This window comes from Actinomycetospora rhizophila (assembly GCF_042657905.1).
GTDB classification, from domain to species: domain Bacteria; phylum Actinomycetota; class Actinomycetes; order Mycobacteriales; family Pseudonocardiaceae; genus Actinomycetospora; species Actinomycetospora rhizophila.
The window spans coordinates 1-220,643 of sequence record NZ_JBHSKG010000008.1; the positions used below are offsets into that span (position 1 = coordinate 1).

The 220,643-nt window shown below is 74.8% G+C and carries 233 protein-coding genes, 1 tRNA gene, 1 rRNA gene and 3 pseudogenes (1 of these 238 running past the window's edge); 114 read left to right on the forward strand and 124 right to left on the reverse strand.

Annotated elements, in window-relative coordinates; genetic code table 11:
- The 11 genes from rrf to ACFPK1_RS16060 all read left to right on the forward strand — a co-directional run.
- Positions 1-110, forward strand: a 5S ribosomal RNA gene (gene rrf / locus ACFPK1_RS16010); the annotation flags it as partial.
- A 1,083-nt stretch (positions 111-1,193) separates the two neighbouring features.
- The gene (locus tag ACFPK1_RS16015; RefSeq protein WP_378021932.1) at positions 1,194-2,048 is read left to right on the forward strand and encodes a hypothetical protein; all 855 of its coding nucleotides are present in this window, start codon (positions 1,194-1,196) and stop codon (positions 2,046-2,048) included.
- Positions 2,045-3,037 (forward strand): HAD-IIA family hydrolase, encoded by a 993-nt coding sequence (locus ACFPK1_RS16020; protein WP_378021933.1) that lies wholly within the window; start codon positions 2,045-2,047, stop codon positions 3,035-3,037. Before ACFPK1_RS16015 ends, ACFPK1_RS16020 begins: the two co-directional genes overlap by 4 nt.
- Positions 3,038-3,090: 53 nt before the next feature.
- Positions 3,091-3,249 carry a hypothetical protein gene (locus tag ACFPK1_RS16025; protein WP_378021934.1) on the forward strand — a complete coding sequence of 53 codons (159 nt, stop codon included), beginning with the start codon at positions 3,091-3,093 and terminating at the stop codon, positions 3,247-3,249.
- A 5-nt stretch (positions 3,250-3,254) separates the two neighbouring features.
- Positions 3,255-4,085 (forward strand): TlyA family RNA methyltransferase, encoded by an 831-nt coding sequence (locus ACFPK1_RS16030; RefSeq protein ID WP_378021935.1) that lies wholly within the window; start codon positions 3,255-3,257, stop codon positions 4,083-4,085.
- Between the two features lie 34 nt (positions 4,086-4,119).
- Positions 4,120-5,073 (forward strand): NAD kinase, encoded by a 954-nt coding sequence (locus ACFPK1_RS16035; protein ID WP_378022193.1) that lies wholly within the window; start codon positions 4,120-4,122, stop codon positions 5,071-5,073.
- Positions 5,074-5,193: 120 nt separating this feature from the next.
- A complete protein-coding gene (gene recN, locus ACFPK1_RS16040) occupies positions 5,194-7,095 on the forward strand; it encodes a DNA repair protein RecN (RefSeq protein ID WP_378021936.1) in 1,902 nt (633 codons plus the stop codon).
- Between the two features lie 96 nt (positions 7,096-7,191).
- Entirely contained in the window at positions 7,192-8,385 is a 1,194-nt protein-coding gene (gene steA, locus ACFPK1_RS16045) for a putative cytokinetic ring protein SteA (RefSeq protein WP_378021937.1), read from the forward strand.
- Positions 8,385-9,299, forward strand: coding sequence for a copper transporter (locus tag ACFPK1_RS16050; protein WP_378021938.1), 915 nt, complete (start codon positions 8,385-8,387; stop codon positions 9,297-9,299). The genes steA and ACFPK1_RS16050 overlap by 1 nt, the downstream gene beginning before the upstream one ends.
- Before the next feature lie 91 nt (positions 9,300-9,390).
- Complete coding sequence (locus tag ACFPK1_RS16055) at positions 9,391-11,112, forward strand: CTP synthase (RefSeq protein WP_378021939.1); 1,722 nt, start codon at positions 9,391-9,393, stop codon at positions 11,110-11,112.
- A complete protein-coding gene (locus tag ACFPK1_RS16060; protein ID WP_378021940.1) occupies positions 11,109-11,786 on the forward strand; it encodes an NUDIX domain-containing protein in 678 nt (225 codons plus the stop codon). The genes ACFPK1_RS16055 and ACFPK1_RS16060 overlap by 4 nt, the downstream gene beginning before the upstream one ends.
- A gap of 84 nt (positions 11,787-11,870) precedes the next feature.
- Here ACFPK1_RS16060 and ACFPK1_RS16065 read toward each other — a convergent pair whose 3' ends face one another.
- On the reverse strand, positions 11,871-12,764 hold the full coding sequence (locus tag ACFPK1_RS16065; protein WP_378021941.1) for an LLM class flavin-dependent oxidoreductase: 894 nt from the start codon (positions 12,762-12,764) through the stop codon (positions 11,871-11,873).
- A gap of 68 nt (positions 12,765-12,832) precedes the next feature.
- Between ACFPK1_RS16065 and ald the strand changes: the two genes are divergently transcribed.
- Both ald and ACFPK1_RS16075 read left to right on the forward strand, forming a co-directional pair.
- Complete coding sequence (gene ald, locus ACFPK1_RS16070; protein ID WP_378021942.1) at positions 12,833-13,945, forward strand: alanine dehydrogenase; 1,113 nt, start codon at positions 12,833-12,835, stop codon at positions 13,943-13,945.
- Positions 13,942-14,868 (forward strand): site-specific tyrosine recombinase XerD, encoded by a 927-nt coding sequence (locus tag ACFPK1_RS16075; protein WP_378021943.1) that lies wholly within the window; start codon positions 13,942-13,944, stop codon positions 14,866-14,868. The genes ald and ACFPK1_RS16075 overlap by 4 nt, the downstream gene beginning before the upstream one ends.
- A 32-nt stretch (positions 14,869-14,900) precedes the next feature.
- Here ACFPK1_RS16075 and ACFPK1_RS16080 read toward each other — a convergent pair whose 3' ends face one another.
- Positions 14,901-16,361 (reverse strand): cytochrome P450, encoded by a 1,461-nt coding sequence (locus ACFPK1_RS16080; RefSeq protein ID WP_378021944.1) that lies wholly within the window; start codon positions 16,359-16,361, stop codon positions 14,901-14,903.
- 99 nt (positions 16,362-16,460) lie between these two features.
- On the opposite strand from ACFPK1_RS16080, the gene ACFPK1_RS16085 reads away from it, so the two are divergent.
- Positions 16,461-17,048: a TetR/AcrR family transcriptional regulator gene (locus tag ACFPK1_RS16085; protein WP_378021945.1), complete on the forward strand. Its 588-nt coding sequence runs from the start codon at positions 16,461-16,463 to the stop codon at positions 17,046-17,048.
- Between the two features lie 50 nt (positions 17,049-17,098).
- Here the strand turns inward: ACFPK1_RS16085 and ACFPK1_RS16090 are convergent, their stop codons facing one another.
- A complete protein-coding gene (locus tag ACFPK1_RS16090) occupies positions 17,099-18,337 on the reverse strand; it encodes an MFS transporter (RefSeq protein ID WP_378021946.1) in 1,239 nt (412 codons plus the stop codon).
- A 248-nt stretch (positions 18,338-18,585) separates the two neighbouring features.
- On the opposite strand from ACFPK1_RS16090, the gene ACFPK1_RS16095 reads away from it, so the two are divergent.
- Genes ACFPK1_RS16095 through ACFPK1_RS16110 form a run of 4 tightly spaced genes read left to right on the forward strand, consistent with a single transcriptional unit; the run spans position 18,586 to position 22,492 of the window.
- Entirely contained in the window at positions 18,586-19,539 is a 954-nt protein-coding gene (locus ACFPK1_RS16095) for a ParA family protein (RefSeq protein WP_378021947.1), read from the forward strand.
- Positions 19,540-19,570: 31 nt separating this feature from the next.
- Complete coding sequence (locus ACFPK1_RS16100) at positions 19,571-20,407, forward strand: segregation and condensation protein A (RefSeq protein WP_378021948.1); 837 nt, start codon at positions 19,571-19,573, stop codon at positions 20,405-20,407.
- Complete coding sequence (gene scpB / locus ACFPK1_RS16105) at positions 20,404-20,991, forward strand: SMC-Scp complex subunit ScpB (RefSeq protein ID WP_378021949.1); 588 nt, start codon at positions 20,404-20,406, stop codon at positions 20,989-20,991. The genes ACFPK1_RS16100 and scpB overlap by 4 nt, the downstream gene beginning before the upstream one ends.
- A 22-nt stretch (positions 20,992-21,013) precedes the next feature.
- Entirely contained in the window at positions 21,014-22,492 is a 1,479-nt protein-coding gene (locus ACFPK1_RS16110) for a carboxylesterase/lipase family protein (RefSeq protein ID WP_378021950.1), read from the forward strand.
- Here the strand turns inward: ACFPK1_RS16110 and ACFPK1_RS16115 are convergent.
- The gene (locus ACFPK1_RS16115; RefSeq protein ID WP_378021951.1) at positions 22,489-22,878 is read right to left on the reverse strand and encodes a hypothetical protein; all 390 of its coding nucleotides are present in this window, start codon (positions 22,876-22,878) and stop codon (positions 22,489-22,491) included. The two genes, ACFPK1_RS16110 and ACFPK1_RS16115, sit on opposite strands and share 4 nt — an antisense overlap.
- A 109-nt stretch (positions 22,879-22,987) precedes the next feature.
- Here ACFPK1_RS16115 and ACFPK1_RS16120 point away from each other — a divergent pair, with 109 nt between their 5' ends.
- The 4 genes from ACFPK1_RS16120 to ACFPK1_RS16135 all read left to right on the forward strand — a co-directional run bounded on the left by ACFPK1_RS16120 (position 22,988) and on the right by ACFPK1_RS16135 (position 26,593).
- A complete protein-coding gene (locus ACFPK1_RS16120; RefSeq protein WP_378021952.1) occupies positions 22,988-23,728 on the forward strand; it encodes a pseudouridine synthase in 741 nt (246 codons plus the stop codon).
- Positions 23,729-23,820: 92 nt separating this feature from the next.
- Positions 23,821-24,576 (forward strand): (d)CMP kinase, encoded by a 756-nt coding sequence (cmk, locus tag ACFPK1_RS16125; RefSeq protein WP_378021953.1) that lies wholly within the window; start codon positions 23,821-23,823, stop codon positions 24,574-24,576.
- Between the two features lie 22 nt (positions 24,577-24,598).
- Positions 24,599-25,981, forward strand: coding sequence for a ribosome biogenesis GTPase Der (gene der / locus ACFPK1_RS16130; protein WP_378022194.1), 1,383 nt, complete (start codon positions 24,599-24,601; stop codon positions 25,979-25,981).
- 39 nt (positions 25,982-26,020) lie between these two features.
- Positions 26,021-26,593: a TIGR03086 family metal-binding protein gene (locus ACFPK1_RS16135; RefSeq protein WP_378021954.1), complete on the forward strand. Its 573-nt coding sequence runs from the start codon at positions 26,021-26,023 to the stop codon at positions 26,591-26,593.
- Here ACFPK1_RS16135 and ACFPK1_RS16140 read toward each other — a convergent pair.
- The 3 genes from ACFPK1_RS16140 to ACFPK1_RS16150 are packed head-to-tail and all read right to left on the reverse strand — an operon-like array spanning position 26,544 to position 30,256.
- Positions 26,544-27,503 carry an RNA polymerase sigma-70 factor gene (locus ACFPK1_RS16140; protein ID WP_378021955.1) on the reverse strand — a complete coding sequence of 320 codons (960 nt, stop codon included), beginning with the start codon at positions 27,501-27,503 and terminating at the stop codon, positions 26,544-26,546. The two genes, ACFPK1_RS16135 and ACFPK1_RS16140, sit on opposite strands and share 50 nt — an antisense overlap.
- The gene (locus ACFPK1_RS16145) at positions 27,500-28,705 is read right to left on the reverse strand and encodes an NAD(P)/FAD-dependent oxidoreductase (RefSeq protein ID WP_378021956.1); all 1,206 of its coding nucleotides are present in this window, start codon (positions 28,703-28,705) and stop codon (positions 27,500-27,502) included. The genes ACFPK1_RS16140 and ACFPK1_RS16145 overlap by 4 nt, the downstream gene beginning before the upstream one ends.
- Before the next feature lie 51 nt (positions 28,706-28,756).
- The gene (locus tag ACFPK1_RS16150; RefSeq protein ID WP_378021957.1) at positions 28,757-30,256 is read right to left on the reverse strand and encodes a mannitol dehydrogenase family protein; all 1,500 of its coding nucleotides are present in this window, start codon (positions 30,254-30,256) and stop codon (positions 28,757-28,759) included.
- A gap of 105 nt (positions 30,257-30,361) precedes the next feature.
- Between ACFPK1_RS16150 and ACFPK1_RS16155 the strand changes: the two genes are divergently transcribed.
- A complete protein-coding gene (locus ACFPK1_RS16155) occupies positions 30,362-31,231 on the forward strand; it encodes a CBS domain-containing protein (RefSeq protein WP_378021958.1) in 870 nt (289 codons plus the stop codon).
- A gap of 74 nt (positions 31,232-31,305) precedes the next feature.
- A tRNA-Pro gene (locus ACFPK1_RS16160) sits at positions 31,306-31,379 on the forward strand.
- A gap of 677 nt (positions 31,380-32,056) precedes the next feature.
- Here ACFPK1_RS16160 and ACFPK1_RS16165 read toward each other — a convergent pair.
- From ACFPK1_RS16165 to ACFPK1_RS16200, 8 genes are all read right to left on the reverse strand, one after another.
- A complete protein-coding gene (locus ACFPK1_RS16165) occupies positions 32,057-33,265 on the reverse strand; it encodes a tyrosine-type recombinase/integrase (RefSeq protein WP_378021959.1) in 1,209 nt (402 codons plus the stop codon).
- Positions 33,265-33,489: a helix-turn-helix transcriptional regulator gene (locus ACFPK1_RS16170; RefSeq protein ID WP_378021960.1), complete on the reverse strand. Its 225-nt coding sequence runs from the start codon at positions 33,487-33,489 to the stop codon at positions 33,265-33,267. The genes ACFPK1_RS16165 and ACFPK1_RS16170 overlap by 1 nt, the downstream gene beginning before the upstream one ends.
- A 41-nt stretch (positions 33,490-33,530) precedes the next feature.
- Positions 33,531-35,054 (reverse strand): replication initiator, encoded by a 1,524-nt coding sequence (locus tag ACFPK1_RS16175; RefSeq protein ID WP_378021961.1) that lies wholly within the window; start codon positions 35,052-35,054, stop codon positions 33,531-33,533.
- Positions 35,051-35,338: a hypothetical protein gene (locus ACFPK1_RS16180; protein WP_378021962.1), complete on the reverse strand. Its 288-nt coding sequence runs from the start codon at positions 35,336-35,338 to the stop codon at positions 35,051-35,053. Before ACFPK1_RS16180 ends, ACFPK1_RS16175 begins: the two co-directional genes overlap by 4 nt.
- Positions 35,335-36,219, reverse strand: a complete 885-nt coding sequence (locus ACFPK1_RS16185; protein ID WP_378021963.1) for an FtsK/SpoIIIE domain-containing protein — start codon at positions 36,217-36,219, stop codon at positions 35,335-35,337. The genes ACFPK1_RS16180 and ACFPK1_RS16185 overlap by 4 nt, the downstream gene beginning before the upstream one ends.
- Entirely contained in the window at positions 36,212-36,943 is a 732-nt protein-coding gene (locus tag ACFPK1_RS16190) for a hypothetical protein (RefSeq protein ID WP_378021964.1), read from the reverse strand. Before ACFPK1_RS16190 ends, ACFPK1_RS16185 begins: the two co-directional genes overlap by 8 nt.
- Before the next feature lie 205 nt (positions 36,944-37,148).
- Complete coding sequence (locus tag ACFPK1_RS16195) at positions 37,149-37,370, reverse strand: hypothetical protein (protein WP_378021965.1); 222 nt, start codon at positions 37,368-37,370, stop codon at positions 37,149-37,151.
- A complete protein-coding gene (locus ACFPK1_RS16200) occupies positions 37,367-37,696 on the reverse strand; it encodes a hypothetical protein (protein ID WP_378021966.1) in 330 nt (109 codons plus the stop codon). The genes ACFPK1_RS16195 and ACFPK1_RS16200 overlap by 4 nt, the downstream gene beginning before the upstream one ends.
- Positions 37,697-37,912: 216 nt before the next feature.
- Here ACFPK1_RS16200 and ACFPK1_RS16205 point away from each other — a divergent pair, with 216 nt between their 5' ends.
- The 3 genes from ACFPK1_RS16205 (at position 37,913) to ACFPK1_RS16215 (ending at position 40,480) form a co-directional block, all read left to right on the forward strand.
- A complete protein-coding gene (locus ACFPK1_RS16205) occupies positions 37,913-38,995 on the forward strand; it encodes a hypothetical protein (protein ID WP_378021967.1) in 1,083 nt (360 codons plus the stop codon).
- A complete protein-coding gene (locus ACFPK1_RS16210; RefSeq protein ID WP_378021968.1) occupies positions 38,985-39,734 on the forward strand; it encodes a class I SAM-dependent methyltransferase in 750 nt (249 codons plus the stop codon). The genes ACFPK1_RS16205 and ACFPK1_RS16210 overlap by 11 nt, the downstream gene beginning before the upstream one ends.
- Before the next feature lie 218 nt (positions 39,735-39,952).
- Positions 39,953-40,480, forward strand: a complete 528-nt coding sequence (locus tag ACFPK1_RS16215; protein WP_378021969.1) for a hypothetical protein — start codon at positions 39,953-39,955, stop codon at positions 40,478-40,480.
- 205 nt (positions 40,481-40,685) lie between these two features.
- Here ACFPK1_RS16215 and ACFPK1_RS16220 read toward each other — a convergent pair whose 3' ends face one another.
- The gene (locus tag ACFPK1_RS16220) at positions 40,686-41,558 is read right to left on the reverse strand and encodes a hypothetical protein (RefSeq protein ID WP_378021970.1); all 873 of its coding nucleotides are present in this window, start codon (positions 41,556-41,558) and stop codon (positions 40,686-40,688) included.
- A 551-nt stretch (positions 41,559-42,109) separates the two neighbouring features.
- Here ACFPK1_RS16220 and ACFPK1_RS16225 point away from each other — a divergent pair.
- Positions 42,110-42,646, forward strand: coding sequence for a hypothetical protein (locus tag ACFPK1_RS16225; protein WP_378021971.1), 537 nt, complete (start codon positions 42,110-42,112; stop codon positions 42,644-42,646).
- 787 nt (positions 42,647-43,433) lie between these two features.
- On the opposite strand, the gene ACFPK1_RS16230 is transcribed toward ACFPK1_RS16225, so the two are convergent.
- Together ACFPK1_RS16230 and ACFPK1_RS16235 are read right to left on the reverse strand one after the other, a co-directional pair.
- Positions 43,434-43,697 (reverse strand): hypothetical protein, encoded by a 264-nt coding sequence (locus ACFPK1_RS16230; RefSeq protein ID WP_378021972.1) that lies wholly within the window; start codon positions 43,695-43,697, stop codon positions 43,434-43,436.
- Between the two features lie 499 nt (positions 43,698-44,196).
- Entirely contained in the window at positions 44,197-45,594 is a 1,398-nt protein-coding gene (locus ACFPK1_RS16235; protein WP_378021973.1) for a wax ester/triacylglycerol synthase family O-acyltransferase, read from the reverse strand.
- A gap of 599 nt (positions 45,595-46,193) precedes the next feature.
- Between ACFPK1_RS16235 and ACFPK1_RS16240 the strand changes: the two genes are divergently transcribed.
- Positions 46,194-46,883, forward strand: coding sequence for a helix-turn-helix domain-containing protein (locus ACFPK1_RS16240; RefSeq protein WP_378021974.1), 690 nt, complete (start codon positions 46,194-46,196; stop codon positions 46,881-46,883).
- A gap of 48 nt (positions 46,884-46,931) precedes the next feature.
- Complete coding sequence (locus ACFPK1_RS16245; RefSeq protein ID WP_378021975.1) at positions 46,932-47,474, forward strand: dihydrofolate reductase family protein; 543 nt, start codon at positions 46,932-46,934, stop codon at positions 47,472-47,474.
- Positions 47,475-47,493: 19 nt separating this feature from the next.
- On the opposite strand, the gene ACFPK1_RS16250 is transcribed toward ACFPK1_RS16245, so the two are convergent.
- From ACFPK1_RS16250 to ACFPK1_RS16265, 4 genes are all read right to left on the reverse strand, one after another.
- Entirely contained in the window at positions 47,494-48,348 is an 855-nt protein-coding gene (locus tag ACFPK1_RS16250) for an SDR family NAD(P)-dependent oxidoreductase (protein ID WP_378021976.1), read from the reverse strand.
- Positions 48,349-48,384: 36 nt separating this feature from the next.
- Positions 48,385-49,905 (reverse strand): GMC family oxidoreductase, encoded by a 1,521-nt coding sequence (locus ACFPK1_RS16255; protein ID WP_378021977.1) that lies wholly within the window; start codon positions 49,903-49,905, stop codon positions 48,385-48,387.
- Positions 49,906-50,013: 108 nt separating this feature from the next.
- Positions 50,014-51,195, reverse strand: coding sequence for an oxygenase MpaB family protein (locus ACFPK1_RS16260; protein ID WP_378021978.1), 1,182 nt, complete (start codon positions 51,193-51,195; stop codon positions 50,014-50,016).
- Positions 51,192-51,962: a TetR/AcrR family transcriptional regulator gene (locus tag ACFPK1_RS16265; protein WP_378021979.1), complete on the reverse strand. Its 771-nt coding sequence runs from the start codon at positions 51,960-51,962 to the stop codon at positions 51,192-51,194. Before ACFPK1_RS16265 ends, ACFPK1_RS16260 begins: the two co-directional genes overlap by 4 nt.
- A 340-nt stretch (positions 51,963-52,302) precedes the next feature.
- Between ACFPK1_RS16265 and ACFPK1_RS16270 the strand changes: the two genes are divergently transcribed.
- Positions 52,303-52,515 carry a hypothetical protein gene (locus tag ACFPK1_RS16270; RefSeq protein WP_378021980.1) on the forward strand — a complete coding sequence of 71 codons (213 nt, stop codon included), beginning with the start codon at positions 52,303-52,305 and terminating at the stop codon, positions 52,513-52,515.
- Positions 52,516-52,690: 175 nt separating this feature from the next.
- Here the strand turns inward: ACFPK1_RS16270 and ACFPK1_RS16275 are convergent, their stop codons facing one another.
- The 5 genes from ACFPK1_RS16275 to ACFPK1_RS16295 all read right to left on the reverse strand — a co-directional run bounded on the left by ACFPK1_RS16275 (position 52,691) and on the right by ACFPK1_RS16295 (position 57,571).
- Positions 52,691-52,906, reverse strand: coding sequence for a dodecin family protein (locus ACFPK1_RS16275; RefSeq protein ID WP_378021981.1), 216 nt, complete (start codon positions 52,904-52,906; stop codon positions 52,691-52,693).
- 417 nt (positions 52,907-53,323) lie between these two features.
- The gene (locus ACFPK1_RS16280; RefSeq protein WP_378021982.1) at positions 53,324-54,061 is read right to left on the reverse strand and encodes a DUF4386 domain-containing protein; all 738 of its coding nucleotides are present in this window, start codon (positions 54,059-54,061) and stop codon (positions 53,324-53,326) included.
- Complete coding sequence (locus ACFPK1_RS16285; protein ID WP_378021983.1) at positions 54,058-54,324, reverse strand: hypothetical protein; 267 nt, start codon at positions 54,322-54,324, stop codon at positions 54,058-54,060. Before ACFPK1_RS16285 ends, ACFPK1_RS16280 begins: the two co-directional genes overlap by 4 nt.
- A 59-nt stretch (positions 54,325-54,383) precedes the next feature.
- Positions 54,384-57,059, reverse strand: coding sequence for a winged helix-turn-helix domain-containing protein (locus ACFPK1_RS16290; RefSeq protein ID WP_378021984.1), 2,676 nt, complete (start codon positions 57,057-57,059; stop codon positions 54,384-54,386).
- A 104-nt stretch (positions 57,060-57,163) separates the two neighbouring features.
- Positions 57,164-57,571 carry a hypothetical protein gene (locus ACFPK1_RS16295; protein ID WP_378021985.1) on the reverse strand — a complete coding sequence of 136 codons (408 nt, stop codon included), beginning with the start codon at positions 57,569-57,571 and terminating at the stop codon, positions 57,164-57,166.
- 261 nt (positions 57,572-57,832) lie between these two features.
- Here ACFPK1_RS16295 and ACFPK1_RS16300 point away from each other — a divergent pair, with 261 nt between their 5' ends.
- Positions 57,833-58,123: a universal stress protein gene (locus tag ACFPK1_RS16300; protein ID WP_378022195.1), complete on the forward strand. Its 291-nt coding sequence runs from the start codon at positions 57,833-57,835 to the stop codon at positions 58,121-58,123.
- Between the two features lie 258 nt (positions 58,124-58,381).
- The gene (locus tag ACFPK1_RS16305; RefSeq protein ID WP_378021986.1) at positions 58,382-59,575 is read left to right on the forward strand and encodes a serine hydrolase domain-containing protein; all 1,194 of its coding nucleotides are present in this window, start codon (positions 58,382-58,384) and stop codon (positions 59,573-59,575) included.
- Here ACFPK1_RS16305 and ACFPK1_RS16310 read toward each other — a convergent pair.
- From ACFPK1_RS16310 to ACFPK1_RS16340, 7 genes are all read right to left on the reverse strand, one after another.
- Positions 59,562-60,665, reverse strand: coding sequence for a zinc-binding dehydrogenase (locus ACFPK1_RS16310; RefSeq protein WP_378021987.1), 1,104 nt, complete (start codon positions 60,663-60,665; stop codon positions 59,562-59,564). The two genes, ACFPK1_RS16305 and ACFPK1_RS16310, sit on opposite strands and share 14 nt — an antisense overlap.
- On the reverse strand, positions 60,662-61,585 hold the full coding sequence (locus tag ACFPK1_RS16315) for an ion channel (protein ID WP_378021988.1): 924 nt from the start codon (positions 61,583-61,585) through the stop codon (positions 60,662-60,664). Before ACFPK1_RS16315 ends, ACFPK1_RS16310 begins: the two co-directional genes overlap by 4 nt.
- A 124-nt stretch (positions 61,586-61,709) precedes the next feature.
- Entirely contained in the window at positions 61,710-62,030 is a 321-nt protein-coding gene (locus tag ACFPK1_RS16320; RefSeq protein ID WP_378021989.1) for a rhodanese-like domain-containing protein, read from the reverse strand.
- A 45-nt stretch (positions 62,031-62,075) separates the two neighbouring features.
- Positions 62,076-62,861 carry a sulfite exporter TauE/SafE family protein gene (locus ACFPK1_RS16325; protein WP_378021990.1) on the reverse strand — a complete coding sequence of 262 codons (786 nt, stop codon included), beginning with the start codon at positions 62,859-62,861 and terminating at the stop codon, positions 62,076-62,078.
- Between the two features lie 3 nt (positions 62,862-62,864).
- On the reverse strand, positions 62,865-64,262 hold the full coding sequence (locus ACFPK1_RS16330) for a rhodanese-like domain-containing protein (RefSeq protein ID WP_378021991.1): 1,398 nt from the start codon (positions 64,260-64,262) through the stop codon (positions 62,865-62,867).
- An 82-nt stretch (positions 64,263-64,344) separates the two neighbouring features.
- Positions 64,345-64,611: a metal-sensitive transcriptional regulator gene (locus ACFPK1_RS16335; RefSeq protein WP_378021992.1), complete on the reverse strand. Its 267-nt coding sequence runs from the start codon at positions 64,609-64,611 to the stop codon at positions 64,345-64,347.
- Positions 64,612-64,819: 208 nt separating this feature from the next.
- A complete protein-coding gene (locus tag ACFPK1_RS16340) occupies positions 64,820-65,479 on the reverse strand; it encodes a DUF305 domain-containing protein (RefSeq protein WP_378021993.1) in 660 nt (219 codons plus the stop codon).
- Positions 65,480-66,034: 555 nt separating this feature from the next.
- On the opposite strand from ACFPK1_RS16340, the gene ACFPK1_RS16345 reads away from it, so the two are divergent.
- The gene (locus ACFPK1_RS16345) at positions 66,035-66,226 is read left to right on the forward strand and encodes a hypothetical protein (protein ID WP_378021994.1); all 192 of its coding nucleotides are present in this window, start codon (positions 66,035-66,037) and stop codon (positions 66,224-66,226) included.
- Positions 66,227-66,344: 118 nt separating this feature from the next.
- Here the strand turns inward: ACFPK1_RS16345 and ACFPK1_RS16350 are convergent, their stop codons facing one another.
- Genes ACFPK1_RS16350 through ACFPK1_RS16360 form a run of 3 tightly spaced genes read right to left on the reverse strand, consistent with a single transcriptional unit; the run spans position 66,345 to position 70,436 of the window.
- Positions 66,345-67,883, reverse strand: a complete 1,539-nt coding sequence (locus ACFPK1_RS16350; RefSeq protein WP_378021995.1) for an FAD-dependent monooxygenase — start codon at positions 67,881-67,883, stop codon at positions 66,345-66,347.
- A gap of 1 nt (position 67,884) precedes the next feature.
- On the reverse strand, positions 67,885-69,930 hold the full coding sequence (locus tag ACFPK1_RS16355; RefSeq protein ID WP_378021996.1) for a wax ester/triacylglycerol synthase domain-containing protein: 2,046 nt from the start codon (positions 69,928-69,930) through the stop codon (positions 67,885-67,887).
- Entirely contained in the window at positions 69,927-70,436 is a 510-nt protein-coding gene (locus tag ACFPK1_RS16360; RefSeq protein WP_378021997.1) for a hypothetical protein, read from the reverse strand. The genes ACFPK1_RS16355 and ACFPK1_RS16360 overlap by 4 nt, the downstream gene beginning before the upstream one ends.
- 230 nt (positions 70,437-70,666) lie before the next feature.
- Between ACFPK1_RS16360 and ACFPK1_RS16365 the strand changes: the two genes are divergently transcribed.
- Positions 70,667-71,200, forward strand: coding sequence for a flavodoxin domain-containing protein (locus ACFPK1_RS16365; RefSeq protein ID WP_378021998.1), 534 nt, complete (start codon positions 70,667-70,669; stop codon positions 71,198-71,200).
- 325 nt (positions 71,201-71,525) lie between these two features.
- On the opposite strand, the gene ACFPK1_RS16370 is transcribed toward ACFPK1_RS16365, so the two are convergent.
- Positions 71,526-73,991, reverse strand: coding sequence for a cation-translocating P-type ATPase (locus ACFPK1_RS16370; protein WP_378021999.1), 2,466 nt, complete (start codon positions 73,989-73,991; stop codon positions 71,526-71,528).
- 163 nt (positions 73,992-74,154) lie between these two features.
- Between ACFPK1_RS16370 and ACFPK1_RS16375 the strand changes: the two genes are divergently transcribed.
- From ACFPK1_RS16375 to ACFPK1_RS16390, 4 genes are all read left to right on the forward strand, one after another.
- Positions 74,155-74,853, forward strand: coding sequence for a hypothetical protein (locus ACFPK1_RS16375; RefSeq protein WP_378022000.1), 699 nt, complete (start codon positions 74,155-74,157; stop codon positions 74,851-74,853).
- The gene (locus tag ACFPK1_RS16380) at positions 74,850-75,344 is read left to right on the forward strand and encodes a universal stress protein (RefSeq protein ID WP_378022001.1); all 495 of its coding nucleotides are present in this window, start codon (positions 74,850-74,852) and stop codon (positions 75,342-75,344) included. Before ACFPK1_RS16375 ends, ACFPK1_RS16380 begins: the two co-directional genes overlap by 4 nt.
- Positions 75,345-75,449: 105 nt before the next feature.
- Entirely contained in the window at positions 75,450-76,094 is a 645-nt protein-coding gene (locus ACFPK1_RS16385) for a response regulator transcription factor (RefSeq protein WP_378022002.1), read from the forward strand.
- A gap of 111 nt (positions 76,095-76,205) precedes the next feature.
- Positions 76,206-76,745: a DUF308 domain-containing protein gene (locus ACFPK1_RS16390; RefSeq protein WP_378022003.1), complete on the forward strand. Its 540-nt coding sequence runs from the start codon at positions 76,206-76,208 to the stop codon at positions 76,743-76,745.
- A gap of 18 nt (positions 76,746-76,763) precedes the next feature.
- On the opposite strand, the gene ACFPK1_RS16395 is transcribed toward ACFPK1_RS16390, so the two are convergent.
- Complete coding sequence (locus ACFPK1_RS16395) at positions 76,764-77,081, reverse strand: 2TM domain-containing protein (protein ID WP_378022004.1); 318 nt, start codon at positions 77,079-77,081, stop codon at positions 76,764-76,766.
- Between the two features lie 174 nt (positions 77,082-77,255).
- Here ACFPK1_RS16395 and ACFPK1_RS16400 point away from each other — a divergent pair, with 174 nt between their 5' ends.
- From ACFPK1_RS16400 to ACFPK1_RS16420, 5 genes are all read left to right on the forward strand, one after another.
- Positions 77,256-77,693: a SpoIIAA family protein gene (locus tag ACFPK1_RS16400; protein ID WP_378022005.1), complete on the forward strand. Its 438-nt coding sequence runs from the start codon at positions 77,256-77,258 to the stop codon at positions 77,691-77,693.
- 76 nt (positions 77,694-77,769) lie between these two features.
- Positions 77,770-78,006 (forward strand): DUF1918 domain-containing protein, encoded by a 237-nt coding sequence (locus tag ACFPK1_RS16405; RefSeq protein WP_378022006.1) that lies wholly within the window; start codon positions 77,770-77,772, stop codon positions 78,004-78,006.
- Complete coding sequence (locus tag ACFPK1_RS16410) at positions 78,003-78,389, forward strand: hypothetical protein (protein WP_378022007.1); 387 nt, start codon at positions 78,003-78,005, stop codon at positions 78,387-78,389. Before ACFPK1_RS16405 ends, ACFPK1_RS16410 begins: the two co-directional genes overlap by 4 nt.
- A 135-nt stretch (positions 78,390-78,524) precedes the next feature.
- The gene (locus ACFPK1_RS16415) at positions 78,525-79,493 is read left to right on the forward strand and encodes a universal stress protein (RefSeq protein WP_378022008.1); all 969 of its coding nucleotides are present in this window, start codon (positions 78,525-78,527) and stop codon (positions 79,491-79,493) included.
- 19 nt (positions 79,494-79,512) lie between these two features.
- Positions 79,513-80,274: a universal stress protein gene (locus tag ACFPK1_RS16420; protein ID WP_378022009.1), complete on the forward strand. Its 762-nt coding sequence runs from the start codon at positions 79,513-79,515 to the stop codon at positions 80,272-80,274.
- 54 nt (positions 80,275-80,328) lie between these two features.
- On the opposite strand, the gene ACFPK1_RS16425 is transcribed toward ACFPK1_RS16420, so the two are convergent.
- Positions 80,329-81,831: a long-chain-fatty-acid--CoA ligase gene (locus ACFPK1_RS16425; RefSeq protein WP_378022010.1), complete on the reverse strand. Its 1,503-nt coding sequence runs from the start codon at positions 81,829-81,831 to the stop codon at positions 80,329-80,331.
- A 170-nt stretch (positions 81,832-82,001) separates the two neighbouring features.
- Here ACFPK1_RS16425 and ACFPK1_RS16430 point away from each other — a divergent pair, with 170 nt between their 5' ends.
- Positions 82,002-84,440 (forward strand): glycoside hydrolase family 65 protein, encoded by a 2,439-nt coding sequence (locus ACFPK1_RS16430; protein ID WP_378022011.1) that lies wholly within the window; start codon positions 82,002-82,004, stop codon positions 84,438-84,440.
- Between the two features lie 22 nt (positions 84,441-84,462).
- On the opposite strand, the gene ACFPK1_RS16435 is transcribed toward ACFPK1_RS16430, so the two are convergent.
- From ACFPK1_RS16435 to ACFPK1_RS16445, 3 genes are all read right to left on the reverse strand, one after another.
- Positions 84,463-84,981: a universal stress protein gene (locus ACFPK1_RS16435; protein WP_378022012.1), complete on the reverse strand. Its 519-nt coding sequence runs from the start codon at positions 84,979-84,981 to the stop codon at positions 84,463-84,465.
- A 146-nt stretch (positions 84,982-85,127) separates the two neighbouring features.
- The gene (locus ACFPK1_RS16440) at positions 85,128-86,462 is read right to left on the reverse strand and encodes a GAF domain-containing protein (RefSeq protein ID WP_378022013.1); all 1,335 of its coding nucleotides are present in this window, start codon (positions 86,460-86,462) and stop codon (positions 85,128-85,130) included.
- A gap of 85 nt (positions 86,463-86,547) precedes the next feature.
- Entirely contained in the window at positions 86,548-89,217 is a 2,670-nt protein-coding gene (locus tag ACFPK1_RS16445; protein ID WP_378022014.1) for a GNAT family N-acetyltransferase, read from the reverse strand.
- A gap of 189 nt (positions 89,218-89,406) precedes the next feature.
- Here ACFPK1_RS16445 and ACFPK1_RS16450 point away from each other — a divergent pair, with 189 nt between their 5' ends.
- Positions 89,407-91,089, forward strand: coding sequence for a GAF domain-containing sensor histidine kinase (locus tag ACFPK1_RS16450; RefSeq protein WP_378022015.1), 1,683 nt, complete (start codon positions 89,407-89,409; stop codon positions 91,087-91,089).
- A 15-nt stretch (positions 91,090-91,104) separates the two neighbouring features.
- On the opposite strand, the gene ACFPK1_RS16455 is transcribed toward ACFPK1_RS16450, so the two are convergent.
- The gene (locus tag ACFPK1_RS16455; RefSeq protein ID WP_378022016.1) at positions 91,105-91,860 is read right to left on the reverse strand and encodes a SpoIIAA family protein; all 756 of its coding nucleotides are present in this window, start codon (positions 91,858-91,860) and stop codon (positions 91,105-91,107) included.
- A gap of 213 nt (positions 91,861-92,073) precedes the next feature.
- Between ACFPK1_RS16455 and ACFPK1_RS16460 the strand changes: the two genes are divergently transcribed.
- Positions 92,074-92,550 carry a DUF7144 family membrane protein gene (locus ACFPK1_RS16460; protein WP_378022017.1) on the forward strand — a complete coding sequence of 159 codons (477 nt, stop codon included), beginning with the start codon at positions 92,074-92,076 and terminating at the stop codon, positions 92,548-92,550.
- A 70-nt stretch (positions 92,551-92,620) separates the two neighbouring features.
- Here the strand turns inward: ACFPK1_RS16460 and ACFPK1_RS16465 are convergent, their stop codons facing one another.
- Entirely contained in the window at positions 92,621-93,181 is a 561-nt protein-coding gene (locus tag ACFPK1_RS16465) for an Hsp20/alpha crystallin family protein (protein WP_378022018.1), read from the reverse strand.
- A gap of 125 nt (positions 93,182-93,306) precedes the next feature.
- Positions 93,307-94,089, reverse strand: a complete 783-nt coding sequence (locus ACFPK1_RS16470; RefSeq protein ID WP_378022019.1) for a slipin family protein — start codon at positions 94,087-94,089, stop codon at positions 93,307-93,309.
- Between the two features lie 235 nt (positions 94,090-94,324).
- Here ACFPK1_RS16470 and ACFPK1_RS16475 point away from each other — a divergent pair, with 235 nt between their 5' ends.
- From ACFPK1_RS16475 to ACFPK1_RS16520, 10 genes are all read left to right on the forward strand, one after another.
- On the forward strand, positions 94,325-95,668 hold the full coding sequence (locus ACFPK1_RS16475) for a phosphoribosyltransferase family protein (protein WP_378022020.1): 1,344 nt from the start codon (positions 94,325-94,327) through the stop codon (positions 95,666-95,668).
- Positions 95,665-96,090 carry an avidin/streptavidin family protein gene (locus ACFPK1_RS16480; protein ID WP_378022021.1) on the forward strand — a complete coding sequence of 142 codons (426 nt, stop codon included), beginning with the start codon at positions 95,665-95,667 and terminating at the stop codon, positions 96,088-96,090. The genes ACFPK1_RS16475 and ACFPK1_RS16480 overlap by 4 nt, the downstream gene beginning before the upstream one ends.
- 43 nt (positions 96,091-96,133) lie before the next feature.
- Positions 96,134-96,448, forward strand: a complete 315-nt coding sequence (locus ACFPK1_RS16485) for a winged helix-turn-helix transcriptional regulator (RefSeq protein WP_378022022.1) — start codon at positions 96,134-96,136, stop codon at positions 96,446-96,448.
- Between the two features lie 200 nt (positions 96,449-96,648).
- Positions 96,649-97,692: a TerC family protein gene (locus ACFPK1_RS16490; protein WP_378022023.1), complete on the forward strand. Its 1,044-nt coding sequence runs from the start codon at positions 96,649-96,651 to the stop codon at positions 97,690-97,692.
- A gap of 95 nt (positions 97,693-97,787) precedes the next feature.
- Complete coding sequence (locus tag ACFPK1_RS16495; RefSeq protein ID WP_378022024.1) at positions 97,788-98,105, forward strand: hypothetical protein; 318 nt, start codon at positions 97,788-97,790, stop codon at positions 98,103-98,105.
- Positions 98,106-98,155: 50 nt separating this feature from the next.
- Positions 98,156-98,974 (forward strand): SpoIIAA family protein, encoded by an 819-nt coding sequence (locus tag ACFPK1_RS16500; protein WP_378022025.1) that lies wholly within the window; start codon positions 98,156-98,158, stop codon positions 98,972-98,974.
- A complete protein-coding gene (locus ACFPK1_RS16505) occupies positions 98,971-99,105 on the forward strand; it encodes a hypothetical protein (RefSeq protein ID WP_378022026.1) in 135 nt (44 codons plus the stop codon). The genes ACFPK1_RS16500 and ACFPK1_RS16505 overlap by 4 nt, the downstream gene beginning before the upstream one ends.
- A complete protein-coding gene (gene ppsA, locus ACFPK1_RS16510; RefSeq protein WP_378022027.1) occupies positions 99,102-101,447 on the forward strand; it encodes a phosphoenolpyruvate synthase in 2,346 nt (781 codons plus the stop codon). The genes ACFPK1_RS16505 and ppsA overlap by 4 nt, the downstream gene beginning before the upstream one ends.
- 76 nt (positions 101,448-101,523) lie before the next feature.
- The gene (locus ACFPK1_RS16515) at positions 101,524-101,889 is read left to right on the forward strand and encodes a dsRBD fold-containing protein (protein WP_378022028.1); all 366 of its coding nucleotides are present in this window, start codon (positions 101,524-101,526) and stop codon (positions 101,887-101,889) included.
- Positions 101,886-102,668, forward strand: a complete 783-nt coding sequence (locus ACFPK1_RS16520; protein ID WP_378022029.1) for a sigma 54 modulation/S30EA ribosomal C-terminal domain-containing protein — start codon at positions 101,886-101,888, stop codon at positions 102,666-102,668. Before ACFPK1_RS16515 ends, ACFPK1_RS16520 begins: the two co-directional genes overlap by 4 nt.
- 40 nt (positions 102,669-102,708) lie before the next feature.
- On the opposite strand, the gene ACFPK1_RS16525 is transcribed toward ACFPK1_RS16520, so the two are convergent.
- Positions 102,709-104,130 (reverse strand): serine/threonine-protein kinase, encoded by a 1,422-nt coding sequence (locus ACFPK1_RS16525; RefSeq protein ID WP_378022030.1) that lies wholly within the window; start codon positions 104,128-104,130, stop codon positions 102,709-102,711.
- Positions 104,131-104,296: 166 nt separating this feature from the next.
- On the opposite strand from ACFPK1_RS16525, the gene ACFPK1_RS16530 reads away from it, so the two are divergent.
- The 3 genes from ACFPK1_RS16530 to ACFPK1_RS16540 all read left to right on the forward strand — a co-directional run bounded on the left by ACFPK1_RS16530 (position 104,297) and on the right by ACFPK1_RS16540 (position 105,822).
- Positions 104,297-104,767 carry an Hsp20/alpha crystallin family protein gene (locus tag ACFPK1_RS16530; RefSeq protein ID WP_378022031.1) on the forward strand — a complete coding sequence of 157 codons (471 nt, stop codon included), beginning with the start codon at positions 104,297-104,299 and terminating at the stop codon, positions 104,765-104,767.
- A 225-nt stretch (positions 104,768-104,992) separates the two neighbouring features.
- The gene (locus tag ACFPK1_RS16535; RefSeq protein ID WP_378022032.1) at positions 104,993-105,409 is read left to right on the forward strand and encodes an STAS domain-containing protein; all 417 of its coding nucleotides are present in this window, start codon (positions 104,993-104,995) and stop codon (positions 105,407-105,409) included.
- 125 nt (positions 105,410-105,534) lie between these two features.
- Positions 105,535-105,822 (forward strand): hypothetical protein, encoded by a 288-nt coding sequence (locus tag ACFPK1_RS16540; RefSeq protein WP_378022033.1) that lies wholly within the window; start codon positions 105,535-105,537, stop codon positions 105,820-105,822.
- Between the two features lie 219 nt (positions 105,823-106,041).
- Here ACFPK1_RS16540 and ACFPK1_RS16545 read toward each other — a convergent pair whose 3' ends face one another.
- Entirely contained in the window at positions 106,042-106,623 is a 582-nt protein-coding gene (locus tag ACFPK1_RS16545; RefSeq protein WP_378022034.1) for a proteasome activator, read from the reverse strand.
- A gap of 221 nt (positions 106,624-106,844) precedes the next feature.
- Between ACFPK1_RS16545 and ACFPK1_RS16550 the strand changes: the two genes are divergently transcribed.
- The gene (locus tag ACFPK1_RS16550) at positions 106,845-108,302 is read left to right on the forward strand and encodes a CHASE3 domain-containing protein (protein WP_378022035.1); all 1,458 of its coding nucleotides are present in this window, start codon (positions 106,845-106,847) and stop codon (positions 108,300-108,302) included.
- A 22-nt stretch (positions 108,303-108,324) separates the two neighbouring features.
- Here ACFPK1_RS16550 and ACFPK1_RS16555 read toward each other — a convergent pair whose 3' ends face one another.
- The 6 genes from ACFPK1_RS16555 to ACFPK1_RS16580 form a co-directional block, all read right to left on the reverse strand.
- On the reverse strand, positions 108,325-109,584 hold the full coding sequence (locus ACFPK1_RS16555; RefSeq protein WP_378022036.1) for a site-2 protease family protein: 1,260 nt from the start codon (positions 109,582-109,584) through the stop codon (positions 108,325-108,327).
- Positions 109,585-109,651: 67 nt separating this feature from the next.
- Positions 109,652-110,683 (reverse strand): carbohydrate kinase family protein, encoded by a 1,032-nt coding sequence (locus tag ACFPK1_RS16560; RefSeq protein WP_378022037.1) that lies wholly within the window; start codon positions 110,681-110,683, stop codon positions 109,652-109,654.
- Positions 110,680-111,045 (reverse strand): VOC family protein, encoded by a 366-nt coding sequence (locus ACFPK1_RS16565; protein WP_378022038.1) that lies wholly within the window; start codon positions 111,043-111,045, stop codon positions 110,680-110,682. Before ACFPK1_RS16565 ends, ACFPK1_RS16560 begins: the two co-directional genes overlap by 4 nt.
- A 107-nt stretch (positions 111,046-111,152) precedes the next feature.
- Positions 111,153-111,602, reverse strand: coding sequence for a CBS domain-containing protein (locus tag ACFPK1_RS16570; protein WP_378022039.1), 450 nt, complete (start codon positions 111,600-111,602; stop codon positions 111,153-111,155).
- Between the two features lie 150 nt (positions 111,603-111,752).
- Positions 111,753-112,229 (reverse strand): DUF1003 domain-containing protein, encoded by a 477-nt coding sequence (locus ACFPK1_RS16575; protein WP_378022040.1) that lies wholly within the window; start codon positions 112,227-112,229, stop codon positions 111,753-111,755.
- A 1-nt stretch (position 112,230) separates the two neighbouring features.
- The gene (locus ACFPK1_RS16580; RefSeq protein ID WP_378022041.1) at positions 112,231-112,500 is read right to left on the reverse strand and encodes an SHOCT domain-containing protein; all 270 of its coding nucleotides are present in this window, start codon (positions 112,498-112,500) and stop codon (positions 112,231-112,233) included.
- Positions 112,501-112,712: 212 nt separating this feature from the next.
- On the opposite strand from ACFPK1_RS16580, the gene ACFPK1_RS16585 reads away from it, so the two are divergent.
- Positions 112,713-113,711 (forward strand): zinc-binding alcohol dehydrogenase family protein, encoded by a 999-nt coding sequence (locus ACFPK1_RS16585; protein ID WP_378022042.1) that lies wholly within the window; start codon positions 112,713-112,715, stop codon positions 113,709-113,711.
- 98 nt (positions 113,712-113,809) lie between these two features.
- Complete coding sequence (locus ACFPK1_RS16590) at positions 113,810-114,292, forward strand: universal stress protein (protein ID WP_378022043.1); 483 nt, start codon at positions 113,810-113,812, stop codon at positions 114,290-114,292.
- Between the two features lie 15 nt (positions 114,293-114,307).
- On the opposite strand, the gene ACFPK1_RS16595 is transcribed toward ACFPK1_RS16590, so the two are convergent.
- Together ACFPK1_RS16595 and ACFPK1_RS16600 are read right to left on the reverse strand one after the other, a co-directional pair.
- Positions 114,308-115,180 (reverse strand): DUF4010 domain-containing protein, encoded by an 873-nt coding sequence (locus ACFPK1_RS16595; protein ID WP_378022044.1) that lies wholly within the window; start codon positions 115,178-115,180, stop codon positions 114,308-114,310.
- 98 nt (positions 115,181-115,278) lie between these two features.
- Positions 115,279-115,548: pseudogene (locus tag ACFPK1_RS16600) on the reverse strand (MgtC/SapB family protein); the annotation flags it as partial.
- Between the two features lie 240 nt (positions 115,549-115,788).
- Between ACFPK1_RS16600 and ACFPK1_RS16605 the strand changes: the two are divergent.
- The 6 genes from ACFPK1_RS16605 (at position 115,789) to ACFPK1_RS16630 (ending at position 119,969) form a co-directional block, all read left to right on the forward strand.
- The gene (locus ACFPK1_RS16605; protein ID WP_378022045.1) at positions 115,789-116,226 is read left to right on the forward strand and encodes a CBS domain-containing protein; all 438 of its coding nucleotides are present in this window, start codon (positions 115,789-115,791) and stop codon (positions 116,224-116,226) included.
- A gap of 13 nt (positions 116,227-116,239) precedes the next feature.
- Positions 116,240-116,992: a universal stress protein gene (locus ACFPK1_RS16610; RefSeq protein WP_378022046.1), complete on the forward strand. Its 753-nt coding sequence runs from the start codon at positions 116,240-116,242 to the stop codon at positions 116,990-116,992.
- Positions 116,993-117,131: 139 nt separating this feature from the next.
- The gene (locus ACFPK1_RS16615; protein ID WP_378022047.1) at positions 117,132-117,620 is read left to right on the forward strand and encodes a universal stress protein; all 489 of its coding nucleotides are present in this window, start codon (positions 117,132-117,134) and stop codon (positions 117,618-117,620) included.
- Between the two features lie 11 nt (positions 117,621-117,631).
- Entirely contained in the window at positions 117,632-118,069 is a 438-nt protein-coding gene (locus ACFPK1_RS16620) for a hypothetical protein (RefSeq protein WP_378022048.1), read from the forward strand.
- Positions 118,066-119,502 carry a universal stress protein gene (locus tag ACFPK1_RS16625; RefSeq protein ID WP_378022049.1) on the forward strand — a complete coding sequence of 479 codons (1,437 nt, stop codon included), beginning with the start codon at positions 118,066-118,068 and terminating at the stop codon, positions 119,500-119,502. Before ACFPK1_RS16620 ends, ACFPK1_RS16625 begins: the two co-directional genes overlap by 4 nt.
- On the forward strand, positions 119,499-119,969 hold the full coding sequence (locus ACFPK1_RS16630) for a universal stress protein (RefSeq protein ID WP_378022050.1): 471 nt from the start codon (positions 119,499-119,501) through the stop codon (positions 119,967-119,969). Before ACFPK1_RS16625 ends, ACFPK1_RS16630 begins: the two co-directional genes overlap by 4 nt.
- A 12-nt stretch (positions 119,970-119,981) precedes the next feature.
- Here ACFPK1_RS16630 and ACFPK1_RS16635 read toward each other — a convergent pair whose 3' ends face one another.
- From ACFPK1_RS16635 to ACFPK1_RS16655, 5 genes are all read right to left on the reverse strand, one after another.
- Positions 119,982-120,407, reverse strand: a complete 426-nt coding sequence (locus ACFPK1_RS16635; RefSeq protein ID WP_378022051.1) for a pyridoxamine 5'-phosphate oxidase family protein — start codon at positions 120,405-120,407, stop codon at positions 119,982-119,984.
- Positions 120,404-123,079: a cation-translocating P-type ATPase gene (locus ACFPK1_RS16640; RefSeq protein ID WP_378022196.1), complete on the reverse strand. Its 2,676-nt coding sequence runs from the start codon at positions 123,077-123,079 to the stop codon at positions 120,404-120,406. Before ACFPK1_RS16640 ends, ACFPK1_RS16635 begins: the two co-directional genes overlap by 4 nt.
- A 104-nt stretch (positions 123,080-123,183) precedes the next feature.
- Positions 123,184-124,182 carry an Acg family FMN-binding oxidoreductase gene (locus ACFPK1_RS16645; RefSeq protein WP_378022052.1) on the reverse strand — a complete coding sequence of 333 codons (999 nt, stop codon included), beginning with the start codon at positions 124,180-124,182 and terminating at the stop codon, positions 123,184-123,186.
- Positions 124,179-124,445 carry a hypothetical protein gene (locus ACFPK1_RS16650; RefSeq protein WP_378022053.1) on the reverse strand — a complete coding sequence of 89 codons (267 nt, stop codon included), beginning with the start codon at positions 124,443-124,445 and terminating at the stop codon, positions 124,179-124,181. Before ACFPK1_RS16650 ends, ACFPK1_RS16645 begins: the two co-directional genes overlap by 4 nt.
- Positions 124,446-124,553: 108 nt before the next feature.
- Entirely contained in the window at positions 124,554-124,994 is a 441-nt protein-coding gene (locus tag ACFPK1_RS16655; RefSeq protein WP_378022054.1) for a pyridoxamine 5'-phosphate oxidase family protein, read from the reverse strand.
- A gap of 318 nt (positions 124,995-125,312) precedes the next feature.
- Between ACFPK1_RS16655 and ACFPK1_RS16660 the strand changes: the two genes are divergently transcribed.
- The 3 genes from ACFPK1_RS16660 to ACFPK1_RS16670 all read left to right on the forward strand — a co-directional run bounded on the left by ACFPK1_RS16660 (position 125,313) and on the right by ACFPK1_RS16670 (position 126,833).
- Complete coding sequence (locus ACFPK1_RS16660) at positions 125,313-125,915, forward strand: Rv1733c family protein (protein ID WP_378022055.1); 603 nt, start codon at positions 125,313-125,315, stop codon at positions 125,913-125,915.
- 137 nt (positions 125,916-126,052) lie between these two features.
- On the forward strand, positions 126,053-126,529 hold the full coding sequence (locus tag ACFPK1_RS16665; protein WP_378022056.1) for a CBS domain-containing protein: 477 nt from the start codon (positions 126,053-126,055) through the stop codon (positions 126,527-126,529).
- 139 nt (positions 126,530-126,668) lie between these two features.
- Positions 126,669-126,833, forward strand: coding sequence for a hypothetical protein (locus ACFPK1_RS16670; RefSeq protein ID WP_378022057.1), 165 nt, complete (start codon positions 126,669-126,671; stop codon positions 126,831-126,833).
- Between the two features lie 21 nt (positions 126,834-126,854).
- Here ACFPK1_RS16670 and ACFPK1_RS16675 read toward each other — a convergent pair whose 3' ends face one another.
- Positions 126,855-127,856 carry an Acg family FMN-binding oxidoreductase gene (locus ACFPK1_RS16675; protein ID WP_378022058.1) on the reverse strand — a complete coding sequence of 334 codons (1,002 nt, stop codon included), beginning with the start codon at positions 127,854-127,856 and terminating at the stop codon, positions 126,855-126,857.
- Positions 127,857-128,011: 155 nt separating this feature from the next.
- Here ACFPK1_RS16675 and ACFPK1_RS16680 point away from each other — a divergent pair, with 155 nt between their 5' ends.
- Positions 128,012-128,548 (forward strand): universal stress protein, encoded by a 537-nt coding sequence (locus ACFPK1_RS16680; protein WP_378022059.1) that lies wholly within the window; start codon positions 128,012-128,014, stop codon positions 128,546-128,548.
- A 74-nt stretch (positions 128,549-128,622) separates the two neighbouring features.
- Here the strand turns inward: ACFPK1_RS16680 and ACFPK1_RS16685 are convergent, their stop codons facing one another.
- Positions 128,623-129,501, reverse strand: a complete 879-nt coding sequence (locus ACFPK1_RS16685) for a CBS domain-containing protein (RefSeq protein ID WP_378022060.1) — start codon at positions 129,499-129,501, stop codon at positions 128,623-128,625.
- Between the two features lie 129 nt (positions 129,502-129,630).
- On the opposite strand from ACFPK1_RS16685, the gene ACFPK1_RS16690 reads away from it, so the two are divergent.
- Entirely contained in the window at positions 129,631-130,404 is a 774-nt protein-coding gene (locus ACFPK1_RS16690) for a hypothetical protein (protein WP_378022061.1), read from the forward strand.
- Between the two features lie 10 nt (positions 130,405-130,414).
- On the opposite strand, the gene ACFPK1_RS16695 is transcribed toward ACFPK1_RS16690, so the two are convergent.
- Positions 130,415-130,861: a hypothetical protein gene (locus tag ACFPK1_RS16695; protein WP_378022062.1), complete on the reverse strand. Its 447-nt coding sequence runs from the start codon at positions 130,859-130,861 to the stop codon at positions 130,415-130,417.
- Between the two features lie 172 nt (positions 130,862-131,033).
- Here ACFPK1_RS16695 and ACFPK1_RS16700 point away from each other — a divergent pair, with 172 nt between their 5' ends.
- The 4 genes from ACFPK1_RS16700 (at position 131,034) to ACFPK1_RS16715 (ending at position 135,195) form a co-directional block, all read left to right on the forward strand.
- A complete protein-coding gene (locus tag ACFPK1_RS16700) occupies positions 131,034-131,807 on the forward strand; it encodes a DUF6544 family protein (RefSeq protein WP_378022063.1) in 774 nt (257 codons plus the stop codon).
- 147 nt (positions 131,808-131,954) lie between these two features.
- Positions 131,955-132,842, forward strand: coding sequence for a universal stress protein (locus tag ACFPK1_RS16705; protein WP_378022064.1), 888 nt, complete (start codon positions 131,955-131,957; stop codon positions 132,840-132,842).
- Entirely contained in the window at positions 132,839-133,720 is an 882-nt protein-coding gene (locus tag ACFPK1_RS16710; protein WP_378022065.1) for a universal stress protein, read from the forward strand. Before ACFPK1_RS16705 ends, ACFPK1_RS16710 begins: the two co-directional genes overlap by 4 nt.
- Entirely contained in the window at positions 133,717-135,195 is a 1,479-nt protein-coding gene (locus ACFPK1_RS16715; RefSeq protein WP_378022066.1) for a bifunctional aminoglycoside phosphotransferase/ATP-binding protein, read from the forward strand. The genes ACFPK1_RS16710 and ACFPK1_RS16715 overlap by 4 nt, the downstream gene beginning before the upstream one ends.
- A 45-nt stretch (positions 135,196-135,240) precedes the next feature.
- Here ACFPK1_RS16715 and ACFPK1_RS16720 read toward each other — a convergent pair whose 3' ends face one another.
- Positions 135,241-136,701, reverse strand: coding sequence for a DUF4389 domain-containing protein (locus ACFPK1_RS16720; RefSeq protein WP_378022067.1), 1,461 nt, complete (start codon positions 136,699-136,701; stop codon positions 135,241-135,243).
- Complete coding sequence (locus ACFPK1_RS16725) at positions 136,698-137,132, reverse strand: CBS domain-containing protein (protein WP_378022068.1); 435 nt, start codon at positions 137,130-137,132, stop codon at positions 136,698-136,700. Before ACFPK1_RS16725 ends, ACFPK1_RS16720 begins: the two co-directional genes overlap by 4 nt.
- A 170-nt stretch (positions 137,133-137,302) precedes the next feature.
- Between ACFPK1_RS16725 and ACFPK1_RS16730 the strand changes: the two genes are divergently transcribed.
- Positions 137,303-137,830, forward strand: coding sequence for a flavodoxin family protein (locus tag ACFPK1_RS16730; RefSeq protein ID WP_378022069.1), 528 nt, complete (start codon positions 137,303-137,305; stop codon positions 137,828-137,830).
- Between the two features lie 80 nt (positions 137,831-137,910).
- Positions 137,911-138,111, forward strand: a complete 201-nt coding sequence (locus ACFPK1_RS16735) for a hypothetical protein (RefSeq protein ID WP_378022070.1) — start codon at positions 137,911-137,913, stop codon at positions 138,109-138,111.
- A 214-nt stretch (positions 138,112-138,325) separates the two neighbouring features.
- On the opposite strand, the gene ACFPK1_RS16740 is transcribed toward ACFPK1_RS16735, so the two are convergent.
- Both ACFPK1_RS16740 and ACFPK1_RS16745 read right to left on the reverse strand, forming a co-directional pair.
- Positions 138,326-138,562 (reverse strand): PASTA domain-containing protein, encoded by a 237-nt coding sequence (locus ACFPK1_RS16740; RefSeq protein WP_378022071.1) that lies wholly within the window; start codon positions 138,560-138,562, stop codon positions 138,326-138,328.
- Positions 138,563-138,696: 134 nt separating this feature from the next.
- Positions 138,697-139,103 (reverse strand): annotated as a pseudogene (locus ACFPK1_RS16745) (DUF427 domain-containing protein).
- Here ACFPK1_RS16745 and ACFPK1_RS16750 point away from each other — a divergent pair.
- Both ACFPK1_RS16750 and ACFPK1_RS16755 read left to right on the forward strand, forming a co-directional pair.
- Positions 139,068-139,610, forward strand: a complete 543-nt coding sequence (locus ACFPK1_RS16750; protein ID WP_378022200.1) for a hypothetical protein — start codon at positions 139,068-139,070, stop codon at positions 139,608-139,610. The pseudogene ACFPK1_RS16745 and the gene ACFPK1_RS16750 sit on opposite strands and share 36 nt — an antisense overlap.
- 364 nt (positions 139,611-139,974) lie before the next feature.
- Entirely contained in the window at positions 139,975-140,262 is a 288-nt protein-coding gene (locus ACFPK1_RS16755) for a transglycosylase family protein (RefSeq protein ID WP_378022072.1), read from the forward strand.
- A gap of 192 nt (positions 140,263-140,454) precedes the next feature.
- Here the strand turns inward: ACFPK1_RS16755 and ACFPK1_RS16760 are convergent, their stop codons facing one another.
- The gene (locus ACFPK1_RS16760; RefSeq protein WP_378022073.1) at positions 140,455-141,333 is read right to left on the reverse strand and encodes a DUF2961 domain-containing protein; all 879 of its coding nucleotides are present in this window, start codon (positions 141,331-141,333) and stop codon (positions 140,455-140,457) included.
- Positions 141,334-141,636: 303 nt separating this feature from the next.
- Here ACFPK1_RS16760 and ACFPK1_RS16765 point away from each other — a divergent pair, with 303 nt between their 5' ends.
- Together ACFPK1_RS16765 and ACFPK1_RS16770 are read left to right on the forward strand one after the other, a co-directional pair.
- Positions 141,637-143,112 (forward strand): FAD-dependent oxidoreductase, encoded by a 1,476-nt coding sequence (locus ACFPK1_RS16765; protein ID WP_378022074.1) that lies wholly within the window; start codon positions 141,637-141,639, stop codon positions 143,110-143,112.
- Between the two features lie 295 nt (positions 143,113-143,407).
- Positions 143,408-143,941 (forward strand): dihydrofolate reductase family protein, encoded by a 534-nt coding sequence (locus ACFPK1_RS16770; protein ID WP_378022075.1) that lies wholly within the window; start codon positions 143,408-143,410, stop codon positions 143,939-143,941.
- 33 nt (positions 143,942-143,974) lie between these two features.
- Here the strand turns inward: ACFPK1_RS16770 and ACFPK1_RS16775 are convergent, their stop codons facing one another.
- The 3 genes from ACFPK1_RS16775 to ACFPK1_RS16785 all read right to left on the reverse strand — a co-directional run bounded on the left by ACFPK1_RS16775 (position 143,975) and on the right by ACFPK1_RS16785 (position 147,184).
- Positions 143,975-144,934 carry an ANTAR domain-containing protein gene (locus tag ACFPK1_RS16775; protein ID WP_378022076.1) on the reverse strand — a complete coding sequence of 320 codons (960 nt, stop codon included), beginning with the start codon at positions 144,932-144,934 and terminating at the stop codon, positions 143,975-143,977.
- A gap of 756 nt (positions 144,935-145,690) precedes the next feature.
- The gene (locus ACFPK1_RS16780; RefSeq protein WP_378022077.1) at positions 145,691-146,692 is read right to left on the reverse strand and encodes a TIGR03617 family F420-dependent LLM class oxidoreductase; all 1,002 of its coding nucleotides are present in this window, start codon (positions 146,690-146,692) and stop codon (positions 145,691-145,693) included.
- 12 nt (positions 146,693-146,704) lie between these two features.
- Positions 146,705-147,184, reverse strand: a complete 480-nt coding sequence (locus ACFPK1_RS16785; protein ID WP_378022078.1) for a cupin domain-containing protein — start codon at positions 147,182-147,184, stop codon at positions 146,705-146,707.
- 142 nt (positions 147,185-147,326) lie between these two features.
- Here ACFPK1_RS16785 and ACFPK1_RS16790 point away from each other — a divergent pair, with 142 nt between their 5' ends.
- Complete coding sequence (locus ACFPK1_RS16790) at positions 147,327-147,497, forward strand: hypothetical protein (protein ID WP_378022079.1); 171 nt, start codon at positions 147,327-147,329, stop codon at positions 147,495-147,497.
- 61 nt (positions 147,498-147,558) lie between these two features.
- Here the strand turns inward: ACFPK1_RS16790 and ACFPK1_RS16795 are convergent, their stop codons facing one another.
- The 5 genes from ACFPK1_RS16795 to ACFPK1_RS16815 all read right to left on the reverse strand — a co-directional run bounded on the left by ACFPK1_RS16795 (position 147,559) and on the right by ACFPK1_RS16815 (position 150,702).
- Complete coding sequence (locus ACFPK1_RS16795; RefSeq protein WP_378022080.1) at positions 147,559-147,858, reverse strand: hypothetical protein; 300 nt, start codon at positions 147,856-147,858, stop codon at positions 147,559-147,561.
- A 144-nt stretch (positions 147,859-148,002) separates the two neighbouring features.
- Complete coding sequence (locus ACFPK1_RS16800) at positions 148,003-148,473, reverse strand: cupin domain-containing protein (RefSeq protein WP_378022081.1); 471 nt, start codon at positions 148,471-148,473, stop codon at positions 148,003-148,005.
- Positions 148,474-148,537: 64 nt separating this feature from the next.
- Entirely contained in the window at positions 148,538-149,170 is a 633-nt protein-coding gene (locus ACFPK1_RS16805) for a hypothetical protein (protein WP_378022082.1), read from the reverse strand.
- Positions 149,171-149,266: 96 nt separating this feature from the next.
- Complete coding sequence (locus ACFPK1_RS16810) at positions 149,267-149,653, reverse strand: YchJ family protein (protein ID WP_378022083.1); 387 nt, start codon at positions 149,651-149,653, stop codon at positions 149,267-149,269.
- Between the two features lie 29 nt (positions 149,654-149,682).
- Positions 149,683-150,702, reverse strand: coding sequence for an isopenicillin N synthase family dioxygenase (locus tag ACFPK1_RS16815; protein ID WP_378022084.1), 1,020 nt, complete (start codon positions 150,700-150,702; stop codon positions 149,683-149,685).
- A gap of 72 nt (positions 150,703-150,774) precedes the next feature.
- Between ACFPK1_RS16815 and ACFPK1_RS16820 the strand changes: the two genes are divergently transcribed.
- Positions 150,775-151,239 (forward strand): Lrp/AsnC family transcriptional regulator, encoded by a 465-nt coding sequence (locus ACFPK1_RS16820; protein WP_378022085.1) that lies wholly within the window; start codon positions 150,775-150,777, stop codon positions 151,237-151,239.
- A gap of 30 nt (positions 151,240-151,269) precedes the next feature.
- Here the strand turns inward: ACFPK1_RS16820 and ACFPK1_RS16825 are convergent, their stop codons facing one another.
- Positions 151,270-151,488, reverse strand: coding sequence for a hypothetical protein (locus ACFPK1_RS16825; protein WP_378022086.1), 219 nt, complete (start codon positions 151,486-151,488; stop codon positions 151,270-151,272).
- A gap of 129 nt (positions 151,489-151,617) precedes the next feature.
- Between ACFPK1_RS16825 and ACFPK1_RS16830 the strand changes: the two genes are divergently transcribed.
- Entirely contained in the window at positions 151,618-152,397 is a 780-nt protein-coding gene (locus ACFPK1_RS16830) for an alpha/beta fold hydrolase (protein WP_378022087.1), read from the forward strand.
- Positions 152,398-152,424: 27 nt separating this feature from the next.
- On the opposite strand, the gene ACFPK1_RS16835 is transcribed toward ACFPK1_RS16830, so the two are convergent.
- The 6 genes and pseudogenes from ACFPK1_RS16835 to ACFPK1_RS16860 all read right to left on the reverse strand — a co-directional run.
- Positions 152,425-153,657: a nitrate/nitrite transporter gene (locus ACFPK1_RS16835; RefSeq protein WP_378022088.1), complete on the reverse strand. Its 1,233-nt coding sequence runs from the start codon at positions 153,655-153,657 to the stop codon at positions 152,425-152,427.
- Positions 153,654-154,409, reverse strand: coding sequence for a respiratory nitrate reductase subunit gamma (narI, locus tag ACFPK1_RS16840; RefSeq protein WP_378022089.1), 756 nt, complete (start codon positions 154,407-154,409; stop codon positions 153,654-153,656). The genes ACFPK1_RS16835 and narI overlap by 4 nt, the downstream gene beginning before the upstream one ends.
- Complete coding sequence (gene narJ, locus ACFPK1_RS16845; RefSeq protein ID WP_378022090.1) at positions 154,406-155,014, reverse strand: nitrate reductase molybdenum cofactor assembly chaperone; 609 nt, start codon at positions 155,012-155,014, stop codon at positions 154,406-154,408. The genes narI and narJ overlap by 4 nt, the downstream gene beginning before the upstream one ends.
- Positions 155,015-155,055: 41 nt before the next feature.
- The gene (narH, locus tag ACFPK1_RS16850; protein ID WP_378022091.1) at positions 155,056-156,723 is read right to left on the reverse strand and encodes a nitrate reductase subunit beta; all 1,668 of its coding nucleotides are present in this window, start codon (positions 156,721-156,723) and stop codon (positions 155,056-155,058) included.
- 1 nt (position 156,724) lies between these two features.
- Positions 156,725-160,444: a nitrate reductase subunit alpha gene (locus ACFPK1_RS16855; protein WP_378022092.1), complete on the reverse strand. Its 3,720-nt coding sequence runs from the start codon at positions 160,442-160,444 to the stop codon at positions 156,725-156,727.
- Between the two features lie 170 nt (positions 160,445-160,614).
- Positions 160,615-160,803: pseudogene (locus tag ACFPK1_RS16860) on the reverse strand (response regulator transcription factor); the annotation flags it as partial.
- Positions 160,804-161,093: 290 nt separating this feature from the next.
- Between ACFPK1_RS16860 and ACFPK1_RS16865 the strand changes: the two are divergent.
- On the forward strand, positions 161,094-161,663 hold the full coding sequence (locus tag ACFPK1_RS16865; protein WP_378022093.1) for a 2'-5' RNA ligase family protein: 570 nt from the start codon (positions 161,094-161,096) through the stop codon (positions 161,661-161,663).
- A 13-nt stretch (positions 161,664-161,676) separates the two neighbouring features.
- Here the strand turns inward: ACFPK1_RS16865 and ACFPK1_RS16870 are convergent, their stop codons facing one another.
- Together ACFPK1_RS16870 and ACFPK1_RS16875 are read right to left on the reverse strand one after the other, a co-directional pair.
- Positions 161,677-162,132: a protein-tyrosine phosphatase family protein gene (locus ACFPK1_RS16870; RefSeq protein ID WP_378022094.1), complete on the reverse strand. Its 456-nt coding sequence runs from the start codon at positions 162,130-162,132 to the stop codon at positions 161,677-161,679.
- 27 nt (positions 162,133-162,159) lie between these two features.
- On the reverse strand, positions 162,160-162,459 hold the full coding sequence (locus ACFPK1_RS16875; protein ID WP_378022095.1) for a hypothetical protein: 300 nt from the start codon (positions 162,457-162,459) through the stop codon (positions 162,160-162,162).
- Between the two features lie 103 nt (positions 162,460-162,562).
- Here ACFPK1_RS16875 and ACFPK1_RS16880 point away from each other — a divergent pair, with 103 nt between their 5' ends.
- Together ACFPK1_RS16880 and ACFPK1_RS16885 are read left to right on the forward strand one after the other, a co-directional pair.
- The gene (locus ACFPK1_RS16880; protein ID WP_378022096.1) at positions 162,563-163,912 is read left to right on the forward strand and encodes a TrkH family potassium uptake protein; all 1,350 of its coding nucleotides are present in this window, start codon (positions 162,563-162,565) and stop codon (positions 163,910-163,912) included.
- Entirely contained in the window at positions 163,905-164,564 is a 660-nt protein-coding gene (locus ACFPK1_RS16885) for a potassium channel family protein (RefSeq protein ID WP_378022097.1), read from the forward strand. Before ACFPK1_RS16880 ends, ACFPK1_RS16885 begins: the two co-directional genes overlap by 8 nt.
- 18 nt (positions 164,565-164,582) lie before the next feature.
- Here ACFPK1_RS16885 and ACFPK1_RS16890 read toward each other — a convergent pair whose 3' ends face one another.
- Genes ACFPK1_RS16890 through ACFPK1_RS16900 form a run of 3 tightly spaced genes read right to left on the reverse strand, consistent with a single transcriptional unit; the run spans position 164,583 to position 166,208 of the window.
- A complete protein-coding gene (locus tag ACFPK1_RS16890) occupies positions 164,583-165,428 on the reverse strand; it encodes a universal stress protein (RefSeq protein WP_378022098.1) in 846 nt (281 codons plus the stop codon).
- A 25-nt stretch (positions 165,429-165,453) separates the two neighbouring features.
- Entirely contained in the window at positions 165,454-165,723 is a 270-nt protein-coding gene (locus tag ACFPK1_RS16895) for a DUF3040 domain-containing protein (RefSeq protein WP_378022099.1), read from the reverse strand.
- An 8-nt stretch (positions 165,724-165,731) separates the two neighbouring features.
- On the reverse strand, positions 165,732-166,208 hold the full coding sequence (locus ACFPK1_RS16900) for a GreA/GreB family elongation factor (RefSeq protein WP_378022100.1): 477 nt from the start codon (positions 166,206-166,208) through the stop codon (positions 165,732-165,734).
- 201 nt (positions 166,209-166,409) lie between these two features.
- Here ACFPK1_RS16900 and ACFPK1_RS16905 point away from each other — a divergent pair, with 201 nt between their 5' ends.
- Complete coding sequence (locus ACFPK1_RS16905; RefSeq protein ID WP_378022101.1) at positions 166,410-167,669, forward strand: NAD(P)/FAD-dependent oxidoreductase; 1,260 nt, start codon at positions 166,410-166,412, stop codon at positions 167,667-167,669.
- Positions 167,670-167,673: 4 nt separating this feature from the next.
- Here the strand turns inward: ACFPK1_RS16905 and ACFPK1_RS16910 are convergent, their stop codons facing one another.
- Positions 167,674-169,221 carry a PucR family transcriptional regulator gene (locus ACFPK1_RS16910; RefSeq protein ID WP_378022102.1) on the reverse strand — a complete coding sequence of 516 codons (1,548 nt, stop codon included), beginning with the start codon at positions 169,219-169,221 and terminating at the stop codon, positions 167,674-167,676.
- Positions 169,222-169,351: 130 nt separating this feature from the next.
- Between ACFPK1_RS16910 and ACFPK1_RS16915 the strand changes: the two genes are divergently transcribed.
- The 3 genes from ACFPK1_RS16915 to ygiD all read left to right on the forward strand — a co-directional run bounded on the left by ACFPK1_RS16915 (position 169,352) and on the right by ygiD (position 171,628).
- Positions 169,352-169,819 carry a hypothetical protein gene (locus ACFPK1_RS16915; protein WP_378022103.1) on the forward strand — a complete coding sequence of 156 codons (468 nt, stop codon included), beginning with the start codon at positions 169,352-169,354 and terminating at the stop codon, positions 169,817-169,819.
- On the forward strand, positions 169,809-170,660 hold the full coding sequence (locus ACFPK1_RS16920; protein WP_378022104.1) for a universal stress protein: 852 nt from the start codon (positions 169,809-169,811) through the stop codon (positions 170,658-170,660). The genes ACFPK1_RS16915 and ACFPK1_RS16920 overlap by 11 nt, the downstream gene beginning before the upstream one ends.
- A gap of 83 nt (positions 170,661-170,743) precedes the next feature.
- A complete protein-coding gene (gene ygiD, locus ACFPK1_RS16925; protein WP_378022105.1) occupies positions 170,744-171,628 on the forward strand; it encodes a 4,5-DOPA-extradiol-dioxygenase in 885 nt (294 codons plus the stop codon).
- Positions 171,629-171,630: 2 nt separating this feature from the next.
- On the opposite strand, the gene ACFPK1_RS16930 is transcribed toward ygiD, so the two are convergent.
- Positions 171,631-172,134 (reverse strand): hypothetical protein, encoded by a 504-nt coding sequence (locus tag ACFPK1_RS16930; protein ID WP_378022106.1) that lies wholly within the window; start codon positions 172,132-172,134, stop codon positions 171,631-171,633.
- 48 nt (positions 172,135-172,182) lie between these two features.
- The gene (locus ACFPK1_RS16935) at positions 172,183-172,878 is read right to left on the reverse strand and encodes a GntR family transcriptional regulator (protein WP_378022107.1); all 696 of its coding nucleotides are present in this window, start codon (positions 172,876-172,878) and stop codon (positions 172,183-172,185) included.
- Positions 172,879-173,014: 136 nt separating this feature from the next.
- Here ACFPK1_RS16935 and ACFPK1_RS16940 point away from each other — a divergent pair, with 136 nt between their 5' ends.
- Positions 173,015-173,746, forward strand: a complete 732-nt coding sequence (locus tag ACFPK1_RS16940) for an alpha/beta fold hydrolase (RefSeq protein WP_378022108.1) — start codon at positions 173,015-173,017, stop codon at positions 173,744-173,746.
- On the opposite strand, the gene ACFPK1_RS16945 is transcribed toward ACFPK1_RS16940, so the two are convergent.
- A complete protein-coding gene (locus ACFPK1_RS16945; protein WP_378022109.1) occupies positions 173,747-175,114 on the reverse strand; it encodes a heparin lyase I family protein in 1,368 nt (455 codons plus the stop codon).
- A gap of 295 nt (positions 175,115-175,409) precedes the next feature.
- On the opposite strand from ACFPK1_RS16945, the gene ACFPK1_RS16950 reads away from it, so the two are divergent.
- Positions 175,410-177,374, forward strand: coding sequence for a 3-oxoacyl-[acyl-carrier-protein] synthase III C-terminal domain-containing protein (locus ACFPK1_RS16950; protein WP_378022110.1), 1,965 nt, complete (start codon positions 175,410-175,412; stop codon positions 177,372-177,374).
- A 67-nt stretch (positions 177,375-177,441) separates the two neighbouring features.
- On the opposite strand, the gene ACFPK1_RS16955 is transcribed toward ACFPK1_RS16950, so the two are convergent.
- From ACFPK1_RS16955 to ACFPK1_RS16965, 3 genes are all read right to left on the reverse strand, one after another.
- Complete coding sequence (locus ACFPK1_RS16955) at positions 177,442-178,167, reverse strand: PIG-L deacetylase family protein (protein ID WP_378022111.1); 726 nt, start codon at positions 178,165-178,167, stop codon at positions 177,442-177,444.
- A gap of 29 nt (positions 178,168-178,196) precedes the next feature.
- On the reverse strand, positions 178,197-179,087 hold the full coding sequence (locus ACFPK1_RS16960) for a Dyp-type peroxidase (protein ID WP_378022112.1): 891 nt from the start codon (positions 179,085-179,087) through the stop codon (positions 178,197-178,199).
- 91 nt (positions 179,088-179,178) lie between these two features.
- Positions 179,179-179,595 carry an acyl-CoA thioesterase gene (locus ACFPK1_RS16965; protein ID WP_378022113.1) on the reverse strand — a complete coding sequence of 139 codons (417 nt, stop codon included), beginning with the start codon at positions 179,593-179,595 and terminating at the stop codon, positions 179,179-179,181.
- A 96-nt stretch (positions 179,596-179,691) separates the two neighbouring features.
- Here ACFPK1_RS16965 and ACFPK1_RS16970 point away from each other — a divergent pair, with 96 nt between their 5' ends.
- Positions 179,692-181,077 carry an NAD(P)/FAD-dependent oxidoreductase gene (locus ACFPK1_RS16970; protein WP_378022114.1) on the forward strand — a complete coding sequence of 462 codons (1,386 nt, stop codon included), beginning with the start codon at positions 179,692-179,694 and terminating at the stop codon, positions 181,075-181,077.
- A 57-nt stretch (positions 181,078-181,134) separates the two neighbouring features.
- Here the strand turns inward: ACFPK1_RS16970 and ACFPK1_RS16975 are convergent, their stop codons facing one another.
- Together ACFPK1_RS16975 and ACFPK1_RS16980 are read right to left on the reverse strand one after the other, a co-directional pair.
- Entirely contained in the window at positions 181,135-181,863 is a 729-nt protein-coding gene (locus tag ACFPK1_RS16975; protein ID WP_378022115.1) for an OmpA family protein, read from the reverse strand.
- A gap of 288 nt (positions 181,864-182,151) precedes the next feature.
- Positions 182,152-182,997: a helix-turn-helix transcriptional regulator gene (locus ACFPK1_RS16980; protein WP_378022116.1), complete on the reverse strand. Its 846-nt coding sequence runs from the start codon at positions 182,995-182,997 to the stop codon at positions 182,152-182,154.
- 129 nt (positions 182,998-183,126) lie between these two features.
- On the opposite strand from ACFPK1_RS16980, the gene ACFPK1_RS16985 reads away from it, so the two are divergent.
- Complete coding sequence (locus tag ACFPK1_RS16985) at positions 183,127-184,122, forward strand: aldo/keto reductase (protein WP_378022117.1); 996 nt, start codon at positions 183,127-183,129, stop codon at positions 184,120-184,122.
- Between the two features lie 6 nt (positions 184,123-184,128).
- Here ACFPK1_RS16985 and ACFPK1_RS16990 read toward each other — a convergent pair whose 3' ends face one another.
- The 5 genes from ACFPK1_RS16990 to ACFPK1_RS17010 all read right to left on the reverse strand — a co-directional run bounded on the left by ACFPK1_RS16990 (position 184,129) and on the right by ACFPK1_RS17010 (position 188,395).
- Positions 184,129-184,764, reverse strand: a complete 636-nt coding sequence (locus tag ACFPK1_RS16990) for an alpha/beta hydrolase (RefSeq protein WP_378022118.1) — start codon at positions 184,762-184,764, stop codon at positions 184,129-184,131.
- Positions 184,761-185,741: a ring-cleaving dioxygenase gene (locus ACFPK1_RS16995; RefSeq protein WP_378022119.1), complete on the reverse strand. Its 981-nt coding sequence runs from the start codon at positions 185,739-185,741 to the stop codon at positions 184,761-184,763. Before ACFPK1_RS16995 ends, ACFPK1_RS16990 begins: the two co-directional genes overlap by 4 nt.
- A 397-nt stretch (positions 185,742-186,138) precedes the next feature.
- Positions 186,139-186,816: a DUF3159 domain-containing protein gene (locus ACFPK1_RS17000; protein WP_378022120.1), complete on the reverse strand. Its 678-nt coding sequence runs from the start codon at positions 186,814-186,816 to the stop codon at positions 186,139-186,141.
- Positions 186,817-186,984: 168 nt separating this feature from the next.
- Positions 186,985-187,578, reverse strand: coding sequence for a GNAT family N-acetyltransferase (locus ACFPK1_RS17005; protein ID WP_378022121.1), 594 nt, complete (start codon positions 187,576-187,578; stop codon positions 186,985-186,987).
- Positions 187,579-187,597: 19 nt separating this feature from the next.
- On the reverse strand, positions 187,598-188,395 hold the full coding sequence (locus tag ACFPK1_RS17010) for a GntR family transcriptional regulator (RefSeq protein WP_378022122.1): 798 nt from the start codon (positions 188,393-188,395) through the stop codon (positions 187,598-187,600).
- Positions 188,396-188,738: 343 nt separating this feature from the next.
- On the opposite strand from ACFPK1_RS17010, the gene ACFPK1_RS17015 reads away from it, so the two are divergent.
- The gene (locus ACFPK1_RS17015; protein WP_378022123.1) at positions 188,739-189,461 is read left to right on the forward strand and encodes a hypothetical protein; all 723 of its coding nucleotides are present in this window, start codon (positions 188,739-188,741) and stop codon (positions 189,459-189,461) included.
- Between the two features lie 18 nt (positions 189,462-189,479).
- Here the strand turns inward: ACFPK1_RS17015 and ACFPK1_RS17020 are convergent, their stop codons facing one another.
- Both ACFPK1_RS17020 and ACFPK1_RS17025 read right to left on the reverse strand, forming a co-directional pair.
- Complete coding sequence (locus ACFPK1_RS17020) at positions 189,480-189,683, reverse strand: hypothetical protein (protein ID WP_378022124.1); 204 nt, start codon at positions 189,681-189,683, stop codon at positions 189,480-189,482.
- Between the two features lie 283 nt (positions 189,684-189,966).
- Positions 189,967-190,398, reverse strand: coding sequence for a hypothetical protein (locus tag ACFPK1_RS17025; protein WP_378022125.1), 432 nt, complete (start codon positions 190,396-190,398; stop codon positions 189,967-189,969).
- A gap of 69 nt (positions 190,399-190,467) precedes the next feature.
- On the opposite strand from ACFPK1_RS17025, the gene ppk2 reads away from it, so the two are divergent.
- On the forward strand, positions 190,468-191,295 hold the full coding sequence (gene ppk2 / locus ACFPK1_RS17030) for a polyphosphate kinase 2 (RefSeq protein WP_378022126.1): 828 nt from the start codon (positions 190,468-190,470) through the stop codon (positions 191,293-191,295).
- 4 nt (positions 191,296-191,299) lie between these two features.
- On the opposite strand, the gene ACFPK1_RS17035 is transcribed toward ppk2, so the two are convergent.
- Complete coding sequence (locus ACFPK1_RS17035) at positions 191,300-191,839, reverse strand: NUDIX hydrolase (protein ID WP_378022127.1); 540 nt, start codon at positions 191,837-191,839, stop codon at positions 191,300-191,302.
- 26 nt (positions 191,840-191,865) lie between these two features.
- Complete coding sequence (locus tag ACFPK1_RS17040) at positions 191,866-192,279, reverse strand: GtrA family protein (protein WP_378022197.1); 414 nt, start codon at positions 192,277-192,279, stop codon at positions 191,866-191,868.
- Positions 192,280-192,285: 6 nt separating this feature from the next.
- Between ACFPK1_RS17040 and ACFPK1_RS17045 the strand changes: the two genes are divergently transcribed.
- Entirely contained in the window at positions 192,286-193,740 is a 1,455-nt protein-coding gene (locus ACFPK1_RS17045) for a hypothetical protein (protein WP_378022201.1), read from the forward strand.
- Here ACFPK1_RS17045 and ACFPK1_RS17050 read toward each other — a convergent pair.
- The 3 genes from ACFPK1_RS17050 to ACFPK1_RS17060 are packed head-to-tail and all read right to left on the reverse strand — an operon-like array spanning position 193,722 to position 196,080.
- Positions 193,722-194,420, reverse strand: coding sequence for a glycosyltransferase (locus ACFPK1_RS17050; protein ID WP_378022128.1), 699 nt, complete (start codon positions 194,418-194,420; stop codon positions 193,722-193,724). The genes ACFPK1_RS17045 and ACFPK1_RS17050 overlap by 19 nt on opposite strands.
- Complete coding sequence (locus ACFPK1_RS17055) at positions 194,417-195,271, reverse strand: NAD-dependent epimerase/dehydratase family protein (protein ID WP_378022129.1); 855 nt, start codon at positions 195,269-195,271, stop codon at positions 194,417-194,419. Before ACFPK1_RS17055 ends, ACFPK1_RS17050 begins: the two co-directional genes overlap by 4 nt.
- Positions 195,268-196,080: an aldolase/citrate lyase family protein gene (locus ACFPK1_RS17060; protein WP_378022130.1), complete on the reverse strand. Its 813-nt coding sequence runs from the start codon at positions 196,078-196,080 to the stop codon at positions 195,268-195,270. Before ACFPK1_RS17060 ends, ACFPK1_RS17055 begins: the two co-directional genes overlap by 4 nt.
- Before the next feature lie 193 nt (positions 196,081-196,273).
- Here ACFPK1_RS17060 and ACFPK1_RS17065 point away from each other — a divergent pair, with 193 nt between their 5' ends.
- Genes ACFPK1_RS17065 through ACFPK1_RS17075 form a run of 3 tightly spaced genes read left to right on the forward strand, consistent with a single transcriptional unit; the run spans position 196,274 to position 199,877 of the window.
- On the forward strand, positions 196,274-197,305 hold the full coding sequence (locus ACFPK1_RS17065; RefSeq protein ID WP_378022131.1) for an iron ABC transporter substrate-binding protein: 1,032 nt from the start codon (positions 196,274-196,276) through the stop codon (positions 197,303-197,305).
- A complete protein-coding gene (locus ACFPK1_RS17070) occupies positions 197,302-198,822 on the forward strand; it encodes an ABC transporter permease (protein ID WP_378022132.1) in 1,521 nt (506 codons plus the stop codon). Before ACFPK1_RS17065 ends, ACFPK1_RS17070 begins: the two co-directional genes overlap by 4 nt.
- Positions 198,819-199,877 (forward strand): ABC transporter ATP-binding protein, encoded by a 1,059-nt coding sequence (locus tag ACFPK1_RS17075; RefSeq protein ID WP_378022133.1) that lies wholly within the window; start codon positions 198,819-198,821, stop codon positions 199,875-199,877. Before ACFPK1_RS17070 ends, ACFPK1_RS17075 begins: the two co-directional genes overlap by 4 nt.
- On the opposite strand, the gene ACFPK1_RS17080 is transcribed toward ACFPK1_RS17075, so the two are convergent.
- On the reverse strand, positions 199,865-200,470 hold the full coding sequence (locus ACFPK1_RS17080; RefSeq protein ID WP_378022134.1) for a TetR/AcrR family transcriptional regulator: 606 nt from the start codon (positions 200,468-200,470) through the stop codon (positions 199,865-199,867). The genes ACFPK1_RS17075 and ACFPK1_RS17080 overlap by 13 nt on opposite strands.
- Before the next feature lie 87 nt (positions 200,471-200,557).
- Here ACFPK1_RS17080 and ACFPK1_RS17085 point away from each other — a divergent pair, with 87 nt between their 5' ends.
- Positions 200,558-201,211: a response regulator transcription factor gene (locus ACFPK1_RS17085; RefSeq protein WP_378022135.1), complete on the forward strand. Its 654-nt coding sequence runs from the start codon at positions 200,558-200,560 to the stop codon at positions 201,209-201,211.
- A gap of 3 nt (positions 201,212-201,214) precedes the next feature.
- The gene (locus tag ACFPK1_RS17090) at positions 201,215-202,618 is read left to right on the forward strand and encodes a sensor histidine kinase (RefSeq protein ID WP_378022136.1); all 1,404 of its coding nucleotides are present in this window, start codon (positions 201,215-201,217) and stop codon (positions 202,616-202,618) included.
- Positions 202,619-202,664: 46 nt separating this feature from the next.
- On the opposite strand, the gene ACFPK1_RS17095 is transcribed toward ACFPK1_RS17090, so the two are convergent.
- Positions 202,665-203,330 (reverse strand): hypothetical protein, encoded by a 666-nt coding sequence (locus tag ACFPK1_RS17095; RefSeq protein WP_378022137.1) that lies wholly within the window; start codon positions 203,328-203,330, stop codon positions 202,665-202,667.
- Positions 203,331-203,430: 100 nt separating this feature from the next.
- Positions 203,431-204,060, reverse strand: a complete 630-nt coding sequence (locus ACFPK1_RS17100) for a TetR/AcrR family transcriptional regulator (protein WP_378022138.1) — start codon at positions 204,058-204,060, stop codon at positions 203,431-203,433.
- Between the two features lie 164 nt (positions 204,061-204,224).
- Here ACFPK1_RS17100 and ACFPK1_RS17105 point away from each other — a divergent pair, with 164 nt between their 5' ends.
- Positions 204,225-205,028, forward strand: a complete 804-nt coding sequence (locus ACFPK1_RS17105) for an SDR family NAD(P)-dependent oxidoreductase (RefSeq protein ID WP_378022139.1) — start codon at positions 204,225-204,227, stop codon at positions 205,026-205,028.
- Positions 205,028-206,578: an AMP-binding protein gene (locus ACFPK1_RS17110; protein ID WP_378022140.1), complete on the forward strand. Its 1,551-nt coding sequence runs from the start codon at positions 205,028-205,030 to the stop codon at positions 206,576-206,578. The genes ACFPK1_RS17105 and ACFPK1_RS17110 overlap by 1 nt, the downstream gene beginning before the upstream one ends.
- Here ACFPK1_RS17110 and ACFPK1_RS17115 read toward each other — a convergent pair.
- Complete coding sequence (locus tag ACFPK1_RS17115) at positions 206,544-207,473, reverse strand: LysR family transcriptional regulator (protein ID WP_378022141.1); 930 nt, start codon at positions 207,471-207,473, stop codon at positions 206,544-206,546. The genes ACFPK1_RS17110 and ACFPK1_RS17115 overlap by 35 nt on opposite strands.
- 63 nt (positions 207,474-207,536) lie before the next feature.
- Here ACFPK1_RS17115 and ACFPK1_RS17120 point away from each other — a divergent pair, with 63 nt between their 5' ends.
- Positions 207,537-207,962, forward strand: coding sequence for a DoxX family protein (locus ACFPK1_RS17120; RefSeq protein ID WP_378022142.1), 426 nt, complete (start codon positions 207,537-207,539; stop codon positions 207,960-207,962).
- A gap of 4 nt (positions 207,963-207,966) precedes the next feature.
- Here the strand turns inward: ACFPK1_RS17120 and ACFPK1_RS17125 are convergent, their stop codons facing one another.
- On the reverse strand, positions 207,967-208,185 hold the full coding sequence (locus tag ACFPK1_RS17125) for a CbtB domain-containing protein (protein WP_378022143.1): 219 nt from the start codon (positions 208,183-208,185) through the stop codon (positions 207,967-207,969).
- A gap of 223 nt (positions 208,186-208,408) precedes the next feature.
- Between ACFPK1_RS17125 and ACFPK1_RS17130 the strand changes: the two genes are divergently transcribed.
- The 4 genes from ACFPK1_RS17130 to ACFPK1_RS17145 all read left to right on the forward strand — a co-directional run bounded on the left by ACFPK1_RS17130 (position 208,409) and on the right by ACFPK1_RS17145 (position 211,757).
- Positions 208,409-209,956 carry an amidase gene (locus ACFPK1_RS17130; RefSeq protein WP_378022144.1) on the forward strand — a complete coding sequence of 516 codons (1,548 nt, stop codon included), beginning with the start codon at positions 208,409-208,411 and terminating at the stop codon, positions 209,954-209,956.
- 67 nt (positions 209,957-210,023) lie between these two features.
- On the forward strand, positions 210,024-210,716 hold the full coding sequence (nthB, locus tag ACFPK1_RS17135) for a nitrile hydratase subunit beta (protein ID WP_378022145.1): 693 nt from the start codon (positions 210,024-210,026) through the stop codon (positions 210,714-210,716).
- 13 nt (positions 210,717-210,729) lie between these two features.
- Complete coding sequence (gene nthA / locus ACFPK1_RS17140; protein WP_378022146.1) at positions 210,730-211,332, forward strand: nitrile hydratase subunit alpha; 603 nt, start codon at positions 210,730-210,732, stop codon at positions 211,330-211,332.
- A complete protein-coding gene (locus tag ACFPK1_RS17145; protein WP_378022147.1) occupies positions 211,329-211,757 on the forward strand; it encodes a nitrile hydratase accessory protein in 429 nt (142 codons plus the stop codon). Before nthA ends, ACFPK1_RS17145 begins: the two co-directional genes overlap by 4 nt.
- A 10-nt stretch (positions 211,758-211,767) precedes the next feature.
- Here ACFPK1_RS17145 and ACFPK1_RS17150 read toward each other — a convergent pair whose 3' ends face one another.
- The 6 genes from ACFPK1_RS17150 to ACFPK1_RS17175 all read right to left on the reverse strand — a co-directional run bounded on the left by ACFPK1_RS17150 (position 211,768) and on the right by ACFPK1_RS17175 (position 216,828).
- Complete coding sequence (locus tag ACFPK1_RS17150; RefSeq protein ID WP_378022148.1) at positions 211,768-212,151, reverse strand: hypothetical protein; 384 nt, start codon at positions 212,149-212,151, stop codon at positions 211,768-211,770.
- Positions 212,152-212,155: 4 nt separating this feature from the next.
- On the reverse strand, positions 212,156-213,169 hold the full coding sequence (locus ACFPK1_RS17155) for a coiled-coil domain-containing protein (RefSeq protein ID WP_378022149.1): 1,014 nt from the start codon (positions 213,167-213,169) through the stop codon (positions 212,156-212,158).
- Positions 213,170-213,328: 159 nt separating this feature from the next.
- Positions 213,329-214,582, reverse strand: coding sequence for a formamidase (gene fmdA / locus ACFPK1_RS17160; RefSeq protein WP_378022150.1), 1,254 nt, complete (start codon positions 214,580-214,582; stop codon positions 213,329-213,331).
- 28 nt (positions 214,583-214,610) lie between these two features.
- On the reverse strand, positions 214,611-215,246 hold the full coding sequence (locus ACFPK1_RS17165; protein ID WP_378022151.1) for an AmiS/UreI family transporter: 636 nt from the start codon (positions 215,244-215,246) through the stop codon (positions 214,611-214,613).
- 136 nt (positions 215,247-215,382) lie between these two features.
- The gene (locus ACFPK1_RS17170) at positions 215,383-215,667 is read right to left on the reverse strand and encodes an FmdB family zinc ribbon protein (protein ID WP_378022152.1); all 285 of its coding nucleotides are present in this window, start codon (positions 215,665-215,667) and stop codon (positions 215,383-215,385) included.
- Positions 215,668-215,796: 129 nt separating this feature from the next.
- A complete protein-coding gene (locus ACFPK1_RS17175; RefSeq protein ID WP_378022198.1) occupies positions 215,797-216,828 on the reverse strand; it encodes a substrate-binding domain-containing protein in 1,032 nt (343 codons plus the stop codon).
- Between the two features lie 202 nt (positions 216,829-217,030).
- Between ACFPK1_RS17175 and ACFPK1_RS17180 the strand changes: the two genes are divergently transcribed.
- Positions 217,031-217,507: a MarR family winged helix-turn-helix transcriptional regulator gene (locus ACFPK1_RS17180; RefSeq protein ID WP_378022153.1), complete on the forward strand. Its 477-nt coding sequence runs from the start codon at positions 217,031-217,033 to the stop codon at positions 217,505-217,507.
- Position 217,508: 1 nt separating this feature from the next.
- Here the strand turns inward: ACFPK1_RS17180 and ACFPK1_RS17185 are convergent, their stop codons facing one another.
- The 3 genes in view from ACFPK1_RS17185 to ACFPK1_RS17195 are tightly spaced (each overlapping or abutting the next) and all read right to left on the reverse strand, a layout consistent with a single transcriptional unit that may run on beyond the window.
- Entirely contained in the window at positions 217,509-218,714 is a 1,206-nt protein-coding gene (locus tag ACFPK1_RS17185) for a ferritin-like domain-containing protein (RefSeq protein ID WP_378022154.1), read from the reverse strand.
- A complete protein-coding gene (locus tag ACFPK1_RS17190; RefSeq protein WP_378022155.1) occupies positions 218,711-219,553 on the reverse strand; it encodes a phosphate/phosphite/phosphonate ABC transporter substrate-binding protein in 843 nt (280 codons plus the stop codon). Before ACFPK1_RS17190 ends, ACFPK1_RS17185 begins: the two co-directional genes overlap by 4 nt.
- Positions 219,553-220,643 carry the 3' portion of an acyl-CoA dehydrogenase family protein gene (locus ACFPK1_RS17195; protein ID WP_378022156.1) on the reverse strand. Its footprint extends 61 nt past the window's final position, so 1,091 of the gene's 1,152 nt are visible here — the last part of the coding sequence; its start codon lies beyond the right edge, outside the window; its stop codon occupies positions 219,553-219,555. The genes ACFPK1_RS17190 and ACFPK1_RS17195 overlap by 1 nt, the downstream gene beginning before the upstream one ends.

Genomic DNA, 220,643 nt, shown 5'->3' on the forward strand with positions numbered 1-220,643 from the left:
GTCACAGCGGAGGGGAAACGCCCGGACCCATCCCGAACCCGGAAGCTAAGCCCTCCAGCGCCGATGGTACTGCGACCGACAGGTCGTGGGAGAGTAGGACACCGCCGGAACACCCGACCACCCCCACACCGCGGGGGAAGGCAGACATCGTCGACCTCCAGAGGTCGCATCATCATGAGCAACACCCTGACGGGCAGGACTCCGGCCGGAGCCCTGCCCGTTCGCATGTCCACAGGAGGTCCGTGATGTCGTCCGACCCGTCGGAGGGTGCCGGCGCTCGCGGAAGTGACGAGGCTTCGCGTCGCGGCAGGACCGCCGGCTCGTCCCGTGACGACCAGTCGTCGCCCGGCCGCGGAGCCGGCGGCCGTGACCGGGGCGCGCCCCGCGGCGGCGGCGATCGGCGGGGCGCCGGGCGCCCGGTGGACCGGGGACACCGTGACGACCGAGGCTCCGACCGCCGCTCCGGCGGCGAGTCGGGGCGCTCCGGGGCGAACGACCGCGGCGGAGCTCCCCGTGGACCGCGGCGGGGTGACGGCGGCCCCGGCGGCCGCGCCGGTGGGCCGCCGCTTGACCGCGGCGGAGCGCCGAGCTCGCGCGGTCGATTCGACGACCGCGCGGGCGGTGGGTCCGGCTCGCGGGGCGGACGCTCCGACGGCCGGCGCGACGACAAGCGCGACGACAGGAGTCCTCGTGACCAGCGCCCGCGCGACGGGCAGGGGCGCGACGACCGGCCGCGCGGTGGGGGCCAGGGCTACCGACGCCCGGACGACCGGCGTCAGGACGACCGGCGGCCCGACGACCGGCGTGGCGGTGACGCTCCTCGCGGTGGGCGTCCGCGCGACGACCAGCGCGGTGGCGACCGGCCGCGGTCCGACCGACCGCGGTCCGGCCGTCCCCGCGACGACAGGCCCCGCGACGACCGGCCCCGCGACGACCGGCCCCGCGACGACCGCCCGGGTGGGGACCGACCCCGTGGCGGCCGCCCGAGCAGCGGGGGCCCGAACGGGGGGCGCCCGCAGGGCGGGCGTCCGGGCCCCGGGCGTGACGGCGGGGGACGGGACGGCGGCCGGGGTACCGACCGGCGTCACGGTCCGGCGCGCCAGGAGCGCCCGCGCGGAGGTCCTCGCGACGACCGCCGCCCCGATCGGCCGCGCGACGACGCCCCCGCCGGCACGGGCGAGCGGGCCGGGCGGGTGGACCACGCGGCCGAGCCCATCCAGCGCCACCAGGACGCGGCACCCCGGCCGACGGCCCCGCCGTTGCCGGACGACATCACCGCGGATCTCCTCGACCCCGAGGCCCGTCGCGACCTGCGCGGCCTGCCCAAGGACCTCGCCGACATCGTCGCGCGGCATCTCGTCGCGGTGGGCGAGCTCGTCGACGACGAGCCCGAGGAGGCCCTCGCTCACGCCCGCTTCGCCCGGCACCGGGCGAGCCGGGTCGCGATCGTCCGCGAGGCCTCGGGTCTCGCGGCCTACCACGCGGGGGAGTGGGCGGAGGCGCTGTCCGAGCTGCGCGCGAGCCGGCGGATGGGCGGCGACGGGCACCTGCCCGTGATGGCCGACGCCGAGCGCGCGCTGGGCCGTCCCGAGCGCGCGATCGAGCTGTCGCGCAGCCCCGAGGCCCGCGACCTGAGCACCGAGGACGCCGTCGAGCTGCTCATCGTCGTGTCCGGGGCGCGCCGCGACCTCGGCGAGAACGACGCCGCGGTGGTCGGGCTGCAGGTGCCCGAGCTCGACGCGTCGCGTGAGGACCCGTGGGTGCCGCGGCTGTTCTACGCCTACGCCGAGGCCCTCCAGGCGGCCGGGCGCACCGACGACGCGGTGCGCGCGTTCCTCGACGCGGCCCGCACCGACCTCGAGGGCGAGACGGACGCCGAGGAGCGGGCGATCATGCTCGGCGTCGGCGACCAGGGCGCTGTCGACGAGGCCGGGGACGAGCCCCGGGACGAGGCCGGCGACGACACGGACCCCGAGCCCGGCACGGTCGAGGACGAGACCGCGGACGCCCCGGCAGGGCCCGTGGAGGCCCCGAGGTTCTCCGGGTGAGCGAGCACGACGCACTGCTCGTCGATCTCGACGGCACGGTGTACCGCGGCCCGGACGCGATCGAGGGCGCGGTCGAGACCCTCGAGGCCCTGCGCGCCACCGCGACCGTCTCCTACGTCACCAACAACGCGTCCCGCGGCCCCGACGAGGTCGCCGGCCACCTGCGCGACCTCGGCCTGACCCTCGACACCGACGCCGTCGTGACGAGCGCGCAGGCCGGCGCCGCGGTGGTCGCCGAGCAGGTCGAGGCGGGCGCGAAGGTGCTGGTCGTGGGCACGGAGGCGCTGGCCGAGGAGATCCGGCTGGTGGGGCTCGAGCCGGTGCGGGCCGAGGACGACGCGCCGGTCGCCGTGGTGCAGGGCCACTCCCCGGACACGGGCTGGCGCATCCTCGCCGAGGCGGCGCTGGCGCTGAACCGGGGCGCGGTGTGGGTCGCCTGCAACGTCGACCCGACCCTGCCCAACGAGCGCGGTCTGCTGCCGGGCAACGGGTCGATGGTCGCCGTGCTCCGGACGGCGTGCGCGCGGGAGCCGATGGTCGCCGGCAAGCCCGCGGCGCCGCTGCTGGCGCAGGCGATCGCGCGGGTGGGCGCGCAGCGGCCGCTGGTGGTCGGCGACCGCCTGGACACCGACATCGCCGGCGCGCACAGCGTCGACGCCGAGAGCCTGCTCGTGCTCACCGGCGTGTCCACCGCCGCGGGCCTGCTCGCCGCCCCGGCCGGGCAGCGCCCGACCTACCTCGGCGCCGACCTGCGGGTCCTCACCGGCGACCTCGCCGCGACCGCCGTCGCCGACGGCGACACCGGCGGCTTCACCGCGCGGCGCGAGGGTGGCGAGCTCGTGCTCGAGGGCGACGGGGACGACACCACCGCGGCCCTGCGCGCCCTCTGCCGCGCCGCCTGGGCGTCCGGCGAGGAGTGGACGGGCGTGCGCGCCGACGGCACCCCCGCCGAGAAGATGATCAGCGCACTCGGCCTGGACCCCGCCTGACGGGTTAGCGTGGACGGCGACAGCTTCTGGACCGACGCCGGGGAGGACGCGCCATGACCGAGCACGACGCCCTCGCCGGCCTCCGTGACGCCGTCGCGGCGCTCCCCGACGCCGACGCGCCGGGCGACTTCGACGCCGCCGACCACGCGACGCGGTTCGAGGCGGTGCACGACGCGCTCGTCGCGGTGCTCGCCGACGTGGACCGGACCTGAGCGCGGTGGCCCGGTCCACCGCCCGCCGGCTCCGCCTGGACGCCGAGCTGGTCCGCCGCGGCCTCGCCCGCTCCCGCGAGCACGCGGCCGGGCTCATCGCGGACGGGCGGGTGACGGTCGGGGGCACGGTGGCCAGCAAGCCCGCGACGGCCGTCGAGACCGCCGCCGCCGTGGTGGTCCGCGAGGACGTCGACGACCCGGGCTGGGCCTCACGGGGGGCGGGCAAGCTGCTCGGCGCGCTCGCGGCCTTCGGCCCGCGGGGTCTCGCCGTCGACGGCCGCCGCTGCCTGGACGCCGGCGCGTCCACCGGCGGGTTCACCGACGTCCTGCTGCGCCACGGCGCGCGCGAGGTCGTCGCCGTCGACGTCGGGTACGGCCAGCTGGTCTGGGCGCTGCAGACCGACCCGCGGGTCGCGGTGCACGACCGCGTCAACGCCCGGTCCCTGACCCCGGAGGACATCGGCGGGCCGGTCGACCTCGTCGTCGCCGACCTGTCGTTCATCTCGCTCGCCCTGGTCCTCGACGCGCTCGTCGCGTGCACGGTGCCGGGCGGCGACCTCGTGCCGATGGTGAAGCCGCAGTTCGAGGTGGGGCGCGAGCGGCTGGGCTCGGGCGGGGTCGTGCGCGACCCGGCGCTGCGCGCGTCGGCCGTCCTCGACGTGGTCGCGGCGGCGCGCTCCCGGGGGCTGGTGCTGCGCGACGTCGTCGCGAGCCCGCTGCCGGGCCCGTCGGGCAACGTGGAGTACTTCTGCTGGCTCCGGCGGGCACCCGGGCACGACGAGGACGCCGACGCCGAGACGCTGGTCCGGCGGGCCGTGGACGAGGGCCCGCGGTGACGACGACAGGAGGACCCCGGTGACCGACGGGCTCGTGGAGGCCGACGCGACGGGTGTCGAGGGCGGCGAGGAGCGCGGGACGCGCGACGCGCTGCTCGTCGTGCACACCGGGCGGGAGGCGACGCGCAAGGTGGCCTCGCTGGCGGCCCAGCGGCTGGCCGACGCGGGGTTCGACCTGCGGATCCTCCCCGACGAGTACTCCACCGACGAGGGCCTGTTCGACGACCTGCCCGAGGGGCAGCGCCCGCGCACGGTCACGGCCGAGTCCGACGCCGCGCTCGGCATGGAGATCGTCCTGGTGCTCGGCGGCGACGGCACGCTGCTGCGGGCCGCCGAGCTCGCGCGCCACGCGCGGGTGCCGATGCTGGGGGTCAACCTCGGGCGGGTCGGCTTCCTCGCCGAGGCCGACCTCGACGACCTCGACGAGGTCCTCGACGCCGTCGTCGGACGCACCTACCGCGTCGAGGAGCGGATGACCGTCGACGTCGTCGCCCACCAGAACGGCACCGAGCTGGGCCGCACCTGGGCGCTCAACGAGGCGATCGTCGAGAAGATGAACTGGGCGCGGCTGCTCGACGTCGTGCTCGAGGTCGACGGGCGCCCGGTGTCGGAGTTCGCGTGCGACGGGGTGCTGTGCGCGACACCGACGGGCTCGACGGCCTACGCGTTCTCGGCGGGCGGTCCCGTGGTGTGGCCCGAGGTGCAGGCGATGCTGCTGGTGCCGAGCAACGCGCACGCGCTGTTCGCGAAGCCGCTGGTGATCTCGCCGGACTCGTCGGTGGCGCTCGAGGTGTCGGGTCGTGGGGACGCCGGCGTGCTGGTCTGCGACGGGCGGCGCACCATCGAGCTGCCGCCCGGCTCGCGCGTCGAGGTGGTCCGCGGGCGCAACCCTGTCCTGCTGGCGCGCCTGCGCGTCCAGCCGTTCACCGACCGGCTCGTGCGGAAGTTCGGGCTGCCGGTGCAGGGGTGGCGCGGGCGCCAGCGCTGAGCCGGCCGGGTCGCCGGCCCTGATCCGTCGACCGCCCGTCACCGACCGTTCGACCATGTGTTCGAGCGGATCGGCGTGTTCGGCCCCGCGGCGTCGGGGGTCGTGGTTATCGTGACGCCCGTGCTCGCCGAGCTGAGGATCCAGGGCCTCGGGGTGATCGAGGACGCGACCCTCGATCTCCACCCCGGGCTGACGGTGGTCACCGGGGAGACCGGGGCCGGCAAGACGATGGTGGTCACGGGGCTGCACCTGCTGGGCGGCGGCCGTGCCGACTCCTCGCGGGTCCGCCGCGGCGCCACGCGCGCGACGGTCGAGGGCCGCTTCCTGCTGCCCCCGTCGGACGCGCCCGACGACGAGCCACCGGACGAGGAGGCCGACGGGGCGCCGCGCTCCGCCCTGCACCTCGCCGCCGACGCGGGCGCCGCGCTCGACGACGACGGCAGCCTCATCGCCGCGCGCACGGTGTCGGCCGACGGGCGCTCGCGCGCGCACCTCGGCGGGCGCTCGGTGCCGATGGCGGTGCTCGGCGACGTCACCGACGCGGCCCTCGCGGTGCACGGCCAGCACGAGGCGCTGCGGCTGCTGCGCGCGGCCGAGCAGCGCGCGGTGCTCGACCGGTTCGCCGGCGCCACGGTCGCCGAGCCGCTGGCCGCCTACCGCCGCACGCGCACCGCGTGGCGGCGCGCGGTGGCCGAGCTGACCCGCCGGCGTGAGCAGGCGCGCGAGATGAGCCGCGAGGCCGACATGCTGCGCCACGGGCTCACCGAGATCGAGGCGGTCGACCCGCAGCCCGGCGAGGACGCCGACCTGGTGGCCGAGGCGCGCCGCCTGGCCGACGCGGACGACCTGCGCGCCACCGCGGCGACGGCCCTCGCCGCCCTCGCCGGCCCGCCCGACGGCACGGGCGAGGACCCGGACGCCGTGGGGCTGCTCGGCGAGGCCCGCCGGCGCCTGCAGGGCAGCGACGACCCGGCGCTCGCCGGGCTCGACCCCCGACTCGCCGAGGCGGCCGCGCTGCTCGGGGACGCCGCCGCGGAGCTCACCGACTACCTCGAGCGCCTCGAGGCCGACCCGCAGCGCCTCGAGCAGGTGCTCGCCCGCCAGGCCGATCTCAAGGGGCTCACCCGCAAGTACGCCGCCGACGTCGACGGGGTGCTGGCCTGGGCCGACGCGGCGCGCGAGAAGCTCACCGGCCTCGACACCTCCGACGAGGCGCTCGCCGCGCTGGCCGCGGAGGCCGAGCAGCTCGCGGGCGAGGTCGCCGGGCACGCCGCCGCGGTGTCGGCGGCGCGCCGCGAGGCCGCCGACCGGTTCGGCGCCGCCGTCTCCGCCGAGCTCGACGGCCTGGCCATGGGCTCGGCGTCGGTGCAGCTCGCGGTCGGGGTGAAGGAGGTCGCGGCCACGGACGCCGCGGCGCTCGAGGTCGACGGCCGGTGGGTCGTCGCCGGGCCCGACGGGGTCGACGAGGTCGAGCTGCTGCTCACCCCGCACGCGGGCGCGCCGGCGCTCCCGGTGCACAAGGGCGCCTCGGGTGGCGAGCTCTCGCGGGTCATGCTCGCGGTCGAGGTCGTGCTCGCCGGCGCCGACACCACGCCGACGCTGGTGTTCGACGAGGTCGACGCCGGCGTGGGCGGGCGGGCCGCGGTCGAGGTCGGGCGCCGGCTCGCGCGCCTCGCCCGCACCCACCAGGTGGTGGTCGTGACCCACCTGGCGCAGGTCGCGGCCTATGCCGATCGCCACCTGGTGGTCGACAAGGGCGGGCTGGCGGACGCCGGCGCCACCGACGGTGTCACGCGCAGTGCCGTCCGGACGCTCGACGACGGCGACCGGACGATCGAGCTGGCGCGCATGCTCGCGGGCACCGAGGAGACCGAGACCGGGCGCGCCCACGCCGAGGAGCTGCTCGCGGCCGCGGCGGCCGACCGGTCGGCGGAGGACCAGGACGCGGCCGCCCCCACACCGATCAGTCGCGGTGCGACCACGCGGCGTCACGGGAGCCGCCGGAGTCGCCGGGCCGGGTGACCGCGGCGCGTCCCCTCGGCGCGTCGGCTCCGTCCCCGGCGTCCCGCCGACGACCATCGTGGGCATGGGTCGTGGCGCGGGTGCGGGGTGGCGGGCATGAGGTGGCCACGAGGGCGCACGAAGGAGGCGCCGGCCGGCGTCGTCGGGACGGCACGTCTCGGCGGGCGCTCCGGCGGCGAGGTGTCCCCGGAGCTGCTGCGCCAGCTGGGGCGCGGCGACGTCGCCGTGATCGACCAGGTCGACCTCGACCGCGCCACCGCCCACGCCTTCGTCGACGCGGGCGTCGCCGGCGTCGTCAACGTCTCACCGTCGATCTCGGGGCGCTACCCCAACCTCGGCCCGGAGATCCTCACCGACGCCGGGGTGGCGCTCGTCGACGACGTCGGCGACGGGGTGCTGCGCCGCGTGCGGGACGGCGCCTCGGTGCGCCTGCACGACGGCGGGGTGTACCTCGGCGACGACGAGGTGGCCCGCGGCTTCTCGCAGACCGCCGAGACCGTCGCCGACCAGCTCGCCGAGGCGCGCTCCGGGCTCGCCGCGCAGCTGGAGGCCTTCTCGGCGAACACCACGGAGTTCATGGGCCGCGAGCGCGCCATGCTGCTCGACGGCGTCGGTGTCCCCGGGCTCGAGACCGCGATGAACGGCAAGACCGTCCTCGTCGTCGCGGGGGGCTCGGACCGCGCCGAGGAGCTGAAGAGCCTCAAGCACTTCGTGCGCGAGGAGCGCCCGGTGCTCGTCGGGGTGGGCGGCGGCGCCGCGGCCCTGCGGTCCGCGGGGTTCACGCCCGCCGTGGTCGTCGGCACCGCGCTGGAGATCGACCCCGACCTCGCCCGCAAGGCCGTCGACGTCGTCATCCCCGCCGACACCGACGGCCACATCGCCGGCCTGGCCCGCCTGCAGGACGCCGGCATCGACCCGGTCGGGTTCCCGTCGTCGGCGAACCCCGAGGACATGGCGCTGATCCTGGCGCAGCGCCACGGCGCCTCGCTGGTCGTCGCGTGCGGCTTCGACGCGACGCTGTCGGGGTTCCTCGACCGCGGCCGCTCGGGCAGCAACCCGTCGACCGTGCTGACGCGCCTGCGCCTGGGGCCGACGCTGGTCGACGCGTCGGTGGTCGCCGCGCTCCACCGCCACCGGGTCACCACCGGCGCGGTCCTGCTCCTGCTGCTGGCCGTGATGGCGGTCGGCGCGACGGCGCTGTTCGCCAGCGGACTCGCCGAAGCCATCGTGATGCTCGTTCGTGAGGGGTGGGAGGCCGCCATGGCCGCGGCTCAGGGGGTCGGGACGTGATGTCGCTGCGCTACCACGTCGTGTCGATCGCGGCGGTGCTGCTCGCGCTCGCGCTGGGGGTCGTGCTGGGGGCCTCGGCGCTGTCCGGGCGGGTGCTCGGCGCCCTGACCTCGGACCGCGACCAGCTCGCCGGCGAGGTCGTGGCGATGCGGGGCGAGCGCGACGCCGCCGGCGCCCAGCTGCTGGCCACCGAGCGCCTGGTCGCCGCCGGCGCGCCGTCGACGGTCGCGGGCCTGCTGCCCGGCCGCGGTGTCGCGGTCGTCGCCGGGCCCGGTGCCGACCCCGCCGACGTCGACGCGGTGTCCGAGCTCGTCACCCGCGCCGGCGGGCGCGTCACGGGCCAGGTGGCCCTCACCGACGCCGCCGTCGCGCCCGACCGCGCCGAGGCGCTGCGGGCCCTGGTGCCGCGGCTGCTGCCCGCCGGCGCGCAGCTGCCGACGACCACCGACACCGGCACGCTCACGGGCTCGTTGCTCGGGTCGCTGCTGGTCGCCCGCCCGAGCGGTGTGGGCGAGCAGACGACGGGCCCGGAGGTCGCGACGGCGCTGCGCGCGCTGTCCGACGCCGGGTACGTCCGGACCTCCGACGCGCCCGGGGCCGCGCCGGGCGAGCTCGCGCTCGTCGTGGCGGGCGCGGGCGCCGACCCGGCCCGCGACACCGTGCTCGCGCGGATCGCGGGGGAGATGGACCGCGTGGGCGCGGGGGCGGTGCTCGCCGGGCGCACCGGATCCGGAGCCGTCACGGCCGTGCGCGCCGACCCGGCGCTGCGCTCCGGGCTGTCCACGGTCGACGCGCTCCAGGGCCCGGCGTCGCGGGTCGCCACCGTGCTGGCGCTGCGCGAGCAGGCCGACGGGCGGGCCGGGGTGTACGGGCCCGCCGCGGGCACGTTCACGCCCCAGCCCGCCGCGGGGTGAGGGTCGCTCGGCCGGGGCGGCGACGCGGTGCGTTACCGTGAAGCCCCGTGGATGGCGGAGTTCCTCCCCTGATGGCTGCGGGGTCCTGATCATGCAGCCGGCGCGGACGACCAAGCACGTGTTCGTCACCGGAGGCGTCGCCTCCTCGCTGGGCAAGGGGCTGACGGCCTCGAGCCTCGGGCAGCTGCTCACCGCACGCGGCCTACGCGTGACGATGCAGAAGCTCGACCCGTACCTCAACGTCGACCCCGGGACGATGAACCCGTTCCAGCACGGCGAGGTCTTCGTCACCGAGGACGGCGCCGAGACCGACCTCGACATCGGGCACTACGAGCGGTTCCTCGACCGCGACCTGTCCGCCCGGGCCAACGTGACGACCGGCCAGGTGTACTCGAGCGTCATCGCCAAGGAGCGCCGCGGCGAGTACCTGGGCGACACCGTCCAGGTCATCCCGCACATCACCGACGAGATCAAGTCTCGGGTTCTCGCGATGCGCACCGACGACCCGGCGCCCGACGTGGTGATCACCGAGGTCGGCGGCACCGTCGGCGACATCGAGTCGCTGCCGTTCCTCGAGGCCGCGCGCCAGCTGCGCCACGAGGTCGGGCGCGACAACTGCTTCTTCCTGCACGTCTCGCTGGTGCCGTTCCTCGCGCCATCGGGCGAGCTCAAGACCAAGCCGACCCAGCACTCGGTGGCCGCACTGCGCAACATCGGTATCCAGCCCGACGGGCTCGTGCTGCGCGCCGACCGCGCCATCCCCGACGACATGACGCGCAAGATCAGCCTCATGTGCGACGTCGACGAGGACGGCGTCGTGGCCTGCCCGGACGCGCGGTCGATCTACGACATCCCCAAGGTGCTGCACACCGAGGGCCTCGACGCCTACGTCGTGCGCCGGCTCGGGCTGCCGTTCCGCGACGTCGACTGGACCGTGTGGGGTGACCTGCTCGACCGCGTGCACCACCCCACCGAGACCGTCGAGATCGCGATCGTCGGCAAGTACGTGGACCTGCCCGACGCCTACCTCTCGGTCACCGAGGCCCTGCGCGCCGGCGGGTTCGCCCACCGCGCGCGCGTCGCCGTGCGCTGGGTGGGCTCCGACGAGTGCGAGACCCCGGCCGGCGCGGCCACCGCCCTCGCGGGCGTCGACGGCATCCTCGTGCCCGGCGGCTTCGGCATCCGGGGGATCGAGGGCAAGGTCGGCGCGCTCGACCACGCCCACCGCCGCGGCATCCCCGCGCTCGGGCTGTGCCTGGGCCTGCAGTGCATGGTCATCCACGCCGCGCGGTCGATGGCCGGCCTGGAGGGCGCCAACTCCGCGGAGTTCGACGAGGACACCCCGCACCCGGTGATCTCGACGATGGCCGACCAGACCGACGTCGTCGCCGGCGAGCGCGACATGGGCGGCACGATGCGCCTCGGCTCCTGGCCCGCGCTGCTCGCCCCCGAGACGATCACCCGCAACGCCTACGGCACGGGGCGGATCACCGAGCGCCACCGCCACCGTTACGAGGTCAACAACGCCTACCGCGACCGCCTCACCGAGGCCGGCCTCGTCTTCTCCGGCACCTCGCCCGACGGCGGGCTCGTCGAGTTCGTCGAGCTGCCGCGCGAGCAGCACCCGTTCTTCGTCGGCACCCAGGCGCACCCGGAGCTGAAGAGCCGCCCGACGCGGGCGCACCCGCTGTTCCGCGCGTTCGTCGCGGCCGCACTGCGCCACGTCGCGTCGCAGCGCCTGGACCTGGAGACGAGCAACGGGTCGGCCGACGTCGTCGAGGTGCTCGACGAGCCGGCCGGGGCCTCCTCGTGACGGCGCCGCGCACGCCCGACTCGCTCGCCGACCCCCACGGCGGACACCCGCCGCACGACTTCACCGTCGTCGACAGCGAGACCCTCTACGAGGGCCCGATCTTCGCGCTGCGCCGCGACGACGTCCGGATGCCGGGCGGGCGCATCGCCGGGCGCGAGAAGGTCGAGCACTTCGGCGCCGTCGCGATCGCGGCGCTCGACGAGGACGACCGCCTCGTCATGATCTACCAGTACCGGCCCGCGCTGGGCCGGCGGATCTGGGAGATGCCCGCCGGGCTGCTCGACGACCCGTCCGAGGACCCGGTGGTGGCGGCGCAGCGCGAGCTGGTGGAGGAGGTCGGGATCGAGGCCGACGATTGGTCGACGCTGGTCGACATCGTCGGGTGCCCGGGCTTCGCCGACGAGTCGGTGCGCGTGTTCCTCGCCCGCGGGCTGCGCTCGGTGGAGCGCCCGGAGGGCGGGGACGACGAGGAGGCCGACCTCGTGATCCGCCGGATCCCGCTCGACGACCTCGTCACCGGCGCGATGTCGGGCGCGCTGGTCAACGGGCCGTGCGTGGCGGGCGTGTTCGCGGCGGCGGCGGTGCGCGACGGCCGGTCCGCGGCGCGTCCCGTCGACGCCGAATGGCTCGACCGGCCCCGCCAGTTCGCGGATCGGCGCGCCGCGCGCCGCTGAGGGCCGGGGTGTTGCAGCGAACGCGCTGTTCGCTGCTTCTAGGCGCGCGAACTCCCCGTTGATCACCGGCGGGCCGGTGCGCGACTACGCCGTTCGGCTCACCAGATCGGCCAGGAGGTCCAGCGACGCGTCGATCCCCGGCGCGGCGTACATCGGGTCGACGAAGACGTCGGTGAACCCCGTCGCGTCGACGAGGCGCCGGACGCCGTCGGCGATCTCCGCGGCGTCGAGGCCGGCGGCGACGTTGACGCGCAGCGCCGTGCCGACCTGCGCGGGGTCCCGGCCGGCCTCGGCCGCGGCGGCGTCGATGTTGGCCCGGAACTTGAGCAGCGCGCTCGCCTGGCCCCCGAGGTCGGCGCTGGGCAGGCGGCCGACCGGCAGCCACCCGTCGGCGCGCCGCCCGACCCGGCGCAGCGCGCCCTCGGACCACCCCGACAGGTAGACCGACGGGCGCGGCCGCGGGGTCTCGACGTGCACCGCCGGCAGCGGGAAGCGGGGACCCGTCAGCGGCGCCGGCGTGGCCGACCACAGCGTGTCGAGGCCGTCGAGCAGCTCGTCGAGCCGGGCGCCGCGCGCGTCGAACCCGAGCCCGGCGCCGGCGTACTCCTCGGGCGACCACCCGATCCCGAGCCCGGCGAGCAGGCGGCCGGGGGCGAGTGCCCCGATCGTGGTCAGCGAGCGGGCGAGCACGGCCGGCGGGTAGAGCGGGCCGACGAGCACGCTGGTGCCGAGCGTGGCGCGCGACGTCGCGGTCGCGGCGAGGGTGAGCAGCACGAACGGGTCCAGGGCGCGGCGGAACTCGACGGGGATCGTGTCGGTGCCGCCGTACCCGATCCGGGGGTCGACGGCGGCGAGCAGCCGGTCGCCGACCCACAGGCTCGCGGCGCCGGCCTCCTCGGCGCGGGCGGCGAACTCCCCGATCCTGGCCACCTCGTCGGCGGCGTCCCCGAACTGCGGCAGTGTGGTCCCGAGTCGCACGGCGGTCAGTCTGTCCCTCCCGCGCGCGGCGGACCGACCCGGGCGCGCGACCCGGCTATGGTCCGGCCATGAAGGTGGGTGTGCCGCGGGAGGTCAAGGACCACGAGGACCGGGTGGCGCTGACGCCCATCGGCGTCACCGAGCTGGTGCGCCGGGGCCACGAGGTCGCCGTCGAGACCGGCGCGGGCGTCGGGTCGGCGATCACCGACGACGCGTTCCGCGAGGCGGGCGCGACGGTGATCGGGTCGGCCGACGAGGTGTGGGCCGCGAGCGACCTGCTGCTCAAGGTCAAGGAGCCGGTGCCCGAGGAGTACCACCGGCTGCGCCGCGGCCAGGTGCTGTTCACCTACCTGCACCTCGCGGCGTCGCGGGAGTGCACGCAGGCGCTGCTCGACGCGGGCGCCACCGCCGTCGCCTACGAGACCGTGCAGACCGAGGACGGGGCGCTGCCGCTGCTCGCGCCGATGAGCGAGATCGCGGGCCGCATGGCGCCGCAGGTCGGCGCCCACCACCTGGAGAACGCGCAGGGCGGGCGCGGGGTGCTGCTCGGCGGGGTGCCCGGGGTGCGCCCGGGGCGGGTCGCGGTGATCGGCGCGGGGACCTCGGGTCTCGCGGCGACGACGATCGCGGTGGGGCTGCGGGCGTCGGTGGAGGTCCTCGACGTCAACGTGCGCGCGCTGCGGCGCGTCGACGAGATCTTCTCCGGCAGCGTGCGGACCGTGCTCTCGAGCACCCCCGAGGTCGAGCGCGCGTGCCGCGAGGCCGACCTCGTGATCGGGGCGGTGCTGGTGCCGGGGGCCAAGGCGCCGGTGCTGGTGCCCAACGAGCTCGTCGCACAGATGCGCAGCGGCTCGGTACTCGTCGACCTGGCCGTCGACCAGGGCGGCTGCTTCGCCGACACCCGCCCGACGACCCACGCGGAGCCGACCTACCGCGTGCACGACTCGATCTTCTACTGCGTCGCGAACGTGCCGGGCGCGGTGCCGACCACGTCGACGCGCGCGCTCACCGGCGTCACGCTGCCCTACGTCGTCGCCCTCGCCGACCGGGGGCTCGCGGACGCCGCGGCCGCCGACCCGGCGCTGGCGCGCGGGGTCAACGTCGTCGACGGGGAGCTGACCTCGCAGGCCGTCGGCGAGGCCCACGACCTGCCGGTGCGGGAGCTGTCGGAGGTGCTGTGACCTCGCCGTCCCGCGCCGTCCAGGTCTACCTCGACCACCTCCTGGTGGAGCGGGGCACGGCGGAGAACACGCTCGCGTCCTACGGGCGCGACCTGCGGCGCTACGTCGAGCACCTCGAGGCCGCAGGCGTCGTCGACCTCGCCGAGGTCACCGAGCGCCACGTCGGCGACTTCCTCATCGGCCTGCGCACCGGGGCGGACGGGCACGCGCCGCTGGCCACGGCGTCGGCGACCCGCGCCGTCGTCGCTGTGCGGGGGCTGCACCGTTTCGCGCTGGCCGAGGGCATGGTGGCGATCGACGTGGCCCGCGAGGTGCACCCGCCGTCCCCGCCGCGCCGGCTGCCCAAGGCGCTCGACGTCGCGACGGTCGGCCGGCTGCTGGAGGCGCGGGGCGGCGAGGCCGACGACCTCGCGGGCGTCCGCGACCGGGCCCTGCTCGAGCTGCTCTACTCCACCGGCGCGCGGATCTCCGAGGCCGTCGGGCTGGACGTCGACGACGTCGATGCGACCCAGCGCGCGGTGCGGCTGGCGGGCAAGGGCGGCAAGGAGCGGATCGTGCCGATCGGGCGCCCGGCGCTCGCCGCGCTCGAGGCGTACCGGGTGCGGGCGCGGCCGGGGCTCGCGAGCCGGGGGCGAGGGACGCCGGCGCTGTTCCTCAACGCGCGGGGTGCGCGGCTGTCGCGCCAGAGCGCGTGGGCGTCGCTGCGCGAGGCCGCCGACCGGGCCGGCGTCACCGGCGACGTCTCCCCGCACACCCTGCGGCACTCGTTCGCGACGCACCTGCTCGACGGCGGGGCCGACCTGCGCGTGGTGCAGGAGCTGCTCGGCCACGCCTCGGTGACCACGACGCAGATCTACACCCAGGTCACCGTCGACACCCTGCGCGAGGTCTTCGCGATGGCGCACCCCCGCGCCCGTATGTGAGCGAAATTCGGGGCTATAGCCCCGAATTTCGCTCACATGGTCCGATCAGTCCAGCGCTCCAGGCGCAGGGGGAGGCCGTCGGCGGGGACGGGCAGCGAGGTGTTGTCCCAGCGCGGCTCGTAGCCCGGCGCGACGGTGATCCGGTGGTGGCGCAGCAGCTCGTGCAGGATCGCGGTGACCTCCAGCGAGCCGAACAGCATGCCGAGGCACTTGTGCACGCCGCCGCCGAAGGGGATCCACGCGTCGCGGTGGGCCTTGTCCTCGCGGCGGGGCTCGGCGAAGCGCTCGGGGTCGAAGACGTCGGGGTCGGTCCAGATCGCGGGGTCGTGGTGGTTGGTCGCGCCGGCGGCCATGACGAGCTGGCCCGCCGGCAGGAAGTGACCGAGCAGCGCGGTGTCCTTCGTCGTCCGGCGCATGACCACGGGCACCGGCGCGGCGAGGCGCAGCGACTCCTTGATGACGAGGTCCAGGGTCGTGAGCGACTGCAGGGCGGCCAGGTCGGGCGGGCCGTCACCGAGGGCGAGCGACTCCGCGCGCGCCCGCTCCTGCCACTGCGGGTGCGCGGCGAGGTAGTACGCGGCGGCGGCGCTGGTGATCGTCGAGGTGTCGTGGGCGGCCATCATCAGGAAGATCATGTGGTTGACGACGTCGGCGTCGGAGAACGCCTCGCCCTCGGGGGTGCGCGCCCGGCACAGCGCGGCGAACAGGTCGTCGCCGTCGCTCTCCCGCTTGGCCGGCAGGGCCGCGGTGAAGTAGCGCTCGAGCAGGGCGCGTCCGCGCAGCCCCGCGCGGTAGCGCGTGCCGGGCAGGTCGCGCCGCACGATCGAGCTGGCGGCCTGCACGCAGTCCATGAACGCCTGGTTGACGGCGTCGGCCTCCGGGCCCGAGCGGTCGTCCATGAACACGTGGGTGGCGACGTCGAGGGTCAGGCTCTTGAGCATCGGGTAGATGCGGATCTGCTGCCCGCGGGGCCAGGTCGGGATCGCCTCGCGCAGCACCGGCACCGTGCGGTCGACGTACCCGCGGATGCGCGGCGCGGTGAACGCCTCCTGCATGACGCGGCGGTGGACGCGGTGCTCGTCGCCGTCGAGCAGCATGAGCCCGCGGTGGAAGAAGTCGTCGACGAGGAAGCGCCAGCCGTCCTGCGAGTAGGCCTTGTCCGGGTTGGTCAGCACCTGGTGCGTGGCGTCGGGGCCCGCGGCGATGACGACGTGCTCGCCGACGAACCCGCACCACGAGACCGGGCCGAGCGCGGCGTGGCGGGCACGGGTGAAGGTGCTGCCGTAGCGGATGTAGGACAGCGTGTGCCCGATCAGCGGGGGTCCGGCGTCGCCCGGGACGGCCGTCAGCCCCGACCCGGCGGGCGGCGCGGCGAGCGGCTCGACGCGGCGCGGGCGCGTCTTCTCGAACAGCCGCCGGTCGACGCCCGCGGGCATCGGCGTCAGGACGACGGACGACAGGCGCTCGCCCGTCGCGGTACGGACCAGGGACACGGCCACCTCCAGGACACCGGGTGGTGCGCACGTTAGACACGAATCGGGATCGTGTCCACGGACGAGACGCGCGGCGCATCAACGTCTAGTCTCGGGCCCGTGCCCGCCTCCCCGCCCAGGACCTTCGCCGACCGGACCCGGGGCCTCGTGCGCGACGAGGCGCTCGAGCGCGCGGCCGAGCTGCTCGTCGCCGGCGGCTGGCGCGGGCTGCGCCTGCAGGACGTCGCCGACGGCATCGGGGTGAGCCGCCAGACGCTCTACAACGAGTTCGCGAGCAAGCAGGGGCTGGCCGCGGCGCTGGTGCTGCGGCGCACCGAGGAGTTCCTGGCCCGGCTCGAGGCGGCGCTCGACGGCGAGGACGACCTGTACCGGGCGTGGGTCGAGGCCGTGCGCACGACGCTCGACACCGTGGCGCACGACCCGCTGCTGCGGGTGCTGCTCACCGGCCAGGACGCCGGGGACCTGCTGCCCCTGCTGACCAGCGAGGCGGAGCCGCTGATCACCGCCGCCCGCGACCGGGCCGCCGCGTTCCTGCAGCGCCGCCGCCCCGAGCTCGACGCGGCCACGGCGTCCGCGGCGGCCGAGGTCGCCGCGCGGCTGACGATCAGCCACGTCGTGCTCCCGCTGCACCCGCCCGAGGTCGTCGCCGACCAGATCGCGACCACCCTGGTCCGCTTCCTCCTGTGAGCGAACTTCGGGGCTATTGCCCCGAAGTTCGCTCACGTCCGTCGAACGGCCTACGTGGGGGAGGGGGCCCGGCCGACGAGGGCGACGCCGACGGCGCCGAGGGCGGCGACGACCGCGAAGGCGTAGAAGCCCCACGGGTACGCGACGCCGGCCTGGAGCAGCGCGCCGCCGAGGATCGGGCCGGCGATGGCGCCGAGCCGTCCGACGCCGCTCGCCGTGCCGAGTGCGGTGCCCCGCGCCTCCGCGGGATAGAGCTGCGAGACGTACGCGTAGACCAGCACCTGCGCCGAGAACACGAAGATGCCGGCGAGCAGCACGCTCACGTACACCCCGATGCCGGGCAGCCGGATCGACAGGAGCGCCAGGAACAGCGTCGCGGCCGCGAACCACGCGATCGTCGCGGGCCGCACCCCGATCCGGTTGGCGACGGTGCCCGCGAGCAGGAGGCCGAGGATCGCGCCCACGTTGAGCACGAGCAGCAGGGCGAGCGCGGCGCCGAGCTCGTAGCCCGCCGAGCGCATGATCTCGGGCAGCCAGGTGTTCAGCCCGTAGACCAGCAGCAGGCCCATGAACGAGGCGATCCAGAACGCGATGGTCGGGCGGGCCAGGCCGTCGCGGAACAGCGTCGTCAGCGGGTTGCGGCGTTCGCGGCGCCAGCTCGAGTCCTTCGCGCCCCGGCGCTGCAGGAACTCGGCCGACTCGGGCAGGCGCATGATGATCAGCGGCAGCAGGATCACCGCCGGGATCGCGCCGGCGACGAACATCGCCGGCCAGCCGAGCGACGGGATGAGCAGGATGCCGAGCAGCGCGGTCGCGACCGCGCCGACGTGGTAGCCGGTCATGAGGATCGTGGTCGAGCTGCTGCCCCGCCCGGCGGGGGCGTACTCGGCGACGAGGGCGAGCGCCACCGGCAGCACGCCGCCGAGCCCGATGCCGGCGAGGAAGCGCAGCACGCCCAGCACCTCGGGGTTGGGGGCGAACGCGCACGCCAGCGTCAGCACCGAGAACCCGGCCACCGTGGCGATCATCGTGGCCCGCCGGCCGATGACGTCGGCGATCGGCCCCACGGCCAGCGCGCCGACCATGACGCCGAGCAGCCCCACGGTCACCACCACCGAGGCGCCGGCGGGGTCGAGGTCCCAGGCGGGGTCGCGCAGCAGCACGGGCAGCACGACGCCCAGCACCACCAGGTCGAAGCCCTCCAGGGCCACCGCCGACCAGCACAGGGGGCGCACCCAGCCGGCGGTGGCGGCGCGCGGGCCCGCGGTATCGGTCTGTCGGGTCGTCATCGCTCACGTCCTCGTGGTGTCGACGGGGGGCGACAGTGGGCGGAGAGTATGCGAGCGGTCACACGGTGGCGTCTCCGCTGGTTCCGTTCATCGGAAGATCGTGACAGAACGGGCCGTCGACGTGGCCGTCGGTGACGACAGCGGAGTGGCGCGCGTCCTGCTCGGCGAGTCGCGCGACGACCCGCCGGGGCCGACTCCTAGGCTGATCGCACGAGCGCACGGCCGGGCACGCGAGGGAGGGACACGCGATGTCGAACCCGCAGCCGGTCCTCTGGTCGTCGGACGAGCAGGCGGACGGGCGGGCGAGCGAGGAGTCCCCGGAGCAGGGTCGCCGGCGCAGCGGTGGCGGCTCCGACGCGGCGACGGAACCCTCCGGCGAGGTCCCCCCGGGGCGCCCGCGCCGGCACGTCCCCGTCCCGGGACCGCTCGACGGGCACGGGCCCGCCACGGTGCTGGCCATGTGCAACCAGAAGGGCGGCGTCGGCAAGACGACGTCCACGATCAACCTCGGCGCCGCGCTCGCCGAGTACGGCCGGCGGGTGCTGCTGGTCGACTTCGACCCGCAGGGCGCGCTCTCGGTGGGCCTGGGCGTGCAGCCCCACCAGCTCGAGACCACGATCTACAACCTGATCATGGAGCGGAACACCACGATCGACGACGTCATCCGCCCGACGTCGGTCGAGGGGATGGACCTGCTCCCGTCGAACATCGACCTCTCGGCCGCCGAGGTCCAGCTGGTCACCGAGGTCGGCCGCGAGCAGACGCTGGGCCGCACCATCGCCCCGGTGCTCGACCGCTACGACTACGTCCTCGTCGACTGCCAGCCCTCGCTCGGCCTGCTGACGGTCAACGCCCTGGCCTGCGCCGACGGCGTGCTGATCCCGCTCGAGTGCGAGTTCTTCAGCCTGCGCGGGGTCGCCCTGCTGATGGACACGATCGAGAAGGTGCAGGACCGGCTCAACCCCAAGCTGGAGATCACCGGCATCCTGGCCACCATGTACGACCCGCGCACGCTGCACACGCGCGAGGTGATGACCCGCGTCGTCGAGGCGTTCGGCGAGCTCGTCTTCGACGCCGTCATCAACCGCACCGTGCGGTTCCCGGAGACCACCGTCGCCGGTGAGCCGATCACCCGCTGGGCGTCGCGCTCCACCGGCGCCGAGGCGTACCGCGCGCTGGCGCGAGAGGTCATCGCCCGGTGACCCCGGACGCGAAGCTTGTCGGAGCCGGACCGTGACACTGTCGCCCGAGGCCCCGGAGCGCGCGAGGTTCCAGGTCAGCCTGGAGAACTTCACCGGCCCCTTCGACCTGCTGCTCCAACTGATCGGGCGCCACGAGCTCGACGTCACCGAGGTGGCGCTGTCCCGCGTCACCGACGACTTCATCGCCTACACCACCGCGCTCGGCGACAACGCCGACCTCGAGGAGACCACCGGGTTCCTCGTCGTCGCGGCGACGCTGCTCGACCTCAAGACCGCACGGCTCCTGCCGCAGGCCGAGGTGGAGGACGAGGAGGACCTCGCGCTGCTCGAGGCGCGCGACGTCCTGTTCGCGCGGCTGCTGCAGTACCGGGCCTACCAGCAGGTCGCGGCGCTGTTCCGCGAGCTCGAGGGCTCGGCGCGGATGCGCTACCCGCGCGCGGTGACCCTCGAGCCGCGGTTCGCCGAGATGCTCCCGCCGGTCCAGCTGGGCGTCGACGCCGACGGCTTCGCCGAGCTCGCGGCGGCGGTGTTCCGCCCGAAGCCGCCCCCGACGGTGGGCCTGGACCACCTGCACGCCTCGACGGTGTCGGTGCCCGAGCAGATGACGATCCTCGCCGGGCGACTGCAGGCGCAGGGCACCGCGACGTTCGCCGAGCTCGTCGCCGACTGCGAGCAGGGCATCGAGGTCGTGGGACGCTTCCTCGCGGTGCTCGAGCTCTACCGGGCCCGCGACGTCGCCCTCGACCAGCCCGAGGCCTTCGCCGAGCTGCGCGTCCGCTGGGCGCCCGGGGGTGACGCGGGCAGCGCCACCGACGAAGCGGAGCGGAGCTCGGCCGACGACCTCAGCGCGACCGGGGAGGACGAGTGAGCGAACCCGATCCGCTGCGGGCGCTCGAGGAGGACCTCGAGGAGCCGCTCGCGTCCGACGTCGAGCTCACCGCGGCGCTCGAGGCCGTGCTGCTCGTGGTCGACGCGCCGGCGCCGACCGACCAGCTCGCCGACGTCCTCGGCCAGCCGGTCGCGCGCGTCAAGGCCGCGCTGGAGGGGCTGGCCGCCGAGTACACCGAGCGCGAGCGCGGCATGGAGCTGCGCGCCACCGGCGAGGGCTGGCGGCTCTACAGCCGCGACCGCTTCGCCCCCTACGTCGAGCGCTTCGTCCTCGACGGCCAGCGCACCCGCCTCACCCGCGCGGCGCTTGAGACCCTCGCCGTCGTGGCCTACCGCCAGCCGGTGACGCGCTCGCGGGTCGCGGCGGTCCGCGGCGTCAACGTCGACGGCGTCATGCGCACGCTCGCCGCCCGCGGACTGATCATCGAGGCGGGCACGGACATCGGCGGCGGCACGCTCTACAGCACCACCGAGCTGTTCCTCGAGCGCCTGGGCCTGCAGTCGATCGACGAGCTGCCGCCGATCGCCCCGTTGCTGCCCGACGTGGACGACATCGACGAGTGACGAACAGGGCACCCTGATCTCGATGGCAGAGATCCGCAAGACCACGGGTGGTCCGGTCCGGGGCGTCGTCGCCGACGGTGTCGCGTCCTTCCTCGGCGTGCCGTACGCCGCCGCGCCGGTGGGGGAGCGGCGGTTCGCGCGTCCCGAGCCCGCGCGCTGGGACGGCGAGCGCGACGCCACGGCGCACGGTCCGACCGCGCCCCAGCTGCCGACCCGGGGCCCGGGCACGCTCGACCTGACCCCGGTCACCGGGCCGGGGTGGGTGCCCGGCGACGACTACCTGACCGCCGACGTCCGCACGCCCGACACCGGGGACGGCGGCCTGCCGGTGCTGGTGTTCCTCCACGGCGGCGCCTTCACCCTCGGCGCGTCCCGGGCGAGCGCCTACGACGGCACCCGGCTGGCCCGGGAGGGCGCGGTCGTCGTCGCGGTCAACTACCGGCTCGGGGTGCCCGGCTTCGCCGCGATCCCCGGCGTCGTCGCCAATCGCGGGCTGCACGACCAGATCGCGGCCCTGCAGTGGGTCCGCGACAACGCCGCGGCCTTCGGCGGCGACCCCGACCGGATCACGGTGTTCGGCGAGTCCGCCGGCGGGCTGAGCATCGCCGACCTGCTCGCCGCCGTGCCGCCCGGCCTCGTCCGCCGGGCGATCGTGCAGAGCGGCGGCGGATCGCACGTCCTCGCGCCCGCGCAGGCCGCGGTGACGACGCGGGCGCTCGCCGAGATCCTTGGTGGCGACCCGGCCGGGCTCGTCGAGGCGTCCGACCAGGACCTGGTCGCCGCCGTCGGCCGGCTCGGCGCCGCCCCGCCCGACCTGGCCGTGCAGGGCCTGCGCGACCCGCTCATGGGCCTCGCTGCGCTCGGCCCGGTGCTCGACGGCGACCTGCTCGACGTCCAGCCGGTCGACGCGCTCGCGGCCGGCGCGGCCGTCGACGTCGACCTGCTCGTCGGCGCCAACAGCGACGAGATGGCGCTCTACACCATGCTCGGCGACGCGCTCGGGCTGCCGGCCCCCGACGACGACGTGCTCCACGCCGCGGCCGCGCGCCTGCACCCCGACCCCGACGGGGTGATCGCCGCCTACCGGGCGGCGGGGCGCGGGACGACGCCCGCCGAGCTGCACGACGCGATCCGCACCGACTGGATGTTCGTGGTCCCCACGCGGCGCCTCGCCGACGCCCACACCGGCCGGACCTGGCGCTACGAGTTCGCCTGGGGCTCCGGCGACGGCCTCGGCGCGTGCCACGGCCGCGAGCTGCCGTTCGTGTTCGACGTCGTCGACCGCGTCGACACCGGCTCGTTCGCCGTGCCCGACACCGAGGAGACCCGCGCGCTCGCCGCCCGGATGCGCACGGCGTGGGTGGCGTTCGCCCGCGACGGCGACCCGGGCTGGCCGGGCTACACGGCGGCGGCGCCCACCACCCGTCGCTTCGACACCGCCGACAGCGACGTCGGCACCCCGGACGGCCCGGAGCGGGACCTCTGGGCCGGGGTCCGTTAGACCGGTGCCACCTCGCCGAACCGCACCGCGAGCTCGGCCAGGAACGCCTCGGCGAGGCGCTCGACGGCGTCGGCGTCCGGGGCGATCCGGTCGCCGGGGCGCAGGCCGAGCACCGAGCGCTCGGGCTCGTACCTGATGACCTTGTTCGTGGTCAGCACGCCGCCGTGGTCGAGCAGCGACTCGGCGAGGAGCTCCAGCTCGGTCACCGGGTTGGTGTCCTTGCCCGACGCCGCGCGGATGCGGTGCACGAAGCGGCGGTCGAGCGCGAGCAGCAGGGCCGTGGCGAGCACCGGGTCGTCGTGCCGCCGCAGCGCCGCGACCTCCGCCCGCACCGCGGTGCGCGCCTGGTCGATCTCGTCGGCGGTGAAGGTCTTGCGTCCGAGCATGGTCCGGCCCTCCTCGTCGTGGTCCTCACCTCCAGGTCGCGGCCCGGGCCACGGATGTGACGAGAACGCCTGCGTAGGCTTGGGAGGGCGATCGACCACGAGGAGCGGTGTGAGCGGGTCAGAGGGTGTGCGCCTGCAGAAGGTGCTGGCCGAGGCGGGTGTGGCGTCCCGGCGGCAGGCGGAGATCCTCATGCGGGACGGCCGCGTCGAGGTCGACGGCAAGGTCGTCAAGGAGATGGGCATCCGCGTCGACCCCGACACGGCGGTCATCCACGTCGACGGGTCCCGGATCGTCACCGACGCCGAGACGGTGCACCTCGCGCTGAACAAGCCGGAGGGGATGCTCTCGACGATGTGGGACGACCAGGGCCGGCGCTGCGTCGGCGACGTCGTCCTCGAGAAGGCCGAGGGACAGCGCCTCTTCCACGTCGGGCGCCTCGACGCGGCCACCGAGGGCCTGCTGCTGCTGACCAACGACGGCGAGCTCGCCAACCGGCTGATGCACCCGTCGTACGAGGTGCCCAAGACCTACGTCGCCGAGATCAAGACGCCCATCGCGAAGGACCTCGGCCGCCAGCTGCGCGCGGGCGTCGAGCTGGACGACGGTCCTGCCGCGGTCGACAGCTTCAAGGTCATCGACCGCTCGGGCTCGCGGGTGATGGTGGAGCTCGTGCTCCACGAGGGCCGCAAGCACATCGTGCGGCGCATGCTGGAGGCCGTCGACAAGCCCGTCCAGCGCCTCGTGCGCACGGCCGTCGGCGACGTCCGGCTCGGCGAGCAGCGCCCCGGCACGCTGCGCAAGCTCGGCCGCGACGAGGTCGCCTCGCTGTACCGGGCCGTGGGGCTGTAGCTCACCCGGGCCGGGGCGGACACCACACCTGTTCGCAGGGCACAATGGTCTTCCGAGCGAAGAGTTCTCGACGTTCGGGAGGCACACGGGTCATGGACGGGACACTGCGCGGGGTGGTCGCCGTCGACGGGCCCTCCGGGACGGGGAAGTCGACGACCGCGCGCGGGCTCGCGCTGCGTCTCGACGCCCGCTACCTCGACACCGGCGCCATGTACCGGGCGGTCACCCTCGCGGTGCTGCGCTCCGGGCTGCCGCTCGACGTCGCGGCCACCACCGCCGACGGCAGCGACGACGTGGCGGCGGTCGCCCTCGGGGCGCGCGTGAGCGTGTCGACCGACCCGGCCGAGCCGCGCGTGCGTCTCGACGGCGAGGACGTCGCCGCCGAGATCCGTGGCTCGGCGGTCACCGGCGCGGTGTCCGCGGTCTCGGCGCTCACCGCGGTGCGGAACCACCTCGTGGCCGAGCAGCGGCGGATCGTCGCCGAGGCGCTCGACGACGGGGCCGGCATCGTGGTCGAGGGCCGCGACATCGGCACGGTCGTCCTCCCGGACGCCGGCCTGAAGGTGTTCCTCACCGCCTCGGCGCTCGTGCGGGCGGGGCGCCGCACCGCCGAGGACAGCGCCGCGGGCCGGTCGGACGCGCCGGACGCGCAGACCGACCTGGCCCGGCGCGACCGGCTCGACTCCTCCCGCGCGGCGTCCCCGCTGCGTCCCGCGGAGGACGCGGTCGAGGTCGACACCTCGACGCTCGACATCGAGGGCGTGCTCGCACGCCTGCAGCAACTGGCCGAGGACCGCGGACTGGTCACCGGTCTCGCCGACGCCGGAGTCGGCTCCCACGGAGGATGAGTTGAACGAGGAAGGGCCCGCTGTGCTCGCCGACGGCGACACGGGAACGGGCATCGAGGGTGATGACGCACGCCCGGCGCAGCCGGTGCTGGCGGTCGTCGGACGCCCCAACGTCGGCAAGTCGACGCTGGTCAACCGCATCCTGGGCCGCCGCGAGGCCGTGGTCCAGGACGTCTCGGGCGTGACGCGCGACCGCGTCGCCTACGACGCGCTGTGGAACGGGCGGCGGTTCACGCTGCTCGACACGGGCGGCTGGGAGCCCGACGCGAAGGGCATGCAGGCCGCGATCTCGGCGCAGGCCGAGACGGCGATGGCCACCGCGGACGTGATCCTGCTGGTGGTCGACGGCCAGGTCGGCGCGACGGCGGTCGACCAGGCCGTGGCGCGTACGCTGCGCCGCTCCGACCGCCCGGTGATCCTGGCCGCCACCAAGATCGACGACTCGCGGGGCGAGGGCGAGATCGCGGCGCTGTGGCGCCTCGGGCTCGGCGAGCCGCACCCGGTCTCGGGCCTGCACGGGCGCGGGTCGGGCGATCTGCTCGACGTCGTGCTCGCCGCGATGCCCCAGAGCCCGCGCGACGACGTCGACCTCACCGGCGGGCCGCGGCGCGTCGCACTGGTCGGCAAGCCGAACGTCGGCAAGTCGAGCCTGCTCAACCAGCTCACCGGCGAGACCCGCTCGGTGGTCGACGCGGTCGCGGGCACCACCACCGACCCGGTCGACTCGCTGGTCGAGATCGACGGCGAGGTCTGGAAGTTCGTCGACACCGCCGGTCTGCGCCGCAAGGTCGGGCAGGCGTCGGGCACCGAGTACTACGCCTCGCTGCGCACGAAGGCCGCGATCGAGGCCGCCGAGGTCACCGTGCTGCTGCTCGACGCCTCGGAGCCGATCAGCGAGCAGGACCTGCGTGTTGCCTCGCAGGTCGCCGAGGCGGGCCGGGCGCTCGTGCTCGCCATGAACAAGTGGGACCTCGTCGACGAGGACCGCCGCCACGCGATGGTCCGCGAGCTCGAGCGCGCGCTCGTGCGGTTCCCCTGGGTGGAGCGGGTCAACATCTCGGCGCGCACCGGGCGGGCGGTGCAGAAGCTCGCGCCGGCCATGCGCACGGCCCTGGAGAACTGGGACCGGCGCGTGCCGACCGGCCAGCTCAACCAGTGGATCTCCGACATCGTCGCGGCCAAGCCGCCGCCCGTCCGCGGCGGCAAGCAGCCGAAGATCCTCTACGCCACACAGGCGCAGAACCGGCCGCCGACGTTCGTGCTGTTCACCTCGGGCTTCCTCGAGGCCGGCTACCGGCGCTTCCTCGAGCGCAAGCTGCGCGAGACCTTCCCGCTCACCGGCACGCCGGTGCAGATCAACGTCCGCGTGCGCGAGAAGGGGGCCCGCGGCGGCCGCAAACGCTGATACATTCCTAGGACCATCGAGTCCTGAAGGGTGATCAGCATGCTCGATCTCGGTCCCGCCGCCCGTGAGGTCGTCCGCGTGGCCGGCGAGGTCGGCGACGACGACCTCGACCGCCCGACGCCGTGCGGGCAGTGGCGGGTGCGCGACCTGCTCGGCCACCTCCTCGCGTTCGCGGGGCACTTCATCCGCGTGGCCCGGCACGAGGAGGGCGGGGCGGGCGGCGCGCCGGAGGACCTGCCGTCCGACTGGCGTGCGGTGCTCGACGCCCGTCTGACCGACCTCGCGGCCGCCTGGACCGCGCCGTCCGCCTGGGAGGGCGAGGGCAGCGCCGGCGGGCTGACGATGCCGCGCGCCCAGCTCGGCGTGGTCGCGCTCGAGGAGCTGGTGCTGCACGGGTGGGACCTCGCGCAGTCGGTGGGCATCGGGTTCGAGGTGCGCGACGACGACCTCGGGGCCGTCGAGGGCTTCGTCGCCCAGTTCGAGCACGCGCCCCAGGAGTCGCGCACCGGGCTCTACGGCCCCGTGGTCGACGCCGCGGCGAGCACCGAGCTCGAGCGCGTCCTCACCCTCGCCGGCCGCGACCCCCGTCGTCCGGTGGCCGCCGCACGCTGACCCCGCGGCGCGCCATGGCCTCGTCGCGCAGCCGCCACGCGTCGGCGACCGGGCCGAGGTGCACCAGCTTGTCCGGGTTGACCACCGTGCGGATCGCCTGGACGCGGCCGTCGAGGACGTCGAGGGCCATGACCGCCACGATGTGCCCGTCCGCCTCGGTGACGAGCACGCCCGGCTGCCGGTTCACCTCGCGCGCCTCGACGTGCATGCTGCCGTCGAACATCGCCGCGAACGCGCCGATGAGGCGGGCCACCTTGGCCGCGCCGACCACCGGCCGGGTCAGCGCCGGGCCCTTGCCGCCGCCGTCGGCGATCGCCGCGACGTCGGCGGCGAGCAGCTCCTCCAGGCCGTCGAGGTGGCCGTCGGTGAGGGCCTCGACGAACCGGGCGGCGAGCTCCTCGCGGGCGCGCCGGTCGGCCTCGAACCGGGGCCGGCCCTCGGCCATGTGCCTGCGTGCGCGGACCGCGAGCTGGCGGCACGCGGCCTCCGACCGCTCCACCGCGGCGGCGATCTCCGCGAAGTCGAACGCGAACACCTCGCGGAGCACGAACACCGCCCGCTCCAGCGGGCTGAGGCGCTCCAGCAGGAGCAGCGCCGCCATCGACACCGAGTCCGCCAGCTCCGCGGAGCGCTCCGGGTCGTCGTACGGGTCGGTCAGCAGCGGCTCGGGGAACCACGGGCCCACGTAGGACTCGCGGCGCACCCGGGCCGAGCGCAGCACGTCGACGGCGATCCGGGTGACCACGGCCGACAGGAACGACTTGACCGACGCCGGCTCGGTCGGCGTGGACGCGAAGCGCAGCCACGTCTCCTGCACGGCGTCCTCGGCCTCGCCGACGCCGCCCAGGATCCGGTAGGCGATCGCGAACAGCAGCGGTCGCAGCGCGGTGAACTCCTCGAGCCGGTTCACGCGGCCGGCTCAGCGCGGACGGGCCGCGCCGCCCGCCCGGCGTGCGGCCAGCTGATCGCCCCCGGCAGGCGGCGCTCGACGCCCGCGGCCCGCGCGGTGCCCCGGACCTGCACGTTCTTCGCCAGTACCGCGGCGCGCCCGGTCCACGCCCGGCCCCGCGCGACGTCCTGCTTGGTGGTCGGCTGCAGCACGGCGTGCCGCCGGCCCAGGCTGACGACGCGGGCGGTGAAGCCGAGGTCGAGGGGGACGTCGTCGCCGGGGAGCCCGAGGGCCTCGGCGCGCAGCAGGTCGGCGGCGTGCGCGGCCGAGGGGAACGCGTACTGGCACGACATGCTGTAGCGGTCGCCGCCGGGAGCCGGCGCGTGCCCGGCGTCGCCCACGGCGAGCACACCCGGGTGCGAGAACGAGCGCAGCGTCCCGTCGGTGAGCACCGCGCCCCGCTCGTCGACCGCGATCCCGGCGCGGCGGGCCAGGGGCGGGGCGGCGAACCCGCCGCACCAGACGGTGAGGTCGGACGCCAGCAGGTGCCCCCCGTCGAGCACCAGCCGGCCCCGCTCGACGGCCCGCACGCGCGTGCCGTCCACGAGCTCGACGCCGAGGCGCCGCAGCGTGTCGCGCACGTGCTCGCGGCCGTCGGGGGTGAACCAGGCGCCGACGTCGCCGCCGGTCACCAGCCGCACGGCCACGTCAGGACGGCTCTCGGCGAGCTCGGCGACGGTCTCCAGGCCGGTGAACCCGCCGCCGACCACGGACACCTGTGCGTCCGCGGGCAGCGCCGCGAACGCGGGCCGCAGCCGCCGGGCCGACTCCAGGTCCCCGACGGCGTGCACGTGCTCGGCGCCCGGCACGGGCACGGTCGTCGTGCTCCCGGCGGCGACGACGACCCGGTCGAACGCGAGGTCGCGCACGCCCTCGGGTTCGGTGACCGTGGCGCGGCCGGCGTCGGGGTCGAGCTCGGCGACGGTCCCCTCGACGAGGGTGATCCCGGCCCCGAGCAGGTCGCGCAGCGCCGGTGCCGGGACCGGGCGGCCGATGGCGACGTGGTGCAGGCGCAGCCGGTTGACGAACTGCGGGCGCGGGTTGACGACGGTGACGTCGACGCGGTCGCGGGCCCGGCCGGCGAGGCGGACGGCCGCGGTGGTGCCGGCGTAGCCCGCGCCGACGACCAGGACCCGGAGGCGAGCGTTCTGTGCGGTACTCATGCCCACGCGACGAGACGGCGCGCCGGGCTGTGACATCCCCGCCGAGACACCTCAGTGGGGGAGACGCGCCTCGAGCTCCTCGACCGTGGCCCGCGCCCCCTGCTCGTGCAGCGCGTCGAGATGGGCGCGGTAGGCGGCCGTGAAGCGTTCGTCGTCGACCAGGTCGCCGAACAGGTCGCGGTCGGCGAGGAACGCCAGCGGCTCGTCGGGGTAGCGGCGGGCGGCGGCGGTGCGGTCCTCGGCGCGGCCGGTGTCGACGACCTCGATCGGCTCGCCGGCCTCGTCGACGCCCTCGGCGTAGCGGGCCCACGACGCGACGACCAGGGCCGAGCGGTCGATCTCCCCGCCGTTGGAGAGGTTGATGCGGATGACCGGCACCAGCCACGTCGGGATGCGGTCGGAGCTCTCGGCGGCCAGGCGGGCGAGGGTGTCGCGGATCTCGGGGTTGGCGAACCGCTCGATCAGCGTCGCCTTGTAGTCGTCGAGGTCGACCCCGGGCACCGGCGCGAGCGTCGGCGTCCCCTCGCGGTCCATGTACGCACGGGTGAAGCCGGCGAACAGCGGATCGCCCGCGACCTCGTGGGCGTAGCGGTAGCCGGCGAGGTAGCCGAGGTAGGCGATCGCCTGGTGGCTCGCGTTGAGCAGGCGCAGCTTCATCAGCTCGTAGGGCTCGACGTCCGCGACGACCTGCACCCCGACGTCCTCGAACGGCGGGCGTCCGGCGGCGAACCGGTCCTCGAGCACCCACTGCGTGAACGGCTCGCAGACCACGGGCCAGGCGTCGACGAGGCCGGTGGTGGCCTCGAGCTCCTCGCGGTCGGCGTCCGTGGTGCGCGGGGTGATCCGGTCGACCATCGAGTTCGGGAACGGGACCTCGGCCTCGATCCAGTCGGCGAGCTCCGGGTCCCGCCGCCGCGCGTAGGCAGTGATCATCGCGTGCGCGACGTGCCCGTTGCCCTGGATGTTGTCGCAGGACATGACCGTGAACGGGCCGGTGCCGTCGTCGCGGCGGCGGCGCAGGGCCTCGACGACGTAGCCGAAGGTGGTCCGGGGTGCTGATCCCGGCTCCGCGGCGATGTCCGCCTGGATGGCGGGGTCGCGGTCGTCGAACTCGCCGGTGCTCGCGTTCTTGTGGTAGCCACCCTCGGTGACGGTGAGGCTGACGATCCGGGTGGCCGGGTCGGTCATGCGGTCGAGGACGGCGTCGGGGTCGTCGGGGGCGTAGAGGTAGTCGACGATCGAGCCGATCACCCGCGCCTCGCGCCGGCCGTCGGCGTGCTTGAGCACGAGGGTGTAGAGGTCGTCCTGGGCCGCGGTGACCTCGGCCATCCGCTTGTCGGACTCGAGCACGCCGACCCCGCAGATGCCCCAGTCGAGCGCCTTGCCCTGCTGCATCAGCTCGTCGAGGTACATCGCCTGGTGCGCCCGGTGGAACCCGCCCACCCCGAAGTGCACGATGCCGACCGACACCTCGCCGCGGTCGTAGCTCGGGCCCGGGACATCCGCGGGCAGTTCTGCCAGGTTCGCCGCCGTCAGCGTCGTCGCAGCCACGGTCCCCACTATGGCGTGCACCGGGGGCCGGACGCAGCCGTACCGCGCCGCAAGATCGCGGATTCGACCGGCGACCTGCGGCCGCACTCGCTCCACACTGTGGACATGGTGCTGCGTGCCCGGGACGTGATGACCAGCCGCGTGGTGTCGGTCCGTCCCGACACCACGATCGAGCGTGCCCGCTACCTCCTGACGGAGAACCGCTTCAGCGCCCTCCCGGTGGTCGACGGCCGCTACCGGCTCGTCGGCATCGTCTCGACCATCGACCTCCTGCGTGCCGACTCCTCGCCGCGCTCTCCCGAGACGGTGGGCGACGTGATGACCCCGGACCCGCTCTCGCTCGCACCGGACGCCACCGTCCGCGTCATCGCCCACCGCCTGCGTCACTACGGCGAGCTGCGCGTGATGCCGATCGTCGAGGGCGGGCGGGGCGGCATGCTCGCCGGCGTCGTCTCCCGGGGCGACCTGCTCACGCCCGAGCCGGCAGGCGGGCCGCTGGGCCGGTTCCGGCAGCGACTCCGGCGGCGCGACCCGCGGGAGTGGCGCCCGTGGGCGGAGGGCGGGATCCGCACGGGACCCACGGCGGCCGACATCATGACCCCCGTCGGCGACGTCGTCGACCTCACCGAGGACATGCCCGTCGCCACGGCGGCCGCAGTGATGCGCGAGCGGCGGGTCACCGCGATGCCGGTGCTCGACGCCGACGGTCATGTGCTGGGCATCCTGAGCGAGGCCGACCTCGTCCCCGACACGCTCTCGGGCGACCGCGCCCGGCCGGCGCACACCGTCGGCGACGCCATGACCCGCGAGGTCACGTGCGTCCGCGACACCTGTCCCGTCCCCGAGCTCGCCCACTCCCTGGCGGCCAACCGCCGACGCACGCTGCCGGTACTGGACGCCGACGACCGCATGGTCGGGATCGTCAGCCGGGGCGACGTCCTGCGCGCGACCGCGCCGGCGTCCGGCGAGGGGTGAGACCGCCTCCCCGGCCGCCGACGCGGCGACGCCGTCGGGTACCGTGGTCACGTCGCGGGCACGAAGCGACGGTGCGGGACGTGGCGCAGCTTGGTAGCGCACTTGACTGGGGGTCAAGGGGTCGCAGGTTCAAATCCTGTCGTCCCGACACGCAGAACAGGCCCGCTGATCACGGTATATCCGCTGGTCAGCGGGCCTTTCTCTTGTCCGGGCCTTCCGCGTCCGGGGTCGGCAGTGCCCGGAGCTGGGGACCACTTGGGGACCGCCACTCGGCAGTGACCCAGGCTCGCCAAGCGCGACGGCATGCGTAAAGATGCGCGCGAGCCCGGATGACCCGAGGTGGTATCGACACCTCGGGGCATCCGGGCTCGCCCTTGCATCAGGAGCTTGCTGGCTTCCCCCTCAGCCGCTCCTGCTTCTCTACGCCGACCTGCTAGGCGTAGCTCTTGAGCCGCCAGGTCACGGCCTGGCGCTGGTACGGCGGCATGGTGTTGTTGCGAGCGATCGGTGCAGTAGTGGTCGGCGTGCCGACCACCTCCCACACGCCACTCTCGGGACAGCTCTGCCCCGTCCTTGCCGTAGTACCGAGTGGCACTGCCATTTCGTCCTCCTGGGGAACGGCCTCCTTCCTGCGTGGCGCACGGTGCGCCACTGGAGGCGCAGAAGAAGGAGACCACGCCGACCCGACAAGAACGGGCCCGACACGCCGGACGGCGCCGGGGAAAAGTTAGACGTAGTCGACGTGAAGATAGGGCGCGAGAGATCATCACGGTGGGACGCTCATCGGCGTGTCGTGACATTGCCTGGCTCGTTCCGTCCGCCGTGCTATTGCACCGAGCGGAGCCGGGGGGTCGGCCCCTGCTTCGGCGCCGCGAGGTACGCCGATAGCGAGTCGCCAGCGGCTGCGATCGTCGAGGCGTCAGGGTGGAGGTACCGCTGAGTCGTGCTCAGCGACCCATGTCCGGCGATCTTCCGGAGGACGTGCACCGGGACGCCCGCGTCCGCCATCCACGTGAGTCCGGTGTGCCGCAGGTCGTGGCGGCGCAGGTGCTCGAATCCCAGCGCGGTGACCACCTCGTCCCAATGTGTGGCGTCGCGCAGAACGGCCGTCGTGATACGTCCGCCGCGAGGGCCGGCGAATAGCCGCGCCGTCGGGTCCGGGCCGGCGGCCGCAACCCGCTCGGTCACCAGCTCGCGCACTTCGGCAATGAGCGGGACCTTGCGCGCTCGCTTGCCCTTGGTTCCCTTGTCAACGAGACCGCCAGGCGAGGGCGTGGTCTGCCGACGGACCGTCCACGTCCACGTCGCGACGTCGATGTCACCGACTCGCACGCCGGATACCTCGCCGATCCGCGCCGCCGTGGACGCGGCGAAGGTGACGACCCAGCCCCAGCCGGCGAACTGCCCGGAGGACCGGGCGACCAGGGCGTCAGCGAGCTGGACGAGTGCGTTCCAGTGGGGGAGGGCGAGCGAGCGCGGGTCGTCGAGTTCGTCCTCTGCCTGCCGGAACTCGCGCTGCCATCCAGTGATCCGGGCCGGGTTCCGGTCGACGATCCCGTCCCGGTACGCCTGCTCCATGAGTCGCACGAGGGCGGCCAGGCTGTTCTTCACCGTCGATCGGCTGGCGCCGTCGGCGATCCAGGCGTGCACTGCCCGGTCGACGGCACCGTTGGTGATCATGCGGATGGGCAGGTGCCCGAGCGTGGGAACAACGCGCTTGCGCCACCCCGACAGGTATGGGTCGAGGGTCTTGGACTCCAGCCCCCGTAACGCGAGCATCAGGTGGGCGTCGCCGTAGGCCCCGAGGGTGAGCGTCGCGGCGTTCGGATCGACGCCCCGCATCGCCGCCTCGCGGAGGTTCGTCACCCACGCATGGGCGGCGTCCTCGGTGTCGAAAGCCTCCGACTTCGACGCCCGCTTCTTCGTTGTCGGGTCGATCCACCGCACGCGGGCCCGGTAGGGCGTCGGACGGTCCGGCCGGTGCTCGATGTCCTCCGAGAGTGAGACACCGATCGGCGTCGTCTGCGGCGCCATCAGGCCGCCCGCCCGGGGTCGATCCTGCGTGCCGCGAGCCAGGCCCGGACGTCGGCCAGGCTGTAGAGCGTCAGCCGGGGCGAGAGCCGGGAGAACGGCGGGCCCTGGATCGGCTCGTGTGTCCGCCAGCGGCGCAGCGTGGACGGGTCGAGCCCGAGCATCGCGGCGACTTCCTCGGTGGAGCACCAGCGCTCCTCGGTGGTGATCGTGTCGTAGTCGTTCATGACGGTGTCCTCGTGATCGCGGTCCTTGTGTGGTCGGGCGGTCAAGCAGCGTCCGCGAGTTCGTCGCGGGCGGCACGTCTCCTGGCGCGGGCGTGAGCCGCCGAGGTGTTGGCGAGCAGCGCGTCGGCGCTGGTGTGCCAGCCGATGCCGGCGAAGGCGAGTGAGTTGAGGACGACTTCGGTGGTGTCCTCGTCGGCCAGCTCGTCGTCCTCGTCGGGATGCGGCGCGTGGGCACGGCGCCAGTCGCGGCGGGCCTGGCGCAGAGCGCCGAGGGTGGTGGAGTAGCGCCGGGAGCGGGTGGAGAAGTGGCCGCCGAACCCGAGCATGTGCGCCCAGCGCTGGAGCCGGCCCCAGCTCGCTCGCCAGTCTTCGCGGGCGTCCTCGCCGAGGCCGTCGGGGGCGGTGCCGAGGTGCCAGCAGGTGTCGATCTGGCGGCCGGGGTGGGTGTCGAGGCGCACGTAGTCGCGGACGGTGTCGTGCTGGAGGCGCTTGGAGGTGTGGCCGGCGAGTTCGGTGGCCTTGGTGGCGTACTTGGCAAGGTAGCCGGCGACGGCGCCGGTGGTGATCTTGTCGGTGTCGTCCAGGTCAAGGCGGGAGAGCCGGACGGGGCGGGGGTCGACCTGCTCGCCCCACGCGATCGGCCAGCCCTGCTCGCGCGCGGGGTGTTGCGGCGTGGTGTACCGGGTGTCCTCGATGGCCTGACGCAGCACCGTCGCGAGGTGGTTGGCGCCGACGCGCGCGTCGGGAACGACGATGGCTTCGGTGTTTTTGGGGTCGCGGCCGTCGAGGCGGACCAGGGCGTGGAAGTGGACCGCGCCGCGGTGCTGGAACTCGGCGACCTTGGTGTAGCTCAGGCGCAGCTTGATGCCGTGGCGCTTCTCCAGGGCGGTAACCCCGCGCCGGGCGGCGATCATGGTGCGGCGCCACAGCTCCCCGCTGGACAGGTTCCACACGGCCTGGTGGGGGTGGTCGTAGCAGTCCAGGCACAGCGGGCGGCCCAGCTCGGGGGCGTTCTCGTCGTGGCGGGTGAAGCAGGCCAGCGGGATGCCGTGGAGGCAGTGCTCGAGGTCGCGGCGCGGGCGGCACGGCGCGGGGCGTCCGGCGCGGTCGGTGCGGTGCGCGTGGACCGGCCCGAAGGAGGGGGCGGTGGCCGTCAGGAACACGCACGGATGCTCGGCCACGCTCGCGGGGACGCCCTTGCCGCCGACGAGGCCGGCGGTGACGAGCTGGTAGGTGTCGGCCCGGTAGGTCTCCGCGCAGCCGGGGCAGACGTTCGCGCGGCGGTTGCCGCACGGGGTGTAGAGCACCCCGTCAGGCATCGCCGAGGTGTGGGTGTCGCGGGTGATCCGCCCGGTGGAGGCTTCGACGCGGGTGAGGTTGCCGACCAGTCGGATCGGGTGTGAGCAGCCCGCGGCGCCGGCGATGTGGCTCATCCACCGGTCGTGATCGTCGCGGACCGCGGCCGCGAGCTCGGCCAGCGACGCGCTCCGAACGTCGCGAGCAAGCCGGCGGCTGCCGAGCTCCTCCACCGTCTCCGACCGGGCGGCATCTCTCTGGATGGTCATCGCCGGCCCCAGCGGGAGGTGTCGATGCTCGGGTCACGGCTGGCGAGATAGCGGGCGTTGGCCCGCAGGTCGCGACCGAGCAGGTCGGCCTCGTCAGGGGACAGGATCACCTCCACGGTGGTGTCGGGAAGCACGGTCAGCCGGACCACCAGCACGATCGCGGCGGCGTCCATCACTGGCGCGATGTTGGCCGCGCACAGCCGGAACAGCAGCGGTCGCCCGTCGTCTTCCGGGGCGGCATCGAGGGCGAGCTGGGTGGCCTCCCCGCGAGCGGGGGCGTTCACGGCGTGCTCCCGGCGCGCAGGGCCGTAGCGCGGTCGGCGAGGGCGTAGACCTGCTCGTCGGACAGGTACGCGCTCTTGATGCGTCGGGGTTCGCCGCCCTCGGCGAGAAGCAGGCCGACGCCCTTGTCCTCGGGAGCGATAGCGGCGGCGGTGTGGCCGCGGGTGGCCCAGCCGGCGCCGAGCACGATGTCCGAGGACGAGTCGGTGGTGCAGCGGAACGCCCACCGGTAGCCGAACAGGTCCCGCAGGCTGGTGGGGATGATGTCCGAGGACGGCCGCTGAGTGGCCGCGACGACGATGATCCCGGCGGCGCGGCCACGAGCCACGAGGTCGCGCACGAGCACCGAGAAGGTCTCGCGTTGGGTCTTGGTGCCGACGGTGGCGGAGTAGTAGGCGACCTCGTCGAACACCCCGACCTTGGGTCGGAACCCGTGGGCGGCGTCGTCCGGGGTGATCTTGCGTCGGCGGTGGGTGTCGAGCAGGTCATAGCGGCGGTCCATCTCGGCCTGGAGGTCCTGGCAGGCGGTGATGGCGTCGTCGAGGTCCGGCCCGACGAATCGTTCGGCGCAGGTGCGCCACAGCCCGAGTTCGACCAGCTTGCCGTCGAAGAGCCACAGGTCGCAGTCGGTCGACAGGGCGGCGTGGCCGACCGGGAGGTTCAGCCCCACCGACTTCCCGGCGCCCGGCTCCCCCGCGAGCAACATGTTCCGGTAGGCCAGCGTGACGTGGACCGGGTGGCCGTGCTCGTCGACGCCGAGGTGGATCGGGTCCCAGATCGACAGCGCCGAGGGCTCCGGGGCGTCGTCGCAGAGGGCGGCGGGGGTGCGGATGGCGTCGAGCCAGTCGTGCAGCAGCGCGCGGAGACGGGTGGGGTCAGACATAGTCCGACCAGTCCCCGCCGCGGTCGGGCACGACCATCCGCTCGTCGTCGGCGCGCTCGGACCGTGTCGGTTCGGGGTGCTCGATCACCACCGGGACGTCGTCACGTTCGTCGAGCGTGGTCCGCGGGAAGTGCACGCCGTTCGAGCTGGCATCGCGGGTGTCGGAGTGGTGCTGGTTGGCCGGGGTGGGCGGGACGATCACGGTGCCGCGCGGGGGTGCCTGGCCGGTGGTGGCGGTCCAGTCGTCCAGCTCGGAGGCGATCAGGTCGCGGGCGAGCGGGTCGCGGCGGATCACGTCCACCTTGACCAGGGCGGTCATCCGGCGAGTGGGGGTGACGCGGGCGTCGCGGGCGAAGCAGCCCGAGGCGATCCACTCGACCTGATCCTCGATGTCCGAGGGGCTGATGCCGGCGCGGAGCAGCAGCCAGACGGTCTCGCCGACCTCGGTCGGGTGCGACCACAGGAACAGCGGGGCGTGGCGGGAGAAGTTCAGGCACCGGCGCTCCACGAGGACCTGGCGCAGCCGATGTCTGGTCATCACCGCCGACGCGCGACGCGACACGAAGCGGCGCAGGACCGGCACCGCGAGCAGCACGGCCACGGTGACGGCGATGACGGCCGAAGCCGCCGCGGGTGGCAGCCAGGAGTACGCGGCGGCGAGGAACGCGAACCCGAGGACCAGGGCGAGCAGTTCCGCCCGCAGCCGGATCAGCAGGCCGGCCACGCGGGCTACGGGATGCGTGGCCGGTGCGGTGATCAGTTCGAAGCCGTCGGTCCGCGCGACACGGATCGAGCGACGGGACGTGGGGCGGGAAGTCGAGCGAGCCATCAGAACACTCCGGGGAGGAAGAAGCCGAGAAGGCGAGTGACGAGAGGGGGTCGGGGCTGCGGGGAAGCCAGCCCCGACCCCCACGGTCAAGAGCAGGCGATCAGGGCCAGGCCAGGGCGGCGCAGATGCCCGCGCAGGCGAAGACCTGCGAGCCGGTGTCGGTCGAGACGCCGACCGGCACGTGCGGCACGGCGGGGTCCGGGACGCTGGGGTGCAGGTAGTTGGTCTCGCACATCACGCACTCCAGGCCGTCCGCCTGGGCGACGTTGAGCCCGGACCAGCGCTGCTCGCGCTGCTCGGCCTTCGTGGGAAAGCGGATCACGTCGCACCGCCCTTGCCCGCCGGAGCCGGGACAGCCTCGATGGCGTCGGCCTTGAACGACACCCCGGAACGACCGTCCTGGTTCCAGGGGATCGCGATGAGGTTGCGCGGTCGCACCTCGTCCCCGACCTTGACCTCGGGCACCCCCGCGGTCACGCAGTTCAGGACCTCGGCTCCCTCCGGGCCGATCTTGACCAGCTGCGTGGTCGACAAGCCGATGCCGGTGACGCGGTCGGTGCGCTGGCGGCCCTGCATGTCGGTCTTCGGCTTCGGCTCCGAGCCGACGCTGTAGCGGTCCTGCGAGATGTCCACCTTGATTGCTGCCATGACTGCGGTCCTCCAGGGACTCGGAACGCGTTTCCCGATCTCTTCGGGGCGCTGTGACCACTGTCAAAGAATCGCGGGCCGTTGTCGCATAGCATCTCGTGTGCGCACTAGCGTTGAGTGGGAGCCGGGCACTTGCGCGCACACAAGTGGCCTTGTTTCACGCACACGGCTTGCGTAGAATCAATTGCGTTGCAGCGCCCAATTAAGGTGGCAGATATGCCGGTTGCGCCGAAGTCCCTCGCGAGGATCGCCGAGCCCTCAGGCTTCGGTATGGCCGATGTCGCCTTCCTCGCCGGGCTCGACGAGAGCACCGTCAGCCGGCTCTGGGACGACCCCGAGTGGCTCGACCGCATCAAGGGTCGCTCACTGCAATCCCTGGTCAGCGTGCTACCCGGAGTCGGCGAGTACGTCCTGGGCTTCTCCCTCGCGGACCGACGGACCCGGCTGGCCGATCAGCTCGACGGGCGCAGCGTCCAGGTCGACCAGGAGGCTTTCCGCCGGCTCGTCCAGGAACGACGCATCCCCGAGCAATACCTGAGCAACGCCCTCGACACTGCCGCGTGCGTGCTCGACGGCGACGTCCGGAAAGCAGCCTCGCATCTAGCGCGATTCTGGGGACGTCGACAGGATTACGCGCTCGGTTTCGTGTTCGGGACCAACGACGCCGACTCGCTTCTCGTTGACCCTGCGCCGCTCGTCGCCGCTGCGATTGACATGGTCGACCGGCTCGCGGCTCGCGAGAACTCATTTCATGCGATGGTCGCGCAGGCGAACTTGCTGCACCACATCACCCGCGCCACCGGCGAGATCGTGTCGACGGTCAGCGAGCGGGACATCACCCGCAGCACGGCACTGGCGTTCCGCAGCTCAATCATCGGCGAGATCATGGCGACCGACGACCTCGACGTGGCCGAGCGCTACGGCCGCGTCGTTCAGTCCTCGCACCTCGCTGCCCTGGTCGAAGGTTGGGCGTTCCCGACCTACACCCACGACGCGAAGCCGACGCCCGACTTCTCCCTGCCGCGCTCGGTGCTCCTGCGTCACACCGCCGAGGAAGTCCTGCGCGAGATCGACACCTACAACGAGGCGTACCTGTTCTACCTGGCCGAGACGTCGATCCCGATGATCCTGCGCACCGACCCGACGTTCGGGCTCCAGCGGGACGACCTCCGCCGCCGGCTCCGCACCCGCGCCGAGAGCAGCGGGCAGGCCAGGACCGCCGCTGCGTGCGCGGCTATCCTGCGCGAGCTTGACGACACCCCCGGCACCTTGGGAGACCCCGTTGACAGTGCGTGGTGACCTCACCGACACCTACGCCAGCAACGCCGAGTTCTGGGTGCGGATCATCCGCGAGCAGCTCGACCGCTACCGGACCGATCTCACCGACGCCGCCGTGCTTGCTGCCTTGGGCGACGTCAACGGCGCGCGCGTGCTCGACGGCGGATGCGGCGAGGGCTACATGGGCCGGCTCCTCGCCGAGCGGGGCGCACAGGTAACCGGCATTGACACCTCCGCCGCGCTCATCGACGCCGCCCGCGAGCACTCGGACGCCGAGCGCCACGGCATCAGCTACGCCGTCGCCAGCCTCGAGGCGATCCCAGAGCCGGACGGCTCCTTCGACGCCGCAGTTTGCAACCACGTGATCAGCGACGTCGCCGACCCGGCCGCCGCACTGAAGGAGCTGGGCCGAGTGCTGCGCCCCGGTGGCCGGCTCGTGCTGCTCATGCTTCACCCGTGCTTCTACACGGCCCACGCCGAGCGCGACGCCACCGGCACCATCCCGGTAACCACCTACTTCTCCGAGCGCCACGTCGACCAGACCTTCAAGGTCGCCGGGATCGAGTCGCCCGACGAGGTCCATATGCGCTTCCGCCCGCTGGAGTTCTACACGCGCTGCATCACCGACGCTGGCTTCGTCATCACCCGCTTGGAGGAGCCGCACCCCAGTGGCGATCTGCTGAGAACGGACTGGTGGCGAAAGAATTTTGTCAAACCGCTTTTCATGCTCGTAGCTGCGGAGATTCCAGATATTCGCTGACCTAGTCGATATGCTTACCGTCATTCAAGGAGTAGCACTCGTTGGCTGTAACTCGGCGAGACACGTCGATAGGAAGACCTGCTCGCCGGCCACTCGGCCACGTGCGGGTGAATATCGATGATCTACACGCACTCCTAGAGCTACTCAGAGATCGATTAGGCCCCGAGTCGGCTGTAGCAGTCGAGTTTGACGAAGGGTCGTTCACCGACGCAGTCGACATGAAGGAGCTCAGCGACCGGAGCCTTCGCGATCTGAAGGTCGAAGCGCCAGACGTTACCGTCTACCTTTCCGATCGTCGCGCGGAGGCTGTCGGAACCGAGGAAATGACGAGCTTTGTCCAAAATGCTTGGGCTCGCTCGCGTCAAGTCAAGGACTATCCGGTGAACTACGGTTGGCACGAGAAGTTTCCGGCCGTGTCCGGAGCCGTGGTCTTCACGGTATCCGGCTTCGGACTTACCGGGTATCTTGCTTCGACGGTTCCCGATCCGCCGACCTTTCGATATCTCGGAACACTAGTAGTAATCTTCGCGTGTCTTATGCTACTCGCGTATCTCAGCTACTCCACCAATAAGCGCCAGTATGACGCACTAACGTGGGCTGTTACTCAGCCACTCACGAACCAAGAGATTCGTGATCTTCGTGATCGCACGACTCGGGTGCCTCTATGGTCTCTTGTCGTCGCTATTCTTGCGTTCCTGGTGACCTCGTTCTTCCTGATCCTCAACTACCTGACACCGGGTCCCTAGCGTGTGAGGACTTTCTATACGTCTTCAAGCCGGCCCTGACGGACCGGGCCGGGCGGCTCCGCAGCCGCCATGCCTCTACCTTCGGCCCGGCAGCCGGCGCGGGCACGCCCGGCCGAGGAGCGTCATGGGCCCGCGAAGTCAATGAAACCTCACACCAGTCCTGACTGTAGTCGGCTAGCGATCGGTCTCTGCCAGTCGTTCGAGGCTATGGGCAGGTTCTCAAGGTATCCGTGTTCTGGTCCTGCCACCGAGCCGCGTCGTACTGGTCCTGGACCTCTGTTTGTGCAATGGCCAGCCTAGATCGGGCCTCCGTGCAGTTCCCTTGGAGGCGCTCGGATTCACTCCACATTTCATCAGTGACATAAAGCTTTCCGACGACAATTTCCTGACTATGATCCTTCGCCTCGAGTGCGTACGTCCTGGCTCGCTCGTAGGCCGCTCGCCCCTCTTCTAGGCGATTTGCCTCGAAGAGGGACTGCGCAAGTATTCGAGCTGCCTCGACTCGCTCGCCCATGGTGCCGTTCTGTGCGACGCTTTGTATCTCCGCTCGCTCTGCTAGTCCGATTGCCAGTAAAGGTTCGCGTGCAAAACGATAGCCGGAAGCTACAACAATTTTGTCGAAGGGTTGGCTTTGTCCAGCAGTTCCCTCCAAGGCGTCGACGAGCAGATTAGCCTCAGTCACTAGTGGCCGAATCCCGTAGTCCATCAACCCTGACTCTGGAGCGACCGCTTCAGCCTGAAAGTCTACGATGTCCTTTACTACGGCAGCAAGCCTGGCTCTCTGGCTGTCTACCCGTTCCTCATAGCTACTTCCCTGAGCGAGCCATGTAGCGACAATGGAGCCAATGAGGGCAAGCGCAGCGATGACGCTGGCTGGCTCTTTGTAGAATGGTCGAGCCTTCCTCGCTGCCTCGACCTGCAATGCGTCGACCTCAGCACCGCGTCGGTCGAGGTTACCCCGAACATCGTTAAGCTGCTCAGCAAGTTCGTCAATGCGACTCTTGCGAAGCTTTACCCGGTGTTGGCCGGGATCGTCCGATATTTGGTTGGTCAAGGTTCCCCCCGGAGTGAAGCGCACCGTTCTTACCTGTTTGGACGGCATCCCGCGTCGAGGCGCGGGATAGTAGAATACGTCCCTCTTCTACGAGTTCTCCAGCGAGAGATGCGGGGCGCTCGCCGCCCCCGCACCCCAGGCGACCTCCGGGGAGGGGTAGAGCAGGTCTCCCCGCCGGCCACCACGAGGGCGTAGCACCCCAGGACCAGGGGGCCAGGTCGTTCAGCGCGTCGGGTGCTCCACCTGGCCCCCTGGCCCTGGCGCGCTCAGGGAGGACCTGGCCGACGGGGAGACCACACCGGCCCGTCATGTCTGGACAATGCGGCCTGCGCAGACACCGTGCGCGGCATGAGCGAGGAGGAGCAGGCTCAGGCCCAGGGCAAGCAGGAACGCCGCGGTCGCGCTCGCCGAGCAGGTCCTCGGCTTTCTCGCCACTCGGCTTGGAGTCGGCCAGGGCGCCTCTCAGCGCGGGTAACACTGAGGACGACTGGCGCGAAGCTCTTGTCGTGCCGCCAGTGGTGATTCACATGCCACCGACGTCGATATGGAGTCAGCTGCTGCCTGCCCTGATCGGCGTGTTCGGCGCTGTGCTCGGCGTCGTCGTGACGGCCTGGGCCACCCGTAGTAGAGAGCGGGGGCAGTACGTCTGGGAGCGCCGCGCCAACATCTACCTCGAGCTGATGAGGGATGTTCGGGCTGTCGACAATGCGCTGTTTGCCTACCGAGAGTGGGATCTTCGCGGTAAACGCAACGGCGAAGAAAATCCTCCGACCATCGCGCCACTGACCTTCGAGGACCCAGCAAAGTTCGAAGAGCTGGCACTCTTCTGTTCCCACACAGTGGTGAACCGTTTGCACTACTACCTCTTCGAGTATAAGGAGTGGAAGAAGTATCATGACGACTGGGGGCCGAAGCTGCTGAACGATCTTGGGAACGGGCTTCGCAGTGAAGCCGCATACGACCTGAGAGTGAAGCGGTACCGCCGGAAAGACCGGGCCGAGGACGCCAGAGAGCAGGTTTACGTCTGGTACCGCCGAATAATGAGATTCCTGAAAAAGCCCATCAAGTATTACAGGCACCGACAGTTCTGGCGCCACCGAAAGGGCGACTGACTTACAGGGCTGATTCGTACGCCTTATTGCCCTGTGACTGGCGTCCCTGGCGTTCTTCGTCGATCTGCTGACGTCGTAGCTCGGGCGTCCGCTATCCAAGAGTCCGGGTGGAACGTGTCGACGTAGTGCTCGACCCAGCCACCGAGGACAGAGCGGCTCTTGTACAGGCTCCCGCCCCAAACGACCTCGTACTCATTCAGCTCGCCGGTGGTCCGGCTGTGCTGGCGCACAGGGCACGCGTGGCAGAAGCCCACCGAGGCCTGGATACTCGATCCTCACGGCAAGCCCGGTGCTCGCTCGCTCTGGAAGGGTCGACCAGAGGCCCACGGCCCGTCGACGCCAGTGCCCCCGGCTCACGGGGCTTCTGAGTCCCGGCGGTAGTTGGTGAGCTAGCGAACACACGGTGCAGTTGTCATAGATCGAGAGTCCCGCGGCTGGGGACCATCTGGGGACCACACGGGGACCACGAGGCACGTTGAGCCGCACGTCGAGCACGCCGCCGAGTGAGTAGCCCGAGCGCGTGACGTGCGGGAATACGTCGTTCCTCGTCCTGGGGGTCAAGGGGTCGCAGGTTCAAATCCTGTCGTCCCGACGCAGCTCACGGGTCGATGGATCTTCATCGGCCCGTGAGCGTCGAGCTCTTTGTGGAGTGACAGCCTGGTGAGCTTGGCTCCATGGCCACGACGCGTGCCGGCGCCGCCGTCAGCGCGGCCAGATCGAGACCCTGCCGAGCTGGGCCTTGCGCGTCCGTGTCTACGCCGAAGTGGACCCCGTCAGTGGCAAGCGCCTACTGGCCAGGTCGGTGTCGTTCATCGTCGACGGCGCCGAGGCGGGTACGGTCTTGGCCGGGACGCCGGTGTAGCCGGCCAACTTCGGGCTCACCGATCGCGTCCCGGGCACTGCCCCGGTCGCAGCGCCTGACGCGGCCGATCACCTCGGCGGTGACGTCGGCCGGTGAAAGCACCGCCGCGAGGGTGTCGGCGGCGAGCGCCGCCGCGCTGAGCAGCAGCCCGGCCGCGGCCTCCGCCGCGTCCTGTGCGGAGGCTTCCACGGCTGCGAGCGGCCTGGCGCACGGCATCGCTTCGATGTCGCGGTCGGCGTGGCCGGGGGCGTCGGGTCGGAGGTGTGCCAAAGTTGGTGCACGGCGAACGACTCGCTCACCGGGGCGTGCACCCTCTCGCTGATCAGCCCGGCCACGTCGGTTCGTCCGTGATGGGCCCGGTGCCGTTCGTGGCAACATGCCGGTTTTCCTTTCGCTGACCCCCCGGTACGTGTAGGGCGCGGCGCACGATCCTCGGACGACGGACACTGAGCAGACACGTCGGCATCACCGACCGGTTGCGGTCGGGGTCCGTGCACCGCTGCGCGGGCCGCTCACCCCGAGCGATGCCGACGGCACCGGGGCCCTGGAGAACGCCGAGGACACGCGAGGCAGAGGGCCCTGCGCGCAGGGCCATTCCAGGGGCGACCTGCAGGGCCGCCACCGTCCAGCGCGACGACCGCGTCGTCCACCCGTCGCCCTCTCCCCGGAGACGTCGGTCCGGGCTCCCTCAGCGGTCGCAGGTGGCGCCGGACCGGCCGGCGAGCTCCTCGAGCCCCCGTCGGATTCCGGTGACCAGCACGTCGACGTCCGGCACACCGTCGCGGTCGGCGTTGATGCCGAACGTCAGATGGCCAGCGTAGGAGACTATGCCGACCGCCAACCGGCAGCCGTTGGTAATCGGCACATGGGCGTACAGAGAGATCATCCGTCTGCCGGCCGCGTAGAGCGGTCTCGGTGGACCGGGCACGTTGGTGGCGACGGCCTGGGCGACGGGCTGCGCCGACCTGCTCACCCGTACGCCCAGGGCGAGCAGCGCCGGCGTCACGAGGTCGCCGGCCGAGAGCATGGCCCGGGCGTCCACCGCGTGGACGAGCCGCTTGTGATCGTCCATCTGCCGCTTCACGGCGGCGAGCCGGGCCACGGAGTCTGGGTCACCGACGGGGAGATCGACCAGAACGGTGGCGATCCGGTTCCCGACCTGGCCGCGCTCCGAGCTCCGGCGCAGCGAGATCGGCACCAGGGTGCGGACGACGAGGCGGTCGGCGAGCCGGCCGCGCGCCGCCAGCAGGTCGCGGAGGCCTGCGGTGAGCGCGGCGAGGACCACGTCGTTGGGGGAGCCGCCGAGCTGACGTCCCACCCGTCGGACGGTAGCGAGCTCGGTGCTGGTCCACGCCCACCGGCGGCGCCGGCCCAGTGGGCCGTTGAGACTGCGTGCGGTGGGTGCGGTGGCCTGTCGGGCGAGATCGAGGAGCGATACGGCCACGGCGCCGGTGCGGCGGGCCCACTCCGCTGGAGAGGTGACGTCGCGGAGCGCACCCAGCTGCTGGACCGTGTAGCGGCCGACCTCGCCCACCGAGTCGCGCACACTGTGGGCGATCACGGACACCGACGACGGCTCGGCCGCCGGCGTCCAGGGCTCGGGCTCCGCGGGCGTGGCCTCGGGCTCTCGATCGAAGATCAGCTGCAGGAGGTTGGTGCCTGCGATCCCGTCGACCATGCAGTGGTGGACCTTGGCGACGATCGCCCACCGGTCGTCCTCGAGCCCGTCGACCTGCCACACCTCCCACAGCGGTCTGGCCATGTCCAGGGGCTGCCCGACGATCCTCGCGATGAGGTCGCGGAGCTGCTCGTCGCGACCCGGCTCGTCGACGACGACGTGCCGGATGTGGTGGTCGATGCGGAAGTCACGGTCGTCCACCCACACCGGTCGGCCGAGGCCGAGGGGCGTGGTGCGGACACGCTGGCGATACCGACGGACGCGGGGGAGCTTGGCCGCCAGGAGCACCGTGAGCTCCGCCAGCGCGGGCGCCGGGCCCTCCATGATCGACACGGAGCCCACGTGCATCGGGGTCGTCGGGCTCTCGAGCTGGTAGAAGGTCGCGTCGATCGACCCGAGGCGGTCCACTGCTCATCCCTCCTTGGGTAGCCGGGACCGCTAGCCTGCCGCTCCTCCGTCGAGAGGACGACGTCCTCGTGTCGGGCGACGGTGCCCGCCAGGGACGACGACATCCGGGCGAGTCCGATCCGATCGACGTCGATGCGGTCGCGGTCGCGGTCGCCGCGCCGCGCCACACCGACCTCCTGGTAGCCGGGCTCGACGGACCGCCCGCGAGGTCAAGCTGTTGGTCGACCATCGCCGCCACCTGGTCTCCGACCGCACCCGGATGCAGGCCTGGCTGCGACGGTAGCTGCACGAACCAGACCCTGCCCTGCGCATACCCTCGCGCGGACTGCGCCGCTACGGCGTCCTCGTGGCCGATGATCCTCGGCGAGACGTCCGGAGCGCTCCCGCTCCCGCAGCCGCTCCGACGCCGTGTTTCACCGCGCTACGCGCCGTCGAACACGCCTTCGACCTTGGGGTCGGACCCGCATGTAACCCGTGTCGCGCCTCCAGCCATCGGCGCCGAGAGGCCCGACTCGGCCGGACGCGGGTGATCTTCGGCCGGTGGGCGTCCGAGCACGCTCCGGCTGACATGCCGATTCGCCCGCCCCTAGTCTCCACGCGTGGGATTGGTCTTCGACGCCGTCACCGGCGACATCCCGCTGGTACAGCGGGTGTGGACGGCGCACTGTGACGCCGAGACCGGCTTCACCTCGGTGGCCAAGAGCACCTCCATGATCGCGTTCGCGCGGACCGCCGGGGGGACGACGGTGCACCTGCGCGGCCCCGAGACCCGGGCGACGGCCCTGGGCTGCCCTGAGGGCAGCGAGTTCTTCGGTGTCGAGTTGCAGCTCGGTGCGTTCGTGCCCCTGTTTCGGCCCGTCGGCCTGGCCGACCTGAACGACGTCGTGCTCCCGACTCTGCCGGGTGGCCGGTTCGTGCTCGACAAAGAGGACTGGGAGATGCCGACCCCGCAGAACGTCGACGTCTTCGTCGCCCGGCTCCTGCGTGCCGGTCTGCTGCGCCGCGACCCGCTCGTCGAGGACATCCGTCACGGCGAACGACCACCACCCGTCTCGGAACGCACGGCGCAGCTCCGATTCCGCCGCGCCGTCGGGATCTCGCGTCGCAAGCTCGTCAGCATCGAGCAGGCGCGGCACGTCGCGCGGCTCCTCGCGGCCGGGGGATCGATCGCCGATGCGGTGACCGCCGGCGGCTACTACGACCAGCCGCAGCTCGCGCGGGCGATGCGCTGGGCCACCGGCCACACCCCCGGTGAGCTGCGGTCCGGTGCCTCGTTCCTCGCGTTCTGATTCGGTTCGATACAAGACGGGCGCTGCCCGCGCTGGTCGACTCGGGGCATGCGGAAACTCATCGAGTACGACCACCTCTCGCTCGACGGGAGGCACTCCGGGGACGACTTCTGGGCGGCCCAGATGGCGGTGGTCCCGACCGACGCGCAGGTCGGCTACCAGCTCCGACTGTTGGAGCACGCGGCCGGGATGGTGCTCGGGCGGATGACCTACGAAGGCTTCGCCGCGACGTGGCCGACCATGACCGGCGAGCTCGCCGACAGGTTCAACGCCCTGCCGAAGTACGTCGCCTCCACCACGCTCACCGAGACCACCTGGAACGCCCAGGTGCTCGACGGAGACGCCGTCGACGCCGTCGCCCGGCTCAAGGAGTCCGGGGACGGCACGTTGGTGAAGTACGGCAACGGGCCGTTCAGCCGGGTGCTCCTCGAGGCGGGGCTGCTCGACGAACTGCACCTGAGCCTCTCGCCCTTCGTCGTGGGGTCCGGTGAGTCGCTGCTCTCGGGTGTCAGCACCACCACCGTGGACCTGGCGGGGGTGACCGAGCTCGGCAACGGCGCGGTGGTGCTGGCCTACACGCTGGGCCGGTAGCGCCCCGGACCTGCTCGGGTCAGGAGCTGACGGGTCCGGTGGACGCGGTGAGCTGGAGCTCGTGCGTCCAGCACGACCGGTCCTGGCGGTGCAGGTAGTGGAAGGCGTCGGCGATGCTCACGGGGTCGATCAACAGGTCCGGACGCTCCTGCAGGGCGGGGAGCGCCCGTGTACCGGGGGAGTCGATGAAGCCGTCCACGACGACGGTGGCGACGTGGACGCCGTGCGCGGAGTACTCCTCGGTGAGGGCCTGGGCGAGAGCCCGCATCATGGTGCGCGGGTAGTAGAGCGACTGGCCGGTCGAACGCTTCCGCCCGCGCAGCGAGTACTGGTTGTTGGAGAACAGGATCGAGCCCGAGCCCCGCTGCCGCATCGCGGGCAGGACCTCCTTCGCCACCAGGAACGGTCCGCGGCACGCCGTGGCCACGGCCTCCTCGAAGAGGTCGTTCGGGAAGTGCTCGAGCAGCTCCTGGTCGGCCGTCAGCTCGCGGCCCGCCATGTACCCGGCGTTGTAGATCAGCACGTCCGGGTCGCCGGCCTGCGTGCGGATGACGGAGAAGGCGTCGACGACGGACCCGGTCGTTCCCACGTCCAGTTCGACGATCGAGCAGGAACCGCCACTGCTCCCGATCGTCGCGGCGAGCGCCTCCGCGTTGTCGCGTCGGCGCGTCGTCAGCACGACGTGGTGACCCTCCCGCGCGAAGCGGTGGGCCAGCGCCCCGCCCAGCCCCCATCGGCGCTCGGGCGGGAGGTCCTGCCCGACGTCGCGGCCGTGCGCGAACCGGGTGTTGGGCCCGTCGGGCTGCCACTTCGAGGTCGCGCCGACGATGACGGTGACGGGCAGGGCACGAGGGTTGTCCGCGGGCGAGCCCACTCGATCTCCTGTCCTCGGGGACGTTGCGCTGTCCTGCTACCGCAGCAGCTTCGCTGCGTGCTCGGCGACGAGGATCGTGGTCGGGTTGGTCGGCACCCGCGGGATCGTCGGCATGACCGAGGCGTCGACCACCGCGAGCCGGTCGATCCCGTGCACCCGGCAGTCGCTGCCGACGACGGCCTCCGGATCGGACGCCGGTCCCATCCGGGCGGTCCCGCAGGCGTGGTTGTAGTGCGACGGCGCGCGCCGTACCGCGTCGGCGAGCTCGTCGTCGCCGACGCCGGGGCCGGGTGCGCGCTCACCGACGAGCAGCTCGGACAGCGGCGAGGTCCCGGCGAGGCGGCGCGCGATCCGGACCGCCTCCGCGACCCGGGGCGCGTCATCCGGGTGGGTGTAGAGACCCAGGTCGATGACCGGTGCGTCGGCCGCGCTCGGCGAGGCCAGCCGCACGGTCCCGCGCGAGCGGGGCTGTACGCAGGCCACGAAGAAGATCATGTCCCAGCCGGTCGGGTGCTCGCTGACCGGCGGGACGAACGCCTCCGGCAGCGCCGCGGTCGGTACCGCGGCGGTGGGCAGCACGTGCAGGTCGTAGTCCGGGTCGGCCGGGTCGTGCCGGACGCTGAGCGCGGTCTGGAACATCGGCGCCTGCGTGTCGTCCGGTGGGCGCGCGGCATGGATGTTCCACATGACGGGGTGCTCGGTGAGGTTCTGCCCGACGCCGGGCAGGTCGCGGACCAGATCGATGCCGAGCTCGGCCAGGTGTCCGGCCGGTCCGATCCCGGACCGCATCAGGATCGCCGGGGTGTTGTAGGTCCCGGCCGCGAGGATCACGGTGCCGGCCGCGATCTCCTCCCCGGACCGGAGCCGGACGCCGACCGCGCGGCCGCCGTCGACCAGGACCCTGTCGACCTCCTCGCCGCCGCGGACCCGCAGGTTCTCCCGGTCGCGGACGGGGTTGAGGTAGGCCAGCGCCGTGCTCTGGCGGATGCCGTCGACGGCGCTGAGCGGAGCCAGGCTGAAGCCGGGCGGGCCGGGCGCGTTGACGTCGTCCACGTCCGCGTAACCGAGCACGGCCGCGGCCTTCGCGCTCGCCGCCGCTGTCGGAGCGAGGTCCTCCCAGCTGTCGCGGGTGATCCGGTACGTGCCGGTGCGGCCGTGGAACTCGTCGTTCCCATGGGCGAAGCTCTCCATCGCGCGGTAGTCCGGCAGGACGTCGTCGTAGCCCCAGCCGGGGTTCCCGCGCTCGACCCAGGCGGCGTGGTCGGCCGGGCGCGCGCGCATGGCGAAGCAGTAGTTCGTCGACGACGAGCCGCCGATCACCTTGCCGCGCGGCACGGCGACCGCGTTGCCGAACGCGTCGGGCTCGGCGGTGTAGCCCCAGTCGTGGGTCTGCGGTGCGTAGGCGGCGCCGGCGATGTCCTCGGGCAGATCCGCCTGCGAGAGGTAGTCGGGCCCGGCCTCGATCACCAGCACCGACCGGTCCCCGTCGGCGCTGAGCCGGTTCGCCAGCACGCAGCCGGCCGAACCCCCACCGACGATCACGAGGTCGTACGCCATCTCCGGCCTCCCGCCGCCACGGTCAGGTGACCTGACGCTAGCCGCCGAGCGTCCGTGGTCAAGACGCGCGGCGCGGCGCCTGGATGCGGGTCTCCGCGGTCTCGGCGCTCAGTCGTGCGAGCCGGTCGCTCCGCGGTCGTAGGCGGTGGGGTCGCCCGGCTGCGCGAAGCGCTGCCGCTCGGCGGCGACGTTCGCGGCGACCGTGGCGTCCCACCGGTGCGGTGAGCTGCGGCGTCGTGCGCGGGCGACGCCCAGGGAGGCGACGGCCGGGGTGAGGAGCGCGTCGGCGAGCGGCGCGGCGGGGATGTGGAGGTCACGGCTCATGCGCGTGCCGTGGATGCGTCGGGTGATGGCGTCGAGCGCGGGGCGGGTCAGCCGCGGGGGGAGTCGCAGGAAGCCCTGCAGCAGCGAGGCCACCGACGTGAGCGTCGCGTCCGCGAGGCGGGCGGACTCGTCGGTCGCCGGTCCGGTGACGCTCTGGATGAGGTCGTCGACCCGGCGGGCGCCCTCGTGGTCGGTGATGCCCTCGATCAGTCGGGCGTCGATCCCGAGCAGGTGGCCGAGGTACCACCAGTAGCGGTACAGGCCGGCGAGCTCCCGCCCCGTGAGGTCGAAGCCGAGCAGCTCCTCGGCCTGGTAGGAGGTGAGGGTGAAGTCCATCCAGGTCCGGGCGAGGTCGGCCTGGTTGATCGGGACGCCGTCGACGGAGCTGTCGTAGCCGCGGTCGCGGGCCAGCCGGCGCATGTGGGCGTGGAGCATGCGCACGTCCAGGGTGGCCACGTAGCCGGGCCCGCCGCGGCGCAGGCTGCCCGGCAGCATCGCCTGGGTGAGCCAGGTGCCGGTCTCGGTGAGGCGTCGTTCGGCGCGGTCGACGAGTCGTCCGGTCGTGGAGAGCACCTTCGCGATCGAGGGTGACTCGTAGACCCGGACCAGGGCGCCCGCGCTGAGCGAGATGATGTGCACGGGGGTGGGGGAGGAGAAGAACGGGAGGCTGAGGCGGTCGAGCAGGGTGTCGTCGACGTACGGGGGCGGCGTCTCGACGTCGGCGAGGAACGCGGCCACGGCCGGTGGCGGATCGTCGAGCGACGCCAGGCCCTCGCGGATGCCGCGCGCCAGGATCGGGCGTGCGCGGCTGAGGCCGATCTCGTGCATCTCGGCCACCACGGCGTCGGCGAGCGGATCGCCGGTGGTCAGCGCCCACCGCATCAGGTCGGCCCGGCCCTCGCCGAACTGGGCGAGCACGGTGCCGTGGGCGGACCGGCCGACGGGCCAGGACGTGGTCACCGTCATCGGAGCTCCTCCTCGTGGTGGACGGACCCGACTCCGGCGCCGGTGACACCGAAGGCGCGGAAGAGGGCCCGGATGTCGGCCTTGACCGTCTCGGTCGGGTGATCGGTGCCGCGGGCCATCTCGTGGAGGATCAGGCCCGACAGGGAACGGGCGAGGGTGCGTGCGTCCTCGCGGGAGTCGGTCAGCGGGACGAACAGGCCGGCCAGTTCCTCGATGAAGGTGTCGACGGCCGGTCGCAGGCGCGGGTTGTGGATCGCGCTGAGGGTCAACTGGATGACGCCGTCGGCGGGCAGGTCGGGGCCGTACGGGGCGCGCGACACCACGGCGGTCACCGCCTCGTGGAGGGTCAGCCGCCCCGCGGTCACCTCGTCGCCGAGGCGGCGCATGTCGGTGATGGTGCGGCTCGCCGTGAGCTCGAAGGCCGCGACGAGGAGGTCGTCGGCCGTGCGGAAGTGGTAGGTCGTGGACGCGAGGGACGTGCCCGCACGCTGCGCGACCGCCCGCTGCGTCACCGCCGCGACCCCGTCAGTGCAGATGATCTCCACAGCCGCCTCGAGGAGCGCAGCGCGGGTCTGTGCGCTGCGCGAACGACGACCATCCACTTTCAGTACGGTAGTACAGATTGTTCCTGACGCCAACCGGGCGGGCGTGAGGCACCGGCTGGTCGACGGCGGCCGGTCTCGGCTCGTACACACTCGCGGCCGGCCGCGGGAGCCTCCAGTTCCTGATCTTCGACAGCACCGTTCCCGAATCGCAACATGCGACATCGGTGCGCCTCACTTGCTGAATTCGTCGACCCGGGGACGCCGAAGAGGCCAACGTCTTGGCGCTCACTCAGTCTCCTGCGGCCAGCCACATGCCGAGCGAGTTCTCTGGATCTGTTCTGCGGAGGCCGCTCAGTAGTGGGGCGGTCACTGAGTGCCAGGCGCCCTTCTGTGTGGCACGTTGACGCCGCCGCGCGGCGGGTTCACTCTCGCCGACTCCGGTGCGTGGACGAGCGGGAATCCCCCGATCCGACTGCGCCGGCCCGGGCGCATCGGTGATCGCCCGTGCCGTGAGGGTCGGAGTCATCGACGCGCGTGCCGATGAATCGGAGGAGGCAGCCCGATGACGAGAACCATGAAAGCCGCGATCTTGGCGCTCGCGGCCGCCGGCGCCATGCTGATTCCCACGGCGGTCGCGTCGGCCGCACCCATCGACTGTCCGGGTGGCCAGACCGCGCAGAGGGTCGGTGGCAACTGGGACTGCGTCAACGGGGGAGGAAACACCTCGAACGCGGAGAACCCGAAGAGCCCGAACGCGGGTAAGGGCGACTTCTGACCGAAGTCCGTTGAGATCGGCTGATGGGAGGCCCGGGAGTGGACCGCTTCGCGTTCGGCGATCTCCCGCTCCCGGGCTCTCCAGCGCTCGGCCCGGCCGAGGGCGGTGCGACCGGAGGAGGGGCCACTTGTCCCCGATCCTCACCGCAGCTCGGCGCCCACCGTCCGTCGTGCTCTCAGCTGTTGCTCTCGTACTTGAACGAGATCGACAACCGCACCCGGTAAGCGGTGATCTCTCCGTTCTCGATCACGAGGTCCGATTTCTCGATCTCCGCGACGCGCAGATCACGGACCGAGCCGGCGGCGGTGTGGATCGCGTTCTGCGCCGCCTTCTCCCAGGACTCGGTGCTGGTCCCGATGAGCTCGGTGACCCGGTAGACGCTGTCAGCCATGGAAAAGACCCTCCTCGTGACTTCTCGTGGATGACTCGGGGTGCCCAGCGCCATGGCGAGCGCACACCACGAGGCGAACCGACGGCGCTTTTCTCTCGGCCTCGTCGAAGGACACCGACGGGGACGGCTCCTCATCGCGGTTGTCCCATTCCCGGACGAGCGTGGCGGGAGGTACGACGTGGAGGTCCTGATCTCGGGAGCGAGCATCGCGGGCCCGCGCGCTCGTCACCCGCCTGCCTCGAGGGCTGGGCCGCCGGCTGGTCGCGCTCGCCCGCGGTGACCTCGGGCTGCACGAGACGGTCGAGGTCGGCCGGTGCCCGACGCTGGGGGAGCCGGCTCCCCACTGAGTGCGGGCTCGGACGACCTCCGGGGCCGGCCCGCCGGCGGGCCGGTCCCGACACGGCGGGGACGGGTCGGTCAGTCGATCGTCAGCGTGGTCGGTCGGAAGCCCTTGACGGTCAGCCAGATGCCGAGGGAGAACTCCCACAGGGCGATGGGCAGGGCACAGAGACTGCCGGCGATCGACACCTGCTCCCAGCCGCCGAGGATCGTCACGGTGGCGGACAGGATGATCAGCGGGGCACCGGCGAGGCCGACGGCCGGGATGACGCGGGGGACCAGGCGCGACCGGTACATCACGTAACCGAGGAAGAGCGCGTTCACGCCGGGGATCAGGCCGGGTCCCACGAGGAACGACCATTGCCGGACCTCGACGAGGGCCTGGCCGACGACGCCGAGGGCGTCCGCCCGGGCGCCGACGGCGCCCGCCAGGTCGCCGCGCAGGGCGACGACGCTGAGCACGCAGAGGACCCCGACGAGGATCATGGTCGCCTCGACCACGCGTGAGGTGACGAAGCCGATCGCCGCGGTCCGGCTGACCCGCCGGGTCACCGGATAGAGCGCGACGGCGGTCCCGATACCGGCGAGCGCGGTGATCACCTCGAGCCAGGAGCCCCAGAGCACGGCGGTGGTGCTGCCCGGGGTGCCGACGAAGCCCGCCGGGTCGGCGACGAGGTCGGCGAAGAGGGCGAGCTGCGGGATCGAGGCGGCGAAGGTGACGAGGTAGAGCAGGCCGCCGGCGAGGGCGATCCTGCGCATCGGGTCGCGCCGGCTGTGGGTCGGCGTGGGCGCGGCGGTGCGGACGTCGGTGGTCATGGCTGGTCTCCTCGGGCGTGCGTCGGGGCCTGCGGCGCGGTCTCGGTGACCGAGACGAGGGGCAGGCCGAGGTCGCTGATCGTGCGGAGCAGGCCGTGGAGCGCGGGCTGGTCGGCGACGGGACCGTCGATGACCGTGGTGCCGTCGTCCTGCGGGACGAGGGCCATGCCGTCGAACCGGGCGGCCCAGCGCGGTGCGAGGCGTCCCCGCACCCGGATCGCGTAGCGCTGTATCTCCTGGCGCCGTGGATCGCTGCTGCTCATGGCGGGAACGATGGGCGCCGAGGTGGTGACCGGTCCTCACCAGAGGTGGTGAGTGACCGTCAGCGACGGCGCGGGAGCACGCCGAGCTCGTGGGCACGGCGGACGGCGGTGCGGCGGCTGGTGACGCCGAGCTTCGCGTAGATGTTCCTGGTGTGGGTCCGCACGGTGTTCAGCGAGACCGACAGCTCGCGGGCGATGTCGGGCCCGTCGAGGTCGGAGCCGAGCAGGCGCAGGACGTCGAGCTCGCGCTCGCTGAGGGGGTCGACCAGGGTCGTCGCCGCCGCGCTCGGGGGGACGCCGAGCAGCCGCCGGGCGTAGGCGTGGGCGGGGTCGTCCTTCGGAACGGCCCGGAGCAGCCCCGCGAGCGCCGGCCCTTCGTCGGTGACGACGCGCACGACGCCCTCCGGCGCCGCGAGGGCGATCGCGCGGCGGAGCGCGTCGAGCGCGGCCGGGGTGTCGCGCCGAGACTGCGCGACCAGCGCCTCCAGCACGAGGATCTCCAGGATGCTGCCGGCTCGCCCACCGTCCTCGGCGGCCCCCCGCAGCCGGGCGAGCAGGCCGGCCGCGGCCTCGTCACGGCGGGCGAGGAGCAGCCGGGCGAGGGTGAGGTGCTCGTACTCACGGAGGTAGGTCGGCTCGTCGGCCGGGGAGAGCCGCCGCTCGCGGGCCCAGAGCTCGGCGTGGTGGAGCTCGCCGCGCCGGATGCGGAGCCGGGCGCGGACCGCCGCCACGGGCGTCACGTCCGGGGAGTAGTCGCCGTCGTACACGCGCTCCGCCTCGTCGAGCAGGGCGAGCGCGCCGTCGGTGTCACCCCGGGCCGCGAGGAGCCGCGCCGCGGCGACCCGTGAGCGGTACGGGTTCTGCGGCAGGCCCCGGTGCTCGCCCAGGCTCCGGGCCGCGTCGAGGTGCTCGGCGGCCGCGGCGAGGTCGTCGCGCTCGATCAGGACGCCGGCCAGGGCGACGTGCATGTCGGCGGTGCCCCGCACGGGCGCCGTGGGGTCGCCGAGCTCGAGCGCCCACCGGTACAGACGCTCCGCGTCGCCCGTCCGCCCGAGGGTGCGGCGGATGTCGCCGAGGGCGATGCAGCACCCGAGGACGTCGGCGACGAAGCCGGCCCGGTGCAGCCCCGCGACCGCCTCGACGTAGGCGGTCTCCGCCGCGGCCAGGTCGCCCCGCGACCACGCGGCGAGCCCGCCGAGGGCGCCGCCGGCGGCTCGGGTGAGGTCGTCGGAGGCCGGGACCAGCGCCAGCGCCGATCGCGCGTGTGCCGAGGCGGCATCGAGGTCGCCCCGCCGGAGCGCGAGCGCGGCACGGTAGACCTCGAGCCCGGCCGGGATCGAGCGGTACCCCTCCTCGTCGACCACGACGACACCGGGCGGGGGCTGCGCCGGCCACCCACCGCCGTCGGGCCGGAGGGCGTGCTCGACGTCGGCCAGGCGCTGCGCCACGGTGTCGAACGCCGACACCTGCGCCAGCGCCCCCACGAACGCCATCCCCAGCACCGGCCGCATCCGGACGAGCTCGTCGGGCAGCGAGCGCACCCAGCCCCCGAGCTCGGCCTCCCGCCGCTCCCGGCGCACCATCGGCACCGCTCGTTCCATCAGATCGGCGGCCCGGTCGAGGTGGCCGCCGGCGAGGGCGTGGCCCACGGCGGCGGAGGCGTCGCCGTGGTCGGCGAACCAGAGGCTCGCGCGGTGGTGCAGCTCCGGCACCGCGTCGGCGCGCTCGTCGGCCAGGTGCGTCCGCAGGACGTCGGCGAACAGGTGGTGGTAGCGGTACCACTGCCGCCGGTCGTCCAGCGGCACCAGGAACAGGTTGGCGCGCTCCAGCGCCACGAGCGTCGCCCGGCCCCCGTCGCGCCCGGTCACCGCGTCGCACAACGGCCCGGAGAGCCGCTCCAGGACCGAGGTCTCGAGCAGGAAGGTCCGGACGTCCTGGGTCTGGCGGGCCAGGACCTCCTCGGCCAGGTAGTCGAGCACGTGGCGGTCGTCGCCCGCGAAGCCCGCGATGAACGCGCCGACGTCGTCGCGTCCCCGCATCGAGAGCGCCGCCAGCTGCAGGGCCGCGATCCATCCCTCGGCGCGGGCGTCGAGGGCCGCGACCTGCTGCCCGGAGAGCGCCAGGTCCATCGGGCCGTTCAGGTAGGCCGTCGTCTCCTCCGCGCTGAACCGGAGGTCGGCGGCCCGGACCTCGAGCAGTTCGCCCCGCGCCCGCCACCGCGCGAGGGGCAGCGGCGGGTCGACCCGGGTGGCGAGCACCAGGTGCAGTTGCGGCGGCCGGTGCTCGAGCAGGAAGGCGATGCCGTCGTGCACCTCGGACGCCGTCACGAGGTGCACGTCGTCGAGGACGAGCACCAGGTCCCGGGACAGCTCGCCGACGTCGTTGAGGAGCGCGACGAGTGCGGCCTCGGTGGAGGGCGACGGTCCCGGCGCCAGCAGCGCCGACGCGGTGTCGCCGACGCCCGCGGCCGCCCGGACCGCCGCGATCGCGTAGGTCCAGAAGCGGGCGGGGTCGTCGTCGCGCTGGTCCAGCGAGACCCACGCGACGGTCGTCTCGGTGGGCACCGTCACGAGCCACTCGACGAGCAGCGTCGACTTCCCGAACCCGGCCGGCGCCGACACGACCGTCAGCCCGACACGCAGGGCGCCGGCGAGGGCCCCGGTCAGCCGCGGCCGAGCGACGGTCCCGGGCCGCCGGACCGGTCGGCGGTACTTGCTCTCCAGCAACGGGCCCACCACGGCCGTCCTCCCACGTCACCGGCGCCCCGACCCTCCGGGTGTACACCGGACGCACCGCGGAGGGAACGCCGAGGAGCGGCGACCGCGGCGGGTCCCGGCCGTCACGTCCTCGATGAGGTCAGTCGCCGCATCACCTCGGGGGCCGCGGCGGTCCACAGCGGCACCAGCACCCAGATGCGGCCGGCCGACACGTCGTAGTCGGCCCGCAGCTCCGACCACGTCAGCCCCGCGACCAGCCGTCCGAAGCCGAACTCGAAGCCCACGGTCATGACCACCCACGACAGCCCGATGATCCACGCATGCCCGGCGTCCGGGATCGGGTGCCGCCGCTGGAGCCCGCGCACGTAGCCGGTCAGGGCCGCGAGCAGGACGATGGTCGCGACGCGGCGCGCGGTCTCCTCGCCGAGCCGTGGCCCGAGGACCGTGGCCCTCAGGGTGCCGTTCAGCAGGGCGAGCAGGAGGAGCCCCAGCCAGCCCGGGACCCACACCCGGTACACGGCGCGCGACATGACCAGAGCCTCGCTCGGCTCGAGGCGGTCGGTCCAGGGCCCACCGTCCTGCGGCGCACCGACCCAGGACCCGGGTCGCCGGCGGTCGGAGTGCCCTGGCGCACCATCGCGGCCGGGTCCGAACCTCGAGACGACGGGGGGCCACGGGCGTCAGCAGCCGCCCACCTCACGCTGCCGTCGGAGGGAGCGACGCATGACTCCCGCGGAACCCCGACCCGGATTGCGTGAGTCGGTGCCCGCTGTGCTGTCGCGGCCGGGGCGATCCCGCGCGGGCTCGGAGCCGACCACCTACGTGGTGCTCGGCCACCGCCGGACTGGGAGGAGCAGGCGCAGGACACCCTGACCGCCGAGCAGCGGGAGGTGGAGTCCGCTCTGGCCGATCTGCCGGGACCGTGGACCTATCGCACCGCCCGGGGCGATCCGGTCACGCTGCTTCGGCGGGTCGCCGACGACCACGACGCGCTGCTGATCGTCGTCGGCAGCCGCGGTGAAGGTGCCGGGAGCGTGCTCAGTCGCCTGCTGGGCCGAGCCCCTCGGTGTCGCACGGACTGATCGCCCGCACCCACCGACCCGTCGTGGTGGTCCCGCTGCACGCGGCCGCCGACCGCTGAACGGCTTCCAGGCGTGATCGGCCTGCCGGGGCCGGCCACGACGGCGCGCCCGGCCCAATGCCGGACGGCTCGGTTTCCCGGGTCGTCCGGCACTCCCCGGCCCGGGCGCTGCGACGCATCCTCGCGCTCCACCGGGCCCGGGCGGGACACACCCAGAGCAGGAACGGGGCAGGAGATGGCGCAGCGGACGAGGCACCGGGTGCCGGACGTCGCGGTCGACGGGACGGTGGCGGACGGCTTCGGCCGGGTGCGCGACGCGTTCGTCACGAACCTCAGCGAGAGGCACGAGCTGGGTGGGGCGGTCTGTGTCGTCCTCGACGGGGAGGTGGTGGTCGACCTGTGGGGCGGCCTCCGGGACCGGGCGACCGGCGCACCGTGGGACGCCGACACCATGACCCTGGTCCACTCGACCACCAAGGGCCTGTCGGCCTGTGTCCTCGCGCTGATGCACTCCCGCGGTCTGCTCGATCACGACGAGCGCGTCGCGACCTACTGGCCGGAGTTCGGCCGGGCCGGCAAGCAGGACATCACCGTCCGCGCGCTCCTGGCGCACCAGGCGGGTCTGTTCGGCTTCGACGAGCCGGTCGACCGCGACGTCGTGGCCGACCTGGACCGGCTGGCGGGTGTCATGGAGCGCCAGAAGCCCGCCTGGCCGCCCGGGGAGCGCCAGGCGTACCACGCGATCACGCTCGGCTTCTACGAGAACGAACTGGTACGGCGCCTCGACCCCGCCCACCGCACCATCGGCCGGGTGCTCACCGAGGACATCGCCGACCCACTGGGCGTGGGGGAGGAGGTCTACGTGGGGACGCCGTCGTCGGTGCCCGACGAGCGGCTGGCGGCCCTGGTCCCGCCGTCGGCCTGGGCGCGTCTGACGGGGTTGCCGTTGCGGCTGGCGATCGACGCGATGCGACGGCACTCGGTGCTGTACCGCTCGCTGGTGGCCAACCCGGGCACCGGCTTCTACGTCGATCCCGAGCACGTCATCGTCAGGGACCTCGAGGTCCCGTCCGGGGGTGCTGTGGCCACCGCCCGCGCGCTGGCCACCATCTACGGTGCCTTCGCCGCCCCGGGTGGCCCACTGGGTCTGCGTCCGGAGACGCTGGAGGCCCTCGCGGCCCCGGCGGCACCGGCCCTCCGCGGTTGGCAGGACGCATGCCTCCACCGGCCGGCGAGGTTCTCGCTCGGCTTCATGAAGCCCAGCGACGGGTTCGCCTTCGGGTCCGGCGCCGCGTTCGGGGCTCCGGGCTCGGGCGGGTCGATGGGGTTCGCCGACCCGGAGCGACGGCTGGGCTACGGCTACGTGACCGACCGGATGGGCACCCGGCTGCAGGGCGACCCCCGGGACCTCGCCCTGCGCGAGGCGTTGTCGACGGTGCTCACCCGGACGTAGGTGCTGGCCCGCGGGTTCCGTCAGGAACGACGACGATCTTGCCGACGTGCCGACGCCGCAGGAACTGCGCCTGGGCCTCGTGGATGGCGGTGAGCGCGTGGCCCGCCGCCACGCGGGGCCGGACGTCCCCAGCGCGGGCGTGGTCCACCAGCTTCGCGAAGTGCGCCGTCGTGTGCATCGTCGACCCGATGAGCACCCGGTTGTGCAGGTAGAGCCGGCGGAGGTCGATCGCGGGCACGGGGCCGGCGACGGCTCCCGCCACCACGGCGCGGCCTCCGGGTACGAGGACATCGATCAGTCGCGACAGTTGATCACCGCCGACGACGTCGACCACGGCGTCGACCCCATTCGGATGGGCCGCGCGCACCGCGGCGACCACATCACCGCCCGGCCCGGAGCGGTCGACGGTCCTCGTGGCTCCGGCCTCCTCGACCAGGGCTGCCTTGGCCTGCTCGGTGACCGCGGTGACCTGCGCCCCGCGGGCCGCGGCCAGCACGACCGCGGCGAGCCCCACGCCGCCGGAGGCCCCGGTCACCACCACCGTCTCCCCGTCGGCGATCCCGGCACGTTCCAGCATCCCCATGGCGGTCCCGGAGGCGATGGGCAGGGACGCCAGCTGCTCGTCGGTGAGGGGCGACCCGGTGACGTCGTGGACGCGCGCGGCGTCGACGACGGTGTACTCGGCGAACCCGCCGTCGAACTCACTGCCCAGCACCGCCGTGATCGGCGCGTCGGGACCGTCGTGGGCGTACCGGGCTGGATCGACGAGCACGCGACGCCCCAGGAGCTCCGACGTCACGCCCCCACCGACGGCGTCGACGACGCCGGCGACGTCTCCGCCCTGGATGCGCGGGAACGCCACCGGCCCGAGCCAGCCCGCCGGCGCGTCCGGGTCCTCGGCAGTGCCATAGGCCCCCTCCCGTGTCCAGACGTCGGTGTTGTTCAGCGCGGCGGCGCTCACCCGTACCCGGACCTGCTGCTGCCCCGGGACGGGTACCGCCACGTCGTGCCGGACGACGAGGACCTCCGGCCCACCGAACGCGGTGAGGACCGCGGCGGTCATCGTTCCCTGGTCGTGCACGTCGTTCATGCTTCCCTCCCGGTCCGGGGCGGACGATCTGTCGCCGGGCGTCCGACCGCGTGGTCGTGGGCGTAGGCCTCGAGCACATCCCGCGTGGAGCCGTCCAGGACGCGGAACCGTCCGACGATGCTCGCGGCGAAGTCGTCGATCGCGCGCAGCAGCAACCCGGCGTGGAAGTGCGCGTCGGTGGACGCGCTGTGCCGGCGGGCCTGTTCGGCGAGGTCCAGCAGGTGGCCCATGACCGCCGGCAGCGCGAACCGTGGGTCGTCGTCGTGGAAGTAGTAGGTGATGGGGAAGGTGACCAGGTCGCGCTCGCAGGCCACCAGCCGCGAGGTGAGGTCGGCGTACACACCCGGAGGCAGCGGCGAGGGCGGACCGGGATCGACGGCGTCGGCTCCGACCTCCTCGAGCAGTCGGATCTCGTAGGCGAGGGCCCGTCGCCGGGACAGGACGGGGAAGATCGAGAGGAGCCATGACACGCTCGCGGTCAACAGCCCGAGCCCGAGCAGGGACTCCAGCGGCGCGGCCACCCGCAACAGTCCGTGCGCGGGCGCGACGTCGCCGTAGCCGAGCGTGGTGAGGGTGACCAGCGAGAAGGAGAGGGCGTCCAGCAGCCCCGTCCCGGCGCCGTCGAGCTCCGCGGCGTGCAGGAAGCCCTCCGGCATCCAGGGCCAGTACAGCAGCGCCCAGCCCACCGCGAGGATCGTCGCCCAGCTCGTCACGACGACGACGAACGCAACGGGTCCGGCGAGAGCCAGTGCCCGTGATCCGGGCACGTGGTGGCACGCCGACCAGGTCGCGCTGATCACTCCGCGGCTCGGCGAGTGCCGCCGCGGGTGCGAGAAGAGGGTGGCGAACACGTCGAACAGGGCGACCGCGATCAACGCCGCGCCGACGGCCGAGGAGAGCACGTCCGCCGCCGGGCTCACCGTGCGCCTGCCGGCAGGTGGAGGGAACTCACCCCGGCCATCGTCGTCGCCCCACCAACGGTCGGACACGGACCAACGTCCCGGACACCCGCATCGCTGGGTCCGGCGAGGCGTGGCATCCGCGTCAGTCGACGCGGGTCGGCCGGCCCGCCGCGGTCCAGCCGGTGGTCCCGCCGGCCACCGACACGGCGTCGAAGCCGGCGGCGACGAGGGTCTCGGCGGCTTCGATGCTCCGCCTTCCCGATCGGCAGATCGCCGCGACGCGCTCGCTGCCCCGCAGCTCCTCGAGACGCTCGGGGAGCTCGTCGAGGGGGATGTTGAGAGCGCCGGGCACGTGGCCGGCCGCGTACTCGGCACGCCCGCGCACGTCGAGCACGAGCGTGGGCTCGACGTCCCGACGGACCGCGGCGAGCTGGTCGACGGTGATCTCGCGAATGGTGGTCATCGGAGTCCCTTCGGTGTTGATGTCGGTCGTGGGCGGCTCGGGAGGTCACGCGGTCAGGGCTGTGGACGCCTGCACGAGGACGCCGGCGGCGACGAGCAGGACCAGCACGGCGAAGCCACGGCGCAGGACGACGGCGGGGACACGGCATGCGAGTCGGGCCGCGGGCAGCGAAACGGCGACGGCCGCGAGAGCGAAGGCCGCGATGAGCGGCCAGTCCATGTCGGCGGCGGCGTGTCCGGCGACGAGGTAGGGAACGAACCCGGCCGCGGAGTTGATCACGATGATGACCAATGAGGTCGCCACGGCGCCGCGGGTGCGCAGGCCGAGGGCGACGATCATGGCGGGCACGAGCAGGAAACCGCCGCCGACACCCAGCAGCCCGGTGAGGAACCCGACGAGCAGTCCGGTGGCGATCGCACGGGGGAGGCAGCGCCGCCAGGCCACTCCGCCGCCGGGCAGGTCGCAGACCCCACCGGTCTCGCTCGTGGCGCGCAGCATCCGCACCGCCGCCACCACCATGATCGCGGCGAAGACGAGCAGCAGGGCGTGCTGGTCGAGGTGGTGGTTCACCACGCCTCCGAGCAACGCGGTGGGGACGCCGGAGGCACCGATGACCCCGGCCAGGCGCCAGTTGACGTCCCGGCGGGCGCGGGGAGCGACCGCGACCGCGGAGGCCAGCCCGATGATCATGAGTGAGGCCGGGACCGCGGCGGAGAGCGGCAGTCCGAGTCCGTAGACCAGGGCGGGGACGGCGAGGGTGCCGCCGCCCCCGCCGACGAGGCCCAGCAACGCGCCGATCGCGCCGCCGAACAGGGCGGCGAGCCCGAGCATCCGTCAGGAGGTGAGGACGGGCGCCTGGTCGTGCGCGATGCGCAGTCCCGCGTCGGCGGCGTGGGGCCAGTCCTCATCGATCACGACGAGCTCACGGTCGCGGCCTGGTTCGACGGCGAGCAGGGAGGCCGCGACCGAGGCGCGGTAGCCCGAGCCGCAGTAGATCCACACCTCGCCGTCGGGGACCTCCCCGCGGCGGGCGAGCATCTCGTGCAGCGGGATGTGCACCGACCCGGCCACGGCACCGCCGGCGCGTTCGTTCTCGGTGCGGGCGTCGACGACGGTCACCGCGGACGGGTCGCGGGCGAGCAGGCCGGCGAACCCCGAGACCTCGTAGGACGCCGTCGGTGCGCCGTCGGTGAGGGTGTCGAGTGGTCCGGTGGCCGCGCCGGCGAGGCGGTCGATGCCGATGCGCACGAGCTCGCGGCGGGCGTCGGCGACCTGCTCGCCGGTCTCGCCGATCAGGGTCAGCTCGGCGTCGGCGGGCATGAGCCACCCGAGGTAGGTGACGAAGGGCTGGGCGAGCGGGAAGGACAGGGATCCGACCAGGTGTTCGGCGGCGAACGCGGTGCGCTCGCGCAGGTCGACCACCCACTGCCCGGCGGCGATGCCCTGCTCGAGGCGGGTGCGCAGCGCGCTCGGCCCGACCGGCTCCGGAGCCGAGAGGTCGACCGGTGCGGGTCCGGCGGCGTTGGTGGGCCCCATGCGCGCGTAGTAGGCGGGATAGGCCCCGAGCCCGGCGATGAGGGTGTCGACGAACTCCTGCTCGTCCTGGGTCAGCGCCGGGTTGACCGCGCGCTGGCCGCCGACGGTGGACGCCTCCTCCGAGGGTGGGGTGGCCGAGCAGAAGCTGCCGAAGCCGTGGGTCGGGAGGACCACGGCGTCGCCGGGGAGCTCGTCGACCAGACGTCGCACCGAGTGGTACTGGGCGTGGGTGAGCTCGACGGTGTCGTCCGGCGAGACGAGGTCGGTGCGCCCGGTGGTGCCGTAGAGCATCGACCCGCCGGTGAACACCGCGGTCACGGCGCCGGACGCGTCGGCCAGGGCGTAGGACAGGTGGTGGTGGGTGTGGCCCGGGGTGGCCAGGGGGCGCAGCCGCATCGTCCCGATCGCGACGTCCTCGCCCTCGGCGATCGGGGTGCGCTCGAAGCCGACGTGGTCGCGCGCGTCGACGAGGTAGGCCGCGCCGGTGCGTCGGGCGAGCTCGAGCCCGCCGGTGACGTAGTCGTTGTGGATGTGGGTCTCGGCGACGTGGGTGATCCGCACGCCGAGCTCGTCGGCCAGGGCCAGGACGCGGTCGATGTCGCGTTGCGGGTCGACGACCAGCGCGACCTCGCCGTCGTGGGCGAGGTAGCTGCGATCGCCGAGGCCGATGGTGGCGATGGTCCGCACGTCGATCATGACATATTCCCTACCCGGTAGGGTATCTACCGTTGCTGGATCGGTCGGGGGTCGGGGCCGGGAACGCCCGCCGCGGGCTTGCTCAGGCCAGGGAGAGGAAGAGCTTCTCCATCTCGGCGACGTCGACGGCGCGCTCGCCGTCGTCGTTCTCGGTCATGCAGTGCCGCAGGCCGGTTGCGATGATCTTGAAGCCGGCCTTGTCGAGGGCTCGGGATGCCGCGGCGAGCTGGGTGACCACGTCCTTGCACTCACGGCCCTCTTCGATCATCCGCACGATGCCGGCGATCTGACCCTCCACGCGTCGCAGCCGACTGACCACGTCGGTGAGTTCAGCGGCCTGGACCTGCATGGTGGGCTCCCCTCTGGTGTCAGGGCTGACGCCCCGTACAACCAAGGTACCCCAGGGGGTATGCCAGGTGGTGCCATGACCGTGGTCACGCGTGACGGGCTCGCGCTGCGATCGGCCTTCCCGGGGGCGGGCCGCGGCGACGGTTCGGCGCTCGCAAGGAGAACGGGCGTCGACCCCGTCGGAGCCACGCCGACCCGCCCCCGGCCGGTCAGACCCTGCTGAGCAGGGTCTGCATCTCGGTGATCTCCTGCTGCTGAGCGGCCCAGATGGCGCCGGCGAGCTCCTTGGCCTGCGGGTTGAGACCCTGCGCCTGCTCCATCTGCGCCATCTGGACGGCGCCGGTGTGGTGCTCGATCATCATCTGCAGGAACATCCGGTCGAACGCGGCCCCGGACTGCGCCGCCAGCTGCTGCATCTGGGCGTCACTCATCATCCCGGGCATGGACATGTCGCCCATCGGCATGCTCGGCATCCCGTGTCCCGGCATCCCGGGCATCGCGGTGGAGCCCGGCTGCGGGCGGGGAGCGCCCCAGGTGTCGAGCATCTGGTGCATCTGCTCGATCTCGGGAGCCTGTGCCCGGGCGATGCGAGCGGCCAGGTCCTTGACCTCCGGGGACGCTGCTCGGCTCGAGGCCTGGGACGACATGGCGATGGCCTGGACGTGGTGCGGGATCATGCCCTGGGCGAACATCACGTCCGCCTGGTTGTGCTCGGGCGAGATCGGCGCCGCGGCCGATGGTGACGGGGCAGGTGGCGGAGCAGACAGGGGGCCGGCCGCGGGTGGAGCCGTGCCGGAGCCTGAACATCCGGCGGCCACGACGGCGGCGGTGGCGGCGGCGATCACGCCGCCGAGAAGACGGACACGCACGACGAAGTCTCCTTCGGCTGGAGCGCCGACCGGTGCGCGACGAGCCGGCGCTGATGACAGGACGCGGCGCCGCTGCGCTCACATCCGGACACGGACGTTCGCGCAGTCGGTGGGCCGGCCTACAGCCGAAGGACCTGGAGCTCGGCCTGTCTCGAGGACGCAGGAGGGGCTCGAGGCTCTGTCGCCCGTGCGGCGCCCTCCGTGTCACGACGCGGAGGTGGCGGCCGCCACCACAGCGCGACGAGGACGAGCACGAGCAGGAACACCGCGGCACCCACGAGCGCGACGAGACACATGTGGAGCAGGGACCCGGCGTGATCGTGACCGTTCTCGTCCGGATGGTGGTGGAGAAGGGCCGCGCCACCCGTGTCGGGTGTGGCGTTCGGCATCTCCGACGGCACTCCGTGCTCGCCGGCGCCGCCGGCCTGCGCTGCGTCACCGCCGTGGTGGTGCCCGCCCGTCGGGGGCGCTGATGGGGCGACGGGCAACTGAGCCGACGACGCGGCGGGCACGACGTCCGGTGCGGAGTGCTGGTGGGCGCCGACCACGTGGTGCATGAGCACCAACCCGAGCGTGATCACCAGGAGTGTCAGGCGTACGTACCAGGTGGCGGGCAGCAGGTTCGCCGGCATCGCGCTGCCCGCGCGACGTCGCGAGCTCCCGTGCCGGCGGATCACGGCGGGGACGGTACCGAACCGTCCCTGGCACCTCGCCCGCCGCGACGCCGAGCTCGAAGCAGCTGCCTGACCTCGGTGAGGTCCGGAGCGACCTCCGTGCCGTTCCGACGGCACGTGGGACGAGTCGGGACTGACGCCGAGGAGGACCACCCCGGAGCCCGCGCCGCAGGTGCCGTGGGCCGTGGGACTCATCTGGTCGCCCGAGCGACGCCCACTGCCCGATCGAGCGCCCCCGTGTCGCCCAGCCATGCGCGCAGGTGCACGGGGTCGGTGCCGCGGTAGCCGAGGTAGCCGTCGGGGCGGACCGCCACGAGGGTCGTTCCCGGACGGTCCCGCAGGCGGTGCACGTGCACCCGCGGTCCGAGGGTCGAGGGCGGGACGTCACGGGCGTTGCGGGCCAGCAGGACGTGGATCCCCGGTCGGGCGGTCAGGTCGTGCAGCCGGACCGGGCCGTGCTCGGTGACGACCTCGGAGTCCGGCAACCGGTCGCCGGGGCGGAGTCCGCGGTGTCCCGGGAGGTCGTCGCGCGACACGGGGCTGTGGCGGTGCTGCACCCACAGGCCCGCGAGCAGCCGCAGCGTCGGGGCGGTGAGCGCCGGGCGGCGCAGCAGTGCCGGGGCGAGCGGCGCGGCGAGCGGGGCGAGCACCCCGCGCAGGAGGGCGGCGACGCCGGTGGGGGACGACTCGGCCCAGAACACGAGGTCGGTGAGGGTGATGGACGCGCGGGCGACCGGGCGACGCTCCTCCTCGTAGGAGTCGAGGAGGACCCCGGGGCGCCGGGCCGAGTCCGCGAGCGCGAGCCGCCACCCGAGGGCCGCCGCGTCCTGCAGGCCGAGGTTCATCCCCTGCGCCGCCGCGGGGGAGTGGCTGTGGGCCGCATCCCCGGCGAGGACGACCGGTCCCCGCCGGTAGCGCGCGGCCAACCTCCGGGCCAGACGGAGTCGGTCGGACCAGGCCACCCGGTCGACCCGGACGGCGAGACCGCTCGCGTCGAGCAGCTGCTGCAGCTCGTCACGGTCGGGCGGCCCCTGCCGACCGGTGTCGTTGGCGCCACGGGTCGCGAGGACCCGCCACGGCGCACGTTCCCCGAGGGCGAAGACGAACACCAGCCCTCGGGAGGCGGCCACGACGTGGGCTACGCCGGCTTCGAGGTCGCCGGAGAGGTCGACGTCGGCGAGGAGGACCTCCTGGCGGTAGGCCCGTGACACGACGGGGATGCCCGCGAGCAGGCGCACGGCGCCCTCGATGCCGTCGCACCCCGCGACCCACCGGGCCGTGACGCGCTCCTCGCCGCTCGGGCCCCGGAGCAGGGCGCGGGCCCCGTCCCGGCCGACCGCGAGATCCTCGAGTGCCGCGCCGCGTTCCACACGAACGCCGCGCTGGTGGAGGGCGTCGGCCAGCACGTCCTCGACGTCCCGCTGGCGGACCATCCACGGATGGCCGAGCGGCCCGTCCCCGACCCTCAGGTCGTCGAGCCGGACCCGCACCGTCCGGGAGCCCAGATGGACCAGCGCCTGCGGCTCGTCGAGGGCTCGTCGGCGCAGGACGTCGACCAGGTCGAGGGGACGGAACTGCTCGAGGGTGCGGGGGTGCATGACCAGGGCCCGCGACGGCCGGGGCTCGACGCGACGGTCGACGATGCGCACCTCGGCGCCGTGCGCGTGCGCGTGCAGGGCCAGCGCCAGGCCGGTGGGCCCGGCGCCGACGACCAGCACCTCCCGGTCCATCTCAGCTCGCGACCGGGCGCCACCACTCACCGGGCGCCGGCTGGCCTCCGCCCGGCGGCGACACGGTGAGCAGATCGTCGCGGTGACGACCGGGCAGGACGACATAGTCGATCGAACCGGGCTCGCTCACCAGCGCGAGCACCCGCCAGAGCGCCCGGGCGTACGCGTCGGCCCGGGCGGCGTCGTCCCACTCGTAGAGCCCGCGGTACACGCCGTTGTCGTCGGCGGCGAGCCACCACTTCGCGACGAACCCGGGGAACCCGGCGAAGAGGGGGGTGTTGAGCAGGCTCTCGGCCCGGAACAGGGCGTGTCCCCGGCCCCGGACCCACCGCAGACGGAAGCGCACCACGAGGGCGCAGGGGCGGGCGGCGACCGCGCCGGCGACGATCGTCTCGCGATAGATCGTGGAGACGCTGCCGTCGCCGAACCGCACGGTCACGCCCACCCGTGTGCGCGGGCAGCGCAGGCGACCCCGGACCAGGAGACGCAGCGAGACGATCACGCAGCGCGCGACCGCGAGCGCGGCCTCGCCGCGGGGCAGCGGCGCCGTGGCCGCCGTCCGCTCCTCGATCGGCGCCATGCGTGGCCTCCCCGCTGCTCCCGGACCCGCTGATGCGAGCGATCCCCGGACGATCGCGGGGAGACCGCCGACGCGCGAGGGCCGCTCGACCCGCGATCCGGGGACTTCGGTCCGCCGGGGCGCCGTGTCCGGTGCACGAGGGGCCGCGCTGAGGGCCACCAGCTCGCGATGGAGCACCTCGGCGAAGTCGTCGCCCTCCGGGAAGTGATCGGGATCGACGACCGCGGTGATGGCCAGGACGCCGGCGTAACTCAGGGCGTCCACGTAGACGGTGAGGTTGCTGTCGTCCCCGGCCGAGACGGGGAAGGCGCCGGTGATCGCGACGCCTCCGAGAGCGACCGAAGATCGAGGCCCGCGCACATGGCTCACCAGGGTGTGCAGCCGGCGCTGGCGGCGCATGTAGAGGCGGAAGCCCCCGAGCGCCGCGAGGGGACGGAAGAGCCCACCGAGCAGGGCGATCGGCGGGGGACCGACGGCGCCCGCCCGCCCGGCACGGACCCGGGCGGCCACGGCGGCCAACCTTTCGTCCCGCCCGACATCAGTGGGCACCGGGACGAGGAGGGGACTGACCAGGTTCCCGAGCTCCCGGCGCTGCGCCCCGCCCCGCCCCGAGACCGGCACGGTGATCACGATCCGGTCGAGGACCTCACCGCGGCGTTCCAGCACCTGCTGCAGCGCGGCGGCGACCGCGGCGAGCAGGGCGTCGTTGACGGTGGCGCCACGGGGGTGAACCGCATCGCGCAGGGCGGCGAGCTCGTGGTGCAGGACGAGGAGCCGCCGTCGTGGGCCGGTCGGGGCGAGCAGCGAGCAGGGCGGTGCCGGAGTCGGGCGGAGCCCGCCGCCGGCGGTCAGTGACGCCCGCAGCAGGCGGGTGGTGACCCGCAGATCCCGCAGGGCCCGCCACCGGCGCCGGGCCGCGTCGTACGCGAGAACGCGAGCGCGCGGTGGCCTCGCGGGGAAACCAGGAGTCGGAGCGCCCCTGCCCGGGTCGACCAGGTCGGTGAGCACGGCGAGCCCGCCGACGCCGTCCGCGAGGGCGTGGTGCAGCACGACCACGATCGCCGTCCCACCCTCCACCAGTCCGGTCACCAGGACCGCAGCCCACAGTGGGGCGTCGCGGGGAAGCCGTCGGGTCACGATGCACCACGCCAGCTCCGCCAGGGCGGCGTCGTCACCGGGGTCCCGGCACGTCGTGTGGAGCACGTGACGCCGGATGTCGAAGTCCGGATCGTCGACCCAGATCGGCCCGCCGCAGCCCCATGGCGTGCGCACGAGCCGGCGGCGCAGGCGTGGCACCGCGGGGACCCGCGTGGCGAGCAGGTGCCGGAGCCAGTCCAGGTCGACCGACCGGTGCGGGGCGAGCCGCAGCACGACGCCGAACTGCTCGGGGAAGCGGCCACCGTCCATGGCGAGGAACGCGCGGTCGCTCGCGCTCGCGCGGTCCGGCGGCGCGCTCGTGCCGCTCACTGGGCGCCGACCCCGGGCGCGGCGCTCGGCGCCGTGCTGCGCGTGGGCACCGCGCGACGCTCGGCCCGCAGCAGCAGGAGCATGGGCACGATCAGCACCAGGACCCAGACGAGCTCCATCCACCCGAACAGCCAGAGCAGGAGGTAGAACGCGATCACGCCGGCGTAGCCGATCTGCGTGGCGCGCCCGCCACTGATCGCGAGGACGCCGACGACGGCCTCGAACAGCGCCAGCAGCCCGATGAACACGACGGCGTCGGGCACGACGACCAGCTGCCACGTGGTGGTGACCCACGGGAAGAACGCCGGGTCGGCGAAGCCGGAGTACGTCGCGCCGGACACGAGGTTGATCACGTGCAGCAGCGCCCCGCCGACGATGAACAGCACCCCCACCGCCCCGCGGCCGACGACGAGGGCGGTCCTGCTGCGGTGCGCCAGCGCGGCCGCCACGACGGTGGCGACCCCGCACACGATCCACAGCCCGATGAACAGCGGGTTGTTCTCCATGGCGTTCTCCTCACGCGGTCGTCGACGTCGTCCCCGGGCGAGGGCACCGCACGGGGGCGGCGCGAGCCAGGGACGAACGTCCGCGCCGGCGGTGCCTGCTCGGACCTCTCGCGGCAGGGACCACGGACCGACGGACCCTCGGGCACGGCCCCTTCGGTCCCTTCCGGTCCGGCGTGCCCGCGCGGATGGTGCGCATCGCACCGGCCCACGGGGGACCGAGGAGGCCGACGATGAGGGTCCTGGTCGGGTACGCCTCGGCGCACGGGTCGACCCGCGAGATCGCCGAGCACGTCGGCGCCCGCCTCGCGCGCCACGGACTCGAGACCGAGGTGGCGGCGCTCGGCCGCGTCGTGGGGACGGCGGAGTTCGACGCCTACGTCCTCGGCAGCGCCGTCCACGACCAGCGCTGGCTGCCGGAGGCGCGCGCGTTCGTCGACGAGCACGCGCCCGACCTGGCCGCGAAACCGGTGTGGCTCTTCAGTGTCGGCATGCCCGACGCGTTGCGGTGGCCGCTGCCCGGGCTCGCCCGCGTGCTCCAGCCCCCGGCCCTCGTGGCGGAGCTCGCGGGCCGGGTCTCGATCCGCGACCACGTCGTCGTCAGCGGCGTCGTCCGCAGCGAGCACCTGCCGCTGCTCGGGCGCGTGGCGATGCTCCTCCTGACCCGGGGCGCCGGCGACTATCGGGACTGGCCCCGCATCGACGCCTGGGCGGACGGCGTGGCGCGGGTGCTCACGGCCCTGCCGCGACCTCGCGGCCGACCGTGAGACGGAGGCGGTGGTGGTCGTGTCGACGGACGGGTCGCCCGATGACGGGGTGGCCCCACGCGTCCTGGTCGCATACGACCGCACCATCCGCGAGTCCCTCGAGCGGGCGCTGGAGCTCGAGGGCCACGACGTCGTCACCGTGGTCGACGGGGTCGCGGCGTTGACCACCGTCCATGCGACGCCTCCAGGCCGCGACGTGGCTGGCCCGCCGTGTCGGGCGCGCCGGTCTCGTCGTCGCGGCCGACGGCACGATCACCGCGTCGCCCCCGCGGTACCGCGACCGGTCGGTCCCGCGTGAGCACCACGACGACCACCCGCGGCGGCGTCAACGGGAGCCCTTCTCCGCCACGCGGGGGCGGGCGAACCAGCGGGCGACGAAGCCCGCGACGACCGCCCCGGCGGTCGCCGTCGCCAGTCCGGCGGGCGTCGGGGTCGTGGTGCGCAGCAGGCTCATCAGCGGGCCGACCGTGACCGCGGCGAGCTGGGCCAGCACGGCGCCGGCCACCGCGATGAGGAGCCAGTCGGGGCCGGGCGACCGGACGGCGCGGGGTGCGCGCCGCGACCGCAGGCCGATGGCCGCGCCCAGCTGCCCGAGGCCGAGGGTCAGGAAGGCGGCGCTGCGCGGGTCGGGCCCGCCGACGAGGAGCAGGGCGGCCACGGTGAGGGCCGCGACCGTGGTCCCGACGACGAGGACCGCGAGCCAGAGACCGCCGGCGAGCACGGACGAGCCGGGCCGACGGGGCGGCGCCGCCATGGCGCCCGGCTCCGACGGCTCGGTGCCGAAGGCGACGCCGGGTAGACCGTGGGTCAGCAGATTGATCCAGAGGATCTGCGCCGGGAGCAGGGGGAGCGCGACCCCGATCGCGGGGCCCGCGAGCATCACGAGGACCTCGGCGAGGCCGCCCGCCAGCGCGTAGGCGAGGAAGCGGCGCACGTTTGAGTGGATGCGCCGACCCTCCTCGACCGCCGCCACGACGGTGTTCAGGTCGTCGTCGGCGAGCACGAGGTCGGCGGCTTGACGGGCGACCTCGGTGCCGCGCCTGCCCATCGCCACCCCGATGTCGGCCCGCCGCAGGGCCGGCCCGTCGTTCACCCCGTCACCGGTCATCGCGACGACCTCGCCCCGCGCCTGCCAGCCCGCGACGAGCTCGAGCTTGCGCTCGGGTCGGCAGCGCGCCACGACGTCGACCTCGAGCAGGTGGTCCCGGCGGTCGGCGTCCTCGTCGACCGCCGCGACCCGGACGGGCTCGCCCGGCCCCGCCAGCCCGACCTGCTCGGCGACGGTCGCCGCGGTCGCGGGATGGTCGCCGGTCAGCACCACCGGCCGGATGCCCGCCCGGCGGCAGCCGTCGAGGGCGCCCCGGGCGGCTGCGCGGGGGAGGTCCTGCAGGGCGACGACGCCCACCGGGTCGAGCTCCTGCTCGGCCTCCGCCGCCGTCGGGTCGCTGCGGCGGTGGCCGGTCGCCACGACGAGGACGCGCAGGCCCCGGCCGGCCGCGTCCTCGGCCCAGGCCCGTGCGCGGTCGGCGCGAGTCGACTCGTCCGGCGGGGGCAGGACGGTCTCCGGGGCGCCCTTGCCGACGACGAGGACGCCCCCCTCGCCGTCGTCGTGCCAGGTCGTCATCCGCCGGCGGACGGCGTCGAACGGCAGCGCCCCACGACGCGGATGCCGGCGCCGGACCCCGGCGACGTCGACCCCGCGGTCGCGCGCCCAGTCGACCAGCGCGGTCTCCAGGGGATCGGTGCCCGGCGAGGCTGCGTCACCTGCGGGCTCGGCCGGCGCGTCGTTGCAGAGCACGGTGGCGCCCACGAGCGCGTCGAGGTCGCCGTCGCGCTCCGTCCACACCTCGGCGACCCGCAGCCGACCCTCGGTCAGGGTGCCGGTCTTGTCGGTGGCGAGCAGCGTGACCGCGCCGAGGGTCTCGACGGCCGGCAGGCTGCGGGCCACCGCGTTCCGCGCGGCCATCCGCCGCGCCCCGAGGGCCAGCCCGAGGGTGACGACGACCGGGAGGGACTCGGGCACGGCGGCCACGGCGAGGCTCATCGCGGCCACGAGCATGAGCAGGGGATCCTCGCCGCGGAGCAGGCCCAGCACGAACACCACGGCACACAGCGCGGCGGTGACCAGCGCGAGGCGCCGCCCGAGGACGGCGAGCAGGCGCTGCAACGGGGTGCGCCGGGTGCGGGTGCGCACCAGCCCTTCGGCGATGCGCCCCATCGCCGACGACGGACCGGTCGCCCCGACGACGACCTCGCCGCGCCCCCGCGTGACGACGCTGCCGGACAGGACCGCGGTGCCCGGGCGGTGGGCCTCGACGGGGAGGGACTCCCCGGTGATCGCGGCCTCGTCGAGCTGCAGCGACTCGCCCCACACCACGGTGCCGTCGGCGGCGAGGACGTCGCCGGCCCCGACCACGAGGACGTCGCCCGGCACGACCTCGCGGGCGGGCACGGTGCGCACCCTCCCGTCGCGGCGCACCCGGGCGCGGGCGGCGCCGAGCCGGTCGAGGGCCTCCACCGAGCGGTCGGCGCGGATCTCCTGGATCACCCCGACCGTGGTGTTGCCGAGCACGACGAGCAGCACGACCGCGGTGTCGGCGTGGTCGCCGATGGTGGTGGTGACGGCCGCGACGACCAGGAGGACGAGGACCAGCGGGTCCCGGAGCTGCGCGGCCACCCGTCGCAGGACCGATCGCCGGGCCGGGCGCGGGAGCTCGTTCGGTCCCTCCCGCAGCAGGCGTGCGGCGGCCTCGACGTCGCCGAGTCCCGACGCGGGCGCGGTCGTGGTCACGAGGCCCGAGGGTTCGCGGCCGGCGTCCCGGTCGGCAGGGCCGGAGGTCACTGCGCGGACCGACCTCGGGTCCCTGGTGCGGGGCGACCGTCCGCTCGACCGTGCTCGGGTGACCGCGGACGGAGGTCGTCGGGACGGGGACGGCTCGCCTCAGCACAGATCGTTGCTGCGCGCGTGGATCCTCGTCGTCGCCCTGGCCGAGCTGGTCGGGTTCGCCCTCCCGGCCGTGGTCGGTGTGCTGACCGCCGCCTCCTCGACGGCGGTGGCGCTGGCCGCGCTCGTCGTGGCGGGCGCGGTGGAGGGGACGGTGCTGGGAGCGGGGCAGGTCGCCGTGCTGCGCCGCGCCCTGCCCGCGGTGTCGGTGTCCCGCTGGGTCGGCGCGACCGCCGGTGCCGCCGCGCTGGCCTATCTCCTCGCGCTCCTGCCGTCCGCGGCGGCGTCCGTGGTCGCGGGCTGGCCGGTGCCGGTCGTGGTGGGTGTGGGTGCCGTGCTCGGGGTCCTGGTGCTGCTGGTGATCGGTGCTGCGCAGTGGCTGGAGCTGCGCCGCCACGTCGTCGGTGCCGCGACCTGGATCGGGGTCACCGCGCTGGCGTGGCTGCTCGGGCTGGGCGTGTTCCTCGCCGCCGCCACTCCGCTCTGGCACCCGGGGCAGCCGCTGGTCGTGGCCGTGGTGATCGGCCTCGGGGCCGGCGCCCTCATGGCGGTGGCGATGGCGGCGGTCACCGGGGTCGGGCTCGTCCGGCTGCTCGCCCGGGCCGGTCGGGACGCCGGGACCGTCGGGGTGCCGTTCGGCCCTGGGGGCGACGGGATGCCACCCCGAGAGTCGTCGGGGTCACCGCTGCGGGAGGGGGAGCGCTCATGAGGACGTCCACGGTCGAGGAGCATTGCCCGACCGTCGTGGTGGGGGTCGACGGCTCACCCGGATCGCGCGCGGCCCTGGTCGACGCCATGCGCTCGGCCGCCCGTCGCGGGGCCCGCCTCGTGGTGGTCGCGGTGTACGTGCCGCCCGAGTGGCGCCTGCCGGCCCTGCCGACACCGCTGCCCAGCCGCGCCGAGATCGAGGGATCGCTGCGGGAAGCCGTCTGCGAGATGGTCACCGACGTCGCCTACGAACTGGGCGGCGAGCACGTCGCGCGACCCGAGATCGAGGTCGCCGTCGAGCCGGGTGACGCCGCCGAGGTCCTGGTCGCCGCGGCCCGTGACGCCGACGAGCTCGTCGTCGGCCACCGCGGACGCGGAGCGGTGGCCAGCGCGCTGCTCGGCTCAGTGGGGTGGGGCTGCGTCCTGCACGCCCCCTGCCCGGTGCGGGTGGTGGCCGACTGTCACCCGGCATCCGCGCCGCCGGGTCCCTGATCACCCGGGACGTTCGGCCCTGCCCGATCGCAGCGCGAGGACCGATGCTGGTCGGTGTGGCACCGGTCCGGTCCACGCCCGGTCCGAGGCTGCAGGGGGTGCGCCGTGATCTCGGTGTTCCTGGTGGATGACCACGAGGTGGTGCGGGAGGGGGTCGCGGCGCTGCTGGACGCGCAGGACGATCTCGAGGTGGTGGGGGGCGCAGGGTCGGTGGCCGAGGCGTTGGCGCGCGTGCCGGCGGTGCGGCCGCGGGTGGCGGTGCTCGACGTGCGCCTGCCGGACGGGACGGGGATCGAGCTGTGCCGGGAGCTGCGGTCCCGGATGCCGGAGCTCGCGTGCCTGATGCTGACCTCGTTCACCGACGAGCAGGCGATGTTCGACGCGGTGCTCGCGGGGGCCTCCGGATACGTGATCAAGGACGTGCGGGGCAACGACATCGTCAACGCGGTGCGCGAGGTCGGTTCCGGGGGCTCGTTGCTCGACGGCCGCGCCGCGTCGGCGTTGATGTCACGGCTGCGGACGCGGGCCGAGACGCCGGACCCGCTCGCCGAGCTCACGGCCAAGGAGCGAGAAGTGCTCGGCTACATCGGGGAGGGGCTGACCAATCGGGAGATCGGTGAGCGGATGTTCCTGGCCGAGAAGACCGTGAAGAACTACGTGTCGGCGCTGCTGGCGAAGCTGGGGATGCAGCGCCGGGTCCAGGCCGCGGTGCTGGCCAACAAGGTCAGGACCGAGGAGGGCTCGGGCTGACCGGGAATCGGGACCGAGGCCCCTCCTGACCGGGACCGTCAGCCTCTGCCCGCACGGTCCGCGACGGGGCAGCGTCGCCTCACCAACCCCACGCGAAGGGAGCAGGTCGAGATGACGACCGTCATGGAACGACGCAGGACCGGCTGGGACGTGGTCCTGGGCATCCTGCTGCTGCTGGCCGGGTTGGTCGTGCTGGCCAACGCGGTGGTCGCGACCTTCCTGTCCGTCCTGCTCCTCGGATGGTTCGCGATCGGTGCCGGCCTGGTCACCCTCGTCGGCGCGTTCGTCCGCCGCGAGTCCGGCGTCTCGTGGTCGGCGGCTCTCGGGGGCGCGGTGCTCATCGTGCTGGGCGTGATCGTCGTCCGCGACCCCTTCGCGGGCGCGGCCGGCCTGACGCTCCTGGCGGGCGCGCTGTTCCTGGCCGTCGGGCTGACGCGGCTCTTCGCGGCCTCGCAGATGCCGTCGGCCCGGGTGGTCCTGGTCATCAGCGGGATCCTGTCGATCCTGCTGGGCCTCGTCGTGCTGTTCAACCTCTCGATCGCCGTGCCGTCCTTGCTGGGGCTGCTGCTGGGCATCCAGATCGTGATCGAGGGCGCGACGATCCTCGTCGCGGGGCGGATGCGGCCGAGTCCGGTCACGACGACGCCGTGATCGCCGGGGCCGGGCTCGTCAAGGGCGCAGACGCCCCATCTCCCGCTGGATCCGGTCCTCGGTCACCGGGTCCGGGCGGTAGACGTCCCAGGCGTTCGCGGCGAGCCCGACGCCCCACCCCAGGATGGGGAAGACCGGCCAGAAGAACGTCGTCGTGCCGATGACCGCCCACATGACCACGAGCATCGTGTTCACGAGCAGGTAGACCAGCACGTGGGTGCGGAAGTCGGCGCGCTTGCGCAGGCGGGTGACGGCGCGCGTGCGCAGCTCGTCCTCGGGCGACGTCGGTCCCTCGTCGGCGGTGGGTTCGGTGCGTGCCTGGTCGTCGGTGCTCATGGGGACCTCCTCTCGGGTCGTCGGGGACGGTCCGGCGCGACCGGGGAACGGGGAAGGGCCACCTGGAGCCGGTGCCGGCGCCGAACGCCCCGGCCAGACGGGACCCTCGACCCTGACCGCGCGCGGGAGATCCGGCCGACCCTGGCTCCGCGGCCACGAATCGAGGAGGACACGATGCTCGCGACGGTCCCGGACATGCCCGCAGGCATCACGGCGATCGAGGCGGTCGGCACGATCACCGCGGAGGACTACGCGGAGATCGTCGGGCCCCTGCTCGAGGACGCCCACGACCAGGGCCGACGGCTGCGCATCCTGCTGCACCTCGGACCGCGGTACGAGGGCTTCACCGCCGGCGCGGTGTGGGAGAAGGCCGGGATCTGGATGCGCCACCCGGGCCTGTGGCACGGGGTCGCAGCCTACGCCCTGGTCAGCGACATCCGGTGGGTCGTCGACCTCGTGCACCTGGCCGGGGTGCTCGTGCCCTTCCCGATGCGCGTGTTCGGCGACGACTCGTTCGACGAGGCCGTCGCCTGGCTGGAGTCGCTGCCCGAGGACCCGGGGGAGGGAACGGCGTCCGCCATGGGCGGGAGCCGCTCGGCCCCCGGGACGTGAGCCGTAGGGCCCTGGTCCGGGTCGCGTCCCGGCCCGACGCTGCGGACCCGATGCGCGGATCGGAGGAGGATGCGGCATGCGTGCACAGGTGGGGAACTGGTTGATCGTCGAGGGGCTGACCGACGCGTCGTCCCGGCGACAGGGGCAGATCGTCGTGGTCGACCACGCCGACGGCAGCCCGCCGTACTGGGTCCACTGGCTGGACGACGACCACAGCAGCCTGGTGTTCCCGGGCCCGGACGCCCGGATCGAGGCGCACCCCGTGCACCACGGCGGCCCGGGCGCAGCGGGGCCGGAGGAGGTGTCCCCGTGACCGCGGTGCTGCGCACGCCGCGGGCCGTGCTCGTCGACCTGCTCGTCGCGGTGCTCGTCGTCGAGTGCGTGGCCGTCCTGGTGCGGGGTGCGGGCCTGCTCGTCACCGACGCGCGGGGCGTGGCGGGACTCGGGCTCGGCCTCGGGCTGGCGGCCGCGCTCGCGAGCGTGTCCCTCGTCCCGCTCGGCACCCCGACCCTCGTCATCGCGGGCGGCCTCACCTTCGTGGTGGGGGTCGCGGCGCTGATCTGGGGGCCGGTCGCGACGCTCGGGCCCGTGCTGGCAGCGGTGTTCGTCGCCGGCGTCGTCGTCTGCTGGCTCCTGACGGTCGTGGCCCTGCGGGCGGACCGGGCCCGCCACGACGCCGGGAAGGTCCGCTCCTGAGGCGGGCCACGGGGGCCCGGCGCGGTTCGCGACCGTCGACCCGCCCATCGGGGCCGGACGGCCCGGGCGACCGGGAGCGCCGCGCCGCCACGCTGCGCTGGAGGACGTGACCCGAGGAGACGGAGGGATGGCGTGATGGACGAGGGACCCGAGGGGAGCCCGGTGGGCGCGTCGACGGGCGACGGTGCCGCGCCCGGCCGCCCGGTGGTGGTCGGTGCGGACGGCTCGGAGTCGGCGCTGCGCGCCGTGCGCTGGGCGGCTCGCGCCGCGCGATCCGCGGGCCGGGGCCTGCTCGTGGTGTCCGCCTACGGTGGCGTCGACCCGAGCCTGGTCGCGGACGCCGCGATCTGGCGCCGGTACCAGCAGGAGCTGCTCGACCAGGCCCGGGTGCTGGCCGGGCGGGCCGTGGAGACCGCCGAGGCCGAGGCGCCGTCGCTGGAGGTCGTCCACGAGCTCGTGGACGGGCCGGCTGCGCCGGCGCTGCTGGAGCGGGCGGGGGACGGGTTGCTCGTGGTCGGCGAGCAGGGCGCGGGCGGCCTGGGCGGGGCGCTCCTCGGCTCGGTCGCCTCGACGGTGGCCGCGCACGCCGAGGGCCCGGTCGTCGTGGTGCGCGGCGAGGTCGCCACCGGGCCCGACGCCCCGGTGGTCGTCGGCGTCGACGGCTCGCCCGCCAGCGCGGCGGCGATCGACTTCGCCGCGACGGTCGCCGACACCGAGGGCTGCCCGCTGGTCGCGGTGCACACGTGGTTCGACCCGCTGGTCGACGCGGTGCCCGAGGCGTTCGTCGACCTCGACGCGATCACCGGCGACGAGCGCCGCGTGCTCTCCGAGCAGCTCGCGGGACGGTCCGCGATCCATCCCGACCTCGACGTGTCGATGGTGGTGACCCGCTCCCGCGCCGTGCGGGAGCTGCTCGAGCGGGCGCGGGGTGCGCGCCTGCTGGTGGTGGGGACGCGGGGCCGCGGGGGCTTCGCCGGGCTACTGCTGGGCTCGGTGAGCCGCGGGCTGGTGCACCGCGCCCCGTGCCCCGTCGCCGTCGTGCCCCCGCCCGGTGCGAGGGCCCGCGCGCACACGGGTGCTCGTGCCCACGCCGCGGCGCCCTGACGGGACACGGAGGCCGATCGTGAGGCATGGTGTGGTGGTCGTCGGGGTCGGGCTCGAACCCGACGAGCGCGCGGTGCGCTGGGCCGCGGCCGAGGCGCGCGACGGTGAGTTCGACCTGCGTCTGGTGCACGCGCTGGTCCTTCCGATCGGCCACCACCCCGGCTGGGGCCTGGCCGTCGTCCCCGCGCTGCGGGGCCGCGCCCGCGACGCGCTGCACGCCGCGGCGACGATCGCGCGGGAGGTCGCGCCGGACCTGGCGATCGAGACCCGGGTGGTCCGGGGCGGGCCCGTGCCGGTGCTGCGGCAGCAGGCGCGCGAGGCGGAGCTGGTCGTCGTCGGCAGTGACGGCCTCGGGCGCGTGGGTGACCGGCTGCTCGGGGGCGTGGTCCGCGGGCTGGCCGGGCACATCGACGTCCCCCTGGCCGTCGTGCCCGTCGACTACGACCCCCTCGCGCCGCACGGCGACCACGCCCCGGTCGTGGTCGGCGACGACGGCACCGCGGGCTGCGAGGGCGCGTGGCGCTACGCCGCCGACCACGCACACCGCCGCGGTGCGCCGGTGGTGGCGGTCCGGGTCACCGGCGGTGACCACGTCGACCGCGCACTGGGCGACCGGGCGCGCGGGGCGGAGCTCCTCGTCCTCGGCGTCGACGACGCGTGGTTCCACCACCGCGCGACGCCCGGGGTGGTGCGGCACGCCGCGTGTCCCGTGGTGGTCGTGCCGCCGATCCCGCTGGCCGGCGCCGGCACCGCGCGGACGGCCGCCCGGCACGAACCGTGAGCGGGCCCGGGGTCCTCCAGCAAGGCCGCGTCCGGGGGCTCGTCGGTCCGGCGTTCAGAGCGCCCGCTTCAGGACCTTCCCGTTGGCCCCGACCGGCAGCTCGTCGCGGAACTCGACCGACCGCGGATACTGGTAGGACGAGAGGCGCTCGCGGACGTAGTCGATGAGCTCCTGCTCGTCGGCGCTCGCGCCGGGGTGCAGCGCGACGACGGCGTGCACCTCCTGGCCGAGCCGTGGGTCGGGTACCCCGATCACGGCGGCGTCGCGGACCGCGGGGTGGGTGTACAGCACCTCCTCGACCTCGTGGGGGTGGATGTTGTACCCGCCGCGGATGATCAGTTCCGAGGTCCGCCCGACGACGAAGACGTAGCCGTCCTGGTCGATGTAGCCCCGGTCGCCCGTGCGGAGCCACCCGTCGACCAGGGTGGCGGCGGTGGCCTCGGGGTTCCCGCGGTACCCCCGCATCACGTTGACCCCCCGCACCACCAGCTCGCCGACGTGGTCGATGCCGTCGGGCAGGCGGCGCCCGTCGGTGTCGCGCACCTGGACGTCGACGCCGTAGAGGGGCTTGCCGACGCTGTACACGCGACGGTCCTCGGCGCTCGAGTTGACGGTGGCGCTCGAGGCGGTCTCGGAGAGCCCGTAGCCCTCCAGCACGACGATGCCGAATGCACGCTCGGCCGCGTCGAGCACGCCGGCCGGCAGGTGGTCGCCCCCCGAGATGCCCACGCGGAGCCGCCGCAGATCGCGTTTCGTTCGGTCGGGGTGCTCCAGCAACGAGACGTACATCGTCGGGACGCCCTCGAAGACGGTGACCTCGTCGCGTTCCATCACCTCGAGCACGCGGCCCGCCTCGAAGCGGGGCACCAGCGACATCGTGGCCCCGAAGCGTGTGCAGACGTCGAGCTGGCCGGACAGGGCGAAGACTCCGGACAGCGGCAGCGCCACCAGCACGACGTCGTCCTCGCGGATGCCGAGCACGCGCCCCGGCGTGTCGGCGTTCATGAACAGCTGAAAGTGGGTGAGCTCGGCGCCCCTGGGGCGGCCCGTGGTGCCCGCGGTGTAGACGACGGCGGCCACGTCGCCGGGATCGCGGGGCACGAGGACACCGTCGCGATCGATCGGCGGGTGCGCGAGCAGCTCGTCAAACGGCCGACCCGGCCCGTCGCCCAGCACGAACACCGCATCGAGCCCGACCTCCGCGGCGGCCGCGGCGGCCTCGTCGGCGCACCCGGTCCAGGTCAGCAGCGTGCGCGCACCCGAGTCGGCCAGCACAGCGGCGATCTCCCGGTCCGCGATCAGCACGTTCATCGGCACCGCGACGAGCCCGGCCTTGAGGATCCCGAACCAGGCGATCGGGAACTCGGGCACGTTCGGCAGCTGGAGCGCCACGGTGTCGCCGGGGCCCAACCCGTGGAGGCGCAGGCCCTCGGCCAACCGGTCTGCGGCCGCGTCCAGCTCCGCCCAGCTCATGCGGCGCTCGTCGGCGATGATCGCCGTGCGGTGCGGGTGGCGCCGTGCGGATTCCCGCAGCAGGACGGCCAGGTTCAGCGACATGTTCTCCTCCGCTCGCCGATCAGCACCAGCCTCGGACCGCGACGGGCCCGCGACCAGGACCGAAAGGCCCGGGCCGGCCACCCGCGAGACCCGTCACCGGGGCCATCGGCCCCCCGGCCCGCGCCGACCGTCCCTGGCCGCGCCTACCGCGCCACCGCAGGCTCGACGACGTGCCGGATGCCTGGACGGTGGTGTGGGAGGGGTTCGACCCCGACGACGAGGGCCGTCGCGAGGCGCTGTCCACCCTCGGCAACGGACGGTTCGCCACCCGAGGAGCAGCGCCGGAAGCGGTCGCCGACGGCGTGCACTACCCGGGCACCTACGCCGCGGGCTGCTACGACCGGCTGCGTGACGAGATCGAGGGCGTCACGGTCGAGAACGAGAGCATGGTCAACCTCCCGGACTGGCTCGACCTCCGTGTCGTGCTGGACGACGAGGTCGAGCTCTGCGCCGAGACGGCCGTCGAGCACCGCGTCGAGCTCGACCTGCGACGGGGCCTGCTGGTCCGAGTCCTGCGCTTCGTCGATCCGGGCGGGCGGCGGACGACGGTGCGTCAGCGCCGGGTCGTCCACATGGCCCACTCCGCCCTGGCCGGGCTGCACACGGTGGTGACCGCCGAGAACTGGTCGGGGCGGATCCGCATCGAGGCCGGGATCGACGGGCGGGTGGCGAACACGGGGGTGGCCCGGTACCGCGACCTGGGAGCCCGGCACCTCGAGACGCTCGAGACGAGCCGGCCCGGTCCGGACACGGTCCTGCTGACCGCCCGGTGCCGTCGATCGCGGATCCTGGTCTCCGAGGCCGTGCGGGTCCGCGTCGCGGGCGCGGACGGCTCCCCGCGCCTGTGCGAGACCCCCGACCGGGTGCGCCTGGTCGTCGACCGCGAGCTACGGGCCGGGGAGCCCGTCGCCGTCGAGAAGATCGCCGCGCTCGTGACCTCGCGCGACCCGGCGATCGCCGATCCCGCGACCACCGCCACGGCGGCCGTCGACGAGGCGCCGACCTTCGACGCGCTCCTCGAGACCCACGAGCTCGCCTGGGAGCACCTGTGGCGACGGTTCCGGTGCGACCTCAGCGACGGCCCCCCGGCCAGGACCGCCGAGACGATGCGCAGTGTGCGGCTCAACCTGTTCCACGTGCTGCAGACGCTGTCGCCGCACGACCTCGAGCTGGACGCGGGGATCCCCGCGCGCGGGCTGCACGGCGAGGCCTACCGCGGGCACGTCTTCTGGGACGAGCTCTTCGTCTTCCCGTTGCTGACCGTCCGGTCGCCCGGGCTCGCCCGGGCGCTGCTGCGCTACCGGACCCGGCGGCTCGACGCCGCCCGCCGCGCCGCACGCGAGGCCGGCCACACCGGCGCGATGTACCCGTGGCAGTCCGGCAGCGACGGCCGCGAGGAGAGCCAGCGCCTGCACCTCAACCCGCGTTCGGGACGATGGACGCCCGACACCAGTGCGCTCCAGCGCCACGTGGGGCTGGCCGTCGCCTACAACATCTGGCAGTACTACCAGGCCACCGCCGACCTCGAGTTCCTCGCCGACCACGGCGCCGAGGCGGTCCTCGAGATCGCCCGGTTCTTCGCCGGGGTGACGACCTACGACCCCTCGCGGGACCGCTACCGCATCCGGGGCGTGATGGGCCCCGACGAGTACAGCACCCGCTACCCGGGCTCCGAGACGCCGGGCGTGGACGACAACGCCTACACCAACGTCATGGCCGTGTGGGTGCTCGCGCGGGCGCAGGACGTGCTCGCCGTGCTGCCGGGCACGCGGCGCGACGAGCTGGTCGAGAGCCTCGGGATCACCGCCGCCGAGCTCGTGCGCTGGCGCGACATCGGTCGCCGGATGTACGTGCCGATCGCGCCGGACGGCATCATCAGCCAGTTCGAGGGCTACCGGGACCTCCCGGAGCTGGACTGGGACGGCTACCGCCGCCGCTACGGCGACATCCGGCGGCTCGACCGGATCCTCGAGTCGGAGGGCCGGTCTGTCGACGAGGTCCAGGCCTCGAAGCAGGCCGACGTCCTCATGCTGTTCTTCGTCTTCTCCGCCGACGAGCTGCGTCTGCTGCTCGCCGACCTCGGCTACGCGCTCCCGCCCGAGACGATCCCGCGGACGATCGAGTACTACCGGGCGCGCACCACCCACGGGTCCACGCTCAGCGCGCTCGTGCACGCCTGGGTGCTCGCCCGGGCGCATCGCGCCCGCGCCCTCGAGCTCTTCGAGCAGGTGCTGCAGAGCGACATCGCCGATGTGCAGGGCGGGACGACCGCCGAGGGCATCCACCTCGGGGCGATGGCGGGCTGCGTCGACCTCCTGCAGCGCTGCTTCGCCGGTCTGGAGACCCGGCACGACGCGCTGTGGTTCAACCCGCACTGGCCACGCCGGTTCGGGCGCCTGGAGTTCTCGCTGCAGTACCGGGGGCGCTCGCTCGCGGTGGTCGTGTCCGGCCGCGATGTCCAGGTGGCGGTGGCGCCGGGCCCGGGTGGGCCGGTGCGGGTCGGGTGCGGTGACGAGGTGCGCTCGCTGCAGCCGGGGGAGTCGACGCGGTTCACCGCGGTCGGAGTCCTCGAGGACGAGGAACCGGGCGTCGGCGAGCCGGTGCCGTGAGCGCGGTCCGTCAGGACCGTCGTCAGGCCCCGTCGTCGACCGGCGGGACGACGGTGACCGGGCAGGGGGCCGCGGCCAGGCAGTGCAGCCCGACCGAACCCAGCACCAGGCTGCCCACCGCCCCGCGTCCGCGGTGGCCGACGACCAGCCGGTCGGCGCCGTGCGCGGCGCGGACCAGGACCTGCGCGGGGTGACCGGGAACCGCGCGGACGTCGATGCGCGCCGGGGTGCGCAGCCGGCCGCGCAGCTCCACGAGGACGTCGTCGACCATGTCCTGCGCCGCTCGCCGCGCGGCCCCGAGGACGCGGTCGGGACCGGGCAGGGGCACGGCGGGCCACGCACCGGTGCCCCAGGCCCCGAGCTCGGCCTCCGTGAGCGGTGCGGTGATGACCTCGAGGCTGTCCCCGTGGCGATCGGCGGCGAGGAGCGCCTCCCGCAGCGCGGCGCGCGACCCCGGTGAGCCGTCGACGCCGACGACCACGCGGCCGTGCTCGCGACGTGTCCCTCTGGTGTCCTGCTGGGGCTCGGCGGATGTGGCCACGGTGGTGCTCCTCTGGACGGGGTGCGCACGGGGGGCGCCGAACTGACGGCGCACCCACGACGATCCGCGCTCCGCGCCGCGGCGATCAGGGCCGGAGGTCCCTCTGGAGGTCCCGTCGTGGCGGGGGTTCGGTGCCCCGCGGGGTCCTACCGGGGGAAGACCGTGTCGCGCACCGCGCGGATGACGTCGTCGAGCTCGGTGACCTGGGCGAGTAGCTCGTCCCGCAGCGGCGGGTCGGCGCCCGAGGCGCTGCTGGTGAGTGCCAGCCCGACCCGCTGTACACGCTGGAGCACCTGCTCGGAGAGCGCGAGCACGAGCCGTTCGCGTTCCTCGAGGTCCCGGACGGCCTCGCGGTCGCGCCGGCCGCGGGCCAGCTCGAGGGCCGTCGTCGCGTGGGCGGCGAAGCCGTGCAGCATCTCGGCCTCGATCGCCCCGAACACGTCCTCGCCCGCCGGCCGGGTCAGGGTGAGCACCGACCGCGTGCCCGGCCCTCCGGGCGAGGTGGCCAGGCGCACGGCGAGGACGGACCGGACCTCGGGGGCGCGGTCGACGACGGTGGTGGTGCGGGGATCGACGACGGCGTCCGCGACGAGCACCGGGCCGTCCGCGTCGAGGGCGGCCTGGGTGATCGAGCCGGCGGTCCCCGCCGAGCGCCCCGCCCAGTCCGCGACACCGCCGGCCGCCGCGGTGACGTGCGCGGTCCCCGGCTCGGCGTCGGCGACCTCCGTGACGGCCGCGCCGTGCGCGCGGGCCACGTCCACCGCCGTGTCGAGCAGGTGCTGGATCTCCGCCTCGGGCGCCAGGTCGCCGGACAGGAGGCTGCGGGCCAGCCGCGCCGATGCCGCCTGCCAGCGCTCGCGGCGCCGCGCGGACTCCAGCAGCAGCGCGTTCTCCACCGCGATCCCGGCCGCACCGGCCAGGGCCGTCAGGAGCTGCTCGTCGTCGGGGGTGAAGCCGCCCTCGTGGGCACTCTCGGTGACGTAGAGGTTGCCGTACACGGTGCCGCCGGCCAGCAGCGGCACGCCGAGGAACGAGTGCATCGGCGGGTGGTGCTCGGGGAAGCCCACCGACGCCGGGTGGGTGGCGAGGTCCTGCAGCCGCAACGGCCGCGGGTCGTCGATGAGGGTGCCCAGCACGCCCTTGCCCTGCGGGAGCTCGCCGATGCGCTCCACGGTGAGGTCGTCCATGCCGGCGTGGACGAAACGGATGAGGCGACTCTCCCGGACGACGCCCAGCGCGGCGTAGCGGGCGCCGACCAGCGTCCGGGCGCTCTCGACGATGCGCTGGACCAGATCGTCGAGCTCGAGGCCCGCGGTGATGTGGTGGGTGGCGTCGAGCAGGCCGCGCAGCCGTCCCTGGGTGAGCTTGACCTCGCCCGCGCGGGCGATGAGCTGGTCGAGGAGCTCGTCGAACTCGAGCCGGGCGACCGAGGGGAAGGCGAGTCCCGTCGACGGGGTCGCGGGCTCGGGGCGGTCGGGCACGACACCTCGCAGGGACGCCGCTCGATGGAGCTTGCCAGCCCATCGTGCTCTGACCGGATCACGTGTCAAGTGAGCCTGCAGCGCATCACCACGTGGCGGCGAGCGCCACGCGGACCCGGGCGTCGACGAGCCGGCAGGCGTCCGGGGTGCAGATCACGGGGTTGAGGTCCATCTCGGCGATCTGGGGCAGCAGCTCGGCCAGCCGGGCCACGCGGGCGATCACGACGGCCAGCCGGTCACGGTCGACCAGCCGCGCGGCGACGCCCCGACGCAGGGGCAGCTCGTCGAGGAGCTCGCCGAGGTCGGTGGTGGTCATCGGGACGAGCCGGTGCCAGCGGCGGTCCGCGACGTCGGTGTCCGTGCCCCCGAGACCGGCGGTGACGAGCGCGCCGAAGTCGGGGTCGCCGGCCACGCCGACGAGCATCTCGACACCGGGCGGGGCCATCGGCTGGACGATGGTGCCCCGCCACGCGTCGCCGAAGCGTGCGGCGAACCCTTCCACCGCGGCGCGCACGGCGGCGTCGCCCTGCACCGCCAGGGCGACGCCCCCTCGCTCGGACTTGTGCACCACGCCCTCGGCGACGACCTTCAGCGCCACGGGCCCGTCGACGTCCCGCGCGGCGGCGACGGCCTCCTCCACCGTCGCGGCGGTCTGCCCGGTGATCAGCTCGAGGCCCGCGGCGCCCAGGAGGGCACTGCACTCACCGTGGTCCAGCCAGCCACCCTCCGGCGCGCGGACGAGCGCGGCCGCGATGACCTCCCGGGCCGCCGCGAGGTCCACCGGGTGCTCGTCCGCGGACAACGGTCGACCCGGCTCGCGGGCCAGGTCCGCGCCGCGCCGGACGAGGTGGGCGAGGGCGCGCACGGCGTCGGCGGGGTCGGCGAACGACGCCGCGCGGGCGAGACCGGCCGGGTCGCTCACCCTGGTGGTCCGCGGCCGCTGGCCCAGGGCGACCGTGACGACGGGGATGTCGCGGCGCCCCGGAGCGGCGAGGACGCGGCCGAGGCCCGCACCGGGGTCGCCGAGCGCGGTCGGGCAGGTCACGGTGAGGACCGCGTCGACCTCCTCGGCATCGCGCAGCACCTCGAGGCAGGACGCGAAGGTCGTCGCGTCGACCGCGGCGGTGGTGTCGACGGGTCCGGTCGTGGTCGCCGTCGCCGGGAGCAGGGCGTCGAGACGCTCCCGGGTGGCCGGCGCCAGCGGGGGCACCCGGAGTCCCGCCGCCACGCAGGCGTCGGCGGCCAGCACGTTGGTGCCGCCGGCGTTGCCGAGCACCGCGATCCGGTCGCCGGGCGCGGGCGAGCTCGTGCACAGGGCGGCGAGGGCGCCGGCGAGCTCACCGAGGTCGTCCACCGGTTGCACCCCCGCCTGGCGGTAGAGCGCGTCACGGCGCACCGCGGGGGTGGCCGAGGCGGCGGTGTGCGAGGCGGCGGCCCGTGCCCCGACCTCGCTGTTCGCCGCGCGGACGGCCAGCACCGGGACGCGGGCCGACAGGCGGCGGGCGAGGCGGGAGAAGGCGCGCGGGTTGCCGAAGGACTCGACGTGCAGCACCGCGACCTCGGTGGTGGTGTCCTCGGACCACCACGCCAGGAGGTCGTTGCTGCTCACGTCGTAGCGGTCGCCGACGGAGACGAGGGTGGAGACGCCCAGGCCGAGACCGCGCAGCGCCTCCAGCACCGCGATCGCCACCCCGCCGGACTGGGTCACCACGCCGACGGGACCGCGGGGTGCCGGGCCCGGGGCGAACGTCGCGTCGAGCCGCACCTCCGGCTCCGTGTTGATCGCTCCGAGGCAGTTCGGCCCCACCAGGCGCATCCCGTGCCGGTGGACGGCGTCGAGGACGGCCCCGTCGACGCCGGCGGCCGCGAGCCCGGAGGTGACGATCAGGACTGCCCGGGTCCCGCGCCGTCCGCAGGCCTCGACGAGCTCGGGCAGGGTCTCCGGGGGCGTGGCGAGCACGGCGAGGTCCGGCGGCGCCGGCAGGAGGTCGACCGACCCAGCCGCGGGCACGCCGGCGATCACCGAGGCGTGCGGGTGCACGACGTGCAGCCGGCCCGTGAAGTGGCCCGCGACCAGCGAGTCCAGGACGGCGCGCCCCACCGAACCGGGACGCCGGCTCACCCCGATCACGGCGATCGACCGTGGCCGCAGCACCGGTCCGAGACCCGCGCGGGCGGCGTGGGCAGCCCGGGCGAACGCGGCCGTGGTGTACGCGGTGGCGGCGGCGGGATCGTCGGGATCGGGCAGCGTGATCGCGATGTGGAGCGACGGGCCGTCCTGGCGGCGCTCGACCGGCAGCCCGAGATCCGAGAACACCCGCCGCATCGCGGTGTTCTCGGCGAGGACCTCCGCGGTCCAGTCCCGGATACCGCGACGGGCCGACTCCCGCACCGCCCGTTCGAGCAGCGCCGTCCCCACCCCGTGCGCCTGCATGCGGTGGCTCACGGCCAGCCCGACCTCCGCCTGCTGCGGGTCGTGGTCGGCCGTGGCGAGGTGCACGGCGCCGACCAGCTCGGCACCGAGGTACGCGCCCCACACCTGCTCACCCGTCGCGGCCCCGGCCGCGTACTCCTCGAGCCCCTCCCGGGAGACGGTCGCGAAGCGCAGCCAGCGGTCCCGCAGGGGCAGGTCCCGGTGCAGCCGGGTGAGTGCGCCGGCGTCGGCGGCGTCCAGCCGGCAGATGTCGACGGTGCTCCCGTCGGCGAGCACCACCCGCTCGTGGAGGGCGTTCGGGGACCGGTCGAGGACGCTCATGGCTCCATCCCAGGCGCTGCGACCCTGCGTCCGGCAGGGCCGACGGGCCGTCGTCCGCGGGACCACGGCCGCCGTCGTGGTGCCTGCCCCGGCAACGAGAGCCGTCGTCCTCGGGACCTCCGCCCCTGGTGGCCGATCCAGGAGGGGACGACGATGGCCGCCGGAGTCCGTCTGCGGAGGGAGGGCGCCGTGGTGACGGTCACCGAGGGCGGCGCGGCGAGCCCGGAGCGGATCGCCGCGCTGTTCTCGTCGTTGACGTCGATCGCCGAGGGGCTGGACCTCGACGCGACCTTGCGCCGGATCGTGGAGGCGGCGGTCGAGCTGGTGGACGCCCGCTACGGGGCCCTGGGTGTCCTCGACGAGGCCGGTGCCGGACTGGCCCGCTTCGTCTACACCGGGCTCGACGAGGACGCCCGGCGCCGGATCGGCGAGCTGCCCCGGGGACACGGCCTGCTGGGCGAGATGATCCGCCGTCCCGAGCCGCTGCGGCTCGCGGACCTGCACGAACACCGGTCGTCGGTCGGCTTCCCGCCACACCATCCGCCGATGGACAGCTTCCTCGGCGTGCCGGTCCGCATCCGCGGGGTCGTCTTCGGCAACCTGTACCTGACCGAGAAGCGCCACGGAGGGTTCACCGACGACGACGAGGCGGTGATGGTCGCGCTCGCCGCGGCCGCGGCGGTCGCGGTGGAGAACGCCCGGCTGCACCAGGACACCCGGCGGCTGGTCGCGCAGGCGCAGCGTCGGCAGCGCTGGCTCGAGGCGTCCGGCGAGATCACCACCCAGGTCCTCGCCGGCGCCGACCCGACCGAGGTGCTGGTGCTCGCCGCGGAGCGGGCCACGGAGCTCACCGACGCGGTGGGAGCGGTGATCACCACTCCGCCGACGGTGACGAGCGACGGTGAGCCCCCACCTCCGGTGCGGGTGACGGTCAGCGTCGGGCTGGAGGACCGCCTGCCGGTCGGCGCCCGGGTGGCGCTGGAGGCGTCACCGCTCGCGGCGGTCGCCAGGACCCGGACACCGCGGGTCGAGGACGACCTCGTGCTCGCCGTGGAGGGAGAGGACCACCGGTTGGGCAAGGCGTTGCTCGTGCCCCTCGACGGGGCCGAGATGATCACCGGTGTGCTGGTGGTCGTGCGCCGCGCGAACGCCGACGACCTCGACACCGAGGGCCTGTCGACCGTGGCGTCCTTCGCCGACCAGGCGGCGCTGGTGCTGCGGCTGGCCGAGTCGCAGCGCGCCCGCCGACAGCTCGACATCGCGAACGACCGGGAGCGCATCGCTGCGGATCTGCACGACCACGTGCTGCAGCGCCTGTTCGCTCTCGGGCTGGGGCTGCAGGCCACGCAGGCCCGGTTGCGGGGCCACCCCGTGGCCGCGGGGCGGATGAACGAGGCGGTCGACCAGGTCGACGGCATCGTCCGGGACATCCGCACGAGCATCTTCGACCTGCACGCCGTCGGCGGCGCGCCGGGGCTGGGGGGCCGACTGCGCGGGGCGGTCGCGGAGATGTCGGCGCACGTCGACGTCGAGCCGGTGGTCCGGCTGTCCGGTGCCGTGCACGCCGTGCCCGAGGACCTCGCGGTGCAGGCCGAGGCGGTGGTGCGCGAGGGTGTCTCGAACGCGGTGCGTCACGGCGGCGCGTCCTCGGTCGTCGTCACCGTGTCGGTGGACGACGTGCTGGCGGTCGACGTCACCGACGACGGGGTCGGCATCCCCGACACCGTCGCACGCAGCGGGCTGGCCAACCTGGTGGCCCGGGCGCAGGCCCTGGGTGGGGACGCGACGGTGGGCCGGCGCCCGACCGGGCCGGGCACCCGGCTGACCTGGTGGGTCCCCCTCGACCCGCCCGCCTCGGGCGAGGGCGTCTGACCGCTCCGGTGCCGCTCAGGCCGTCTCCGCGTGGGCCCCCGCGCCCGCCCACACGCTCGCCTCGTCGACCTGGGCGAAGGCGAAGTGCCGGACCTCCGGGTGCAGCAGCGTGCCGGCGATCCGCGCGGCGACCCCGACGGGCTGGCCGTCGACGGCCAGGGCGACGCGGGCGATGCGGCGCTGGTGCCCGCCGACGAACCGCAGGTGTTGCACGAGCGCTCCGACGTTCTCCCATCCCGGGAACGAGGGGGCGTGCAGGACGAGCCCGGGCAGTTCGGTGTGGTCGGCGAGCCAGCCGTCCACCGCCGAGGCGATGGCCTCGACGTCCTCGCGGCGGAGCGCCTGATCGACGTCGACCACGACGACGCCGGCGGCCGGGTCGACGCGCACGGTGGCCGGCCGTCCCGGCAGCGACTCCAGCCAGCGCAGGGCCTCGTCGCGCTCAGCGGCGCCGAAGACCCGGGCGTGCCCGGGCAGGAAGAAGCCGGCGAGCCGGGTCATCTCGCGCACCCAGGTGAGGTCGCTGACCACGGCACAGCCCTCGAGGTTGCGCATCGCGGCGAGCCCGAGCTTGACGTCGGCCCACGCGCCGTCGGGGGTGAGGCCGCGGAACTCCTCGTCGACGATGCAGAGGAAGCGCAGGCGGCGGCCCTCCCGGGCGGCGGCCTCGAGCATGGGCACGACGACCGTGTCGTAGTCCTCCCGGCTCAGGGTGCCGACCGCGCGGACCGCGTCGATGCCCGACGGGACGTCCGGATATGTCTCGATCATGGGTCGAGTGCACTCCCGCAGGCCGCCGGGGACACCGGCCGGACGGCCCGGACGCCCGGGTCGCTGGTCCCGGAGAGACGCGACGCCGCGAGCCGGGGACCGGGGTCGCCCGCAGACGGGCCGTTGGTCCCTGACCCCGCGCCGGCCTCGGGGCGACGGTCACGACGAACCCGCCGACCGGCGGGCCGATCCCGACCGCAGAGCGGAGGAGTCATGAGCGAGCAGACCACCGAGGCACGTCCGGGACCGCGGACGCGACCCAACGGGATGTCAGGGGTGCCGGCGCCGGCGCAGGCCCAGGAGTCGAGCGCCTGGGCGGGCTGGGTGCGCTTCGGCGCGATCGTGATGCTGGTGGTCGGCGTCTTCGGCGTGATCGAGGGCCTGGCGGCCATCCTGACCCCGACGTACTTCGTCACCGCCACGGGCACGGTGCTCGTCCTGTCGTGGGCCACCTGGGGATGGGTCCACCTGATCCTGGGCGCGCTCGTCGCGATCGTGGGGGCGACGCTGCTCGGCGAGGCGCCGGGCTGGGCCCGGGGTGCCGGGATCGGGCTCGTCGCACTGAGCGCGATCGTGCACCTGACCATCATCCCGGTCGCACCGGTCTGGTCGATCGTCGTGATCGCGCTGGACGTCGTGATCCTCTACGCGCTCATCACGACCTGGGGCGAGCCGCTGCGTACCCGGTGACCGGCGTGTGGGACCGAGTCCGCCCGGCGATGCGCCGGAGGCGACGCCTCCGGCGCACCGCTCCGCGGGATCAACGGTGGTGGCGGACGGGGATCTCCACGCGGTCCACCGGCGCCGGCGGCGCGGGCAGGGGGACGCGGACGGTCAGGACCCCGTCGGCGTAGGTCGCGGTGATCGTCGTCGGGTCGGTGTGCGGCGGCAGGGCGAGGTCGCGGGCGAAGCGGCCCGTGCGCCGCTCGTGGCGACGCAGCACGCCGCTCGCCGGCTCGGGCTCCCGATCCGCCTGCAGCGTCAGGCGTCCGTCCTCCGCGGCGACGGTGATGGCGTCGGGGCCGACACCGGGCAGTTCCGCCTCGACCACGACGGCGCCGTCCTCGACGCGCTCGTCCAGGGTGATCGGGGCCGGGCGCGGGTGACGTCCGAGCAGGCTGTCCGACACCGGCGCTCCCATCGTGTCGATGACGGCGCGGACACCGCGCAGCAGGGCGGCGGGGAAGCCGGTGGGCGCCGCGCCGGTGTCCGGTGACGCCGCGCCGGTCTCGGGCTCGGTCTCGATCCGGGTCGCGGGCGCCCGGCCGGTCGTGTCTGGTTCTCGGGTCGCGGCGCGTCGCGCGCCGGTCGTGGTGGCCATCGTGGTCCTCCCGTGGGTCGGGCTCCGGCCGTCCGGCGGCCGGGCCACCAGTCCGTCACCCTCCGCGCGACCGGAGCAGGGCCGGTGGACCCGTCGGGAGGCGACCGAGGGCCTCGCGCGGCGTCCTACGCCGGCACGGGGGCACCGTCGGTGCGTTCGGTGGCGGGACGGGCGGACCGGTGGCGCGGCGCGGCCGACTCCTGGGCGACGAACGCCCCCAGGTCCCGGACGCTGTCGAGGAACTGGGCCGGGAAGACGATGGTGGAGTTGCGCTCGATGGCGATCTCCGAGAGCACCTGGAGGTTGCGCAGCTGCAGGGCGATCGGGTGGTCGGTGATGACGTCGGCGGCTTCGGCGAGCTTCCCGGCGCTGAGGGCCTCGCCCTCGGCGGCGATCACCTTGCCGCGCTTCTCCCGTTCGGCCTCGGCCTCGCGTGCCATCGCCCGCTGCATCGACTGGGGGAGCTCGATGTCCTTGAGCTCCACCAGCTCGACGAGCACCCCCCACCGCTCCGTGGTCCGGTCCAGGATCTCCTTGATCGACTCGTTGAGGGTCTCGGTGTCGGAGAGCACGTCGTCGAGCGAGGAGCGGCCGACGACGTTGCGCACCGTCGTCTGGGCGATCTGGGAGATCGCGGCCTGCACGTTCTCGATCTCCACGATGCACTTGACCGCGTCGACCCGGCGGAAGTAGGCGACGCCGGCGACGTTGATGGAGACGTTGTCCCGGGTGATCACCTGTTGGGAGGCGATCGGCATCGTCACCGTCCGGAGGGTGACCTTCCGGAGCCGGTCGGCGACGGGGACGGTGAAGCGCAGACCGGGCTCGCGGACGCCGCGCAGGCGCCCGAACCGGAACACGACCCCGCGCTCGTACTCCCGGACGATCGAGACCCCGATGCTGCTCATGACGTGTCCTCCCGGTGCGTCGGGCCCGCGCTCGACGGACCACCTCGCCCGACCAGACGCGACGGGGCTCGCCTCCCGACAGGACCGGACGTCACCCGGCGCGCGGCACAGGTCCTGATCCCGCCACCGGATCCGGGCCGGAGGGCCTGCCCGACGAGGACCGATCGCTTCTGGGGAGCGCACCGCCGCGGGCGCAGCCTCCGGACCTCGGCGCGTCCGACCCCGGGAGGAACCCATGATCTTCGACGATCGCGAGGACGCCGGGCGGCGGCTGGCCGACCGCCTGCGGGAGCAGACGGGTGGGGACGTCGTGGTGCTCGGGGTGGCGCGCAGCGGCGTCCCCGTCGCCGCCGTCGTCGCCCGGGCCCTCGACGCCCCGCTGGACGTGGTGGTGACCCGCAAGCTGGGTGTGCCGTTCCAGCCCGGAGCGGCCCTGGGAGCGGTCGGCGAGCACGGGACCCGGGTGGTGGACGACGACCTGGCGCGCACGGTGGGCACGAGCGAGGCGGAGCTGGCCGAGGTCGAGCGCCGGGAACGGGAGGCCGTCACACGGATCGTGGAGCGCTACCGGTCGGTGCGGCCGCGGGAGTCGCTGGCGGGCCGGACCGCCGTGGTCGTGGACGACGGCGCGATCACGGGCAGCAGCGCCCGGGCGGCCTGCCGCACGGTCCGTGCCCGCGGCGCGGCGCGCGTCGTGCTGGCGGTGCCGGTCTGCCCGCGCGATGCGCTGCCCGCGCTGGAGGAGGCGGCCGACGAGGTCGTCACGCTCGAGGTCGCCCGCGAGCTCCGCGCGATCGGCGAGGCCTACGCGGTCCACCCGCCCGTCGACGACGACGAGGTCGTCGCCGTCCTGCGCTCACGCGCACCGGTCCGCTCCACCGGGCCGATCGACGGCGAGCCGGTGGCCCACGTCGACGTCCGCGTCGGCCAGGCCTCCGTCGCGGGACACCTCGTGGTGCCGGTCGAGGCCACCGGGCTGATCGTGTTCGCCCACGCGAGCGGCAGCGGCCGCTTCGACCCCCGACACCGGGAGACCGCCCGGTGTCTCCGCGCCGCCGGCCTGGCGACGTTGGTGGTCGACCTGCTGACCCCCCGCGAGGAGATTGTGCGCGAGCGCGTCTTCCATACCGGGATGCTCGCGACCCGCCTCGCCGCGGTCGTCGCCGACGTCCGGGACCGCCCGGTCTGCCGTGGCCTGCCGATCGGCCTGCTCGTGGAGCGCACGGCGGCCGCGGCGGCGCTCGCCGTGGCGGGACGGGTGGACGTCGCGGCCGTGGTGTGCTGCAACGGTCGGCCCGACCTGGCGGCGCGGGAGCTCCCACGGATCACGGCGCCCGTCCTGCTGGTCGTCGGCGACCGGGACCCGGTGCTGGTCGAGCTCAACCGCCGGGCCCGGCAGGCGTTGGCCCCGACCAGCCGGCTGCGGGTGGTGATGGACACCGGCGCGATCGACGGGGAGCACGCGGCGCCCACACGGGCGGCCGAGCTGGCGTGCGACTGGTTCGCGCGCCACCTGCCGAGGGCGACCGCACCGCTCGACGACCGTGCCCCACGGGCCGTCGTCCGGGTCGGGTCGTGACCGGCGAGGAGGAGCTCGTGGGACCGGGCGGCACCTGGCGGAACGAGCTCGGCGCGACGATGACGCTGGTCGCGTCGCCCGACGGTCTGCTCAACGGCGTCTACGAGTCGCACGTCGGCCACGCCGCGGGGCGCTACCCGCTGGCCGGGCGGTTCGACGCGCGGCCACCCGCCGACGCCCACGCGGCGCTGGGATGGACGGTGGTGTGGAGCAACGAGCAGGGGAACGCCCATTCGGTGACCACCTGGTGCGGGCGCTACGACCCCGACGCCGACCTGGTGCACGCCACGTGGCTGCTGACCGCCGAGGGCGCGGAGCACACCGGTTGGTGTTCCACGCGGGTGGGGCAGGACCTGTTCATCCGCCTGGACGCGGCGGCCCGGCACGAGGGGAGCACGCCGGCCGCCGCGTCGTCGACGTGACGGTTCCGTCCGCCGCGCGGATCCGACGTGCGACCGTGGACTCGTGAATCCGGACGACTCGGTGCGGGGTGGACCCGAGCAGCCGCAGGGCTGGACCTTCCTGACCAACCACGGGCACGTCATGATCGCGCTGGCCCGCGATCCCGGGATCCGGCTGCGGGACGTCGCCCTGCTGGTCGGCATCACCGAGCGGTCGGTGCAGTCGATCGTCGCGGACCTCGAGGGCGCGGGGTACGTGCGCCGGGTCCGGGTCGGTCGGCGCAACCGCTACGAGGTGGACCCCACGGTCCCGCTGCGCCATCCCGCCGAGCGAGAGCACGCGATCGGCGAGCTGCTCCGCGTGTTCGCGCCGCTCTGAGGGGGCGACGCGGCTCGGGTGTTGCTGAGATACACGAAATGTGCTTCCCTCGTGGTGTCGGTGGAGGGGAGTATCCCCCGCGTCCTCGTCGTCATCACGGACATGGCCCCCGTCCCCCGGGACGGTGGCGGTCCCGGCGGGGCGGGCTCCGTGGCCGGGGCCGGGAGAGACCTCCGAGTGGTGATCACTTGGAGGCTTCTGTGGACGTTCCGACGTGGGTGTGGCCGGCGGTGCTCGCCGGCATCGTCCTGATGCTCGTCGTCGACCTGGTCGCGCACCGGCGCGCCCACGCCAGCGGGGTGCGGGAGGCGGCGGCCTGGTCGGGCCTGTGGGTCGTGCTCGGGGTCGGCTTCGGCGCCACCGTGTGGTGGGTGTGGGGCGCCGAGTTCGGCCAGCAGTACTTCGCGGGCTACGTCATCGAGAAGTCGCTGGCGGTCGACAACGTCTTCGTGTGGGCGGTCATCTTCAGCTTCTTCGGCGTGCCCCGCGCCTACCAGCACCGCGTGCTCTTCCTCGGCGTCGTCGGCGCCCTGGTGCTGCGCGGAGCGTTCATCGCCGTCGGGGCCGTGCTCATCGCGAACTTCTCGTGGGTGCTCTACCTCTTCGCGGCCTTCCTCGTCGTCACCGGCGTGCGCATGGCGGTGCAGCGCGACGCGCATGTCGACCCGTCGCGCTCCCGCGTCCTGCGCCTGTTCCGGCGGCTGATCCCGATGACCGACGCCTACTACGGGCAGCGTCTGCTCATCCGGCGCGGGGGCGTCCTGCTCGCCACACCGCTGCTCGCGGTGCTCGTCCTGGTCGAGGCGACCGACGTGGTGTTCGCCGTCGACTCGATCCCGGCCATCTTCGCGGTGACCGACGAGCCGTTCCTCGTCTTCACGGCCAACGCGTTCGCGCTGCTCGGGCTGCGCGCGATGTACTTCCTGCTCGCCGATCTGGTGCACCGCTTCGTCTACCTCAAGCTCGGGCTCGCCCTCGTCCTGGTGTGGGTGGGCATCAAGATGGCTCTCAAGGTCGACGTGGCCTACATCCCGACACCGATCTCCCTCGCCGTCATCACGGTGATCCTGGCGGTCGCGGTCGGGGCCAGCTTGTGGGCCACGCGGGGCCGTGCAGTCTCCGCCGTCGCGCCCCCGGAGGGCTCCTCACCCTTCCGCGAGGCACACGAGGCCGAGGTCCGGGAGCTCGAGCCGGTCCTCCGGCGCCCGACCGGTCGACACCGCCCGTCGGTGCACCGTCGGTGAGGGGCCGGGCCCGGCGCCCACGCCACGGCCGTCCGCCGGGAACCGCGGGACCATCGACCCTCGTCGGGCACCCGGGCGCGTCCCACCATCACGGCATGACGACGACAGCAGGAGAGCCCGCGACCCGTCGAGCCGGCCCGGAGCAGGCCGCTCCGGCCGCTCCGGCGCCGGACGATGAGCGGTTCGCCGACGTCTTCGACCGCGGGCTGCGCCGGGGCGCCGCGATGGTCGGCCAGGTCCAGGACCGTCTGCCCGCGAACCCGGTCCCGGTCTACCTCGGGATCACCGCACTCGCGGTGACCGGCCTGGTGAGCTGGCCGGTCGCGGTGGCGGCGGGCTGCGGGTACGCCGCCTTCCGCCACTGGGAGCCCCAGCCGAGCGGGACACCCCATCCGGTACCGCCGATCGACTGATGGTGACGGGGCCACCGATCGCGGCGCGCCCGACGAGCTGAGGAGGCACGGTGATCGAGAGGATGACCGACGTCCCGCCCGAGATCGACGCCGTTCGCGCGGGGGGCGTGCTGACCCGGGGGGAGTACGACGCCGTCGTGCTGCCCCTCGTCCAGGAGGCCGAGCGCTCGGACCGGATGCTGCGGGTCCTGTGCCGGGTCGAGGACGACTATGCCGGTGTCACCCCGGCCGCGCTCTGGGAGGACCTGCGGCTGGGCCTGCGCGCCATGCGGCACTTCGCCGCGTTCGCGGTGCTCACCGATCTCGGCTGGATGCGGACGGCCTGCCGGCTCGCCGCGTGGACCACGCCCTACCCGTTGCGCGCGTTCACGACCGTCGAGCGCGACGACGCCGTCGCCTGGCTCCTCGCGGTCGACGCCGGCCCCCGCATCCACACGCGCACCTACCCCGCGGCGGGCGTCGTGGTGGTGGAGGTCGACCGCGCCCTGCGGACCGAGGACATCGACGCCCTCGGCGCCGCGGTGGACGACGAGTTGCGGTCCGCCGGTGAGCTCCGAGGGCTGGTCGTGCACGCCCCGGGCATCCCGGGGTGGGCGAACCTGCCCGCGCTCTGGCACCACGTCGGCTTCGTGGCGGGCCACCAGCACCGCGTTCGGCGTCTCGCCCTCGCCCTCGACGGCGTCGTCCCGGCCGCGGCGGCGACGGTCGCGGACGCCACCCTGCACCCGCAGGTCCGGCACTTCCCCTACGAGGACCTCGACGAGGCGATCGGCTGGGCCGGCAGCGAGGACGGTGTCCCGCTCGGTGCGGCCGGGGCCACCGGCACGCTCCGCGGGCCACGACCGACGTCCCCGGACGACGAGTCGTGATCGCCTGGCTCTGGGTCCCGGTGGGGCTTCCCGCGACGTTGATGGCCCTGCTCCTGCTGCTCGATGTCCTCGACCGCCGGGTCACCCGCGACGCCGGGTCCCCCGCCCCGACCGATCGGGAGGCCCCGTGAGCACGACCGCCGAGCGCCCCACCGCCAGCGCGGTACGGCCCCTGAGCGCCGTCCGCGCGGCCGACGCGGCCGACGTCGGTGGCAAGGCCGCCCACCTCGGCGAGCTGATCGCTGCGGGGTTCCCCGTCCCCGACGGGTTCGTCCTGCCGGCGGAGGCCTACCGGGCGGCGATGGACGCCGCTGGGGTCCGGGCCTCGCTCGCCGCCGGGCACGACGAGGCGCGGGCCGCCCCACCCGACCGCCTGCCCGAGCTGTGCGCCGCCCTCGCCGACCAGGTCCGCACGGCCGGGATGCCCCCGGCGCTCGAGGAGCACGTCCGGGCCGCGTGGGACGGGCTGGGACGCCCGGTCGTCGCGGTCCGGTCGTCGGCGGTGGGGGAGGACGGGGCACAGGCCTCGTTCGCCGGGATGAACGCCTCGTTCACCACCGTGCGCACCGCCGACGAGCTGGTGCGCCGTGTCGTCGACTGCTGGGCGTCGCTGTTCGGCGAACGGGTCGTGGCCTACCGCGCGGCCCGGGGGTACGCCGGCGAACCCGCGATCGCCGTGGTCGTCCAGACGATGGTGGCGGCGCGGTGTGCCGGCGTCGCGTTCACCGCCGACCCGCGCACCGGCGAGCGCGATGTCGTCCTGATCGAGGCGGCCCGGGGACAGGGCGAGGTCGTGGTCGGCGGCACCGTCGAGCCCGACACCTACGAGGTGGCCGCCGACGGCCTGCGCCTGCGGTCGATGCGTGTCGGCGTGCAGAGCCACGAGGTCGTCCGGGGTCCCGACGGCACGGACGTCAGCGTGCCGCTGGACCCGGAGCGCGGGGCGGCCCCGGTGCTCTCGCCCGACGGGATCGTCGAGGTCGCCGCGCTCGCCCGGCGGGTGGAGGAGCACTACGGCCGGCCCCAGGACATCGAGTGGGCGCACGACGGCGAGCGGCTCTGGTTGGTCCAGGCGCGCCCGATCACCACCGGCCTCGACGGAGGCTCCGGGACGGGCGGTCCGGCCGAGGTCCTGCTGCGCGGCCTCCCGGCGACACCCGGTCGTGTGGCCGGCCCGGTCCGTGTCCTGCACAGCCCCGACCAGGGCGCTGCCCTGCAGCCCGGCGAGGTGCTCGCCGCCCCGCTGACCAACCCCGACTGGCTGCCGACGCTGCGCCGCGCCGCCGCGATCGTCACCGACACCGGCGGCGCGACGTGCCACGCGGCGATCGCGGCCCGCGAGCTCGGCGTGCCCTGCGTGGTCGGGACGCGGCGGGCCACCGTCGTGCTGACCGACGGCCGGATGGTCACCGTCGACGGCAGCACCGGCGAGGTGCTCGACGGTGACCGGACCGCCGGCGCTGCGGGCGCCACCGTCGCCACGAGGGCCACGGCGCCGCCGGCGGTCCGCGCGACACCCGCCGCACCGCCGGAGGTCGCCGCGGGGGAGATCGCCGCCCTGGGCACCGAGGTCCACGTCAACCTCGCGCTCCCCGAGGCGGCCGAGCGGGTGGCGGCGCGCGCCGACGTCGATGGTGTCGGCCTCCTGCGCGCGGAGTTCCTGCTGACCGCGGCGCTGGGCGGCGTGCACCCGCGCGAGCTGGTGGCCCGTGGGGAGCAGGAGCAGTTCGTCGACCGGGTCGCCGCGTCGGTGGGCACGATCGCGGCGGCCTTCGCGCCGCGGCCGGTGCTCTACCGCACGACCGACCTGCGCAGCAACGAGTTCCGCGGCCTGACCGGCGGCGAGCGGCACGAGCCGCCCGAGAGCAACCCGATGATCGGTTACCGCGGCGCCTACCGCTACCTGCGCGAGCCCGAGGTGTTCGCCCTGGAGCTGCGCGCGCTGGCCCGCGTGCGGCAGCGCTCGCCGAACCTGCAGGTGATGCTGCCGTTCGTGCGGACCCGGTGGGAGCTCGAGGCCTGCCTCGAGCTGGTCGACGCGAGCCCGCTGGGTCGGCAGCGGGGCCTGCAGCGGTGGCTGACCGCCGAGGTGCCCTCGGTCGTCTTCCGGCTGCCCGAGTACATCGCCTGCGGCATCGACGGGGTCTCGATCGGCAGCAACGACCTCACCCAGCTGATGCTCGGGGTCGACCGCGACAGCGAACGCTGCGCGGAGGTGTACGACGAGGGCGACGCCGCCGTGGTCGATGCCGTCGAGCGCATCATCGCCACCGCGCGGCGCCACGGCGTGCCCTCGTCGCTGTGCGGCCAGGCGCCGACCCGGCGTCCGCAGTTCGCCGAGGTGCTGGTCCGTGCGGGGATCGACGCGGTGTCGGTGGACCCTCACGCGGTGGACGCTGTGCGCGCGGCGATCGGACGAGCCGAGCGGCGTGTCCTGCTCGACGCGGCCCTCGGCCGGACCGCGCAGCGGTGAGAGAGAGGACCTCCGACCCGCTCGTCGCGCCCGAGCGGCCCGCCCGCCGGCGGCCACCCCGGTGCACGGTCGAGGGATGACGACGACCAGCACGTGGACGATCACCGTGGTCTTCGAGGACGGGGACGACGGCGCGACCTGGGCCCGCGCCGTGCTCGACGGCGCTCCGGACGACGTCGTCGGCCCGGGGGAGGTGCTGGCCGTCGAAGGACGTGCCGTGCGGTGGCCGGATCACCCCGCCGTGGCGGTCATCGGCCGGCAGATGGCCGCGGCGCGGGCGCTCGTCGCACTCGGTCACCGCCTCGGCGACCACGCCGTCGACGACGCGTTCGCCAACGCATACGGACGACCGGCCCTCGGCTCCCGTCCGGCCGGCTCGGTCCCGTCCGGGCCGAAGGCCCCTGCCCCGCTCACGGAGCGCGGGACACCGTCCACTCCATGACCTCGACGCACCGCACCGCGATCACCGCCGTTGCCCCGCCCGTGGTCGAGCTCCGCGGGGTGATCGGCACCGGTCTCGCGCCGTACGCGCGGGAGAAGGTGATCCAGGCGCTCGACCACGGCGTGCACCCCCTCGGGCCGGCCCGCATCCGGGTCGTGCGCCACGACGACCCGGCGCGCGAGAGACCGATCGTCGCGAGCGCCCACGTCGACCTCGCCGGCCGCCGTCTCCACGCCCACGTCGTGGCCGCGACACCGCGCGAGGCGGTGGATCTGCTCGTCGACCGGCTGCGCCGCCAGGTGGGCGACGCCCACGCCCGGCGGCAGCCGGCCCACACCGGCAGGTCGGCGCCCGCCGGCTCCGTCGACGGTGTGATCAGCCGCCACGACGTCGTGCAGGCCGTACCGACCTCGGTGGCCGACGCCGTCGCGATCATGGAGAGTCGGGACGAGGCCTTCCATCTCTTCGTGGAGCGGTCCACCGGGCGGCGCGCGGTCGTCTATCGCGGCGGCCCCACCGGGCGCCGGGTCGCCGTCGACGACGGCTCCGCCCCGCAGCCGCCTGGAGCGGCCGGCACGACCGTGAGCTCCCGCGCCGCGCGGACGACCGGTCCCGAGGGTGCGGCGGAGCAGCTCCGCCTCGGCGCCCTGCCGTTCGTGTTCTTCCACGACCCCGGGATCGGACGGGCACGTGTGGTGCACCTCGACGAACGCGGTCGGACAGTGCTCGTCGACGTGGAGACGGGTCTGACGGCCGCGCCGCCCGAGCCGGCCCCCTGACCGGCCTCGACGTCACGGTGGACCGCCGGGTCCCGGCGGCTCACCGCGCGCTGCTCGTGACCGGTTCCGTGACCCCGTCGGCAGGGTCGGTGGGACCGGCGGTCGCGCGTCCGGTCTCTGATCCGCCGGCCGGCCGGGAGGTGGGTGCCGGCGCGGGCGTCCCGGCGGGCGGCGTGCCCACGGGGGGCGGCGTCGCGGACGGACGTACCGGGCGCGGCGTCGCGCTGGACGGGGTCGCGGCCGACGGGATGGTGGGCCGGGTGGTCGAGGGGGTGGCGCGCCGGGTGGTCCACGGGGTGGCGCGCCGGGTGGTCCACGGGGCGGTGGGCCGGGTGGTCGACGGGGCGGCGTGCCGGGTGGTCCGCGGGGTGGTGGGCCGGGTCGTGGTCGACGGGGCGGCCGTGGGCTCGGTGCGCGAGGGTCCCGACGACGCCGGCGGCACGGACCGCACGGGCGACGAGTCATCGCCGGGCGGGACGGTGGACGTCCGGCCGACCGGCGTCCTGACGACCGGAGACACGCCGTGGTGCGCGTCGACCGGCTCGGCGGGCACGGGCAGTCGGCCGCGCGTCAGGGCCGGCAGCGGCGGCGGCTCGCGCGGGGCGACGAGGGCCGAGCCGCCGCCGGCGCCCGGTTCGACGGCTCCCAGCGCCACGGTCGCACCCAGGACCAGGCCTGCCGCCGTCGCGGCGGCGGTGGCGATGCGGACCGGGCACGCGGGCCGCCGGAGACGTGCGTTCGTCGCGCGGTCCCGGCAGACGGCCAGGTCCGCGGCGACCTGCCGGATCTCCGGACGCGCCGAGGGCTCGGTGGCGGTCATACGCGTGGCGAGGGCGCGCAGGTCGCGCGCACCGGTGGAGAAGGGGCGCAGGCGTGCGTCGAGGAGGATGCGTCCGAGCGCGAAGACGTCCGCCGGTGACCCGGTGTGGCCGGTCGACTGTTCCGGTGCCCGGTAGCCGGTGTCCTCGGGCAGGCCCGACCACCGCTCGACGAGGGCGGCGACGCCGCACTCCGCGATCATGGGGCGGGGGCCGCCGAGCAGGACCCGGTCGGGGGTCAGGGCGCCGTGGGCCGCCCCGGACCGGTGCACCGGCTCGAGCGTCCGCGCGAGCCGGTGGACGAGGTCGGCGAGCTGCGTCGCCGTCCACCGCCGGGTCAGGAGGCTCGCGAGCGTGGGACCGGGGACGCGCTGGCAGATCAAGAAGACCTCGTGGCCGTGCACGCCGCCGTCGTAGAGCTCCACGAGTCCGGGCCGGTGCAGGTGGATCGGCGTCACCGGGGAGGACGGCAGGGTCGGATCGGGGTCGGTGCCCGCCGCGGGCGCGACCAGGACCACCGCGACGGCGCGCCGCAGCCGCGTGTCCCATCCCTCGTGCACCCGTCGCCGTCGATCGGCGGTCAGGACGCGCCCGAGTCGGTATCGTCCGGCGACCTCGTCGGTGCGGGTGTCGGCCTGGTCCACAGCGTCTCTCCCGGTGGTCGGCCCCGACGAGCGTCGGGGGCCGGGCACGCCGTCGGCACGGCCGCAGGCACCGTGCGCGGGGGTCCGGACGGGCGGCCGTCAGGGGCCGTTGGTCCCTGGAGCACCGAGAGGGGAGCACGCAGCGTCGGGACCGGAGGTGGAGAACATGTCAATCATCCGACGCCAGACCCCCATGACCTCGTCCGACGTCTTCCGGCAGTTCGACCGGATGTTCGACGATTGGATGCGCGCGTTCCCCGCGCGGACCTGGGACCAGCCCGCGCTGCGGGCCCCCGAAGAGGTCATCAAGGTCGACGAGTACCGGGAGAACGGCGACCTGGTGATCAAGGCCGAGATGCCCGGGATCGACCCCGAGAAGGACCTGGACCTCACGGTCGCCGACGGCATCCTCGTGCTGCGCGCGGAGCGGAAGGTCACCGAGGACACCGAGGACAAGGGCTACCACCGGCACGAGCTGCGCTACGGCACCTTCTCCCGGCGCCTGCCGCTGCCGGACGGGGTGGACCCGGGCTCGGTGACGGCGTCCTACAAGGACGGGATGCTCACGGTGCGCGTCCCGATGCCCGAGGCCGAGAAGGGTCCCGAGCCCACCACGATCGCCATCGAGAAGGGCTGACACCCGGCGCCGTCGCACCCCGTGGACACCCGGCCCGCCGTGGACGGAGCGGTGGGACCCGATCCGGGTCCCACCGCTCGGCACCCGGCCGACCCGGCTCCGCGACATGGCCCCTTGTCCCGCGCGTCACCGGCCCCGACCCTGGGAGTCGGGGTGGCCGGTGGCGACAGGGGAGGGGTCCGCGGCGGGTCAGCGGGGTGCGGCGGTGCGGGGGCGAACGCGGAGATGTACGACGGCGATGTCCTGATCGTGTTCGAGAACGACCTGGACGTCGCGCCGCACGTCCGAGCATGCGTCGAGGAGGTCCGGGCCGCCGGCACGCGGATCGTCGTCGAGCAGGGCCGGCCCGACGGCGCCGCGAGCACCCCCTGTCGCCTGCACCTGGGCGGGACGCTGTCCTTCTTCACCGATGCCGGCGCGGCGTTGGTGATCGCCTCGGCCAGCGATCCCTGCGAGGGCGTCTTCCGGCTCGACCTGGCGCCGCTGGACTTCCTGGGCCTGCGCGGGTGCGCCGCGCTCCTCCGCGGGACACGTCGGCTCCGCGAGCACGGCGGGGTCCTGCTGATCGAGCACCCCCGGGTCCCGGTGCGGCGCGTGCTGCACCGCGGACTGGTCGGGGCGCGCAACGTCAGCGTCGACTGACCCCGCCCGTCCGTTCGTCCGGCCCGGGACGTTCGGCCCTGGCGTGACGTCCCGACCCACGCCACGGTGCGGGAACCCGACCCCCGACACGCACCACGCCACGACCCCGAGACGAACAGGACGCGATGTCTGCTCCGCTCCCGCTCCACCCGAGGCCGGCTCGTGCCGGCGAGGACGCCGGCCTGGCCGGTACCCGCGGCGACGGGGGGACGGTCCCGCACGCCGTGGCGCGGCTGACGGCCGAGTTCCCCGGCCATCACGTCGCGGTCGTGTCGGCCACCGTCGTCCGGTGCCGTCGCGAGCTCGACGGCGTGCCGCCCGGCGCCCTGCCCGAACTGCTCGAGCGCCTCGCCCGCCAGCGTCTGCGGTCGTCGGCCCGGCCGTCGGCACAGCGACCCGGCACAGAGAGCTGATCCGGACACGGAGATCCTTGGGCGGAGTTGCGGCCGCCGGGTGATCGTCGGGACGGCGCGTCGACCCTACTGTCAGGGCTGCACCGGGGCTCCGCCGTAACGCTCCCCGGGGGCGCGGGCCGTCGGTCGCCCTTCTCTCCCCCGTGAGGGGCGGCCGACGGTCTCGGTAGGCCCGGACGGACCTGCGACCCGGCCGGTGCTCGCCGCACGGGCCGTCCCTCAGAGGTACTGGCCCTCCGGAGCGGCCCCCTCCCGTTGCTGCGTCGCCTCGTGACGGATCCGCTCGAGCTGAGAGCGGGCCGCCATCTGCTCAGCGGCGAAGGCCATCTGCGCGCCCTGGAACAGTCCCTCCAGCCACCCGACGAGCTGGGCCTGGGCGATCCGCAGCTCCACGTCCTCGGGCACCTCGTCAGAGGGGAGCGGGATCTCGAGTGCCGTCAGCTCGCGGCGCAGCTCCGGGCCCAGGTGGGCGGTGAGCTCCTCGACCGCACGGTCGCGGAGGTCGCGGACACGCTCGCGGGCGCGCTCGTCGAGCGGAGTGTCCCGGACCTCCTCCAGGACCTTGCGGATCATCGTCCCGATCCGCAGCAACGGCCCGGCGTCGATGACCTCCGACGGCGTGTCGGGGGCGGCCGGTGGCGCCGTGGCGGACCGTGCCGGAGCCGTGCTCGGCGCCGCCGGCGTCGCGCGCCCGTCGCGCGACCACCGCCGGGTGTCGTGCACGACGGGGCCGGCGGCCGGTGCGGGCGGGCCGGCGGCCGCCGGGGAGTCCGTCCCGGGCTCGGTGCTCGAGGGGGCCATGTGTCCTCCAGGCATGGGGTGCTCGCCACGCCAGGGTGCGCGCCGCGCCGGATGCGGCCCAGGGCCGAGGGGACCCTCCGCTCCGGGCCGTCCGGCGGGCGCGCGCCGCACCGCGCACCGGTCGGCGCGCTCGGGGGCCCCTCCGTCCGGGACGTCCGGCCCTGGGACCGCGCCCGGGTGGCGACGATGCTCCTCGACGAGATCGGGAGACGGAGGTCGTCATGCGGCACGGCCCCACGCTGCGCGCGACCGTGTGGGGACTCGTGACCCTGCTGGTCGGGCTCGTCCTGGTCAGCGCGCTCGTCACCGGGCTCGCCCGGCTCTCCGTCGCGCGGACGGTCGACCAGCTGGTGGACCGCCTGCTGCCCGCGCAGCAGGCGACCCGGTCCCTGCTCACGGCCTCCGCCGACCAGGAGACCGGGCGGCGTGGCTTCCTGCTCCTCGGCGACCCCGCCTTCCTCGGGCCCTACACGGCGGGACGGCGGGCCGAGGCCGAGGCCACGGCGTCGCTCGCCGAGCTGCTGCGTCCGGATCCGACGGCCGAGGCCGAGCTCGCCGCGGTCACGCAGGCGTCCGCGACGTGGCGCGCGGAGGTGGCCGAGCCGGACATCGCGGCCCGGCAGGCGGGCCCCGTACCCCGGGAGCGGCTCGACGCCTCGGAGCGTCGCGGCAAGCAGCTGTTCGACGTGCTGCGCCAGCGGCTGGGCCTTCTCGAGGACCGGACCGCGGGCCGGGCGCACGACGCGCTGGAGCAGGTGTTCGCGGCGCAGCAGGTGGCGAACGCGGTCGCCCTCACCGCCGCCGTGCTGGCGCTCGTGGTCGCGGCGGTCTCGGTACCCCTGGTCCGACGGCGCATGCTGCGTCCCCTGCTGGCCCTGCAGACGCAGGCCGAGCGCACTGCGGCCGGGGCGTACGAGACCCCGTTCGCCGTCACCGGCCCGCAGGACCTCGCGGCGATCGGCGCGGCGGTCGAGACGATGCGATCGCGTCTCCTCGACCACGGCGCCGAGCTCGCCGACGCCCGTCTCGAGCTCGCCCTGCGCGACGCGCGGGACCGGCTGTCGGCCGAGGTGCACGACAACAGCATCCAGCGGCTCTTCGCCCTCGGGCTCGCGCTGCAGGCCGCGGGTCGCCGCCACCCCGGAGCGCAGGAGGCGCTCGCCCCGCTCGTCGACGAGACCGACGCCATCGTCCGCGAGCTGCGGGAGCTCATCGCCGGGCTGGTCCGCACCGAGGTCTCGGCCGCGACGCTGCGCGGGCAGGTGTTCGACCTGGTCCGTGACAGCGGTCGCGCGCTGGGCCTCACGCCCGCGCTGGAGATCAAGGGGCCCCTCGAGGAGGCCCTCACCGACGAGGTCGCGCAGGAACTGCTCGCCGTCCTGCGGGAGTCGCTCGGCAACGTCGCCCGCCACGCCCGCGCCCCCTCGGCCGCGGTCCGGCTGCACGTCGACGAGGAACGGATCGCCCTCACGGTCGAGGACGACGGGGTGGGCGTCCCGGTGGACCTCGCACGGGGCGACGGGCTGCGCACCGTCGCCCGGCGGGCCGACCGTCTTTGCGCCACGCTCGCGGTCACCCCCCGTCCGGGCGGCGGGACCGTCGTGTCCTGGAGCCTCCGGCGCGCCCCGGAGATCACGAACACCGTCGACGCCGCCGGCCCGGTCTCGTCGCCGGGCTGATCCGGCGTGCCGTCGTCCCGGATCACGCCCCGTGATCGGAGCGGGGCCGAGGCGGCACCGACGCGCCCGGGCCGGGGCCGCCGTGCCACCACCAGCCCGGCGGGGGCGGCGCGTCGGCGGCGAGGTCCTCGACCGCGGTCGTGCCCGCGCCGTCGTCGTCCGTGCTGCGGAGGAGCCGCTCCACGTCGGCCGCCGACACCAGCCGGATCGAGGCGTCGTCGGAGAGGACCACGAGACGGCTGCCGGGCTCGGCGAGCCGCGTGAGGAGCGGGGAGAGCTCGTCGTCCGGGCGCGCGACCGTCAGCCGCGTCGGGGGCACCGCGAGGCGCCGCACGCCGACCGGGTCGCGCACGGACGCGGCCCGGAGCCGCTTGGGCGGGACGTAGCCGGAGGGGCGGGCGTCCGCGCCGACCAGCAGGACGCCTCCGACGCGGCCGGCCGGAGCCGCGGCCGCGGCGGCGAGCTCCCCGGGAGCGGCGCCGTCGGCGACGATCGTCGGCACGGTTGCGGCGGCCGCGGAGACCGGCACGCCCGCCAGGGTGCGAGCCTGCCGCGCCCGGCGCTCCTCCTCGCCGGCCGCGACCCCGATGAACCAGCCGACGATCGCGACCCACAGCCCGCCGAAGCCGGCCACGACCGTGAGGACGAGGCCCGCGGCGACGAGCAGGGCGGCGAGTCCCCGCCCGGCGCGGGCGGCGGTCACCCCGGCGGCCCATCGGTCGCCCCGGCGCGCCCACAGGGCGGCGCGCAGCACCCGGCCCCCGTCGAGCGGTGCGGCCGGGAGCAGGTTGAACACCGCCAGGACCAGGTTGATGACCGCGAGCTCGACGCCGACCGCGACCAGGAGGTCGGCGGACAGCAGGCTCGCGGCGCCGGCCGCTCCGGCGAAGAGCCCGCCCACCAGCCCGCTGACGAGCGGCCCGACGACGGCGATCCGCAGCTCGGTGCCGGGCCGGTCCGGCTCGCCGCGCAGTCGCGTCGAGCCTCCCAGCAGCCACAGCGTGATGCCCTCGACCCCGAGACCGTTCGCCCGGGCGACGAGGGCGTGCGCGGCCTCGTGCGCGAGCAGCGAGACCATGAGCAGGAGCGCGACCGCCAGCCCCGCCATCCCGTACGCGAGCGGGCCGTGCCCGGGTGCGAGCAGCGGCATCTCCGAGCGCGCCACGACGACCGCGATGAGCGCGACGATGCCCAGCACGCTCCCGTGGGCTGTGACGGGGACCCCCGCGATCCGCCCGAGACGCACCGCGCCCGCGCCGGCGTCCGTCCGTGTCCCGGCCATGGCGACCTCCCGACTCGTCCGGTGTCCCAGTGCCCCACGGCCCGCGCGGGGCCGGGAGGACCGGAGGTCACCGGGACGGCGGGCCCTCCGGGAAGGGCGCCGGCCCGTAGTCGGCCCCGGCCCGGGCCAGCAGCTCCTCGAGCTCCCGCAGCCGGAGCAGGCCCGCCTGCCCGCCCACCCGCTGCACGACGTTCATGCTGTTGACCGGCGCCCACCGCAGGGCGGTCCGCCACGTCTCGCCACGGGCGAGCGCGGCCACGAGCGTCGCGGCGAACGCGTCGCCGGCGCCGGTACGCTCCACCGGCGGCGCGGGGTCGGGGTACGGGGGCATCCACAGGTGCTCGTCGCCGTCGGACGCGTAGGCGCCCTCCGGGCCGTCGGTGACGACGACCTTCGCCGGACCGAGGGCGTGCAGCCGGGCCAGGAGATCGTGCACGTCGGCGTGGTCGCCGCCGGTGACGGCGACGGCCTCCTCGCGGTTCATGATCACGACCTCGGCGCGGCGATAGATCGCGCGGAGGGGATCGACTCCCGCGCGGATCTGCAGGGTCCCGGGCTGGAAGGCGAGCCGGACGTCGGGGTGCCCTGCCAGCCACTGCGCGATCTCGTCCTGATAACCGCCGGCGTGCTCGCTCAACGAGCTGAAGTAGACCCATCGCGGTACCGCGCTGCCCGTCGGCGCCGACCAGCGGTAGGCGAACTCGTGGTGCTTGACGAGGATCGTGCGCTCGGCGCCGTGGCGCAGGACGAAGTGGTGGTTGCTGTGCTGGTCGGGGTGCACGCGGACGAGGTGGGTGTCCACGCCGTGCTCCTGGAGCCGCGCGACGATGCGCTGGCCCGTGTCGTCCTTCCCGACGTCGGCCGCGAGGGCCGCTCGCAGCCCCAGCCGCGTGCCCGCCACCGCGGCGTTGGCGGCGTTGCCGCAGGCGTCGAAGTCCTGGAAGCCGGCGAACGGGAGCTTGGCGCCGGAGCGCATCGCGAGCCAGGGCCCCGCGCGGTCGCTGTACGTGATCGTGTTCGCGTCCCGGATGAGCTCGATCGCCGTGTCGGTGACGAGGTCGCCGACGTAGAGGACGTCCGGGGCGTCGGCGGCCGTCACGAACCCTGCCCCGGGTTGAGCCGCACCAGCCCGATGGGGTTGCCGTCGGGGTCGGCGAACATCGCGACGTCGCCCATCTCCCCGATCGGCGCCGGGCCCATGATCTTCCGCCCGCCGAGCTCCTCGGCCAGGGCGAGCGACTTGTCGAGGTCGTCGACCTCGACGTACACGGTCACCCACGGCGGCACGCCCTCGGGGGCCTGCATGATGCCGCCGCCGATGCCGTCCCGGGAGCCGGTGGCCACCACGCCGTACCCGTGGGACTCGGTCGCCACCGACCAGCCGAAGAGCTCGGCGTAGAACGTGCGGGAACGCGCGCCGTCGGCGCCCCCGATCTCGAAGTGCACGACCGGGCTGCCCATGGTGTCTCCTCCTCGAGGCTCGGCGTCCGCCGATCACCCGAGGCTGGGGCGGCCGGTCCGATCGCGGCAGGAGCCGCTGGGCCCGACCGACCGAGCCGGAGGTCCCGTCAGCCGCGGTCGTGGTCGACGAGGCCGAAACGGTCACGCCAGACCTCGGCCGAGGTCAGCTCGCCCTTGGCCACGCAGCGCAGGACGTCGCGGCGGGCGAGCATCCCGACGAGCTCGCCCCCCTCGACGATCGGGAGCGCCCGGAGCTGGTGGTCGAGCATGGTGGCCACCACGTCGGCGACGTCGCTGCCCGGCTCGCGGGTGATCGGGGAGCGCGTCATGACGTCGCCCACGCGGCCGGCGGTGCCGGCGGTGGCGTGGCCACCGTCCTGGGCGGGGATCCGCCCGCGGACCAGGTCGGCCTCGCCGACGATGCCGATCAGCCGGTCGCCCTCGACCACCGGCAGCGAGGAGAAGCCCTGCTCGACGAGCACGGCGGCCGCGTCGGTCACCGGGGTGTCCGGGCCGACCTGCGTCACGGGCCGGCTCATGATGTCTCGTGCCTTCACGGGGACCTCCTGGTGGTACCTGGGTGTCGCTGGGGTGTCGCTGCCGCCCCTGCGGCGGCCGCCCGGATCGGATCGCGGACCCCGGCGCCACCCCAGGGCCGTTGGTCGCGGAAGGGGCGAGCCGAAGGGCACCCGGGTCCGGCGGTCGGGTCACGGCGGCGGCGTCGTGACCAGGGCGGGGAGGTGGGTGACGGCGAGCAGCCGCTCGGCCTCGGGACCGAGGTCGGCCACACAGGTGCAGCCGGGCGGATGGGTGTCGTCGTGCCAGGCGAGCAGGAACTGCAGGGCGAGCTGGTTGACGGCGTAGTCGTGCTCCGCCTTGACCCGGTCGCGCTCGGCCTGGCGGTTCTGCGAGAGCAGGATCAGGGGCGCCGCGTAGGCCGCCTGGGTGGAGAACAGCAGGTTGAGCAGGATGAACGGGTACGGGTCCCACGCCCGCAGGACCCCGACGACGTTGGCCGCGATCCACACGACGATCGCCGCGCTCTGGGCCAGGATGAACGCCCACGAGCCGAACGAGGCGGTGACCCGGTCGGCCACGCGCTCGCCGAGTGTCGCCCCGCCGTGGCGGAGCAGGTTGGCCGGGTGCCGGTCCCCGCTCGCCCGCGCGTCGGGTCCGGCGCGCACCTCAGCTCCCGGTCAGGAGACGACGCCGGTCGGCGTACTCCTCGGCGTCGATCTCGCCGCGCGCGAACCGGCGGTCGAGGATCTGACGGGCCTCGTCCGCGGCGTGCACCCCGTCGCCGGCCCGCCCCTCGACGCCCGGCCCGCCCCGCTCCGCGGTGCGCAGCCAGCGGGCCACCGCCACCACGACCGCGATCACCAGCACCCACCACAGGACGGCGGACACGCCCATCACGGGGCCCATCCAGCCGAAGCCGTACCCGCCCCACATCATCAGGTCCTCCTCCGCTCACCGGCCCGCGGGCGGTTCCCCGCCGGCCGATCCGGGGCGAGGATGACGCCGAGCGGCTCCGCGGGACCAGCGCCGGACGGCCCGTGCCGGGGGTGACCACCGGCGGCGCGCGCCGGGACCTCCCGGCCCTGGGCGTGTGCGGCGCGTCCCCGCAGCCTGCCCGTCGGAGGAGCCCACCGGACAGGGAGAGCGACATGCGCGCGTTCCGTGCGACCTGCCCCCGGCCCGCCGCCGAGGGTCCCCTCGAGCCGGTGGACGCGGCCGTGCCCGAGCCCGGCCCGGACGAGCTCCTCGTCGAGGTGCTCGCGTGCGGGGTCTGCCGCACCGACCTGCACGTCGCGGAGGGCGACCTCCCGGTGCACCGCCCCGGCGTGGTGCCCGGACACGAGGTGGTCGGGCGGGTCGTGCGCGCCGGGCCCCGGGCGTCGGGGTTCGGCGGAGGGGACCGGGTGGGCGTGGCGTGGCTGCGCGGGACCTGCGGGATCTGCCGGTTCTGCCGGCGCGGCGCCGAGAACCTGTGCCCCTCGTCGGTCTACACCGGCTGGGACGCCGACGGTGGCTACGCCGAGTACACGACGGTGCCGGCCGACTACGCCCACCGCCTCCCCGAGGGCTACACCGACGCGGAGCTCGCGCCGCTGCTCTGCGCCGGGATCATCGGCTTCCACGCGCTGCGCCGGGCCGAACTGCCCGCGGGCGGGCGGCTCGGGGTGTACGGCTTCGGGGGCAGCGCGCACCTCGCGACGCAGGTCGCCCTCGCCGAGGGGGCCACGGTGCACGTCATGACCCGCAGCCCGGACGCCCAGGAGCTGGCGCGCCGGCTCGGGGCGGCCTCGGCGCAGGGCGCGGCCGACCCGCCGCCGGAGCACCTCGACGCGGCGATCCTGTTCGCACCGGCAGGCGAGCTCGTGCTCCCGGCGCTGGAGGCCCTCGACCGGGGCGGCACGCTCGCGGTGGCCGGCATCCACCTCACCGACGTCCCGGCGCTCGACTACCAGCGTCACCTGTTCCAGGAGCGGACGCTGCGCAGCGTCACCTCGAACACCCGGGCCGATGCCCGCGAGTTCCTCCGGATCGCCGGCGAGCACCACCTCGACGTGACCACCGTGCCCTACCCGCTCGAGAAGGCCGGCCAGGCCCTCGCGGACCTCGCCGCCGACCGCATCACCGGAGCAGCGGTCCTGGTGCCCTGAGCGCGGGACGGAGGGTCCGCCGGCCCGGGACCGTGGACCCTGCCCGCGCCCCGGAGGCGCCCGCAGCCTGGTGGCCTCACGGACACGAGGAGGGCGTGGTGGACGGTGCGGGGGTGGACGCCGGCGAGCGTCGTGTGGTGGTCGGGCTGGACGACTCGGTCTCCGCGCGTGCGGCGCTGCGGTTCGCGCTGGAGGAGGCCCGCCGCGAGGGCGCGATGCTCGACGTGGTCGCCGTGTACATGTCCCCGGAGCGCTTCGCGGTCCTCGCCCGGGTTCCCGTCGTGCTCGAGCGGGCCGAGGTGGCCGTCGCGACCGAGGCCGCCGCGCGGGCCGTCGTCGACGAGGTCCTGGCGGCCGAGCGCGTCGAGCACCCCGACCTCGCCCCGCCGCCCGTCGCCGTGCGGGCCGTCCCCGGCGACCCCGGCCCCGCGCTCGCGACCGCGGGCGACGGGGCGACGCGCCTCGTCGTCGGGCACCGGGGCCGGGGCGCCGTCGCGACCGGCCTGCTGGGGTCGGTGGGCTGGTGGTGCCTGCGCCACGCGCACTGCCCGCTGACCGTGGTGCCCTCCGGTACCCCGTGAGCGGGCGCGGTGGCGTCAACCCACCAGCGCGAGCCCGGCGGCGACGGCGGCGACCGGAGCCACGAGCAGCAGGGCCAGCTCACCGGCGAAGCGTCGCCCGCCCGCGGCGAGGGCCAGCACGATCTTCGTCGCGGTGTTCGCGGCGAGGGCCAGCCCCACGGCCCCTACGGCGGCATCCACGGTGATCACGGTCCCGGCCAGCGAGGCGGCGGCCACCGATGCGGCGTGCGCGTCGGCCAGACCGCCGACCAGGGCCACGACGGCGACCCCGCCACCCCCGGCGAGCTCGGCCGCCCACCGCGTCGCGAGGAGCAGCACCACGAGGACCGCCGCCAGGGTCACGGTGGCGGTGAGCGAGAGCGGGCGCGCCACGGGGTCGTCGCCCGCGTCGTGGTCGACCCCGGGCTCGTCGCCGGGCTCGTCGCCGGCCTCGTCGCCGGGCCCGTCGCCGGACCCCCGGCGCCACGTCCAGGCGATCTCGAGGAGGAGCACCACGATCCCGGCGGCCGCTGCGGGCAGGAGCCGGACGGCGACGGCCGGCGCGGCGACGGCGACGACCACGAGCAGCTGCACGAGCGTGGCGACGTTCGCGGCGAGGACGGCCGGCATCACCCCGCGGGCCGCGCGGTCGCTGCGGCGCCGGTGGGCGAGCACCAGCGTCGTCGCCGAGGCCGAGACGAAGCCCCCGAGGAAGCCCACGAGCAGCAGGCCCACCCGCTCGCCGAGCGCGCGGACCCCGACGTAGCCCACCCAGCCGACGACGGTGAGCACGACGACGAGCAGCCAGATGCGCGAGGGGTTGAGGACCCCGAACGGCCCGAGGGGCCGGTCGGGGAGCAGCGGCAGCACGACCAGGGCCACCACGAACAGCCGCAGCGCATCGGCCACGTCCTGGTCGGTGACGAGGCGGGTGGCGAAGTCGTGCGGGGTCGCTTGACCGCGAGCACGACGGCCACGGCGACCCCGACCGCGACGGCCCACGAGGGGCGGGTCCAGGCCAGCGCGCCGAGGAGGAAGGTGCTCACCGCCGCGACCTCGGTGGTCGCGCCCAGATCCGGGTCCGTCGCGGTGCGGATCGTGGCGAGGTAGCCCCCCACGAGCAGCACCGCGACCGCCACCGTGCCCGCGACCAGCACGCCCGCGCCCAGCGCCGCCGCGACCGCACCCGCGACCGCCAGCAGGGCGAACGTGCGGGCACCCGCCACGGGCCGGGGACGGTCGTCGCGCGCGCTGCGCTCGCGTTCCAGCCCGACCATCAGACCGATCGCCAGCGCCGTCCCCACGTGGGCGAGCGCGGTGACCGTGTCCACCCCGGCCACCTCCCACCCGTCCGGCACGCGACCCGCGGCGTAGTCACCCACGGCGGCCGGCCGTCGGGACAGGGCCGGGCGGCACCACCGAGGCCGCGGAGGTCCCGGGACCGGCGGACCGTCGCCCCTGCCGCGCGGTGTCGGGGGGCGGCAGCGTCGTCGGCGAGCCGAGACGTTGGAGGAGAGATGAGCCCGACCAGCACGCGGTCCCCGGGTGGGACCACGCCGATCCGGCGCCTGGCGAAGCGTGACCTCGCGACGGTGGGTCCCGAGGAGACCCTCCAGGAGGTGGCCGAGGAGCTCGCGATGGACGAGATCGGGGTGGTCCTCGTCCGGTACGGGCACGACCCGCTCGGGGTGATCTCCGAGCGGGACCTCGTCGCGGTGATCGCGAACGGGGGGCACCTCGGCACCCAGGCCACGGACCTCATGACCGTGGATCTGGTGACGGTGTCCGGGGACGCCGGCGTCGCCGACGTCGCCCGCGTGATGCTCGACGCCGGCATCCGGCACGTCCTGGTGCGGGAGGACGACGAGGACCACTCCGACGGCGGGCCCGTGACCGGCATCGTGTCGATGCGCGACGTCGTCGGGTTCCTGCTCGGCGACGACGTCCCGGCCTGAACCGGCGGACACGATGACCACCGACGTCGTGCGCGTCTTCGCGCCGGCCGGCCCGGGCCGGCGGGCCGTCCTGGGGTGGGCCCGGCGCCAGGCCCGGCGGAGCGGGGCGCGCCTGGAGGTCCTCGTCGACCCCGACCCGGAGCAGGACGACCGCGCTGTCGCGCCGCCCGGGCGGCTCGTCCGGTGGGCGCTCGGCGCCCTCGCGGGCCGACCGTCCCCGACGGACCGGCTGGCCCGTGCCGCGGCGGGGGCCCCGCTGCTCGTGGTGCCGCAGCGGGTCCCGGGTGTCGACGAGCTCGTCGGCACCGCCTACGAATCGGTGACCGTGGTGCCCGACGACACCGCGCACCCCCACGGCCCGGTCGCCCTCGCGCTCGCCGCGGGTACCTCCGACGCGGTCGTCGACGCCGCGTTCGAGGCGGCCTCCCGGCGCGGGTCGCCGCTGCTCGCGGTGCGGTGCGAGGAGGACGCCGCCGACGACCCCGGGGACGCGCCCGACCCCTGGGAGGACCGGCTCACCGCCTGGCGGATCGCCTATCCGCAGGTGCCGGTGGAGGTCCGCGTCGCCGTGGGCGACCCCGCGGGCGAGCTCGTCGAGCTGTCGGGCCGTGCGCGTCTCCTCGTCCTCGGGCGCTCGGCGCGTGGACGGTTACGGGCCGCGCTCGCACCGTCGCCGGTGCCGCGCGTGGTCCGCCGTGCCCGGTGTCCCGTGCTCGTCGTCGCCCCCCAGGGACCGCCGCACCGGGGCTGGTGGCGGTCGTCCTGAGGCCGGGGGCGGCGCACGGATCGGGACCTTCGGCCCCGCAGGTCGGGACGGGTCGCGGACCGTCCGGCTCTGAACCCGCCGGGTCCCGGACCGCGACCGTGGAGGCGCGGCACGGGCCGCACCGAGAGAGGGAGCTCCGATGACCGACAACGGCAACCAGGGTGTGATCGTCTGCGGGATCGACGGGTCGCACGGGTCGCGCCTCGCGCTGCAGGAGGCGATCCGCACGGCGGCCCGCCGCGGGGACCGGGTCCGCGCGATCGCGGTGTACGAGCCGCTGGAGATGTGGGCGGCCTGGGGCTACGGGCCGGGCTCGGGCATCCCGCTGCCCGACCCGGACTCGCTGCGGGAGGACGAGCTCAAGGCCGCGCGCATGATGGTCGACGAGGTGCTCGGTGAGGTGACCGAGCAGGCGGCGTGGGACGCGCCGCCCGCGGTCGTGGTCGAGGCGCTGCCGGGCCATCCGGCCGAGGTCCTCGTGGACGCCGCCCGCGGGGCGGACGAGCTGGTGGTGGGACACCGGGGGCGGGGTGCCTTCGGCAGCGTCATGCTGGGCTCGGTGGGCCTGGGCTGCGTGCTGCACGCATCGTGCCCGGTGACCGTCGTGCCCGAGCCGGCCGCGGCCTGAGGCGATCGACGGTGTCCACCACGCCGTCCGCGGTCGGTCCGGTCGGCCTCGACCTCCCGGTGGGCGCGGTGGCCCGCCGCGCCACCCTGCTCCCGGAGTCGACCCCGCTGCCCGAGGCCTGGACCCGGCTCCGCCACGACGAGGACCGGTGCGGTGTCGTCGTGCGGGACGGCATGCCGATCGCGGTCGTGACCGCGGGTGCCCTCGCCGAGCGGTGGCCGGGTGGCGGGCCGCTCCTGCAGCACCGCTGCACCCTGCACGACGTGCTCGACCACCCGTGCGGGGTGGAGGTGCTCGCCGCGGAGGACGCGCTGCACCACGCCGCGGAGCGCCTGCTGGCGACCGGCCTGCCGGCGGTGCCGGTGCGCCCCCATGACGGGGCGGCCCTCCAGGTCGTCACGCCGGCCGGTGTCCTCGCCGCCCTCCTCCCCGGTGGGGCGTCGTCGTGACGGGCCGGTCCGGTGTGGTGGTGGGGCTCGACGGTTCGCCCGCCGCCGCGGCCGCGCTCGCGGCGGCCCTCGAGGAGGGCGCCCGGCGGGGCGAGCCCGTCACGGCCGTGATGGCGTTCCCCGCCGCCGGCTCCTGGGCCGACGGCGAGGACGTCCCGGACCTCCCGGAGCCGGACCGGCTGACGGAGGTCGTGGAGGACCAGGCGCGGCGGTTCGCCGAGGAGGCGACGATGCCGCTGTCCGCGGCGTTGCGGGAGGTGCCCTGCGAGGTCCGGGTGCACCCGGGGTCGCCGGCCCCGGTGCTCGCCGAGGCGGCACGGAACGCTTCGCTGCTCGTGGTCGGCCACCGCGGCCGCGGACCGCTGGGCAGCGCCGTGCTCGGCTCGACCGGGCTGCGGGTGCTCGCGCTCGCGACGTGCCCCGTGCTGGTGGTGCGGCCCCGCGAGGAGGCGGCGGACGGGCCGGTGGTGGTCGGGGTGGACCGCTCCGACGGCTCCGCGGCGGCGCTGCGCCACGCCCTCGACGACGCGGTGCTCCGGGGCGTGCGCGTCGTCGTCGTCACGGGCGTCGCGCCGCCGCCGACGACGGTCGGGTTCCGTCCCCTGCCCGGCCCGACCCTCGAGACGGTCCGCGAGGGCCTGCGCCCGCGCGTCGAGCGCTTCGTGCGCCGGGTCGTCGACGAGCACGCCGCCGGGCACCCCGTCCCGCCGGTCGACGTGGTGGTGCGGGCCGAGGACCCCACCATGGCCGTCGTCGACGTCGCCGAGCAGGTCCGCGCCCCGGTGCTGGTCGTCGGCCGCACGGGCCACGGCGCCCTCGCGCGCTGGTTGATCGGCTCGGTCGCCCACGGCGCCGTCCTGGAGGCGCCCTGCGCGGTGGTCGTCGTGCCCCCGGAACCCGCCGCGGAGACGCCGGCCGCCCGGGAGGAACCGGCGTGCGACGACCACCGCCGGCAACCGACAGTGGTCGTCGGGGTGGACGGCTCGCCGGGCGCCGACGCGGCGCTGCGCCATGCGGTGGGGGAGGCGCGGCGCCGGGGTGGACGGGTGCACGCGGTCGCCGCCTGCGACAGCCCCGCGCTCGGCGCGATCGACGTCGAGTCGCTGCCGGTCAATCCGGAGCAGGTGCGGGAGTCGACCGAGCGGCGGGCACGGCAGCACACGGCCGAGGTCCTGCGCGAGGTCGGCGGTGATGTCCCCGTCGAGGTCCACGCACGGCTCGGCCGCCCGACCCCGGTGCTCGTCGGTGCCGCCCACGCCGCCGACCTCCTGGTGGTCGGACACCGGGGGCGGGGCCCGGTCCGGTCGGCCCTGCTGGGCTCGGTGGGGCTCGGGTGCGTCCTGCACGCCCCGTGCCCGGTCACCGTGGTCCGCGCCGAGCCGGTGGACGGCGACGGCTCGCCGCCGCCCGGGGCGATCGCGGTGAGCTCGTGACCGGCACCGGCCCGGCGGTCGTCGTGGGGGTCGACGGCTCCGACGGCTCCCGGGCCGCGCTGCGGCACGCCCTCGACGAGGCCGGGCGCCGCCGGGCCGGGCTCCGCGTGGTCGTGGTCTACGCGCCGTCGGACTACTGGGCCGACCTCGTCGCGCTGGACCGGCGTCCGCCGACCCCCGATCCGGGAACGGGGGCGACGGCCCGGGCGCGCGCGATGGTGCAGGAGGTGGTCGCCGAGCGCCGTGCCCGCGCCGCGACGCTCCCGGCGGACGAGGTCGAGGTGGTCGGCGCGGCCGGACCGCCCGCCGACGTGCTGATCGACGCCGCCGACGGCGCCGAGCTGCTCGTCGTCGGCCATCGCGGCCGGGGTGCCGCGCACGGGCGTCTGACCGGCCCCGTCGCGCTGGGCTGTGTCCTGCGCAGCCGTTGCCCGGTGACCGTGGTCCCCCCGACATCTGCAGGGTGACCTCCGCGCTCGTCACCGGCTCGCCGAGGGCTCCGCCCGGCGGGGGTCGCGACGCAGCCGCCGCCCCGACAGGCGCTCCACCCGGACCACGAGCAGGGCGCGCTCGTCGTCCCCGCCGGGCCAGGGCTCGGGGCGAGCGGACGTCTCGGGGTCCGCGCGGTGCAGCGTGCCGACCGCGACCACCGACCACCCCGTCCGGTGCACCAGGTCGAGCTCGTCGACCTGGAACGCGACGGCCTGCCCCACGGCGGCCCGCGCCCCGCTGCGGGCACCCACGGCGATCACGACGTGCGGACCCTCCAGGGCGAACCCGAAGGGCTCGACGGTGGGGCCGTGCTCGTCGGTGAACGCGAGGCGCCCGATCTCGGCGGTCATCAGCAGCGCCCGGCTCTCGTCGGCGCCCAGAGGGTCGAGGGTGGTGTGCTCCACGTGGCTCACGGCGTTCTCCTCTCCTGACCGGGTTCGGCCCGGCGGCGGCGCCACCGGTCGAGCTCGTCGACACCCCACACGACCGGGGCGCAGACGAGGAGCAGGGCGACCGTGGCCGCGTCGAGTGCCACGGTGCCCACGATCCGCTGGGCGACCGGCAGGTACACGACGGCCGCGGTCACGAGGACCTCGAAGCCGATGCCCCACCACAGCAGCGGGTTGCTGGTCAGGCCGACGGTGCGCAGCGAGGCGTGCTCGGTGCGGGCGGCGAAGGCCGTCCCGATCTGGCACGCGACGATCCCGACGAACGTCGCCGTCGTGGCCTCGAGGTAGGCGTGGTGCAGGGCGGCGCCCGGTCCGGTGGGCGCACCCGGGCTCCACCCGGCGCGCAGCAGGACCAACAGGAACGCGCCGGTGGTCAGCACCGCCGAGGTCACCCCGAGCACGCCCCAGGCCCGCCAGAGCATGCGCGCCCGGATGACGCCCTCCGTACGGGGACGGGGGCGGCGGGACATGAGGCCGGGCTCGGCGGGCTCGCGACCCAGCGCGAGGGCGGGCAGGGTCTCGGTGCCGAGGTCGATCGCGAGGATCTGCAGCACGGTCAGGCCGAGCGGGACCGCCCCGCCCGAGAGCGCGAAGAGCAGGAACGGGACGACCTCGGGCACGGCGTGCGCGAAGATGTAGACGACGAACTTGCGGACGTTCTCGTACACCCGCCGGCCGGCGGCCACGGCACGCTCGATGGTCGCGAAGTCGTCGTCGGTCAGCACCATCGTCGCGGCCTCGCGAGCGACGTCCGTGCCCGACGCCCCCATGGCGACGCCGATGTCGGCGCGGCGCAGCGCGGGGGCGTCGTTCACGCCGTCGCCGGTCACCGCGACCACCTCGCCGACGTGCACGAGCGCCTCGACGATGCGCAGTTTCTGCTCGGGCGCGACGCGGGCGAACACGATCTCGCCGTCCGCGGCGAGCAGCTCGTCGAGCTCGCGCTCCCGCATCGAGGCCAGCACGTCGCCCCCGACGACCCGCAGGCCGCCGGCGCCGATACCCACGGAGCGCGCCACGGCCTCGGCGGTGACCGGGTGGTCGCCGGTGACCACGTGCACGGTGATCCCGGCGGCGTGACACCGGGCGACGGCGGGCGCGACGGAGGCGCGGGGCCGGTCGAGGAGACCGACCAGTCCCTCGAGCACGAGACCGGACTCGACGTCCTCGCGGGCGGCGGTGAGGTCGGCGTCCGACGCGGGCCGCCCGGCCAGGGCCAGCACGCGCAGGCCCTCCCCGGCCAGCTCGGCCGTGGCGGCCAGGACCGCGGCGCGCCCGTCGGTGTCGAGCGGGTCCTCGCCGCCGTCGGCCCGCCGCACCGCGGTGCAGCGTCCGAGGACGGCCTCCACCGCGCCCTTGGTGTGCACCGCCGTGCCCGCCGGAGTTGTGTCGACGGTGGACATGCGGGTCAGGACCGGGTCGAACGGGTGCACGGCGCGCCGGTCCCGCTCCCGCGTGGCCGCCCGGGTGTCGAGCCCCGCCGCGGCGGCGAGGGCGAGCAGGGCCAGCTCGGTGGGGTCGCCGGAGCCGGGGCCGACCGCGGGGTCGGGGAGGTCGGCCTCGCTGCAGCGCTGCGCGACCCGGGCCAGGACGGGCACCCGGTCCGCGTCCTGGTCGGGGCGGCCGCGGCCGCCCGCGGGGGTCCACACCGCCTGCGGGTGCATCCGGTTCTCGGTCAACGTGCCGGTCTTGTCGGTGCAGATGACCGTGGTCGACCCCAGCGTCTCCACCGCGGACAGCCGCCGGACGACGGCGCCGCGGCGGGCCAGCGAGCGCACCCCGGCGGCCAGGGCCAGCGTGATCGTCGGCAGCAGCCCCTCCGGGACGTTGGCCACGAGCAGCCCGATGGCGAAGACCAGCGCGGCGGTGAACGACAGCCCGGCGAGCAGCCCGATCGGCAGGAACGCCGCGCCGGTGCCCACGGCCACCGCGGCGATCAGCCAGGCGACGCGCCGCACCTGCGTCTCGAGCGGACTCTCGTGGTGCCCGACGTGTCCGGTGAGGGCGGCGATGCGTCCGATCTCGGTGTGCGCCCCGGTGCCGGTGACGACGGCCCGGGCGGCGCCGGCCGTGCAGGTCGTGCCGCGGAAGACGAGGTCGGGGGCCTCGAGCGGCGGGCCCGGCGGGTGGGTGCCGGCGCGTCGGGCCACCGGCACCGATTCGCCGGTCAGCGCGCTCAGGTCGACCTGGACCGCGCCGTCGACGAGGCGTCCGTCGGCCGGCACCGCGGCGCCCTCGACGAGCAGGACGACGTCCCCGGTGACGACCTCGGAGGCCGGGATCTCGCGCGCGACCCCACCGCGGAGCACCCGGGTCCGGACCGGGAGGTAGGCCTCCAGGGCGGCGACCGCGTGCTCGGCGTGCTGCTCCTGCCAGAAGGCGAGCCCGGCGTTGAGCACGACGACCACCACCACGGCCGCGGCGAGGACCGGCGTGCCGGCCACCAGCGCCAGCCCCGCGGCGGCCCACAGCAGCAGCGCCAGTGGGTGCACGAGCTGGCGTCCGAGCGCCCGCGGCCACGAGGCGCCGCCGCGCGCGGGCAGGGCGTTGGGCCCCTGGACCCTGAGGCGGCGGGCGGCGTCCCGGTCGTCGAGACCCGCCGGCCCGGACCGCAGCTCGTGGAAGACGCGCTCCAGGGGGGCGTCGGGGTCGAGCGTCGGGCTCTCGACGACCGCCGCGTCGTGCCGAGCGCCGGCACCGGGATGGGGGGGGCGGACGTCCCGTGTCGCGCTCACCGCGATCAGTCGATCTCGGTCAGTACCTGGTCGAGCGGACGGCGCGGCGTCGGTCGCAACGGCTCGGCGAAGGGCTCGGGCCATCCGATGCGCAGGGCGACGACCGGCGGGTGGTGGCCGACCAGGTACCGGAGACGGTCGCGGGTCTCCGCCACCTCGAGGACCTGCGTGATCGGGGTGGTGGCCAGACCGCTGGACGTGGCCTCGAGCAGGACCGCGCTGAGCGCCTCGCCCGCCCGCAGCACCGAGACCGGGCTCTCGTCGACCGCCGTGAGGATGGTCAGCGCCGAGGCGTCCTGGTGGTCCGCCCCGGCGTGCGGCTGGCGCAGGGTCCCGCGCGGGAACCAGCGCAGCACGAGGTCGCGGTAGGACGGGGGCGGTTCCTCGAGGCGGGCACCGGCGGGGACACCGTCGTGCGCCCCGGCGTAGCGGTGGGTCCACCGCTCCAGCTCGGCGGGATATCCCGGATGCTCGCGCTGCTGCTCGGCCGCCTCCCGCATCGCCTCGGCGACCACGGCGCGCTGGCCGCCGACGGTCAGGTGGAGGACCCCGCCGTAGGGCCGGGCCGCGTCGCCGAGTGCCTGCAGCATCTCGATGGGCACCGGCTGCGCGGAGAACCGGCGGCGATCGGTCCGGCGCCGTTCCATCGCGGCCGCGAGACGCCGGGTCCGCGGATCGGGCGCACCCGCGGCCGGACCGATCCGCACGCGCGCGAGCGGGCGGGCGGCGGGCCCGTCCGGCTCGTGGCGGACCTCGGCGTGCCACCCGTGGTCGGCGAGCGCGATGCGCAGGTGGTGCAGCGCGCAGCCGCAGCCCAGGAGCACGCCGTGTCCCCGCTCGTCGGTGAAGGGCAGCCGGCGCGTGGGGTCGACCTCCAGGTCGAGGTGGTCGTCCGCCAGGACCCAGTGCCACGGCTGGGCGTTGTGCTCCGAGGGCGCCCGCAGCGCCGGCGACACCGCGTCACGCAACGCCGCCCGGACGTCGCCGGTGGTGGGCGCGCTCATCGGGGACCTTCCTCGAGGTCGCGGGCGGCGACACGCAGTGCCGTGTCGACGATCGCGTCGGACTCCTCGCCCCGCTCGACGGCGCCGAGGACCCAGGTCAGCGTCCGGCGCACGTCGCGGTGGGGCTCCCGTCGCAAGGACGTGCGGGCCTGGTCGAGGGCGGCGAGCAGCGCCACCCGCGGCGCGCCGCGGCGACTCAGCATCACCACCCGGGACACGAGGTCCCACGCCTCGGTGGGGCGACGCTCGGGCACGGTCTCCATGACGGCTCCTCTCCTCGAGCCAGTCCAGGCCCGGCGACGCCTCCGGTCGAGGGGCCGGAGGTCACCTACGGGGTGCCGCACGTCCTTCCCGTCGGGGTCCTGGGTCCCTCACGGGCAGCTGCCGTCAGCCCCGTCCTGCCACGGGTCGAGCACGAGGCGCCGGCCCGTGACGCGCTCGGCGTCGATCTGGATCACGTGGAGGCCTCGGCCCCGCACCCAGGGCCGGTAGCGGTGGTCGATGACGGCGACCAGCCGTTCGACGTCGTTCACGACCGCGGAGTGCCCGACGACCATGACGCTCCAGCCGGTGTGCGATTCGGGGTCGACGTGGTCGGCCTCGAACGCGACGACGTCACCGCGGCGGGCCGCCTCGAGCTTGCTGCCCGCTCCGGTGCGCACGATGATCGAGCGGCCGTGCCGCACGAAGTTCACCGGGTGGACCGCGGGCAGGGCCTTCTCGGTGAACACCAGCCGCCCGACCGGGGTCGTGTCGAGCAGCTCGAGGCAGTTGCCGACCGACAGCACCTCGGTCTCGCGGCTCCCGATCATGGACGTCTCCCTCGACTCGTTCTGTCCCCGCACCGCGAGGGTGTGCGGGGGAGTCCGGCGGTCCCAGGCGCGAAGGGCCCGCCCGCAGGGGACGTCCGACCCCGTTGTCGAGGACGAACGCTCGGGCAGCGCGTTCCCGAGCCGCGTCCGCGCCGACCTCCGGCCCACCGCAGGGGTCGAGGGCACTCCGAGTCGGGCCCATGGTCCCCCGTGGACCGGGGCGCCCGTGCTTCGGGAAGAGGCCCGGAGCCCGTGCCGTCGACGCCGGCTCTCCCCGCACGCTCGATCCCTTCGACGAACGAGCGGGAGGCGACGACCATGAGCACGACGGCGGGCAGGGTCCAGCAGGCGGTCGGCCTGTTCGTCCCGAAGCGATCGGAGCTCCGCCGCGGCAGCGACCGCGCGGAGGTCGTCGCGCGCTGGGTCCTGTTGATCATCGGTCTGTTCCTCGTACCCGTCGCGCTGACGGCCGGCAGCGAGGTGACCGCCCGACTTGCGCCGCAGGTCGCGAGCCAGCAGGCGGAACGCCACGAGGTGTCCGCCGAGGTGCTCGCCGCTCCCGAACCGCAGCCCTCCACGCGGCCCGACGTCGCGTCCGAGGACTACCGGGCACCGTTGCGGTGGACCGCTGCCGACGGGACGGCGCGCGTGGCCGTCGTGAGGGTGCCCGCGGCGGCCGGGCCCGGCGACACCCGCACACTCTGGGTCGACCGCGCCGACCGGCCCGTCTCCGCGCCGATGAACCCCTCCGCGCCCGCCGCCCACGGCATGCTGGTCACGCTGTTCCTCATCCTCGCCGACCTGGTGCTCTCCCTCCTGCTGCTCGTGGGCCTGCGGTGGATCCTCGACCGCGCCCGCCTGCGCGCCTGGGACGCGGCCTGGCGCCGCTTCACCGGCCCGGACCACGAGAGCAGGCACTGAGCGTCCGGGTCGGGACAGGGGCGGAAGGCCCGCACCACGAGGACGGCCGCCGACCGGGCAAGGAGCCGATGACCCTGCCGGCACCCCCCGTGACTCGGCACGGTGCTGCCCACGAGGTCCGGAGGGGAGGACGGGTCATGGACGCCCACGACAGCCGGTCCCCGGGGATCACCTGCGGGACGCAGGCGCCCGCGGGAGCAGCGCCCTCCGTCGACCTCGACGTCCTGGTGGACACCGTCGCCCGCCCCGCCACCCTGCTCCTGGCGACCACTCCGCTGCCGCAGGCCTGGGCACGCCTCCACCACGACCCCGACCGGTGCGGGGTGGTCGTCCGCGACGGCCGGCCGATCGCGGTCGTGACCGCAGGCGGCGTCGCCGAGCGCTGGTGCGGCGGCGGACCCCTCGTCCAGCACCGCGCGACGGTCCAGGACGTGCTCGATCAACCGGGCGGGGTCGAGGTGCTGGACGGACACGACACCTTGCGTGCTGCCGCCCGGATGCTGGTGAGGACGGGTCTCATCGCGCTCCCGGTGCGCCGTCGCCCCGACCGCACGCTGCGCGTCGTGACCACCACCGGGCTCCTCACGTTCCTCCTCGCCGGTCCGCCGGCCTGAGCACGGCGGCGGAATGGTCGAGTTCGGTGGGCCGCTCGACGCACGAGAGACCCGGGACCTTCGGCCCTGACCGAACGCCTGTCACACCGTCACCGTGAGGAGTGCTCCCGACGCTCTCCGCCACCGGAGGAGGACCTGCGTGAACGAGGACGTGCGCTCGATCTCGGCAGCTCAGGACACCTCGAACCCGCTCCCCGGTGCGGCGCCCGTCCCGCCCCCGCCGGCCGACCGGGCCCGGTACCGGCCCCTCCGTCCGCTCGACGAGCTCATCGAGGACTTCCTGCTGGTCGAACGGGTTCCGTGAGCCGACGGAGCCTCCCGGTCCTCATCCGTCCACGGGACGGCGCGGCGTCGGGTGCACCGGCCGTCCCCACCCCAACCGCAGCACGACCTGGGGCCAGAGGACGCCGCCGAGCAGCGCCCGCACCCGGACGCGGATCGCCGCGACCTCCAGCGGCGGGGCGACGAACGACGCTCCCAGACCACGAGCCGTGGCGGTGAGCAGGACCTGCTGCATGGCCAGCCCGGCCCGCACCTGGGCGAGTGCGCCGTCGTCGAAGGACGTCACCACCGCGATGGTCGGCTCGTGCTCGCCCGGTCCCTCCGCGTCGAGCTCGCGCTCGTGCTGCGGGGCGGCCCCGCCGAAGTCACGGGGCCGCCAGGCGTCGTCCGGTCGCGGTGCGAGTCGCGCGAGCTCCGGTGAGAGGCCGTCCCCGGCCCGTTCCCCCGACCCGATCCATCGGGCCCACTCCGCGCGGAAGGCCGGGTCGCTCTGCTGCTGGTGGTGCGCCTCCGCGGTGAGGGCGAGCAGCCCGCGTCGCAGGGGCCGGTCGTCCACGATCACGAGCCGGCAGCTCTCCCGCCACGCGGCGCGCACGAGCTGGTTGCGCAGAGCTGCGGGGAGCGGCCGGTCGGAGAACGGGTGGCGGTCGGTGTGCCGACGCCGCACCGCGCGGGCCAGCTCGACCTCCCACCCGGCGGGAGGCCACGGAGCGCCCGGCCGCACCCGCCCGTAGAACCACGGGTCGTCACGGTCGGGCAGGAGCTGGGCGTGGGCGCGGCGGCCCTGCGCCCGCACGGTGAGCCGGACGTTGGCGATCGCGGCCCCGCAGGCGATCCGCAGCTCGCGCCCGTCCGGATCGGCGGCCTCGAGGCGCCGGCCCGGGTCCCCGTGCACCTCGACGGCGTCGTCGTGCCACCGCAGCCGCCACGGCTGGCTGTTGTGGCTCGACGGGGCGCTCGCGCCGGCGCGCAGGAGCTCCGCGATCTCCGCGTCGTCGGGCCCTCGCCGGGGAGGTGTCGCCGTCTCGCCGTCCGGTCGTGCCATGACGCCCTCCTCGGTCCGGTGTCCACCTTCGGCCGGACCGGTCCCGCGGACCAGGGACCGAGGACCCGGTCCCGGGGGACCGTCCGCCTCCGTCGCCGGGGCCGGGTCACCGCGACGCTGGGCGGCGAGGGAACCCGAGCCGGAGGAGTCGACCGATGAACGAGACGGAGAACGACCGGGCGCCGGTCGTCGTGGGGATCGACGGCTCGGATGACGCCGAGGCCGCGCTGCGGTACGCGATCGGCGAGGGGGCGCGTCGAGGCCGCCCGGTGCGGGCGGTGGTCGCCCACGAGCCACCGGACGCCTGGATGTCGCCGTACGGCATGCCGTTGCTCGCCGACGGCGGCGAGATCCGCGAGGCGGTGGAGGAGTCGGCCCGGCGGCGGGTGGAGGAGTTCCGCGCCGGGCTCGACGACGCCGAGCGTGCGGTGCCCGTGGAGGTCAGGGCGGTCACCGGGCCGGCGGCCTGGGTGCTGACGCAGGAGGGCGACGGTGCCGCGCTGCTGGTCGTCGGCCACCGCGGCCGGGGGAGGGTGCGCAGCGCGCTGCTCGGGTCGGTGGGGCTCTCGGTGGTGCTGCGTGCCCCGTGTCCCGTCACCGTGGTTCGTCCGGCCCGGGTGCGCGACGCCGCCGGGGACGCCGAGGCGGCGCCGGCCGTGGCCGGGCCGCTGCCGGTCGGACCGATCGTCTGAGCCGGCCACCGGGTTCGCCCGGCGCCGTCATCACTGCCCCGTCCGGAGCGCGGACGGGGCAGTGACGTGCGTGGTCACGGCACGGGGACACCGGACGGACCGACGGTCGACGCGACCGGGACGTGGACGTGCTCCGGCACGACCACGACGGGGCACCGGGCGTAGCCGACGAGTCGTGCGGTGAGCGATCCCCGTCGCGGACCGCCGAGGCCCTCGACCTGCCGACTGCTCACCACGAGCAGGCTCGCGCGGGCGCTCGCGTCCACCAGGACGGGCAGCGGCCGACCGAGCCGGACCTCTTCGGTGATCGCGGTGGCGTCGTCGCGAGGCAGCGCCCGGCGCAGGGTCGCGGCGAGCTGCCGCGCCGCGTCGCGCTCGAGCTCGGCCTCGCTGCCGTAGAGGTCGGGCACGCCGGCGACCGTGAGGGCGACGAGTTCGACGCCCTGCTGCCGGGCGGCCGCGGCGGCCCAGCGGAGAGCGCGGACCGACCCCTCCGACCCGTCGACCCCCACCACGACCGGGCCGCTCCGGGCGCCCGCTACGGTCTCGGAGGAGGTGCGCGGGACCGGGACGAGCTCGCCGCGCGCGACGCGGCGCAGGATGTCCCGCCGGCTGACGATCCCCACGGGCACGTCCTCGACGACCACCGGCAGGGCGCGCGTCCCGGCGGCGAGCAGGCGGTCGACGATCGCGTCGAGCGGCGTGTCGGGGGCGGCGACGGGGACCGACCGCGTCATGAGTTCGGCGGCGGGTGCCGCGTCGTCCGCGCCGACGAGGTGGAGCTCGTCGACGAGGCCGAGCAGGCGTCCGCCGGCGTCGACGACCGGCGCGGAGGCGATGCCGTGGGACACGAGCAGGGCCGCGACGGCAGGCCTCGGCGCGTCCGGGGGTGTGGTGAGCACGGGACTGGTCATGAGGTCGCGGGCCCGCAGCGGGCCGGGGTCACGGTTCATGGCGAGGATCGTCGGTGGAGGCTCGGTCGGACAGCAGGGCCGCCGGCCCGTCGGACGGGGGTACGGAGGGCCCGGGCCCGGTGACGACCGGCCCTGGGCGCGACGGACGCGTCGGCGCACCCTGCCCGCATGAGTTCGACCCGCACCCCCACCACGCCGGCCGACCGGTGGACCCCCACCGAGATCGCGACCCTGTTGGCGTCCCTGGAGCCGCTCGCCGACCCGGAGACACCGGGGTGTGCGGTCTCCGTGCGTGACCGGCGCGTCGAGCTCACGCTCGACCCCCCGTCCGACCCGCCGGCCCATCACGCTCTCGTCCGCGCCGGCCGCCTCGTCGGGGCGGTCGAGAATGCCCTGCGCTCCCTCGGCTGGGCACCGCGGACCGTCATCGCCGCGACCGCCGGGGAGCGGCCGCTCGCCGCGATCACCGCCACGCGCCGGCGCCCGGCGTCGCCGATGGACCTGGCGCGGCGCCGGGTGGCCCGCGGACCCGGCGATGGCGCGACCCCGCGCTACGCCGGCACCGCCGACATGGCGACCGTGGTGGACGTGGTCCACGGCGCCGCCACCCGCGGGGCGTGGCTGCACCTGCTGAACGGACCGACCCGCCAGGGCCTCCCCGCCTGGCACACGCCCGGCGAGGTGCCGGCCGACACGCTCGGACTCGACATCTCGTGGCGCCGCCACCCGGTCCTCGCGGTGTGCACCCACGCCGACGGGGTGCGGGACGCCGTCATCGCGGGCATCGTGGCCGAACGGGCCACGGTGGAGGCGGCGCTGCACGGGCTGCGTGCGGAGGTGCACACGGCGGTCTTCGACGACGGGGCGGTGCGGGACGCCGCCCTCCGCGCGGCCGAGCCCGAGCACGGCGTGGGCCACGCCGCGATCCGCCTCCACCCGTGACGGTCGGGAGCTAACGGCTCCCCGCCACGCTGCGCAGCACCGTCGCGGCGTCGAGCAGCCCCGCGGGTGCCCCGTCGACGGTGACGACCAGGATCGGCGGGTCCTGCGCGAGCAGGAGCTCGGCGGCCCGGGAGCGCCGCATCTCGGGCCCGACGGTCGTCACCGGGCGCGCCAGCTCCGAGACGGGATCCACCATCCGGGCCGGGCGCGCCCCGCCGTCGCGCAGGTGGCGCAGCAGGTCCACCTCCCCGAGGGCGCGGACCCGCCCGCCGCACCGCGTCACCAGGTGATCCGTATCGAGCCGGCGCACCCGGTCCAGGGCCGTCGCGACGCGCATGGTCGGCGGGACCTCGACCCGGTCGAGCGGGCTCATGACCAGGCGCACGGGCGGGTCGTCGTCGAGCGCCTCGGGCGGCGCGGCGCGGGTGGGGGACGGGGCCGTGGCGGGGGTGCTCATGTCGGCAGCGTCCGACGCAGCGCCGCGCCGGAGCAGGGCCGGAGGGCCCGCGCGGAGCGGGACCGGCGAGGCCGCGACGGGACCCCCGGCCCCTGCCCTCGTCGCGGTCCGCGCGGCAGCGTCGTCCGGGAGCGGGGGCCGTGGAGGGCCCCGGACCAGGAAGGAGAGCCCGATGACGACGGAGGTGTCGGAGGTGGGCCGGGACATCGGTGGCGCGGCACTGCCGGCGGTGGCGACGCGCTACGCGGACCGTTCGGTGGCTCCCGCCGCCCGCGATGTCACCGGCGCCCGGCTGCGGACCCGCGGGGAGGTCCGCCTCGGCCGGAGGTGGTGGCCGTACCGCGGGCACGAGGTGACGTTGCCGCAGCACGGCTATTTCCGCGAGATGCGGGTCGCCGGGGTGCTGCGGGTCGTCGACTCGTGGGTCGCCGGCACCGCCCGGCGGGAGACCACGATCCTCGGCCGGCACCGACGGCCCGCCCTCGTGGGCCCCGACCTCGCCCGCAGCGACCTCGCCCACGCGGCGTTGAGCGCGATGTTCGTGCCGTCGGTGCTGGTGCCGTCGGACGCCGTGCGGTGGGTCCCGGAGGGCCGTGACATCGCCACCGTGGCGTTCGCCGTCGCGGGTGCCCCCGCCTCCCTGCGGCTGACCCTGCACCGGAGCGGGCTCCCGCGGCGGATCGAGACCACGCGGTGGGGCGACCCCGGACACACGGGCCTGTTCCGCGAGGAGCCGTTCGGCGCGGAGATCCTCGAGCACCGGACGTTCGGTGGCCTCACGATCCCCGCGACCGGCGTCCTCGGATGGGGCCCCGACAGCCGCGGGACGACGCGGGAGGTCCTGCGCTTCCAGGTCACCGCGCTCGAGCCGATCCACGGCGACGGCCGCGACGCCCTCGACGTCGGCCGCGGTTGCTTCCCGCCCGAGGCGGCCGAGGGCGACTGACCCGTGCGGCCCAGGTCTCCGGTCCCGGAAGTCTCGGACGGGAACGGACTTCCGGCCCTGCCGTGCCGGGAGGCCGGGCGCGGAGGCTCGGTGGCGTGGAGCGAGCCGCGGCGCGCGGCCCTCGCAGCAGGCCCGAGGAGGCAGAAGATGATCGATCGTTCGGTGCCACCGGCCGGCGTGGTCGTCGGGGTCGACGGCGACCCCACGACCCTGCGGGCCGTCGGCTGGGCCGCCCAGGAGGCCGGCCGCCGGGGCCTGCCCCTCGACCTCGTCCAGGTGCTCCCGCCGTCACACCGCCCGGCCGAGGAGCTGTACCCCCCGACCGGACGCGCCCTCTCGCTGCTGGACCAGGCCCGGCGGATCGCGAGCGACGCCGCGCCCGAGGTCGCCGTGCGTCTCTCGGCCGTCGACGGGGTCGCGGGGCCGGCGCTGGTCACCGTGAGCCGTCGCGCGCACCTGCTCGTCGTCGGCGCGCGGGACCTCGCCGGCTCCCTCGAGCTCACCCTCGGACGCACGCTGGTCCACACCATGGGGCACGCCGCGTGCCCGGTGGTCGTGGTGCCCGCGCACTGGGGTCCGGAGGACCGGCACGCCGGCCCCGTGCTCGCCGGTGTCGACGGGTCTCCGGAGTCGCACGGTGCCGTCGCCTTCGCCGTCGACGTCGCCGACCGGTGGCAGGCACGGATCACCGCGATCAGTGCCCTCCCGCGGGGCACGACCGACGCCGAGGACGACGCGCGCCGTCGCGTCCTCGCCGAGGCCCGTGCCGGGTCGGCCACGACGCATCCCGGGTCGCGGATCCACGAGGTCGTCCGCCACGGCACACCGAGCGCAGAGATCCTCGCCGTCGCGCGCGACCGCGCCGCCCTGGTCGTGCTGGGGTCGCGGGGCCGCGGAGCGCTGGTCGGTCCGCTGCTCGGTTCCACCAGCCAGGCCGTGGTCCGGGCCGCGCCGTGCCCGGTCGCGGTCCTGTCGTCCGCGGCGGCCGCGCGCTGGACCTCCCCCGAGCGCGTGTGGGCCGAGGAGGGCGTGTGACGGGCCACGCCGGGGGCGACCCGGTGGTCGTCGGGATCGGTGACGGACTGCTGCGACCGCGGGTGCTCGACCGCGCCACGGCCGAGGCGCGGCGAGGGGGCGGCGCGGTGACGCTGGTGCACGCCCACGGCCCCGAGACGCCGCCGGCGCCCTGGTCCGAGGACGCGGGGCAACGGGCCGAGGCGTACCTCACCCGGACGGCTCCCGACCTCGAGGTGTCCCTCGTCTGTCGGGCCGGCGACGCCGTCGCGCTCCTCGTCGGCAGCTGCGGCGCCGGGTCGATCCTGGTCCTCGGCGACCGGCATCGCCGGCTGGCCAGTGCGGCCGGGCACGTCACCGAGCGGGCCGTCACCGCGGCGCCGTGTCCGGTGCTCGTGGTCCCGGAGTACCGCGGACCGACGCCTCCGGGCACGGTCGTCCGGCGCGCGGTCGTCGCCGGGGTGGACGACGGGCCCTCCGCGCCCGCGGTGCTCGCCCACGCGCTGCGGGCCGCGGCGGGACTCGGAGTCCCCGTCGAGGCCGTGCGTGTGGTGCCGCCGCCGTCGGGCGCCGAGACCGCCGAGGTACCCGACGCCGAGCTCGTCCGCGCCCGCCACGAGCTCGACGCCGTGGTCACGGCCGCCCGCCGCCACGGCCCCGAGGTGCCCGTCAGCACCGAGGTGGTCGCCGACCGCCCGGCCCGGGCCCTCCTGGAGCGCGCCGCGGGTGCGGACGAGCTCGTCATCGGGCACCGCCGCGACGGCGCGGCGACGGCGCGCGAGCCGGGCTCCACGGCCCGCTCGGTGCTCACCGCGGCGCCGTGCGCGGTGGCCGTCCTCGGCCCCCACGGCCGCGCGGGCTCACCGCGGCGCGCCGCGGTCGGGGAGAGCGCGCCGTGAGCGGGACCGACCCCGCGGTGGTCGAGACGCACACCGCGGTGCTGTGGTTCGCGGGCGACCGGGTGCACAAGATGAAGAAGCCGGTCGACCTCGGGTTCTGCGACTTCACGACCCTCGCGCGGCGCCGGGAGGCGTGCCTGCGGGAGATCGCGCTCAACCGGCGGCTCAGCCCGGAGGCCTACCTGGGGCTCGAGACCCTGCTCGGCCCCGACGGGACGGCCGCCGAGTACTTCGTCGCGATGCGGCGGATGCCCGCGGACCGCAGCCTCGCCGCGCTCGTGCGGGCGGGAGAGTCGGTCGACGACCACCTCCGCGCCCTGGCCCGGCGGCTCGCGGCGTTCCACAGCGCGGCCGCCCGTGACCCGGCCGTGGACCGCGAGGGCACCCTCGAGGCCGCCCGGGTCCGGTGGGCCGGCGTGCTCGACGGTCTGCGCCGCCACGCCGGCACCGTGCTGCCCGCCGACCTCGTCGACCAGGTCGCGGCCGCTGCGGAGGCCTTCCTGGCCGGGCGTCGGGCCCTGTTCGACCTGCGCCGGGCCCAGGCCCGCGTGGTGGACGGGCACGGCGACCTGCTCGCCGACGACGTGTACTGCCTGCCGGACGGGCCGGTCGTGCTGGACTGCCTGGAGTTCGACGACCGCCTGCGCTCCGTGGACGGCCTGGACGACGCGGCCTTCCTCGCCATGGATCTCGAACGCCTGGGGAGCGCCGAGCTCGCCGAGCGCTTCCTCGGCTGGTACGCCGAGTTCGCCGACGACCCGGCGCCGCCCGCGCTGCGCCACCACTTCGTCGCCTACCGCGCCGCGGTCCGGGCGGCCGTCACGTGTGTGCGGGTGGACCAGGGCGGGGGGAGCGCCGCGCTGGCGCGCGACCTGCTGGAGCTGGCCGCGGAGCACCTCGACGCGGGGCGGGTGCGCCTGGTCCTGGTCGGGGGACTGCCGGGGACCGGCAAGACCACCGTCGCCGGCGGTCTCGCCGACCGTCTCGGCGCGACGCTGCTGTCCAGCGACCGCGTCCGCAAGGAGATCGCGGGGATCGACCCGGCCACCCCGGCCGGGGCGGGCTACCGCAGCGGGCTCTACCGCCCCGAGCACACGGCGGCGACCTACGAGGAGCTCCTGCACCGTGCGGAGGCGCTCCTCGCGCGCGGCGAGTCCGTGGTGCTCGACGCGTCCTGGACCGAGGCCGTGCGGCGTGGGGAGGCCGGTGCCCTCGCGGCGCGCAGCTCGGTCCCGATGTCCGCGCTGCGGTGCGAGGTCCCCCGCGACGTCGCGGACGCCCGCATCCGGGCGCGTCGGGGTGCGGCCTCCGACGCCACCCCGCTGGTGGCCGCGGTCATGGCCGCCGACGCCGACCCGTGGCCGGAGGCCACGACCGTCGACACCGCGGGCGGCGTCGACGATGCCGTGGGTGCGGCGCTCGCGGCCGTCCGCTCTCCGGTGCGGCACGGGTCCTGGACCGTCGTCGAGGTCTGACCGCCGAGCGGCCCCACCCCCTCCAGGGGTGGGGCCGCTCACGTGTCAGGGTCGGTCGGGGAGGGCGCGGGCCGGGCGGTGGGCGGTCGCCACGGCCGCCGTCACCGCGGTCGCCCCGAGGACCACGAGCAGCCCCGCGATCACGAGCAGCAGGGTCGCGAGGGTCCGCAGACCCGGAACCGTGGCGCCGGCGTCGGCGGTGACCGCGATCCCGGCGCGCCCGTCGGGCTCCAGCACGACGAGCGACCAGTCACCCGGGGCGGGTCGCCACGTCACCGTCTGCGTGCCCGCCCCGGTGCTCTGGGCCACCCAGATGCCGGCCTCGGCCGGCGCCGGCGCCGGCGGCCCTCCGGGGTGCTCCACGACGGCGGGGCGGTTGCCGCCCCGGCCGGTGACGGTGCCGGAGGCCACCCCGGCGAGGTAGCGGTCGACCGCGTCGCGGGGGGCGACGCCGACGAACACGGGGCGAGCGGGGTCGAGGGGAGCGACCCGCACCCGCACCTCACCCAGCGCGGCGGCCGGCCAGAACGCCGCGTCCGGGGCCTGGTCGAGCAGCAGCGCCGGGGACCGCACCGCGTAGCCCCCGGCCGTCACCACGGTGGGCGGCGTCGTCAGGAATCCGGCCCGGTCGCGCGCGGTGACGTCGGTCGCCAGGCCCGTGACGCCGCCGACCAGCGGGGGCACGGCCGCGAGGCACAGCACGGCCCCGACCACCAGGGTCACGACCGGCCCCGCCGTCCAGCCGCGGCGGTCCACCGCGCTCGGGGCGACCGGGTCGGGCCCGGCGACCTCGCCCGGCTCGCGCGGACCCGCGTCGAGGGCGAACGGCGGGTAGCGGTCGGTCAGCAGGGCCGCGTAGGCCGCGACCCGCAGCACCCAGCGGTCCAGCCCGACGACGAGATCGAACAGCGCGGACGGGTAGGACCCCCGGACGGCGTGCACCACGATCCCGACGAGGGCGAGCAGGCCGACGAGCCCTCCGGCGCCCACCGACCACTGGTAGCCCTGGTCCTGCCAGACCCACCACGGGCTCGAGATCAGCAGCGCGACGACCACGTACTGGGGGAGGGCGAGCAGCCACCACTTGACCAGCACCAGCCCGCGGGACAGCCGCTCCGGGTAGGCGATCTCGAGGTCGGCCGGGTAGGTCGGGTCCGGGCGCAGGCTGAAGGGCGGATACCGGTCGGTGCCGAACGCCGCGTTGGTGTAGAAGGCGACCCGCCACGACCACCGCAGCACCCCGACCGCGAAGTCGAAGAGCACACGGGGGTAGCGCGCGGTCACGAGGATCGCGACGAACGCCACGACGGTGACCAGCCCGAGCGCGAGCCAGAGGAACGCGAGGACCATCCAGTGCGGGATCGCCAGGACCCACTTGACCAGCCACAGCCACCGCGACAGCCCGGGGTCGAGGTCGCCGCGCACCCGGAGGGGAGACGGGGGAGGCCCGGCCGGCGGGCGCGGTGGTGGTGACGGGGGTGACTGCTGTCGATCGGTGGTGGTCACGAGGACTCCTCCTCGGTCGGGCGCCCTCCGTCGCCCGGCCCGTCGGCAGCGGCGAGCGCGGCGAGCGCGTCGGTGGCGGTGACGATCCCGACGACGACACCGCCGTCGGTGACGAGCGCGGCGTCGAGACCCCCCGCGAGCACGGCGCGGGCCGTGCGGGGCGTCGTGGCGTCGACCTCGACCGTCGGCACCGGTCGCCGGGCCAGGTGTCCGACCGGACCGGTGACCCCGTCGACGGCGGCGGCGACGAGATCGCGGTCGAGCAGCAGCCCGACGCACAGGCCGTCGGCGATCACGGGGAGATGGCGCACGCCGGCCACCCGCATCACCCGCAGCGCCTCGGCGACCGTGACGTGCTCACCGACGACCCGGACCGGCCGGCTCGGGTCGATGCGCGGGGCCGTGGTGCCGGCGGATGCTCGTGTCGTCATGGCGTCATGCCAGACGCGGCCGTCGCCCGGAACCAGGGCCCACCGACCCGGCCCCACGGCCCGACCGGGTGTCGCGGCCCGTCCGACGGCCCCGGGCCCGCGGCCCGTTCGACCCTGCCGCCCGGACCCCGGCGGCAGCGACCGTGGACGTCTCACGGAGGAGGCGGACGATGACCCGGGCCCTGGTGATCTTCGAATCGATGTACGGCAACACCGAGGCGGTGGCGCGTGCGATCGCCGACGGCCTCGCCGCCCGCATGCCGGTCGACGTCGTGGAGGTCGGCGCCGCGCCGCCGGTGCCGGGTGACGACGTCGACCTCCTCGTCGTCGGCGGGCCCACCCACGCGTTCGGGATGAGCCGGGCCTCCACCCGGCGCGACGCGGCCGAGAAGGCCGCCGGCGAGCTGGTGTCGCGGGGCGACGGGGTCCGGGAGTGGCTCGCGGCCCTGCCGGCGCGCCCCGGTCTGCGGGCCGCGGCCTTCGACACCCGGGTCGCGCGGCCCCGTGTGCCGGGCTCGGCGGCCCGCGCGATCGGGCGACGCTTCCGCCGCGGCGGGGCGAGCGTCGTGGACGGGCCCCACAGCTTCTACGTCGACGGCACGGAGGGCCCGCTCTCGCCCGGCGAGCTCGACCGCGCCCGCGCCTGGGGTGCCGCTCTCGCCGCCGCGGCGGCCGTCCCGGCGGGCGGCGGAGCGTGACCGGCGAACCCGGGCGCCACGGCACCGGATCGTCCACGTCAGCAGGCGGGTGAGGGCCCGCCCGAGGAGAGGAGACCGCCATGGAGACCAACCGCGACGAGATGCACCGGGTCGACGACCTCGCCGGGGTGGGCATCGGTCGGGTCGACGACGCTGGTTGGGTCGTCGACTTCGCCGGGGTCCGCATCGGCCGGGTCGCCGAGGGAGCCGCCGTTGAGGACTTCGCCGGAGTTCACATCGGCACCGTCACGGACCACCGGCCGCGGGAGGCGACCGCCTGAGTCCGCCGTGATGGCCGCCCCCTGATCGCGGTTCGCGCACACCCCCTGGCGCTGGTGTCGCGTCACCGCACCGGTAGGCGGCGATGCCGCGGTCCTCGACTGCCACACCACGCTGCGGGACACCGCCGACCTGCACCGGCGGGAGGTCGTGCATGCCCTCGGCGATGCCGTCCTGCGGATCATCGACCGTCCGGCGTGCACCGGGTCGGCCCCGTCAGGAGCCGATCCAGATCCTCACGATCGCTCCGTGCTCGACCTCGGCGCCAGGATCGGGGTGCTGTCGACTGATGAGACCGCGGCCGGCGGCGGTGTGCGTCGCGTTCTCCGCAACAGCCAGCATGCCGGCGTCCAGGGCCCGGTCGTGCGCGTCGGTGGCGCGGACCCCGACCAGTTCGGGCACCTGCACCTTGCGGACCGGCTCCGCGGACACGGCGGGGCTGACGTCGACCATCGTGATGCTCCTCCTGACCGGTCGTCCCGGCCTGACGAGGGACGCGGCCTCGAAGCCCGAGTCCACTACCGACCAGAACGTCGAGGCGCTCGACGGTCATCCCGGGGACGCCCGGTGACGACCTGTCCGCGTCGTCAGCTCCACGGAGTGAGAGGACGCTCGCCCAGCCGACCGTCGACCACGATGTCGACGCGCTCGTCGAAGAAGCAGACCATGTCCGCGACCGGGGCGGCGTCGGGCAACGGATCGGGGTAGGTCCAGGCGATGTCGATCGGCGTGCCGGCCGTCGTGGTGCTGGCCGTCGTGGCGTCGGGCGCGGTGTCGGCCACGGCCCAGTAGGACGCAACGCCCTTGTACGCGCAGGTCGAACGGGTGGCGCTGGGCCGCAGCAGGTCGAACCGCACGTCCTCGGGGGCAGGTAGAAACGGACCGGCAGGCCGGTCTCGAAGAGCAGGCTCGGCCGTGAGCTCTCGGCGAGGACCGTCCCGCCGCGCTCGACGCGGACGTGGCGGTCGCTGCGCAGGACGTCGATGCGGGCCAACGGATCGTGCGGGTGGCCGATGACGCGTTGTGCTTCCTCGAACCACTCGTCGAACGCGTCCCAGTCGAGGACGACGTGGTCGGCGAGGTCGGGGTCCACGAGCCGGAACGCTGCCCCGATCCGTTCGTGGTCCGAGGTCCGCACGGTGAGCACCTCGCCCTCGGCGGTGTGGTGAGCGAAACCGGCCTCGGGGGTGAGCACCTCGATCGATCCCTCGCCCATCCGTACCGGCCCGCCCCGCGTGTCACCCTCTCCGAGGCGGCCCGGGACGAGGTCGGCGGCGACGTCGGCCACCGGCACGGCGTACTGGGGAACGACGCGTCGGGGTTCCCAGAGCAGAACCGCCCGGTGGGAGTCGACGACGGTCGTGCCCGCGATCGTCGCGCGCACGTGTTTCGCGGTCGGGATGTAGCGCAGCTCGGAGAGCCCGGACTCGAACCGAGCGAGGCGTGTCGCCATCACGGGAGCCTGCTCGCGTCGGGCCCGCCCATCAACACCCCCCGGTGACCCGCCCGGCAGGACCCGGCTCGCGCAGGAGCGCTCGACGTGTCGGCGCCGCCGCGACCGGGAAGCCGACTCGTGAACCTCGCGCCTCGGACCGACCGTGTCCCCACCGCCCGCCGGTCCGCGCAAGGCGCTCGTCGAGACGTCGGAACGGGCGGGGCGGCGCGTGCATCGCGTCAGATCGCCCGGGGCAGCCGCCGACGGGACGAGCATGTCGCTCCCTACCCGCACGGGCACCATCCGGGGCATCGTGGTGGGCGTCGGTGTCGCCACCGCCCTGGCCCTCGGAGCGTGCGGCGTCGACGGGAGCGCCCCGCAGCCGCCCCCTCCCGCGTCGACACCACGCGAGGCTCCCGAGTCAGTGCCGGTGGCGCCCGCCGGGGCCTCGCCGCCACCACCCGCGTCACCGGCCGAGCCCTGGGACAGCATCGCCCGGTGCGAGACCGGCGGCGACTGGCACGCCGACACCGGCAACGGGTACCAAGGCGGGCTGCAGCTCAGCCCTCGGACGTGGGCCGCGCACGGAGGTGGCCACTTCGCCCCCCAAGCCGACGAAGCGAGCCGCGAGCAGCAGATCCTCGTCGGTGAGCGGGTCCGGGCGGAGCAGGGCTGGGAAGCCTGGCCGGGCTGCACCGACAAGATCGCACCGAGCTGACGCGGCAGCCCCGAGATCGACATGACGACGCCGCGGTGCGTCCTGATCGACGGCGCGTCAGCTACGCCGGCTACGAGGAGGACGCCGCGATCTACGGTGCCGGCGAGGACGACGCCGACACCTGGCTCGCGGGTCTGAGATCGAGCGGGCGCTCCCTCGAGGACGTCCGGGGCGAGACCGCGGCCGTCTCGACTACTGGTAGTAGAGGATGCACCAGCACAAGGTGTCGCCCGTGGTGCACGCGGGTTCGGTCAGCGCGGTCATTGTCGCCGATCTGGTGAACGGGACACCGCCCCACTTCGACATGAAGTCGGTGGCCATGCCGGCGACGTACTGGTTCGGGGCGGCGGGCTGGTCGGTGCCGACGTAGGAATGCACCCCGGCGTCGAAGTCCTTCCAGCCGTTGAAGTACCAGGCGCTGTCGAACCAGTCCTCGGTGCCGGTCGAGATGATCGCCGGGGTGGTCTCGCCGTCGACGGCGATCTGGATGTTGCGTTCCTGCCAGGAGAGGTTCGACGCGCCGACCCCGCAGAGCTGGGAGTGGTAGACGATCCATCCCGCACCACCGGTGATCGAGGCGAGGACGGTGGTCTGGGTCGCGGTTCGCGTGACCCGCTGGTCCAGGAATCGGGCACCTTGCTGGCGGAGCCGCCGGCCGTTGGCGGTGTCGGTGGCGGTCAGCGCGTACGCGACCATCGAGTAGATGGTGGCCGTCTGGCTGGTGCTGGCGTTGTAGTACGCGAGCCGGATGCGCGTCCCGAAGGGCATCGGAAACGTGATCAGGAAGCCGGTGTTGAAGTTGTTGCTGTTGATCTCGGCATGGACGTGGGTGAGAGTGTGCGAACCCGCGACGACGCCGGCGCCGAAGTGTGTCGCGAACAGGGTGCCGAAGTCGATGTCGATCGACGGGGACGCGGCGCCGTCGTAGTACACCCGCAGGCGGGCATCGAGGGTGGGACCGTTCCCCCCGCCGAGGGCCATCCACAGCGACTTCACCGAGCCGGGTCCGCTGAGGTCCGCCAGAGTGCGCTCGGTCCGGGTGCCTACCGCCACGTTCTCGACCTTGACCATCCGCAGTTTGTCGGTGCTCAACGAGGCCAGGGGCGAAGACATGATCGGGCCTCCTCACACGTTTTCGGGACGCCCATCCAAGCCGGGTCGCGCGCCCGAGGGCAGCCGTGGCGGGCGAGCACCACCTGCGTGGACGCCCGGGAGCACTCGAACAGCGCAGATCGGGCCTGCCGGTACGCATCGCCCGGACGCCGGGCGGCGGCGGGTACGCATTTCCTGGCATGTCACGGCCGACCAGCGCTTCCTACCGTCGGACGCCCGGTCACCGGCACGGGGCCCGGGGTGACGACGGGGAGGTGCGTGATGGGTGCGATCGTGGTGTGCGGGGCGGGCATGGTCGGCCTGTCGGCGGCCCTGATGCTGGCCCGTGACGGGCACGAGGTGACGGTCCTGGAGGCCGACGCGACCGGGGCGCCCCCGCCGCGCGAGGCGTGGTCGTCGTGGGAACGGCGCGGCGTCGCGCAGTTCCGGCAGCCGCACAGCCTGTTCGCCCGGGTCCGGGCCGTCTGCGACGCGGAGCTGCCCGATCTGCCCGGACGGATGCTCGACGCCGGGTGCGTCACCGTCGACCCCCTCACGGCGATGCCACCGACCATGACCGATCGGACCCCGCGCGCCGGCGACGTCGCCCTGCGGGCCGTGACCGGGCGCCGGCCGGTGGTCGAGGCGGTCCTGGCCGCGGCGGCGGAGGCCGGTGGCGTGCGGGTGCGTCGCGGCGAGCGGGTCACCGGCCTGCTCACCGGCCGCCGGTCGCGCTTCGGGCTCCCGGACGGGGCGCCCGCGTCGTGCCCCCACGTCGTCGGGGTGCGGACCGCGCGTGGCGAGGAGATCCGCGCCGACCTCCTCGTCGACGCCACCGGGCGCCGCGCGCCCGGGGCGAGATGGCTGTTCGCCCTGGGTGCGCCGCTGACCGAGACCCGCGCCGTGGACCGTGGCTTCGTCTACTACACGCGCTTCTACACGGGCCCGGAACTGCCGCCCCGGATCGGTCCGCCGCTGGCGCCGCTGGGCTCCGTCTCGCTGCTGACCATCCCCGGCGACGACCACACGTGGTCGGTGACCGTCTTCGGGCTCGCCGAGGACCGGGCGCTGCAGGCCGTGCGCGAGCACACCGTGTTCGAGCGGGTCGTCGCCGCGTGTCCCTGGCAGGCGCCGTGGCTGGCCGGCGAACCGATCACCGGGATCCTGCCGATGGGCGGCGGGCTGGACCGGCGGACGCGCCTCGTGCGCGCGGGCCGGCCCGTCGTGACGGGGCTCGTCGCGATCGGGGACGCCTGGTGCGCCACCAACCCGTCGGCCGGGCGCGGGATCAGCATCGGCTTCGTCCATGCCCAGCAGCTGCGCCACGTGGTCCGCGCCCACCTCGGCGACCCCGGAGCGTTGGCGGAGGCGTTCGACCAGCGCACCGAGGGGGTCGTCGCACCGCTGGTCGAGGTCCAGACCCGCGCCGACCGGGTCCGCGTTGCCGAGATGCGGGCCGAGATCGCCGGCGCCCCCGTACCGCCGAGCGACGACGCGGTGATGCGCCTGGCGGCAGCGGCCGCGAGCGACGCCGATGCGCTGCGGGGCGTCCTCGAGATCGTGCACTGCCTGGCCCTGCCCGAGGAGGTCCTGGCCCGCCCGGAGGTTCGGGCCGCGGTCGACACCGTCGGTCCGGTCCTGCCGCGTCGGGTCCCGGGCCCGGACCGCGCCGAGCTCCTCGGCCTCCTCGCCGAGCACCCCGGCCTCGCCCAGGTGCCCGCCCCGCGCAGCCCGCAGCGGGTCGAGGTTGCCTCCTGACTCCGCGGCCGGACCCGGGTGTCCGCTCCGGGGATGCGCGCCGTGCTCGCTCACACCCAGCGCATCGCCCTGATCAGTCACCGGTGCGGCCGACCTCCGGTTCCGGGACGTCGCGTTGCTCCGACCAGGAAACCGATCTGCAGCGGTGCCAGGTCGCTTCCCGGGCCCTGGTTGCGCCGGTCGATCAGTGCTGCGGCTGAGATCTCCTCCGCCGCGAGGACCAGCCCGGACGTGCCGTGTCCGTCGAGGTCGGGTGAATGTGTCCGGTCCTGCCGAACGACGCTATGGTCCTGAAATGCGACCTCTCCGGTACTCGATCAACGTCACGCTCGACGGCTGCGTCGACCACCGTGAGGGCACGCCGAGCGAGCAGCTCCACCAGCACGCGGCGGAGACGATCGCCCGGGCCGACGCCCTGATCTTCGGGCGACGGACCTACCAGATGATGGAGTTCTGGCGGGAGGAGGCGGCCGGACCGGACCCGGGCCCGTTCGCCCGCAGCATCGACGTCGCGAAGAAGTACGTCGTGTCCGGCACGCTCGACGACGTCGACTGGAACGCGGAGCTGGTGCGCCCCGACGATCTGGAGGCCACCGTCCGGCGTCTGAAGGACGAGCCCGGCGAGGGGCTGTACTGCGGCGGCGTCCAGCTCCCGCTCGCCCTGGCGGACCTCGGACTGATCGACGAGTACGAGTTCTGGGTGCACCCGCGCCTCGCCGGCCACGGCCCGACGTTGTTCGCCGGCCTCGCGGAGCCCCTGGCCCTGGAGCTCGTGGGCCGCCGCGAGTTCGACGGGGGCGTGGTGGCGCATCGTTACGTGCCGCGCTGAGACGGACGGGCAGCGGGCTCCCGCTCGTCCGGTCTAGTGCTCACCGCGGGGGTCGGTGCCGGCGCGGAGACGGTCGCGCAGCGCAGTGGCGATCTCCGTGGCGGTGCGCCGGGTGTGGTCCGAGGCGCTGCCGGCGAGCTCGTCGCGGAGGAGGGCGGCGACCACCCGCAGCTTGGTGTTGGTCTGCTGGGACAGCCGGATCAGGGTGTCGAACGCCTGCTGGTCGGTGAGGTCGAGGGCGTGCATGAGCATCCCCTTGGCCTGCTCGATGTCGGGCAGGGACTCGAGCTGGCGCTCGCGGTGTTCCAGCTGGTCCCGCAGCTGCTCCAGCTGACCGGGAGCGGCGTCGGCCGGCCCGCCGGGCGTCGACGGGGCGGGTGGGGCGACCACCCGTACGCGGCTCAGGTCGAGCCAGTCGGCCAGGCGGGCGACGGCGTGACGATCGACGTGCAGGAGGACGTCGCGGTCGAGGGTGCGGGCGTAGTGGTCGAGCGCCTCGAGGCCGCGATGGTCGATGAACTCGAGCTCGACGGCGTCGATCACCAGCACGTCGCCGAGACCGAGCGGTCCGACCCGTTCCAGGGTGCGCACCACGGCGTGCCACCCGGCTCGGTCGATCTCGCCGGCGAGCGCGGCGTCGACGGCGGGGTCGGCGTAGAGGCGGAACCGCGCGGCCCCGGGGTTGGCCAGCGGATGCAGGCACACCAGCTCCGCAGCGGCGTCGCCGATGACGCGGTGGTCGACCGCGCACAGCGCCGAGATCGGCAGGGCGGCCATCTTCTGGTCGATCAGGAACTCGAAGCGGGCGAAGCGGTCCCGTTGTCCCTCGGTGACGACCAGCGACGTCGTGTCCACGACCGCGCGGAACCCGCCGTACCCGGCGCGCACGACCGCCTCGGTCGCCGCGACACGGGACCGGACCGCGAGGTCGGGGTCGACGACGGCGCTCTCGGCGGCCAGGCCGTAGAACTCGCGGATCGGTGTGACCGCCACCCGGTCCGGCGCGAGCCCGGGGACCGGGGGAGCAGGGCGAGCTCCGTGCGCAGAGCCTCCCGGTCGCCGGCGCCGACGTACTCCACCCAGTGGCCCTCGACGAGACCGTCGGCGAGGAACCGTGCGGCCTGCAGGAAGAACTCGTCCCGGTCCCGGTAGGACCAGCCCAGATGCCCGAAGGGCGTCAGTCCCGCCGCCGAATCCACCACAGCCTGTCGCCGCGCCATCCCCCGCCCTGATCCCCCGTGAGGTCCCGGCCCCGCCGGCGCCCGGCCGCGGGCGGCCGATGCGCGTCGACCGCTGTGGCGGATCGAGCTCTGGCCGGCACCGCGCCGGCTCGGACCGACGACGATGTTGGCACCGGCACGAGGCGCGGGTCCACCGCACCGGGGAGCGCGCCGGGGAGGACGTAGGCGAACGAGGCCGTTGGCCAGCAGGCGCAGCAGTGCGCCCGTATGTCCCGGGGGCGCGTCGAACCGGCGCGCGGCGGCGGGCCGTGGTGCGACCATGGCTGTGCCGGTCCCGGACGCTGTTCCTACCCCCCGGGGACGAAGTCCGGGGCCGGCCCCGACAGCGGCGCCGGGCCCACGGCCCGAACGCCGCACCTCGTGGGTGCCCCGGCACGCCCCCCGTGACGGACACGCCGCGTGCCGGGGCCAGGCCCGTCGCTCCGCCACGGAGCAGGGGACCTGCGGAGTTGTTGACGATTCGATTGATCGACTAACGCCGCCGCTGCGGTCGTCCGGGGCGGTGTGCTCACCGCGCGGGATCGAGCTCCCGCAGGTTCGCCACCAGCTCGGCGAAGTGCGCCGGCGGCGGCGGAGCGTCGCCGGGGCGGTTGAGCCGCAGGCGGTCGGCCACCCGGCCGTAGCGTTCCCGGAGGAGCACGGCGGCCTCGCCCGGTGACCCGACGGCGCACATCGCGTGGAGGAGGTCGTCGTCGACGAGGTGGGGCATGTCGTCCCACCGGCCCTGCTTCGACAGCCGGTGGAGCTCGTCCTGCAGCTCTCCCTGCCCGTGGAGCTCGAGGACCCGGCGGTACGCGGGTGTCGAACCGTAGAAGGAGATCTGGCGGCGCACCGCCTCGACGTCGCTCTCGTCGAGCGCGACGAACGGGGACAGCGCGATCTGCAGAGGAGGGCGGCCCGGCGGCCGGTGGGCCGTGACCTCGGGGACGATCACCTCCTCGAGATAGGCCCGGGTGCAGAACGGGTGGACGAAGAGCCCGTCGGCCACCTCGGCGGCGACCCGGAGCATCCGCGGCCCGACCGCGGCGAGGAAGACCGGCGGCGCACCGTGGGGGTTCGGCGGCGGCGTGAAGGCCGGTGCCATGAGCGAGTGCTCGTAGAACCGTCCGCGGTGCGCGAGGGGCTCACCGGTCGTCCAGGTGTGCCAGATCGCGCGCAGCGCGACGACGAACTCGCGCATGCGGTCGGCCGGCTCCGACCAGGGCATGGAGAACCGCCGGGCGACGTGGGGCCGGATCTGGCTGCCGAGCCCGAGGATCAACCGCCCACCGGAGAAGCGCTGCAGGTCCCAGGACGGGTACGCGATGGTCATCGGGGTCCGGGCGAAGGCGATGGCGACCGACGGGCCCACCTCGATGCGCTGCGAGTGCTCGCACGCCAGGGTCAGGGACAGGAACGGGTCGGCGCGGTTCTCGGTGTTCCACGCGCCGTCGAACCCGATCTCCTCGCAGGCGCGGACGTCACCGGCGACCGAGGACAGGGTCGTGTCGAGCCGTGCGTCGATCTTCATCGAACGGTGGACTCAGGCGCCGGGCACGGAGCCGGGCGGCAGGAACTCCACGTCGTGCAGCGCGGACTGCCGGACGACCTCGTCGGGATCCCGGAGGTCGTGCAGCTGGTCGAACAGGTGGGCCAGGTTGCCGGTCGGGCTCACCCAGAACAGGGCGCGGGTGTCGGCCTCGGTGCGGTTGTAGTAGGCGTGGGGGAGGCCGCGCGGCATCAGCACCGTGTCGCCGGGACCGGCCTCCTCCCACTGGCCGTCGAGGTAGAGCGTGAAGACGCCGCCGAGGACGTGGATGTGCTCGTCCTGCGTGGGGTGCACGTGGGGCGGTACGCCGGTGCCCGGCGGGTCGAGGGTCTCGAACGCGAAGCTGGACTCGCTGATCGCCTTCGCCCAGTAGGTGTGGCCGAGCACGTTCCACACCCGGCGGTGCTGACCTTCACCAGCGCGGACGATGCCCTTGGGCAGGGGACCCAGCACGATCTCGTCTCCGTCGAACATGCCCGGACCGTACTGCGCGCTCCTCGAGCGCGTTCCTCGTCGGCGGGCGCGTTTCTCGATCTTCCCGGACGGCTAGCCCACGGGCTCATCACGTCGACGGCTCTGGTGCGGTCGGCGTGACACCGAGGACGGGAGCAGGACCATGACCGACGAGAAGGACGAGGCGACCACCGGGTCGGCCGGCACCGGCCGGGACGCGGGCGCCGGGGGCAACGGTCCCACCAACATCCCGGAGGAGTCCGCGTCCTCGGAGTCGGACCTCGCGCTGTCGAAGCAGGCGGCCCGGCGGGACGGGGAAGAGGACGGGGAGTAGGACCACGACGCCGGCGCTCCACCCACACGGTGCGGGCGCCGGTTCCCGCCTCGGGGCCGGCTCAGCGAGGCTCGGCCCGCGCGCCACCCTCCTCGGTCCGGCGCTTCTGCTCGACGCGGTACCCGACGAGGATGTGGGCGACGCCCACGACGGCGGCCGCCAGCGCCGCCGGCGGGAAGACCGCGGCCGCCACGCACGTGACGACGGCCCACGCGCCGATCACGAGGACGAGTGCGCGGTGGTAGCGCTGCCGTGCCCGCCGGCTGCCGGGGCGCTCGGCGCCCTCGACCTCCGGTCCGCCCGCCCGGGGCCGGGCCCAGGCGAAGAACCTCGACTGCGCGAGCACGGAGCGAGACGACACGGCCGACCCCTGGAGAGAAGCAGAAACGGGCCCCACGACCCGTTCGTCGACTCTAGGGCCCGGCGGTCCTGTCGGCGGGTCCACAGCGCTCGGAGTGGGCAACGGTTCGGCCACGACCACCCGATCCGGTGAGCACGCCCGGTGTCATCGACGTCCACCCCGGCCGAGCTGCGCGAGGAGCCACCACAGGGCCCGCTGCGGCGCGTCCGGGAGCCCCGCCACGGTGAACGACCAGTCGTGCTCGGCGTTGATGCGGGCCAGCTCCCGCAGCGGTGGACGGTCCGGCGACGAGGCCAGGGCGCGCAGCTGGGCCTGCAACGGGCCGGCCGGGCTCTCCACGGTGCGCAGCCGGACCGGCTCGGCGAACGGGTTGGCGAACGCGTGGGTGGTGCCCGGGGGCACGGCGACGGACTCGCCGGGCACCAGCAGACGACGCTCCCGCCCGACGCGGACCACCAGCCGTCCCGAGGCGACGGTGAAGTGCTCCCACTCGTGGCGGTGCCGGTGGGTCGGGGGACCGGCGTGGTGGGGTGGGAGCAGCGCGGTGAAGGCGAAGTCCGGCGCCGAGGACTCGATGGTGAGCACCTGACCGTCGGGGAACTCCAGCGTCGTCACGTCGCACCGCCTCCCGTCCGGAGGTCCACGCGGGCCGGACGGAACGGCGCCGGGCCGAGCGACATCAGGGCGACGCCGTGGCCTCGTGCGCCCCGTGCAGGGGGGCTGCGTGGTCGGTCTTTGCGGCGCGCTGCGCCCTCTCGGTGAAGGCGATGGCGGCCCAGATCAGGAGCCCCGGGACGACCCAGTTGAAGACGAGGTCGGTCGGGCGGAACCCGGCACCGGCCCCGGGTGCGTCGAACGTCCCCGCGACGGCGTGGCTCACCGCCATGCCCACGATCACCGCACCCCACACCGCGCTGATCCGGCGGTTGATCGACCGGAAGCGCTCGGTGTGCCAGAACTCGCGGGGCACGCTCTCGCGGGCGTACTGCTCGGTGAACGGCATCACCGGCAGGGTCGCGAAGATGATCGCGGCCAGGGCCGCCGCGGCGAGCGCGCGCCCGTAGCCGGCGAGGAAGGCGTCCACGCCGGGCACCGCGAACGCCACGATCCCCAGGGCCAGGAACACGACCGCCGCACTGACCTCGAGCAGCTTGGGCGACTCGCCCTTGATCATCTCGCGGGCGATCAGGCCGACGGCGACGACCAGCGCCAACAGACACGCCACGCCGACCGCGCCGGCACCGAGCCGGCTCGCCGTCAGGGTGAACACGATCCATGGTACGAACCCGGACAGCGTCTTCAGGGATGACATAGAGTGATGATCGCCCCGGGAAGTCTGAGGCGTGAATGCCCTGATCGAGTGGTCAGGCGAACGCTTCGATCCCGAGCGTGGCTGGCAACGGTGGGCTCAGCGGGCGGTGCCGTCCCGGTAGAGCCACTGCCCGGCCTCGCGGACGAAGCGGCTGCGTTCGTGCAGGACCCCGGTCCGCCGGCCCTCGCGGTGGTGGGCACGGAACTCGACGACCCCGTCGGTGTCGAGCAGGCCGCCGCCGACGCGGTCGAGCACCTCCAGCTGTGTCCAGCGGACGGACGGATCGAGCGTCAGCGTCGTCGGGCGCGTGGTCGGGTGCCAGGTCCGCAGCAGGTGGTCGACGTCGCCCCGCGCGAAGGCCGTGTACCGCGACCGCATGAGCGCCTCCGCGGTGGGCGCCGCGTCGCCCGTCTCGCCGAGATACCGGCCGCAGCAGGTGTCGAACGGTTCGGGCAGGCCGCACGGGCACGGTCGGGGACGCACGGGCGTCGAGTATGCCGTCGGGCCCTCGGTCAGGACCCGCTCCTCACGAGGTCGGCGTGGTGGACGGCGGCGACGTCGGGGTGGGCGCGCAGGCGGGCCTTGAGCAGGTTGTCGCCGAAGGTGCCGGAGATGACGTTGTCCGGGTCTTGAGTGACACCGCGCGCCTCGTCCGTGAGCTCGGCGGGGAGGTCGATCCGCGGGACGGTGGAGTCGAGGGCGGGGTTGAAGAAGAAGGGGATCGACAGGCGGGTCTCGCCCGGCGGCGGCGAGACCACGCGGTGCATCGTCGCCTTGAGGTAGCCGTCGGTGGCGAACTCGAGGAGCTCGCCGATGTTGACGACGAACGCGCCGGGGACGGCGGGCGCGTCGATCCAGGCGCCGTCGTGCTCGACCTGCAGACCGCCCTTGCCCGGCTCGATCATGAGCAGGGTGAGCACGCCGGGGTCGTTGTGGGCGCCGACGCCCTGGCCCCGCTCCTCGCGGCCGGGGTAGCGCACGAGCTTGATCAGCGTGGAGGGGCGGTCGCCGAAGGTGCCGTCGAAGACGTCGGCGGGGCTGCCCAGCGCCACCGCCCAGGACGCCATGAGCCGGCGCGCGACGGCGGAGCACCGCTCTTCCCAGTCGGTGAACACCGCGCGCAGGTCGGGCTGGGCGGCGGGCCAGAGGTTCGGGCCCTCGAGGCGCATGTAGGCCGGGGCGCCGGGGTCGTCGACGCGGTCGCGCTCGGCGCCGATGTCGATCTGCTCGCGCCAGTCGACCTGCCCGCCGGTGAGCTCGCCGCCGGTGCGGGTGTAGCCGCGGAAGTGCGGGCTCTGCCGCATCTCGATGCCCTGCTTGTCCGCGGCGGGCAGGGCGAAGAACCGCTCGGCGGTCGCGAAGGCGCGGGCGGTGACGTCGTCGGGGATGCCGTGCCCGACCAGGTAGAAGAACCCGACCTCGTGCGTCGCCGCGCGCAGGGCGTCGCGGAACGCCGCGGCCGAGGCCTCGTCGCCGTCCAGCATCGCCAAGTCGAGGACCGGGAGACTCGTCGACACCGGGGTGTGCGTCACGAGGGACAGGCTAGTGGGAGTTCCGGTCTGACGGGGTCGGCTGCGAAGGACCTTCGGCTATCGTACGAGATCGTGGAGCTGCCTCCGGTCGACCGGACGATCCTGGTCGCTCTCCAGCAGAACTCTCGGATCACCAACCGCGAGCTCGCGAGCCGTGTCGGGCTCGCCGAGTCCACCACCCACGAACGCGTCCGGCGCCTCGTCGACGCCGGGGTGGTCACGCGGTTCACCGCCGATCTCGACCCCGGTGCGCTGGGCCGCCCGATGCAGGCGCTCATCGCGGTCCAGCTGCGGCCCCAGAGCGCCGAGGTCGTCACCCGCTTCCTCGACGCCGTCGTCGGCGACCCGTGCGTGCTCGACGCCACCGTCCTGTCCGGCGAGACCGACGTGCAGATCCGGGTGGCGGTCGCCTCGAGCGAGGCGCTGCGCCGCTTCGCCTGGCAGAAGGTGACCTCGGTGCCCTCGGTCCGCTCGATCCAGACCCACATCGTCTACGAGCACCGGCGCGGCCCGGGCCTCGCCGAGACCGGCGACTAGCGACCGAGCGCGCGCGCGAGGCCGGGCCCCTCAGAGCACCGGGTCCCCGTGCGCGACGGGGCACGTGGCCTCGATCAGCGGGCTCGTCGACGCGCCGCAGCGGTAGGCCGCGTTGGCCAGGACCGAGCACCCGCACCCGGCCGCGCGGGCCGCCGGGCTCCCCGGCAGCAGGATCGCCGCGCCGGCCGGTGCGCTCGGGCCCGGGCCGACGTCGGTGCCGGGCCGCGGGTCGGTCTCTGCAGGGTCCATCGCCCACCGAGTCTGCGACGCCCTCGGGCGCAGGGGAGCTGCGATGAGGGAAGTAATTGCCGCACCCGAACGGCGCGGGCACGACGCGGCCGCGATCTACGGCATGCTCCGTGGTGGAGGAGGGGGCCGATGGACGGGACGACGCAGGCGGAGTCGACGGTCGAGCTCGCGCCCGGCTACCGCACGAGGGTGCTCGACCGCGGCGGGGGCCGGGTCGTGGTCCTCCTGCACGGCACCCCCTTCGACGTGCGCGCCTGGCTCCCGGTCGTGCGCGCCGTGGACGGTCGGTGCCGCACGGTGTGCTTCGACGCGCGCGGCCACGGGTCCGCCACCGACGTCCCCGTCGCGGGCTACTCCCGCCTGGCCGACGACGTCGTCGCGCTGCTGGACCGTCTCGACCTCCCCGACGTCCACCTCGTCGGGCACTCGTGGGGCGGCCAGACCGCCCAGCGTGTCGCGCTGGAGCACCCGGAGCGGGTGAACCGCCTGTCGCTGATCTGCACGCGGGCATCGCCGTTCCCGGCGTTCGCCACGGTCGCGCAGGGGCTCCGGGACGGGACCGCCGACCCCGAGGCCAGCCTCTCGCGGTGGTTCACCCCCGAGGAGCTGGCCGAGCCGCACGGCGTCGCCGCGACCGTGGGCTCCTGGCTGCGCGCCGCCGACCGCACGCGGTGGGCGGACGCCCTGGAGATGATCTCCACGTTCGACGACCTGGCGCAGCTGGCGGGCATCGCGGTCCCGACCGACGTGGTGGCCGCGGAGGACGACGGTGTCGCGGTGCCCGAGCACATGGCGCAGATCGCCGAGGCCGTGCCGGCGGCGTCGTCGCGCGTGCTGGAGGGCGCGCGGCACCTCGTCCCGCTGCAGCGCCCCGACGAGATCGCCGACATCCTGCTCGGCCGGCGCTGACCCCGTCCCGCCCCGGCGGGACCGGCGTCACCCGCCGTCGGCCGGCGAGCTCGTGGCGGTCGGGCGCGGGGTCCGCACGCCGACCAGGGTGTAGATCAGGGCGATCACCGCCACGATGCACAGCAGGGCGAGACCGATCGTGTAGCTGTGGGTCACGGCGTCGTAGGTGGCGCCCATGACCAGCGGCGGGAAGTAGCCGCCCAGCCCACCGGCGGCGCCGACGATGCCGGTGACGCTGCCGACGCGCTCCTGCGGGGCGGTGACGGCGATCCAGGCGAAGACACCGCCGGTGCCGAGGCCCAGGAACCCGGCCAGGAGCACGAACGCGGTCCCGGCGAGGAGCTCCGGCGGGGGCTTGAGCGCGACGACGACGGCGAGGACCGCGGCGCCGGCGAAGGACGTCGCGGCGACCCGGCGCGGGCCGAGCCGGTCGGAGAGCACGCCGCCGATCGGGCGCGCGATCACCGCGGCGATCGCGAACCCGGCGGCGCGCGTCCCGGCGCCGGTGAGGTCGAACTCGTAGACGTCCTTGAGGTAGGTCGGCAGGTAGGTCGAGAAGGCGACGAAGCCGCCGAAGGCCACGGCGTACAGGAAGGACATCTGCCACGTGATCGGCAGCTTCGCCGCGGCGACGAGCTTGGGGACGACCGGGCTGGTGTTGGGCGTCCAGACCGGCGAGTCGCGCATCGTCGTCCACACCAGCGCGGCCACGGCGACCAGCGCCACGGCGATGATCACGTGCGTCGCGGTGTAGCCGAACCAGCGCACGAAGCGCGGGGTGAAGAACGCCGAGAGCGCCGTGCCGCCCATGCCGGCGCCGAAGATGCCGGTCGCGAGGCCGCGCCGGGACTTCTCGTACCAGGCGTTGGCGAACGGGATGCCCACCGCGAAGGTCGTGCCGCCGATGCCCAGGAAGAAGCCGAACAGCAGCATCAGCGGGTAGGAGCCCAGGGTCCCGGCGAGCGCGACCAGGAGCACGAACGGCGCGGTGAGCAGCAGGAGCACGGTGAACATCGCGCGGCCGCCGTAGCGGTCGGTGAGGGCGCCGGCGAGGATGCGGCCCACGGAGCCGACGAGCACCGGCGTGGCGACGATCATCGCCTTCTCGGTGGCCGAGAGGCCCATGGCCTCGGCGTAGCTCACCCCGAGGGGCGCGATGAGGTTCCAGGCCCAGAAGCTGATGGTGAAAGCGAGCGTCGCGAGGGCGAGGTTCCGCGTCTGACCGGTGCGGAGGTCGGGGACGGTGCCGGTGCCGGTCATCGGGGCCTCCGCTCCCGATCGGGCGTGCCGACGGGGCTCCAGCCGGCCCGCGGACGTCCCGTGGGGGAGGGCTGCACCCGGTCACGGCTGCGGTAGACGATGTAGGGGCGGAAGAGGTAGTGCACCGGCGCGGTGAAGGCGTGCACGAGACGGGTGAAGGGCCACACCGCGAACAGCAGCATCCCGACCAGGGCGTGGACGTGGAACTGGACGGGCGCGGCCGCCATCGCGGCGACGTCGGGCTGCAGCAGAAAGATCGACCGGAACCAGGGCGACACGGTCTGGCGGTAGTCGTGCGCCTCATGACCGGCGCCCACGCTGACCAGCGTCGTCCAGAGTCCCAGCACGATCGCGCCGACCAGCAGCACGTACATGAGCTTGTCGTTGCGCGTGGTCGCCATGAAGACCGGTCCGGTCCTGCGGCGCCGGACGACGAGCAGGACGATGCCGACCAGCGTGCAGACCCCGGCGATGCCGCCGAGGACCAGCGCGTTCACGTGGTAGAGCGACTCCGAGACGCCGACCGCCTCGGTCCAGCTCTCCGGGATCAGCAGGCCGCCCACGTGCCCGACGAACACGACCAGGATCCCGAAGTGGAAGAGCGGCGAGCCGATACGCAGCAGCCGCGACTCGTAGAGCTGCGACGATCGCGTCGTCCAGCCGAACTTGTCGTACCGGTACCGCCAGATCGTCCCGCCGACCAGCGACGCGATCACCAGATACGGCAGCACCCCCCAGAGCAGGACGGTCATCGGGACTCCTCCAGCGGCAGCAGGCGCGGGTCGTAGGGGTCCAGGCCGACCGTCTCGGCAGGCGGCCCGGCGGCGGCCATCGCGTGCACGGCGGCCCGGTCCGGTGGCGAGACCCCGGGCAGCGTGGCGCAGACGGCGGTGACGGCTCCCGCGTACGGCGAGGCGTCGTCGGTGAGCGCGAGGCGCAGCAGCTCCAGGCTCGGGCGGTACTCCTGGAGCAGGGCCGCACCGTCGACGGGATCGGCGAGCGCGGCGTACTCCAGCACCAGCGGCAGGAAGTCGGGCAGCTCGCGGCCGGCGTCGACGCGGAACCCGTGGCGCCGGTAGCGCTCCACGAACCCCGCGAGCACCTCGCCGCGCCGGCGGGTGTCGCCGTCGGTCCAGTACGACAGGTGCAGCGCGTGGCGCCGGGAGAGGTCGAAGGTCTCGACGTACTCCCGTTCGCGCGTCCCGGGACCGCCCGCCAGCAGGTGCGCGACGACCGGCTCGAGTGCCTCGACCGCCGGGCCGCGGGGTCGCTCGGCCAGCGCGTCGCGCAGCAGGGGCAGCCGGGCGGTGAGCTCGGCGTCGGGGTAGGAGAGGCACCACGACGCGACCTGGTGCACGACGCGATGGTCGGTCGTGCCGGCGTGCGCCCGGGGCCACCTCATCGGTCGCCCTCACGCGCCGGCGGGAAGAGCCCGTCGGGCCGCCCGTTGCCGTCCCAGTTGAGCAGGTTGACCCGGCCGCGCAGGTCCTCGCCGCCGACCGGGGTGTCGCCGGTCTGCCGGTGGCGCAGCGCGTGGAAGGTCTCCACGGCGACCGGCACCGGCCGGCCGCTGGCCTCCCCGAAGGCGTCGGAGTCGTACATCCCGGGGCCCTCGTCGAAGTCCAGGGAGCAGCCCATCTCCTCGAGGTCGTGGGCCTGCTCGACGTGGGCGGTGGGGATGACGTAGCGCTCGTCGTACTTGGCGATCGCCATCAGCCGGTACATCTCGTAGAGCTCCTCCTCGCCCATCCCGACGGCGGCCGGGATCGAGGCGTCGGGCTCGCGGCCGAGGGTCACCCCGCGCATGTAGGAGCGCATCGCCGCGAGGCGCCGCAGCACCCGGGCGACGACCTCCGTGTCGCCCGCGGTGAACAGTTCTGCCAGGTACTCCTGCGGGATGCGCAGGGTCTCGATGGCGCCGAAGAGCACGTCCCGGTCCTCGGCGTCGTGGCCCTGGCCCGCGAGCAGGTCGACGATCGGCGAGAGCGGCGGGACGTACCAGACCATCGGCATCGTCCGGTACTCGGGATGCAGCGGCAGGGCGACCCGGTAGGTCTTCGCGAGCCGATAGACCGGGGAGCGCCGGGCTGCGGTGAGCCAATCCTCGGGGATGCCCTGCGCGCGGGCGGCCGCGACGACGGCGGGGTCGTGCGGGTCGAGCATCAGGTCGAGCTGGGCCGCGTAGAGGTCCTTCTCGTCGGTCACGGAGGCGGCCGCGGTGACCGCGTCGGCGTCGTAGAGGACCAGCCCGAGGTAACGCAGCCGGCCCACGCACGTCTCCGAGCAGACCGTGGGGAGGCCGACCTCGACGCGCGGATAGCAGAACGTGCACTTCTCGGCCTTGCCCGACTTGTGGTTGAAGTAGATCTTCTTGTACGGGCAGCCGGTGATGCACTGGCGCCAGCCGCGGCACCGGTCCTGGTCGACGAGCACGATGCCGTCCTCGACGCGCTTGTAGATCGCGCCCGAGGGGCAGGACGCCATGCAGGACGGGTTCAGGCAGTGCTCGCAGATCCGCGGCAGGTAGAACATGAAGGTCTGTTCGAACTCGAAGCGGATCTTCTCCTCGGACTCGCGCCGGATCCGCTCGACGACCGGGTCGAGGTGGCCGTGCTCGGGCGTCCCGCCCAGGTCGTCGTCCCAGTTGGCCGACCAGGTGATCTTCGTGTCCGCCCCGGTGATCAACGACTTCGGGCGCGCGACCGGGAAGTCGTCGCCCAGCGGGGCCTCGACGAGCGTCCTGTAGTCGTAGGTCCAGGGCTCGTAGTAGTCGGCGAGCTCGGGCTGCACGGGGCTGGCGAAGATGGTCAGGAGCTTCTTGAGCCGCCCGCCCGCGCGCAGGCGCAGCCGGCCCCGCCGGTTCAGCGTCCACCCGCCGCGCCAGCGCTCCTGGTCCTGGTAGCGCCGCGGGTAGCCCTGGCCGGGACGGGTCTCGACGTTGTTGAACCACACGTACTCGGTGCCGGCGCGGTTGGTCCACGCCTGCTTGCAGGTCACCGAGCAGGTGTGGCACCCGATGCACTTGTCGAGGTTCATCACCATGCTCATCTGGGCCATGACGCGCATGTCAGTACCTCACGTCCTGGGAACGCCGCCGCACGGTCGAGACCATGTCGCGCTGGTTGCCGGTGGGGCCGAGATAGTTGAACGCGTACGAGAGCTGGGCGTAGGCGCCGACCAGGTGCGTGGGCTTGACGAGCAGGCGGGTCACCGAGTTGTGGATCCCGCCGCGGCGCCCGGTGGCCTCCGACTTCGGGACGTCGATCGTGCGCTCCTGCGCGTGGTGGACGTAGACGACGCCGGCGGGCATCCGGTGGCTCACGATCGCGCGGGCCACGAGGACCCCGTTGGCGTTGGTGCACTCGACCCAGTCGTTGTCGCGCACCTCGATCGCGTCGGCGTCCTGCGGGCTCATCCACACCGTCGGCCCGCCGCGCGAGAGCGCCAGCATGAACAGGTTGTCCTGGTACTCGGAATGGATCGACCACTTCGAGTGCGGCGTCAGGTAGCGCACGGTGATCTGCAGCGCGCCGTCCGGCCCGAGGACGGGCTCGCCGAAGAGCCGCTGCATGTCCAGCGGGGGGCGGTAGAGCGGCAGTGCCTCGCCGAGGTCGGACAGCCAGTCGTGGTCGAGGTAGAGGTGCATCCGGCCGGTGAGCGTGTGGAAGGGCTTCAGGCGCTCGATGTTGACCGTGAACGGGGCGTAGCGCCGCCCGCCGGTCTCCGAGCCGGACCACTCCGGTGAGGTGATCACGGGGACCGGCGCGGCCTGGGTGTCTGCGAAGTGGACGATCTTCTCTTCCGACCCCTCGGCGAGGTCGTGCAGCGGGCGCCCGACGCGCTCGGACAGCGTGCGGAAGCCCTGCACGGCCAGCGCCCCGTTGGTCGTGCCCGAGAAGCGCAGGATCGCCTCGGCGAGGTGCTGGTCGGTGTCGATGGCGGGCCGCCCGGCGCCCGCTCCGGAGGGCATCACGCCGTTGCTGCGCGCCAGCGCCGCGACCTGCTCCTCGAGGCGGTAGGTGACGCTCTTGACGGTGAAGCCGAGACGGTCGGCCAGCGGCCCCACCGTGGCGAGCTTGTCCGCGATCGCGGTGTAGTCCCGCTCGACGACGGAGTACACCGGCGTGTTGACACCCGGAACGGCGGCCACGTCCGGGCGGGCCCAGTCGCGCACCACGCCCCCGGGCTGCGCCGTCTCGCCCGGCGTGTCGTGCTGCAGGGGGACGGCGACGAGGTCCCGGCGGGTGCCCAGGTGGCGGGCCGCGAGCGCGGAGACCCGGCGGGCCAGGGCGTGGAAGGCGTCGAAGTCGGTCCGCGCCTCCCAGGGCGGGTCGATCGCCGGGCTGAACGCGTGCACGAAGGGGTGCATGTCGGTCGAGGAGAGGTCGTGCTTCTCGTACCAGGTCGCCGCGGGCAGGACGACGTCGGAGAGCAGCGTCGTCGAGGTCATCCGGAAGTCGGCCGACACCAGCAGGTCGAGCTTTCCCTCGGGCGTCTCGTCGTGCCAGGCCACCTCGTGCGGACGCGGCGCCTCGGGGTTCTCGGTGCCCAGGACGTTCGCGTGGGTGCCGAGGAGGTTCTTCAGGAAGTACTCGTCGCCCTTCGCCGACGACCCGAACAGGTTGGAGCGCCAGAGCACCAGGGTCCGGGGCCAGCTCTCCGCTGCGTCGACGTCGGCGATCGCCGGCGTGAGCCGCCCGGCGCGCTGCGCCTCGACGACCCAGGCGCCGACGTCGGCGGCCTCCCCCCGGGCGACCGCCTCGGTCGCCGCGTCGGCGACGTCGAGGGGATTGGCCGTGAACTGCGGGTAGAACGGCATCCATCCCAGCCGCGCCGACTGCGCGATCGTGTCGGCGGTGTGCCGGCCCGCGAGGTGGCCGCTCGCGAGCGGCGAGGAGAGCGAGTCGGCCGAGTAGCCGTCGTTGCGCCACTGGCCGGTGTGCATGTACCAGAACGAGGTGCCCGTCATCGTGCGCGGCGGGCGGCTCCAGTCCAGGCCGTTGGCCAGGGAGATCCAGCCGGTGATCGGTCGGCATTTCTCCTGCCCGACGTAGTGCGCCCACCCGCCGCCGTTGCGGCCCAGGCAGCCGGTGAGCACGAGCAGCGCGAGGATCGCCCGGTACGTCACGTCACCGTGGAACCACTGGCAGATGCCGGCGCCCATGATGATCATCGAGCGTCCGCCGGACTCCTGGGCGTTGCGGGCGAACTCGCGCGCCACGCGCACGCACTGCTCGGCGGGCACGTTGGTGATCTCGGCCTGCCAGGCCGGGGTGTAGGGCGTCGCGGCGTCGGCGTAGCCGTCCGGCCACGCGCCCGGCAGCCCGTCGCGCTCGACGCCGTACTGCGCGAGCACCAGGTCGAACACCGTCGTGACCAGATGGTCGCCGACCCGGCGGGCCGGCACCCCGCGGCGCAGCACCGACCCGCTCCCGTCCGGCGCGACGAACGCCGGCAGCAGGACCTCCGTCGGCTCCCCGCCGAGGTCAGCGAGCGTGAGGGCGGGTGTGACGCCCTCCAGGTCGAGGTTCCAGCGCCCGACCCCGGACTCGGCGTGGCGGAACCCCAGCGAGCCGTTCGGGACGACCGCCTCGCCGGTGGCCTCGTCGAGCAGGACGGTCTTCCACGCGTCCTCCGGCGCGGGGTCGGGGGTCAGGTCGGCGGCCGTGAGGAACTTCCCGGGCACCCGGCCCCCGTCGCGCTGCTCGAGGCGGACCAGGAACGGCAGGTCGCTGTAGGTGCGCACGTAGTCGGTGAAGAAGGTCGAGCGTCGATCGACGAAGAACTCGCGCAGCAGCACGTGGCCCATGCCCATGGCCAGGGCGGCGTCCGTCCCGGCCTGGGCGGGCATCCACTCGTCGGCGAACTTGGTGTTGTCGGCGTAGTCGGGGCTGACCGTCACGACCTTGGTGCCGCGGTAGCGGACCTCGGCCATCCAGTGGGCGTCCGGGGTGCGCGTCACCGGGACGTTCGAGCCCCACATGAGCAGGTAGGTCGCATCCCACCAGTCACCGGACTCCGGGACGTCGGTCTGGTCGCCGAAGACCTGCGGGCTGGCCACCGGCAGGTCGGCGTACCAGTCGTAGAACGACGTCATGACGCCGCCGATGAGCTGTATGAACCGGGTGCCGACGCAGTGCGACACCATCGACATGGCCGGGATCGGCGAGAAGCCCGTGCAGCGGTCGGGCCCGTGGGTCCTGATCGTGTGCACGTGCGCCGCGGCGACCATCTCCACGGCCTCGGACCAGCTCACGCGGACGAGGCCGCCCTTGCCGCGGGCCTGCTGGTAGCGCCGGCGACGCTCCGGGTCACCGACGACGTCGGCCCACGCGAGGACCGGGTCGCCGAGACGCGCGAGGGCCTCGCGGAACATCTCGACGAGCACGCCGCGCGCATAGGGGTGGCGCACCCGCGTGGGGGAGTACGTGTACCAGGAGAACGCGGCGCCACGGGGGCACCCGCGCGGTTCGTACTCGGGGCGGTCCGGGCCGACCGAGGGGTAGTCCGTCTCCTGGCTCTCCCAGGTGATGATCCCGTCCTTGACGTAGACCTTCCACGAGCACGACCCGGTGCAGTTCACCCCGTGCGTGGAGCGCACGACCTTGTCGTGGCTCCACCGGTCCCGGTAGAAGGCGTCGCCGGCCCGGCCCCCCTCCCGGAACACCGCGCGCCCGTCGGGAGTCTCGTCCCAGCGGGTGAAGAACCGCCCGACGCCCAGCAACGCGTCCGACGCACGCCCGTCGAGGCCGACGGGGGACCCCGGCCGGCCGTCACCTGTCGCCATGGGTCCCCCCGCCGCGTCGTCCACCGGGACGACCCTCGCGCCCGGCCCGGGGGTCGCGACAGGGCATCTCGGGCTCGCCGATCAGGGACCTCGGCGGGTGGATCGAGGACGTTGGTCGCTGGTCGCGCCGGGACGGCCTCGTCCTCGACAGCGACCGCGCGCCCCTCGCGTCAGGTGATGAGCCCGGCCCGCATCGCCAGGGCCACCATGTGGGCGCGGTCGCCGCTGTCCAGCTTGCGTCCGATCCGGGCGAGGTGGGCCTTGATCGTCAACGGGGAGAGGGCGAGGGCGTCGCCGATCTGCCGGTTCGACCGGCCCTCGGCCACGAGGGCGAGCACCTGCAGCTCGCGCAGCGAGAGCCACGCCGATGCAGGATCCTCGCTCGACTCCACGTGCGGGACCTCCATCGCCACCACCCGAGAGTAGGTCCCGAGGACGAAGCGGTTGTCCACGGCAGGCCCGATTCACCCGGACGTGCACCGGGTCCGCCGGTCCTCGGTGCCGTGCGCGGAACGGACACCGGTTGCGCGCACGCGCCGGAGGTTGGGCCACGGCGACCAGACGGTCTCCGCGAGCGGGCGCAATCCGTCGTGCACCACTCGATCGTGGACACTCGTGCCGTGTCCTGCAGCGAGCGCGTCGTGGTGACGTGAGCGCCGCCGACGGCCGCAGCAGGCTGGTCGCCCTCATCGGCGAGGCCGACACCGTGCTGGGCGGCCACCGGTGGCGCCTGGACCCGCGCGCCGCGGTGGGTCTCACCGCGCACGTCACGGTGCTCGCACCGTTCCTCCCGCCGGCCACCATCGACACGACGGTGGTCAAGCGGCTGGACGTGGCCCTGGACGGTGCCCGCGCGTTCGACTGCGTCTTCGACCAGACGCGCTGGTTCGAGCGCGACTGCCTGTGGCTCGCGCCCGTGTCCGAAGCGCCGTTCCGCGCGCTGACGGTCCGTGTGTGCGCCGAGTTCCCCGAGCTGGCGCCCTACGGGGGCCGGCGTCCCGTGGTGCCGCACGTGACCGTCGGGTTCTCCCGCGCGTCGTCGGTGGACGACCTGCGGATCGCGGCCGCCCGGCTCGGCGCGACGTTGCCGATCCGCGCGCGGGTGCGCCGGCTCGACCTGCTCGTGCTCGACGGCGCGAAGGGGCGCTGGCGCTCGCGCGCGCGGTTCGAGCTGGCCGGCGACCGGGCGCCCGGGACCGTCACCGACGGACCGATCTAGGCGGTCCGCCGGATCAGCGGGACGCGTGCTCGAGCAGCTCGGGGAAGTCCCGGACCCACCGTCGCTGCCACGGTGTCTGCACCGCGCGGTGGTGGAAGTGCTGCCGGGTCCAGCTCACCGCGTGCTCGGTCCGGAGCCCGTCGAGGATCGCCAGGCAGGCGATCACGGTGCCGGTCCGGCCCTTGCCCGCGCGGCACGCCGCCTCGACGCGCCGGCCCGCGCGGGCGCGGCGATGGAGCTGCGCGATGGCCCGGGCCGCGTCGAGGGGGTCGGCCGGGACGCCGAAGTCCGGCCAGTCGAGCCACCGGTGCGGCCACGACGGGGCGTACTCGACGCCGAGGTAGAGGCCGAACTCCGGCTCGCTGCCGGCGGGCAGCGGGTGCTGCACACCCCGACCGCGGACGACGGTGCGTCCGGGCAGCAGGAGGGTCGCCCGCCAGTCGTCGGGGGTCACGTCGCGGGCCGCCACGCCCTCACTCTGCCCCACGGCCCCGGATCAGCGTTGTCGGGTGCGCAGTTCCCACCACGTCGCCGCGGCCGGCCCGCTCAGCACGATCACCGCGAGCACGACCCCCACCCACACGCTGGGCATGAGCACGGCGGCCAGCACGACCACCACCAGCACCTGGACGACGAGGCGCACGGCCGCGCGCGACGGCTGCCGGCTCTCCGGCCCCGGGTCGTCGACGGCCCCGCCGGTGTCGTGCCGGAGCTCGGCCGCCATCCGGGCGAGCACCGCCTTCTCCTGCTCGGTGAGCGGCCGGGCGGGCTCGGGTCGGGTCGGATCGGTCGTCACCGTGTGCACCCCCTCGCGGCCCCCGGCTGATCGGCACCCGGGTGACCAGGGTGCCCCGGCGTGCTGAGAAGGCGCTGAGCGCAGCCCGTGCGAGACTGCTCGGGTGACGGCCCCGGCCCGACGTCGGGCGGGGTGGATCGGCAACCCCGCCCAGCTCATCGCGCTCGCCTTCGCGAGCGGGATCGGGGTCGGCACCGGGCTGCTGATGCTGCCCGCGTCGGCCGCGGGGCCCGACGGCGCCGGCCTGCTCGACGCGCTGTTCACCGCGACCTCCGCGGTGTGCGTGACCGGCCTGGTCGTCGTGGACACCGGGACGTACTGGTCGACGTTCGGCCACGTCGTCATCGCCGGCCTCCTGCAGGTCGGGGGCCTGAGCATCATGACGGTGGCCTCGCTGCTGGTCGTTCTCGTGTCCCGCCGCCTCGGGCTGCGCGCCCGGCTCGTGGCGCGCGCCCAGTCCGGGCCCCTCGACCTCAGCGACGTCGGCCGCGTCCTGCGCAACGTCGTGCTGTTCAGCCTCGCCGGGGAGGCCCTCACCGCCGTCGCGCTCGGCCTCCGCCTCGTCGTCGGCTACGGCACCGAGCCGGGAGCCGCGCTGTGGGAGGGTCTCTTCCACGCCGTGTCGGCGTTCAACAACGGCGGCTTCGTGCTGTGGCCCGAGGGGATGATCGGCTTCGCCGGCGACCCCTGGATGCTGCTGCCGGTCGCCCTCGCGGTCGTCGCGGGCGGGCTGGGCTTCCCGGTGATCTTCGAGCTGGTCCGCTCCCGGCGCCCCTCGACGTGGTCGGTCACCACGCGGATCACGGTCCTGACCTCGGGATCGCTCCTGGTCGCCGGCACGGTGGTGCTGATCGCCCTGGAGTACGGCAACCCCGCGACCCTCGGGCCGATGGGGGTGCCCGGCAAGCTGCTGGCGGGCTTCTTCTCGGCCGTCATGCCCCGCAGCGGCGGCTTCTCCGTCGTCGACGTCGGCGCCATGACCCCGGAGAGCTGGCTGGCCACCGACGTCCTGATGTTCATCGGCGGGGGGAGCGCGAGCACGGCCGGCGGGATCAAGGTGACGACCTTCGGCCTGCTGGCGCTCGTGCTCTGGGCCGAGATGCGCGGCGAGGCGGACGTGGACGTCGCGCGCCGCCGCATCCCGGAGGCCAACCAGCGCCAGGCGCTGGCGGTGGCCCTGCTCGGCGTCGGGCTGGCCATGGTCTCGACCTTCGTGCTCCTCGGCATCACCGACCACGACATGGACCGTGTGCTCTTCGAGGTGCTGTCGGCCCTGGGTACGGTCGGGCTCTCGACGGGGATCACCACCGATCTGCCCGCCGCCGCGGAGGTCGTGCTCGTGGTGCTGATGTTCATCGGACGGCTCGGGCCGCTCGCCCTGGCGTCGGCCCTGGCCCTGCGCGAGCGCCCGCGCCTCTACCGGCGGCCCGAGGAGAGGACGATCATTGGGTGACGCGCACGGCCCGACCGTCGTGATCGGACTGGGGCGCTTCGGGAGCGCGATCGCCCTGGAGCTGACCCGGCAGGGCGACGAGGTGCTCGCCATCGACAGCTCCAACCGCACGGTGCAGGCGCTGTCCTCGGAGCTCGCGCAGGTGGTGACGGCCGACTGCACCGACCTCGAGACCCTCCGCCAGCTGGGGGTGGGCGACTGCCGGCACGCCGTCGTCGCGATCGGCGAGCACCTGGAGGACAACATCCTGGTGACGTCGCTGCTGGTGGACCTCGGGGTGCCCGACATCTGGGCCAAGGCCACGAGCGCCCACCACGGCCGCATCCTCGAGCGCCTCGGCGCGCACCACGTGATCTTCCCGGAGCAGGACATGGGGCAGCGCGTCGCGCACCTCGTCGCGGGCAACGTGCTCGACTACCTGCGCATCGACGGTGACTTCGCGCTCGCGAAGATCCGCCCGCCCCGGGACGTCGTCGACGTCCCGCTGCACCGCACCGAGGTCCGCAGCAAGCACGGCGTCACCGTCGTGGCCATCAAGCGCGGCGACGACGCGTTCACCTACGCCACCAACGAGACCGTGGTGTCGCGCGACGACGTCATCCTCGCCGTGGGGCACAGCGACGACATCGAACGCCTCGTCGGCGACGGCTGAGGCGGCGCCCGTCCGGCGTCAGCGGGCCGGGACGACCATCGCGGCGCAGGTGCGGTGACGCAGGAGTGCGGCGAGCTCCTCGTCCGACCACCCCGCGTCCGGGTCCGGCGCACCGACGACGAGCAGCTGGGACCGCTGTCCGAGGTGCCGCAGCCCGGCCAGGAGGTCGTCGCCGACCTCGAGCCGTCGCGCGCCGGCGCGCTGGGCGTGGGCGATCGCCGCGTGGCGACGGGCCGGGGGCGCGCCGATCGCCGCGACCAGCGCGACGCGTCGGCGGCGGGCCGCCTCGCCGGCGAGCTCGAGGGTCCGCCGGTCGTCGACGGTCCCGCGCAGGGCGGCGAGGACCGGGCGGGGGGAGGGCGTCGAGGCCCACGACCCCGTGCGCGACGGGGGCACGACGATCACCGGGCACCGGGCGTCGGTGAGCAGGCGGGCCACGGTGGCGTCGCCGTGCCGGTCGTCGACGTCCCGCCGTCGCCTCCCGCCGAGCACGACGCGGTCGGTGCTCCGCGACACCGCGGCGAGCGCCCGGCCCGGCGGTCCCTCGAGCTGGGCCACGGTGATCGCGGCGTCGGGGGCGACCGCCGCGGCGGCGCGCAGGGCCCGGCGCAGCCAGGCCCGGCCCCGGGCGCCGCCGTCGGGCTCGTCCGCCGGGAGCGTCCCCGGCGTGGCGTGCACGAGGTGCAGGGTGGCGCCGGTCGCGGCGGCCTCGCCGGCCGCCCAGCTGACCGCGGCCAGGACACCGAGCGAGCCGTCGACGCCGACCACGAACCGTTCCGGGCGGTACCTCGCTCCGGCCACGACGCCGTCGTCCGGCACCACCGCGGTCGCCCGATGGTCGAGCACGCCGCCTGCGACGTCCACGCCGACCTCCTCTCCGTCGGGTGGGTCAGGACCGCGAGGGGCGGTGCACGAGCCAGAGGAACCCCGCTCCCGAGAGGACGAAGAGCGCGGTCAGCGAGGGGATCCCGGCGACGACCATGATCAGGGTGAGCGCGCCCATCAGGACCGCGCCGCCCACGAGCAGGCGCTGCATCCACGCGGGGCGGGTCGTGCGCAGCCGGGCCTGCTGCGCGTCGAACACGCCGGCCCACTGCGGGTCGTCGGCCGCCAGCCGGCCCTCGATGTCGTCGAGCGCCCGGCGCTCCACGTCGTCCATGATCATCCTCATCCCTTCGGTGTCGCCTCGGGAGCGTGGAGTCCGTCGTAGGGCCTCGCGGCCAGGAGCGTGATCGAGATCGTCTGTCCGTCGGGGAGCCGGCAGGCGCGGGTGTCGCCTTCGCGCGCACCCAGCACCGCCCGCCCGACGGGTGAGGCCGGCGAGGAGACCTCGATCCCCGACGCGCTCGGGACGTTGCTCTCGGCGAGCAGGAACGTCTCCGTCTCCGGGGCGTCGTCGATGCGGACGGTGAGCACCATGCCGGGCTCGGCGATGCCGTCGTCCGCGGGCGCGACGCCGACGGCGGCGCCGAGCAGGAGCTCCTGGAGCTGCCGGATGCGGCGCTCCCGCCACTCGTGACGCGCCCAGGGGTCGTCGTCGAGGTCGTGCCGGGGGCGATCCGAGCGGTGGCTGAGCAGGAGCCGCTCGAGCTCGTTGCGGGCTTCCTGATGGCCCTGCGCGCTGAGCCAGGTCCGACCTGCCACCACGTGCACCTCCCCGAGGGTCCGACCGGTTCCACCGGTGCGCGAAGCTCCTCCCGCCGGCTCACTGTGCGCCGCCGCCCACGGGGAAGGGATGTCGCCGACGGACAATCGGCATCGGCGGCGTTGTCGTCTGCGCACAACCGGAGGCCGCCCGACACGGGCCACCGTCGGAGGCGTTCGACGGCGTCACGGGAGGTGGCCATGTCCGGGGTCGGTGGCGACATCACGCCGCGCAGTGCTGTGGTCGTCGGGGCGGGGGTCGTCGGCCTCTCGACGGCCTGGTTCCTGCAGGACCGGGGTGTCCAGGTGACGGTGGTCGACCGCGGCGAGGTCGGCAGCGGCGCCTCGTGGGGCAACGCGGGGTGGGTGGCGCCGGGGCTCTCCCTGCCGCTGACGTCGCCGCACGTGCTGGGGGAGGGTCTGCGGGGGCTGCTCGACCCCCGTGCCCCGTTGCGCCTCTCCCGGCGTCCGGACCCGCGCCTGTGGAGCTTCCTGCTGCGCTTCGCCGCCCACTGCACCACGAGGCACTGGCGTCGGGCACTCGAGGCGTCCCTGCCTCTCCTGGTGGAGGCCCTGCCCGCCTACGACACGCTGTCCGGTGCGGGCGTCGAGGTCGGCGCCCGCGAGTCCGCGATCGTCGCGGGGTTCACCGATCCCCGGGCCGCCGCCGGCTTCCGGCGGGAGCTCGCCCTCGTGGCGGCCGTCGGGGTGCCGGTGTCGTCCGCCGATCTCGACCGCGCGGAGCTGCACGCCGCGCGGCCCCAGCTCTCCGGGCGCATCGTCGCCGGGGTCCGTGTCGACGGGCAGCGGTTCCTCGATCCGGCGCGCCTCGTCGACCGGCTGGCCCAGGCCGTCGTGCGCCGCGGAGCCACCATCCGGTCCCGGATGGCCGTCTCGTCGCTCCGGTCCGACCGGGGCCGCGTCATCGCGTGCGCGGCCGAGGGTCCGCCCGTCGGCGCCGACGTCGCGGTGCTCGCGACCGGCGCCCACCTCGGTGACCTCGCCCGCCGGGGCGGTGTGCGCCTCCCCGTGCGCGCCGGGCGCGGCTACTCGTTCACCGTGCCGACCGACGCCCCGGTCCCCGGGCCGATCTACCTGCCGGGCGCGCGCGTCGCGTTGACGCCGCACGAGGGCGGCCTGCGCGTGGCGGGCACGATGGAGTTCCGGGCGGCCGACCGCCCGCCCGACGTCGCCCGGGCCGACGCCGTCGTCGCCTCGGTCCGCGACCTCCTCGCCGGCGTCCGCTGGGACGAGCGCAGCAGTCCCTGGGTCGGTGCGCGCCCCGTCACCCCCGACGCGCTCCCGCTCGTCGGCGCCACCGGCCGGCCCGGCGTCTACGTCGCGGGGGGCCACGGCATGTGGGGCGTGACCCTCGGGCCCGTGACGGGCCGCCTGCTGGCCGAACAGATCACCACCGGCAAGCAGCCGCCCGAGCTGGTCCCGTTCGACCCGCTGCGCTGACCCGCTACGTCCGGTCCTCGTCCGTCGCGGCGAGGGCGATGATCAGGGCCAGCCGCTGGTCGGGGTGGTCGATGGCGAGGGGGGTGGCCTCGTCCATCTTCCGCAGGCGGTACCGGACGGTGTTCGGGTGGACGTCGAGGGTCGCCGCGGCGGCCCCGATGTCCCCGTGGGCGGCGAGCCAGGCCCGCAGGGTCTCGACGTGGTGGGTCCCGTGGCGCCGGTCGTGCCGCCGGAGCTCGGCCACCGGACCGCGCTCGGGCATGCGGCCCGCGGCGGTGACCGCCCGCAGACGCCGGAGCACGATCCGGTCCCACGACTCGTCGTAGACCACCGGCGCGAGCTCGGGGTGCGCGGCGTGCAGCGCCAGGCACTCGTCCGCCTCGCGGCGGCTCGCCGGCAGCAGGGAGGCCTCGGCGGCACCCCCGATCCCGGCCACCAGCCCGACGTGGGCGGGGAGCCCGGCGCGGACCGAGGCCACCCACTCGCGGGCCACCCCGACCGTCTCGTCCCCGGCGGGGAGCAGCGTGTAGACGGTGTGGGCGAACAGCGCGCTGCGGCCCGGGCGGGACCAGCCGAAGCCGGTCGTCACGTGCTCGAAGGCCAGCAGGACCCCGGCGTGCTGCTCGTCCCGGACGTGCGCCTGCAGCGCCACGACGCGCAGCTCGCCGGGGGGCAGACCGAGCTGGCTGACCATCGCCGGGGCGTCCCCGCTGCCCTCGATCAGGCGCGTGACCAGGTCGGACTCCACCTGACGTTCCAGGTCGGCGCTGGCGCGCGAGCGCAGCAGGTGCAGCGCGGCGGTCCGGGCGCCGTCCTCGAGGACCCGGCGGCGCCCGGCGTCGAACGGGGACGCGGTCTCGACCCACAACGAGCCCAGGAGCTCCCGGCCCGCCCGCACGGCGATCACCATCCGGCCGCCGAAGCCGTGCGCCGCGGAGGGCTCGACGAACAGGGGCTCGTCGGAGGCGGCGAGGTGGCGGAACACCCCGCGCTCGGCGAACAGCTCCCGGACGCGGTCGGGCAGCCGCCGTCCCAGGATCGTCTGCGAGCGCACCGTGTCGACGACGTCGTCGGAGCTGGAGTAGGCCAGCACCCGGGAGAGCTGGTCCTCGATCACCACCGAGGAGTCGCGGAGCGCGGCGGCGAGGGTGTCGGCCAGCGCGAAGAGATCGGTGGGTCCCCGTCCCGACTCGGTCTCCCGGCCCTCGAGGACCAGGCCGTAGGCCAGGCCGGTGAGGTGGCTCCACGAGACCTCGGGGTCGGCCAGCACGACGGCGACGCCCGCGTGCTCGGCCGTCGCGGAGGTCGCGGGCTCGAGCGGCGCCGGGGCGCGGACGAGCACGGCGGACGCGCGCGCCTGCTCGGCCAGGTCGACCGCCTCGGCCGGCGAGTCGACGCCGACGGCCAGGAAGACGTCGCCGGTGGCGGGGCGCGGATCGGTCGGGTCGTGCACGACCAGGCTCCGCAGCATCACGTCCCGCGCGCGAGCTCCTCCGGCGAGCCGGGCGCCGCTGCCGGCCAGCACGTTCACCAGCCGGTCCAAGGTGATCATCGGTGATCCCCCCGACAACGTGGCCTCAGCAGATTGGCCGATCCTACAACCCACGGGGCGGCGTCTCGTCGCATCCTCGAGGTGCGCGGGGCAACCGGCCCCGTTGCGCGTGAGTGGGAGGAGTGCGGTGATGGGGAGCGTGGCGACCGGCCAGGACGTGCGGACGATGGCCACCGGCCACCTCGAGGACGAGGCCCGGCGGTTCACCCGGCGGACCCGGGCGGCGATGGCGGTGGAGGGCGTCCTCGCGCTGGCGCTCGGCGGCGTCGGCCTCGCCGCGCTGGTGGCCGGCGGGGCGGCGACGGCCACGGTGGCCGGCATCCGCCTGGGCCTGCCCCAGTTCGCGGTCCTCGCCGCGGTCGGGGCGGCGATCCTGCTGACCCTGCGCCACCCGGCGTGGCTGCGCCGCGTCGCGGTGTCGAAGGCCACCATGGCCGCGGCGATGTTCGCCGCCGGCGCCGTGTACTTCCCGCTCGGCGCCTGGGACATGAACCTGGCCGGGATCTTCCTGCCGGTGGTGATCGCGCTGGCCGGCTTCGTCCAGTTCGTGTTCCTCGGCAGCGCGAACTTCGTCAGCGAGCCCAGCGATGTCCCGTAGCGCCGACTGCCTCCTCGTGGGGTTCGACGGTTCCCCCGACGCCGCCACCGCGATCGCGGTGGGCGCACGGCTGGTGCCGGACCGGCCCGCGCGCGTGGCGCACATCTGGTCCGCGCCCGACGCCGGCTCGGTGATCCACCGTCGCCTGGCGCACCGGGCCTGGACCGGCGAGCACCTCGAGCGGCTCGCCCGTGACGAGGCCGCCGCGGCGGCGGGCGACGTGGCCGCCGACGGTGTGGCCCTCGCGCGCGCCGCCGGGTGGACCGCCGAGCCCTTCGTCCGCGGGGAGCACACCGACCAGGGACTCGACCTCGCGGCCCTGGCCGAGGAGCTGCACCCGGCGGCCGTCGTGGTGGGGTCGCGCGGGCTGGGCGGCGTGCGCGGCCTGCTCGGCAGCGTCTCGGAGGTCGTGGCGCGCCGCAGCCCGGTACCGGTGCTGGTCGTCCCTCCGCTGCTGGCCGACGAGCGGGCGGCGACGGCGTCGGGACCGGTCCTGGTGGCGCACGACGGCTCCGCCGCGGCCGACCACGCCGACGCGGTCGCCGCCGACCTGTTCTCCGGTCGTGTCCTCGTGCCGGTGCACGTCGAGTCCCCCACGGGCGCCGAGGCGCAGGCGCCGGGTGTCCCCGCCGACGCCCTGCGGCTCCGGGCCGAGGGGTTCGGCCCCGCGGCGGTGGCGGCCGCTCTCGCGCGCGAGGCGGCCGCGCAGCGCGCCGGGGTGATCGTGGTCGGGTCGCGCCGGCGCTCGCTCCTGCGCGAGGTGGTGCTCGGGAGCAACGCCCGGGCGGTGCTGCAGCACGGTCACCGGCCCGTCCTGGTCGTGCCGCCCGCCCCCGCGTGAGGAGGAGGCCCCGCGGGGCGGGCGGATGGGGGAGCATCGGTCGGGCCCCGCGCACGGGGGTCCGGGAAGGGTGGTGGATCGCGATGGTCGACCCTGGCAGCACGGCGGCGGACGGCACGCTGATGCCGGCGGCGTTCCTCGGGCACGGGAACCCGATGAACGCCCTGGCGGTCAACCGCTACACCACGGCCTGGCGGGGGCTGGGCGCCGCGGTGCCGCGTCCGCGCGCGATCCTGGTGATCAGCGCGCACTGGTACATCAACGCCACCGCCGTCACCGTCATGCCACGACCGCGCACCATCCACGACTTCTACGGCTTCCCGGCCGAGCTCTTCGACGTGCAGTACCCGGCACCGGGACTGCCCGAGCTCGCCGACGAGGTCAGCGAGATCGTCCACCCGACGTGGGTCGGGGCCGACGTGGACAGCTGGGGCATCGACCACGGCACCTGGTCGGTGCTCCTGCACGCGTTCCCCGACGCCTCGATCCCGGTCGTGCAGCTGAGCATCAACGCCGACAAGCCCTTCGACTACCACCTCGAGCTGGGCGCGAAGCTCGCCCCGCTGCGCCGGCGCGGCGTGCTGGTGATCGGCAGCGGCAACGTGGTCCACAACCTCGGGGCGATGGACTGGGCGCTCGCCGACGACGGGTACGACTGGGCGCAGCGGTTCAGCGACGACTCGCGCGAGCGCATGCTCACCGAGCCCGCCGAGTTCGCCACCCTCGACGCCCACGCCGACTTCCGGTCCGCGGTCCCGACGCCGGACCACTTCATCCCGGCCCTCTACTTCGCCGGACTGGCCGGGGCGAGCGCCGACCCGGCGATGGACGTCCTCGTCGACGGGTACGCCTACGGGTCGCTGTCGATGACCGCCTACACCCTCGACGCGTCCTGCCCCGACACTTCCGGCGGGGACGCCATGCCCCGACCGCCGGCGGACCTCCCGCCCGACGCGTCGAACATCTGAGGTCAGGTGGCGCCGGCCTTGGTCAGCACGTCGTTGACCTGGTACGTCGGCGCCTCGGTCGCGTTGCCCTGCACGAGGATGGTGAGGTCGCTCGTGGTGTGGACGGTCGCGCCGCCCGCCGTGCCCTGCAGCGCCTGGGCGCCGGCCGTGACCGCGTCCTGGTCGGCGTAGCGGCTCACGGTCACCCGGGTCACGGCCGTCGGCGCGCAGGTGTCGACGCCGTCGCCGCCCACGCCCTCGGCCGAGGACTCGCCCTGGTCGTTGGTGCCGACGTCGAAGGTCTGCGTCTCGAGCGCCTGGGTCCCCGGCGGGTTCGGGGCGGAGCGGGACGAGCACACGACCAGGCCGGCGTCGAGGAGCGTCGTGTCGACGTCGCCGGCGGACTGCGGCCCGCCCGGCTCCTGCGAGGAGCACCCCGCGAGGACGAGGATCGTCAGGAGCGCCACCCCGACGGTGATGGCGGCGCGCCCGTACCGCGTGACCTGCGTCGATGTCGTCGACAACACCGGAGCATCGTCACAGTGCCCGGGACGTCGCGAAAGATCCCGAGTGGGTCACGTGCGCTCCGACGCTCCACGGTCCCCGGCGCCCTCGTCCAGGCTGTCGATGAGGGCGGCGAGGGTCTGCCAGTTGGCGCGGTTCGCGGCGGCGGCACCGTCGGCGTCCCCGGCCTCGCAGAGCGCGATGATCTGCTCGTGCTGCGCCACCGAGTCGCGGCCGCTCAGCGAGGAGAAGCGCAGTCGCTCCAGGCGGCGCAGCACGGGCGTGTAGCGCTCGAGGACCTCGCGGAGGGCCTCGTTGGCGCTGGCCGTCACCAGGACGCCGTGGAAGTCGTCGTCGGCGGCCGTGGCGGCGTCGGCGTCCTGGCGGTGCAGGGCGTCGGCGAAGCGCCCGTTGGCCGCCCGCATCGCGTCGAGCTCGGCGGTCGAGAGGTCGGGCAGCGCCTCCCGGGTCGCGAGCTCGTGCATGACGGCCGTGACCGACTGGGCGTTGCGCGCGGCGCGGACGTCGAGCGGGCTGACCATCGTGTACCGGCCGGGTCTCGTCTGCACCAGGCCGGCCTGCTCCAGCCGGGCCAGGGCCTCGCGCACCGGCGTGCGGCTCACGCCCAGCCACTCGACGAGGTCGCCGTCGTTGAGGCGCTCACCGGGGGCCAGCGTCCCGTCGACGATGGCGTCGCGGATCGCCCGGTAGGCGTCCTCCCGCAGGAGCGACCTGGCGACGAGTCCGCGACCCCCGGGTACCGGCATGCAGCACACCGCATCCCGTGGGACCGCCCCTGTCAACGCGACACCCTTGACCGGTCTCGTGCAGAGTGCGATATTTCGCATACCGCAGCTCGCTCCGGACGGCCCGGAAGCCGTCCCGACACGGAAGAGGCACCTCATGACCGCATCGACGCCCGGCGCTCCCACCGTGGTCCTGGTCCACGGAGCGTTCGCCGACTCCTCCAGCTGGAACGGCGTGATCCGGGACCTGCAGGGAGCCGGCCACCGCGTCGTCGCCGTCGCCAACCCGCTGCGCGGCCTGCACGCCGACGCCGAGTACCTCCGCGGCGTCCTGGACAGCCTCGACGGCCCGATCGTGCTGGCCGGGCACTCCTACGGCGGGTCGGTGATGAGCGAGGCCGCCGACGGCCACCCGGACGTCCGGGCGCTGGTGTACGTCGCGAGCTTCATCCTGGAGGAGGGCGAGAGCACCTCGCAGCTGGCCGGGCGTTTCCCCGGGGCCCAGCTCGGTGCCGCCCTCGACACCGTGCCGGTCCCGCTCCCCGGCGGGGGCACCGCCACCGACCTCTCCATCCGGCAGGAGGAGTTCCGGAAGGTGTTCGCCGCCGACGTTCCGGAGGACGTGACGGACCTGATGGCGGCCACCCAGCGTCCGATCACCTCGGCCGCGCTGGACGAGCCGGCCACGAGGGCCGCCTGGCGGACGATCCCGTCCTGGAACCTCGTGACCACCGACGACCTCGCCATCCCGGCCGCCGCCATGCGGTTCATGGGGGAGCGGGCGGGGGCACACACGGTGGAGGTGACGGCCTCCCACGCCGTCACGGTCTCCCGGCCCGACGCCGTCGCGGCCCTCATCGACGAGGCGGCGCGGGCGACGGCCGGCTGATCACCGCCCGGACCGCTCCGGCGACGCGCGATCTCCGGTGTCCTGCCCGGCCCGGTCGGAGCGGTCGGAGCGGTCGGCGCGGTCGTCCCGGGACCGGTCGGCCGTCGACTCCTCGCGTTCCGACGCACGGCGCCGCGGCTCGGCGTCCTCGTCGCGTCGGTCGTCCGACCGCGGGGCAGCGTCAGACATGCGGCGGTCGGACCTGTCCTCCGACGCCGACCTGTCCTCCGACGCCGACCTGTCGTCCGACACCGACCTGTCCTCCGACACCGACCTGTCCTCCGGCACCGACCTGTCCTCCGACGCCGCGCGGTCCGATCCGTCGTCCGACCCGTCGTGCGACGACGTGTCGCGATCGACCGCCCGGGCGGGCGCCGCGGCGTCCCAGGTGCCCTCGTCCCGGGTGCCCTCGTCCCGGGACGGCGTCCCCGATGTCCGCGGGGACGACGTGCCCGACGGCCGCTCCGCCGTCCGGCGCTCCGTCGACGAGGTGCGCGGGGCGGCGTCGCCCCGGTCGGGGTCCGCCGCGGCGCGGCCGTGCTCGAGCTGGAGCGTGCGGAACCGCACGGCGCTGGCCTGCGCGAGCAGCCGGTCCCGGTGCAGGCCGACCTTGAGGTAGCTCTGCTGTCCCGGGTAGAGCGTGCCGGCGGGCGGGCGGTCGTCCACGACGAGGCGGCCGTCGCGCCAGACGCTGACGTGGGCCTTGTCGGGGTTCGCGGAGAAGTCCACCCGCAGGCGCAGGTCGGTCCACTCGCCGATCGGCGCCGGTCCGAGCGCGTGGGTGACGGTGCGCGGGCCTGACGGATGACCCTCGCCGCCGTGCAGCACGAGCTCGCCGTCACGCACGCGGAGGTCGAGCGGCGCGGCGCCCGGACCGTCGTTCTCCCACCGCGCGATCACCTGGCGCGTGGTGGTGCCGGGGGCGAACTCGCCGTCGAGCCGCACCGAGAAGGTCAGGTCGTGGTGGTCGCCCTCCTGCGCGGCGGGCAGGTCGGGCTCGAGCTCGCTGCGCTGGCCGCGGCCCGTCACGACGACCGCGACCTCGTCCCCGTCCACCTGCGGGGGCACGGCGCCCACCGTGTTCCACGGCGTCCGGCGGAAGGCCTCCGGACCGGCCCGCCACATCTCCGGCGCGGGCGCGGGCGCGAGCGCCGGGACCGCGACCGCCTGGGGCGGCGTCGGGGGGCTCGGCGGCGGGACGGGCGCCGCCGCCGGCCCGTCGCCCTGCGCACCGGGCGTACCCCCGGGACGGGCCTGCGGCGAGGGCGGCGCGTCGTCGGGCGACCAGGGTCCCGCCGTGGCGGCGACCGCGATCCCGCCCGCGAGGGCGCCGACGGCCACGACGGAGACCGCGCGGTTGCGGGTCACGCTCGCGGGGCGGCGGTGGGACCGGCTCCCGTCCGCGGGCAGCTCCGGGCGCGCGCCGGCGCCCGTGTCACGGTGACGTCCCACTCCTGTGGCGTTGCCGCACCACCGGCGGGAAAACGCCCTACCGGCGAGCTTGGTGCCGACGTCCCAGCGGATTGCGACAGCTGCGCCGCGGCGCCGGTTCTCCTCGCCACGGCGGGCGTCGACCGGGTCCGGCGGCCTCCTCGCTCTTCTACAGTGGGCGACCACGTGGCCGACCACGCCACCGCTCGTGCCGGACGTCGGAGGTGGTGCCGTGAAGCCGTTCGTGGTCAACCGTCATGGTCGTCTCGTCTTCCCCGCCAACTTCTTCGGCGAGCTGGACTTCACCGTCCTCGACACCCTCGAGCAGTTCACCGCGGTCATCGAGCGCGACTTCGAGGCCAAGGCCCCCACGGGGACCGACATCCTCCACCGGGTGGAGAGCGGCTCCTACCCGAGCCGGTTCGAGCTGCTGCGCGACCTCGGCCAGAACCTGTTCTGGGTCAACCGCTACTCGATGACGATGTTCGACAAGCGTCCGATGCGGTGGCGGGACGTCCCCCGGCACCGGCACGACGTGTTCCTCCCGGTGCTCACCCCGTGGGAGGACCGCGAGCGCAAGGTCGCCGCCGTCGAGCGCGCCTACCACGAGCTGGCGCCGCGCTGGGCCGGCGACACCGAGGACCGGGTCTTCGCCCTGCTCTTCGACGTGTTCCGCCACAAGCTGCACCACGCCACCGAGCTTCCCGCGATCAAGCCGACGGTCGCCGAGTTCGCCGCGCAGCCGGACGCGCTCACGTTCGTGATGCCCGACCACGACCCCGATCACCACCGCTTCACGATGGACGAGATCCTCGACGCCGACGAGGAGGTGCCCGAGCTCGAGGCCCTCACGCGCTGGGCGATGGTGCTGCACAACCTCTATCCGTGGGACGGCTCGCGGACCACGCTGCGCCCGGTCGCCGACATCGGCCCCGACGACTTCGTCGTCACCTTCCACCCGCGCGACCGCGACGTGATGGCGTTCATCGAGCGGGTCAAACAGGCCCGCGACACCGGGCCCGCCGCGCCGTCGCCGAGGACGCCGGTGGAGCCGGTGTCGCCGCGGACGCCCTACCCGCCGGTGCGGGTGCGCGAGGCCTTCGCGGTGCGGCCGGCGGTGGAGGCCCTGGCCGTGGTGCGCGGCGAGCACGTGTGCGACAACGTCGACGTCATCCGCAACACCAGCTTCTCGTGGTCGCCGATGAGCGCCGAGGAGATCGCCCGCAAGACGGGCATCCGGCAGCGGCGTTACTCGGCGCGCGATCCGCACGAGCTCGCGCTCGACGCGGCCCGGGCGGCGCTCGCCAAGTCCGGCCGCGCGCCGGAGGACATCGGGGCGGTGCTGGTGAGCACCTGCACGAGCAACCGCCAGATCCCCTCCATCGCCACGTGGGTGTCCGGCGAGCTGGGGCTCGCGCAGACCCACACGTCGATGGACATGGTGGCCGCCTGCGCCGGGCTGCCCTACGGGCTCGCCGAGGCCGTCCGCCAGATCCAGGAGGTCCGGCGCCCGGTGCTGCTGGTGTGCGTCGAGAAGTTCTCCGACAAGATCGGGAGCGCCCGCACGTCGCGCATGATCTTCGGCGACGGTGCGGCCGCGCTGGTCGTGGCCCCGGCCGCGGACGGTGCCCCGGTCGACGTCGAGGTGCTGCAGACCTACGCCAGCGGGCCGGCGTCGGAGGTCAACTCGATCATCTGGCCGAATCCGGAGTTCGACAACGACATCACCGTGTACGGCCCCGAGGTCAAGTCGCTGGTCCAGCGCTACCTGGGCCAGATGCTCGGCGAGCTCTCCGAGCAGACCGACCCCGACGACCCCGGCCGCAGCCTGCTGGAGAGCATCGAGCTCATCGTCCCCCACCAGGCGAACAAGACGATGATCCTCGACCTGGCCGCGAAGGCCGGGCTCGCGGAGGACCAGCTCTACTTCAACATCGAGTCGATGGGCAACGTGTCGGCGGCGAGCATCCCCATCGCCATCCACGACGCCGTGCGCGACGGCGCGATCGACCGCCCCGTGCGGATCTTCGCGCCCGGCTTCGGCGCCGGCGCCGTGGGCGGCTACGCGGTCATGCGCGTCGACCCCGCGATCGTGGCCGACGAGGTGGTCCTCGAGCCCGTCGAGATCGAGCACGCCGCTCCGGCGCAGCGGGCCCGGACCACGACCGACGACGTGCGGGTGGCCTTCGGCGAGTAGGGCCCGGGCCACCCGACCCGCGGCACTGCGTGCTCCCGGCACAGCCGCACGGCGACGCCGCCCGCGATCAGGACGTGTCGACGACCTGGAAGGCCTCGACGTAGCGCACCCCGTCGGCCGCCAGGTGGGCGAACCGCTCCCCGTTGCGCGCGAGCAGGCCCGGGATCAGGGTCTCGAGGTCGTCGCGGTGGGCGGTCTGGGAGCGGTGGGCGCGCAGGGCGGCGAGCTTGGCGTCGAGGGTCGGCCCGACGTCGACGACGTGGTTGACCCGCTCCGGCGGGCAACCGGCCAGCCAGGTCTCGGGCACCGCCCAGGCCTCGAGGCCCTCGTCGGCGAGCAGCTCCGGGTGCGCGAACGGGTTCCGCGCGTCGGGGTACACCGCGGCCAGGGCGGCCTCGCCGGTCGCCCGGTGGTCGGGGTGGGAGACCGCGATGCGCTCCCAGAAGACCTCGGGCGACTGGGTGAGCACCCGCTGCGGGCGCACCCGGCGCACCACCCGGCTGATGTCGCGGCGCAGCGCGAGGGTCGGCGCCACCTCGCCGTCCGGGTGGCGCAGGAACGTCAGGTCGGTGACGCCGAGCGCGGCGGCGGCAGCGCGCTGCTCGGCCTCGCGCAGGCCCGCCATCTCGCTGCGCGGGGTGTCGTCGAAGCCGCCCGCGTCCCCGGAGGTCACCAGGCAGTACGCCACGGCGACGCCCGCGGCGGTCCAGGAGGCGACGGTGCCGGCGGCCGCGAAGTCCACGTCGTCGGGGTGCGCCACCACCACGAGCGCGCGGGTGACGTCGGAGCGCACCGGCGCGGTCCCGACCGTCGACGGGCCGCTCACTCGGCGGCGGGGGCGAGGCGGGCGAGGACGTCGGCGGGTGGCACGACGTAGTACGCCCCGGTCAGCGCGCTGGTGTAGCGGGTCAGGGCGTCGCGCGGCCCGTCGATCCCGGCCATCGCGTCGAGCATCGCGGCCAGCGGCCCCTGCTGCGCGCAGAAGCCGACGAACATCGTGCCGTGCGCGGCGGTGTCGCCCCAGGCGGTGTTGCGCCGGAAGATGTGCCCGTAGGTGTCCTGGTCGGTGCGGGCCGCGTGCGCGTCGTCGGGCTTCGGGTCGAGCTCGACGCTGTCGGGCTTGGTCCGGCCGATGACATCCTCCTGGACCGAGCGCTCCAGCGCGTACCAGGTGGAGCTGTCGTGCACCCACTTCTGCAGCAGCAGCACCGAGCCGCCCGCGCCCGGCTCGCCCTCGGGGATGGTGACGACCCCGACGGCCTCGGCCGCGGGCGGGTTCTCGGTGCCGTCCTCGAAGCCGGTGAGGTCGCGGTCGTGGTGGTGCGACCAGGCGACGGTCTCGTCGGCGAGCCCCGCGACCCCGGCGAGCGCCGCCACCGCGTGCGTGGTGGCGTCGAAGACGATCGACCGGCCGCCGCCGGTCGCCCACAGCACGAGGTCGTGCTGGGTGGCGGGCATGGTGAACCCGTCGGGACCGACGACCGGGGCGTCGTAGCCGTGCGCATCGGGCGCCTCGTCGGGCTGGACAGCGGCCCACAGCTCGGGGCGCAGCCCGGCCACGAGACCCGTCGCCCCGGTCGTCTTCACGGTGGCGGTGAGCTCGGCCACGGCCTCGACGAGGGCCCGGTCGGTGGTGCCGGGCAGGCGGTCGAACTCCAGGTAGGCGTGCGAGGAGGTGCCGAGGGCGAGGATGCCGGACTGCGCGACGGCCACGAGCTGCTCCGTTCCGACGGCCGATGATCGGTCGCCACGGTCGTGATCGTGGCAGCCGCCGCGGCCGTCGTCACCCCGGTGCCCGCGGTGATCAGCCCTGGCGCCGCAGACCCTCCAGCGCCGCGCGGCGCGCGCCCTCGATCGGCACCGTCGCCTCGGTCTCCCGGTCGACGAACGCGTGCACGAAGTGGCCGGTGAAGAACAGCTCCCCGTCACCGCGGTACATGCCCACCTCGAAGCGCACGCTCGTGTTGCCGAGCTCGCCGACGCGCAGGCCGACCGCGACGACGTCCGGGAACCCGGCCTGGGCCCGGTACTCGCAGTGCACCTGCATCACGAGGCCGACGGTGGTGCCGCCGTGCGGGTCGAGGCAGCCGTTCTCGATCAGCCAGCGGTTGACGGCCGTGTCCATGATCGCGTGGTGCACCACGTTGTTGAGGTGCCCGTACTGGTCGTTGTCGTTCCACCGGGTGGTGACGTCCTGCCAGTGCACGTAGTCGTCGGTCACCGGGGCATGGTCGGCGTCGCGGCGCGGGCGCAAACCCCGCGCGTGCCGTGTCGCCGCCGCCGTTTCACCGGCGCGGCGCACCGGGAAGTCGCGGCCGTGACGAGCGCGGAGGACGACGTCGGGCACGGGACGACCGCGGGGGAGGCCCGCCCGCGGGTCGTGGTGGTCGGCGGGGGGTTCGCCGGCTACCACGCCGTCCGGTCGCTGGCCCGGAGCCTGGGCGAGCGCGCGGACGTCGTCCTGGTCAGCCCCACCAACTACTTCCTCTACCTGCCGCTGCTGCCCGAGGTGTCGAGCGGCGTCCTGGAGCCCCGGCGCATCTCGGTGTCCCTCGCCGCGACCCTGCCGCGGTCGGTGACCCACGCCCAGGGCGAGGTCGACGACGTCGACCTCGCGGGGCGGCGGGTGCGCTGGATGGACCCGGAGGGTCGCCACCACACCACCGGCTACGACCGGCTCGTGCTGGCCGTCGGCAGCGTCCACAAGCTCATGCCGATCCCCGGGCTCAGCCGGTACGCGCACGGCTTCCGCGGCATCCCCGAGGCCCTCTACCTGCGGGACCACCTCATCCGGCAGATCGATCTCGCCGCCGGGTCGGACGACCCGGACGAGCGCCGCGCCCGCTGCACCTTCGTGGTGGTCGGGGCGGGGTACACCGGCACCGAGGTGGCCGCCCAGGGGCAGCTGTTCACCCGCGACCTCGCCCGGATGCGGGGTCTGGGGGAGGACGCGGTCCGCTGGCTGCTCGTCACCCGCGGCGAGGTCCTCGCCGGTCTCGACCGCCACCTCGCCCGCACCGCGGAGAGGGTGCTGCGCGAGCGCGGGGTCGAGGTCCGCACGGGGGAGACCGTCGCGGAGACGACCGCCGACGGCGTCCGGCTGCACAGCGGGGAGCACGTGCCGACCCGGACGATCGTGTGGTGCGTCGGCGTCCGTCCCGACCCGCTCATCGAGGGCCTGGGGCTCGAGCTCGCCGAGGGCCGGCTCGTCGTCGAGCAGGACCTCACCGTGCCCGGCCACCCCGAGGTGTTCGCCTGCGGTGACGCCGCCGCGGTCCCCGACGCCCACCGGCCGGGGCAGTACACCGCGATGACCGCCCAGCACGCCGAACGCCAGGGCCGGCTGGCCGGACGCAACGTCGCGGCGTCGCTCGGTCGCGGCCGGCGGCGTCGCTACCGGCACCGCGACCTCGGGTTCGTCGTCGACCTCGGCGGCACCGACGCCGCCGCCAACCCCCTGCACCTGCGCCTCGCGGGCCTGCCGGCCAAGGTCGTCGCCCGCGGGTACCACCTGCTCTCGATGCCCGGCAACCGCCTGCGCACGGCCGCCGACTGGCTCCTCGACGCGGTCCTGCCGCGCCAGTCGACCCAGCTCGGCCTCGTGCGCTCGGCCTCCGTGCCGCTCGACACCTCCTCGCCCGAGGTGCCCCACCACCCGCAGATGCCGTTCCCGCCCGAGCGTTCGAGCGGCACCGGCGGCTGAGCGAGGCGTGGCTCCCCGCCGGCGCCGCGGCCGTCCTGGCCGCGGCGCCGGGCGGGGTCAGGAGACGGTGATCTCCGCGCGGCGGCTCGCGGCGGGGTCGGGGCGGGGCTCGGTGTCCGACGCCCCGCGGGTCTGCACCCGGGCGCGGTCCACGCCGTCGCCTGCCAGCTGGTCGGCGACCGTGGTGGCGCGCTGGTCGGAGAGCTGCTGCGGGTCGGGCGTCGTCGCGCCGCCCAGGGGCGCGGAGTAGCCGGTGACCTGCACCCGGGCGGCGGGCACCGCGGCGAGCTCCTCCGCGACGCGGCCGAGGCTCTCGGCGCCGGCGTCGGTCAGCTCGGCGCTGTTCGCCCGGAACGTGATCGGCGTGGCGGCCACGATCTGGTCGATGCGGCTCTGCAGCGCGGCCGGGTCGCCCGGCGCCCCCGGCGCCGCGGTGGACCCGTCACCGCCGGTACCGCCCCCGGTGGCGCCGGGCGCGGTGCCGGGTGCGCTGCCGGGAGCGTTGCCGCCGTCACCGCCGGGCGCCGCGCCGGCCGGCGGGGCACCGGGGGCGCCGGGCGCGGCGCCCGCCGGAGGAGCACCGGGGGCGGCGGGCGCGGCGGCGCCCGCCGGAGGAGCGGGAGGAGCGCCGGTGGTGCTCCCCGACCCGCAGCGTCCGGTGAGGAACAGGATCGCGATCACGATGGCGATGGCGAGCAGGGCCAGGAGCAGCCAGGCCCACACGGGCCGGCGGCGTCGCGTGGGGGTGGCCGTGGCCGTGGCACCGGAGCGCTGGGGAGAACTCATCAGGGAGGGCCTTTCGACGACACGAGGGACGGTGGGCCCTGGTGTCTGGAGCCCGTCACCGACGAGGAGGCCGGGCTGCCCCCGAGGGTGCCGGCCCGAAACGCTGCCGAAGGCCCGCTCCCCGCGGGAACGGGCCTTCGGCGCGTGTGCGGCAGCCGGCGATCAGTCGCCGGGCCATTCGCCGCTCCAGCGCCGGAACGCCAGGGCGCCGCCGCAGGATCTTCGCGCTGGTGCTGGCCGGGGCCTGGAGCCGCCAGGGCTTTCCGGTCTCCGCGCCGCGCTGACGCGTCAGGAGCCCGCCTCGCCCGCGAACTCCTCGAGCCCCACGACGCGCAGCAGGTCGAGACGGTCGCGGGTCGCGGCGTCGGCCGGCGTCAGCACGACCATGCGCTGCCCCTGGTCGGGGGTCACGAGCGTCTCGCAGTCCATCACCAGCTCGCCGACGCGCGGGTGCACCAGCGTCTTGCGGTCCGCGCGCCGCACCGCGACCTCGTGCTCGGACCAGCGCCGCCGGAAGTCGGGGCTCGCGGCGCGCAGCCGCTCGACCATCGCGGCCACCGCGGGGTCGCCGGAGCGTCGTCCGACGGCCGCCCGCAGGTCGGCGACGAGCTCCCGGGAGTGCCGCTCGACCTCCTCGGGCACGTGCGAGGCGCGCACGGCGGGCTCGGTGAACCAGCGGACCACGAGGTGGCGCCGGTCGCCGGCGAAACCGGTGTGGTCGCCGGCCAGGAGCAGCGAGAGCCGGTTCTGGGCGAGGACCTCGCCGAGGTCCGAGATCACCATGGCCGGCGTGTCGAGCAGGTCCAGCATGCGCACCAGCCCGGCCCGGGCGAGGCGCGCCGTCCCGTCGGACGGCGGCGCGGGCTGGCCGGCGAGGTGGAACAGGTGCGTGCGCTCGTCCTCGGACAGGCGCAGCGCGCGGGCCAGCGCGGCGAGCAGCTGCGTCGAGGGCCGGCTCCCGCGGCCCTGCTCGAGCCGGACGACGTAGTCGGTCGACATCCCGGCGAGCATCGCGACCTCCTCCCGGCGCAGCCCCGCGGTGCGCCGGCGCGGCCCGTCGGCGAGACCGACCTCGGCCGGGCGGATCGACCGACGGCGCCGGCGCAAGAAGTCGGCGAGCTCGTCGCGCTGCATGTCTCGACGATCCCGCGCGCGCGGCGGGTGATCCAGGGAGCGCCGCTCCCACGATGAACGCTCCTCTCCGGGGGCCGCCGGCCCGGGCGCACGGTGGAAGCAGTGATCACCGAGCACGAGGAGGACGCCATGCAGACGCGACAGCTGGGGACCACCGGACCGCGGGTCTCCGCGCTGGGCCTGGGCGCGATGGGGATGTCCGGCGGGGCCTACGGGGAGACCGACCGCGCGGAGGCGATCACGACGGTGCACGCGGCGCTCGACGCCGGCGTCACGCTGATCGACACCGGCGATTTCTACGCCATGGGCCACAACGAGATGCTGCTCGGCGAGGCCCTGCGCGGCCGGGACCGCGACAGCTACACGCTGAGCGTCAAGTTCGGGGCGCTGCGGGGGCCGGGCCACGTCTTCAGCGGGCAGGACAACCGCCCCGCGGCGGTCAAGAACTTCCTGGCCTACTCCCTGGAACGCCTCGGCACCGACCACGTCGACGTGTACCGCCCGGCCCGGCTCGACCCCGCGGTGCCCATCGAGGACACCGTCGGCGCGATCACGGAGATGATCGACGCCGGGTACGTCCGCCACGTCGGTCTCTCGGAGGTCGACGCGGCGACGATCCGCCGCGCGCACGCCGTGCACCCGATCAGCGACCTGCAGATCGAGTACTCGCTGCTGTCCCGTGCGGTGGAGGCGGAGGTCCTGCCGACGCTGCGCGAGCTCGGCATCGGCCTGACCGCGTACGGCGTCCTGGGCCGCGGGCTCATCTCCGGCCACTGGACGGCCGGCCACACCGCCCCCGGCGACCTCCGCAGCGCCACCCCGCGCTTCGCCGACGGCAACGTCGAGCACAACCTCGCGCTCGTCGAGGCGCTGCGCGAGGTCGCCGAGGCGAAGGGCTGCACCGTCGCCCAGCTGGCGATCGCCTGGGTGGCCGCCCGGGGCGTCGACATCGTGCCGCTGGTCGGTGCCCGCACGCGGCAACGGCTGGACGAGGCGCTGCCCGCGGCGGAGCTGACGCTCGGCGCCGACGACCTCGCCCGCATCGAGGCGGCGGTCCCGGCCGGTTCGGCGCGCGGGGACCGCTATCCCGCCGCGTTCATGGCGAGCCTCGGGGTCGGCAACTAGGCCCCGTCAGGACGACGGCCGCGCCACCAGCCCGGCGATCTCGGCGACGCCGGCCGGGTCGATCGCGTGCCCGCCGCCGTGGGGGACCTCGGTGACGTCGGCGCCGCGGTCGCGCAGCTGGGCGACGAGCCGGCGGGTGTGGTCGGCGGTGGCCATCGGGTCGCGGCGCCCGTTGGCCACGATCACGGCCTTCCCGCTCAGGTCGGCGTCGGGCGGGTCGGCGAAGGGCACCATGGCCGCGAACAGCACCGCGCCGGCGAGGGCCTCGGGGCGGCGCAGCAGCATCGCGGACGCGATGTTGGCGCCGTTGGAGAAGCCGACGGCCCACCAGGAGCCCGGGGCGACGCCGTGGTGCTCGCCGGCGGTGGCGACGAAGCCGGCGAGCTCGTCGACCCGGGCGCGCAGGTCGTCCTCGTCGAACACGCCCTCGCGCAGCCGGCGGAAGAACCGCGGCATGCCGTTCTCCAGCACGCTGCCCCGCGGCGAGAGCAGCGCGGCGTCGGGGTCGAGGGCCCGGCCCAGGGGCAGCAGGTCGTGCTCGTCGGCGCCGGTGCCGTGCAGGAGCAGGAGCGGGCGCGCCGTCGAGCCCGGCCGCCACACGTGCGGGCGGCCGAGACCGGTGGCGTCGGTGGGCGTGCTCACGCGGTCCCCTCGACGGTGCGGCCGTCGACCTGCAGCGGCGGCAGCGAGCGCTGGATCTGCTCGCGGTCGGGCTCGAGCCACGGTGGGAGCTTGAGGTGGCGGCCGAGCTCGAGCAGCGGCTCGTCGACGTCGAACCCGGGCCGGTCGGTCGCGATCTCGAAGAGCACGCCGCCGGGCTCGCGGAAGTAGATCGAGGTGAAGTACTGCCGGTCCAGGATCGGGGTGACCTTCAGCCCGGCCTCGACGAGCTGCTGGCGCCACCGCTCCTGGGTGTCGCCGTCGGGCGCCCGGAACGCGATGTGGTGCACGGTGCCGCCCGCCTGCAGGCCGCGCTGCCCGTCGGTGCTGGCGGCGACGTCGACGACCGCGCCCGCCTGCTCGCGGCCCATGTCGAAGCGTGCGCGCTCGCCGCCGCCCTCGGCGTTCATGCCCAGCAGATCGGTGAGCATCGCGGCGGTGGGGTCGAGCTGCGCCTCGGTGAGCGTGACCGAGTGCAGGCCGCGCACCGCGTGCTCGGCCGGGATCGCGGCCACGCCGTCCCAGCCGGAGCGGGTGTCGCCGGGGGAGGCGACGAGGTCGATGACCAGCCCGTCCGGGTCGCGGAAGGTCAGCACCTCCTCGGCCTGCCCCGCGGTCTCGCGGTCTCGCGGGGGCGCGACGAGCTCGGCGCCGTGCGCGGTGAGGTGGCCCTGCCACCAGCCCAGCGACCCGGGCGGGATGCTGAACGCCGTGGCGGTCGTCAGGCCGGCGCCCTGCCGGCCCGGGGCGACGCCGCGCCACGGGAAGAACGTCAGGATGCTCGCGGGTCGGCCGGCGTCGTCGCCGTAGTAGAGGTGGTACGTGCCGGGGTCGTCGAAGTTGACCGTCGTCTTCACCAGCCGCAGCCCGAGCACGCCGGTGTAGAAGTCGACGTTGCGCTGCGGGTCGCCGGCGATGGCGGTGACGTGGTGCAGGCCGTGCGGGGCGATGTCGGTCATGGTTCCTCCGGGACTCGCACCAGTGGATGACGTGTCACCGAACCTAGCAGCGATGGTTGACGTGTCAACTGGCGGTCACGATCGAGGGTCGTCGCCACCCCGCGCGGGCTCCGGGGCCCGGTCGGCGTCGCCCGGGTCCTCCCGCTCGCCGGTCGGTGCCCCGGTGTCGGGACGCCGCCGATCGGGCGGGAGCCGTGGCCTCCGTCGCGCACCACGCCGGTCGAAAGGGTCACGCATCAGGCCTTCCCCGGCCACCCTGCCTCCTACCCCGCGGACCGTCTGGTCCTGCGCGTCCGACGATCACCCGTCGGCGATTCTTGATCGCGAGGGCGTCGAGGGCTGTCACCCGCGTGACAGGGGTGACTCTCCGCCGTCGTCGTCGTCGGACCGGGGCCGGTCAGGCGGGGACGGCCGCGGGCGCCGCGGTGATCGCCCGGCGGGCGGCGACGAGGGTGACCGCGGCCAGCAGGGCGAACACCGGCACGGCGGCGACGCCGAGGGCCGCGAGCACGGCGGGCTGGTCGGCGAGGTAGGCCACGCCGCGCAGGGCCAGGTTGAGGGCGTGGAACGCGACGCCGGCCAGGGTGCTGACGGTGTAGATGCGCAGCAGGCGGGGGTGCTCGCGCCAGTCGGCGGGCCCGCCGACGAGGCGGTTGAAGAGCACCCCGGCCACCGGACGGCGCACGAGCACCGAGCCGAGGAAGACCGCGCCCATCACGGCGGGGATGAGGGTGGGGAGCAGGAAGAAGGCGCGGGCCTCGCCGGAGAAGGCGGCGATCGCGGCGCAGACACCGGCGACGGCGAGCCCGACCAGCGCGCCCCGCAGCGACTCGCGCCGGGCGAGCCGCACCCCGAACACCACCGGGGCGGCCACGGCGAGGGCGACGAACGCCCAGCTCAGGCCGCCGATGGCGTCGGCGACGACGAACGCCACGGCGGGGACGGCGGCCACGAGGATCCCCGTCACGCCACCGGAGCGCGCGAGGCTGCCGCGCAGGGCCCCGGACAGCGTCGTCGCCTCGTCCACGACAGGACGGTCGGGGACGCGGTCGGCGGTGGCGGGGTCGTTCGTCATGGGCGCTCCTCCGGTCGGGGGGTGACTGCCGTCGACCTTCGCCCGCCGCCGACCGGACAACCACGGCCTGCTGATCCCCGGCTGAGCGCGCCACCCCACCGGCACGGTGCGCCTCTCGCGATCGAGGCTCGCCAGAACGATCTCCCCGGGGAGCCGTCAGCGCCGAGGTCAGATCTCCTGGCCGTTGCGTTCGATGCGCCCCGACGGCCAGTCGGTGGCGGGCCGCTGGACCGGCAGGAGCATGCCGTTGCGGCGGTGGTCCTCGAGGTCCTGGTCGACGCGGATCGAGCGCATCGGGTGCTCGAGCAAGGGGGTCCAGCCGCTGCGCTCGTAGAAGGCGCGAACGTCGGGGTCGCAGGTGAGGAACCCGAACGGGAGGCCGAGCCGGTCGAGGGTGCCGGCGACCGAGCTCATCAGGGCCGCGCCGAGGCCCTGGCCCTGACGCCCGGGGTGCACCGCGACGAGGCCGACGTCGCCGACGAGGACCGACGCGTCGTGGTCGGGGGCGCGCAGGAAGCGGCGGATCAGCCCGGCGTGGGCCACGACCTCGCCGTCCTGGTGGCCGAGGACCCGGAGCTCGGGGCGCGCCCCCGCCCAGCTGTGGCCGCGCGGGAACGCGCCGGCCGACGTGGCGTAGCTGCGGGCGAGCAGGGCGGCGATCGCGTCGTGGTCGCGGGGCTCGAGGGCGGTCTCCCACCGGCACGACCACGTCACGGGTGCCCGCACGGACCGGTCGGCGCGGGGGAGCAGTGCGGTCCTCATCGTCGGCCTCCTGCTGCGGTCACGCCGGGACCGGGGCACGGTCGGTGCCGCCGGTCGTGTCGGGAGCGAGCTGCCAGTGCTGCCGGGGCCCGAAGGCGGCGGTCAGGCTGAACCTGTCGCCGCGCACCACGGTCTGGCGCCACTCGACGGGGACGCCGCCCTGGTGCCCGACCCGCTCGATCCGGAAGACGGGGTCACCGGTGCCGACGCCGAGCAGGCGCGCCCGGACGGGGTCGGCCAGGGCGACCCGGATGCGCTCGTGGCCGCTGTCCACGCGCAGCCCGGTGTGCCGGGCGAGCTCGTCGTAGAGCGCGGTGTGGCTCAGGTCGGCACCCAGCAGGCCGCCGGCGGCGGCGAAGGGGAGCCAGGCGCGGTCCCACGCCAGGGGCTCGTCGTCGGCGTAGCGCAGCCGCTCGAGGTGCAGCAGGGGCGTGGACTCCTCGAGCCCGAGCCGGGTGGCGACGACGCCGTCGACGGTGCGCTCGAGGGCGCGGACCACGCTGGTCTGGGTGCGACCGGTGCTCTCGACGGCCTCGAAGAGCGTGGAGGGGGCGCCCACCGGTTGTGTGATCTCGGGTCGGGCGTAGCGGTCGGCCACCCGGGGCGGCCGCCCGCGCTCGGCGGTCACCATGCCGGCGGCCCGCAGCTGGGCGAGGGCCTGCCGGACGGTGTTGCGGCTGACGGCGTACTCGTCGACCAGGGCCAGCTCACCGGGGAACGTCTGCTCGAACTCCCCGCGGTGGATGCGGTCGCGCAGGTCGTCCTGCAGCTGCGACCACAGGGGTACGGCACCCGCCCGGTCCAACCTCGACGCCACCCGCGGCTCCCTCCACCGGCTCCTCGCGATTGACCCTACATTTCATCGCGCCATGGGGGTCATCTCGTCGGCGAGGAGTGGGCGGGTGAACGCCGGCGTCGGACGCGAGGGACGACGTCGCCGGCCCCCTCTCCGGCGACGTCGCCTCCTCGGACACGGATCAGGGCCCCCGACGCACCAGGCTCGCTCCTGAACCGTACCCAGCGGTACGCTTCCGGTGAAGGCCCGACCCGCTCGTCGGCTATCCGGTGCGCTCCAGGTCCAGCTGCACCGTCCCGGCGGGTGGCGTGCCGGGGGGCCCGCCACCACACTGCTGGTGACCGACGGTGTGGGGGGAGGCTCCGTGGCGAGCGAGGCCGTGCCGGCGACCGAGAGCCCGCGGGTACCGCAGCAGGCGCGGTCGCGCGCCACGCGGCGGGCCCTGCTCGCGGCGGCGGGCGAACGCTTCGCGGCGCAGGGCTTCCACGGCACGGCGCTCACCGATCTGCTGGGCGACGGCGTGCCGACCAAGGGAGCGCTCTACTTCCACTTCGCGTCCAAGCACGCCGTCGCCGAGGCGCTCGTCGAGGCCATGAGCGAGTCGTGGGACCAGGTCCCGCCCGCGGTCCGGCGGGCGTCCGCCGACGGTCTCGAGGCGCTGGTCCTGCTGACCGACGCCGTGATCACCCGCCTCGACGACCCGATCACGCGCGGCGCCGGTCGCCTCCTGCGCGACCGTGTCGTCGCCTCACCGACCCTCGCCGAGGTCAGCGCCTGGTGGCGCGACGAGGCCCGGGAGTTGCTCGCCGAGGCGGAGACCGAGGGCCTGCTGCGCCCGGAGGCCGATCCGGCCTGGGTCGCCGACGAGATCGTGGCCGGCTTCGCGGGCCGCGCGACGGTGTCCGGGGCGGACGGCGACGCGCTCTGGGAGCTGATGAACGAGTTCTGGGCCGGGTTCCTCCCGCTCGTCGCGACCGCGGACTGGTCGCGGCGGTGGGCAGCGCGACCGTGGCGGGAGCGGTGTCGTCCCGTCGGCGTGGGCCCGCACGACATCGACGACCTCGAGATCCACCCCGTCGGGGACTGATCCCGAGCGCCCGCGAGGTCAGGACTCGCGGGAGGGTGCGCGCCCCAGCACGCTCGCGGCCCCGTCGAGGTAGGCCTGCCGGTAGGCCGGGGGGATCCACTCCGCGGTGCGGAACACGGTGAGGGCCGGGTCGTCGTAGGTGGCGTCGAGACGCAGCCCGTCCCGGTCGGCGCCGTCGCCGTGCTCGCCCTCGGTGTGCGCGTCATCCGCCGTCGAGGTCATGGAACGGAGGATGCCCGCCGCGCGGGCGGGGAACCACCTCATCCCCGCCGAGTTGCGCGGCGCGGGTGTGGGCGAAAGCGGTTGCCGTCGATCACCGACCACCGTCCGCCGACGCGACGAGGGGCGCCCCGCCGGGGACGCCCCTCGTCGACTCACGCGTGCTCCGGCACCGCCGTGCCCCGCCGCGTCTCACCGTGCGATGCGGTGGCACGGGCGGCCTCCGGAGAGCCGGCTGTCCGGTCGGTCCGAGAGCCAGGGATCGACCGGCCAGCCGAGGAGAACGTTAGGGGCCGCCGGGGTCCGGGGGCGTGCGACCTGCGGAACTAGTTCCCGTCGACGTCGTTGACGCGGGAGCCGGGTCCGGGACGCCGATCACCTGGGCCGCCACGGAGGGGTCGGCGAGCGCCGCCCACCGTTCCGCCCGGTGGCTCGCGTCGACGAACGCCTGGTGGGTCCGGGCCTGGTTCGCCGAGCCGGCCTGGATGCCGAAGTACGCCCCGGTGATCGCGCCGATCGCGGCGACGAACGGGGCGGTCGCCGTCGCGGCGTCGGCCGCCGCCGGGTACCGCAGGATCGCGACGACGGCGATCAGCGCGATGAGCACCGTGCCGCCGAGCACGGCGTAGAGCCCGTAGCGCCAGCGATCGTCGCCCGGATCGTCGCCCGGATCGTCGCCGGGGTCGGTCGGAGGCAGCGTGGGACCCGCTTCGGTCACGACGAACTCCTAGCCAGGGACGTGGGGGAGGCCCGAGTATGCGGTGTCGGAGAAGAGGGGGTCACGGCGATGACGACGTCCGAGGCGCGCAAGAAGCCGAAGCGCTTCCCCAAGAAGCTGTACGAGACAGAGCTGCTGCGGCTGCAGGGCGAGCTCGTGCAGATGCAGGAGTGGGTCAAGGCGACCGGGGTGCGGCTCGTCGTGATCTTCGAAGGGCGCGACGCCGCCGGGAAGGGCGGCGCGATCCAGCGGGTCGTGGAGAACCTCAACCCCCGCGTCGCGCGCATCGTCGCCCTGCCCGCGCCCACCGAGCGCGAGCGCACCCAGTGGTACTTCCAGCGCTACATCGCGCACCTGCCGGCGGCCGGCGAGATCGTGCTGCTGGACCGCTCCTGGTACAACCGCGCCGGCGTCGAGCGCGTCATGGGCTTCTGCACACCCCAGGAGTACGACCGCTTCCTGCGCCAGTGCCCGACCTTCGAGGACATGCTCATCGAGGACGGCATCATGCTGCGCAAGTACTGGTTCTCGGTGAGCCCCGACGAGCAGGAACGCCGCTTCCGCGAGCGCCTCGAGAACCCGCTCAAGCGCTGGAAGCTCTCGCCCATGGACCTGGAGTCGATCAGCCGCTGGGACGAGTACTCCAAGGCCAAGGACGACATGCTCGCCGCCACCGACACCGAGATCGCGCCCTGGACGATCGTCGAGTCCGAGGACAAGCGCCGCTCGCGGCTGAACATGATCGCCCATCTGCTGCACACGGTGCCGTGGGCGCCGATCGAGCTGCCGACCCTGGAGCTCCCGGCCCGCCCGTCGGGCGACGGCTACGTCCGCCCGCCCCGCGAGGTCGCCCGCGCGGTGCCCGACCACGCGGCGACCCTGCTGGGGAAGGACTGATCGCTCAGCGCGTGCCGTAGAAGTACATCAGCGCCGTCGCGGTCGCGGCGCCGAGGACCTGCCCGCGCGCGACGAGCTCGGGGATCCGCGCGACGTCGACCCACGCGACCGTCCCGTCCTCCGCGGGGTCGGTCGGGTCCCCGAAGTGCTCGGCCCCGCGCCACAGGTAGGCGTTGATGCGCGCGCGGACCTGGCCGGGCAGGGGCTCGACGGAGAGCAGGTGCTCGGCCTCCCCGGTGACGTGCCAGCCGGTCTCCTCGGCGGTCTCGCGGGCCGCGGCCGCCCCGGGGGCCTCGCCGTCGTCGACGATCCCGCCGGGCAGCTCGTAGCCCCACTGGCCGGCCGGGAAGCGGTACTTCCACAGCAGGAGGACCCGGTCGTCGTCGACGACCAGCGCCACGGCGACCCGGGAGAGGTCGACGACATGGTAGTCGAAGCGCCGGCCCTCCGGCGCCTCGACGTCGACGAGCCGGACCCGCACCCACGGGCTCTCGTACGCCGACCGCTCGCCGAAGATCGTCCAACCGCCGACCGCCTCGGGCACGCCGGGACCGTACGCGACCGGTGGGCTCACCGGAGGACGGCACCGCGCAGGACCGCGAAGCTCACCGTCGTCCCCAGCCCCTGCGAGACGACCCACGCGGCCGGGACCACCCACCCCCCGCCGACCACGGACGGGAGCGCGGCGAGGGCCAGCCCGTGCGTGAGCACGACGACGGCGAAGGTCGTGGCCGACAGCAGCGCCATCCACCACGCCGCCCCGCGCGCGCCCGCCGAGCGGAACGTCCAGCGCCGGTGGAGCACCGAGACCAGCGCGGTGCCGGCCACGAAGCTCAGGGCGCGGGCGAGGTGCACGTCGAGCCCGGCGTGCACCAGGGCGAGGTGCAGCCCGAGGCTCAGCGGGAGCACGACAAGGCCGGCGGCCAGGTAGCGCGCGGCGACCGCGACGAGGCCGCGAGCGCCGGTCTGCCGCCCTGGAAGGATGGGCGCGTGGACGACGGCCGTGCGGCGCCCGGGACGCCCGCGCGGGGCCCGGCGCCGGCCGTCGTCGCGCTCGTCCCGCCGGCCGTGGCCCTCCTGCTGGGCGCCGTCGTCCTCACCCGCGGCACCGGGCTCTGGTACGACGAGCTCTTCTCCACCGAGGTGGCGCGCCTGCCGCTGGCCGAGATCCTGCGCGCGGCGTGGGAGGGGCGCGGGACCACCTGGTACCTGCGCGACATCCCGCCCTCGTACAACCTGCCGTGGTACGTCGTGGCGCACGTGGTGCTGCTCCTCCCGGGGACGGACAACGACCTGACGCTGCGGGTCCTCGCCCTGGTGTGCGGGGCCGCCGCGTCCGGGGTCCTCGCCGCGGCGGTGGCGCGGCTCGCGCCCGACCGCCGGGTCGGGCTGGTCGCGGGCCTGGTCACCGCGCTCAACCCGCTGGTGCTCGAGTGGAGCGTCGAGGCCCGCTCCTACGGGCTCGCGCTGCTGGGCACGGCCGGGACGGCGTACGGGCTCGCGCGGTGGCTCGACCGCGAGCGGCTCGGCCTGCTCGTGTTCGGGCTGTGCGCGGTCGGTGCCGGGCTCGCGCACTGGTACGCGCTCCTGCCCGTGGCCGGCCTGACCCTCGCCGGCATGGTGCTCGCACCGCGGCGCGCGGTGTGGCTCGCGCTCGTGGCCGCGCTGGCGGCGGTGCCGGCACTCGGGCTCGTCGCGCTGAACCTCGCCACCGTCGCCGACCGCAACGCCGCCCTGCTCTACGACACCGCCGGGCGGCTGCCGCTGTTCGCGGCCTGGCGCTGGTCGGGCAAGGACGTCGTGCTCGCCGGGGTGGTGGCCGTCGCCGCGGCGCTCGGGGTGTGGCGCGCGCCGGCACGGCTGCTGGTCGTCGTGACGGGCTGGCTCGCGCTGCCCGTGCTCGCGCTGCTGATCGCCGAGACCGAGCTCCGGGCGGTCTACGAGCCGCGCTACGTCCTGCCCGCGCTGCTGGGCCTCGGCGTGCTCACGGCGGCCGGGGTCGCGTGCTGGCCCTGGCGTCTGCGCGTCGTCGGCGCGGGACCCGCGGTCGTGCTCAGCGCGGTGCTCCTGGTGACCTCGCTGGTGGCGTCGGTCGGGCTGCTGTGGGCGCCACCGCGCGAGCGCTCGGACGAGGTCGCGGCGATGATCGCGGCCGCCCACCGTCCCGGCGACGTCGTCATGGCGGGCGACCGGCAGTCGGCGCTCGCGCTGGAGCACTACGTGCGCACGCGCCACCCGCAGATGGCCCCGGACCTGCGCGTGCCACCGGTCTACGCGGCGCCGGACGCGGCGGTCGTCTGGTACGTCCGCGTGCGGATCATCCACGGGGAGACCGGGCCGGTCGACGGCGACGTCCTGCTCGCGAGCTCGGGTCGCCGCGTCGAGGGTCAGTGGTTCCTGCGCGCCACGTGGACCTCGCTGGTCGTTCAACGCTGGGTGCGCTGAGCGCGCTGGAGGGTGCACCACCGCACCGTCCGCACCGACTGCCGCAGCCGCGCTCCCGACGACCACGCCGAGGTCCCGACCGGCCGCGCCGCGCGGGCGACGGGATGCGACCCGACCCGCAGGCCCGCGCCCGCCCGGGTCCGCGGGCCGAGCGCGACGACCACGCTGGGGGCCGTCGCGCCGGCGGGGGAGAGGAGGGCCGCTCGTCCGCGCGGACCGAGGGCGAGGAACGCCCCCGCGTCGCGCGGCAGCCCGGTGAGCGCGGCGACGAGCAGCCGGTGCCCGCGTCCCGTCACGTGCCGGCCGGGCGACTCGTAGGACCCGCGCCGCCCGGCGAACACGACGTCGTGGTCGCGCAGGTGCGCCAGCAGGGCGGGCAGCGCCTCGGGGGGATCCTGGAGGTCCGCGTCGAGGCAGACCCAGGCGCTCGCCCCGGGCTCGTCGGCGAGCCCGCGGCGCAGCGCGGCGTGCTGACCGACGTTGACCGCGAGCTCGGTGACGGCGACGCGGGGCTCCCGCGCGGCGAGTGCCCGCGCGACGACCCCGCTGCCCTCCGGGCAGGCGTCGACGACCAGCCGCACGCGCCACGACCGGCCCTCGAGCGCCCCGGCGACGCGGCGCACCAGCTCCCCGAGCGTCGCGGCGTTGCGGTGCACCGGCACGACGACGGCGACGGTCACGCCGCCCGCCAGGTCCGGCGCAGGCCGTCGGCCAGGTCGACGGTCGCCTTCCAGTCGAGCAGTTCCCGGGCCCGGGTGGGGTCGGCGACCCAGTGCCCGGTGTCCCAGTCGCGCCCGGGGTGGGCGCCGACGTCGACGGCGATGCGCCGCCCGGTCGCCCGCCCCGCGAGGGCGACCAGCTCCTCGTTGGCGGTCTGCACCCCGGTGCCGAGGTTGAGCACGGTGCCGGGCGCGAGGTCGTCGGCCCGGGCCGCGCGCACGCACGCGTCGACGACGTCGCCGACCCACACCCAGTCCCGCCGCATCCCCGGGGCGGTGAGCGGCACGCGGTCGCCGGTGCGGGCGGCCGCGAGCACGACGGGCACGAACCGCCCGGGGTGGTCGCCGGGGCCGTAGACCTGGAAGGCCCGCAGCACGGTGGCGCGCACGCGCCGCTCGGCGGCGGCCGCGAGCAGGAGCAGGGAGCCGGCCGCCTTGGTGGCCCCGAAGAAGCTCGCGGTGCTCAGCGGGTGGTCCTCGGTGAGGGGGTCGGCGCTCGCCGCGTACTCGGTGGACGAGCCGAGCCGCACGACCGCGCGGCAGCGTGGACCGAGGGCGTCGACCAGCCAGGCGCTGGTGTTGACCGCCGTCGTCGCGGCGCGCGCCGCGGCGTCGCGACGGTCGCGCGCGGCCGCCAGGCTGAACACGACGTCCGGGTCGGCGGCGCGCACGGCCGCGGTCGCCGCGGCGGGGTCGGTGAGGTCGACCCGGTCCCGCGTGAGCGCGGTGACCGACCAGCCGTCGGCGCGCAGGCGGGCCACGAGGTGGCGCCCGACGAAGCCGCCGGCCCCGGTGACGAGCGCGTGGCTCACGCCGGCACGGCCGTCGCGACGCCCGCCGTGACGGCGCGGGCGAACGCCTCGCGGTCGGCGGCCCGCGCCCCGGCGTCCCGGGCGCCCGCCAGCGCCAGGGCGGCGTGGATCCGGGGGATCTCGGCGGCGGGGTCGCGGTCGGCGGTGTCGGCGTGGAACGAGCGGCGCAGGAACGTGAAGTCGACGCCGAGGCGTTCCATCTCCGCGGCGAGCAGCGCGCTGGGGACCGGGTGCCCGGCGTCGGGGCGGGTGAGCCCGGCGACGCCGAAGGGGTGACCGGCCGCCGCGACACGATCGCGGACGTGCTCGACCGTGCCGTCCACCATGGGGGCGAACAGGCCGGCGGGGAGCCCGGTCCGGGCGGCGCGGTCGATGCGCAGGTCGTTGAGGCCGACGTAGACGCGGGAGAGCGGGCGGCGCGCGACCGCGTCGACGGTGTCGACCGCGTCCTGCGTCTCGATCATCGCGGCCACCCCGCAGCGGCGGTCGGCGAGGGCGAGCACGCGGTCGATCTCCTCGGGGCGGCGCAGCATGGGCACGAGCAGCTCGTCGGCGCCGAGCGCGACCGCGCGGTCGACCTCGCCCGCGGTCCAGCGGCCCACCGCGTTGATCCGGCAGACGACGGTCGCGCTCGTCGCCGACCGCATCGCACGCAGGTCGCGCGCGGTGTCCCGGTTGATCTGGGTGTCCTCGCCGGCCTGCCGCCGGGCCTTCCCGCGCCGCTCCCAGTCGATCACGACGCCGGTCACGCCGGCGGCCGCCAGGCGGGCGACCTCGCCGCCCGACGTCGAGAAGACGAAGAGGTCCACGGTTCTCCTCTGTGAGCCAAGGCTGCCCGAACTCGCGCCCGTCCGGCGCGCGCGCCCACAACGTGTCAGGGGGAGAACCGCTGCATATGCCCAATTTTGGGGGTGGTCGGCGATCGCGGATCACGGTCGAGTGAGGTAAGGCGCGCCTCACCCAGGAAACGGACGCGTCGGTCGAAACGTGAGGAGTCGTGGGGTGCCCGTGCCGGGTCGGTTCGCGTCGTTGGTCCGGACGGTGGCCGCTGTCGCCGCGTGCGCGGTCGTGCTGACCGCCTGCGGTGGGGCGCCCGCCCCGGAGGACCGCACGTTGACGCTCTACAACGCCCAGCACGAGGGCCTGGGGCGCCTGTGGGTCGACGAGTTCACCCGGCAGACCGGCATCCCGGTGCAGGTCCGCGACGGCGGGGATTTCGAGCTCGGCAACCAGCTCGTGGCCGAGGGTGCCGCCTCGCCCGCCGACGTGTTCCTCACCGAGAACAGCCCGGCGATGTCGCTGGTGTCGGGGGCGAACCTGTTCGCGCCGGTCGACCCGGCCACGCGCGCCCAGGTCCCGCCGCAGTACGCCTCGACCCGCGGCGACTGGGTGGGCATCGCGGCGCGCACGACGGTGGTGGTCTACAACCCGGCCCTGGTGCCCGCCGACCAGCTGCCCGAGTCGATCCTCGACTTCGCGCGCCCGGAGTGGCAGGGCCGGATCGCGTTCCCGCCGGGCGGCGCGGACTTCCAGGCGATCGTCTCGGCGGTGAACGCGCTCAACGGCGACGCCGCGACCCAGCAGTGGCTGGCCGGGCTCAAGACCAACGGGCGCATCTACCAGAGCAACACCGCGACGATGCAGGCCGTCAACCGGGGCGAGGTCCCGGCCGGGATCATCTACCACTACTACTGGTACCAGGACCGCGCCGAGGCGGGCGCGAACAGCGCGAACACCGAGCTGGAGTTCTACACCAACGGCGACGCCGGCGGGTTCCTCTCCGTCTCCGGCGGCGGCGTGCTGGCCTCGAGCAGCCACCCCGCGGAGGCCCAGCAGCTTCTCGCGTTCCTCGCCGGCGTGCCCGGGCAGCAGGTGCTCGCCCGCTCGGAGAACCTCGAGTACACCGTCGGCGCCGGGGTCCCGGCCAATCCCGCCCTCAAGCCGTTCTCCGAGCTGCGCCCGCCGCCGGTCGACCTCAGCACCCTGAACGGGCCGAAGATCGTCGGGATGATGCAGCAGGCCGGCCTGCTGTGACCGCGGCGGCCCCGCTGCGCGTGGGCGTCGCGTCGCTCGCCGCGCTGCTCGCGCTGCTGCCGGTCGGCTACGTCGTCGTCTCGGCGATCACCGTCGGCCCGGCGACGGTGGCCGAGCTGGTGTGGCGGCCGCGGGTGGGCGAGCTGCTGGTCAACACCACGGTGCTCGTCGTGGCGACGTGCTCGGCCTGCGTCGTCCTCGGCACCGCCACGGCGTGGATCACCGAGCGCACCGACCTCCCCGGCGCGCCGGTGTGGGGAGCGCTGTTCGCCGCGCCGCTCGCGGTCCCGGCGTTCGTCAACAGCTACGCCTGGGTGTCGGTCCTGCCCGGGGCCGACGGGTTCGTCGGTGCCCTCGTGGTGACGACGATGTCGTACTTCCCGTTCGTGCACCTCCCGGTCGCCGCCGTGCTGCGCGGCCTGGACCGCGACCAGGAGGACGTCGCCCGCGCCCTCGGTCTCTCCCCCCGCGCGGCGGCCCGGCGCGTCGTCCTGCCCGCGCTGCGCCCGGCGATCGTCGGCGGTGCGCTGCTCGTCGGGCTGCACCTGCTCGCCGAGTTCGGCGCCCTGGCCCTGCTGCGCTACCCGACCTTCACCACCGCGATCTACGACCAGTTCCAGTCGACGTACGCGGGGCCGGCCGCGGCCATGCTGGCGGGCGTGCTCGTGCTCCTGTGCCTGCTCCTGCTCACCGCCGACCTCGCGCTCGCCGGACGGGCGCGCGGGGCGCGGGTCGGGGCGGGGGCGGCGCGGCGGCGGGCGCGCACGCCGCTGGGCGGGGCGACGGTGCCGGCGCTCGCCGGTGTCGGTCTGCTCGTCGCCGCCGCGCTCGGCGTGCCCGTGGTGAGCGTCGTGCGCTGGATGGTCACCGGCAGCTCGACGACCGTCGACTGGGCGGCGCTCGCGACCGCGACGGCCACCTCGGTCGGGCTCGGCCTCGCCGCCGCCGCGGTGACCGTCGCGCTGACCTTCCCCGTCGCCTGGCTCGCCGTACGGCAACCGGGGGCGTTCTCGCGGGCACTCGAGCGCATCGCCCACCTCGGCAACGCCCTGCCCGGCATCGTGGTCGCGCTGGCGCTGGTGATCGTCGCGATTCGCCTCGTCCCCGGGCTCTACCAGACCACGCCGCTGCTGGTCACCGCCTACGCGATCCTGTTCATGCCGCTGGCGCTGGTGAACCTGCGCGCCGCGCTGCTGCGGGTGCCCCCCGAGCTCGAGGAGGTCGCCCACGGGCTGGGGTCGCGCCCCGGCGCCGTGCTCGCCCGGGTCACCGCCCCGCTGCTCGCCCGGGGCGCCGGGGCCGGGGCGGCGCTGGTGTTCCTCGCCGTCGCCACCGAGCTCACCGCGACGCTGCTGCTGGCCCCGACCGGCACGGCGACGCTCGCCACGGAGTTCTGGGGCCCGGCGGCCGCCGTCGCGTACGGCGCCGCCGCCCCGTACGCGCTGACGATGATCCTGATCTCGATCCCGGCGGCGTTCCTGCTGACCCGCCAGGTGCGCGCCGGGGCCCACCCGTGAGCGGGATCGTGGTCGACGGCGTCACGAAGGCGTTCGGGGCGACGCCGGTGCTGCACGGCGCCTCCCTGGCCGCCCCCGCCGGCACGCTGACGGCGGTGCTGGGCCGCTCCGGCTGCGGCAAGACGACCCTGCTGCGGATCGTCGCGGGCTTCGAGCGCCCCGACGACGGCACCGTCGCGCTGCACGGGCGCCCGGTCGCGGGGCCGGACCGCGCGCTCCCGCCCGAGCGGCGCGGCATCGGGTACCTCACCCAGGAGGGCTCGCTCTTCCCGCACCTCACCGTGGCCGCGAACGTCCTGTTCGGCCTGCCGTGGCGCGAGCGCCGCGGTGGTGACGCCCGGGTCGCCGCGCTCCTCGAGAGCGTCGACCTCGCGCCGTCGCTGGCGCGGCGCCACCCCCACGAGCTCTCCGGCGGCCAGCAGCAGCGGGTCGCCCTCGCCCGGGCCCTGGCGCCCGAGCCCGCGGTCGTCCTGCTCGACGAGCCGTTCTCCTCGCTCGACGCGGGGCTGCGCGCCGACACCCAGCGCGCGGTGGTCAAGGCGCTCGCCGCCGCCGGCGCGACCGCGCTGCTCGTCACCCACGACCGGGCCGAGGCGCTCGCGCTCGCCGACCAGGTCGCGGTGATGCGCGACGGGGTGATCGCCCAGGTCGACACCCCGGGCACGATCTACCGCGACCCCGTCGACGCGGGGGTGGGCGCGCTCGTGGGCGACGCCGTGCTGCTCGACGGGCGCGGCGACGGGGCGGGCGTGGTGACCTGCGCCCTCGGGGTGCTCGCGGTGCGGCCCGGTCGCGGGGGGCACGGCGCCGCCGGACCGGTCCGGGTGCTCGTGCGCCCGGAACAGCTCGGCGTCGGGGCCGGCGGTGACGGTGTCCGCGCCCGGGTGCGGTCGCGGGACTTCCGCGGGCCGGACGCGACCGTCGAGCTGGACCTGGGGGACCCCGCGTCCGGGACGGAGGTCGTCACCGCCCGTCTGCCCGGGGACTCGGCCGTCGCGCCCGGCGACGACGTCACGGTGTCGGTGCGCGGCGAGGTCAACGCCTACCCCGCGTGAGGCGGGGGCGCGTCGCCGTCGAGGACCCGGGCCAGCTCCCGGACCTCGCCGTCGAAGCGCTCGTCGTGGTCGCCCACCTCGCCGCGGGCCCGCGCGTCCAGCTCCCGCAGCACCGCGCACCGGAGCCGGGCGTGGACCGTCGCCGCGACGCCGTCCCGCCCGGGACGGTCCGGCGCGATCTCCACGAACACCCGCTCCACCCGGTCCGGGCCCGTCCCGGCGCGGACGTGCTGCAGCACGCCGTAGTGGCGGGGGTGGCGCAGCGCCCACCGGCGGTACGCGTGCGCGAGGGTGGTCCAGCGCTGCGCGAGCGGTGCGTCCCGCACCCGGTCGAGCGCGGCGCGCAGGCTGCGCTCGAGGGTGATGAAGCCGTCGGCGACCAGGGCGTCCACCAGGTCGTCCCGGCTCGGGAAGTGGTAGCGCAGCGTCGCCCGCGACACGCCGAGCCGCGCCGCGATCGCCCGGTAGGAGACACCGGAGGCACGGCCGTCGGCGAGCTGGTCGAGCGCGGCGTCCTTGATGTCGAACAACAGCTCCTGGACCCGCCGATCGCGCCGGCCGTGCGGTTCCGGCGGGAGGACGAAGCTCGTCATCGTGATCGCTCGGCTCCGGTGGTGCGCCATCAGACCGAGGTGAGGCTAGCCTTCGGACCGGCGGGCCCATCTCCCTAGAATGAGGGGGTGAGCAGCGCGGACACGGTCGCCGGCGAGGGCGTCGGCACGCCCGGGACGACCGTGCTCGTCGTCGACGACCACCGGGTGTTCACCGACGCGCTGCGCACCAGCCTGGGACGCCAGCGCGACGTCGCGGCCGTGGTGGTCGCGCACTCGGTCCGCGAGGCCCTCGCGCACGCCCGGCGCACGGCCCTCGACGCGGCGATCGTCGACCTCGATCTCCCCGACGGCTCGGGGCTCGAGGTGGTGGCGGGCCTGCGCGAGCTGACGCCGGGCACGCGGACGATCGTCCTCACCGCCCACGCCCGGTTCGACCTCGCCGAGCGCGCCCTCGCCGCCGGTGCTGCGGCCTTCCTGGCCAAGGAGGGCACGCTCGACCGCGTCCTCGCCGCGCTGCGCGCCCCCGCGCCCGCGGCCCCGGTGGTCGACGCCGCCGTCCCGCCCGGGCGGGTCGAGCTGACGCCGCGCGAGTGCGACGTGCTCCGCCTGCTGGGGCAGGGCCGGGAGCCCGCGCGCATCGCCGCCGAGCTGAAGCTGTCGCTGCACACGGTGCGGGGGCACGTCAAGACCCTGATGGCCAAGCTCGGCGCCCACAGCCAGCTCGAGGCGGTCGTCGCCGCGCACCGCCGGGGGCTCATCAGCGTCGGCACCCGGTACTGAGCCGTGGCGGCCGACGGCGGTGTGCTGCGGCGGGCGCTGCTCCGCCACGCCGTGATCACGGTGGTCGTCGTGCTGGTCGCCGTCGTGTCGATCGCCTCCGGTGTCGCGCTGTTCGCCCGCCAGGACGCCCACCGGGGCGCCGAGAACACCGCCCGCCAGGTCGGGAGGGTTGTGGGCGACGCGGTGTCGCGCCACGACCTGTCCGCCCCGGTGGACGAGGCCACGCGGGCCGAGCTCGACGCGGCCGTCGAGCCGTTCCTGGCCGGCGGGATGCTGTCGCGCGTCAAGATCTGGTCGCCGCGCGAGGGCGTCGCCCGCATCGTCTACTCCGACGAGCGGCGGGTCGAGGGCGAGACCACCCGCTACGACCCGGCGGAGATGGGGGCCCTCGGCGCCGGGGGGTCGCTGGTGCAGGAGGTCCCCGACGACCCGGAGCACCGCTACGAGTTCGCCCACTCCAGCACGCTGCTGGAGGTCTTCTCGACGTTCCGCGACGCACGGGGCGCCGAGGCCTGGCTCGAGCTCTACATCCGGGTCGACGAGCCGGCCGCCGTGCGTGCCACCGCGGTGCCCGTCGTCGTCGCGACGGCGGCGGCTCTCCTGCTGCTCGCCGTCCTGACCCTGCCCGTCTCCGTCTCGCTGGCGCGCCGGGCCGAGCGTGCCCGCGCCGAGCAGCGGGCGGCCCGCGACTACGGGCTCGCCGCCGCCGAGACCGCGCGCCGGGAGATCGCCCAGCGTCTCCACGACGGCGTGCTCCCGGACCTGGCCGGCGTCGGCCTGCTCCTCGAGGTCGTCCGCGACGAGCACGGGCCCCGGTCCGCGTCCGTGCTCGGCGAGGCCCACGCCCTCCTCGCCGACGAGATGGCGGAGCTGCGGGGCCTGCTGGACGACCTCGTCCCGCCCGACGTCGTGGCGGGCGGGCTCGTCGGCGCGCTCGAGGAGCTCGGCGCCCGCCTGACCTCGGCGAGCTCCGTCGACTTCGACGTCGAGGCCTCGCTCGACGGCCCGATCCCCGACGACCTGCAGGTCACGCTGCACCGGGTGGCCCACGAGCTGGTGCGCAACGCCGTGCGGCACGCCGGGGCGACGCGCATCCGGGTCTCGCTCGCCGCGGGCACCGACGGCTGGGTGGCGCTCGGCGTCACCGACGACGGTGCCGGGTTCGACGTCGGTGCGGCCCCGGCGGCGGGGCACGTCGGTCTCCTGCTCGTCCGGGGCGTGCTGGCCGACCGCGGCGGCCGCCTCGACCTCGACAGCGCACCCGGTCGGGGCACCTCGGCGGTGGCCCGTGTGCCCGTCGTCCGGCGCGCCGCTCGCCGTCCGTGGCGCGCGGTCGCGACCAGGGCCGGCGAGCGGTTGCCGTGGCGCCGCCGCGGCGGCGGGGACCGGCCGCGGGCCGGGGTCTGAGGGCGGGTCCGAGGGCGGGGGTCCGAGGGCGGGGGTCCGAGGGCGGTCAGGCCGCGACGACCTCGCGGACCGGCGCGGACCGCCGCGCGCGCCGGGCGGCGAGGTCGGTGACGGCGGGGTCGGTGACGGCGGGGCCGCCCGCGAGGCGTCCGAGCAGGTCGGCCAGCGGCGGCCGGGTCCCGACGAGGTGGTGGGCCTGCCGGGCGCGGACGACCAGGTACTCGTCGCGGCGCGCCGAGGTCGGCAGCACGGTGTGCTCGAGCCAGGCGAGCGCGGGCGCGGCCGGGGGCGCCTGGTCGGCGTCGAGGGACATGTCGACCGTCCACACGACGCGCGCCGCGCGCCGGGCGCGGCGGCGGCCGGCCGCGGGGTCGACGGGGTCGGGGTGCCGGGTCTCGTGCCGGACGACGTCGGCGAGCAGCAGCGCGGCGAGGTGCTCGGCGTCGAGACCGGAGTGCTCGAGGATCCGCCCGAGCAGGGGGAGCGCGAGCTCGTGCGGGGTGAGCACCGCGTCGAGGTAGTCGTCGAGGAACGGGTCCCGGCCGCGGTGGCGCCCGGCGATCCCGGCGAGCGCGTCGAGGACCGGGGCCGGCACGTCGGAGCGCCCGGCGCGCCGGATCCGGCGGGTCACGAGGTGGGCGAGGGCGAGACCGTCGGCCGGCGCCGACGAGAGCCACGCGTCGAGCGCCCGCGCGAGATCCTGGTCCAGCATGGCGGCGTCCTCTCCGGTCCGGGGTGCTGGTGTCCCACGGTCCGCGACGAGGACGCTCGCGGCGATCGGGTGTACCCCCGCCGCGGGGGGTGCCGACCCCTCAGACCAGCCGCGTGAGCAGCACCCGCGTACCGGCGCGCAGGTCGTCGAGGGCGGCGGCGTCGCCGGAGAGGTGGCGCAGCAGGGACTGCTGGAACAGCCCGTCGAAGGCGGCGTAGGCGAGCCCGGCGGTGCAGCGGGGCGCGACGCCGACGAGGTCCGCGTACGCGGCGACGATCCGCCAGATCATGCGCTCGAGGCTCGCGTCGATGTCGGCGACGTCGAAGCGGAACGACTCCTCGAACAGCGCCTGCGCGCGCAGGTCGTACCAGAGCCGGTGCATCAGCGCGTCGTGGGCGAGCGTGGCCGCGAGCCCGTCCCCGGCGTCGCGCAGCAGCGCCTCGGCGTCGGTGGCGTGCGCGGCGATGGCGTCGTAGCGCTCGGTGCACTGCGCCTTGTAGCGCCGCACGCAGTAGGTGATCAGCTCGACCTTGTCGCGGAAGTAGTAGTGCAGGACGCCCAGGCTGAAGTCGGAGCCCTGGGCGATGTCGCGCAGGCTCGTGCGCGCGTACCCGCGCTCGGCGAGGGTCTGCAGGGCCGCGTCGGCGAGCAGGCGGCGGCGCTCCTCGAACTTGTCGACCCGCCGTCGCGCGAGCCGGCCCCGGGCATCGGTGGCATCGGTGCTGGTCACGGTCGGTCCTCCCGGAGCGGAGCACGGCCCGCCCAGCCTAACCCGCGGTGTCGGACGCTCGTCCAGCTTTCGTTGGACGAGCGTCCGAAGTCGTCCTTGACGGTCGTTCGGGGACCTCCCTAGCGTGTGATCCACACCACCGACACGACGATGTGGGGAGTTCCATGAGCGCGTTCGACCTGACGGGGCGCCGGGTGCTGGTCACGGGCGGGGCCCAGGGCCTCGGCGAGGGCATGGCGCGGGCGCTGGCCGGCGCGGGGGCCGCCGTGATGCTGGCCGACATCGCGAAGGACGTGGGGGAGAAGACCGCGTCCGCGCTGTCGTCCGACGGCCACACCGCCCGGTTCGTCGCGCTCGACGTCACCGACGACGCGCAGTGGGAGGCGGCGGTCGGCCAGACCGTCAGCGAGCTCGGCGGGCTCGACGTGGTGATCAACAACGCCGGCCTCGAGGTCACCCAGCTGCTGGTCGACACCGAGCCCGACGACGTGCGCCGCATGCTCGAGGTCAACCTCCTGGGCACGATGCTGGGCATCAAGCACGCCTTCCGCGCGATGCGCCCGGGCGGCCCGGCCGGCCAGGGCGGCGCGGTCATCAACGTCGCCTCGGTCGCGGCGACCATCGCGTTCCCGTCGATCGGCGGCTACTCGGCCACCAAGTCCGGCGTCGACCGGCTCACGCGGGTCGCGGCGATGGAGTCGGGCAAGCTCGGCTACGGGGTGCGGGTGAACTGCGTCTACCCCGGCCTCGTGCCCACCGCGATGGGCCAGAAGCTGGCCGTGGAGACCGCGGGCCTCGGGCTGTTCGAGAGCCCCGACGCCGCGGTCGGCGCCGTCGTCGAGCTGACGCCCTCGGGCCGTCTCGGCGAGGTGTCCGACATCGCCGACGCCGTCGTGTTCCTGGCCTCCGACGCCTCGCGCTTCGTCAACGGCGCCGGCCTGCCGGTCGACGGCGGCATGGGCATGTGATGCGGCTGGTCGACTACCTGGACAAGGGGGCGTCGCTCGATCCCGGCGCCCCCTGCCTGGTCTGCGAGGGCGAGACCGCGACCTACGCCGAGGTCCGGGCGCTCAGCGAGCGCATCGCCGCGGCCCTGGTGGCCGACGGCGTGGCTCCCGGCGACAAGGTCGCGATCCTCTCGGCCAACGACCCCACCGCGTTCACCTGCGTCTTCGGCATCAGCCGCGCCGGGGCCGTCTGGTGCCCGGTCAACCCGCGCAACGAGGCGGCGGAGAACCGCGAGCTGCTCGACCTCTTCGGCTGCTCGGTGCTCTTCTTCCAGGCCTCCTTCGCGTCCCTGGTGGCGGCGATCCGCGGCGACCTGCCGCAGTTGCGCACGCTGGTCTGCCTCGACGGCGACGTCGCGGGCGCGCGGGGCCTCGAGGAGTTCCTCGGGGCCGGGGGAGCGGAGCCGGTCGACCGCGACAGCGGCGACGACCTCGCCATGATCGTCGGCACCGGCGGGACCACCGGCACGCCCAAGGGCGTGATGCTCACCAGCACCAACCTCGAGACGATGACCGCGGTGACGCTCATGAGCTACCCGTGGCCCGAGCGCGGCGGCCCGCCGACCTACCTCGCGCTCGCCCCGCTCACCCACGCCGCCGGGGTGCTCTGCTTCCCGGTGCTGTGCCTGGGCGGCGCGATCGTGATCATGCGGTCGCCCGACGTCGGCGGCTTCCTCGACCACGTCGAGCGCCACCGCGTCACCCACACCTTCCTGCCGCCGACGCTGATCTACATGGTGCTCGACCACCCGTCGCTGCCCGGGCGCGACCTGTCGTCGCTGCAGTGCTTCTGGTACGGCGCCGCGCCGATGTCGGTGTCGCGGCTGGAGGACGCGCTGACGAGGATCGGGCCGGTGATGGCCCAGCTCTTCGGGCAGACCGAGGCGCCGATGATGATCTCGACGATGGCCCCGGCCGATCACTTCGCGCCCGACGGGACGATCGCCCGCGCCCGGCTCTCGTCGGCCGGGCGGCCCTCGCCGCTGGTGACCGTGGCGATCATGTCCGAGGACGGCCGGCTGCTCCCGCCCGGCGAGCGCGGCGAGATCGTCGTGCGCGGCTCGCTGGTGATGCGGGGCTACCTCGACGACCCGGTGGCCACGGCGGAGGCGTCGCGGCACGGGTGGCATCACACCGGCGACATCGGCTACCTCGACGAGGACCGCTTCCTGTTCATCGTCGACCGCGCGAAGGACATGGTGATCACCGGCGGGTTCAACGTCTACTCCACCGAGGTCGAGCAGGCGCTGATGGCCCACCCCGCCGTCGCGGACAGCGCGGTGATCGGGCTGCCCGACGACAAGTGGGGCGAGCGGCTGACCGCGGTGCTCACCCTGCGGCCGGGCAGCTCGCTGGACCCCGCCGAGCTGACCTCGTTCGTCAAGGCCCGCATCGGCAGCGTGAAGACGCCGAAGCAGGTGGAGATCTGGGAGGACCTGCCACGCTCCAAGGTCGGCAAGGTGCTCAAGGGCGAGATCAAGAAGTACCTGCTGGAGCTGGGCGCGCCGTGAGGTCCGCGGCGGCGGCCCGGAGGACGTCGCGCAACCACGAGTGCATCGGGTCGGACTCCAGGCGGGGGTGCCAGACCATCCCGTAGGGGAAGGCGTCGAAGCGCTCCGGCGCCTCGACCAGCCGCACCCGCGGGTCGAGGGCCGCGTGCCGTTCGGCCTGCCGTCGCGGGATCGTCGCGACGAGGTCCGTGCCGGGCAGGACGGCCAGCGCCGAGCTGAAGTGCGCGACGCGCACCGCGGCCGTGCGGCTGCGGCCGATGGCCTGCAGCCACCGTTCGATCATGGGCTGATCGCCGTGGATGACGGTGACGACCGCGTGGCGGGCGGCGACGTAGTCGGCCACCGAGAAACGGTCATGCACCGCGTGGTCGCGGGCCACCGCGCACACGACGTCGTCGGTGAACAATTGTTCCCACCGCAACGGCGCCGACGGCCGCAGGACCGACAGCGCGAGGTCGGCCCGTCCGCGTTCGAGATCGGCGTAACTGTCGTGGTCGCGCGGCTCGATGCGGACCTCCAGCTCGGGCGCGGCGTCGAGCAATCGCGGCAGCAGGTGAGGTCCGAGTGTGGAAACGGTGTAGTCGGTGCCGATGATGCGCACGATCCCGGTGGCGGTGGACGGGTCGAAGCCGCGTCCCGCGACGAGGTTCTCCAGCCGCGGCAGCAGCACGGCGAGCTCGCGCTGCATCTCGCGCGCCCGGGGCGTCAGCTCGTAGTCGCCACCGGCCCTGACCAGCAGTTCGTCGCCGACCAGCGCCCGGAGCCGCTGCAGCGTGCGGCTCATCGAGGACTGGCTGAGATGGAAGCGCTCGGCGGCCCGGGTGACGTTGCGCTCCTCGAGGAGGATGGCGAGCGCGCGCAGTTCGTGGACCAGGCCGAGGTCACCATGCGCCACGCGCATACCCTACATCCGCATTCTGCGTTGGTGTCGTTCGTCCGGATCGACAGAATTGTCGCCATGACGACCTCATTCGAGACCACCGCCGAGCGCGATTCGACGACGATGCGTTCCGGCTCGCTTCTCCGGTACGCGCGACCGGGCACGCTGCTCGCGTTCCGCGTCGCCGTGACCGTGCTCTTCCTGCTGCACCCGATCGACATGATCGGTCTGCTCGGCGGCGAGTCGCCCGGCGGGGTGATGGTCGCGATCTCGGTGGTCGAGATCCTCGCCGCGCTGCTCGTCGCCGTCGGGCTGTTCGCGCGCCCGGCCGCGTTCCTGCTCTCGGGCATGCTCGCGTTCGCCTACTTCGTCATCCACCTGCCCGACGGGTGGAACTGGATGGAGAACGGGGGCGAGCCCGCGGCCCTCTACAGCTGGATCTTCCTGCTGCTGTTCGTGCTCGGCCCGGGCCCGCTCAGCCTGGACCGGCTGCGGCGCCGGTGACGTCTCAGTGGCAGGGGAAGCCGAGGAAGTGCCGCGCGTCGTGCACGAGCTCGTGGATCACCGAGCTGTCGCCGAACAACGACGTGGCGCCCTGGTCGATCCCGATGACGTAGTAGAGCACCAGCCCGACGACGAGCGCGCTCAGCAGCCAGGGCAGCGTCTCGGAGGCCGGGACGGCGACCGCGGCCGTGCGGGTCTTCGCGGTGGCGACACCAGAGGTCACGGGGATCTCCTCGGGGCGGGCGGCGTGGGGACCGGGACCGAGCAAACCGCCTCACACGCGACGGGTCAACAGGTGACGACGTTTCCCGGTGTCACGATCCCGGCGCGCCCGGCCCTCCCCGAGGCGCGCGTTCCGATCATGTGAACACGTCAGCGAGCGTTGACCGATGCTCCGGTCGTTCCTAGGGTTCGGGTGAGACCCGCGCCACAGACGAGGAGCGTCCATGTCGTCTCTGCCCGTGCCCGACCACGACGCGCTGACGGCGGTCTCCACCGGCTACGGGCTCGGTCTGACGCCCGAGGAGGTCGGCGAGTACCACCCCGCCGTCACCGGGCTGCTCGCCTCCTGGGACGTCGTCGCCGAGCTCTACGAGGCCGAGGCGCCCGCGGTGCCGCAGCGGGAGTGGTCCCGGCCCGACCGGGCGGACAACCCGTACAACGCGTGGTACGTGCGGACGTCGATCACCGAGTCGTCGTCCGGGCCGCTCGCCGGCCGCACCGTGGCGGTCAAGGACAACACGGCGGTGGCCGGGGTCCCGATGACCAACGGCTCGGCCACCCTCGAGGGCTTCGTGCCCGACACCGACGCGACGATCGTGCGCCGCCTGCTCGACGCGGGCGCGACCATCGCGGGCAAGGCCGTCTGCGAGGACCTCTGCTTCTCCGGCGCCTCGATCACCGCCAACACCGGCGATGTCGAGAACCCCTGGGACCCCACGCGCACGGCCGGCGGCTCCTCGAGCGGCAGCGGCGCGCTGGTGGCGGCGGGGATCGTCGACATGGCGACCGGCGGCGACCAGGGCGGCTCGATCCGCATCCCGGCCGCCAACTGCGGGCTGGTGGGGCACAAGCCGACCTGGGGCCTGGTGCCCTACACCGGCGCGTTCCCCATCGAGTTCACGATCGACCACGTCGGCCCGATCACCCGCACCGTCGGCGACGCCGCGCTGATGCTCTCGGTGATCGCCGGGCGCGACGGCCACGACCCGCGCCAGCCCAGCGACCTGGAGGTGGCCGACTACCTCGGCGCCCTCGGGCAGGACGCGCGCGGCCTGCGGGTCGGCGTGCTGCGCGAGGGGTTCGGGCTGGCCGAGTCGGAGCAGGAGGTCGACGATACCGTCCGCGCCGCGACCCGGGCGCTGGCCGACGCGGGGCTCGACGTCCGCGACGTGTCGGTGCCCTGGCACCTGCACGGCCCCAAGATCTGGGACGTCATCGCCACCGAGGGCGCCACGTCCCAGATGATCGAGACCTCCGGGTACGGCCTGAACTGGAAGGGCCTCTACGACCCGGAGCTGATGCACCACTACGGCGCGCAGTGGGCGGCCGACCCGACCGCGTTCTCCCGGACGGTCAAGTTCGTGCTGCTCGCGGGGCGCTACAGCCTCGACACCACCCACGGCCGCCACTACGGGATGGCGCGCAACCTCGCGCCGAAGCTCGCCGCCGCCTACGACGCGGCGCTCGCCGACGTCGACGTGCTGGTGCTGCCGACGCTCCCGCAGCGCGCCACCGTGCGCCCCGACCGCGACGGGCCCGTGCTCGACACGCTGGGCCGTGCGCTGGAGATGCTCGCCAACACCGCGCCGTTCGACGTCACCGGCCACCCCGCCTGCTCGGTCCCCGCGGGCCTCGCCGGCGGGCTGCCCGTCGGGATGATGATCGTCGGCCGCCAGTTCGACGACGCCACGGTCCTGCGCGTCGCGCACGCCTTCGAGCAGGCCGTCGGCGGGTTCCCCGCCCCCACCGGAGCCCCGGCCGCGATGGCCTGACCGTCTCTCCTGACACCCCTCGACGGGTCGAGCTCCCGCTCCGCTCCGTCTACCACCCGGAGGTTCGATGAACGGCATCCACGATCTCGGCGGCCGCGACGGGATGGGCGCGATCAACCCGACGCCCGAGGAACCCGTGTGGAAGGCGGAGTGGGAGAAGCACGCCCACACGCTCTTCCCGCTCGCCTTCCGGGCCGGCTTCTTCGGGGTCGACCAGTTCCGCTTCGGCATGGAGCAGATCGAGCCGATCGAGTACCTGAGCTCGACCTACTACGAGCACTGGGTCCACTCGGTGATCCACCACGGCGTGCGGCACAACCAGCTCGACCCCGCCGAGATCGAGAAGCGCACCCAGTACTACCTCGAGAACCCCGACGCGCCGCTGCCCGAGGGCAAGGACCCCGACGGCGAGCTGACCGCGTTCATCGACTGGGCCGTGGCCAACGGTGTCGCCGCCGGTCGCGACACCGGCAAGAAGCCGAAGTTCTCGGTGGGCGACCGGGTCACCGTCGTCGCCGACGCCCCCAAGGGACACACCCGCAAGGCGGGCTACATCCGCGGCAAGACCGGCGTCATCGACCTCGCCCACGGCGAGATGATCTACCCGGACACCGCGGGCAACGACCGGGGCGAGGCGCCCGAGCACGTGTACACCGTCCGTTTCACCAACGAGGAGCTCTGGGGCGCCGAGGAGGCCGAGCCGAACGGCTCGATCACCTTCGACGTCTGGGAGCCCTACATCGTCCCCGCAACCAGCTGAGGAGCGCCGACCAGTGAGCGCACCCGAGAGGGCCACCCAGGCCGAGATCGCCGCCCGGGTCAAGGCCATCGAGTCCATCATGATCGAGAAGGGCCTGATGACCACCGAGGCGGTGGACCGGCTCGCCGAGATCTACGAGAACGAGGTCGGCCCGCAGCTCGGCGCCAAGGTCGTCGCCAAGGCCTGGTCCGACCCCGACTTCAAGAAGCGCCTGCTCGCCAACGCCAGCACGGCGTGCGCCGAGCTGGGCATCGGCGGGCTGCAGGGCGAGGACATGGTCGCCGTCGAGGACACCGACGACGTCCACCACGTCATCGTCTGCACGCTGTGCTCGTGCTACCCGTGGCCGGTCCTGGGCCTGCCGCCGAACTGGTACAAGATGCCGCAGTACCGCGCCGCCATGGTGCGCTCGCCGCGGCGGGTGCTGCGCGAGGAGTTCGGCTACGACGTGCCCGAGTCGGTCGAGATCCGCGTGTGGGATTCCAGCTCGGAGCTGCGCTACTGGGTGCTCCCGCAGCGCCCCGCGGGCACCGACGGCCTCTCCGAGGACGAGCTGGCCGCGCTGGTGACCCGCGACTCGATGATCGGCGTCGGGCCGACCAAGGCCCCGGCGTGAGCACGCCGACCTCGCCCATCAGGGACGAGACCGAGCTCGGCGAGGCGCGGCGGCGGGTCGAGTCGCTGGTCGCGGGCACGCCCGGCGGCGACGGCGAGACCGCGTTCCGCGAGCCCTGGGAGCTGCGCGCCTTCTCCCTCGCGGTCGCGGCCTACCACGCGGGGCAGTACGAGTGGTCGGAGTTCCAGCTCTCGCTCATCGCGTCGATCCGGCAGTGGGAGGCCGACGGCGCCGACGACGCGCAGGCACCGTGGAGCTACTACGAGCACTGGCTGACCGCGCTCGAGACGGTGCTCGCCGGCAACGGGCTGCTCTCCGAGGCCGACCTCGACGAGCGCACCCGCAGCGTCCTGGCCACGCCGCGCAACGCGGACCACCACGAGGCGCACCGCGAACCGGTCGCGATCGACCCGGCGGTGCGCTGACGGGCCGCCGTCAGCTCCGGACGACGTCCAGCGGCGGCGGCCCCGACCGGTCCCACGCCCACGCCAGCGTCGCCCGGACCCCGTCGCACCAGCCCGGCCGGGCCGCGAGGTCCGGGAGGAAGGCCTCCCGGCGCTGCGCCGCTTCCCACTCGGCCGCGATCGTGGCCGGGTAGGCGACGCAGGCGCGCAACGTCACCGGGGAGCGCACCTGGCCACCGCACAGCGCCGTGCGCGACGGGATCGCGGCGAGCCACCGGCAGGTCTGCACCACGGCCTCGGTGTAGCCGTCGGCCGCCCGCCGGCCCGCCTCGTCCCACACCGCCACGAACTCCTCGCGCGGGACCCGGACGTTGTCCGCCCGGATGCGGGCGGCGTCGGAGGGCGTCGGGGCCACGCCGCTACGCCGCCCCGCGTCCCGGGCCCGGCTCGGGGGCCTCGCCGTTGGTGCCGACGAGCACCGGCCCGCCGAGATCGCCGACCGCGGGCAGGTCGAGGGTCCGGCGCAGCTCGTCCAGCTGGGCCAGGGTGCGGCGCCGGCGATCCTCGAGGTCGGCGAGATCGCGCGCGGCGGCCTCGCGCCGGGCGTCGGCCTCCGTCTCGAGGGCGCGGGCGCGTTCCTCGGCAGCGCGCCGGCGCTCCTCGGCGTCGGCCAGCGCCGCGGACACCTCCTCCTGCCGCGCGGCCAGCGCCGCCTCGACCTGCTCGGCCCGGCGGCGGCGGGCGTCGGCGGCCTCGTCGTCGCGGTGCCGTCGGTCGGCCGCCGACTCCCGCTCGCGCCGCGCGATGTCGGCGCGGGCGCGCTCGACGAGGTCGCGCTGCTCGGCGTCGGACTCGACACGGTGCCGGTCGTGCTCGTCGCGGAGGCGCTCGGCCTCGATCCGCACCGCGCGGGCCTCCTTCTGGGCGCCGAGCACGATGGCCGCGGCCCGCTCGGCGGCCTCCTCGAGCCGCGCGTGCGCCCGCGCGGCGGCCTCGTCGAGGAGCGCGGCGGCCCGGTCCTCGGCGTCGGCCACGGTCGCGCGGGCCCGGTGGCGCGCCCGCTCGCCGACCGCGCCGGCGTCGTCGGCGGCGGCCGCCCGCAGCTCGGCGGCCTCCTCCTCCGCGAGGCGCAGGAGGTGCTGCAGCCGGGCCGAGAGCCCGCCGACGGTGAACGGCCTGCCCACGAGGCGGTCGATGTCGGCCCGCGCCGAGCGGAGCTCGGCCCGCACCTGCTCCTCGGAGCGCACCATGGCGTCCCGGTCGGCGGTCATGACCTCCAGGTCGGCCTGGGCCCGGTCGAGCGCCTGCTCGACCTGGCCCCGGTCGTAGCCGCGGCGCACGACGTCGAAGCCGACCCCCCACCAGGGGATCCGTCGGTCCCCCGTCGACGGGGCGCCCTGCGTCCCGGCCGCGCCGTTCTCCCCCCGCGTCATGTGCCCCTCCCTCGAAGCCGCCGGCCACGACGTCCGTGGATCGAGTCTTGTCCTGCCCGGGGGCCGGAGGTAGGGCCGTCCGGTCTCGCGACGGGCACGGTCGGGCCACGGCGGGGACGCGCGGACGGGCCACGCGCACGCGTGGCCCGTCCGGTCGGGTCAGGCGCTGGCCTTCGGGACCCCCATCCCGGGATCGATCCGGGCCGGACCGTTCTTGCCGGGCTTGACGTCGATGTCGAAGATCCCGGTCGGGAGGTAGACCGTCGAGCACGAGTTCGGGATGTCGACGACACCGGACAGGCGGCCCTCGATCGGCGCGGCGCCCAGGATCATGTAGGCCTGGATGTCCGACCAGCCGAAGGTCGTCAGGTAGTCGATCGCGTGCAGGCAGGCCCGCTGGTAGGACAGGTGCGAGTCGAGGTAGCGCTGCTCGCCGTCGAGGGTCACCGACGTGCCGGAGAAGGCGATCCACTCGCTGTACTGCGGGTCGGTGTTGCCCGGGATGAAGATCGCGTTCTCGGACACGCCGTAGGTCTGCATGCCGCCCTTGATCAGGTCGACGTGCAGGTCGATGAACCCGCCCATCTCGATCGCGCCGCAGAACGTGATCTCGCCGTCGCCCTGGGAGAAGTGCAGGTCGCCCATGGAGAGGTTCGCGCCGTCGACGAACACCGGGTAGAAGACGCGGCTGCCCTTGGTGAAGTTCTTGATGTCCTGGTTGCCGCCGTTCTCGCGCGGCGGTGCGGTGCGGGCGGCCTCGTTGCGGGCCCGCTCGAAGTCGTCGCCGGACAGGGAGCCGAGGATCGCCGAGTCGGGCTGGGGCGGCAGCGCGAGCGGCGGCACGGCCTGCGGGTTCGTGTCGATGAGCGCCTGCTCGCGGGCGTTCCACTTGCGCAGCAGGTCGTGCGAGGGCGCGGTGCCCATGAGGCCGGGGTGGACGATGCCGGTGAACGACACCCCGGGGACGTGCCGCGACGTGGCCTGGCCGCCGCGGAAGTCCCAGATCACCTTGTAGGCGTCGGGGAACTGGTCGGTGAGGAAGCCGCCGCCGTTGCGCTTGGCGAACACGCCGGTGTAGCCCCAGCCCTGCCCGGCCAGCGGCCCGGAGTCCTCCTGGGGGATCGGGCCGACGTCGAGGATGTCGACGATGAGCAGGTCGCCGGGCTGGGCGCCCTCGACCGAGATCGGCCCGGAGAGCACGTGCACCGAGTTGAGCGGGGCGTTGAGGATGTCGTCGGCGGAGTCGTCGTTGACGATCGCGCCGTCGAACCACTCGCGGCAATCGACGCGGAACACGTCGCCGGGCTTGACGTGCACCTGGGCGGGCACGTCGGGGTGCCACCGGTTGTGGCCGACGATCTCCTGGTCGGTGAACTTCTTGTTGCTGTCGAGCGGGAAGACCTTCTTCGGCATCGTTCTCTCCTGGTGTGGGTCGGACGGGTCAGGCGACGGCGTGCTCGCCGGTGGGGGCGGGCGTCGCGGGGGTGGGGGTGCGGCGCGCCCACGGGATCAGGGCCGCGAAGACGATGACCCCGAAGATCGCGAGCCCGATCGCGAGCGGGACACCGATCTCGGTGTAGACGCCGGTGAGGAGCAGGAGGGCGGGGATCCACGCGGTGACCCACCCCTGGATGGCGCACACCGCCCCCGTGTAGCGCCCGATCCCGTCGCGCTTGCGGCCCAGGAGCACGAAGAACAGGGCCCAGAGGAACGCCCAGTAGAGCCAGATGACGCCGAAGGCCGGATCGGCGAAGCGGGTGAAGTTCAGCGCCGAGAACACGACCGCGGTGATCGCGACGAACAGGCAGAAGTAGCCGAGCCCGGTGCCGTCCAGGTCCCAGGTCAGGTTCACCGCGACGTAGAGGTAGGTGAACGAGAAGAGGAACAGGCCGGACGCCGCGAGGATGACGTCGGCGTCGCCGTCGGCGGTGAAGATCAGGTAGAGGGGCGTGATGATCTGCAGGCCGCCGACGAAGAAGTTCATCGGTGCGGCGGAGCGGGCGTCGATCCACCCCAGCAACATGACGCCGTTGATGAAGAGCACGGCGCCCACGAAGAGCAGGCCGACGCTAGCCACGGGGCGGCGCCCCTCGGAGATGCGGCATGGCAGTTCCCTTCGGTGGAGTGGGCAGGTCGGAGCAGCCCGGGCGGCCGTGGGGGACCGCGCGGGCCGGGTGACGGGGCAGGGCCGGGGGGGACGGGCTAGGGACGGGCTAGGGACGGGGCAGCGCCGCGGTGCGGGGGTCGAGGCGCGGAGCCGGCCGCGGGCCGACGGGCCGGGGCGGCGGGGCCGACACCACGGTCGGCTCGGTGCGGGAGGCCTCGGCGCGGTCGATCGCCGCGATGCGGGCGCCGTCGCCGCGCAGCCGCGGCGCGGTGATCATGCGGGCGGCGTCGGCGCCGCAGGTCGGGCACGACAGGGTCGCCGGGGCGGCGCCCATGGGCCGCATGACCTCGACGGCGCCGTCCTCGTCGCACCGGTACGCGTACAGGGGCATGGGTGGATCCCTTCGTCGCGCGGTCGCGAAAAGATATAGCAACGAGGAAATGATTTCCTAGGAAAGCTAGCCACCGTCACCGGGGGTGTCAACGACCGTCGCGAGTCGTCGCGTGGCGACCACACAGCGTCACAGCTGCTGGACGACGTCCCAGGTCAGCCCGTCCGCGACGGCGAGGAAGACCTGCTGGCGCAGGTGCCGGTCGCGCAGCTCGACGGTGCCGCGCGGGCTCTCGTACGCCAGCCCGTCGGCCACCGACATCATCGCCGGCACGTCCATCGAGCCGGCGCGGCGCATGAGCTCGGTGAGCAGCCGGACGCCCTCGTAGCAGGACTCGCCGAGGCTGTTGAGCACCGGCGCGTCGTCGCCGAACTCGCGGAAGTACGTGGCCGCGAACTCGAGCCCGGAGCTCGTCGCGAGGTCCTCGAAGTAGCCCGCCGAGGTCATGAGGCCGCGGGTGCTCTCCGATCCGGAGGCGAGCAGGACGTTCTCCTCGATCAGCGAGCTGAACCGCAGGATGTCCCGGTCGAGCCCGGACGCGGCGAACGCGCGGTTGAACGCGACGGCGTCGTCGCCGATGAGCAGCATCAGCACGGCCTCGCAGCCGCTGGCCTCCACGCGGCGCAGGACGGTCGAGAAGTCCGACGTCCCCAGCGGCACGAACATCTCGTCGCAGACCGTCCCGCCGATGCGCCGCAGGTAGCGCGCCGCGGTGGTGGCCGACCGACGGGGCCAGACGTAGTCGTCGCCGACGATCGTCCAGCGCCGCACGCCGGCGGTGCTCGCGAACCAGTCCAGGGTCGGGCCGAGCTGGAGGTCGGGCGTCTCGCCGGTGAGGAAGACGCCGGGGCGCTGCTCGCCGCCCTCGTAGAGCGCGGTGTAGGCGTAGGGGACGCGGCCGCGGATGCGCGGGGCGACGGCCTCGCGGACCGCCGAGATGTGCCAGCCGGTGACGGCCTGCACCGCGCCGGCGCTGACCAGCGCGTCCACCTCGATCGCGACCTCCTCGGGGCTGCGCCCGCCGTCGACCGGCACCAGGTTCAGCTCGCGCCCGAGGACCCCGCCGTCGGCGTTGATCTCCTGCATGGCCAGCGTCGCGCAGCTCTCGCAGGAGGGGCCGAAGATCCCCGCGGGGCCCTGCAGGGGGACGACGAGCGCCATGTCGAGGACGTCGCGTCCGCCCGGCGCGCGCGTCGTCCCCGCAGCGGGCACCAGCGACTCGGCCATTGCTCGACGCTAGCGAGCACACCTCGCCGCGGGGGTACTCCGATCGTACGAGTTCGTCCGCGTCCGGTGGGGCCTGTGGATGCAACCTCGCCGTGCTGGTCACCGCCGGGACCGGCGGCCTGGCTACCATCGTCGCGTGCCAGCGAACGCCGCAGGGTCGACCGGGGACGGTGAGGAGTCGCTCCGGCTCCTGTCGCTCGTCGAGCGCACCCTCACCGCGCGCCTCGAGGAGGCGCTGCGGGGCGTCGGTTCCAGTCTGGACCAGTGGCGGATCCTGCGTCTGCTCGCCGAGCGCGGCGGTTGTCCGATGAACGTGGTCGCCGACCACGTGCTGCTGCTGGCGCCCAAGCTCAGCAAGCTCGTCGACCGCATGGTGTCGGCCAACCTGGTGCTGCGCCGCCGCGACGTCGAGGACCGGCGCCGGGTGCTCATCGTCGTGTCCGCGCGGGGGCGCCGGGCGCTCGCCGAGTGGGACCAGGTCACCGCCGAGGTGCGCGGCCAGTTCCGCGACCTGCTCGGCGCCGACGCCGAGCAGTTCGAGTCGCTGCTGCGCCGCCTGCAGGACGGCCTCGACCCGGCCGCGGCCGAGGTGCTCGAGGCGCCCGCCGGCTGACTCACATGAAGTTGCGGGTGTGCAGGGCGGAGAGCTCGGCGGCCTCGTCGGGCGGGAACCCCAGGCGCGCGAGCCGCTGACGCCGGCCGTCGTCCATGGCGCGGTGCAGCTCCTGGACCCGGTCGTACCCGCGGGCGATCGCCTCGGGTGACCACGACCCCGCCGCGAGCAGCACCAGGGCGTCGAGCACGTCGGCGTTGAGGCCGGCGGTGTCGACCAGCGCGTCGTGCCGGCGTTCGATCGCGGTGCGCAGCCCGCCGCGCAGCGACGGGTCGAGCGCGCTCTGGTGCTCCAGGTGGGCCACCCCGAACGCGACGTGGCGCGCCTCGTCCACCCGCGCGAGGTGGGCGATGCGCGCCGTGACGGGGTCGGGGGCGTGCTGCTCGAGGAAGCCGAGCAGCGCGAGGAAGCTCCCCTCGCCGAGCACCGAGAGCAGGAACGAGGCCAGCGAGAAGTCCGGCTCGGCCAGCAGGGTCGCCAGCGACGAGCGCCCGCCGGCCGACGAGGTGCCCATCGGCCCGCCGTGGAGCATCGCGCGCCGGCTGAACACCTCGACGTGGCGGGCCTCGTCGGCGGCCTGCACCGCGAGGAGCTGCTGGACCTCGCGGAAGTGCGGGTGCACGCGCGCCAGCAGCGCCGCCGGCACCACCAGCGCGGCCTGCTCGTTCTCGACCAGGTAGGTCATCACCTGCACGACCGCGGCCTCGACGTCCGCGGGCACCGGCTCGGCGGGCGTCGCCGCCCAGTCCACCGCGGTGGCCGGGTCCCACTGCGCCGCCGCGGCGTGGGCGTAGAGCCGGGGCGCGAGGTCGGCCCAGACCACCTCGCGCCGGTCGATGTCGAAGCCCGTGTCCGGGCCGCCGGGCTCGATCAGCGCGCCCCGGGCGGCGAGCCCCCACCGCGCGGGCGGCCGGTCGACGATGCCGTCGGGGCCCGGTGCGCCCGCCCGTTCCGCGCCCTGCCAGCGCTGGAGCTCGGCGGGACCCCGCTCCAGGGCGAAGGTGGCCGAGCGGTCGGCGACGACGGCGAACCGGTGGCCCCGGTGGCGGGCCCAGGCGCGCAGGTGCACGCCCAGGGCCGGGTCGCCGCCGGTGACCTCGACCCGGCCGCCGACCGACACCCCGCGCAGGGCCCGGTCGACCAGCAGGTGGGCGCCCCGCTCGAACCCGAGAGGACCGAGATCGAGCGGGGCGCCGGGCGTGGTCACGGCCGGTACTCCGCCGCCGTCACCCCGCCGTCGGCGTCGTAGAAGCCGACCTCGTCGACCGCCCGGGTCAGCGGGCCGAAGCCGCTCGTGCGCCCCGGCACCCACTGCTTGAGGCCCTCGAGGTCGAGCAGCGGGCGGACCTCGGGGTCGGCGTAGGACATCGAGAGCAGCAGGCGGACGAACTCGCCGGCCTCGTCGGCCGGCGCGGAGTCGACCACCGCCATCGTGCAGTGGTCGAAGGTCGGCGTCTGCGCGAGCACCCGCGTCGACCCCGCCGGCAGGGTCCCCTCCTGCCCGAACAGCAGGTGGTTGCCGTCGATCATGGCGGCCGCGTCGACCTCGCCCGCCACCAGGGCCCTCGCGGCGTCGCGCTCGCCGCCGATGTGGTCGCCGTGCAGGCCGACGCCGACGTCGAAGCGGCGCACGGTGAGGTCCCCGAGCCCCTGGCCCCGCAGGAACGACAGCGGGATCAGCGTGGCCTGCGGGGAGTCGACCGCGCCCACCGCGACGGTGCCGCCGGCCAGGTCGGCCACCGAGCGCGCGGGCGAGTCGGCCCGCACCACGACCACCGAGGTGAGGTCCTGGTCGGTGTCGCGCATGACCGTCGAGCTGACCCGCCGGCCGCGGGCGGCGGCGAGGCGCTCGCTGCGCACCCAGGCCAGCGGCGAGTTCCAGGCGGCGTGGATGTGCCCGGCGACGAGGTCGTCGACCTGGCGCTCGTAGTGCGAGTAGAGGACGTAGTCGAAGTCCAGGCCCTGGCCGCGCAGCCAGTGCCGGAACCCGTCCCAGATGGTGACGACCTTGGGGTCGTAGGCGACCCCGCCCATGAGCAGCGTCATCAGGCACCCCCGAACAGCGGCAGGCCGAGGGTGGCCCGGCCGACGAAGTCGTGCAGGGCGTCGGTGGTCGGCGCCATGACCCGCGCGGCGAGCGCGTCGCGGTAGCGCCGCTCGATGCCGAGCTCCTTGCGGAACGCGGCCCCGCCACAGAGCCGCATCACCCCGTCGGCGACGTCCGCGGCGGCCTCCGCGCACACCGCCTTGACCTGCAGCACGCGCAGCGTCGCGTCCGGGCGCCCGGAGCCGAGGGCGGTGAGGGTGTCGGTGAGGAAGGCCCGGGTGGCGTCCACCCGGGTGCGCAGCGCGGCGAACGTCCGCTGGGTCGCCGGCTGCTCGGCCAGGGTCTGGCCGAGGTGCTCGAGCCGCGTCGTCGTCACGTGGCCCGCGGCCTCGTCGACCAGGGCCTCCATCAGCCCGAGCGACACCGCGGCGTTGCCCACCAGGAACGTCGGCAGCGCGGTCCCCAGCGCGACGTCGAGGCCGGCGCCGTCGTCGGCGAGCCGCGCCGAGGACGGCACCACGGCCCCGTCCGCGCTCATCGGGGTCGAGGCGTTGCCCCGCAGCCCGAAGCCGTCGAACGTGCCCGCGACCGCGATCCCGGCGGTGCCCGCGGGGACCAGCCACAGGGTCATCGGCCCGTCGGCCTCGACCGGGCGGCTGGACCACACGTAGCTGTCGGCCTCGCCGGCCGAGGTCACCCAGCTCTTCGCGGCGTCCAGGCGCACGCCGCCGTCGACCGCGGTCGCGGTGCTCACCGGGGCCCAGAAGTGGCTGCGTGAGCCGCGCTCGGAGAACGCGAGCGTGGAGAGGTGGCGGCCCGCGGCGATCTCGCGGCGGACGTCCTCGGGGCCGTGCGGCTCGATCACCGAGGTCGCGGCGTAGTGCATGAGCACGACCATCGCCGTGGACGCGTCGGCACGCGCGATCGTCTCGAGGACGCCCGCGACGTCGGCCAGGGAGCCGCCGGCGCCCCCGACCTCGGGGGCACTGAGCAGGCCCAGCGCGCCGGCGCCGGCCAGGGCGTCGACGTCGGCGCGCGGGTAGGCGCCGGTGCGGTCGATCTCGGCGGCGGCGGGGGCGACGGTGGAGG

Excerpts from the sequence above, each read along its gene's own strand:
- ACFPK1_RS16025 (WP_378021934.1), top strand. The coding sequence starts at position 3,091 with ATGACCGAGCACGACGCCCTCGCCGGCCTCCGTGACGCCGTCGCGGCG.
- steA (WP_378021937.1), top strand. The coding sequence starts at position 7,192 with ATGAGGTGGCCACGAGGGCGCACGAAGGAGGCGCCGGCCGGCGTCGTC.
- ACFPK1_RS16050 (WP_378021938.1), top strand. The coding sequence starts at position 8,385 with ATGTCGCTGCGCTACCACGTCGTGTCGATCGCGGCGGTGCTGCTCGCG.
- ACFPK1_RS16055 (WP_378021939.1), top strand. The coding sequence starts at position 9,391 with ATGCAGCCGGCGCGGACGACCAAGCACGTGTTCGTCACCGGAGGCGTC.
- ald (WP_378021942.1), top strand. The coding sequence starts at position 12,833 with ATGAAGGTGGGTGTGCCGCGGGAGGTCAAGGACCACGAGGACCGGGTG.
- ACFPK1_RS16090 (WP_378021946.1), bottom strand. The coding sequence starts at position 18,337 with ATGACGACCCGACAGACCGATACCGCGGGCCCGCGCGCCGCCACCGCC.
- ACFPK1_RS16095 (WP_378021947.1), top strand. The coding sequence starts at position 18,586 with ATGTCGAACCCGCAGCCGGTCCTCTGGTCGTCGGACGAGCAGGCGGAC.
- ACFPK1_RS16110 (WP_378021950.1), top strand. The coding sequence starts at position 21,014 with ATGGCAGAGATCCGCAAGACCACGGGTGGTCCGGTCCGGGGCGTCGTC.
- ACFPK1_RS16115 (WP_378021951.1), bottom strand. The coding sequence starts at position 22,878 with ATGCTCGGACGCAAGACCTTCACCGCCGACGAGATCGACCAGGCGCGC.
- cmk (WP_378021953.1), top strand. The coding sequence starts at position 23,821 with ATGGACGGGACACTGCGCGGGGTGGTCGCCGTCGACGGGCCCTCCGGG.
- ACFPK1_RS16135 (WP_378021954.1), top strand. The coding sequence starts at position 26,021 with ATGCTCGATCTCGGTCCCGCCGCCCGTGAGGTCGTCCGCGTGGCCGGC.
- ACFPK1_RS16145 (WP_378021956.1), bottom strand. The coding sequence starts at position 28,705 with ATGAGTACCGCACAGAACGCTCGCCTCCGGGTCCTGGTCGTCGGCGCG.
- ACFPK1_RS16155 (WP_378021958.1), top strand. The coding sequence starts at position 30,362 with ATGGTGCTGCGTGCCCGGGACGTGATGACCAGCCGCGTGGTGTCGGTC.
- ACFPK1_RS16165 (WP_378021959.1), bottom strand. The coding sequence starts at position 33,265 with ATGGCGCCGCAGACGACGCCGATCGGTGTCTCACTCTCGGAGGACATC.
- ACFPK1_RS16170 (WP_378021960.1), bottom strand. The coding sequence starts at position 33,489 with ATGAACGACTACGACACGATCACCACCGAGGAGCGCTGGTGCTCCACC.
- ACFPK1_RS16175 (WP_378021961.1), bottom strand. The coding sequence starts at position 35,054 with ATGACCATCCAGAGAGATGCCGCCCGGTCGGAGACGGTGGAGGAGCTC.
- ACFPK1_RS16185 (WP_378021963.1), bottom strand. The coding sequence starts at position 36,219 with ATGTCTGACCCCACCCGTCTCCGCGCGCTGCTGCACGACTGGCTCGAC.
- ACFPK1_RS16200 (WP_378021966.1), bottom strand. The coding sequence starts at position 37,696 with ATGGCAGCAATCAAGGTGGACATCTCGCAGGACCGCTACAGCGTCGGC.
- ACFPK1_RS16205 (WP_378021967.1), top strand. The coding sequence starts at position 37,913 with ATGCCGGTTGCGCCGAAGTCCCTCGCGAGGATCGCCGAGCCCTCAGGC.
- ACFPK1_RS16215 (WP_378021969.1), top strand. The coding sequence starts at position 39,953 with ATGAAGGAGCTCAGCGACCGGAGCCTTCGCGATCTGAAGGTCGAAGCG.
- ACFPK1_RS16245 (WP_378021975.1), top strand. The coding sequence starts at position 46,932 with ATGCGGAAACTCATCGAGTACGACCACCTCTCGCTCGACGGGAGGCAC.
- ACFPK1_RS16255 (WP_378021977.1), bottom strand. The coding sequence starts at position 49,905 with ATGGCGTACGACCTCGTGATCGTCGGTGGGGGTTCGGCCGGCTGCGTG.
- ACFPK1_RS16260 (WP_378021978.1), bottom strand. The coding sequence starts at position 51,195 with ATGACGGTGACCACGTCCTGGCCCGTCGGCCGGTCCGCCCACGGCACC.
- ACFPK1_RS16265 (WP_378021979.1), bottom strand. The coding sequence starts at position 51,962 with ATGTCGCATGTTGCGATTCGGGAACGGTGCTGTCGAAGATCAGGAACT.
- ACFPK1_RS16270 (WP_378021980.1), top strand. The coding sequence starts at position 52,303 with ATGACGAGAACCATGAAAGCCGCGATCTTGGCGCTCGCGGCCGCCGGC.
- ACFPK1_RS16275 (WP_378021981.1), bottom strand. The coding sequence starts at position 52,906 with ATGGCTGACAGCGTCTACCGGGTCACCGAGCTCATCGGGACCAGCACC.
- ACFPK1_RS16280 (WP_378021982.1), bottom strand. The coding sequence starts at position 54,061 with ATGACCACCGACGTCCGCACCGCCGCGCCCACGCCGACCCACAGCCGG.
- ACFPK1_RS16285 (WP_378021983.1), bottom strand. The coding sequence starts at position 54,324 with ATGAGCAGCAGCGATCCACGGCGCCAGGAGATACAGCGCTACGCGATC.
- ACFPK1_RS16295 (WP_378021985.1), bottom strand. The coding sequence starts at position 57,571 with ATGTCGCGCGCCGTGTACCGGGTGTGGGTCCCGGGCTGGCTGGGGCTC.
- ACFPK1_RS16310 (WP_378021987.1), bottom strand. The coding sequence starts at position 60,665 with ATGAACGACGTGCACGACCAGGGAACGATGACCGCCGCGGTCCTCACC.
- ACFPK1_RS16320 (WP_378021989.1), bottom strand. The coding sequence starts at position 62,030 with ATGACCACCATTCGCGAGATCACCGTCGACCAGCTCGCCGCGGTCCGT.
- ACFPK1_RS16325 (WP_378021990.1), bottom strand. The coding sequence starts at position 62,861 with ATGCTCGGGCTCGCCGCCCTGTTCGGCGGCGCGATCGGCGCGTTGCTG.
- ACFPK1_RS16330 (WP_378021991.1), bottom strand. The coding sequence starts at position 64,262 with ATGATCGACGTGCGGACCATCGCCACCATCGGCCTCGGCGATCGCAGC.
- ACFPK1_RS16335 (WP_378021992.1), bottom strand. The coding sequence starts at position 64,611 with ATGCAGGTCCAGGCCGCTGAACTCACCGACGTGGTCAGTCGGCTGCGA.
- ACFPK1_RS16345 (WP_378021994.1), top strand. The coding sequence starts at position 66,035 with ATGAGCACCAACCCGAGCGTGATCACCAGGAGTGTCAGGCGTACGTAC.
- ACFPK1_RS16350 (WP_378021995.1), bottom strand. The coding sequence starts at position 67,883 with ATGGACCGGGAGGTGCTGGTCGTCGGCGCCGGGCCCACCGGCCTGGCG.
- ACFPK1_RS16360 (WP_378021997.1), bottom strand. The coding sequence starts at position 70,436 with ATGGAGAACAACCCGCTGTTCATCGGGCTGTGGATCGTGTGCGGGGTC.
- ACFPK1_RS16365 (WP_378021998.1), top strand. The coding sequence starts at position 70,667 with ATGAGGGTCCTGGTCGGGTACGCCTCGGCGCACGGGTCGACCCGCGAG.
- ACFPK1_RS16380 (WP_378022001.1), top strand. The coding sequence starts at position 74,850 with ATGAGGACGTCCACGGTCGAGGAGCATTGCCCGACCGTCGTGGTGGGG.
- ACFPK1_RS16390 (WP_378022003.1), top strand. The coding sequence starts at position 76,206 with ATGACGACCGTCATGGAACGACGCAGGACCGGCTGGGACGTGGTCCTG.
- ACFPK1_RS16395 (WP_378022004.1), bottom strand. The coding sequence starts at position 77,081 with ATGAGCACCGACGACCAGGCACGCACCGAACCCACCGCCGACGAGGGA.
- ACFPK1_RS16400 (WP_378022005.1), top strand. The coding sequence starts at position 77,256 with ATGCTCGCGACGGTCCCGGACATGCCCGCAGGCATCACGGCGATCGAG.
- ACFPK1_RS16405 (WP_378022006.1), top strand. The coding sequence starts at position 77,770 with ATGCGTGCACAGGTGGGGAACTGGTTGATCGTCGAGGGGCTGACCGAC.
- ACFPK1_RS16415 (WP_378022008.1), top strand. The coding sequence starts at position 78,525 with ATGGACGAGGGACCCGAGGGGAGCCCGGTGGGCGCGTCGACGGGCGAC.
- ACFPK1_RS16425 (WP_378022010.1), bottom strand. The coding sequence starts at position 81,831 with ATGTCGCTGAACCTGGCCGTCCTGCTGCGGGAATCCGCACGGCGCCAC.
- ACFPK1_RS16445 (WP_378022014.1), bottom strand. The coding sequence starts at position 89,217 with ATGAGCGTCCTCGACCGGTCCCCGAACGCCCTCCACGAGCGGGTGGTG.
- ACFPK1_RS16455 (WP_378022016.1), bottom strand. The coding sequence starts at position 91,860 with ATGATCGAGACATATCCGGACGTCCCGTCGGGCATCGACGCGGTCCGC.
- ACFPK1_RS16460 (WP_378022017.1), top strand. The coding sequence starts at position 92,074 with ATGAGCGAGCAGACCACCGAGGCACGTCCGGGACCGCGGACGCGACCC.
- ACFPK1_RS16465 (WP_378022018.1), bottom strand. The coding sequence starts at position 93,181 with ATGGCCACCACGACCGGCGCGCGACGCGCCGCGACCCGAGAACCAGAC.
- ACFPK1_RS16470 (WP_378022019.1), bottom strand. The coding sequence starts at position 94,089 with ATGAGCAGCATCGGGGTCTCGATCGTCCGGGAGTACGAGCGCGGGGTC.
- ACFPK1_RS16475 (WP_378022020.1), top strand. The coding sequence starts at position 94,325 with ATGATCTTCGACGATCGCGAGGACGCCGGGCGGCGGCTGGCCGACCGC.
- ACFPK1_RS16495 (WP_378022024.1), top strand. The coding sequence starts at position 97,788 with ATGACGACGACAGCAGGAGAGCCCGCGACCCGTCGAGCCGGCCCGGAG.
- ACFPK1_RS16515 (WP_378022028.1), top strand. The coding sequence starts at position 101,524 with ATGACGACGACCAGCACGTGGACGATCACCGTGGTCTTCGAGGACGGG.
- ACFPK1_RS16520 (WP_378022029.1), top strand. The coding sequence starts at position 101,886 with ATGACCTCGACGCACCGCACCGCGATCACCGCCGTTGCCCCGCCCGTG.
- ACFPK1_RS16530 (WP_378022031.1), top strand. The coding sequence starts at position 104,297 with ATGTCAATCATCCGACGCCAGACCCCCATGACCTCGTCCGACGTCTTC.
- ACFPK1_RS16535 (WP_378022032.1), top strand. The coding sequence starts at position 104,993 with ATGTACGACGGCGATGTCCTGATCGTGTTCGAGAACGACCTGGACGTC.
- ACFPK1_RS16540 (WP_378022033.1), top strand. The coding sequence starts at position 105,535 with ATGTCTGCTCCGCTCCCGCTCCACCCGAGGCCGGCTCGTGCCGGCGAG.
- ACFPK1_RS16545 (WP_378022034.1), bottom strand. The coding sequence starts at position 106,623 with ATGGCCCCCTCGAGCACCGAGCCCGGGACGGACTCCCCGGCGGCCGCC.
- ACFPK1_RS16550 (WP_378022035.1), top strand. The coding sequence starts at position 106,845 with ATGCGGCACGGCCCCACGCTGCGCGCGACCGTGTGGGGACTCGTGACC.
- ACFPK1_RS16555 (WP_378022036.1), bottom strand. The coding sequence starts at position 109,584 with ATGGCCGGGACACGGACGGACGCCGGCGCGGGCGCGGTGCGTCTCGGG.
- ACFPK1_RS16565 (WP_378022038.1), bottom strand. The coding sequence starts at position 111,045 with ATGGGCAGCCCGGTCGTGCACTTCGAGATCGGGGGCGCCGACGGCGCG.
- ACFPK1_RS16580 (WP_378022041.1), bottom strand. The coding sequence starts at position 112,500 with ATGATGTGGGGCGGGTACGGCTTCGGCTGGATGGGCCCCGTGATGGGC.
- ACFPK1_RS16585 (WP_378022042.1), top strand. The coding sequence starts at position 112,713 with ATGCGCGCGTTCCGTGCGACCTGCCCCCGGCCCGCCGCCGAGGGTCCC.
- ACFPK1_RS16605 (WP_378022045.1), top strand. The coding sequence starts at position 115,789 with ATGAGCCCGACCAGCACGCGGTCCCCGGGTGGGACCACGCCGATCCGG.
- ACFPK1_RS16610 (WP_378022046.1), top strand. The coding sequence starts at position 116,240 with ATGACCACCGACGTCGTGCGCGTCTTCGCGCCGGCCGGCCCGGGCCGG.
- ACFPK1_RS16615 (WP_378022047.1), top strand. The coding sequence starts at position 117,132 with ATGACCGACAACGGCAACCAGGGTGTGATCGTCTGCGGGATCGACGGG.
- ACFPK1_RS16645 (WP_378022052.1), bottom strand. The coding sequence starts at position 124,182 with ATGAGCGCGCCCACCACCGGCGACGTCCGGGCGGCGTTGCGTGACGCG.
- ACFPK1_RS16650 (WP_378022053.1), bottom strand. The coding sequence starts at position 124,445 with ATGGAGACCGTGCCCGAGCGTCGCCCCACCGAGGCGTGGGACCTCGTG.
- ACFPK1_RS16655 (WP_378022054.1), bottom strand. The coding sequence starts at position 124,994 with ATGATCGGGAGCCGCGAGACCGAGGTGCTGTCGGTCGGCAACTGCCTC.
- ACFPK1_RS16660 (WP_378022055.1), top strand. The coding sequence starts at position 125,313 with ATGAGCACGACGGCGGGCAGGGTCCAGCAGGCGGTCGGCCTGTTCGTC.
- ACFPK1_RS16665 (WP_378022056.1), top strand. The coding sequence starts at position 126,053 with ATGGACGCCCACGACAGCCGGTCCCCGGGGATCACCTGCGGGACGCAG.
- ACFPK1_RS16675 (WP_378022058.1), bottom strand. The coding sequence starts at position 127,856 with ATGGCACGACCGGACGGCGAGACGGCGACACCTCCCCGGCGAGGGCCC.
- ACFPK1_RS16680 (WP_378022059.1), top strand. The coding sequence starts at position 128,012 with ATGAACGAGACGGAGAACGACCGGGCGCCGGTCGTCGTGGGGATCGAC.
- ACFPK1_RS16685 (WP_378022060.1), bottom strand. The coding sequence starts at position 129,501 with ATGAACCGTGACCCCGGCCCGCTGCGGGCCCGCGACCTCATGACCAGT.
- ACFPK1_RS16690 (WP_378022061.1), top strand. The coding sequence starts at position 129,631 with ATGAGTTCGACCCGCACCCCCACCACGCCGGCCGACCGGTGGACCCCC.
- ACFPK1_RS16695 (WP_378022062.1), bottom strand. The coding sequence starts at position 130,861 with ATGAGCACCCCCGCCACGGCCCCGTCCCCCACCCGCGCCGCGCCGCCC.
- ACFPK1_RS16700 (WP_378022063.1), top strand. The coding sequence starts at position 131,034 with ATGACGACGGAGGTGTCGGAGGTGGGCCGGGACATCGGTGGCGCGGCA.
- ACFPK1_RS16705 (WP_378022064.1), top strand. The coding sequence starts at position 131,955 with ATGATCGATCGTTCGGTGCCACCGGCCGGCGTGGTCGTCGGGGTCGAC.
- ACFPK1_RS16725 (WP_378022068.1), bottom strand. The coding sequence starts at position 137,132 with ATGACGACACGAGCATCCGCCGGCACCACGGCCCCGCGCATCGACCCG.
- ACFPK1_RS16730 (WP_378022069.1), top strand. The coding sequence starts at position 137,303 with ATGACCCGGGCCCTGGTGATCTTCGAATCGATGTACGGCAACACCGAG.
- ACFPK1_RS16735 (WP_378022070.1), top strand. The coding sequence starts at position 137,911 with ATGGAGACCAACCGCGACGAGATGCACCGGGTCGACGACCTCGCCGGG.
- ACFPK1_RS16740 (WP_378022071.1), bottom strand. The coding sequence starts at position 138,562 with ATGGTCGACGTCAGCCCCGCCGTGTCCGCGGAGCCGGTCCGCAAGGTG.
- ACFPK1_RS16760 (WP_378022073.1), bottom strand. The coding sequence starts at position 141,333 with ATGGTCAAGGTCGAGAACGTGGCGGTAGGCACCCGGACCGAGCGCACT.
- ACFPK1_RS16765 (WP_378022074.1), top strand. The coding sequence starts at position 141,637 with ATGGGTGCGATCGTGGTGTGCGGGGCGGGCATGGTCGGCCTGTCGGCG.
- ACFPK1_RS16770 (WP_378022075.1), top strand. The coding sequence starts at position 143,408 with ATGCGACCTCTCCGGTACTCGATCAACGTCACGCTCGACGGCTGCGTC.
- ACFPK1_RS16780 (WP_378022077.1), bottom strand. The coding sequence starts at position 146,692 with ATGAAGATCGACGCACGGCTCGACACGACCCTGTCCTCGGTCGCCGGT.
- ACFPK1_RS16785 (WP_378022078.1), bottom strand. The coding sequence starts at position 147,184 with ATGTTCGACGGAGACGAGATCGTGCTGGGTCCCCTGCCCAAGGGCATC.
- ACFPK1_RS16790 (WP_378022079.1), top strand. The coding sequence starts at position 147,327 with ATGACCGACGAGAAGGACGAGGCGACCACCGGGTCGGCCGGCACCGGC.
- ACFPK1_RS16805 (WP_378022082.1), bottom strand. The coding sequence starts at position 149,170 with ATGTCATCCCTGAAGACGCTGTCCGGGTTCGTACCATGGATCGTGTTC.
- ACFPK1_RS16825 (WP_378022086.1), bottom strand. The coding sequence starts at position 151,488 with ATGGACCCTGCAGAGACCGACCCGCGGCCCGGCACCGACGTCGGCCCG.
- ACFPK1_RS16830 (WP_378022087.1), top strand. The coding sequence starts at position 151,618 with ATGGACGGGACGACGCAGGCGGAGTCGACGGTCGAGCTCGCGCCCGGC.
- ACFPK1_RS16835 (WP_378022088.1), bottom strand. The coding sequence starts at position 153,657 with ATGACCGGCACCGGCACCGTCCCCGACCTCCGCACCGGTCAGACGCGG.
- narI (WP_378022089.1), bottom strand. The coding sequence starts at position 154,409 with ATGACCGTCCTGCTCTGGGGGGTGCTGCCGTATCTGGTGATCGCGTCG.
- narH (WP_378022091.1), bottom strand. The coding sequence starts at position 156,723 with ATGCGCGTCATGGCCCAGATGAGCATGGTGATGAACCTCGACAAGTGC.
- ACFPK1_RS16855 (WP_378022092.1), bottom strand. The coding sequence starts at position 160,444 with ATGGCGACAGGTGACGGCCGGCCGGGGTCCCCCGTCGGCCTCGACGGG.
- ACFPK1_RS16895 (WP_378022099.1), bottom strand. The coding sequence starts at position 165,723 with ATGGACGACGTGGAGCGCCGGGCGCTCGACGACATCGAGGGCCGGCTG.
- ACFPK1_RS16905 (WP_378022101.1), top strand. The coding sequence starts at position 166,410 with ATGTCCGGGGTCGGTGGCGACATCACGCCGCGCAGTGCTGTGGTCGTC.
- ACFPK1_RS16910 (WP_378022102.1), bottom strand. The coding sequence starts at position 169,221 with ATGATCACCTTGGACCGGCTGGTGAACGTGCTGGCCGGCAGCGGCGCC.
- ACFPK1_RS16915 (WP_378022103.1), top strand. The coding sequence starts at position 169,352 with ATGGGGAGCGTGGCGACCGGCCAGGACGTGCGGACGATGGCCACCGGC.
- ACFPK1_RS16920 (WP_378022104.1), top strand. The coding sequence starts at position 169,809 with ATGTCCCGTAGCGCCGACTGCCTCCTCGTGGGGTTCGACGGTTCCCCC.
- ygiD (WP_378022105.1), top strand. The coding sequence starts at position 170,744 with ATGGTCGACCCTGGCAGCACGGCGGCGGACGGCACGCTGATGCCGGCG.
- ACFPK1_RS16935 (WP_378022107.1), bottom strand. The coding sequence starts at position 172,878 with ATGCCGGTACCCGGGGGTCGCGGACTCGTCGCCAGGTCGCTCCTGCGG.
- ACFPK1_RS16940 (WP_378022108.1), top strand. The coding sequence starts at position 173,015 with ATGACCGCATCGACGCCCGGCGCTCCCACCGTGGTCCTGGTCCACGGA.
- ACFPK1_RS16975 (WP_378022115.1), bottom strand. The coding sequence starts at position 181,863 with ATGAGTTCTCCCCAGCGCTCCGGTGCCACGGCCACGGCCACCCCCACG.
- ACFPK1_RS16980 (WP_378022116.1), bottom strand. The coding sequence starts at position 182,997 with ATGCAGCGCGACGAGCTCGCCGACTTCTTGCGCCGGCGCCGTCGGTCG.
- ACFPK1_RS16985 (WP_378022117.1), top strand. The coding sequence starts at position 183,127 with ATGCAGACGCGACAGCTGGGGACCACCGGACCGCGGGTCTCCGCGCTG.
- ACFPK1_RS16995 (WP_378022119.1), bottom strand. The coding sequence starts at position 185,741 with ATGACCGACATCGCCCCGCACGGCCTGCACCACGTCACCGCCATCGCC.
- ACFPK1_RS17000 (WP_378022120.1), bottom strand. The coding sequence starts at position 186,816 with ATGACGAACGACCCCGCCACCGCCGACCGCGTCCCCGACCGTCCTGTC.
- ACFPK1_RS17005 (WP_378022121.1), bottom strand. The coding sequence starts at position 187,578 with ATGAGGACCGCACTGCTCCCCCGCGCCGACCGGTCCGTGCGGGCACCC.
- ACFPK1_RS17020 (WP_378022124.1), bottom strand. The coding sequence starts at position 189,683 with ATGACCTCGACGGCGGATGACGCGCACACCGAGGGCGAGCACGGCGAC.
- ppk2 (WP_378022126.1), top strand. The coding sequence starts at position 190,468 with ATGACGACGTCCGAGGCGCGCAAGAAGCCGAAGCGCTTCCCCAAGAAG.
- ACFPK1_RS17080 (WP_378022134.1), bottom strand. The coding sequence starts at position 200,470 with ATGACGAGCTTCGTCCTCCCGCCGGAACCGCACGGCCGGCGCGATCGG.
- ACFPK1_RS17095 (WP_378022137.1), bottom strand. The coding sequence starts at position 203,330 with ATGCTGGACCAGGATCTCGCGCGGGCGCTCGACGCGTGGCTCTCGTCG.
- ACFPK1_RS17105 (WP_378022139.1), top strand. The coding sequence starts at position 204,225 with ATGAGCGCGTTCGACCTGACGGGGCGCCGGGTGCTGGTCACGGGCGGG.
- ACFPK1_RS17110 (WP_378022140.1), top strand. The coding sequence starts at position 205,028 with ATGCGGCTGGTCGACTACCTGGACAAGGGGGCGTCGCTCGATCCCGGC.
- ACFPK1_RS17120 (WP_378022142.1), top strand. The coding sequence starts at position 207,537 with ATGACGACCTCATTCGAGACCACCGCCGAGCGCGATTCGACGACGATG.
- ACFPK1_RS17130 (WP_378022144.1), top strand. The coding sequence starts at position 208,409 with ATGTCGTCTCTGCCCGTGCCCGACCACGACGCGCTGACGGCGGTCTCC.
- nthB (WP_378022145.1), top strand. The coding sequence starts at position 210,024 with ATGAACGGCATCCACGATCTCGGCGGCCGCGACGGGATGGGCGCGATC.
- ACFPK1_RS17155 (WP_378022149.1), bottom strand. The coding sequence starts at position 213,169 with ATGACGCGGGGGGAGAACGGCGCGGCCGGGACGCAGGGCGCCCCGTCG.
- fmdA (WP_378022150.1), bottom strand. The coding sequence starts at position 214,582 with ATGCCGAAGAAGGTCTTCCCGCTCGACAGCAACAAGAAGTTCACCGAC.
- ACFPK1_RS17170 (WP_378022152.1), bottom strand. The coding sequence starts at position 215,667 with ATGCCCCTGTACGCGTACCGGTGCGACGAGGACGGCGCCGTCGAGGTC.
- ACFPK1_RS17175 (WP_378022198.1), bottom strand. The coding sequence starts at position 216,828 with ATGGCGCTCGTCGTCCCCCTGCAGGGCCCCGCGGGGATCTTCGGCCCC.
- ACFPK1_RS17190 (WP_378022155.1), bottom strand. The coding sequence starts at position 219,553 with ATGACGCTGCTCATGGGCGGGGTCGCCTACGACCCCAAGGTCGTCACC.